This is a genomic window from Mucilaginibacter sp. AK015 (assembly GCF_014200785.1).
Taxonomy (GTDB): domain Bacteria; phylum Bacteroidota; class Bacteroidia; order Sphingobacteriales; family Sphingobacteriaceae; genus Mucilaginibacter.
In genome coordinates this window covers 115,343-346,028 of the sequence record NZ_JACHCV010000004.1, presented here as the reverse complement: position 1 = coordinate 346,028, position 230,686 = coordinate 115,343, and the positions used below count along the sequence as shown (strand labels likewise).

Annotated in this window: 202 protein-coding genes, 1 tRNA gene, 2 pseudogenes and 1 riboswitch (2 of these 206 cut by a window edge); of the genes and pseudogenes, 87 read left to right on the top strand and 118 right to left on the bottom strand. The window is 44.8% G+C overall.

Annotated elements, in window-relative coordinates; translation table 11 throughout:
- The 3 genes from HDC91_RS16460 to ffh all read right to left on the bottom strand — a co-directional run.
- On the bottom strand, positions 1–494 hold the 5' portion of the coding sequence (locus HDC91_RS16460; RefSeq protein WP_183554021.1) for a hypothetical protein. Its footprint begins 442 nt before the window's first position; 494 of the gene's 936 nt are visible here — the first part of the coding sequence; its start codon is at positions 492–494; its stop codon lies off the left edge, out of view.
- A gap of 75 nt (positions 495–569) precedes the next feature.
- On the bottom strand, positions 570–1,259 hold the full coding sequence (locus HDC91_RS16455; RefSeq protein WP_183554019.1) for a hypothetical protein: 690 nt from the start codon (positions 1,257–1,259) through the stop codon (positions 570–572).
- 239 nt (positions 1,260–1,498) lie between these two features.
- A complete protein-coding gene (gene ffh, locus HDC91_RS16450; RefSeq protein WP_162430006.1) occupies positions 1,499–2,827 on the bottom strand; it encodes a signal recognition particle protein in 1,329 nt (442 codons plus the stop codon).
- A 155-nt stretch (positions 2,828–2,982) separates the two neighbouring features.
- Between ffh and HDC91_RS16445 the strand changes: the two genes are divergently transcribed.
- Positions 2,983–5,439 carry a DUF5916 domain-containing protein gene (locus HDC91_RS16445; RefSeq protein WP_183554017.1) on the top strand — a complete coding sequence of 819 codons (2,457 nt, stop codon included), beginning with the start codon at positions 2,983–2,985 and terminating at the stop codon, positions 5,437–5,439.
- Positions 5,440–5,451: 12 nt separating this feature from the next.
- Here the strand turns inward: HDC91_RS16445 and HDC91_RS16440 are convergent, their stop codons facing one another.
- From HDC91_RS16440 to ruvX, 8 genes are all read right to left on the bottom strand, one after another.
- Positions 5,452–6,477: a DUF3078 domain-containing protein gene (locus tag HDC91_RS16440; RefSeq protein ID WP_162430004.1), complete on the bottom strand. Its 1,026-nt coding sequence runs from the start codon at positions 6,475–6,477 to the stop codon at positions 5,452–5,454.
- A gap of 30 nt (positions 6,478–6,507) precedes the next feature.
- Positions 6,508–6,849, bottom strand: a complete 342-nt coding sequence (locus HDC91_RS16435) for a hypothetical protein (RefSeq protein ID WP_183554015.1) — start codon at positions 6,847–6,849, stop codon at positions 6,508–6,510.
- Entirely contained in the window at positions 6,828–7,583 is a 756-nt protein-coding gene (locus HDC91_RS16430; RefSeq protein ID WP_183554013.1) for a hypothetical protein, read from the bottom strand. The genes HDC91_RS16435 and HDC91_RS16430 overlap by 22 nt, the downstream gene beginning before the upstream one ends.
- Before the next feature lie 62 nt (positions 7,584–7,645).
- Positions 7,646–8,476 carry a glucosaminidase domain-containing protein gene (locus HDC91_RS16425; protein WP_162430001.1) on the bottom strand — a complete coding sequence of 277 codons (831 nt, stop codon included), beginning with the start codon at positions 8,474–8,476 and terminating at the stop codon, positions 7,646–7,648.
- A 47-nt stretch (positions 8,477–8,523) separates the two neighbouring features.
- Positions 8,524–9,075 carry a glycoside hydrolase family 73 protein gene (locus tag HDC91_RS16420; RefSeq protein ID WP_162430000.1) on the bottom strand — a complete coding sequence of 184 codons (552 nt, stop codon included), beginning with the start codon at positions 9,073–9,075 and terminating at the stop codon, positions 8,524–8,526.
- Between the two features lie 2 nt (positions 9,076–9,077).
- Positions 9,078–9,716, bottom strand: coding sequence for an O-methyltransferase (locus HDC91_RS16415; protein ID WP_183554011.1), 639 nt, complete (start codon positions 9,714–9,716; stop codon positions 9,078–9,080).
- Positions 9,717–9,782: 66 nt separating this feature from the next.
- Positions 9,783–10,184 carry a GxxExxY protein gene (locus HDC91_RS16410; protein WP_183554009.1) on the bottom strand — a complete coding sequence of 134 codons (402 nt, stop codon included), beginning with the start codon at positions 10,182–10,184 and terminating at the stop codon, positions 9,783–9,785.
- A 29-nt stretch (positions 10,185–10,213) separates the two neighbouring features.
- Positions 10,214–10,627 (bottom strand): Holliday junction resolvase RuvX, encoded by a 414-nt coding sequence (gene ruvX, locus HDC91_RS16405; protein ID WP_162429997.1) that lies wholly within the window; start codon positions 10,625–10,627, stop codon positions 10,214–10,216.
- Between the two features lie 154 nt (positions 10,628–10,781).
- Here ruvX and HDC91_RS16400 point away from each other — a divergent pair, with 154 nt between their 5' ends.
- From HDC91_RS16400 to rmuC, 6 genes are all read left to right on the top strand, one after another.
- Complete coding sequence (locus HDC91_RS16400) at positions 10,782–11,927, top strand: ATP-binding protein (RefSeq protein ID WP_183554007.1); 1,146 nt, start codon at positions 10,782–10,784, stop codon at positions 11,925–11,927.
- Positions 11,928–11,929: 2 nt separating this feature from the next.
- Positions 11,930–13,255 carry a regulatory iron-sulfur-containing complex subunit RicT gene (locus tag HDC91_RS16395; protein ID WP_183554005.1) on the top strand — a complete coding sequence of 442 codons (1,326 nt, stop codon included), beginning with the start codon at positions 11,930–11,932 and terminating at the stop codon, positions 13,253–13,255.
- Entirely contained in the window at positions 13,255–13,734 is a 480-nt protein-coding gene (locus tag HDC91_RS16390; RefSeq protein WP_183554003.1) for a gliding motility lipoprotein GldH, read from the top strand. Before HDC91_RS16395 ends, HDC91_RS16390 begins: the two co-directional genes overlap by 1 nt.
- 68 nt (positions 13,735–13,802) lie before the next feature.
- The gene (locus HDC91_RS16385) at positions 13,803–14,060 is read left to right on the top strand and encodes a hypothetical protein (RefSeq protein WP_183554001.1); all 258 of its coding nucleotides are present in this window, start codon (positions 13,803–13,805) and stop codon (positions 14,058–14,060) included.
- 1 nt (position 14,061) lies between these two features.
- Positions 14,062–14,298 (top strand): hypothetical protein, encoded by a 237-nt coding sequence (locus HDC91_RS16380; protein ID WP_162429992.1) that lies wholly within the window; start codon positions 14,062–14,064, stop codon positions 14,296–14,298.
- Positions 14,299–14,362: 64 nt separating this feature from the next.
- The gene (gene rmuC / locus HDC91_RS16375) at positions 14,363–15,727 is read left to right on the top strand and encodes a DNA recombination protein RmuC (protein ID WP_183553999.1); all 1,365 of its coding nucleotides are present in this window, start codon (positions 14,363–14,365) and stop codon (positions 15,725–15,727) included.
- A 134-nt stretch (positions 15,728–15,861) separates the two neighbouring features.
- Here rmuC and HDC91_RS16370 read toward each other — a convergent pair whose 3' ends face one another.
- Both HDC91_RS16370 and HDC91_RS16365 read right to left on the bottom strand, forming a co-directional pair.
- Positions 15,862–16,746, bottom strand: a complete 885-nt coding sequence (locus HDC91_RS16370) for a TIM barrel protein (RefSeq protein WP_183553997.1) — start codon at positions 16,744–16,746, stop codon at positions 15,862–15,864.
- 155 nt (positions 16,747–16,901) lie between these two features.
- Entirely contained in the window at positions 16,902–18,146 is a 1,245-nt protein-coding gene (locus HDC91_RS16365) for a DEAD/DEAH box helicase (protein ID WP_183553995.1), read from the bottom strand.
- Positions 18,147–18,219: 73 nt separating this feature from the next.
- On the opposite strand from HDC91_RS16365, the gene HDC91_RS16360 reads away from it, so the two are divergent.
- From HDC91_RS16360 to HDC91_RS16345, 4 genes are all read left to right on the top strand, one after another.
- The gene (locus HDC91_RS16360; protein ID WP_183553993.1) at positions 18,220–19,311 is read left to right on the top strand and encodes a hypothetical protein; all 1,092 of its coding nucleotides are present in this window, start codon (positions 18,220–18,222) and stop codon (positions 19,309–19,311) included.
- A gap of 231 nt (positions 19,312–19,542) precedes the next feature.
- Positions 19,543–20,202 (top strand): DUF1080 domain-containing protein, encoded by a 660-nt coding sequence (locus HDC91_RS16355; protein WP_162429988.1) that lies wholly within the window; start codon positions 19,543–19,545, stop codon positions 20,200–20,202.
- A 34-nt stretch (positions 20,203–20,236) separates the two neighbouring features.
- Positions 20,237–21,973, top strand: a complete 1,737-nt coding sequence (locus HDC91_RS16350) for a GMC family oxidoreductase (RefSeq protein WP_162429987.1) — start codon at positions 20,237–20,239, stop codon at positions 21,971–21,973.
- Between the two features lie 6 nt (positions 21,974–21,979).
- Positions 21,980–22,612 carry a gluconate 2-dehydrogenase subunit 3 family protein gene (locus HDC91_RS16345; protein ID WP_183553991.1) on the top strand — a complete coding sequence of 211 codons (633 nt, stop codon included), beginning with the start codon at positions 21,980–21,982 and terminating at the stop codon, positions 22,610–22,612.
- A gap of 37 nt (positions 22,613–22,649) precedes the next feature.
- Here the strand turns inward: HDC91_RS16345 and HDC91_RS16340 are convergent, their stop codons facing one another.
- The 3 genes from HDC91_RS16340 to HDC91_RS16330 all read right to left on the bottom strand — a co-directional run bounded on the left by HDC91_RS16340 (position 22,650) and on the right by HDC91_RS16330 (position 25,527).
- The gene (locus tag HDC91_RS16340; RefSeq protein WP_183553989.1) at positions 22,650–23,351 is read right to left on the bottom strand and encodes a response regulator transcription factor; all 702 of its coding nucleotides are present in this window, start codon (positions 23,349–23,351) and stop codon (positions 22,650–22,652) included.
- Positions 23,352–23,446: 95 nt separating this feature from the next.
- The gene (locus HDC91_RS16335) at positions 23,447–23,965 is read right to left on the bottom strand and encodes a hypothetical protein (RefSeq protein WP_183553987.1); all 519 of its coding nucleotides are present in this window, start codon (positions 23,963–23,965) and stop codon (positions 23,447–23,449) included.
- A 248-nt stretch (positions 23,966–24,213) separates the two neighbouring features.
- Positions 24,214–25,527, bottom strand: coding sequence for a S41 family peptidase (locus HDC91_RS16330; protein ID WP_183553985.1), 1,314 nt, complete (start codon positions 25,525–25,527; stop codon positions 24,214–24,216).
- A 99-nt stretch (positions 25,528–25,626) separates the two neighbouring features.
- Between HDC91_RS16330 and HDC91_RS16325 the strand changes: the two genes are divergently transcribed.
- Positions 25,627–26,370, top strand: coding sequence for a YdcF family protein (locus tag HDC91_RS16325; protein WP_183553983.1), 744 nt, complete (start codon positions 25,627–25,629; stop codon positions 26,368–26,370).
- Positions 26,371–26,381: 11 nt separating this feature from the next.
- Positions 26,382–27,365, top strand: a complete 984-nt coding sequence (locus tag HDC91_RS16320; RefSeq protein ID WP_183553981.1) for a glycoside hydrolase family 43 protein — start codon at positions 26,382–26,384, stop codon at positions 27,363–27,365.
- Between the two features lie 71 nt (positions 27,366–27,436).
- On the opposite strand, the gene HDC91_RS16315 is transcribed toward HDC91_RS16320, so the two are convergent.
- The 3 genes from HDC91_RS16315 to modA are packed head-to-tail and all read right to left on the bottom strand — an operon-like array spanning position 27,437 to position 29,484.
- Positions 27,437–28,054, bottom strand: coding sequence for an ATP-binding cassette domain-containing protein (locus HDC91_RS16315; protein WP_183553979.1), 618 nt, complete (start codon positions 28,052–28,054; stop codon positions 27,437–27,439).
- The gene (gene modB, locus HDC91_RS16310) at positions 28,051–28,722 is read right to left on the bottom strand and encodes a molybdate ABC transporter permease subunit (RefSeq protein WP_183553977.1); all 672 of its coding nucleotides are present in this window, start codon (positions 28,720–28,722) and stop codon (positions 28,051–28,053) included. The genes HDC91_RS16315 and modB overlap by 4 nt, the downstream gene beginning before the upstream one ends.
- A gap of 3 nt (positions 28,723–28,725) precedes the next feature.
- Positions 28,726–29,484, bottom strand: coding sequence for a molybdate ABC transporter substrate-binding protein (gene modA / locus HDC91_RS16305; protein WP_183553975.1), 759 nt, complete (start codon positions 29,482–29,484; stop codon positions 28,726–28,728).
- Positions 29,485–29,607: 123 nt separating this feature from the next.
- Here modA and HDC91_RS16300 point away from each other — a divergent pair, with 123 nt between their 5' ends.
- Complete coding sequence (locus HDC91_RS16300; RefSeq protein ID WP_183553973.1) at positions 29,608–30,840, top strand: glycoside hydrolase family 5 protein; 1,233 nt, start codon at positions 29,608–29,610, stop codon at positions 30,838–30,840.
- Positions 30,841–30,955: 115 nt separating this feature from the next.
- On the opposite strand, the gene HDC91_RS16295 is transcribed toward HDC91_RS16300, so the two are convergent.
- Genes HDC91_RS16295 through HDC91_RS16285 form a run of 3 tightly spaced genes read right to left on the bottom strand, consistent with a single transcriptional unit; the run spans position 30,956 to position 32,408 of the window.
- Positions 30,956–31,861 carry a prohibitin family protein gene (locus HDC91_RS16295; protein ID WP_183553971.1) on the bottom strand — a complete coding sequence of 302 codons (906 nt, stop codon included), beginning with the start codon at positions 31,859–31,861 and terminating at the stop codon, positions 30,956–30,958.
- A 27-nt stretch (positions 31,862–31,888) separates the two neighbouring features.
- Positions 31,889–32,092, bottom strand: coding sequence for a DUF6358 family protein (locus HDC91_RS16290; protein WP_183553969.1), 204 nt, complete (start codon positions 32,090–32,092; stop codon positions 31,889–31,891).
- Between the two features lies 1 nt (position 32,093).
- The gene (locus HDC91_RS16285; protein WP_183553967.1) at positions 32,094–32,408 is read right to left on the bottom strand and encodes a rhodanese-like domain-containing protein; all 315 of its coding nucleotides are present in this window, start codon (positions 32,406–32,408) and stop codon (positions 32,094–32,096) included.
- 120 nt (positions 32,409–32,528) lie between these two features.
- Here HDC91_RS16285 and HDC91_RS16280 point away from each other — a divergent pair, with 120 nt between their 5' ends.
- The 4 genes from HDC91_RS16280 (at position 32,529) to HDC91_RS16265 (ending at position 37,872) form a co-directional block, all read left to right on the top strand.
- Entirely contained in the window at positions 32,529–33,647 is a 1,119-nt protein-coding gene (locus HDC91_RS16280) for a DUF4407 domain-containing protein (protein WP_183553965.1), read from the top strand.
- 86 nt (positions 33,648–33,733) lie between these two features.
- The gene (locus tag HDC91_RS16275; protein WP_183553963.1) at positions 33,734–35,572 is read left to right on the top strand and encodes a M61 family metallopeptidase; all 1,839 of its coding nucleotides are present in this window, start codon (positions 33,734–33,736) and stop codon (positions 35,570–35,572) included.
- A 4-nt stretch (positions 35,573–35,576) separates the two neighbouring features.
- Positions 35,577–36,872 carry a M20/M25/M40 family metallo-hydrolase gene (locus HDC91_RS16270; RefSeq protein WP_183553961.1) on the top strand — a complete coding sequence of 432 codons (1,296 nt, stop codon included), beginning with the start codon at positions 35,577–35,579 and terminating at the stop codon, positions 36,870–36,872.
- Between the two features lie 154 nt (positions 36,873–37,026).
- The gene (locus HDC91_RS16265) at positions 37,027–37,872 is read left to right on the top strand and encodes a neutral zinc metallopeptidase (RefSeq protein WP_183553959.1); all 846 of its coding nucleotides are present in this window, start codon (positions 37,027–37,029) and stop codon (positions 37,870–37,872) included.
- A gap of 170 nt (positions 37,873–38,042) precedes the next feature.
- Here the strand turns inward: HDC91_RS16265 and HDC91_RS16260 are convergent, their stop codons facing one another.
- From HDC91_RS16260 to HDC91_RS16205, 12 genes are all read right to left on the bottom strand, one after another.
- Entirely contained in the window at positions 38,043–38,786 is a 744-nt protein-coding gene (locus HDC91_RS16260) for a lysophospholipid acyltransferase family protein (RefSeq protein ID WP_183553957.1), read from the bottom strand.
- Positions 38,787–38,833: 47 nt separating this feature from the next.
- Positions 38,834–39,394: an NUDIX hydrolase gene (locus HDC91_RS16255; protein ID WP_183553955.1), complete on the bottom strand. Its 561-nt coding sequence runs from the start codon at positions 39,392–39,394 to the stop codon at positions 38,834–38,836.
- Between the two features lie 55 nt (positions 39,395–39,449).
- Complete coding sequence (locus HDC91_RS16250) at positions 39,450–41,066, bottom strand: ATP-dependent DNA ligase (protein WP_183553953.1); 1,617 nt, start codon at positions 41,064–41,066, stop codon at positions 39,450–39,452.
- Positions 41,063–42,130, bottom strand: a complete 1,068-nt coding sequence (locus tag HDC91_RS16245; RefSeq protein ID WP_183553951.1) for a ligase-associated DNA damage response exonuclease — start codon at positions 42,128–42,130, stop codon at positions 41,063–41,065. Before HDC91_RS16245 ends, HDC91_RS16250 begins: the two co-directional genes overlap by 4 nt.
- A gap of 91 nt (positions 42,131–42,221) precedes the next feature.
- Positions 42,222–42,425, bottom strand: coding sequence for a hypothetical protein (locus HDC91_RS16240; protein WP_183553949.1), 204 nt, complete (start codon positions 42,423–42,425; stop codon positions 42,222–42,224).
- Positions 42,426–42,452: 27 nt separating this feature from the next.
- Positions 42,453–42,770 (bottom strand): 2Fe-2S iron-sulfur cluster-binding protein, encoded by a 318-nt coding sequence (locus HDC91_RS16235; RefSeq protein ID WP_183553947.1) that lies wholly within the window; start codon positions 42,768–42,770, stop codon positions 42,453–42,455.
- Positions 42,767–43,774 carry an NAD(P)/FAD-dependent oxidoreductase gene (locus HDC91_RS16230; RefSeq protein ID WP_183553945.1) on the bottom strand — a complete coding sequence of 336 codons (1,008 nt, stop codon included), beginning with the start codon at positions 43,772–43,774 and terminating at the stop codon, positions 42,767–42,769. Before HDC91_RS16230 ends, HDC91_RS16235 begins: the two co-directional genes overlap by 4 nt.
- 1 nt (position 43,775) lies before the next feature.
- A complete protein-coding gene (locus HDC91_RS16225) occupies positions 43,776–44,213 on the bottom strand; it encodes a MarR family winged helix-turn-helix transcriptional regulator (protein ID WP_183553943.1) in 438 nt (145 codons plus the stop codon).
- A 143-nt stretch (positions 44,214–44,356) separates the two neighbouring features.
- Positions 44,357–46,501 carry a carboxy terminal-processing peptidase gene (locus HDC91_RS16220; RefSeq protein ID WP_183553942.1) on the bottom strand — a complete coding sequence of 715 codons (2,145 nt, stop codon included), beginning with the start codon at positions 46,499–46,501 and terminating at the stop codon, positions 44,357–44,359.
- A gap of 190 nt (positions 46,502–46,691) precedes the next feature.
- The gene (locus tag HDC91_RS16215) at positions 46,692–47,318 is read right to left on the bottom strand and encodes a hypothetical protein (protein WP_183553939.1); all 627 of its coding nucleotides are present in this window, start codon (positions 47,316–47,318) and stop codon (positions 46,692–46,694) included.
- 167 nt (positions 47,319–47,485) lie between these two features.
- Positions 47,486–48,328, bottom strand: a complete 843-nt coding sequence (locus HDC91_RS16210; RefSeq protein WP_162429959.1) for an isoaspartyl peptidase/L-asparaginase — start codon at positions 48,326–48,328, stop codon at positions 47,486–47,488.
- Positions 48,325–49,251, bottom strand: coding sequence for a cyanophycinase (locus HDC91_RS16205; RefSeq protein WP_162429958.1), 927 nt, complete (start codon positions 49,249–49,251; stop codon positions 48,325–48,327). Before HDC91_RS16205 ends, HDC91_RS16210 begins: the two co-directional genes overlap by 4 nt.
- Positions 49,252–49,402: 151 nt before the next feature.
- On the opposite strand from HDC91_RS16205, the gene cphA reads away from it, so the two are divergent.
- The gene (cphA, locus tag HDC91_RS16200) at positions 49,403–52,030 is read left to right on the top strand and encodes a cyanophycin synthetase (RefSeq protein WP_183553937.1); all 2,628 of its coding nucleotides are present in this window, start codon (positions 49,403–49,405) and stop codon (positions 52,028–52,030) included.
- Positions 52,031–52,183: 153 nt separating this feature from the next.
- Here the strand turns inward: cphA and HDC91_RS16195 are convergent, their stop codons facing one another.
- The gene (locus tag HDC91_RS16195) at positions 52,184–52,816 is read right to left on the bottom strand and encodes a DNA-3-methyladenine glycosylase (RefSeq protein WP_183553935.1); all 633 of its coding nucleotides are present in this window, start codon (positions 52,814–52,816) and stop codon (positions 52,184–52,186) included.
- 144 nt (positions 52,817–52,960) lie between these two features.
- Here HDC91_RS16195 and HDC91_RS16190 point away from each other — a divergent pair, with 144 nt between their 5' ends.
- The 5 genes from HDC91_RS16190 (at position 52,961) to HDC91_RS16170 (ending at position 58,681) form a co-directional block, all read left to right on the top strand.
- Entirely contained in the window at positions 52,961–54,241 is a 1,281-nt protein-coding gene (locus HDC91_RS16190) for a replication-associated recombination protein A (protein ID WP_183553933.1), read from the top strand.
- Between the two features lie 80 nt (positions 54,242–54,321).
- On the top strand, positions 54,322–55,797 hold the full coding sequence (locus HDC91_RS16185) for a DUF5687 family protein (RefSeq protein WP_183553931.1): 1,476 nt from the start codon (positions 54,322–54,324) through the stop codon (positions 55,795–55,797).
- 2 nt (positions 55,798–55,799) lie between these two features.
- On the top strand, positions 55,800–56,540 hold the full coding sequence (locus tag HDC91_RS16180; protein ID WP_183553929.1) for an ABC transporter ATP-binding protein: 741 nt from the start codon (positions 55,800–55,802) through the stop codon (positions 56,538–56,540).
- Between the two features lie 8 nt (positions 56,541–56,548).
- The gene (locus tag HDC91_RS16175; RefSeq protein ID WP_183553927.1) at positions 56,549–57,043 is read left to right on the top strand and encodes a GNAT family N-acetyltransferase; all 495 of its coding nucleotides are present in this window, start codon (positions 56,549–56,551) and stop codon (positions 57,041–57,043) included.
- Between the two features lie 669 nt (positions 57,044–57,712).
- Positions 57,713–58,681, top strand: coding sequence for a DUF4062 domain-containing protein (locus tag HDC91_RS16170; protein WP_183553925.1), 969 nt, complete (start codon positions 57,713–57,715; stop codon positions 58,679–58,681).
- Positions 58,682–58,802: 121 nt separating this feature from the next.
- Here the strand turns inward: HDC91_RS16170 and HDC91_RS16165 are convergent, their stop codons facing one another.
- Genes HDC91_RS16165 through HDC91_RS16155 form a run of 3 tightly spaced genes read right to left on the bottom strand, consistent with a single transcriptional unit; the run spans position 58,803 to position 62,504 of the window.
- The gene (locus HDC91_RS16165; RefSeq protein WP_183553922.1) at positions 58,803–61,973 is read right to left on the bottom strand and encodes an ATP-dependent DNA helicase; all 3,171 of its coding nucleotides are present in this window, start codon (positions 61,971–61,973) and stop codon (positions 58,803–58,805) included.
- 16 nt (positions 61,974–61,989) lie between these two features.
- Positions 61,990–62,280, bottom strand: a complete 291-nt coding sequence (locus tag HDC91_RS16160; RefSeq protein ID WP_183553920.1) for a type II toxin-antitoxin system RelE/ParE family toxin — start codon at positions 62,278–62,280, stop codon at positions 61,990–61,992.
- Complete coding sequence (locus HDC91_RS16155) at positions 62,277–62,504, bottom strand: hypothetical protein (RefSeq protein ID WP_183553918.1); 228 nt, start codon at positions 62,502–62,504, stop codon at positions 62,277–62,279. Before HDC91_RS16155 ends, HDC91_RS16160 begins: the two co-directional genes overlap by 4 nt.
- A 64-nt stretch (positions 62,505–62,568) precedes the next feature.
- On the opposite strand from HDC91_RS16155, the gene xth reads away from it, so the two are divergent.
- Both xth and HDC91_RS16145 read left to right on the top strand, forming a co-directional pair.
- Positions 62,569–63,345 (top strand): exodeoxyribonuclease III, encoded by a 777-nt coding sequence (gene xth, locus HDC91_RS16150; protein ID WP_162429948.1) that lies wholly within the window; start codon positions 62,569–62,571, stop codon positions 63,343–63,345.
- A gap of 179 nt (positions 63,346–63,524) precedes the next feature.
- On the top strand, positions 63,525–64,853 hold the full coding sequence (locus tag HDC91_RS16145; protein ID WP_183553916.1) for a BamA/TamA family outer membrane protein: 1,329 nt from the start codon (positions 63,525–63,527) through the stop codon (positions 64,851–64,853).
- Between the two features lie 7 nt (positions 64,854–64,860).
- Here the strand turns inward: HDC91_RS16145 and HDC91_RS16140 are convergent, their stop codons facing one another.
- On the bottom strand, positions 64,861–65,451 hold the full coding sequence (locus tag HDC91_RS16140) for a TlpA disulfide reductase family protein (protein WP_183553914.1): 591 nt from the start codon (positions 65,449–65,451) through the stop codon (positions 64,861–64,863).
- A gap of 118 nt (positions 65,452–65,569) precedes the next feature.
- On the opposite strand from HDC91_RS16140, the gene HDC91_RS16135 reads away from it, so the two are divergent.
- Positions 65,570–66,457, top strand: coding sequence for a dienelactone hydrolase family protein (locus HDC91_RS16135; protein ID WP_183553912.1), 888 nt, complete (start codon positions 65,570–65,572; stop codon positions 66,455–66,457).
- Positions 66,458–66,554: 97 nt separating this feature from the next.
- Positions 66,555–66,974 (top strand): hypothetical protein, encoded by a 420-nt coding sequence (locus tag HDC91_RS16130; RefSeq protein WP_183553910.1) that lies wholly within the window; start codon positions 66,555–66,557, stop codon positions 66,972–66,974.
- 13 nt (positions 66,975–66,987) lie between these two features.
- Here HDC91_RS16130 and HDC91_RS16125 read toward each other — a convergent pair whose 3' ends face one another.
- Positions 66,988–68,178 carry a DUF1624 domain-containing protein gene (locus HDC91_RS16125; RefSeq protein ID WP_221262206.1) on the bottom strand — a complete coding sequence of 397 codons (1,191 nt, stop codon included), beginning with the start codon at positions 68,176–68,178 and terminating at the stop codon, positions 66,988–66,990.
- Between the two features lie 224 nt (positions 68,179–68,402).
- On the opposite strand from HDC91_RS16125, the gene HDC91_RS16120 reads away from it, so the two are divergent.
- The gene (locus HDC91_RS16120) at positions 68,403–69,425 is read left to right on the top strand and encodes an AI-2E family transporter (RefSeq protein ID WP_183553908.1); all 1,023 of its coding nucleotides are present in this window, start codon (positions 68,403–68,405) and stop codon (positions 69,423–69,425) included.
- A 391-nt stretch (positions 69,426–69,816) separates the two neighbouring features.
- Here the strand turns inward: HDC91_RS16120 and HDC91_RS16115 are convergent, their stop codons facing one another.
- Both HDC91_RS16115 and HDC91_RS16110 read right to left on the bottom strand, forming a co-directional pair.
- Positions 69,817–69,957 carry a hypothetical protein gene (locus tag HDC91_RS16115; RefSeq protein WP_183553906.1) on the bottom strand — a complete coding sequence of 47 codons (141 nt, stop codon included), beginning with the start codon at positions 69,955–69,957 and terminating at the stop codon, positions 69,817–69,819.
- A 523-nt stretch (positions 69,958–70,480) separates the two neighbouring features.
- Positions 70,481–70,553, bottom strand: a tRNA-Met gene (locus tag HDC91_RS16110).
- A gap of 146 nt (positions 70,554–70,699) precedes the next feature.
- On the opposite strand from HDC91_RS16110, the gene era reads away from it, so the two are divergent.
- Together era and der are read left to right on the top strand one after the other, a co-directional pair.
- The gene (gene era / locus HDC91_RS16105) at positions 70,700–71,575 is read left to right on the top strand and encodes a GTPase Era (RefSeq protein ID WP_183553904.1); all 876 of its coding nucleotides are present in this window, start codon (positions 70,700–70,702) and stop codon (positions 71,573–71,575) included.
- Positions 71,576–71,695: 120 nt separating this feature from the next.
- Positions 71,696–72,997 carry a ribosome biogenesis GTPase Der gene (gene der / locus HDC91_RS16100; RefSeq protein ID WP_183553902.1) on the top strand — a complete coding sequence of 434 codons (1,302 nt, stop codon included), beginning with the start codon at positions 71,696–71,698 and terminating at the stop codon, positions 72,995–72,997.
- Positions 72,998–73,041: 44 nt separating this feature from the next.
- On the opposite strand, the gene HDC91_RS16095 is transcribed toward der, so the two are convergent.
- From HDC91_RS16095 to HDC91_RS16085, 3 genes are all read right to left on the bottom strand, one after another.
- On the bottom strand, positions 73,042–73,782 hold the full coding sequence (locus HDC91_RS16095) for a GDSL-type esterase/lipase family protein (RefSeq protein WP_183553900.1): 741 nt from the start codon (positions 73,780–73,782) through the stop codon (positions 73,042–73,044).
- Positions 73,783–73,882: 100 nt separating this feature from the next.
- The gene (locus HDC91_RS16090; RefSeq protein WP_183553898.1) at positions 73,883–75,835 is read right to left on the bottom strand and encodes a hypothetical protein; all 1,953 of its coding nucleotides are present in this window, start codon (positions 75,833–75,835) and stop codon (positions 73,883–73,885) included.
- Positions 75,836–75,917: 82 nt separating this feature from the next.
- Entirely contained in the window at positions 75,918–76,841 is a 924-nt protein-coding gene (locus HDC91_RS16085; protein ID WP_183553896.1) for a putative nucleotide-diphospho-sugar transferase, read from the bottom strand.
- A 119-nt stretch (positions 76,842–76,960) separates the two neighbouring features.
- Between HDC91_RS16085 and HDC91_RS16080 the strand changes: the two genes are divergently transcribed.
- Both HDC91_RS16080 and gltX read left to right on the top strand, forming a co-directional pair.
- Entirely contained in the window at positions 76,961–78,154 is a 1,194-nt protein-coding gene (locus HDC91_RS16080; protein ID WP_183553894.1) for a glycosyltransferase family 87 protein, read from the top strand.
- Positions 78,155–78,264: 110 nt separating this feature from the next.
- Entirely contained in the window at positions 78,265–79,785 is a 1,521-nt protein-coding gene (gltX, locus tag HDC91_RS16075) for a glutamate--tRNA ligase (protein ID WP_183553892.1), read from the top strand.
- A gap of 96 nt (positions 79,786–79,881) precedes the next feature.
- Here the strand turns inward: gltX and pgl are convergent, their stop codons facing one another.
- From pgl to HDC91_RS16020, 11 genes are all read right to left on the bottom strand, one after another.
- Positions 79,882–80,601 carry a 6-phosphogluconolactonase gene (gene pgl / locus HDC91_RS16070; RefSeq protein WP_183553890.1) on the bottom strand — a complete coding sequence of 240 codons (720 nt, stop codon included), beginning with the start codon at positions 80,599–80,601 and terminating at the stop codon, positions 79,882–79,884.
- A gap of 79 nt (positions 80,602–80,680) precedes the next feature.
- Positions 80,681–82,198, bottom strand: coding sequence for a glucose-6-phosphate dehydrogenase (gene zwf, locus HDC91_RS16065; protein ID WP_183553888.1), 1,518 nt, complete (start codon positions 82,196–82,198; stop codon positions 80,681–80,683).
- A gap of 10 nt (positions 82,199–82,208) precedes the next feature.
- On the bottom strand, positions 82,209–83,648 hold the full coding sequence (gene gndA / locus HDC91_RS16060; protein WP_183553886.1) for an NADP-dependent phosphogluconate dehydrogenase: 1,440 nt from the start codon (positions 83,646–83,648) through the stop codon (positions 82,209–82,211).
- A 1-nt stretch (position 83,649) separates the two neighbouring features.
- Positions 83,650–84,273 (bottom strand): HAD family hydrolase, encoded by a 624-nt coding sequence (locus HDC91_RS16055; protein ID WP_162429931.1) that lies wholly within the window; start codon positions 84,271–84,273, stop codon positions 83,650–83,652.
- A gap of 9 nt (positions 84,274–84,282) precedes the next feature.
- Complete coding sequence (tal, locus tag HDC91_RS16050; protein WP_162429930.1) at positions 84,283–85,377, bottom strand: transaldolase; 1,095 nt, start codon at positions 85,375–85,377, stop codon at positions 84,283–84,285.
- A 120-nt stretch (positions 85,378–85,497) separates the two neighbouring features.
- The gene (rpiA, locus tag HDC91_RS16045; protein ID WP_183553884.1) at positions 85,498–86,196 is read right to left on the bottom strand and encodes a ribose 5-phosphate isomerase A; all 699 of its coding nucleotides are present in this window, start codon (positions 86,194–86,196) and stop codon (positions 85,498–85,500) included.
- 84 nt (positions 86,197–86,280) lie between these two features.
- Entirely contained in the window at positions 86,281–88,287 is a 2,007-nt protein-coding gene (gene tkt / locus HDC91_RS16040; RefSeq protein WP_183553882.1) for a transketolase, read from the bottom strand.
- Positions 88,288–88,313: 26 nt separating this feature from the next.
- Positions 88,314–89,069, bottom strand: a complete 756-nt coding sequence (locus HDC91_RS16035; RefSeq protein ID WP_183553880.1) for an ROK family protein — start codon at positions 89,067–89,069, stop codon at positions 88,314–88,316.
- Positions 89,070–89,503: 434 nt separating this feature from the next.
- Positions 89,504–91,885, bottom strand: a complete 2,382-nt coding sequence (locus HDC91_RS16030; RefSeq protein ID WP_183553878.1) for an alpha-L-rhamnosidase N-terminal domain-containing protein — start codon at positions 91,883–91,885, stop codon at positions 89,504–89,506.
- 165 nt (positions 91,886–92,050) lie between these two features.
- Positions 92,051–93,589, bottom strand: coding sequence for a carboxylesterase/lipase family protein (locus HDC91_RS16025; protein ID WP_183553876.1), 1,539 nt, complete (start codon positions 93,587–93,589; stop codon positions 92,051–92,053).
- Between the two features lie 30 nt (positions 93,590–93,619).
- Complete coding sequence (locus HDC91_RS16020; protein ID WP_183553874.1) at positions 93,620–95,953, bottom strand: glycoside hydrolase family 3 N-terminal domain-containing protein; 2,334 nt, start codon at positions 95,951–95,953, stop codon at positions 93,620–93,622.
- Positions 95,954–96,306: 353 nt separating this feature from the next.
- Between HDC91_RS16020 and HDC91_RS16015 the strand changes: the two genes are divergently transcribed.
- The gene (locus HDC91_RS16015; protein ID WP_183553872.1) at positions 96,307–96,873 is read left to right on the top strand and encodes a biliverdin-producing heme oxygenase; all 567 of its coding nucleotides are present in this window, start codon (positions 96,307–96,309) and stop codon (positions 96,871–96,873) included.
- On the opposite strand, the gene HDC91_RS16010 is transcribed toward HDC91_RS16015, so the two are convergent.
- Entirely contained in the window at positions 96,851–99,067 is a 2,217-nt protein-coding gene (locus HDC91_RS16010) for an ATP-binding protein (protein WP_370576846.1), read from the bottom strand. The two genes, HDC91_RS16015 and HDC91_RS16010, sit on opposite strands and share 23 nt — an antisense overlap.
- A 219-nt stretch (positions 99,068–99,286) precedes the next feature.
- Between HDC91_RS16010 and HDC91_RS16005 the strand changes: the two genes are divergently transcribed.
- Entirely contained in the window at positions 99,287–99,694 is a 408-nt protein-coding gene (locus HDC91_RS16005; protein ID WP_183553870.1) for a VOC family protein, read from the top strand.
- A 19-nt stretch (positions 99,695–99,713) separates the two neighbouring features.
- Positions 99,714–100,115, top strand: a complete 402-nt coding sequence (locus HDC91_RS16000; RefSeq protein ID WP_183553867.1) for an iron chaperone — start codon at positions 99,714–99,716, stop codon at positions 100,113–100,115.
- Here HDC91_RS16000 and HDC91_RS15995 read toward each other — a convergent pair.
- Together HDC91_RS15995 and HDC91_RS15990 are read right to left on the bottom strand one after the other, a co-directional pair.
- Positions 100,096–101,370: a DUF3472 domain-containing protein gene (locus tag HDC91_RS15995; RefSeq protein ID WP_183553865.1), complete on the bottom strand. Its 1,275-nt coding sequence runs from the start codon at positions 101,368–101,370 to the stop codon at positions 100,096–100,098. The genes HDC91_RS16000 and HDC91_RS15995 overlap by 20 nt on opposite strands.
- A 43-nt stretch (positions 101,371–101,413) precedes the next feature.
- On the bottom strand, positions 101,414–103,372 hold the full coding sequence (locus HDC91_RS15990) for a beta-galactosidase trimerization domain-containing protein (protein WP_183553863.1): 1,959 nt from the start codon (positions 103,370–103,372) through the stop codon (positions 101,414–101,416).
- Between the two features lie 287 nt (positions 103,373–103,659).
- Between HDC91_RS15990 and HDC91_RS15985 the strand changes: the two are divergent.
- Positions 103,660–104,712: pseudogene (locus tag HDC91_RS15985) on the top strand (YifB family Mg chelatase-like AAA ATPase); the annotation flags it as partial.
- On the opposite strand, the gene HDC91_RS15980 reads toward HDC91_RS15985, so the two are convergent.
- The 3 genes from HDC91_RS15980 to HDC91_RS15970 all read right to left on the bottom strand — a co-directional run bounded on the left by HDC91_RS15980 (position 104,687) and on the right by HDC91_RS15970 (position 107,015).
- A complete protein-coding gene (locus HDC91_RS15980; RefSeq protein ID WP_183553861.1) occupies positions 104,687–106,180 on the bottom strand; it encodes a recombinase family protein in 1,494 nt (497 codons plus the stop codon). The pseudogene HDC91_RS15985 and the gene HDC91_RS15980 overlap by 26 nt on opposite strands.
- A gap of 126 nt (positions 106,181–106,306) precedes the next feature.
- On the bottom strand, positions 106,307–106,777 hold the full coding sequence (locus HDC91_RS15975; RefSeq protein ID WP_183553859.1) for a hypothetical protein: 471 nt from the start codon (positions 106,775–106,777) through the stop codon (positions 106,307–106,309).
- Positions 106,758–107,015 carry a hypothetical protein gene (locus HDC91_RS15970; protein ID WP_183553857.1) on the bottom strand — a complete coding sequence of 86 codons (258 nt, stop codon included), beginning with the start codon at positions 107,013–107,015 and terminating at the stop codon, positions 106,758–106,760. Before HDC91_RS15970 ends, HDC91_RS15975 begins: the two co-directional genes overlap by 20 nt.
- A 583-nt stretch (positions 107,016–107,598) precedes the next feature.
- On the opposite strand from HDC91_RS15970, the gene HDC91_RS15965 reads away from it, so the two are divergent.
- Together HDC91_RS15965 and HDC91_RS15960 are read left to right on the top strand one after the other, a co-directional pair.
- Positions 107,599–108,327: an N-6 DNA methylase gene (locus tag HDC91_RS15965; protein ID WP_183553855.1), complete on the top strand. Its 729-nt coding sequence runs from the start codon at positions 107,599–107,601 to the stop codon at positions 108,325–108,327.
- Positions 108,328–108,630: 303 nt separating this feature from the next.
- Entirely contained in the window at positions 108,631–110,277 is a 1,647-nt protein-coding gene (locus tag HDC91_RS15960; protein ID WP_183553853.1) for a recombinase family protein, read from the top strand.
- On the opposite strand, the gene HDC91_RS15955 is transcribed toward HDC91_RS15960, so the two are convergent.
- A complete protein-coding gene (locus HDC91_RS15955; protein ID WP_183553851.1) occupies positions 110,258–110,839 on the bottom strand; it encodes a hypothetical protein in 582 nt (193 codons plus the stop codon). The genes HDC91_RS15960 and HDC91_RS15955 overlap by 20 nt on opposite strands.
- Positions 110,840–110,844: 5 nt before the next feature.
- A complete protein-coding gene (locus HDC91_RS15950; protein ID WP_183553849.1) occupies positions 110,845–111,867 on the bottom strand; it encodes an MBL fold metallo-hydrolase in 1,023 nt (340 codons plus the stop codon).
- 268 nt (positions 111,868–112,135) lie between these two features.
- Here HDC91_RS15950 and HDC91_RS15945 point away from each other — a divergent pair, with 268 nt between their 5' ends.
- Together HDC91_RS15945 and HDC91_RS15940 are read left to right on the top strand one after the other, a co-directional pair.
- On the top strand, positions 112,136–113,782 hold the full coding sequence (locus tag HDC91_RS15945; RefSeq protein ID WP_183553847.1) for a P-loop ATPase, Sll1717 family: 1,647 nt from the start codon (positions 112,136–112,138) through the stop codon (positions 113,780–113,782).
- A gap of 78 nt (positions 113,783–113,860) precedes the next feature.
- Positions 113,861–114,733 carry an ArdC family protein gene (locus tag HDC91_RS15940; protein WP_183553845.1) on the top strand — a complete coding sequence of 291 codons (873 nt, stop codon included), beginning with the start codon at positions 113,861–113,863 and terminating at the stop codon, positions 114,731–114,733.
- Between the two features lie 49 nt (positions 114,734–114,782).
- On the opposite strand, the gene HDC91_RS15935 is transcribed toward HDC91_RS15940, so the two are convergent.
- Positions 114,783–115,352, bottom strand: coding sequence for a hypothetical protein (locus HDC91_RS15935; protein WP_183553843.1), 570 nt, complete (start codon positions 115,350–115,352; stop codon positions 114,783–114,785).
- Positions 115,353–115,506: 154 nt separating this feature from the next.
- On the opposite strand from HDC91_RS15935, the gene HDC91_RS15930 reads away from it, so the two are divergent.
- Positions 115,507–116,682 carry a type IV secretory system conjugative DNA transfer family protein gene (locus HDC91_RS15930; protein WP_183553842.1) on the top strand — a complete coding sequence of 392 codons (1,176 nt, stop codon included), beginning with the start codon at positions 115,507–115,509 and terminating at the stop codon, positions 116,680–116,682.
- A gap of 31 nt (positions 116,683–116,713) precedes the next feature.
- On the opposite strand, the gene HDC91_RS15925 is transcribed toward HDC91_RS15930, so the two are convergent.
- The 3 genes from HDC91_RS15925 to HDC91_RS15915 form a co-directional block, all read right to left on the bottom strand.
- On the bottom strand, positions 116,714–116,929 hold the full coding sequence (locus HDC91_RS15925) for a hypothetical protein (protein ID WP_183553840.1): 216 nt from the start codon (positions 116,927–116,929) through the stop codon (positions 116,714–116,716).
- Between the two features lie 88 nt (positions 116,930–117,017).
- Complete coding sequence (locus tag HDC91_RS15920) at positions 117,018–117,830, bottom strand: hypothetical protein (protein ID WP_183553838.1); 813 nt, start codon at positions 117,828–117,830, stop codon at positions 117,018–117,020.
- A gap of 768 nt (positions 117,831–118,598) precedes the next feature.
- The gene (locus HDC91_RS15915; protein WP_183553836.1) at positions 118,599–118,826 is read right to left on the bottom strand and encodes a hypothetical protein; all 228 of its coding nucleotides are present in this window, start codon (positions 118,824–118,826) and stop codon (positions 118,599–118,601) included.
- Between the two features lie 375 nt (positions 118,827–119,201).
- Here HDC91_RS15915 and HDC91_RS15910 point away from each other — a divergent pair, with 375 nt between their 5' ends.
- The gene (locus HDC91_RS15910; protein ID WP_183553833.1) at positions 119,202–119,669 is read left to right on the top strand and encodes a hypothetical protein; all 468 of its coding nucleotides are present in this window, start codon (positions 119,202–119,204) and stop codon (positions 119,667–119,669) included.
- An 11-nt stretch (positions 119,670–119,680) separates the two neighbouring features.
- A complete protein-coding gene (locus HDC91_RS15905; protein WP_183553831.1) occupies positions 119,681–122,587 on the top strand; it encodes a type IV secretion system DNA-binding domain-containing protein in 2,907 nt (968 codons plus the stop codon).
- On the opposite strand, the gene HDC91_RS15900 is transcribed toward HDC91_RS15905, so the two are convergent.
- Together HDC91_RS15900 and HDC91_RS15895 are read right to left on the bottom strand one after the other, a co-directional pair.
- Complete coding sequence (locus HDC91_RS15900; protein ID WP_183553829.1) at positions 122,584–123,204, bottom strand: DNA/RNA non-specific endonuclease; 621 nt, start codon at positions 123,202–123,204, stop codon at positions 122,584–122,586. The genes HDC91_RS15905 and HDC91_RS15900 overlap by 4 nt on opposite strands.
- Before the next feature lie 36 nt (positions 123,205–123,240).
- Positions 123,241–123,726, bottom strand: coding sequence for a helix-turn-helix transcriptional regulator (locus HDC91_RS15895; RefSeq protein ID WP_183553827.1), 486 nt, complete (start codon positions 123,724–123,726; stop codon positions 123,241–123,243).
- Between the two features lie 15 nt (positions 123,727–123,741).
- On the opposite strand from HDC91_RS15895, the gene HDC91_RS15890 reads away from it, so the two are divergent.
- The 5 genes from HDC91_RS15890 (at position 123,742) to HDC91_RS15870 (ending at position 133,352) form a co-directional block, all read left to right on the top strand.
- Complete coding sequence (locus HDC91_RS15890; protein ID WP_183553825.1) at positions 123,742–124,227, top strand: hypothetical protein; 486 nt, start codon at positions 123,742–123,744, stop codon at positions 124,225–124,227.
- A 139-nt stretch (positions 124,228–124,366) separates the two neighbouring features.
- Positions 124,367–124,936 (top strand): hypothetical protein, encoded by a 570-nt coding sequence (locus HDC91_RS15885; protein ID WP_183553823.1) that lies wholly within the window; start codon positions 124,367–124,369, stop codon positions 124,934–124,936.
- A gap of 601 nt (positions 124,937–125,537) precedes the next feature.
- Positions 125,538–129,332 carry a DUF5977 domain-containing protein gene (locus HDC91_RS15880; RefSeq protein WP_183553821.1) on the top strand — a complete coding sequence of 1,265 codons (3,795 nt, stop codon included), beginning with the start codon at positions 125,538–125,540 and terminating at the stop codon, positions 129,330–129,332.
- Positions 129,332–132,946 (top strand): DUF6443 domain-containing protein, encoded by a 3,615-nt coding sequence (locus HDC91_RS15875; RefSeq protein WP_183553819.1) that lies wholly within the window; start codon positions 129,332–129,334, stop codon positions 132,944–132,946. Before HDC91_RS15880 ends, HDC91_RS15875 begins: the two co-directional genes overlap by 1 nt.
- A 4-nt stretch (positions 132,947–132,950) precedes the next feature.
- A complete protein-coding gene (locus HDC91_RS15870; protein ID WP_183553818.1) occupies positions 132,951–133,352 on the top strand; it encodes a DUF5071 domain-containing protein in 402 nt (133 codons plus the stop codon).
- 316 nt (positions 133,353–133,668) lie between these two features.
- Here HDC91_RS15870 and HDC91_RS15865 read toward each other — a convergent pair whose 3' ends face one another.
- Positions 133,669–134,130: a helix-turn-helix transcriptional regulator gene (locus HDC91_RS15865; RefSeq protein ID WP_221262205.1), complete on the bottom strand. Its 462-nt coding sequence runs from the start codon at positions 134,128–134,130 to the stop codon at positions 133,669–133,671.
- On the opposite strand from HDC91_RS15865, the pseudogene HDC91_RS15860 reads away from it, so the two are divergent.
- The 3 genes and pseudogenes from HDC91_RS15860 to HDC91_RS15850 all read left to right on the top strand — a co-directional run.
- Positions 134,127–134,615 (top strand): annotated as a pseudogene (locus HDC91_RS15860) (ATP-binding protein); the annotation flags it as partial. The gene HDC91_RS15865 and the pseudogene HDC91_RS15860 overlap by 4 nt on opposite strands.
- 10 nt (positions 134,616–134,625) lie before the next feature.
- The gene (locus tag HDC91_RS15855) at positions 134,626–135,048 is read left to right on the top strand and encodes a hypothetical protein (protein WP_183553816.1); all 423 of its coding nucleotides are present in this window, start codon (positions 134,626–134,628) and stop codon (positions 135,046–135,048) included.
- A gap of 109 nt (positions 135,049–135,157) precedes the next feature.
- A complete protein-coding gene (locus tag HDC91_RS15850; RefSeq protein ID WP_183553814.1) occupies positions 135,158–135,532 on the top strand; it encodes a response regulator in 375 nt (124 codons plus the stop codon).
- Between the two features lie 69 nt (positions 135,533–135,601).
- Here the strand turns inward: HDC91_RS15850 and HDC91_RS15845 are convergent, their stop codons facing one another.
- Complete coding sequence (locus HDC91_RS15845) at positions 135,602–138,514, bottom strand: TonB-dependent receptor domain-containing protein (RefSeq protein ID WP_183553812.1); 2,913 nt, start codon at positions 138,512–138,514, stop codon at positions 135,602–135,604.
- A gap of 220 nt (positions 138,515–138,734) precedes the next feature.
- On the bottom strand, positions 138,735–139,478 hold the full coding sequence (locus HDC91_RS15840; protein WP_162429914.1) for a collagen-like protein: 744 nt from the start codon (positions 139,476–139,478) through the stop codon (positions 138,735–138,737).
- A 204-nt stretch (positions 139,479–139,682) separates the two neighbouring features.
- Here HDC91_RS15840 and HDC91_RS15835 point away from each other — a divergent pair, with 204 nt between their 5' ends.
- Positions 139,683–139,955 carry a hypothetical protein gene (locus tag HDC91_RS15835; RefSeq protein ID WP_183553810.1) on the top strand — a complete coding sequence of 91 codons (273 nt, stop codon included), beginning with the start codon at positions 139,683–139,685 and terminating at the stop codon, positions 139,953–139,955.
- A gap of 77 nt (positions 139,956–140,032) precedes the next feature.
- On the opposite strand, the gene HDC91_RS15830 is transcribed toward HDC91_RS15835, so the two are convergent.
- The 3 genes from HDC91_RS15830 to HDC91_RS15820 form a co-directional block, all read right to left on the bottom strand.
- Positions 140,033–142,645, bottom strand: coding sequence for a zinc-dependent metalloprotease (locus HDC91_RS15830; RefSeq protein WP_183553808.1), 2,613 nt, complete (start codon positions 142,643–142,645; stop codon positions 140,033–140,035).
- 84 nt (positions 142,646–142,729) lie between these two features.
- A complete protein-coding gene (locus tag HDC91_RS15825; protein WP_183553806.1) occupies positions 142,730–143,968 on the bottom strand; it encodes an aspartyl protease family protein in 1,239 nt (412 codons plus the stop codon).
- Positions 143,969–144,064: 96 nt separating this feature from the next.
- Positions 144,065–145,096 carry a YihY/virulence factor BrkB family protein gene (locus tag HDC91_RS15820; protein ID WP_183553804.1) on the bottom strand — a complete coding sequence of 344 codons (1,032 nt, stop codon included), beginning with the start codon at positions 145,094–145,096 and terminating at the stop codon, positions 144,065–144,067.
- A 59-nt stretch (positions 145,097–145,155) separates the two neighbouring features.
- On the opposite strand from HDC91_RS15820, the gene HDC91_RS15815 reads away from it, so the two are divergent.
- Positions 145,156–145,770: a histidine phosphatase family protein gene (locus HDC91_RS15815; RefSeq protein ID WP_183553802.1), complete on the top strand. Its 615-nt coding sequence runs from the start codon at positions 145,156–145,158 to the stop codon at positions 145,768–145,770.
- On the opposite strand, the gene HDC91_RS15810 is transcribed toward HDC91_RS15815, so the two are convergent.
- The 3 genes from HDC91_RS15810 to HDC91_RS15800 all read right to left on the bottom strand — a co-directional run bounded on the left by HDC91_RS15810 (position 145,767) and on the right by HDC91_RS15800 (position 149,141).
- The gene (locus tag HDC91_RS15810; protein ID WP_183553800.1) at positions 145,767–146,993 is read right to left on the bottom strand and encodes an alanine dehydrogenase; all 1,227 of its coding nucleotides are present in this window, start codon (positions 146,991–146,993) and stop codon (positions 145,767–145,769) included. The genes HDC91_RS15815 and HDC91_RS15810 overlap by 4 nt on opposite strands.
- A 47-nt stretch (positions 146,994–147,040) precedes the next feature.
- Positions 147,041–147,460: a tRNA (adenosine(37)-N6)-threonylcarbamoyltransferase complex ATPase subunit type 1 TsaE gene (gene tsaE / locus HDC91_RS15805; RefSeq protein ID WP_183553798.1), complete on the bottom strand. Its 420-nt coding sequence runs from the start codon at positions 147,458–147,460 to the stop codon at positions 147,041–147,043.
- Positions 147,461–147,587: 127 nt separating this feature from the next.
- Positions 147,588–149,141 (bottom strand): bifunctional response regulator/alkaline phosphatase family protein, encoded by a 1,554-nt coding sequence (locus HDC91_RS15800; RefSeq protein WP_183553789.1) that lies wholly within the window; start codon positions 149,139–149,141, stop codon positions 147,588–147,590.
- Between the two features lie 140 nt (positions 149,142–149,281).
- Between HDC91_RS15800 and HDC91_RS15795 the strand changes: the two genes are divergently transcribed.
- The 6 genes from HDC91_RS15795 to efp all read left to right on the top strand — a co-directional run bounded on the left by HDC91_RS15795 (position 149,282) and on the right by efp (position 155,296).
- Positions 149,282–150,508: an HD domain-containing protein gene (locus tag HDC91_RS15795; protein ID WP_183553787.1), complete on the top strand. Its 1,227-nt coding sequence runs from the start codon at positions 149,282–149,284 to the stop codon at positions 150,506–150,508.
- Between the two features lie 119 nt (positions 150,509–150,627).
- Positions 150,628–151,671, top strand: a complete 1,044-nt coding sequence (lpxD, locus tag HDC91_RS15790) for a UDP-3-O-(3-hydroxymyristoyl)glucosamine N-acyltransferase (protein WP_183553785.1) — start codon at positions 150,628–150,630, stop codon at positions 151,669–151,671.
- A 93-nt stretch (positions 151,672–151,764) separates the two neighbouring features.
- Positions 151,765–153,162, top strand: coding sequence for a bifunctional UDP-3-O-[3-hydroxymyristoyl] N-acetylglucosamine deacetylase/3-hydroxyacyl-ACP dehydratase (locus HDC91_RS15785; RefSeq protein ID WP_162429903.1), 1,398 nt, complete (start codon positions 151,765–151,767; stop codon positions 153,160–153,162).
- 3 nt (positions 153,163–153,165) lie between these two features.
- Positions 153,166–153,951, top strand: a complete 786-nt coding sequence (gene lpxA, locus HDC91_RS15780) for an acyl-ACP--UDP-N-acetylglucosamine O-acyltransferase (RefSeq protein WP_162429902.1) — start codon at positions 153,166–153,168, stop codon at positions 153,949–153,951.
- Positions 153,952–154,005: 54 nt separating this feature from the next.
- Complete coding sequence (locus tag HDC91_RS15775) at positions 154,006–154,653, top strand: ATP-binding cassette domain-containing protein (RefSeq protein ID WP_370576844.1); 648 nt, start codon at positions 154,006–154,008, stop codon at positions 154,651–154,653.
- Positions 154,654–154,732: 79 nt separating this feature from the next.
- The gene (efp, locus tag HDC91_RS15770; protein ID WP_162429900.1) at positions 154,733–155,296 is read left to right on the top strand and encodes an elongation factor P; all 564 of its coding nucleotides are present in this window, start codon (positions 154,733–154,735) and stop codon (positions 155,294–155,296) included.
- 195 nt (positions 155,297–155,491) lie between these two features.
- Here efp and HDC91_RS15765 read toward each other — a convergent pair whose 3' ends face one another.
- The 3 genes from HDC91_RS15765 to HDC91_RS15755 form a co-directional block, all read right to left on the bottom strand.
- A complete protein-coding gene (locus HDC91_RS15765) occupies positions 155,492–156,259 on the bottom strand; it encodes an exodeoxyribonuclease III (RefSeq protein ID WP_162429899.1) in 768 nt (255 codons plus the stop codon).
- An 80-nt stretch (positions 156,260–156,339) separates the two neighbouring features.
- Entirely contained in the window at positions 156,340–157,050 is a 711-nt protein-coding gene (locus tag HDC91_RS15760) for a peptidylprolyl isomerase (protein ID WP_183553783.1), read from the bottom strand.
- Positions 157,051–157,068: 18 nt separating this feature from the next.
- Positions 157,069–157,422: a hypothetical protein gene (locus tag HDC91_RS15755; RefSeq protein ID WP_162429897.1), complete on the bottom strand. Its 354-nt coding sequence runs from the start codon at positions 157,420–157,422 to the stop codon at positions 157,069–157,071.
- A 137-nt stretch (positions 157,423–157,559) separates the two neighbouring features.
- Here HDC91_RS15755 and HDC91_RS15750 point away from each other — a divergent pair, with 137 nt between their 5' ends.
- Entirely contained in the window at positions 157,560–157,889 is a 330-nt protein-coding gene (locus tag HDC91_RS15750; protein ID WP_183553781.1) for a hypothetical protein, read from the top strand.
- Between the two features lie 63 nt (positions 157,890–157,952).
- Positions 157,953–160,253, top strand: a complete 2,301-nt coding sequence (locus tag HDC91_RS15745) for a TonB-dependent receptor (protein WP_183553779.1) — start codon at positions 157,953–157,955, stop codon at positions 160,251–160,253.
- Positions 160,254–160,396: 143 nt separating this feature from the next.
- Here HDC91_RS15745 and HDC91_RS15740 read toward each other — a convergent pair whose 3' ends face one another.
- From HDC91_RS15740 to thrA, 6 genes are all read right to left on the bottom strand, one after another.
- Positions 160,397–161,002 carry an HAD family phosphatase gene (locus tag HDC91_RS15740; protein ID WP_183553777.1) on the bottom strand — a complete coding sequence of 202 codons (606 nt, stop codon included), beginning with the start codon at positions 161,000–161,002 and terminating at the stop codon, positions 160,397–160,399.
- Positions 160,999–161,352, bottom strand: a complete 354-nt coding sequence (locus HDC91_RS15735) for a hypothetical protein (RefSeq protein ID WP_183553775.1) — start codon at positions 161,350–161,352, stop codon at positions 160,999–161,001. Before HDC91_RS15735 ends, HDC91_RS15740 begins: the two co-directional genes overlap by 4 nt.
- A 260-nt stretch (positions 161,353–161,612) precedes the next feature.
- Entirely contained in the window at positions 161,613–161,936 is a 324-nt protein-coding gene (locus HDC91_RS15730; RefSeq protein WP_183553773.1) for a hypothetical protein, read from the bottom strand.
- Positions 161,929–163,239 carry a threonine synthase gene (gene thrC / locus HDC91_RS15725; protein WP_183553772.1) on the bottom strand — a complete coding sequence of 437 codons (1,311 nt, stop codon included), beginning with the start codon at positions 163,237–163,239 and terminating at the stop codon, positions 161,929–161,931. The genes HDC91_RS15730 and thrC overlap by 8 nt, the downstream gene beginning before the upstream one ends.
- A gap of 98 nt (positions 163,240–163,337) precedes the next feature.
- Entirely contained in the window at positions 163,338–164,330 is a 993-nt protein-coding gene (locus HDC91_RS15720; RefSeq protein ID WP_183553770.1) for a homoserine kinase, read from the bottom strand.
- A gap of 43 nt (positions 164,331–164,373) precedes the next feature.
- A complete protein-coding gene (thrA, locus tag HDC91_RS15715; protein ID WP_183554318.1) occupies positions 164,374–166,824 on the bottom strand; it encodes a bifunctional aspartate kinase/homoserine dehydrogenase I in 2,451 nt (816 codons plus the stop codon).
- Positions 166,825–167,120: 296 nt separating this feature from the next.
- Here thrA and rsgA point away from each other — a divergent pair, with 296 nt between their 5' ends.
- The 4 genes from rsgA (at position 167,121) to HDC91_RS15695 (ending at position 170,840) form a co-directional block, all read left to right on the top strand.
- A complete protein-coding gene (gene rsgA, locus HDC91_RS15710; protein ID WP_183553768.1) occupies positions 167,121–168,038 on the top strand; it encodes a ribosome small subunit-dependent GTPase A in 918 nt (305 codons plus the stop codon).
- Positions 168,039–168,146: 108 nt separating this feature from the next.
- Positions 168,147–168,599, top strand: a complete 453-nt coding sequence (gene dtd / locus HDC91_RS15705) for a D-aminoacyl-tRNA deacylase (RefSeq protein ID WP_183553766.1) — start codon at positions 168,147–168,149, stop codon at positions 168,597–168,599.
- Positions 168,600–168,719: 120 nt separating this feature from the next.
- Complete coding sequence (locus HDC91_RS15700; protein ID WP_183553764.1) at positions 168,720–170,255, top strand: M1 family metallopeptidase; 1,536 nt, start codon at positions 168,720–168,722, stop codon at positions 170,253–170,255.
- Positions 170,256–170,462: 207 nt separating this feature from the next.
- Complete coding sequence (locus HDC91_RS15695) at positions 170,463–170,840, top strand: hypothetical protein (protein WP_183553762.1); 378 nt, start codon at positions 170,463–170,465, stop codon at positions 170,838–170,840.
- 75 nt (positions 170,841–170,915) lie between these two features.
- Here HDC91_RS15695 and HDC91_RS15690 read toward each other — a convergent pair whose 3' ends face one another.
- The 3 genes from HDC91_RS15690 to pdeM all read right to left on the bottom strand — a co-directional run bounded on the left by HDC91_RS15690 (position 170,916) and on the right by pdeM (position 172,640).
- Positions 170,916–171,293, bottom strand: a complete 378-nt coding sequence (locus HDC91_RS15690) for a cupin domain-containing protein (protein ID WP_183553761.1) — start codon at positions 171,291–171,293, stop codon at positions 170,916–170,918.
- A 162-nt stretch (positions 171,294–171,455) separates the two neighbouring features.
- Positions 171,456–171,890 carry a CBS domain-containing protein gene (locus HDC91_RS15685; protein WP_162429883.1) on the bottom strand — a complete coding sequence of 145 codons (435 nt, stop codon included), beginning with the start codon at positions 171,888–171,890 and terminating at the stop codon, positions 171,456–171,458.
- An 84-nt stretch (positions 171,891–171,974) separates the two neighbouring features.
- Entirely contained in the window at positions 171,975–172,640 is a 666-nt protein-coding gene (pdeM, locus tag HDC91_RS15680) for a ligase-associated DNA damage response endonuclease PdeM (protein WP_183553760.1), read from the bottom strand.
- Positions 172,641–172,737: 97 nt separating this feature from the next.
- On the opposite strand from pdeM, the gene HDC91_RS15675 reads away from it, so the two are divergent.
- Positions 172,738–173,064: a nucleotide pyrophosphohydrolase gene (locus HDC91_RS15675; RefSeq protein ID WP_183553759.1), complete on the top strand. Its 327-nt coding sequence runs from the start codon at positions 172,738–172,740 to the stop codon at positions 173,062–173,064.
- Positions 173,065–173,074: 10 nt separating this feature from the next.
- On the opposite strand, the gene HDC91_RS15670 is transcribed toward HDC91_RS15675, so the two are convergent.
- From HDC91_RS15670 to HDC91_RS15655, 4 genes are read right to left on the bottom strand one after another with little or no spacing between them, the layout of a single operon-like run.
- A complete protein-coding gene (locus HDC91_RS15670; protein ID WP_255476751.1) occupies positions 173,075–173,833 on the bottom strand; it encodes a 2-phosphosulfolactate phosphatase in 759 nt (252 codons plus the stop codon).
- A gap of 30 nt (positions 173,834–173,863) precedes the next feature.
- Positions 173,864–174,943: a glycine cleavage system aminomethyltransferase GcvT gene (gene gcvT / locus HDC91_RS15665; protein WP_183553758.1), complete on the bottom strand. Its 1,080-nt coding sequence runs from the start codon at positions 174,941–174,943 to the stop codon at positions 173,864–173,866.
- A 56-nt stretch (positions 174,944–174,999) separates the two neighbouring features.
- The gene (locus tag HDC91_RS15660) at positions 175,000–176,250 is read right to left on the bottom strand and encodes a glycosyltransferase family 4 protein (RefSeq protein WP_183553756.1); all 1,251 of its coding nucleotides are present in this window, start codon (positions 176,248–176,250) and stop codon (positions 175,000–175,002) included.
- On the bottom strand, positions 176,237–176,854 hold the full coding sequence (locus HDC91_RS15655; RefSeq protein WP_183554315.1) for a ribonuclease HII: 618 nt from the start codon (positions 176,852–176,854) through the stop codon (positions 176,237–176,239). The genes HDC91_RS15660 and HDC91_RS15655 overlap by 14 nt, the downstream gene beginning before the upstream one ends.
- Positions 176,855–176,988: 134 nt before the next feature.
- Here HDC91_RS15655 and HDC91_RS15650 point away from each other — a divergent pair, with 134 nt between their 5' ends.
- Positions 176,989–177,453 carry a DUF4920 domain-containing protein gene (locus HDC91_RS15650; protein WP_183553754.1) on the top strand — a complete coding sequence of 155 codons (465 nt, stop codon included), beginning with the start codon at positions 176,989–176,991 and terminating at the stop codon, positions 177,451–177,453.
- A 207-nt stretch (positions 177,454–177,660) separates the two neighbouring features.
- Here the strand turns inward: HDC91_RS15650 and HDC91_RS15645 are convergent, their stop codons facing one another.
- From HDC91_RS15645 to panC, 5 genes are all read right to left on the bottom strand, one after another.
- Positions 177,661–178,353 (bottom strand): hypothetical protein, encoded by a 693-nt coding sequence (locus HDC91_RS15645; protein ID WP_183553752.1) that lies wholly within the window; start codon positions 178,351–178,353, stop codon positions 177,661–177,663.
- A gap of 82 nt (positions 178,354–178,435) precedes the next feature.
- A complete protein-coding gene (carB, locus tag HDC91_RS15640; RefSeq protein WP_162429875.1) occupies positions 178,436–181,252 on the bottom strand; it encodes a carbamoyl-phosphate synthase large subunit in 2,817 nt (938 codons plus the stop codon).
- Positions 181,253–181,469: 217 nt separating this feature from the next.
- Entirely contained in the window at positions 181,470–182,459 is a 990-nt protein-coding gene (locus HDC91_RS15635) for an energy transducer TonB (protein WP_183553750.1), read from the bottom strand.
- Positions 182,460–182,489: 30 nt separating this feature from the next.
- Positions 182,490–182,840 carry an aspartate 1-decarboxylase gene (gene panD, locus HDC91_RS15630; RefSeq protein WP_183553747.1) on the bottom strand — a complete coding sequence of 117 codons (351 nt, stop codon included), beginning with the start codon at positions 182,838–182,840 and terminating at the stop codon, positions 182,490–182,492.
- Positions 182,841–182,952: 112 nt separating this feature from the next.
- Positions 182,953–183,783 carry a pantoate--beta-alanine ligase gene (gene panC, locus HDC91_RS15625; protein WP_255476750.1) on the bottom strand — a complete coding sequence of 277 codons (831 nt, stop codon included), beginning with the start codon at positions 183,781–183,783 and terminating at the stop codon, positions 182,953–182,955.
- A gap of 154 nt (positions 183,784–183,937) precedes the next feature.
- Between panC and HDC91_RS15620 the strand changes: the two genes are divergently transcribed.
- The 4 genes from HDC91_RS15620 to HDC91_RS15605 all read left to right on the top strand — a co-directional run bounded on the left by HDC91_RS15620 (position 183,938) and on the right by HDC91_RS15605 (position 189,378).
- A complete protein-coding gene (locus tag HDC91_RS15620) occupies positions 183,938–184,762 on the top strand; it encodes a glycogen/starch synthase (RefSeq protein WP_183553744.1) in 825 nt (274 codons plus the stop codon).
- Positions 184,763–184,777: 15 nt separating this feature from the next.
- On the top strand, positions 184,778–186,142 hold the full coding sequence (locus tag HDC91_RS15615; protein ID WP_183553742.1) for a DUF4270 domain-containing protein: 1,365 nt from the start codon (positions 184,778–184,780) through the stop codon (positions 186,140–186,142).
- A gap of 139 nt (positions 186,143–186,281) precedes the next feature.
- Positions 186,282–188,117, top strand: a complete 1,836-nt coding sequence (glmS, locus tag HDC91_RS15610) for a glutamine--fructose-6-phosphate transaminase (isomerizing) (RefSeq protein WP_162429869.1) — start codon at positions 186,282–186,284, stop codon at positions 188,115–188,117.
- Positions 188,118–188,442: 325 nt separating this feature from the next.
- Positions 188,443–189,378 carry a hydrogen peroxide-inducible genes activator gene (locus HDC91_RS15605; protein ID WP_183553740.1) on the top strand — a complete coding sequence of 312 codons (936 nt, stop codon included), beginning with the start codon at positions 188,443–188,445 and terminating at the stop codon, positions 189,376–189,378.
- Between the two features lie 98 nt (positions 189,379–189,476).
- Here the strand turns inward: HDC91_RS15605 and HDC91_RS15600 are convergent, their stop codons facing one another.
- From HDC91_RS15600 to HDC91_RS15585, 4 genes are all read right to left on the bottom strand, one after another.
- A complete protein-coding gene (locus HDC91_RS15600; protein ID WP_183553738.1) occupies positions 189,477–189,764 on the bottom strand; it encodes a hypothetical protein in 288 nt (95 codons plus the stop codon).
- 178 nt (positions 189,765–189,942) lie between these two features.
- Complete coding sequence (locus tag HDC91_RS15595; protein ID WP_183553736.1) at positions 189,943–191,214, bottom strand: MFS transporter; 1,272 nt, start codon at positions 191,212–191,214, stop codon at positions 189,943–189,945.
- A gap of 7 nt (positions 191,215–191,221) precedes the next feature.
- Complete coding sequence (locus HDC91_RS15590) at positions 191,222–191,455, bottom strand: hypothetical protein (protein WP_255476749.1); 234 nt, start codon at positions 191,453–191,455, stop codon at positions 191,222–191,224.
- A 4-nt stretch (positions 191,456–191,459) separates the two neighbouring features.
- Positions 191,460–192,050 (bottom strand): TetR/AcrR family transcriptional regulator, encoded by a 591-nt coding sequence (locus HDC91_RS15585; protein ID WP_183553734.1) that lies wholly within the window; start codon positions 192,048–192,050, stop codon positions 191,460–191,462.
- Between the two features lie 155 nt (positions 192,051–192,205).
- Between HDC91_RS15585 and HDC91_RS15580 the strand changes: the two genes are divergently transcribed.
- The gene (locus HDC91_RS15580; protein ID WP_183553733.1) at positions 192,206–193,522 is read left to right on the top strand and encodes a polysaccharide deacetylase family protein; all 1,317 of its coding nucleotides are present in this window, start codon (positions 192,206–192,208) and stop codon (positions 193,520–193,522) included.
- Positions 193,523–193,802: 280 nt separating this feature from the next.
- Here HDC91_RS15580 and HDC91_RS15575 read toward each other — a convergent pair whose 3' ends face one another.
- The 8 genes from HDC91_RS15575 to HDC91_RS15540 all read right to left on the bottom strand — a co-directional run bounded on the left by HDC91_RS15575 (position 193,803) and on the right by HDC91_RS15540 (position 203,176).
- On the bottom strand, positions 193,803–194,156 hold the full coding sequence (locus tag HDC91_RS15575) for a response regulator (RefSeq protein ID WP_183553731.1): 354 nt from the start codon (positions 194,154–194,156) through the stop codon (positions 193,803–193,805).
- A gap of 148 nt (positions 194,157–194,304) precedes the next feature.
- Positions 194,305–196,050 (bottom strand): tetratricopeptide repeat protein, encoded by a 1,746-nt coding sequence (locus HDC91_RS15570; protein WP_183553729.1) that lies wholly within the window; start codon positions 196,048–196,050, stop codon positions 194,305–194,307.
- Between the two features lie 164 nt (positions 196,051–196,214).
- Positions 196,215–197,522 carry an MFS transporter gene (locus HDC91_RS15565; protein ID WP_183553728.1) on the bottom strand — a complete coding sequence of 436 codons (1,308 nt, stop codon included), beginning with the start codon at positions 197,520–197,522 and terminating at the stop codon, positions 196,215–196,217.
- Positions 197,523–197,593: 71 nt separating this feature from the next.
- Complete coding sequence (locus HDC91_RS15560; RefSeq protein WP_183553726.1) at positions 197,594–198,982, bottom strand: M20/M25/M40 family metallo-hydrolase; 1,389 nt, start codon at positions 198,980–198,982, stop codon at positions 197,594–197,596.
- A 52-nt stretch (positions 198,983–199,034) separates the two neighbouring features.
- Positions 199,035–201,140 carry an ATP-dependent DNA helicase RecG gene (recG, locus tag HDC91_RS15555; RefSeq protein ID WP_183553724.1) on the bottom strand — a complete coding sequence of 702 codons (2,106 nt, stop codon included), beginning with the start codon at positions 201,138–201,140 and terminating at the stop codon, positions 199,035–199,037.
- A 13-nt stretch (positions 201,141–201,153) separates the two neighbouring features.
- Positions 201,154–201,534, bottom strand: a complete 381-nt coding sequence (locus tag HDC91_RS15550) for a RidA family protein (protein ID WP_183553722.1) — start codon at positions 201,532–201,534, stop codon at positions 201,154–201,156.
- Between the two features lie 14 nt (positions 201,535–201,548).
- The gene (locus HDC91_RS15545; RefSeq protein ID WP_183553720.1) at positions 201,549–201,692 is read right to left on the bottom strand and encodes a DUF6728 family protein; all 144 of its coding nucleotides are present in this window, start codon (positions 201,690–201,692) and stop codon (positions 201,549–201,551) included.
- Positions 201,693–201,766: 74 nt separating this feature from the next.
- The gene (locus HDC91_RS15540) at positions 201,767–203,176 is read right to left on the bottom strand and encodes an OmpA family protein (protein ID WP_370576843.1); all 1,410 of its coding nucleotides are present in this window, start codon (positions 203,174–203,176) and stop codon (positions 201,767–201,769) included.
- A gap of 110 nt (positions 203,177–203,286) precedes the next feature.
- On the opposite strand from HDC91_RS15540, the gene HDC91_RS15535 reads away from it, so the two are divergent.
- The gene (locus HDC91_RS15535) at positions 203,287–204,579 is read left to right on the top strand and encodes an aminopeptidase P N-terminal domain-containing protein (RefSeq protein WP_183553719.1); all 1,293 of its coding nucleotides are present in this window, start codon (positions 203,287–203,289) and stop codon (positions 204,577–204,579) included.
- A gap of 24 nt (positions 204,580–204,603) precedes the next feature.
- On the opposite strand, the gene meaB is transcribed toward HDC91_RS15535, so the two are convergent.
- Positions 204,604–205,512, bottom strand: a complete 909-nt coding sequence (gene meaB, locus HDC91_RS15530) for a methylmalonyl Co-A mutase-associated GTPase MeaB (protein ID WP_221262204.1) — start codon at positions 205,510–205,512, stop codon at positions 204,604–204,606.
- A 108-nt stretch (positions 205,513–205,620) separates the two neighbouring features.
- Between meaB and HDC91_RS15525 the strand changes: the two genes are divergently transcribed.
- From HDC91_RS15525 to HDC91_RS15515, 3 genes are all read left to right on the top strand, one after another.
- Positions 205,621–206,508, top strand: a complete 888-nt coding sequence (locus HDC91_RS15525) for a glycosyltransferase family 2 protein (RefSeq protein WP_183553717.1) — start codon at positions 205,621–205,623, stop codon at positions 206,506–206,508.
- A gap of 105 nt (positions 206,509–206,613) precedes the next feature.
- Positions 206,614–208,116, top strand: coding sequence for an MAC/perforin domain-containing protein (locus tag HDC91_RS15520; RefSeq protein ID WP_183553715.1), 1,503 nt, complete (start codon positions 206,614–206,616; stop codon positions 208,114–208,116).
- Between the two features lie 117 nt (positions 208,117–208,233).
- On the top strand, positions 208,234–209,256 hold the full coding sequence (locus HDC91_RS15515; RefSeq protein ID WP_183553713.1) for a glycosyltransferase family 1 protein: 1,023 nt from the start codon (positions 208,234–208,236) through the stop codon (positions 209,254–209,256).
- A 1-nt stretch (position 209,257) separates the two neighbouring features.
- On the opposite strand, the gene HDC91_RS15510 is transcribed toward HDC91_RS15515, so the two are convergent.
- Positions 209,258–210,010 (bottom strand): glycosyltransferase, encoded by a 753-nt coding sequence (locus HDC91_RS15510; protein ID WP_183553711.1) that lies wholly within the window; start codon positions 210,008–210,010, stop codon positions 209,258–209,260.
- Positions 210,011–210,105: 95 nt separating this feature from the next.
- Between HDC91_RS15510 and HDC91_RS15505 the strand changes: the two genes are divergently transcribed.
- From HDC91_RS15505 to HDC91_RS15490, 4 genes are all read left to right on the top strand, one after another.
- Positions 210,106–211,197, top strand: coding sequence for a glycosyltransferase family 1 protein (locus tag HDC91_RS15505; protein ID WP_183553709.1), 1,092 nt, complete (start codon positions 210,106–210,108; stop codon positions 211,195–211,197).
- 12 nt (positions 211,198–211,209) lie between these two features.
- Positions 211,210–212,382 (top strand): glycosyltransferase, encoded by a 1,173-nt coding sequence (locus HDC91_RS15500; RefSeq protein WP_183553707.1) that lies wholly within the window; start codon positions 211,210–211,212, stop codon positions 212,380–212,382.
- Positions 212,383–212,475: 93 nt separating this feature from the next.
- A complete protein-coding gene (locus tag HDC91_RS15495; protein WP_183553705.1) occupies positions 212,476–214,296 on the top strand; it encodes an ABC transporter ATP-binding protein in 1,821 nt (606 codons plus the stop codon).
- 122 nt (positions 214,297–214,418) lie between these two features.
- Positions 214,419–215,360: a nucleotide-diphospho-sugar transferase gene (locus HDC91_RS15490; protein ID WP_183553703.1), complete on the top strand. Its 942-nt coding sequence runs from the start codon at positions 214,419–214,421 to the stop codon at positions 215,358–215,360.
- Positions 215,361–215,411: 51 nt separating this feature from the next.
- Here the strand turns inward: HDC91_RS15490 and HDC91_RS15485 are convergent, their stop codons facing one another.
- The gene (locus HDC91_RS15485; protein ID WP_255476748.1) at positions 215,412–216,098 is read right to left on the bottom strand and encodes a porin family protein; all 687 of its coding nucleotides are present in this window, start codon (positions 216,096–216,098) and stop codon (positions 215,412–215,414) included.
- A 175-nt stretch (positions 216,099–216,273) separates the two neighbouring features.
- Between HDC91_RS15485 and HDC91_RS15480 the strand changes: the two genes are divergently transcribed.
- Positions 216,274–217,995: a glycoside hydrolase family 3 N-terminal domain-containing protein gene (locus tag HDC91_RS15480; protein WP_183553701.1), complete on the top strand. Its 1,722-nt coding sequence runs from the start codon at positions 216,274–216,276 to the stop codon at positions 217,993–217,995.
- Between the two features lie 63 nt (positions 217,996–218,058).
- Here HDC91_RS15480 and HDC91_RS15475 read toward each other — a convergent pair whose 3' ends face one another.
- On the bottom strand, positions 218,059–219,645 hold the full coding sequence (locus HDC91_RS15475) for a S41 family peptidase (protein WP_183553699.1): 1,587 nt from the start codon (positions 219,643–219,645) through the stop codon (positions 218,059–218,061).
- Between the two features lie 208 nt (positions 219,646–219,853).
- On the opposite strand from HDC91_RS15475, the gene murQ reads away from it, so the two are divergent.
- The 5 genes from murQ (at position 219,854) to metF (ending at position 227,661) form a co-directional block, all read left to right on the top strand.
- Positions 219,854–220,657 carry an N-acetylmuramic acid 6-phosphate etherase gene (gene murQ, locus HDC91_RS15470; protein ID WP_183553697.1) on the top strand — a complete coding sequence of 268 codons (804 nt, stop codon included), beginning with the start codon at positions 219,854–219,856 and terminating at the stop codon, positions 220,655–220,657.
- Between the two features lie 103 nt (positions 220,658–220,760).
- On the top strand, positions 220,761–221,327 hold the full coding sequence (locus tag HDC91_RS15465) for a hypothetical protein (RefSeq protein ID WP_183553695.1): 567 nt from the start codon (positions 220,761–220,763) through the stop codon (positions 221,325–221,327).
- 93 nt (positions 221,328–221,420) lie between these two features.
- On the top strand, positions 221,421–222,161 hold the full coding sequence (locus HDC91_RS15460; RefSeq protein ID WP_183553693.1) for a Bax inhibitor-1/YccA family protein: 741 nt from the start codon (positions 221,421–221,423) through the stop codon (positions 222,159–222,161).
- Between the two features lie 473 nt (positions 222,162–222,634).
- Positions 222,635–222,746: riboswitch (SAM riboswitch) on the top strand.
- Between the two features lie 130 nt (positions 222,747–222,876).
- On the top strand, positions 222,877–226,593 hold the full coding sequence (gene metH / locus HDC91_RS15455) for a methionine synthase (RefSeq protein ID WP_183553691.1): 3,717 nt from the start codon (positions 222,877–222,879) through the stop codon (positions 226,591–226,593).
- Between the two features lie 111 nt (positions 226,594–226,704).
- On the top strand, positions 226,705–227,661 hold the full coding sequence (gene metF / locus HDC91_RS15450; RefSeq protein ID WP_183553689.1) for a methylenetetrahydrofolate reductase [NAD(P)H]: 957 nt from the start codon (positions 226,705–226,707) through the stop codon (positions 227,659–227,661).
- Between the two features lie 20 nt (positions 227,662–227,681).
- On the opposite strand, the gene HDC91_RS15445 is transcribed toward metF, so the two are convergent.
- Complete coding sequence (locus HDC91_RS15445) at positions 227,682–230,063, bottom strand: hypothetical protein (protein ID WP_183553687.1); 2,382 nt, start codon at positions 230,061–230,063, stop codon at positions 227,682–227,684.
- A 111-nt stretch (positions 230,064–230,174) separates the two neighbouring features.
- Positions 230,175–230,686, bottom strand: partial view of a S8 family serine peptidase gene (locus HDC91_RS15440; RefSeq protein WP_183553685.1) — the final stretch only. It continues 1,132 nt past the right edge of the window; 512 of the gene's 1,644 nt are visible here — the last part of the coding sequence; its start codon lies beyond the right edge, outside the window; it ends in the stop codon at positions 230,175–230,177.

The following is a 230,686-nucleotide window of genomic DNA, read 5'->3' as shown; positions in this document are numbered from 1 at the left end:
TCATTCTTATTATTCCGGCCAAACCGGTAACTGCCGCCCAGGGTGAGCTTCACAATATCAGACGGATTAAAGTTAAGTTGCGCATCTATCGTGGTATTAAATGATGACAGGATGTTCGGGCTATCGTCATTTATAAAATACTTGGTAACAGATACGGCGCCTCCGTAATATTTCTTTTTATCGAAAGAAAAGACATATCCCGGAGTGATGCTAAATCCGGGTGAGTTGGAGCCGCCGCCGCCGGCATTAAAATAACCAATACCGCTCACAAACAGCCCGTACTTAGATATCAGCGTAAAAGTGGGTAATACCAGCGGCACGCTCGACTCGTCCCTGCGGCCGGCATAAGTAAGGTTAGAGATGTATTGCAACCCTGCATTATAAAATAAAGACTTAACCTGTGGGGTAACGGTATCCTTGCTTACCTCTTGTGCATGTGCGCCAACAGCGGCAGCCATCAATAAGGTAATGCAGATTAGTTGACGTTTTTTCATAGTAAAGCGTTTAAAATTTCCCGTATAAGCAAAAAGGCCGTTTAAGGCCTTTTGCTTTGAATACTTAAATAAAAATTAGTGCCTGGCTGCAACGCTGGTTTTGGTTGCAGTTGATGCATTTATTTTAACCTGTTTTTTCCCTACTTTAACAGCATTGCTGGTTGTAGCATGGGTATTGGTAGCACTTTTTACATTTTTTGATGATACCGCTGATTTGGCAGAACCATTTACAGTTGTTTTGCCGCTAACACTAACTTTAGTGTTTTTTACACGGTTAGCGGTAGTAGTAGCTGCGCTTTTTGCGCGAAGCGATGCGTTCTCTTTTGCAGCATTTGCATTTGCTGCTGCGGCTGTAGCAGCATTTTCGGTGTTATCAACAACCTTGTTGGCATTAACATTCACCTTTTCAGCGGCGGTTGCATTTACTGCACCGTTTACTGTTGCTGCATTATTACTTGCGGCTGTTTTTGCAGTTGTATTAAGGGTAGCGTCCACGGCGGTAGTAGCAGCCGGGGTAACAGCGGCCTTTTGTGCAGCTGCTACGGTTTGCGCTGTAGCGTTTTGGGTTGCGGCCTGAACTTGTTTTGTTACGGCGGTTGTTTGATTAACTGCTTTTTGCGCCACCGCTGCAGCATTTACAGTTGGCGTTGTGGCCTGTGTTACTATTTTAGTTGCTGTTGCAGCACCAACGTTAACTTGTGCCATTGCAGAATTAACTGCAAACAAGGCTGATGCAAATAAAATTGGTTTTAATAGCTTTTTCATGTCTGTACTTTTTATAGTTAAATAATCGGCGGAAAAAAGGTCCGCATTTATCTAACATTCGCAAAAGTAGTACCAAGCGTATAAAAGCTGTTTTTATAAGGTACCAGCTACTAAAGTCAATGCTGTTGTACTAAAAAAACTACATCTACCTGTGTATAAATCAGTTAATCCTATTGCCAATTTACTATAAAAAAAGCCCCGGCATTTGCCGGGGCTTAACATGCTCTTTATAAAGGGGCTTACATCTTTGGCATCCGTCGCATCATATTGGCCATAGCCGCCGGATTGCTCATTTGTTTCATCACTTTACGCATATCGTCAAACTGTTTCATCAGGCGGTTCACTTCCTGCAGATCTGTTCCCGATCCTTTTGCAATACGGGTGCGGCGACTGGGGTTAATAATGTCGGGGTTAGCTTTTTCTTTAGGGGTCATCGAGTTAATAATGGCTTCGATGCCCTTGAAAGAATCATCACTTACCTCTACGTCCTTCATCATTTTACCAACGCCCGGTATCATGCCCATCAGATCCTTCATGTTGCCCATTTTCTTGATCTGCTGTATCTGGCTGTAAAAGTCGTTGAAGTCGAATTTGTTTTTACGGATCTTACGCTGCAGCTCAGCGGCTTCCTTCTCGTCGAACTGTTGTTGGGCGCGTTCAACCAGGGATACCACATCGCCCATGCCCAAAATACGCGATGCCATACGATCGGGGTGAAAAACGTCCAGCGCTTCCATTTTTTCACCTGTACCGATAAATTTTATCGGCTTATTAACAACCGATTTGATAGAAAGTGCGGCACCGCCACGTGTATCACCATCAAGCTTTGTCAGTACCACACCTGTAAAGTCCAGGCGATCGTTAAAAACTTTAGCAGTATTAACAGCATCCTGCCCCGTCATCGAGTCAACTACGAACAGTATCTCGTGAGGGTTAACCGCCGCTTTTACCTGCTCTATCTCAACCATCATGGCCTCGTCTATAGACAGGCGTCCGGCGGTATCAATAATTACCACGTTATTGCCGTTTTGCTTAGCCTGGGCAATACCTTCGCGCGCAATGGCGATAGGGTCCTTTGATTCCAAATTAGCGTAAACAGGTATCCCTATTTGCTCTCCTAATACCTGTAGCTGGGTAATTGCCGCCGGGCGGTAAATATCATCGGCAACCAAAAGCGGTTTTTTGCCCTTTTGTGTTTTAAGGAAATTGGCCAGTTTGCCGGTAAACGTAGTTTTACCCGCACCGTTCAATCCCGCTATCAGGATGATGGTGGGCGATGCTTTCAGGTCCAGGTCGGCAGTTGTGCCGCCCATCAGCTCGGTAAGCTCGTCGTTCATCAGCTTGGTTAAAAGCTGGCCGGGCGAAATGGACGTTAATACGTTTGAACCCAAAGCCTTTTGCCTTACATCGTCAGTAAAGGCCTTAGCGGTTTTATAGTTAACGTCGGCATCCAGAAGGGCTTTACGTATCTCCTTCATGGTTTCGGCCACGTTTATTTCTGTGATTGATCCTTGTCCCTTTAATACTTTAAAAGCCCTGTCGAGCTTGTCCGATAAATTTTCAAACATTATTTATTCTAATTTTTGAGGATACAAAGGTATGATTTTGAAGCAATTTGCCTTAATAATAGTATTACAAAACCATAATTAACCAGTATTTAACAAAAAGAAATGTAACGTTTGTGCATTTTACAGCATCTTATAAAAACTATTAACCACCCAAAATGAAGGTTTTTTTCCTCGTTGTACTATTTAGCGCTGTAACGCTGGGCGCATTCTCGCAAACAGAGAAGAAAACCCTTGTTGCTATAAAAACAGAAACGCCCCCGAAAATAGATGGAACCCTTGACGACGCTGTGTGGCAAAACGTACCCGTAGCTACTGATTTTGTTGAGTTGCAGCCTAATGCCGGCAACCACGAAAAGCCCGAAAACCGTACGGAAGTAAAAATTATTTATGACAATGCCGCTATTTATGTAGGTGCCCGGATGTATGAGCGGGACCCGTCTAAGATCGCGCGCGAGTTTGCTACAAGAGACCAGGTTGGAAATGCCGATTTTGTAGGACTTATTTTTGACACTTATAAGGATGGCATCAATGGATCGGGTTTTTTTGTGACCTCAACTAACGGCCAGTTTGACGCCAAGTACGCCCCTAACCCGAATGGCAATACCGAAGATGAAACCTGGAACGCCGTATGGACGAGCAAGGTAAACATAGACAGCCTGGGCTGGACATGCGAGATGCGTATCCCTTACTCGGCCCTGCGCTTTTCTAAAAAGGACGTGCAAACCTGGGGCATGAATATCATCCGGAGGCGTCAAAACGTTCAGCAGCAGCTTTGGTGGAACGAGCTCGACCCAAAAATGAACGGGTTGATAAACCAGGAAGGTATATTAACCGGGATTAAACAAATTGAGCCTCCTGTTCGCCTGGCCTTTTATCCTTATTTTTCTACTTATGTAAACCATTATCCCTATAATACACCGGGTATTGCCAATACCAAAGCCAGTTTTAACGGGGGTATGGATGTAAAATACGGCATTAACGAAAGTTTCACGCTTGACCTTACCCTGATACCAGACTTTGGGCAGGTACAATCTGATAATAAGATATTGAACCTTACCCCTTTTGAGGTAAAGTATAACGAGAACCGTGCATTTTTTACCGAAGGAACAGAGTTGTTTAACAAAGGGAATCTTTTTTACTCGCGCAGAGTTGGGGGGCAGCCTATTAATTATTACAAAGCGTATGATAATTTACAGCCTACGGAACAAGTGATCAGCAACCCTACCGAAACCAAACTGATCAATGCCGTTAAGCTATCCGGCCGTTTATCAAATGGGTTGGGCATAGGGGTTTTTAACGGGCTTACCAATACCGCATATGCTACCGTAGAAGATTCGGTTACAGGTAACCGCCGGTTGGTGCAAACCAGCCCGGTTACCAATTTTAATATTATCGTTCTCGATCAAAACCTAAAGAACAATTCGTCCGTAACCTTTATTAACACCAATGTTAACCGTTTTGGTAAAGATTATTCGGCCGATGTAGGAGGCTTTGTTTGGAACCTGAATAACAAGAAAAACACCTACAACCTGGCAGGTTATGCCCTTATGAGTAATAAATTTAACAAAGGAGAGCAAACCGTAACCGGGTACAACTACGAAGTGGTTTTTGGCAAAGTATCTGGGAATTTTACCTGGAATGTGTCGCAGGACAGGGTTGACAGCAAGTACGACTCGAACGATCTCGGGATCATGTACAATAATAACTATATCGAACATAATTTAAACCTGCAATACGCCAATTATAAACCCAAACATCTTTTTACGCAATGGAATGTTTGGACAAACACCTACTCCTCTTACCGGGTAATGCCAACAGCTTACCAGTACTTTAACCAAAACTTTGGTGGTAACGCCAGCTTTAAAAACTTTTGGCAGGTAAATATAAACGCCCATTACCGGGTGGAGGGTAACGACTTTTATGAGCCTCGTTTTATGGGGAGGGTATTTAAAAACCCGGAAAACTTTGTTTTGAACTGGAACCTTAGCACAAACCGCGCTAAAGTTTTATCCGGCGGGTTCTGGTATTCTGACCAGTGGCTGGCCAACGGGCATGGCGGGCATGGCAATGACCTGGAGGTGTTTTATAATGTGCGCCTTAGCAATAAATTTTCGTTCGGCGAAGATGTTACTATCAGCCCTCGGATAAATTATACCGGCTTTGCAACATTCGATGATAATAATAACGATGTTTTTGCCCTGCGTGATGTGCACACAGTTGATAATACTTTTACCCTTAAATATACATTTAGCAGCATTATGGGCCTGAATTTGCGTTTAAGGCACTATTGGAGCAAGGTAAACAATAAAAAGTTTTTCGGTCTTGGGCAAGACGGGTACCTTACCGACCTGGCATCAGAAAAATTCGATCATGATATCGATCAAAACGCCAACATCTGGAATGTGGATATGATATACGTTTGGCAGTTTTCGCCCGGCAGCGAGCTGAGCCTGGCCTGGAAAAACTCCACGTTCAGCAATACAAACCTGGCCACGCAAGGATATTTTGGCAACCTTAGAAATACTGTAGAACAGCCGCAAAACAACAACTTTTCGTTAAAGCTGCTTTACTATATCGATTTTCAGACTTTCAGGAAACATCATAAGATCTAAACCCGGGCTGCATTACGGGAATTTGTATAATATACCCAGCGCCAGGCCTTCGGTGCCTTGTATGGTTGATGACGTGTTTTTGTCGAAAAGCAATGTACCGTTAATTGATACGTTGATAAGGCGGTTAACCTTAGCAGCCAATACTGCATCCACACGATGGCGCACGTAACTGAGTGATTGCCCGTAGGGGATGAACATATCATAACGCGTATTTAAATGCATATTTTTGGCAATGTCCTTATCAAAAATAGCTACCATCTGGAACGCCACATCGGTGCGGATAGTTTTGCCGGGTGTTACCCCGTAATTGGCCGGCTGGTTGTGATAAATGGTGGTGTCAAGCACAAAAGTTTGGCGGGCGGTACCCGTACCAAAACGCAGGTCGAAATAAGTTGTGGGCTTATATTCGAAACCTATCGACTCGGTTAAGTATCCCGGCGACATGAAGTTCGAGATGACAAGCGGTTGGGCAAGCACAGCCCCCGAAGCATCGTTGTATTGGTAGCCTTTGTCAAATTGCGATTCAAAACTAAGGGATCCGAAGAAAAACCAATGTTTGGATAGTTGCGTGGCTACCTTGTTATCAAAAAATATACGGTCGTTACTTTTACGCGACGATTGCCCCTTATTTTTTGATTTGCCATAAAGCAGGTTAAGCTCCGAGGTGTAGCTAAACGGCGCTTTATTATACTCAACCCGGTATATAAAATTCGAACTTAGCGCAACGGCTGTTACACCACCGGCCGCATAGTTGTCGCTAAAGGCCGCCTGACTAAAGTTTAACCCAAAAGTTATAAACTTACGCCAGTAACTTATTTTATAGTCAAGCATGGTTACCGGTATCAGTTCCTGCTGTATTTTTATGGGGGTTGGCGGTACCGGTATTACATTCTTCTTAGTAGGAATGCGGTATCTGTTAAGCAGATTGGTGTCTATTTTAACCGTGTCTTTTTTTACGGTATCTGTGATTTGTGCGCTTGCCGACAATGTAATTGTGAACGACAGTAAGAAAAATAGTCTGATACTGGTTTTCAACATACCACAAATAAAACGCAAAAAACTCTTATTTCATTGTTTTAATTTAAAATACCTACACCAGCTGTACCATCTGCGGTAACGGATGTAATGCATATCGGCCTCGTGTGCGTAAGCCTCGCGCTCAAAAATTATATTCAAATACGCTACGTTGTGATTGCGATAAACCATCAGATTTACCAGGTAATTTACCAGGTATAACAGGTAAAAAGGGATTACCAATAACTCGGCTTGCTGCTTCAGGTGAATACGTTCGTGGTTGATAACTACCGCATCGTTCAAAAGTTTTTTATTGTTTACCAGTATAACCGGAAATAAGGCCATGCCGCTCACCTTTAAGAAAGGGGCAACAATTATTTTGTATCGGTATCCCATTTAATTTGTGGCAGCGGGGCAAGCTCATAGGCTTCAGGGTGGCGTAAATAGCGTTTCAGATTCGTTTTAATGTAATTAATAAACTCGTAATCGCCTAAAGACAAAACCAGGTAATAACCAGGGCGGTACTTCTGCATAAAATCGGTTAACCGCGGCTCTTGCAAGTGCGTAATACCCTGCACAAAGGCTTTGTTAAACCGGTAATCTATAATGCTTTGCCGGTACTCTGCATCTATAATGTTCCGCAGCTTTTCGGCGTTACGACCGCTTTTACTAAATGCGTTGTAAAGGGCATCCAGGCCAAAACCAACGCCACCCGGCCCAAACTTCAAAAGGTCTGCATTATTTATCGACCCATATATTTTGCTGTAATCGCGTTGGGTATTGGCCAATCGCCTTTCGGGCGTTAAAAAACTGTCGCGGATGGTTACTTCTTGCAGCGGGATGGCTTTCGGGCGCATGTAAACGGCCATGGCGGCGTAGCCTGTTACCTTAAGGGTATCGGTGTACATATCCGGCTTGCTAAATACCAGCAGGTCTCCCGGATTAGCGGGTATGGTAAATTCGCCCTTAAACGTGTTATAAACGGTTTTGCGTGATGTGATGTTTTGCACATTAACCTTTGCTACGCGGGTTTTGGTGTCTTTATTAAATACAATGCCGGTCACCTCCTTTTCCTGCGAAAAAGCTGTTGCGCATAAAATGCTAAAAAAACAGGTAAGCCATAACTTCATTGTAAAGTTTAAAGCTAATCGTTTAAAGAGGGAAAATTTATCGTTTAACAATATTTAACACACTATTTCACCACAACAATTTTCTGACCTATCTTAAGGGTATTGTCAGACATTTTGTTGAGCGATCGTAATTCATCAACAGTGATACCAAAACGTTTAGAAATATTGTATAGTGTGTCGCCCTGTTTTACGGTGTAAATTTTATCGTCGGGCGGGGTTTTTGAAATAGAGTCCTGCTGCGGCTGGCCCATGTTGTCGTTTATCTGTGTAAGCACCCGGTCTTCGCGCTTTATCTTTGCAATTTCGCCTTCTGGACGGTCGTACTGATCAAGCTGATATTTGGTTATGATGTTCAGCAGCAGCTGCGGATACTTTGGGTTGGTTGCATAACCGCAGGCTTTTAAGCCGTAAGCCCAGCCTTTAAAATCATTCTTATCCAGTTCAAAAAGGCGGGCGTAGTTTTTCTTCTTTAAAAACTCCGAGTGATCGCGAAAAGATTCTTCCGGGTTATTATAAACCCTGAAACAGTCGTTTTCGTTATCATCGTTTTTGTAATAGCTTTCACCCGCCCACGTGCTGCCGCATTTTATCCCAAAGTGGTTATTGGCCACCTTGGCCAGCTCGCTATTGCCGCTACCACTTTCAAAAAGGCCCTGGGCAAGTGTTATGCTGGCGGGGATGCCGTAAGTATTCATTTCCTGTATGGCAATGTCTTTAAAGCGTTCGATGTACTCCAGCGAGGTAAAGTCTTTATGCGCAGCTATAGCAGCGCGGTTGCGTTTTTGAATAGCCTTGTTGTTTTTTGAGGCTTTGCTGCGGCTAATGGTGTTTTTGTGGGCCGAACACGAAGTGAATAACAGGGTGGCAATTAATAATGTATATATCCTACGCATGCAGTTAAGCTTATTGTTAGCCAAACTTAGGTTAAAAAATATAAAAGTTAATTGTTGTCTGCTATTTCGCGTTTGGTACTATCAGGCATGGCATCATCGTCAAGTTCGTTCAGGTCATATTTGTTGATGATACCTAAAACCTGGGCGGCCCATTTTTTACTGCTTGCGTAACCACTGCGCTGTATGCCCTTCGCCCAACCTTTATAATCCGTTGTAGAAAATTTATCAAGCAGGTGACTGAACTGTTTGCGTTCGGTCATGATGCGGGCGAAATCTTTAAATGAATCGAGCACGCTATCGTAGCGTTTGTATGATGAATGTACCTTTTTGTTGCCTTTATAGTACACCGTGCTGCCACCGCCCTTAACACCAAACTGGTTGTTCAGATTTTTAGCCACAGCGCTCTTTCCGCTGGCCGATTCATGAATTGCAACGCCTAAAATAATGCTTGCAGGCACACCGGTTTCATGCATTATGCGAATGGCATTGTTTTTGAACTTCTCGATGTAAGATTGTGCTGCGGATTGCGCCGATACGGCCGTGGTAGATGCAATTAATGCGGAAACTGAAAGGAGAGTAACAGTTAAGAGTTTCTTCATAATTATTTTTTTCTGATGATCAATATGCCGTCGCGGACAGGTAGAATTAGTTTTTCGACCTGTGTGTTAACAGCTATTAGTTCATTTAGTTTGCGGATATTCTCGGTATCGGCATCTTTTTCAGCGCCATATACTTTCCCTTTCCACAAAACATTATCAATTATTATTAAGCCTCCTGGCCTTACTTTATCAATTACTAACTCAAAATACTTAAAATTATTTCGTTTATCCGCATCAATAAAAACCAAATCGAAGTTAGTTTCTTCAAAATCAGCTATTATTGATTCTGCAGCCCCAAAATGAACCTTAATTTTTTTATCCACATTTGTTGATCTGAAATGTGAGTTAAGCATTTCCTCAAATTCCCGGTTAACTTCAATGGTATGCAATATGCCCCCTTCAGCCAAACCCTCGGCGAGGCAAATGGCCGAGTACCCGGTAAAGGTCCCTATTTCTAAAATAAGTTTTGGCTGTATCATTTTGCTGATCATGCTCAGCAACCGTCCCTGGTAGTGGCCCGATAGCATATGCGGCTTCAGCACCTTCAGGTAAGTATCCCGGTTTATTTTTTGCAAGGCCGCCGGTTCCGGGTCGCAATGGTTATCAAGGTAGGCCTGCAAGGCCGGATCAAGGATCTCCATGCCGGCAAAGATACACCGCAGATTTTTAGGATTATGTGATTTTGTTGATTTTTGACAAATTATAAACTATTGGTTGCGATTTTTTCTTGAGAGTTTATATTCATTAGTCGCTCGTTTAAATTCAAGGCTCCTTCCGCCAAAATTTATTAATAATCCGGTTTCCAATTTGTATGCTTCCAAGTAATTTAACACTTGTGCCAAATGTGCATCATCTAACTGTGATATCGCTTTCAATTCGACCATCACAACATTCTCAACCAAAAAGTCTACCCGCCTTGTTCCAACTTCAACTTCTTCGTAATGAATAGTCATTTCTAATTCACGGGAGAATGAAATGCCTTGTTTTTGCATCTCGATTGCCAAACAACGCTGGTATATAACTTCCTGAAACCCGTTACCCAGGGTCCGATGAACTTTCATCGCGCAGCCAATGATCTTCCCAGTAATATCCGAGTGCTTATAGTCCATTCTTTCGTTTAATCAGCGAGATCTTAAAATCATTTAAATCTGCGGTCCATCCAGCTTTGCAGCAATATCACGGCCGATATCGTATCAACAAGCTCTTTATTTTGCCGTGCTTTTTTGCCCATGCCACTTTGCGCTATGGTAGCCGATGCCATTTTTGAGGTAAAGCGTTCGTCGAGCATTTCTACCGGAATATCCGGAAAGGTTTTTTTAAGCAGGTTTACAAATCCCTTAACGTGCATAGCTGATTGTGAAGGGGTGTTGTCCATCTGTTTGGGTTCGCCAACAACAAAGCGCTCAACGCCCTCGGTCAGCAGGTATTTTTTCAGGTAGTCTATGATTTTTAACGGATGGATCGTATCCAGGCCCGTAGCGATGATCTGCATCGGGTCGGTAACGGCAATACCTATTCGCTTGGTACCATAGTCAAAAGCCATTACTCTCATTTTATTTGAGATTTTAGATGTTCGATATTGGATTGAAACATGGCGGTCTTAGTTTACTGCAAATGTGCGTATTATTTAGATGGGTGTTGATTGTGGTTGCTAAATCTACCATCTAAAATCGTACATCTAAAATCAATTCACTATTTTGCACCAAATGCAGTTTAAGGATATAATAGGGCAACAAGCAATTAAGCAGCGGTTGATAACCTCGGTTAACGAGAACAGGGTTAGCCATGCGCAACTGTTTTTAGGGCCGGAAGGTGCCGGAGGCCTGGCGCTGGCGGTTGCTTATGCGCAGTATCTATCGTGCGGAGACAAGCGGCCGGACGACTCATGCGGCGAGTGCGCATCGTGCCGGAAGTACCAGAAACTTATGCACCCCGACCTGCATTTTTCATACCCATTCTTCGCCAAGCATAAGGATGACACGGCGCTTACTTTTATTGAGCAATGGCGTGATGCCTTTACAGCCCATCCGTATATTAACCTTGATATTTGGCGCGGCTATCTGGATGCCGAAAACAAGCAGGCTAATATTAACATTGCCGAGTGCCATCAGATCATTAAAAAACTGAGCTTTAAACCGTTCGAATCTGCGTACAAAGTGCTGATTCTGTGGTTGCCCGAATACCTTGACAAAGAGGGGAATGCTTTGCTGAAAATGATTGAGGAGCCGCAGCCCAACACACTTTTTATACTGGTAGCCCAGAACCAGGACCAGATACTGAACACGATATTATCGCGTACGCAACTTGTTAAAATCCCTTGTTTAAATTACGGGGATATAAAAGCCGAACTGGAAAATAAGCACCATCAAACAGAAACAGCGGCATCAGGGATTGCCTACCTGAGTAATGGAAACATGACCGAGGCTTTAGCCATGCTGCAGCACGACACTAAAAGCTATCATGCGTTATTTGTGCAATGGCTGCGTTATTGCTTTGGCAACAAAGGGCTTGATATTTTAAAATTTGTAGACCAGGCGGCAAAGATGGGGCGCGAGAATCAAAAAAACTTTTTACGCTATGGAACCAGCTTTATACGCGAATGCACCCTGCTGCGCGCAGGGGCCGAACGCATAGTTAAACTGCCCGGGCAAGAGATGGAAACGGCAAAAAAAATGTCGGCGGTTATCAGCAACGCCATGGCACAGGGTATTATTACCGAGCTGGAAAAGGCTCATTATCATATAGAACGTAATGCAAATCCTAAAATCTTGTTTTTAGACGTATCTTTGCAGATTATAAAAGTACTAAATTTGAAAACTGTCCCCGCGGGGAATCATTATATACCGAATTAATTATGGGATGCGGAAGTTGCTCATCCGGCGGATGTACGCCGGCCGGCTGCAAAAGTAATGGCTCTTGCCTTACTAATGGTTGCGCCAAATTAGATGTTCACGATTGGCTGTCGCACATGGATATGCCAACTAACTATAAACCTTTTTCTATTGTAGAGGTCAGATTTAAAGGCTCGCGGAAAGAGTTTTACCACAACAACGATAATATTTACCTGGAGGCGGGCGACCTTGTTGCCGTTGAAACCACCACCGGTGGTTACGACATAGGCCACGTGTCTATCACCGGCGAACTGGTGCGGCTGCAAATGACCAAGAGGCATGTAAAAGAAGCTGATGTTGTTAAAAAGATATATCGCCGCGCCACCCCGGCCGATGTAGATAAATGGAAGATGGCCAAAGATATGGAATGGGAAACCATGCATAAATCGCGTACGCTCGCCCTCGACCTTAACTTATCGATGAAGATAAGCGATGTGGACTACCAGGGCGATAAAACAAAAGCCACCTTTTATTATACCGCCGAGGGTCGCGTTGATTTCAGGGAACTGATCAAAAAAATGGCCGAAAGTTTCCGCATCCGTATTGAAATGCGCCAGATAGGTATGCGCCAGGAAGCAAGTCGCCTGGGTGGTATCGGTTCCTGCGGCCGCGAACTTTGCTGCAGCACCTGGTTAACAGATTTTAAAACAGTTTCTACATCAGCTGCCCGGTATCAGAACCTATCGTTAAATACCTTGAAGCTTGCGGGCCAATGCGGCAAATTAAAATGCTGCCTCAACTATGAGCTGGATACCTATATGGATGCGCTTAAGCATATACCGGACAATGTGAATGTGCTGAAAACTGAAAAAGGCGATGCTCGCCTGCAAAAAACCGATATATTTAAAAAAATAATGTGGTTTAGCTACCCGCGCGAAGAAGCCTGGGTGCCTATGCCGATAGCCCGCGTAAAGGAAATTCAGCAGCAAAACCGCGAAGGCATTATCCCGGCGGACCTGGGTGAGGTAGTTGTGGTTGAAACCAAGCCGGTAAAGATCCTTGATTACGAAAATGTGGTTGGTCAAGATAGCCTTACCCGCCTTGACGAGCGCCGTAGTCAAAACAACAAGAATAAAAATAAGAACAAAAACCGTAGCCGTAACCAGCAAGGGGGTAATCGCCCGGATGGCCAACAAGCATCCCAACGACAGGATGGCAACCGTCCTCAAGGGGGAAACAGACCAGACGGCGGCAATCGCCCGCAGGGAAACAATAACAACAGGCGCAATAATAACCGGCCACGCCCGAATAATAATCAATCGCCCAATAATAATCCCCGGCCGGAATAATGCGAGCATTTAAATTTATTCTTGGCAGCTTAATAACCTTCGCGCTTTTTGCGGCGCAAGGCTGTACTGATCCTAATGCGATAGTTGATCAAAATACCCCTATCGATAATCACAACTGGTCGTACGTTAACCGGATAAAAGTTGATGTTAAGATTGACAATATCAGTGTGCCGTATAACCTTTACTTTAATGTAAGGGTAAGCGGTAACTACAGATATTCTAATATATTCGCGCTGTTAAGGCAAACCTCGCCCGGCAAAAAAACACAAACCACCCGTTATGAATGGCAGTTGGCCAATAAAGACGGCGAATGGCTGGGCAGCGGCAGCGGTAATATTTACAGCTACCAATTGCCCCTGCGAACCAATTATAAATTCCCCGCCAAGGGCGTTTATCATTTCGAGATAGAGCAAAATATGCGCGATAACCCGCTTCATGAGGTTATCGATGCCGGCTTACGGGTAGAAAAAGTGCGCTGATCTTTAACGCCAAATATTTAAAACCTGAAATAACTCTGTTTGTAGTTTATGTATAACAAACATCTAATATGAAAAAGTTATTTCTTTATATAGCCATAGCAGCAGGATTAAGTTTATCCGCATGCTCGGGCAATCAAAAAACCGGCGGCGACAAGCCTGATTCAGGCGCTACCAATCCAGGTAATTCGGGAGCAACAGATAGCGCGGCGATTTCTGCCGGTTCCGGAAGTCCGCAGGCCGTTGGTACAAGCGGTACTGATACCAGCGGAAATGGAAAAGGCACCACTAACCCAACATCAGACACCCTTAAAACCAATCCGAAATAAGATGAAAAAGTTAGTTATATACTTATTTACGGTGATAGCAATATCTACCGCATCGTGTAAAAGTAAGGATAGCAAGGTTGATGCTGCTGATTCGGGACAGGTTCATGTGGGTGGTTCCACAACTGCCGATAGCGCTAAATATCCCGCAACTCCTGTTGAAACCGGTGGGCAGGATACGAGTGCTGATGGTACCATGAACACTAACCCGGCGAAAGACACGGTGAAAGGAACCCGCTAGCTTACTAAATATTTTATTTTAAAAGTAAAATAGCTACATTCGTTTTGCTAATATTTTTATCAAAATGGATGCTATTATTTTAGGCGCGGCGATTGTTATATTACTGATAGCCGTTGTTATATTTCTGAAACGGCCTGCTGCCACCGGTGTTTCAACAGGGGAATTATCTTTGTTGAAAACTGAAAATGAAGCCTTGAAGATTTCATTGGCTAAGGCCGAGGAAAAAGCTGCCGGCATATTAACCGAAAAGGAAAACCTCACCAAACATTTTAAAGACGAGCAAAGCCGGCTATTAGATGAGCTTTTATACGAACGTACTCAATTGGCCCAGGCTAATCAGTCGTTAGAATCATCGCGTACATATTTTAAGGCCCAGCAGGAAAAGCTGGCCGAACAAAAAGAAGAAATAGAACAAACCCGCAAGCATTTTCAGCGCGAGTTTGAGAATATTGCGGAAAAATTATTGAAAGAAAAATCGCGTGAGTTTACTGATGTTAATAAGCTAAGCATCGATGCTATATTAAATCCCTTGAAAGAAAACATAAAGGCCTTTGAGGATAAAGTTGAGAAGGTTTATAACATGGAGGCTGCCGAGCGCAATACGCTTAAGGGTGTTATAACGCAGTTAATGGACCTGAATAAACTCATCAGTACCGAAGCCTCAAACCTGACGAGGGCTTTAAAAGGCGACAACAAAAAGCAGGGTAACTGGGGCGAAGTCATCCTTGAAAAGGTTTTAGAACGCAGCGGATTGATCCGCGACCGCGAATACCGCGTACAAGCCAGCCTGAACAACGCGGATGGCAGCAGGCTGCAGCCCGATGTAATTATCGACCTTCCGGAGGATAAACATTTAATAATCGATTCCAAGGTGTCGCTGATAGCTTATGATCGTTTGGTAAATTGCGAAACGGAGGATGAGCGTAAACTATACTCAAAAGCGCATGTAGAATCGCTGCGCAACCATGTACATGGTCTGTCGGCCAAAAGCTACCACGATCTTTACCAGGTAAATTCGCCTGATTTCGTGCTCCTTTTTGTGCCGATAGAGTCATCCTTTAGTTTTGCCGTACAACTGGATGCTGACCTTTTCAGTGATGCCTGGGAAAAGCGGGTGGTGATCGTTAGCCCAAGTACTTTGCTGGCTACCCTGCGCACCATTGCCAGCATCTGGAAACAGGAGCGCCAAAATCGCAATGTATTAGAAATAGCGCGACTGAGCGGTGAAATGTATGATAAGTTTGTAGGTTTTGTTGGAGATATGGAAGGCATCGGCAAAAACATTAAGCAAAGCCAGGATAGTTATGACAGGGCACTTAGCAAACTTACCGATGGCCGGGGCAACCTGACCATTACCGCCGAAAAAATTAAGAAACTGGGCGCCAAGGCCAATAAACAGATAGAGCACAAATACATTAGCGAAGATTAGTATGCCTGTTGCGCGTTTTGCTTACCCCATTGTCGCTCCGTTAGCATTGAATTACGAAAACATTAAAAAGCCCGGTTGCATTAGCAAGCGGGCTTTTTATATGTTGATTCTTGACTCTTATTGTCTTGTCTCACCTACACATGAAAATTATTAGCTTTCATGTAATTGTAGCTTTTGGTAATACTTACAAACGGATCGCCGGGGCAAATATCCTGCTCATTGAAAAAGTATTTTAAGCCCGATGTTTTGGTATGCTTAAATATCTCTTTAAAAGGGATTACACCGTTACCTACCTCGGTAAACATTTGCTTTGGTGAGTTATCCATATCCTTTACGTGCCATAACGGGAAACGGCCCGGGTGTTTCTTAAACATGGCGATAGGGTCTTGCTTGGCTTTATACATCCAGTAAATGTCCATCTCCATTTTCACCAGATCTGCATCGGTGGCATCAAGAAGCACATCGTACGGGTATTTGCCATCCTGCGATGCAAATTCAAAATCGTGGTTATGGTAGCAAAGCTGGATGCCTGCTTTTTTGGCTATTTCGCCACCCTTGTTTAGCTTATCGGCCGTTTCTTTATAATGGTCAAGCGTGCCGCGTTCGCTATCTAACAGGTAGGCACAAACCATGTATTTAAGCCCAACCTCTGCAGCGTCGTCAACGGCTTTTTGCCAATCGTTGGTAATGGTGCCTTTGGCGTTTGGCATACCTTCGCCCAGCATAAAGTGCCCGCTTGGCATGATCAGGCCATTATCACTTAAAACTTTTTTAAATGCGGCTGGTTCCATCCCGTAAAATTTTTGGGTGCCGGTGTAAGTAGCGCCTTCAACCGAGTTAAAACCTACTTTGGCAACTTTAGCCAGCGTAGCAACCGGGTCTTTAGCCATTGCATCGCGCACAGTGTAAAGCTGTACGCCTACATATCTTTTTTTATGCGCTGCAAATAATTCGGGCGCCATTAGCAGGCCGGCCGAAACCACCGCCGTGGTTTTCAGGAACGAACGTCTTGATGTCATTTCGGTAATTTAATTGGTTTGTGTAAATGTAACACATTGACTATACAAAACAAATAGACCGCATAAATATTACAAGGTTTAATTTGCCATAGATATTAAACAAAAAATCCCGGCAACAGCGTTACCGGGACGAGTATGTTTGATAATAGCCGAAACTACTTTGCCGGGCGCGATGGTTTGTTTTTGCCAAACCTTTTGGGGTTGCGCCGCCCATCGCGGCGTTGAGAATGACCCGCGCTGTGGGGCCGGTCTTCTTTCGGTGGCGCAGCGATACCCTGCAGTTCTTCAGGCAGTTCCTTTTGGGTAATGGGTTTATCAATAAGCTGCTCTATGCTCTTCAGCCGTTTAAGGTCGCGGTCGTTCACAAAGGTTATGGCCGTGCCTTTGCTTGCTGCGCGCGCAGTGCGACCAATGCGGTGAACGTAGTCTTCCGGGTCGCCGGGTACATCGTAGTTAACCACCAGGTCTATCCCCTCTACATCAATACCACGCGACAATGCGTCAGTGCCAATAATAACGGGCAGCTGCTTGTTTTTAAAGCGGAGCAATATCTCTTCGCGCTCGTTTTGCTGCAGATCGGAGTGAAAAGCAGCCACATTGATATGCGCCGACTTCAGCTCCTTATAAAGGGATTTCACAATTTCCTTACGTGATGCGAAAATGATAGAGCTTAGGTAGCCGCCATCCTTTAAAAGCATTTTTAGTAAAGGTGTTTTTTGCCCGTCGTGCAGGCGGTATATCTGCTGGTCGATACCTGCTGCGGGCTGGGATATGGCAATGTTTATTTGCTGCGGATCGGTAAGAATCGCCTTAGCTAACGTGCGGATACGCCCGGGCATGGTTGCCGAGAACAGCAACGTTTGGCGTTTTTTTGGCAAATAGCCAATGATCCGCATAATGTCGTCCTGGAACCCCATGTCGAGCATGCGGTCGGCCTCGTCTAAAACCAGATGGGTAATGTCGTTAAACTTTAGCACCCCTGACGTAAGATGCGCTATCAGCCTTCCCGGCGTAGCTATAATAATATTCACATTGTTTTGAATACCGCGTCGCTGCTGCTCATAAGCCATGCCATCGCCCCCGCCAAAAACCGCCTGCGAGCTTACGCCCGTAAAATAGGCAAGGCCCTCTACCTGTTGGTCTATTTGCTGAGCAAGTTCGCGCGTTGGTGCAAGTATAAGGGCTGTGGTATGGTGCTTATGCGTATTGCATATGTAATTTAAAACAGGCAGCAAATATGATGCGGTTTTGCCGGTGCCCGTTTGCGCACAGGCTATAAGGTCGTCGCCGTTAAGTATGGCCGGTATAGCCATTGCCTGTATAGGCGTTGGGGTAGTGTACCCCATACTTAAAACGCCCTCTAAAAGTTGTTCGTTAAAATTAAAATCCTGAAAAGTCACTTATGTTATTAAAGATGAGCACGCAAGGTAAGCATTTTTGTGGTTTTATGCATGTTTACTTTATTATGATACAATGTGGTTTAATTTTGAGGGCCTGATCTGCCGGCTTAAAATTTCTGTTAAAGAAAACTATTTTAGGTATAAAGTATTTCTGTTAGTATCTATGTATACATCTGCCATTTACCCTGCTAAAGCGTTCGTTCTTTTCCTGTTAGTGCTTGTATTTTCATCGGCCCAAAGCTATGGATCGCCAGACGATACATCAGTGTTCCAAAACAGTATCGATACCGGAAAAGTGGCTGCCCGCGTAGTAAACCGCGACTTTAATAACATCTATATACAAAACCTTAAACCCTCTTTTTTTGGGCAGGAGCTTTTTCAGCCGGTTAAAACCAAACTGGTGGGCGATGTTAACGCGCACTTTGTATTGTTAAATACCCCTAAGTCACGTTTCTTTTTTGACCTGTCGGCGCGGGTAAAGCTGCGGTTGTTATCCGCCTATGGCGAACCTGTGAAATCTCCGAGCTATATGCCCAGCGGTAATTTATATTACAGGCTTAACCGCGACGCTTACAAACCGCAGTTCCTGCAATTATCATACACCCATCATTCAAACGGTGTACGGGGGCCAACCTTAAAACCCGATGGCGGCTTCAATCGCGATAGCGGAAAATTCAGCACAGACTTTTACTCGCTTAACTATACTATCGGCAAACGGGTAGATAACCCCAATAACATTATTAATCATTACAGCACTATCGGCATCGAACTGCACCGGGGTTTGTTTGGTGACGATGCGGCTATGGGGCTGCCCGGTAGTTATGGTTTTGTACGCGTTAACGGCGGCTATATTTATAACATTGCCAAAAGGTACCAGGACGATATCGACGCCGACGCATCTTCGTTTAAGAACTGGCAGCGCATACAGTTCGATTTTACTTACATTGCCGATAAGTACCGGGGCTATGATGCCTTAAATTTAAAAAAGCGCCTCAACGTTAGCCTCAAATATTACTACCAGTTCCCGTTTATGCAAAATGTATCGTTCATCGTGGGCGGGGGTTACCGCGGGCAGGATGATTATAATATTTACTTTGAAGACAGTTACGCCTATGTGCAATTTGGGGTAGCATCGGGACTGAATTTCTTATTTCATAAGGATTAGCTTTTAAGCGATTAAGAGGCTGTTATCTAATAAGCAATATGTGCAGCGGCGTTATCCAGTCCTGCCAAACAAAACAGGTGTCATTTGCTTAAAAGTAAATTTCGGCGGCAGCTATCTGTAAAAATTTTGATTGATAAATTGCGTTACTATAGCATCAATAAAAATAAATACTACATTTAGCTGTTCTAATATTAACAAGCGGTACCCACACTGCTATATCTGATAACCCGTATGAAAAAATTACTTTTAAGCGCTATTGCTGTTGCAGCATTGCAGTATTCATCATTTGCGCAAACCAAACTTTTTGATGGTAAAACCACCAACGGCTGGCATGCTTATCTACAAAAAGATGCAGGCCCGTGGAGCGTTGTTGACGGTGCATTACAGTTTGACCCTAAAGCACCGCACTCAGCTGACCTGATAACCGATGGAGAATATGAAAATTATGAGCTTAAGGTAGATTGGAAAATTGCCGAAGGCGGTAACAGCGGTATCATTTTCGGCGTGCACGAAGACCCGGCCCTGGGCGCTACGTATTTATCGGGGATTGAAATGCAGGTATTGGATAATGAAAAAGCCGAAGATAATAAAAACCCCACCCACCTTGCCGGGTCGTTATACGATATGAAAGGCGCACCTGCAAATGCTGCAAAGCCTGCGGGGCAGTGGAATACTGCAAAAATACGTAAAGATAAGGGCCACCTGACTTTTTGGCTTAACGGTAAAGAAGTGATAAACGTGCAAATGGGCAGCCCGGAGTGGACAGAGATGCTGAATAACAGCAAGTTTAAAACCTGGAAGGATTTTGCTAAATACCCAAAAGGCCATATCGCGTTGCAATCGCATGGTGCGGTAGTAGCATATAAAAATATTACCCTTAAACAATTGTAGCCATTAACATTAAATTTTATAGTTCGACATATAAATGGAAGATTTACAGATAAAAAAATCAACCACAGCATACGATGTAGTAATTGTAGGCTCGGGCGCGGGCGGCGGCATGGCCGGTTACGTATTAGCTAACGCTGGCGTAAAGGTGTTAATGCTTGAAGCAGGCGCTTATTTTGATCCTAAAGTAGATTCGCACCAGCTTAAATGGGCATGGGAGTCGGCACGCCGGGGTGCTGGCACTACCCGACCATTTGGCGATTTCGATGCCGCTTATGGCGGATGGGAATTAGAGGGGGAACCTTACACCCAGAAGGACGGCACCGAGTTTGCGTGGTTCCGTGCACGTATGCTGGGCGGCCGTACCAATCACTGGGGCCGTATATCCCTGCGTATGGGGCCTGATGATTTTAAACCAAAGGACGGGCTTACTGACCCGTGGCCGATAACTTACGACGACCTAAAGCCTTATTATGACAAGGTTGACCGTATGATAGGTGTTTACGGAACAGTTGAAAATATTGAAAGCGAGCCGGACGGAATTTTTCTGCCGCCGCCAAAGCCACGATTAAACGAGTTGTTTATTAAGCAGGGCGCTACCAAAGCAGGGGTTAAAGTAATTACCGGCCGCGGATCGGTACTTACCGAGGCCTTACCCAATAATAAAGACCGTGGCGCTTGCTTTTTTTGTGGGCAGTGCGGCCGCTCATGTAAAGTTTACGGCGATTTCTCGGCCTCGTCATGCCTGGTGATCCCTGCCATTAAAACCGGCAACCTAAAAGTAATAACAAACGCAATGGTGCGCGAAGTTATTACCGATAAGAACGGGCTGGCTACCGGCGTATCATACGTAAATAAAGATGATATGCAGGAGTACCAGGTAAATGCCAAAACGGTGGTACTTGGTGCAAGCGCCGGCGAATCGGCGCGTATATTGTTAAATTCAAAATCAGCAGCCCACCCGGGCGGCCTGGCCAACAGCAGCGGTGTGGTAGGTAAATACCTGCACGACAGTACCGGATCCGGCGCGGGCGGTTTTCTTCCGCAGCTGATGGACCGCAAACGCTACAACGAAGATGGTGTAGGCAGCGTGCACATCTACTCGCCCTGGTGGCTTGATAATAAAAAACTGAATTTCCCGCGCGGCTACCACATCGAGTACGGTGGCGGGATGCACATGCCATCGTACGGTTTTGGCGGCGGCATACAGGATATGAACGGTGCTGTGCCCGGCCGCGACGGTAAGAAGAAAGATGGTGGCGGTTACGGGGTTGGATTGAAAGATGACTATCGCCGTTTTTACGGAACACAGGTAGGCATGGCCGGCCGTGGTACTGCTATTGCACGTGCCGATAACTATTGCGAGATAGACCCTAACGGCGTTGTTGATAAATATGGTATCCCGGTGTTGCGTTTTCACTATAAATGGACCAACGACGAGATAAACCAGGCCAAACACATGCAGGAAACCTTTGAGGAGATACTGCATAACATGGGCGCTATCTACGGCACCATGCAAGGGCCCGAAACCAATTACGGCTTAGAGGCACCGGGCAAGATCATTCATGAAGTGGGCACCGTACGTATGGGCGACGACCCTAAAAAGTCGGCTTTAAACAAATATTGCCAGGCGCACGATTGTAAAAACCTTTTTGTGGTTGATGCCGCACCGTTTGTGCAACAGGGCGATAAAAACGCCACCTGGACCATTCTGGCCCTAAGCATGCGCACAGCTGAATATATATTACAACAACGTAAAAAACTTAACGTATAACGCATCATGAACAGACGCGACTCCCTTAAAGCAATAGGTTTAGGAACCATATCAACCGGGCTGTTATTAGGCGGCTGCAAACCTGGCGAAAAAACCGATACAGCGGCAACCGGTGAAAAAGCCGGCGCGGTACCCGGCCGGCAGGCCTATGAAGTTGAACGTGAAAATAAACTGAAGGACGAAAAGTATTTCGATGACCATGAAATGGCCACCATTACGGTTTTGGCTGATATCATTATACCGAAAGACGCCCACTCGGGCAGTGCATCAGATGCCAAAGTGCCCGAGTTTATAGAATTTATAGTAAAAGACATCCCAAGTCATAAACTACCCATGCGCGGAGGGCTTAAATGGCTGGATATGTATTGTCTTAACCATTATGGCAATACATTTATAAAATGCAGCAGTTCGCAGCAAACCGAATTGTTAGACCAGATAGCCTACCCTTACAAAGCCAAGGCCGAAATACAGCAGGGCGTAAACTTTTTTAACCGCATGCGTGACCTGACCGCATCAGGTTTCTGGAGCAGCGAGATGGGTACCAAGGATATTGGCTACGCCGGGAACGCCCCTAACAAATGGACCGGCGTGCCGGCCGATGTGTTAAAGCAATACGGCATGGAAAACGTGAAGATATAATAAAAAACGCCCCTAAAAAGGGGCGTTTTTTTGTTGATTAAAACCATTTTTTACTGGTAGCCACCTTTATGGCCGATGCCTTGTTGGATACGTGCAGCTTATCATAAATGTTAGCGATATGCTTACGTACGGTATGCGGGCTTATAAATAAGCGCTCGCCTATTTCCTGATAATTTAACCCATCAACAAGGCGGCTTAATATTTCCATTTCGCGGGTCGAAAGGGCATGTTCGCCGGCAATAGTCTCCTCTTCTTTTGCAGCAGCTTGTGTTGCCTCGGGTACCTTTCTTAACAGGGCGAGGGCCTTGCGGGCTATCCGCGGAGACATTGGGACTCCGCCTTCGTGCACAATTTCGGCGACTGCCTTAACTATGTTAGCTACCTTTTCATCTTTAAGTAAATAACCGCTTGCCCCTGCCTTAATAGCCTCAAAAAGCTTATCGTCATCATCAAAAACAGTAAGCATTAAAAAATGCATGTCGGGATAAAGGTCTTTGGCAATGCTAACGGCCTCAATGCCATCCATCACAGGCATCTCTATATCCATAAGTACTACTTGCGGGCGCTCTGTCGGGTTCAGCGCTTTTAATCCATCTAAAAAATCGGAACCATCGCAAGCTTGCAACACTATACTTATCTCGTTATAGTACGAAAGGTTATTGAATAAGGCCTCGCGAAGCAGTGTTTTGTCATCAACAATAGCTACCGGTATAGTGCTCATACATTTTAGATTGGTCATCTAAAATAACGATATAAATTAAAAAAGCCGTTCAAATTAACGAACAGCTTTTTCAATTGTTGATTGGGTTGTATTACTTGCTTGGATTAGCTATTTTAAAAGTTAAAGCCTACACGCAAGCCTAAAAAGCCTGCACCGCTGTAGCCTTCGTAGCGTACACTTGCGTCAAAGCCGCCTAATTGTACACCAACCCCGGGCGCGTAGGTAAACTCAGAACCGCTTACCGACTGAAGGTCGCCGTTCGAATCGCTGTAGTATGACCGGATGATTGACATGCCGGCTTCGCCGATAGCATAAAAATTACTGCTCAGCATGTATTTATAACCTGCTTTGATGGGTATATTTAGTTGCGCTTTACTGTCAACACCAAGGTTTGAAAGATCTTTTGGTAAAAATGCTATTGCACCGGATGTTAATGTGATGGCGCTGGTTTCGTCCAGTCCGAAAGCGGCACGTATTGTTAAACCGGCACCCACGGTGTATGATGTTTTCAGGGCCCCCATAGGCAAAGCGCCTTCTGCAGCTAAGCCAAGTTTAAAACCCGATTGTGCAAACAGGTTTGAGGTGGTTAATGTAGCCACCATAATAATTGCGATAGTAAAAAGTTTTTTCATTGTTTTTTAATTAAGTTATGAAACGATTTCTGTTAGGTTTTAATAGTACTAAGCAACTGTAATAATTCCGTTCCAGCAATACCACATATACGGTATATTTATATGGTATAATTATGTGCTATAAAATATTCGAGGCTTTACTTGGTGTAAATTTCGTCTATCTTACAACTGCATGTCACTCCGTATGAATGGCCGGGTAACAAAAAAGCGCGGTTACATTTATTGCTGTGGCAGAGCGCCCTATGATTTTATTCAACAACTATTACAGAATCGCCGTTTGGTCCTTCGGTTTTGGCGTTACCCGGATCGGATATCCATTTACCGTCAACAATAAATTTATAGGTGGTTTTGCCCTGTTCTGCTTCGGTAACTACCACCCACTTATTACCCTTGCGTAACATTTGTGCGGTGTGTTGATCCCAATCGTTAAACGATCCGGCTACGTATACTTCCTTTGCGTTTTCAAAGCCTTGCAATTCAAAGGTAACGGGTTTAAGTTTAGGTGCGCTTGCAACAACTTCTGCCATCCAATCTTTCAGCGCGCCCTTCCATCTGTCGTCATCGGTAGCTTTTATAGATGACAGCATGGCAAGTTCCTGTGCTTTTTGCAGGGCAAGCCTCGCATCAATAAGCGTATCGGGCTTTACGCCGACGTGCTCCCAGTTACTTTTAGTTATTGGGTTCACCACTTTACCTACCGGAACAAACATCCTGAAATGCCCCGTTAACCTAACTACACCACCAGGATTGGCTCCACCACCTGTGGACTGGCCAATAACAGTGGCACGCTTAAGTGCCTGAAGATCGTACGCCATTTCTTCGGCGCCCGAAAATGTGCTACGGCTGGTTAATACGTATATGGGTTTATTTAAATATTTACGGCCGTTTACGTGCGCGTAGGTCCATGATTGGGTGAGCTTTGCATCTTTGCCGTAATAGGTATCATTTAAATGTACAGGCGACTGGAAAAAATAGCTGCAAAAATAGGGCACTGCATCAGGCGACATGCTGCCCCCACATTTGCGCAGGTCGATAATAAGCGCTTCGGTATGGGCAACGTATAACATCATAGCGTCGTATACTTCGCCCGCGAATTCGGGGGATATCAACGTGTTAAAAGATAAATAGCCAATATTGCCCTTTAAAATGTCTAATTTATCAATACCATAATTGGTGCGCTGAAACATTTCTGCCAAACCTGCGCGTTCTTCATCCGGTATGCTCATCAGTTCGCGTGGTTTTTCGACAGGCAATTCTTCGGGCGTGTACGCAGCCCACAAGTGTTTATCGTTACCTGCGGCCTGCATATCCTGTGTTAATACCTGTGCAAACTGATTACCGTCTGTAATGGCGTTATAAGCTTTTTTGGCCTGCTTGTTACGCAGGTATTTCTCCACTTTTAGTGCAACATCAGGAAATATATAACGTGTTTTGACAGTCTTTACGATGCTGTCTATGGCCTCATCTTTTTGTTGATGGGTTAGGGGCGCCACATGTTGTTGCGCTAAAGCGCTTATGGTTAATGTGGTAAACAAAAATCCGGTGATAAGTACATGTCTCATTTAAGTGATTGGCTGGTTCTATATATTGACGTCAGCAAAAAAAATTCGTTACAAACCAAATTCATAAAAATCAATTAATTTGCACTAATAAATACAGCCATGTTTTTTATACTATCTAAAGTGCTCCTGGTATTTATTTTACCGCTTACCTGGGTTTTCGCCTTAATGCTTTATGCGCTTTTAACAAAAAAACAAAGGCTGAAACAACGGTTACTGCTAACAGCAACCATTCTTTTATATTTTTTTTCGAACCGGTTTACCATAACCGCATTTGCCAGGTTATGGGATGTAGAACCTTATAAACATCTGAATGTTAAATATAGCAGTGCTATTCTTTTAGGAGGATTTGTATCCAGGGACAGCGGGGGGAACCCCTATTTTAACTGGGCCGCTGACCGTTATACCAAAGCGACCGGCCTGTTATTTACAGGCGCGGTGTCGCACTTGCTGTTTACGGGCGGTTATTCTGATATTTATCCGGATGGGTTTGCCGAAGCAGATTTTGTAAAGCGGGAATTAAAAAAGAAGAACTTTGCAGACAGCCTTATACTTTTAGACAGAAAGGCGCGTAATACTTCAGAGAATGCGCTGTTTTCGAAAAAGCTGTTAGATAGCGCGCATTTAAAGCCGCCATATATGTTGGTAACATCGGCTTTTCATATGCGGCGTGCACGGCTGATTTTTAAAAAAGCCGGTATTGATGTTGTGCCGTACCCGACAAATAATCTTTTTGACGCGAAGCACTTGTATTTAGAAGATTTTTTGCCCTCGGCAGACGCATTGGGAAAATGGAACTTATATATTAAGGAATTTTTTGGTTATTTAACCGTTTACTTTAGTTAATATCGCAACTAATGAAAAAGATATATTTATTATTACTGCTACCCGCCGCTTTATTGCAGGCGGCCTACGCCCAGCAACCAGTAAAAAAAACATCAGGTAACCCTATAGCGCAAGGCTGGTATGCCGACCCGGAAGCCACCATTTTTGGTAAACTATACTGGGTTTATCCTACGTATTCGGCGCCGTACAACCAGCAGGTACATTTTGACGCTTTTTCATCGCCCGACCTGGTGAATTGGACCAAACATGAGAACGTGCTTGATTCGTCAAACGTAAAGTGGGCTAAACGGGCCATGTGGGCCCCGGCCATTGTACAGAAAGATGGAAAATATTATTTCTTTTTCGGCGCAAATGATATACAAAGCGATAAAGAATACGGCGGTATTGGCGTAGCTGTTGCCGATAAGCCCGAAGGCCCCTTTAAAGACTACCTGGGTAAGCCGCTTATTGATAAAATAGTTAACGGGGCACAACCCATAGACCAGTTTGTATTTAAAGATACCGATGGGCAGTACTATATTATTTACGGCGGATGGGGCCATTGCAACATTGCCAAGTTAAAAGACGACTTTACGGGCATTGAACCCGCCGCCGACGGAAAGATGTTTAAAGAAATTACGCCAGAGGGGTATGTGGAAGGCCCGATCATGTTTATCCGTAAAGGCAAGTATTACTTTATGTGGAGCGAAGGCGGCTGGACCGGCCCCGATTACCGCGTTGCTTATGCGGTTGGTAACAGTATAAACGGGCCGTTCAAAAAAATTGGTGTTGTGTTAAAACAAGATCCGGCTGTGGCTACGGGTGCGGGCCACCACTCGGTTATTAAAGTGCCTGGTAAAGATGAATGGTATATTGTTTATCATCGCCGCCCCCTTACCGAAACCAATGGCAACCACAGGGTAACGTGTATAGATAAAATGACCTTTGATAAAGACGGCTTGATTAACCCGGTCAAAATTACAAACGAGGGAGTAACAGCTAACGTTATAAAATAACGGTATGCGCGGCGGGGTGTGATAACTTATCGTAAATTGGCGGCATCCCGGCGATACACTAAACAGGATAATTAAGCTATCTCCACTTCATCTCCGCTGATGCCGTCTAACTCCTGGGGGTTATGACTAACTATCAACACAGTTGCTTCAAGTTCTGCAAACAGCACTTGAAGCGCTGTTATCAAAGCCGCTTTCATGGTGATATCCAATGCTGAAAAGGGTTCGTCCATCAGCAATAGTTTCGGCTTTATGGCCAACGCACGCAAAATAGCCAGGCGCTGCTGTTGCCCGCCGGATAGCTGATGGGGTTTTTGGTGGATAAATGCATCCAGCCCACCTATTTTGAGTAACCGGTCTATCCATATATGATCATCGGTAGCATACTCCAGGTGCTGTCTTATCGTCATGTTCGGAAACAACGCGTAATCCTGAAAAACAAAACCGATCTGACGCTGCTGCGGAGGTAAATTTATATTGGTCGCGGCATCAAACCAAATAACGCCGTTTGCTTTAATGGTGCCGTTATCTGGCGATATCAGACCTGCGATCATTTTTAACATGGTGGATTTTCCCGCACCCGACGGGCCGGTTATACGGGTAATGCCCCCCGGAATAAATTCCTTTTTTATTCGCAGCACATACAAGCCGTTATATGCCCTTAGCTTTTTCTCAATATCTATGGTTATCATTCTAACGGACTTTTGGCCTGGTACTTATTGTAAATAAATACGCTTAACACCATTGCAAAAGTAATAGCAAACAGTATCAGCGAATAGTTATTGGCAGCGGTATAGTTCATTTGCTCTACCGAATCGTATACCGCAATAGACGCGACACGGGTAACCCCCGGAATGTTGCCGCCTATCATCAGCACTACACCAAACTCGCCCAGGGTGTGTGCAAACGTAAGCACTGCCGCGGTTAGCAAAGATGGCTTGATGTTGGGGAGTAACACATGCCATAGGGTTTGCCACTGCGTTTTGCCAAGCGTGTACGATGCTTGTGACAGCGAGGCCGGAAGCTGTTGAAAGGCCGATTTAACCGGGCTTATCATAAACGGCATGCTGTATATCACTGAAGCAATTACAAGCCCCGGGAACGAAAATACAAACTGCACATTAAACGTTTGTTGCAGCCAAAGCCCTACTCCGTGCTGCGGACTAAACATTAACAGCAGATAAAAACCCAGGACAGACGGAGGCAACACCAGCGGCATGGTAATAATAGCCTCGATAATAATTTTAAACAACGACCGCTTTTTTGACAGCCACCACGCCAATGGCAGGCCGGCAAGCAGCAATATCAGCGTGGTAATGGCTGCTAATTTAATTGAAAGCCAAATGGGCGATGGGTCCATGCGTTATTGTGTATGATAACCGTAAGCGTTAAAGATGGCCTTTGCAGGGGCGCTTAAAATATATTGGTAAAATTTTTCGGCCGCAGTATTTTTTTCGGCGCGCTTTAACAGTACCATGGCCTGTTGTATTGGCGCGTAGTCTGCCGGATTTACCAGCCTGTAAAATAGTTGTTGCTTATTCGCGGCGTCCTTTATCAGCGATAGCGTGGTAAACCCAACTTGCACCGCTCCCGTGATTATGTAAGTATTTACCTGCGAGATGCTTTCTCCAAATACCATCTTGACCTTCACCTTACTATAAACACCTGCTTTGGTAAGCGCCTGCTGTGCGGCTTTGCCGTATGGTGCAATGGCGGGGTTGCCAACAGCTATTTTTTTTATAGTATTTGTCATCAACAGGTTATTCCAGTTTTTAAGGTCTAAATTTTGAGCGCTGCATATTATAAGCACACCTTGTGCATAAACGGCCGGGGCCTTTGCGGCAAGGCCATCACGCCGTAACGTTTGCGGGAAATTACTGTCGGCCGACAGGAACACATCGTAAGGCGCGCCGTTGCGTATCTGTGCCGAAAGATTGCCGGAAGAGCCGGATATCACCTCGAGATCAATTTTTGTCCTCAACTTAAAATCGTTTTTCAGCGCCTTTATCACCGGCTGCAGGTTTGCCGCTATAGCTACCTTTATTGTTTGCGCGTTGGCCGTATCAAAAAAGCACGTAATGATGAAAAAAATCGAAAACGTTTTAGTGAATAGTTTTATCATCCTTGGTATGTTGTTTCACAAATTACGTAATATTGAATATTGGCACAAATGTAACGATAATAGGTACGGTTACATTTACAAGGCGCTTGCCAATTAGCGCATATAAACCAACGGTATTAAACAATGAAAAAACTTATCGCGATGCTGCTGCTAACAACCGCAGCAATGGCCGGCGCATTTGCACAGGCACCAAAATTTATCACCGTAAAAGGCAGGGAGGTTATCGGGGTTGATGGTAAGCCTTTTTTAATGCGTGGTACCAATTTGGGAAACTGGCTTGTTCCCGAAGGCTACATGTTTAAATTTAAAAAAATAAACTCTCAGCGGTTGATAAACGAGGCGCTTACTGAGTTGGTGGGTCCGGAAGAAATGAAGGTGTTTTGGCGTAAGTTTCAGGATACCTATATAACCGAGGCCGACATAAAGTTTTTGAAAGCGTCGGGCATGAACTCCCTCCGTATACCTTTCAATTATAAGCTTTTTACCTACGAGGATTATATGGGCCAGAATAACCCAAACCGTGGTTTCGAGCTGTTGGACAGAGTTATCGGCTGGTGTAAAAAAGCAAAGCTATATGTAATATTGGATATGCATTGTGCCCCCGGCGGCCAAACCGGCGATAATATCGACGATGGTAACGGTTATCCTTTCTTGTTTACCAGCGCGGCAAGCAGGAAGCTTACAGCAGATATATGGCGTAAAATAGCCAGCCATTATAAAAACGAAACCATTATAATGGGTTACGATCTGCTGAACGAGCCGATTGCTCATTACTTCGATGTTAAAGCGCTTAACCCACATTTAGAGCCAACCTTTAAGCAAATAACCGCGGCGGTGCGTTCGGTTGATAAAAATCACATTGTATTCATCGGCGGCGCGCAGTGGGATAGTAATTTTAAACCGTTCGGCAAGCCGTTCGATAGCAAAAGCGTGTACACTTTTCACAAATACTGGACGGGTGTAAAGCAGGATGTTATACAGGAATACATGGATTTTCGTGATAAATACAATGTGCCGATCTACGTGGGGGAAACCGGCGAAAATACCGACGAGTGGGTACGGGATTTTCGAATCCTTTGCGAAAAAAACCGCATTGGCTGGCATTACTGGCCATATAAAAAACTGGACAACTTACAGGGCATAGCCAGCTTTAACGTGCCCGAGGGCTATAACGAGATAATTGACTATACCGAAAAGCCACGCGGCAGTTTTGAAGAAATACGAAAAGCCGCCCCTGCCGACAGGGAAAAAATAAAGAAAGCACTATATGGATTTTTGGAGAATTGCAAGTTTGTTAACTGCAGCCCTAATAAAGGATATATAGAGGCGCTCGGCTTAAAGGTGCCGGCAGAGTAATATCAAGGGTGTTTTGTGACGATAGCGAGAACCCTTGCCCGGCCAGTTGAAATACCTGCAACCACAAGACTACGCCCTGTACCCCGTTTGGCGTGACACATAACGATGCTTGTAGCTATTTATCGCTTAGCATGATCGGGTTGCCTTTTCCGCTACCCATGATAATGATCTTGGTGTTTGGCGATAAAGCTATTTCCTTTTGAGCTTTAATACTTTCGTATTGCAGTTGCTTATCAGACAAGCCGGCTGATAGGATCCTTTGATAATCAGCTATACCTTGCGCTTCTACACGTTTACGGTCGGCCTCCTGGCGTTCTTTCTGCAAAACAAAGGTCATTTTCTGAGCTTCTTGTTCGGCATTTATTTTTGATTCGATGCTGGCCTTTACAGATGCCGGTAAAGATATATTACGGATCAGGATCTGCTGCAGGTCAAGCCCGCGTTTCTCAAAGCTTGCTGAAATGGTGCGGTTAATTTTATCCTGAAATTCCTGCCTTTTTATTGAATACAGGTCAACTGCGGCGTAATTTACAGCATTATCGCGTATAGCGGTGCGTGCTACCGTCCTAACAATTTTATCAACGTAATCAAGCCCAATGTTCTGCATGATGAAAGGCGCCTTAGACGAGTTTACTTTATAAAGCACGGTCAAATCTATGGTTACTTCCAATCCGTCAGATGAGAGCACACGGATGGCATCGTCGCCCTGCACTTCTCCTTCGCTATGTACAGCGCTCATGGTGTAGTTTTGCGTTTGGGTGTTAAATACCGTAACATCTACCATCGGGTTAACAACGTGCAGCCCGCTTTCCAGTACCTCGTTTTGTACCTTGCCGAACAACACCTGCACACCCACCTTTCCCGGTTCAATTACCTTAAAAACCGAAGCAATTAACGCAATTGCGGTAATTGCAATTCCAATAATGCTGATAGCGCCGCCAAATTTGCCGGCCGGCTCAGGCGAACGTTTTACCATTATGCCTGCTATAAGCACAACGATACCAACAATTATTAAAAACATGTAGGTTAGGGTTTAATTTGGTTGTTATTATTTAAGGTCTTTAGCGCCGGGCTTTTCTGTGCCCTTTACCTCTTTAATCAGCTTTACCTTTAGGGTAATTAATATGCCTGCTATAAACGCGCATGCCAGTACATATTCATAACGTGCATGCTCAATTGCCGAATATGTTATTATGATACATAAAAATATGCCTATGTTATAAAGCACATTCAGGGCTACTTTTTTCCCCATGTTAGTAAACGTTAAGCTCAGGGTCTATTTCGGCCTTCCAGGCCAATATGCCGCCTTGCAGGTTACTTAAATTGGTATAACCTTGTGCCTCTAACTGCATAATGGCTGCCGCGCTGCGTTTTCCGCTGCGGCACATGATCACTACAGGTTTATCTTTCGATACTTTGTCCGCCTCAATCAGAATTCCGCCAAGCGGTATTGATAGCCCCCCAAGGTTCGATGTTTCGTATTCAAAATCTTCGCGAACGTCAATCAGTTGAAAATCCTCGCCTTTATCTAATTTGTCTTTTAGTTCCTGTACGCTTATTTCTTTCATCTTGAATGTAATTGATAGCCAAAGGTAGGTTTTTCTGCATCAAATATTTGGGCATATTTTGTAACAAACAGTACCTAAGTGCGTTTTAATATTAATGTAAATTATTACATCATAAACCGGATGAAGAAAATAACCCGTTTTTTTTGGTTTTGCTCGGGCGCGCATGTCGACACACTGAAAAAATACCCTATAGAACATAACAAGTATGTTGGCATTGGGGCCACCATATTTTTCACCGCACTGTTTGCATCGCTATCCGGCGGATATGCCATGTATTTTGTATTCAGCGGCAATGCGTTTGCCGTTGGCTTTGCCATTTTATTTGGCCTTATATGGGGTACGGCCATTTTTAATATGGACAGGTATATCGTATCCAGCATCAACAAAGAGGGTAGCATGAACAGCCAGATATTGCAGGCAACGCCCCGTATTTTGCTGGCTATCATGATCGGCGTGGTAATATCACGCCCGCTGGAGCTTAAAATATTTGATAAAGAGATACGCACTAAACTAAAAACCGCTTACCTGAAAGGGCAGCATAGCAAGATAGATACCCTTCAAAAAACCTATCAGCAAAAATACGCCCAGGAGTTGGGTAAGAACAATGAACTTAAAAAGGAAAAGGACTCGCTTGAGCGGGATATCAATCGCTCGAGGTACCAGCTTAACCAGGAAGTATTCGGTGATAAAACCAATCAAACATCGGGGGTAGTGGGTTATGGCACTTATGCCAAGCAAAAAGCCCAGGTGCTGCAGGAAAAAGAAGACCGTTTAAAAACCGTAAGGGATAACCTGGGCCAGATGGATCAGTATCTGAGCCAGCGTAAAGATTACGAAGGCGTAAACTCCACACGCCTCTTCAGCGAGAAGCAGCTTGACAGCCTGGCTAACGTGGCTGGCTTTGCCGACCGCAACTGGGCGCTTGGTCAGTTATCATTTAATGTAGACGGCACACGCGATCTGGATACTTATATGGCCATATCCTTTATTGGGTACCTGTTCATTTTGTTTGAATGCCTGCCCGTGTTTGTTAAACTGATGTCGCCCAAAGGGCCTTATGATGCTGCCATCGCTAAAGTTGCTGAGGCAAATATTTACTATGCGGATAAGGATAAAGAGCGCGACATAGCCGTGACCGATAGCACTTACGACCATAACCTGGATGTTGACATAGCGCGCCGAAAACAGATCATCACAGGGCAATCAGAATTTGATCTGGGCAGGCATAGTTACGAGTAATCATCAACCCGCTGCTTTGTAATAAAATTGATAGATAACTGTTATTGATTAATTGGTAATTTCAGCACCTGAATCATATCACCTCAATGAAAAAAATAATACTACTGGCGGCTACTGCGCTATTTGCGTTTGCGGCTAACGCTCAACCCAAGGTACGTAAAGCAATTTCCTACGCAGTTTCTTTCCCGAACGCGGCCCATCATGAGGCCGAAATCACCATGACCATACCCGATCCGTCTGCATTGGCATTTAGGGTTAGGATGAGCCGCTCATCACCCGGCCGTTATGCTACGCACGAATTTGGGAAAAATATTTACAACGTAAAAGCAACCGATGTAAGCGGTAAGGCCGTAGAAATTAGACAGGTGGAAGGGGATGTTTATGAAGTTGGCGGTCATAAAGGCACTGTAAAAATAAGCTACACCCTTTTTGGTAACCATACCGATGGCACCTATGTAGGCATTGATGCAAGCCATGCCCACCTGAACATGCCCGCAAGCTTTATGTGGGTTATAGGCATGGCCGACAGGCCTGTTAAATTTCAGTTTAACGATCTTGACAAATATGGGTGGAAGGTAGCCACGCAGTTGAAGCACGAAAGCGGCAATGTTTACAGTGCCCCTGATCTGCAATACATGATGGATAGCCCCACCGAGCTTTCAGCGGTCAACGTTAGTAGTTGGGAGGTAGTGAATACCAACGGCAAAAAACAAAAAATGAGTATTGCCGTACACTCTGATGACGACCAGGCAACCATAGGCAATTTTGCCAAGATGGTGCAAAAGGTTGTGCTGGAAGAAAAGGCGGTATTTGGCGAACAGCCCGATTATGATTACGGCAGCTATACTTTCCTCGACGATGTGCACCCTAACAATTTTGGCGACGGTATGGAACACCGCAATTCTACCTGTATTGTCGACAGGTCAGAAAAGGTAACAGGTAACGAGAATGATCTTTTAGGCACCTACTCGCACGAATTTTTCCATAGCTGGAACGTGGAGCGTATTCGCCCCAAATCATTAGAGCCATTTAACTTTGAGCATGCCAACATGAGCAACGAGCTTTGGTTTGCCGAAGGGTTTACCCAATACTACGGTGAACTGATATTGGCGCGCGCCGGCTTTAATTCTGTTGATGACTATACCGGTACAATAGCCGGTTTGGTTAATTCGGTATTGGCGCCCCCGGCGCCGGCCAAATACCCGCCAACGCAAATGAGCCGTTACGCGGTGTTTACAGACGCGGGTGTAGCGGTAGATGCTACCAATTATGCCAATATTTTCACCAGTTATTATGTGTACGGCGGTGCTACCGCACTGGCGCTTGATCTGCGCCTGCGCAGCGAGTTTAAAGTTACCCTTGACGATTATATGCGCCAGGTTTGGCTGGCTTTTGGTAAAACCGGAAAGCCATACACCATCCCCGACCTGCAGGCCGTATTAGGCAAAGTAACCAACCCAAAATTTGCAGCCTCATTTTTTGCTGATTATATATACGGTGTTAAAAAGAACAATTACGAGGCCTTACTGGCAAATGCGGGGCTGCTAATGCGTAAAGCCGCACCCGGTAAAGGCTGGATGGGCCGTATCCAGGCCCGCGCAGGTAACGGCGGATTGCTGATCATGAGCTCAACCGCATCAAATAGCCCTGTTTATAAGGCCGGTTTAGACGCCAACGACACCATTTTGCAAATGGATGGAAAAGATGTAAAAGAACTTGCAGCCATAAACGACATTATTAAAGATAAAAAGCCGGGCGATAAGGTAAGCGCTACCTATAAAAACCGCAGCGGCAACCACCAAACAACAATAATTTTAGAAGAAAGCCCGGCGATAGAGGTGATAACCTTTGAAAAAGCCGGTAAAGAATTATCTCAGCAGCAAAAAGATTTCCGCCGCAGCTGGTTATCATCAAAAGTAAATTAGAAAAATGAAAGCAAAAATATTAATAGCGATAGCCGCTTTAGCCGCCGCACCGGCAATTGGGTTTTGCCAGGATGTAAATAAGCTGATAAAGCAGGACGATGTTGAACGCGTTATTAAAACTCTTAGCGCCGACGATATGCAAGGCCGCGGTACCTTTACACCGGGTATTGAAAAGGCCGCCCAGTTTATAGAGAGCGAGTTTAAAGCCGCGGGCTTAAAGCCGATGGCTGGGGCTGCGGGCTACAGGCAAACGTTTTCGCAAACGCGTATTACCCCGGTTAACCCAAAAGTGATTTTTGACGGCACAGCTGTGCCCGACGATAAAGTGGCCATCATGACAGGCAGCGCTTTTAACTGGAAAAGCGATTCGACGGTTAGTGTGGTGCAGTTAACAGACGAAAAAACCTACCGTAAGCAGTTGGGCGAAGCCATGCGCAGCGGCAAAAATTTAGTAGTAATATTTGATGCCTCGATGGCAGATCTTTTCAAGCGCATACGCGACAGGGCTACAAAAGGCAGCATCAGTAGCGGCAGGCAATCAAAACCGGTTGTATATGTGCTTGGCGCACCCGCACCCAAAGCTTTTGAAGCGAGCTGCGAGGTTAAATCAGAAGAGTTGCCGTTAAGCAATGTGGTGGGGATCATCCCCGGGAAAACTAAGCCCGACGAATATGTGGTTTTTGGCGGACATTATGATCATTTGGGGATATTGAAGCCAATGGAAGGCGATAGCATAGCCAACGGAGCAGACGATGACGCGTCAGGCACCACGGCAGTTATAACATTAGCTAAGTACTACAAAACGTTGAATAATAACGCACGCACCTTGGTGTTTGTGGCCTTTACCGCCGAAGAGATAGGTGGATTTGGTTCGCAATATTTTTCGAAGCAACTGGATCCGGATAAAGTGGTGACGCTGTTTAATATCGAAATGATTGGCAAACCTGCAAAATTCGGAGAAAATTCTGCCTTTATTACGGGTTTTGAACGGTCGGATTTTGGTGCTATACTGCAGAAAAACCTGGAGGGAACCGCCTTTAAATTTTACCCCGACCCTTATCCGGAACAAAATTTATTTTATCGCAGCGATAACGCCACCCTGGCTGCTTTAGGCGTGCCTGCACACACCATATCTACCGATCAGATACCTACCGATAAATTTTATCATACCGTAAAAGACGAATATGCAACGCTGGATGTAAACAATATTACAGCGACCATCCGTGCCATAGCGCTAAGCTCGCGCAGCATCGTAGCGGGTAAGGATACACCAACCCGTATCCCCAAACTGGCGAAATAGTTGTTGATAGAAATTTCACAGCACAAAGGTTGTAAGGGTTAAAACCGTTACAACCTTTTTATTTACAACTTTTACAATCATCATAACCTTTACAGCCCCGCAGCAAACCTTTAGATGTTAACGCTGTTTAAAAGCTAAATTAATCCCGACAATTATGCAATGGTTTGGCAGGCGCGAAAGCAGTAATACAGAAGACGGCAGCAGCAGCGGTGGCCGTGGGCTGGCCCTTGGCGGCGCTGTGGTAGGCATCATAGCAGCAGCTATATATTTTTTTACAGGGATAGACCCATCTGCGGTACTTAACGGTATGCAAAGCGGCGGCGCACCGCAGGAAAACAATCAGCAGGCCATCCCTGACACCAAAGAAAAGAAATTTGCCAAAGTTGTTTTTGCCGATACCGAGGATGTATGGAACAAGCTTTTTGCAGATATGGGAAAAACCTACCAGGAGCCTACCCTGCATTTTTTTGAAGCCGCCGTAAACACCGCCTGCGGGCAAGCCGGCGCCGAAACCGGCCCGTTTTATTGCCCCGGCGACCAGAAGGTTTACCTCGACCTTTCGTTTTTTAATGAGTTGTCTGAAAAGTTTGGCGCCGCAGGAGATTTTGCCCAGGCTTATGTAATAGCCCATGAGGTGGGTCATCACGTGCAGGATCTGCTTGGGTTATCGGCCAAGATGGAAGAAGCCCGTAATCAGTTAAGCCAGGAAGATTACAATAAGCTTTCGGTAAAGCTGGAGCTGCAGGCCGATTTTTATGCCGGTGTTTGGGCGTATTACGAGAAAAACCTGAAAAATGTGCTTGATCCCGGCGACATTGAAGAAGCCCTGAACGCCGCCCACCAGATCGGCGACGACCGTTTGCAAAAGGAATACCAGGGCGAAGTACACCCCGATAGCTTTACGCACGGTACCAGCGCCCAGCGCATGTACTGGTTTAAAAAAGGCTACGAAACCGGTGATATTAAACAGGGCAATACATTTGCCGCGGATACCGAATAATAAGCGGGCAAAGTTTCATCAGGTGTTCACGTTCGGTGCACGTGAACACCGTGAACATTCATGAACGCCTGATAATCAACGGGTTCGTTTTTTGCTACTGACAATATAGCGCCACCATATTTTCAAAAACAATTGTTTGGAGAAGCTGGGTGCGAAGGATTGAAAAGGCGTTATAAATGTTGCGGGTCTACTATCGCCCTTATCTTTTCTTCTGCTGACTTCACCAATTCCTCAACGGGGGTGGCGCCGGGCTCTATCGGTTCAAGCACTTCCCATTTCATGGGTGTAAAGGTATTTAAGGGGTATAAGCCGTAACGTATCATCTTCCACGAGTCGGTAATAGCCACAGGTACTAAGAGCGCGTTGGGGCATTTTTTTAACAGAGTGGCCACCCCTGCCGATTGAAAAGGTTTTACCCTGCCATCTTGCGAGCGTGTCCCCTCGGGGAAGATCATAGCCCCCCAGTTATTCTCTTTCATACGGGTGCCAAACTTCACCAGTTCTGTGATCGACTGTCGCGGGTCTTTCCTGTCGATATTGGCACCGCCGCCATGCTTTAAGTTAAATGATATGGATGGTATACCTTTAGTTAACTCTATCTTTGATATAAACTTTGCGTGGTACCGGCGCAGATAGTATATCATGGGCGGGATATCGAACAGGCTTTGGTGATTGGCAATAAATATAATAGGCCTGCCAACCGGCAGGTTTTGCTTGTTAATGAAGATAACCCTGTTGCCCAAAATATAAAAAGTATGGAGCAAAAAGAAGTTCAGGATATCTACACACCGCTTATGCGCCCGGTATCCACCAAGTTTCAGGCTTAGCCACTGTAAGGGGTGAAAGATCACCAGCACCAAAAAGAATGCTAAAGTTGCAAACGGGGACAGGAAATAGCCTAAAAACTTTTTCATCAGCCCCGCAAATTTAAAGTTTTTTTGAGGATTTGATAATCGGGATATTACAAAGTGTTCTCTAACTGCATTAAACGGGCTTTTAATATGGCCGCCACCGCCAGCGAATCGGTTATCTCACCTTTACAAACCATTTCGTAAACTTCATCAAACGGTACTTTTTTTACGATCAGTTGCTCAGTGTCTTCCGGTTCGGCCTCAAACTGTTCCAGGCCGCGGGCAATGTACAAAATGCAAAGCTCATCGCTAACAGAGTTGGACAGGTGCATGCGTTGTATCTCTGTCCAGCCCGACGCTTTTAAGCCGGTTTCTTCCAGCAGTTCGCGTTTGGCCGATTCCAGCGGGTCAACGCCGATCATGCCGCCCCCCTCGGGCAGTTCCCAGCTGTATTGATTTAAGGTGAAACGGTACTGACCCACCAGGTAGGTGTTCATATCATCATCCAAAGGCAAAATACCGATGGCGATATTTTTATAATGTACCTGCCCATAAATGCCGGGGTTACCCGATGGGTTGATCACCTGGTACTCGGTAACGTTTATCCACGGGTTATCATAGATCTCTTTTTCAGCAGTTATTTTCCAGGGATTGGCTTCGGGATGTTGCATAAGTAAAGATAATATTTTCTCTGCCACCGCATTAAAAGGCGGATTTCAAAAGCCGTCAATCGCCTAACAGGTCCTTTAAACTATCCAGGGTATCAGCTTCCTCTTTTGGTTTATCATGCCGCCACCTGAGTATCCGGGGGAAACGCAGCGCGATGCCCGATTTGTGCCGGGTAGACCTGTTGATGCCCTCGAACCCTATTTCAAAAACCAGTTCGGGTTTTACGGTGCGCACCGGGCCAAACTTTTCGAGTGTATTGCGTTTTACAAAATAATCAACTTTGTTTATCTCGGCATCGGTAAGGCCGCTGTAAGCTTTGGCAAAGGGCACCAGCTTGTCGCCGTCCCAAACGGCAAAGGTATAATCGGTATATAGATCGGCACGGCGGCCGTGTCCTTTTTGGGCATATATCATTACCGCGTCAACCGATAGCGGATCAATCTTCCATTTCCACCAGTCGCCACGCCGGCGGCCAACCTGGTATGCGGCGCTTTTACGTTTTAGCATAATCCCTTCGGCGACCATCGCGCGCGATTGCTCCCGCGTTTTTTCCAACTCTTCCCAGCTGTTAAAATCAATAAGTGATGAGATACGAAAGACTTCAGGGAATGCCGTTCCGCTTTGCAGTTTTTCCAGTACCTCCCGGCGTTCGGCTTGTGTTTTATGCCGGATATCTTCGCCGTTATATTCCAGGCAATCATAAACAATAGTAGCTACCGGGCTATCGGCCAGTATTTTTTTGCTGAGATTTTTACGGCCTATGCGGGTTTGCAATACATTAAAAGGCATGGGTAGCCCGTTCTGAAAGCTCAGTATCTCACCGTCCAAAACGGTGCCATCAGGCAGGGCGCTTAAAAAAGGGTGCAACTCCGGGAATTTCTCTGTCGCCAGGTCTTCGCCACGGCTCCAGATAAAAATTTCGCCGCCCCGTTTTATCATTTGCGCCCGTATCCCGTCCCATTTCCACTCGGCCTGCCACTCAGCCGCTTCGCCTAAAGCATTACCCACGTCCTCTGCAGATTTTCGTTTTTCAGATGTTTCCTGTATCGGGTAGGCCAAAAAGAAAGGGTATGGCCGCGAGATGTTATCCGCAGCATTCTGTTCCTGTACCAATTGCTCATAAGTGTAATCTTCGGGCATCCAGCTACCCATAATGCGGTGAGTGAGCGCGGGGGCTTCAATACCGGTAATGTCTGCAAGGGCCTTCACCACCAAGTTGCTTGATACACCAATGCGGAAGCTGCCCGTAAGCAATTTGTTAAACACAAAGCGCTCCTGCCTGTCAAGCATCGCCCACGAATCCATCAGCCACAGCTTTTTTTCTTCTTCGGTTTTACTGCCAATCTGGTTTATTTCGGCCATCCATTCGGTTAACGTTTTGCTGCTGCTATTTTGGCTCTCGGGCATCAGCAGCGACATGGTTTCGGCCAGGTCGCCCACCACCTGGTAGCTTTCTTCAAAAAGCCATTGGGGGATGTTTGAGGCCTCGATAGCCCAGGTACGGATAAGGGTTGAATTGATAGGCCGTTTTGGCCGCCTGCCGGTAAACAGCGCCAGCATGTGCATTTTATCGGTATCGGGTACGTTAGTAAAGTAATCTTTTAAAACCTGAACCTTTTCGTTGGTTTTGTTGGTTTCGTCTAACGAGAGAAAGAGTTGGGCGAAAGCTTTCACGGCGCATCCTCCTTTACAATATCGCCAGATGGCGCAGTTTCCTTTATTTCTTCAACCTCGGTAACCGGCGCTTCCTCTTCCTCGCCGCCGTAAAGGGTGTGCACTTCGCGGGCGTTAAAACCTATCTCGTTCAAATATCTAGTGAAAGATGCTGTGTAACCATGGGTAAGGTAAACGCACTCGCAGCCGGTGGCATCAATAGCGCTTACCAAACCGTTCCAGTCGGCATGGTCAGACATGATGAAGCCCCTGTCGGCCGCGCGGCGGCGCTTGGCACCGCGCAGGGCCATCCATCCGCTGCAATAACCAAAGCTATAGGGGCCAAACTTACGCATCCATGGGGTACCTACCGCTGATGGCGGGGCAAGTATAATGCCTTTACGTACCTCTTCTTTTGATGATTCTGATGTGATCCTTTCCGTTGGATTTAATATCACACCGTTTCGGCGCAGGGCTTCGTTGGTATTTTCGATCACCCCATGGGTGTACACTTTGCCAATATCCAGATCCAGGTTTTGCAGGATGCGCTGCGCTTTGCCCAATGAATAACCGACGATAACCGTAGCCACGCCATTCCCGACATTGGTGCGCCACCAATTGTTCACGTCGTTAAAGATCTCGGACTGCGGCTTCCACGAATAAACAGGCATGCCAAAGGTACACTCCGATATAAAGTGATGGCATTTAACAGGTTCAAATGGGGTAGAGATGCCGTCGTCGTCCGTTTTATAATCGCCCGATACTACCCAAACTACGCCCTTATACTCCACCCGTACCTGCGCCGAACCTATAACGTGCCCGGCCGGATACATAGCGATATGCACACCGTTTTTGGTTACGGTTTCGCCGTACCCGATGGTGCGCAGGTTTATCTCGCCCAGGCGGTAAAGCAACACTTCTTTCGAAAGATGGTGCGCCAGGTAATTTTTATGGCCCCAGTAAGCATGGTCGGCATGGGCATGAGTTATTACGGCATCGTCTACAGGTTTCCAGGGGTCAATATAAAACTTCCCCTGTTCGCAGTAAATGCCCCTGTCGGTAAATTCCAGCAATGGTTTGGCCATAGTTATTTAATAACCGGCAGAAAGCAAATTGGTTTCGGTTGGGGATTAACCACATTGGATACAAAGAAGAAAGTAAAGCACTAAGGGGCGCTCACCCCGACTTTTTATTGCTTTTTTCAATCAATAGTATAACTGCCCCTATCGCTATCGGGATAAGTGAAAGGAAGTATGCACCTAAGTCGACCCTTCCCGATTCTCCTTCGATTTCCACGTCATTAAGCTCCAATAAAAGGACAAAGAGAAGTACCCCTATAGCTATTAAAAACCAAGCTGCAACTATTTTAAATAATCTCATATCTGTAACGATCTTGCCTCTCGATTTTTAATCTCCCTTCGGAATCCGAAACAGGCAGCCTTCCAGAGTTTCATTTACACGTAACTGGCACGATAGCCTGCTGCTTTCGTCAACAAAGGGCAGGGTATCCAATATATCAAGCTCCTCGTCGCCGGGCTCGGGCAATTGTTCCAGCCCTTTAAGTACCTCTACTCTGCACGTTGCGCAAAGCGCCATGCCCCCGCAGGTAGCCAGTATAGGATAATCGCTGCCTTTTAACACCTCCATCAGGCTCAGACTGATACCCTCCGGAATCTCTATCGGCTGTTGCACGCCGTTTCGGTCTTCTACTATAAAGCTGATCATGCCAGTTCGGTTATGCCATAAACGGTTGTGTATTTAAAAGTAAGCCGCTGATCGGGGTAAACATATTTGAACGCGCTTTGCGCCATGAGCGCCGCTTCATGAAAGCCGCACAATATCAGCTTTAGCTTACCGGGGTAGGTGTTGATGTCGCCAATGGCAAATATACCGTCGATATTGGTGCTGTAATCAAATGTATTCACCTCAATAGCCGATTTGTCGATATTTAAGCCCCAGTCTTCTATAGGGCCTAATTTTGGGCTTAAACCAAACAATGGGATAAAATTATCCGCCTGCAGATGCGTGTTCTGTCCGTCGGCACCGGTAATGGTTACCTGCTCCAAATGCCCTGCACCATCAAGCGCCACCACGCGCGATTTAAGCACCAGGTCTATCGCGCCTGTGCGCGCAAGTTCTGCTACCTTTTCGGCGGCATCAGGCGCGCCTCTAAAGGTATCGCCGCGGTGTACCAGGGTTACCTTTTTTGCCACGTTAGCTAAAAATATAGTCCAGTCTAACGCCGAGTCGCCGCCGCCGGCTATTACAATGTTACGATCTCTGAATATTTCGGGGTTGCGTACCGCGTACATCACCCCTTTGCCCTCAAACTCGGCAAGGCGGTCTACCTCAGGTTTCCGGGGCTCAAAGCATCCCAGGCCACCTGCAATAACCACCGCCTTACAACTTATCTGTGTTCCTTCGTTAGTGCCGATAAGCCAGCTGCCGTTATCAAGCTTTTGCAGGGTCTCCACGCGCTCGCCGAGCGTATAGCCTGGATGGAACGGCGCTATTTGTTCTGATAGCTTATCTACCAGGTCCTGCGCGTTAATAGCCGGATAACCCGGTATATCATAAATGGGTTTTTGAGGATAGATCTCTGACAATTGCCCGCCCGCCTGTGGCAGCGAATCAATTAAGTGGCAATGCATTTTTAACAGCCCCGCTTCAAAAACCGCAAACATGCCGGTGGGGCCGGCGCCTATAATGCCTATATCTGTAGTTATCATGTTATTCTGTTCCTAAATTTTGATAAATCTTGTTTAATATCGTTTTCAACTGCTCGTAATCCTGCTCGGTAAGGTTTTCCCAGGCTTTCATGCGTATCTCGGTCACTTTTGGCAATAATTCCAACAACTTTGCCTTGCCTGCTGAGGTAAGGTGAACGGTAAAGCTGCGACGGTCGTCCTTATGCATGATGCGCTCGGTCAGTCCTTTTTTACAAAGCAGGTCGATAATGCGGGTTAGCGTTGGGTTGTCCTTACCGGTAAGCTCTGCCAGCTCCTTTTGTTTAAGATACCGGTCGTTGTCCAGGCTTTTTAAAACCAGCCACTGGTCAACTGTTATATCAAAATTACCTGTTGCAAACTTTTGCTGTGCATACCCCTTTACCCGCTTTGCAGTACGATCGAGCAGGTAAGAGTAACTATCAAATTTTTTAGTTGTCATACTAATTATTAGTCAAACAAATATACTTACATTTAAAGGTTAGTTTTACATAATTGTGTAAATTATTTGCCGGTAAGGCGGCAAAAAAAAGGCAAAAAAAATGACGCGGTATACGCGTCATTTTTTATTATCATTAAAGTATTTTAAAAGGTACCTGTCGGTTTAACGCTGGTTAATTTACTTCCCAGTGTAAGGTAATCTGTCAGGATCTGGCCGGCTTCCTTTTGCAGAAAATCCATGTCTTCATTTTTAGGTTTTGCCTGGCCTTTTTTCAGAGCGGGCAGCCCTAAAGCTATACGGCGCAGGTTGTTTTGTTCAAATGTTTTTTTCTCGTCGGCATCGCGTTCCTGTTTCAGCTTTTGTTCGTTAAGCGTAACACTTTTTTCTTCGGCCTGTTTTTTCGAATCTTCTATATCTTCCAGCAAATATTTATAGCTTGGGCTGGCAGCCATCCGGTCGTCGTGCAGTTTTTTTAGCTGCGGAATTACGGTTGCAAAACTGCCCACAGGGGTGTAATCGCTTTTTTGGATCACATCAAAAGGCATAGCCGAGGGTTCGGTATCTTCGCCATATTTATCCAGAGGGATAACCGACGGGAAAGAGATATCCGGTATAACGCCTTTATGCTGGGTAGAGTTACCACTTATGCGGTAAAATTTGGCAACGGTTAAGTTTAACTGGCCAAACTTATTTTGGCTACCTGTAGCAACGGTTTTGGCTTTGCCGGCCATTGCCAACAATTTATCCTTTAGGCTGGGGGTTATTACCTTATCCAGATCAATAGCGTTTTGTACCGAACCTTTGCCATAAGTTTGGGTGCCCAATATCAGGCCGCGGCCGTAATCTTGTATCGCTCCTGAGAAGATTTCTGACGCAGATGCGCTAAAACGGTCAACCAACACGGCAAGCGGGCCCGAGTAAGCTATAGCCGGGTCCTCGTCCTTATCAACGTCTACCTGGTCGCGAGGGTCTCTTACCTGCACTACCGGGCCAGTTTTAATGAAAAGGCCGGTCAGCTCAATGGCCTCCATTAACGAACCCCCGCCATTTTGGCGCAGGTCGATCACTACACCATCCACATTTTCGCGTTTTAAAGTGTCTAATATCAGCTTTACATCGCGCGTGGTGCTTTTATAATTAGGGTTGCCTGCTTTATAGTCGGCAAAATCAAGGTAAAAAGCCGGGATAGAGATCACCCCGATTTTAACGGATTTGCCATTGTTGTTATACGTACGGATCTCCTTTTTCGCAGAGATATCCTTCAGAATTATTTTTTCGCGCACCAGTTCTACTATCCTTGGCTTTGCTGTTACGGGGCTGCCTTTTGCCAGTAATTGCAGGCGTACGGTAGTGCCTTTTGCTCCGCGTATCAGGGCTATGGCATTATCTATCCTCCAGCCTACTATATCCTGAAATTCGCCTGTTTTGCCTTGTGCCACGGCCACAATGCGGTCGTCGGTGTTTACTTGTTTGCTTTTATCGGCAGGGCCGCCGGGCGTAACGCTTTTAATGGTCACATATTCATTTTCGCTTAACAACGATGCGCCGATACCCTCTAAAGAGCGCGACATATCGATATTGAAGTTGGCGGCAAGCGCGGGGGTAAAGTAATTGGTGTGCGGGTCAATGGCTTCGGTAAAGGCATCCATAAACGCTTGGAAAACATCCTGGTTTGAAAGCTTGTTTGATTGCGACAAGATGTTGGTATAACGCTTTTTCAGCGTTTCCTTAATAGTGCCTGCATCTTTGCCGGTTAGTTTAAGGTTAAGCAGATCGTACTTTACGCGCTGCGCCCAAAGGTCGTGCACCTCTTCCTCGGATGCCGCCCAGGGTAGTTTATCGCGGTCGTAAGTAAATGTTTCGTTTTTGGTAAAATCGAAGTTTTTACTAAGCTGCGACACCGAGAAGTTCACATATTCGGTATAACGCTTTTGAAATACATTAAATATGTAGAAAACATTGGCCAGGTTACCGGCCTTGATGTCATCGTCCATTGTGGTTTTAAATTGTTCAAATTCTTTTATATCCGATGCGAGAAGATAGTTGTGGTTCTCATCAAGCTTTTTGATATAACGATCGTATATAACGGCCGACAGGGAGTCGTTTAAGGGCACCTTTTTATAATTATATTGCGATATAAGGCCCGCCACATATTTTAGTACAACACTTTGCTGTTCGTCAGGCTGCAGGTCGTTAGGTCCTGCGTGCTTGTAGTTTGGTTTAGACGGAGCAGCGTTGCAGGCAAGAGCAGCAGCTAATACCAGCAATAAATATAATTTCTTGAACATATCTTTTACACTATTTAAATTGGGGCCTGTGTGGAACATCAATACTTGTGCCTGTTTTAATTTATACAATAAAAAAAGAGACAGCCATAAAGCCGTCCCGCTAATATATTGAATAACAATTATACAATAATGTTGGTTTGTTTTTATTATATGAGCGGCATTTTACGCAAATGTTACAAAAAACAGGCCGTTATTTTGATTTAGCCGTAACGTCAACAGCTTCAGCATATCGCAGTTCGGATTTTGGCAGCCACACTTTGTTATTTTGCACAAATTTTATCTTCCCTTCAATCATCTTAACGTCGGCATTGCGGCCGGTATTGCGCGCCAGGTCGCGCGCTTCGGTAAGGTCCTGCTGGGCCTGCGTAATATCGCCCAGGTCTGCCTTGATCAAAGCCAGGCTAACCAGGTTATCAATGGTGTGTTTAAAATCGTTTTGTTGTTTCGAAATAAGGATGCTTTGCAAATAATACCACTTAGCCTCCGAAAGGCGGTTCTGCGAAACATATATTTGCGCTAACTCGCTGAACCTATAGCTGGCCTGGGCATACTCGCGGAAACGCATGTTATGCTGCGCGGCTCGCATTACTATACGCTCATTTATTTGCAGGCTAAACTGGCTGGGCGGAATAACTACCAAAGCAAGTTTTTGAGGATTGTAAGCAGGCGTTTTGGCGGCCAGGAATTTTTTTAGCGAATGGTCTTTAACCTGCGCTATCAGCGGATATCTTTTGTGCTTTTTAAAATCGAGGCGGTACCATTGGGCAGATGCCGAAAGGGTGATAACGCAAAGAAATACTAAGATGATGTATCGCATGTATAGTTTCGCGGGGGAATAGTTAAATTAACTGGTATGCAAATGTAAAAATTAGTTTTCTGATTTACAAGTGTTTAATGATGGCTCATTTTGCGCTGTGCAACGTGGCAAAACATTCCTTTCAACGCTTGAACGACAGGAATATTGCTATTTAGTATTTTGCCACTTCACTCAAACACCTCTACCTCGCCATCGTGCAGGGCCCAAACCATATAGGGGTGGGTATCGGCGTGGTATATATCGCCGGTATTGGTAATGCCTATTATGCCGGCAAAGCCATCGTAAGGCTTCATTTCGTCAAGTGTTTTCTCGGTAGCGATCGACAGCGGCATACCATCGGTAACGCGCGTAACAATTTTTGTGGCTACCGATCCGCTTACGATATCTTCGCCTACACCGGTACATGAGATACCTGCAAAAGCGTTGGCATAATTGCCTGCCGTAGTTGCCGAATCGCTTACCCGGCCGGGCATCTCAAAGCCCTTGCCCCCGGTTGAAGTGGCGGCAGCTATATCGCCGTAAATATCAAGCGCGACGCAGCCTACCGTACCCAGGCGGATTGAGTCGCTCAATTTTTTTTCATATTCCCTGCGGCGCTGCGGGGTTTCCGGATTATAATATGCTACACCATTATTAGCCGCAAAGGCATTGGCGCCTTGTCCGCTCAATACACGGTCGTCGTAGTCCATCAATTTTTCGGCAATGCATATAGGGTTCTTCACGTCCTCTATATTAATAACACCACTAAATTTGTGCGTTTTGCCATCCATAAGCGATGCGCTGAGCCGTATCTTGCCGTCGCTTTGTATCTGGGAGCCGGTACCGGCGTTAAACAGGTCGCAGTCTTCCAGCAGACAAACGGTATACACCACGGTTTGGGCAGCGGTATGGCTTTCCAGGTATTTGTGGCCAAGCGTAACAATTTCGCGCAGGGCATCCTGCTTGGCTTTTTTTACCTCCTGGTTTGTAAGCGATTCGCTAAAAAAACCGCCGTGTATGATCAATTTCATTGTAAATCGTTATTATCGCTATCCTGGGCCGTTACAAAAACACCCTCCTCTACCTTAACCACTTTTTTAATGATCATGCGGTGCTGTTGCAGGTCGTACTTATCATAGATCGACATCACATGCACCTTTAAATTTTCAATTGAAACAGGGTCCCCTATCTCTACATCATAAACGTTGGTTTCCACAATATTCTTGCCATCAACCAGCATAATTAAACCCGAGCCGATCGCTTCCATCATATTGCCTTCGGTGATCAGCAACCCCGCATCTTCACCAAGGCCTATGCCGAGTATGCCGGGATTGGTAGCCACCGCGTACAATAATCGGCCAATACGGCCCCGCTGCACAAAGTGGGTGTCGACAATAACCGAGTCGATAAAGCCTAACCCTGCGGTTATTTGTACTTCGCCCTTTATAAGTGCCTCGTTGCTTTGCCCGCGGTATATCATGTGGGTCGACGCTGCGGCCGCCCCGGCAGAAGTACCTGCTATTACAAAATTTTCGTGCCGGTACCGCTCTTTTAATATTTGCAGAAACTGCGTACCGCCAAAAATAGCGGTAAGGCGCAGCTGGTCGCCGCCGCTGAACATTACTACATCAGCTTTGCGTATGCGTTCCAGGTATTCCTCATTGGATGCATCCTCGCGGCTTTTAATGTGCAATACATTAACCCGGGTAACGTGCAGCTGGTTAAACGCCTTTATATATTCGTTACCGACAAGTTCGGGAATTTGCGACGCCGTAGTAATTACTTCTACAACTGAAGCTTCCTGCTTGTCCGATTCATTAATGATGCGCCTGAGTATGCCCTTTTCAAAAAATTTGATATAGTCTGGCTGCATAATATGCTCCAACACACTTACATTACTGCCCATATCCACAGCGCCTCCAATTATTACCAGTTTTCCTTTCGGGACATCCATAATCTTATATCAGTTTATACAAATTAAAATAAAAATTGATTAAAAACTAATGTATTAATGAATAATAATGCATTTTTTGGTCAAAACATTTCATAGATTTCGTAAGTTTTTTAGCTTTAGAATAATTATTGTACACAACCAGCAAGCATTTATGAAAATTGAAAATATACAAGTACTGCGGGGCCCAAACATATGGAGCATTAGTCGCAAGAAACTGATACAAATGCGGCTGGACCTGCAGGAAATGGAAGAGCGGCCATCAAACACTATTGATGGTTTTTACGAAAGGATGAAAGCCTTAATGCCCAGCCTGCATTCGCACCGTTGCTCGCCCGGCGTACCGGGGGGCTTCTTCGAGCGGGTAATTGCCGGTACCTGGATGGGGCATGTAATAGAACACGTGGCCTTAGAGATACAAACCCTTGCAGGCATGGATACCGGCTTTGGCCGCACCCGCGAAACCAAAACGCCGGGCGTGTATAACGTTGTATTTGCTTACCTGGAAGAAAAAGTTGGCGTATTTGCCGCTGAAGCCGCTGTGCGCATTGTGCAGGCACTGATTGACGGTACCGAATACGACCTTGAAAAGGACATACAAACCATGCGCGAGATCCGCGAGAATACGCGCCTGGGGCCAAGTACCGGCGCTATTGTAGAAGAAGCCATATCGCGAAGGATACCCTGGATAAGGTTGAACAATCAATCGTTGGTGCAGTTGGGCTACGGCAAAAACCAGGTGCGCTTTCGCGCCACCATGACCGAAAGGACAAGCAGCATTGCTGTTGATATTGCCAGTAACAAAGACGAAACCAAGCGTTTGTTGCAGGAACAGGCCATCCCGGTGGCTAAGGGCATGACCATCGGCCGGGTTGAACAGGTGGTTGAGGCTATCAATAAAATTGGCTTCCCCCTGGTTTTTAAACCGCTTGATGGCAATCATGGCCGCGGCATTAGCATCAATATCACCAATACCGAGGATGCTATTGCCGCTTACGAACATGCCGCCCGCATATCGCGCCGCGTAATTGTTGAACGCTATATAACCGGGTATGATTTTAGGGTATTGGTGATAGATAACAAAATGGTTGCCGCTGCCCTGCGCGACCCGGCACATGTTAAAGGAGATGGCAAGCTAACCATACAGGAACTGATTGATAAAGAAAACACCGACCCACGGCGCGGATACGGCCACGAAAATGTGCTTACCCTGATAGATGTTGACCGCGATACGCTCGACCTGCTGGAAAAGAAGGGGTATACTTTAGATACCGTGCCCGCAAAAGATGAAAAGGTGTTTATTAAGTCTACCGCAAACCTCAGTACCGGCGGTACATCTGTTGATGTTACCGACCATGTACACCCGCAAAATATATTCATTTGCGAGCGGATCTCGAAGATCATCGGCCTCGACATCTGCGGTATAGATATTATGGCTGAAAACCTTACTGAGCCACTAACCGAAAATGGCGGTGTAGTGTTAGAGGTAAACGCAGCCCCCGGCTTTAGGATGCATATTGCCCCAAGCGAAGGGCTGGCGCGCAATGTGGCAGGGCATGTTATTGATATGCTTTACCCGCCCGGTAAATCGGCGCGCATACCTATCATAGCCGTTACCGGTACTAATGGAAAAACCACCACCACCCGTTTAATTGCCCATATTGTTAAGAATAACGGCTACCGTGTTGGCTTTACCACCAGCGATGGTATATATATTCAAAACAATATGATGCTGAAAGGCGATACTACCGGCCCGGTAAGCAGCGAGTTTATTTTAAAAGACCCTACTGTTGATTTTGCCGTGCTGGAAACCGCCCGCGGCGGCATACTAAGGGCTGGCCTTGGCTTTGGCAGCTGCGATATTGGGGTGATAACCAATATTCAGGAAGACCACCTGGGCCTTTCGGATATCCATACCCTTGACGACCTTACGCGCGTAAAAAGCGTGGTGGTAAATTCTGTTAAAAAAAGCGGCTGGGCGGTTTTAAATGCCGATAACAAATACTGCGTGCAGGTAGGCAAAAAAGCCGATTGCAATGTGGCATACTTTAGCCGCGACGAGAACAATCCTGTTATTGTAGCCCATTGTAAAAAGGGGGGCATTGCCTGCGTAAACGAAAATGGCTTTATCACCATTATGAAGGGCGACTGGAAAATACGCGTGCAGCGCACCATCCTTATCCCGCTTACTTTTGGTGGTACAGTGCCGTTTATGATAGATAATGTAATGGCTGCAACGCTGGCAGCATTTTTACATGGGTTTAAAACCGAGGATATCAAAATGTCGCTGGAAACGTTTATCCCATCGGCTGCACAAACGCCCGGAAGGATGAACATATTTGAGTTTAAGGATTTCAGGTTCATGATAGATTTTGCGCATAACCCGGACGGCTTTAACGGTATAAAGGAATTCCTGAGCCATATCGATTCGCCTTTAAAAATAGGCATCATCGCAGGTACCGGCGACAGGCGCGATGATGACATCCGCGAGATTGGTAAGATAGCGGCAGAGATGTTCGACTACATCATCCTCCGCCAGGAAAAACACCTGCGCGGCCGAACTGAAGAAAACATACTCGACCTGTTGCAGGAAGGTATCCGGTCAGTTGATCCTAACAAACCATTCGAGATCATCCCTAAAGAAGTTGATGCCATTAAACATGCCATGAGCCTTGCCAAACCCGGCGCGTTTATTACCGCCTTAAGCGATGTAATAAGCAACGCTATTGAAACCGTACAAAACTACCAGGAGCAGGAAAGGAATGGGTTGTTTAACGTGTAACCCCCCAACCCCCTGAAGGGGGAGCTTTTACACTAAGCACCTTGTCATTTCGAACGAGCGATAGCAAGGAAAAATCTTGTTCAAGCGATAAGCGATGAACTTTGCACTTCGGATAAGATTCTCGTCGCTGCGCTTCCCTCGAAATAACAGGTGTTATTTCGAGGGCTTCCTGTCGCTCAAATAATAATGCCATAACAGCATGCTTGCAACGGTGCGGTAGGGCTGCCATTGTTGAGCTATTGTTACGAGGCCGTCTTTTGGGGTTTCTGTTGGCAAACCTTTCAATCGTTTGATGGCATTCACAATAGTCAGGTCGCCGATGGGCAGAACGTCGGTGTGCTGCAATACAAACATTAAGTAAACGTCTACTGTCCAATTACCAATGCCCTTCAAAGCGGTAAGTTTAGCGCGGATATCAGCATCCTCCATTTGTTCAAAAGCCTCTAAATTTATTTCCCCGCTGATGATGGCCTCTGCCAGGTATTTTATATAGGCCGTTTTTTGCCTGCTGCAATAACACTCCTTCATTTCGGCATCAGTTAAAAGCAATACCCTTGCAGGGGTAATTTCCTGTACACGATCACGCAGTTTATTTAATGCAGATAATGCCGAGGCCAGCGATACCTGCTGTTCCAGGATGATGTGCACCAGGGTTTCAAAGGTATTGGGCCTTGTCCACATGGGCGGGTAGCCATGCTGTTGAATTACGTTAGCAAAATCGGCATCCATTTGGGCGAGCTGATCGCAAATAGCATGATAGGTAGCCTGGGTAAACTGTTGTGGCATTAAGTTGTTGATATTCGTATGCACTTGTCATCCTGACAACGATGGATCGGATCACCCATGGATTCTTCGGAACGCTCAGAATGACAAAAGTGAAAATTACTAATTTTTTTAGGATTTAGCGTTTCTATTTCAGATTTTTACAATATGAACAACCTGCCGCCATTAGCCGAGCGTATGCGCCCAAAATCATTAGATGATTATGTGGGCCAAAAACACCTTGTTGGTAAAGGCGCTGTTCTGCGCAAGGCCATCGAAAGCGGATCGTTACCCTCCATGCTGTTTTGGGGACCGCCGGGTGTAGGTAAAACCACGCTTGCTTATATCATATCGCAATCGCTTTATCGGCCGTTCTTCTCGCTGAGTGCTATAAATTCCGGGGTGAAGGATGTGCGCGAAGTGATTGAAAAGGCATCGTTACTAAAAGAGCAGGGCGAAATATTACCGATACTTTTTATTGATGAGATCCACCGTTTCTCCAAATCGCAGCAGGACTCGTTACTGGGCGCGGTTGAGCGGGGTATTGTTACGCTGATAGGCGCTACTACCGAAAACCCTTCGTTCGAGGTGATCTCGGCGTTACTATCACGCTGCCAGGTGTATATTTTGCAGCATTTATCAGAGCAGGATCTTTTAGATCTGCTGGAAAAAGCAAAAAAGGAAGATGTTGTACTCAAAGAAAAGAACATCGATATCAAGGAACATGAGGCCTTGCTGCGCCTGAGCGGCGGCGATGCCCGCAAGCTGCTGAACATTTTTGAACTGCTGGTGAACGCCTTCGACAGTAAGAAAATAACGCTTACCAACGAGGTAGTGCTGGAGCATGTGCAGCAAAACATGGCCCTGTACGACAAAACCGGCGAGCAGCATTATGATATTATTTCGGCCTTTATTAAAAGCATGCGCGGCAGCGACCCAAACGGCGCGGTTTATTGGCTGGCCCGCATGATTGTAGGCGGCGAAGACCCGCTATTTATTGCCCGCCGCATGCTGATCCTGGCATCAGAAGATATTGGCAATGCCAACCCGAACGCGCTGCTGCTGGCGCAGGCCTGCTTTGAATCGGTGAATAAAATTGGCATGCCCGAGTCGCAACTTATAATGAGCCAAACGGTAATTTACCTGGCAACATCGCCCAAAAGCAACTCGGCTACCACGGCCATTGGCGCTGCCATAGCGCTGGTGAAAGAAACCGGCGACCTGCCCGTGCCGCTGCACCTGCGCAACGCACCAACCAAATTGATGAAGAATATTGGCTACGGCAAAAACTACAAGTATGCGCACAGCTACGAGGGCAACTTTGCCGATCTGGACTTTTTGCCCGAACAAATCAGGGGGACAAAAATTTACAACCCGGGTAACAATGCGCGTGAGAATGAATCAAAAGAAAAGCTAAAGAAACTTTGGGGCGACAGGTATAAATATTAGTATCTTAACCGCATTAAACTACTTGTCTGACCGGCATAGTGAAGGCTCTGTGTGGGTGGGCAACTCTTTATAAAGTCTCTATGATATCAACTTTTTTCGATCACGAACTGAAGGCCTTCTGGCGTTCAAAAAACACCGGGAAAAACATCACCGTAAAGGTGGTAATGGGCATACTCATCTTTATACTGTTTTTATATGTGCTTGCGCTTGGGGTGTTTATGGATAAGTTGCTGGGCGCAATGTTCCCGCAAGAAGATCTTACCGTTGCCTTTTGCGGAGTTGTTTTAGTGTATTTTTTATATGATTTGCTGATGCGCCTGCAACTACAGGAACTGCCCACCTTAAAGGTGCAGCCTTATTTACACCTGCCTGTTAAGCGCAACAGCGTTGTTGGCTATTTGGCGTTAACCGCGTTGCTGTCGTTTTTTAATTTGTGGCCAATCATCATATTCGGGCCGTTTATACTAAAGGTGATATTGCCTGCATCGGGTACGTTAACCACATTGGTTTTTATCGTTTCCATTATAGGCTTTTCGATATTTAACAATTACCTGGCCCTGTACATTAAGCGCAAAGCGAACTTAAACGGCTGGATATTTTTAATTGCCGGCGCTGTATTGTCACTGGCAATATGCGGCGACTATGTTTGGCACCTGTACTCGTTAAAGGCCGGCTCATACCTTTTTTTTGGTAATTTAATAGCTATGCCTTACCTGGTGTTACTGCCGTTGATATTGGCTGCCGCCATGTATTACGTTAACTTTTACTATTTAAAAGACAACCTTTATCTGGAAGAATTAACTACCAAAAAGGATGCCGCACCAAAAAGCAGTACCGAAATACCGTTGCTTAACCGCTTTGGCCATGTAGGCGACCTGGTGGCTAACGAAGTAAAATTGATATTGCGTAACAAACGCCCGCGCTCGGCGCTTGTTATGGGGCTTTTTTTTATGTTTTACGGGTTAATATTTTATACCAATCCCAAACTGGGCGAAAGCTTTAAAATTTTTGTGGGGATGTTTATGACAGGTATTTTCATTATAAACTACGGGCAGTTTATGTTTAGCTGGCAGGCCGCGCATTTTGACGGGCTGCTGGTAAGTAAAATAAAATTCGCCGATTTTTTAAAGGCCAAATACCTGCTGTTTACCATCGTATCAACAGTGGCTTTTATACTCACCACGCCATATGTTTACTTTGGCTGGCGCACGGTGCTGATACACCTTATTATGTACCTGTGGAATTTGGGCGTTAACACCACCATTGTATTATATTTTGCCAACCGTAACTATAAACGCATAGACCTTAGTAAGGGCGCATCCTTTAACTGGGAAGGCGTGGGCGCAAGTCAGCTGCTGTTGTCGTTCCCGCTTATTTTGTTCCCTTACGTGATATTCCTGCCGTTTAAGTATATGGGATACCCCGATGTTGGGTTAGCGACGCTCGCCATAATAGGGATAGTTTTTATTATTACGCGCAACTTTTGGCTGCAAAAGCTGGAAGCCGATTTTTACACCAAACGATTTAAAATAGCCGAAGGCTTCAGAAATAAATGATCATGATAGAGATAAAGAACCTTAAAAAAGTTTACAACGGCGTAACGGTAGTGAATATACCGCATCTGCAAATAAACAAAGGCGAAAGCATTGGCCTTGTTGGTAACAATGGTGCCGGTAAAACTACCTTGTTCCGGATGATTTTAGACCTGATACGCCCCGAGAGCGGCGAGGTGCTGTCAAACGGCGAAAAAGTGATGGGCGCCGAAAACTGGAAAAGCTATACCGCATCGTACCTCGACGAAGGCTTCCTGATAGATTACCTTACGCCCGAAGAATATCTTTATTTTATTGGCGGCCTGCACCAGCGGAACAAAGCCCAGGTTGATGAACGACTGTTAAGCTTATCGGAGTTTTTTAATGGCGAGATCATCAATAAAGGCAAATACATCCGCGACCTGTCAAAAGGGAACCAGTGTAAGGTTGGCGTTGGTGCATGCCTGTTACAGCAGCCGGAATTACTGATGCTGGATGAGCCCTTTGCCAATATTGACCCCAGTACCCAATTCAGGTTAAAAAACATCCTGAAAGACCAGAATAAAAACCATGGGGTAACTACCATCGTATCCAGCCACGACCTGAACCACGTAACCGATGTTTGCGAGCGTATTTTGCTGATGGAAAAGGGCGTGGTGATCAAAGATATCGCCACAAGCTCGTCGACTTTATCTGAACTGGAAGAGTATTTCGGCGTAGGCCAAAGCAGCAGCACTTTTATAGTAGATAGGGAGGAAAACCACTAAACAGCCCTATGTACCATATAAGAGAAGCCACAACGGCCGATGTTGAAGCCATTTTACAAATAGCTGAACAAACCTGGTGGCCAACCTACGAACCCTTGCTGGGTAAAGAACAGGTTGCTTACATGCTGGGCGAATTATATTCGGCCGATAAGATAAGCACGCAGATAAAAGAGCAGCAGCAAACATTTTTATTGCTGATAGAGGACGGGCAGCCCGTAGCCTTTGCAGCGTACTCGCCCCGCGAGGAAGATGCCGATATTTACAAGCTGCACAAATTATACTGCCTGCCCACAACCCAGAGAAAAGGGTATGGTAAAATATTGATCAACGCCGTTGCAGACAAAGTTATCCAGGCCGGTAAAACCATTTTAGACCTTAATGTAAACCGCTATAACAACGCCAAAAGCTTTTACGAGAAGATGGGTTTTGAAGTGGTGTACGAAGAGGACATCCCCATCGGCCCGTATTGGATGAATGATTATGTAATGCGGAAGCAACTGTAAATTTGCCCGGCTATTTTTTGTTTCGATTGGGCTTACAGTCGCCCGGACAGTCGCCAGGTGTTCACATTCGGCGCACGTGAACACAGTGAACATTCATGAACACTTAATAATCAGTGATTTACATAATTGCGTACTGACAACATAGCGCCACCAAAAGATTGAGTAATATTTACATGAGCATCTTTCTCTGTTAGCAATTACCGCCACGTCATTGCGAGGTACGAAGCAATCTCTTTAGGACAATTCAATGCTTAGTCTGTGTTAAGATTGCAATATAAGTTGCGGTTTCGCCACACTTCCGTTAAAGTTAATGTTTAGCAATGCCAGTGCTATCCGACTGTGATAATGGTGTATTTGAGATTATGGTACCGTTCCTTTGGCTCGAATAGCATTCTTCCCTAATTCAGAAATCCAGATTTCGACAGCTTCGTCGCGGATTAGGCGCGTTTGCCCAACTCGTGAAAAAGTTCCAATTCCGTTATCATACACACAAAGCCTGTTTATTAAAGTAGGCCGCATGCTAAACAAGTATTTATAGACTTAGGATTTACATGATTACTAAAGCAATGATTACGAAATAGATTATATGTTCCTTTTGATCAAAACATTAATTTGGTTAAATATTTTTTGACAATATTTTCACATCTTAGCTTCACATATAGTTGTAACATGGCAAAGCCAAGAGTATTTATAAGTTCGACCTTTTACGATTTAAAACAGATTCGCGCGGATCTCGATTTATTTTTGGATCAATTGGGATATGAACCAGTTAGAAATGAAGAGGGTGACATTCCATATGGAAAAGATGAAGCTTTGGAAGAATATTGTTATAAGGAAATTAAAGGGATAGATATCTTGGTATGCATTGTTGGAGGAAGATTTGGGTCTGAATCTAAACGTAGCGAGTTATCTATTTCTCAAATTGAATTCAAAACGGCGATTAGTGAAAACAAGCAGATTTATATATTTATAGACCAAAATGTTTTGTCAGAATATGAAACATATCTATTAAACAAAGATTCAGAAATAAATTATCGATACGTTGATGACACAAGAGTTTATTCTTTTATTGAGGAGATTAAATCTTTAAGTAATAATAATAATATTAAAGGATTTGAAACAGTATCAGATATTTCTAAATATTTGAAAGAACAATTTGCAGGCCTATTTCAAAGGTTTTTACAAGAGCAGACTAGAATCAAGGAAATAAATCTAATAAAGGGTCTTGAAAAGACAGCCCAGACATTAAACAAATTAGTTAACTATCTATCAGATGAAAATAAGGATCAGGCTGAGGAAATAAATAGAATATTAACAATTAACCATCCATTGATTGAAAGTATTAAGCAGATTTTACGAATACCGTATAACTTTTATTTTGAAGGATTAGATGACGTAAAGAGTTTGTTTGATGCTCACGGCTTTAGGTTTACTGATATAGCAGTTGACATTTTCGAAACATATCAGTTTATAAAAGAAACTACTAACAAGCATATCATGGTAGAGATTAATGTAAACATTTTTGAAAGCGATGGGAGACTTAAATTTATAAGAAAAACTGATTGGGATGATGATTGGGTAAGCGTCGATGAAACTGATATAGTCGACGAAGAGGATGATGACAGCTTACCCTTTTAAACTTCGTTATCGTATACGCGATACACACCGATTCGAGGCTGGGATGTATAAGATTTCTCCTCACCCCAACTCACAGCCCACCGCGTTCGTTCGAAATGACACCGGGTTAAAGGTAAGCGAGCTACTCCACATCCTCCCCCTCAGCCACATCCAGCAACCCTTCCGGTTGTTTAAAGTTGCTTTTTACAAAGTGGCACCAGTCGCATTCTTTTTTGCCGCAGCCGGTATTAAAATCGTGGGCTAATATCTTTTGATAAACAGTGGTTATCTGGTTGGTAACCTCCTCAATATCCTGCGGACTGATCACAACTTTCGCCTTGTAGTATTCGCCTTCCCGCTCTGGCTCCACAAAATCAAAAATGGTGTTTACCACTTCCCAATCGTTGGTGCGGTCGTTATCCACCAGTATCTTGTAAAATACTGCCTGTCGCCAGTAATCGCCGCCATTGGGCTGCTCGTTGGTGGGGCCTTCCAGCTTTGGTTTGGCATTACGCACCCGGCCGGTCTTGTAATCAACAACGGTTACCTGCTTGCCGTCAAACTCTATCTTATCCAGGTTACCCTTAATAGGTACGCCCTGCACCTCAATATTCTTGATGCTCCGCTCGGTTTGCGCTACCTTGTTCCAGGTAGGCACGTTTTGTTCGTAGTAGGGCGGCAGTATTTTGTCGCCGTAATCCACACGTAGTTTAAAATCTTCCTTGGTGAACGAATCGCGGTTGCGGTACATATACCAGCGGAACTCCTTTAAAAATTCCTCGGTTGATATAAACTCGTCATCGTTCTCTTTTAACCGGCGGTATGCCCTGTTCAAAGCCCAGTGCACCGCCTGCCCAAATGTGGCCGACGGACTTTTGCCCGTTGGCACCCGTATGAGGCACTGAAAGTAAAACCGCAGGGGGCAGTCCAGGTAATTATTAAGGTGGGTTACCGATAGCGTATAGTTTTGCAGCAGCTGGTTAATGTAATTATGATCAAGCAGTTGCACCACCGGCTTATCGGCCTCGTTAAACTGCGTGGCAAAAAAGGCCAGCATATCGTCGCTGTTAACATGTGGGTAGGTTACCTGCAAATGCGTATCGGCCAGTATCTCGCCAATAAACTGTGATGGCTCCTGGTCTTTACCGTTTTTATCCCTGGCCGCATACGAAATATTAAGGCATTGTTTTGAACGGGTAAGCGCTACATAAAATAGCCTGCGCGCCTCTTCCCTTTGCGCTATATCGTCAGAAGCGGCCTTTGTGAGGGTATCGGGATAAACAAAGCCGGTATTGCGGCCTTTGCTATCCCAGGTTTTTTTATCGCAGCCAATGAAAAATACATGCTCAAACTCCAGCCCTTTTGAACCGTGGGCTGTTAAAAAGTTGATGCCGTTATCCGAAAAGATAACCTTGTTCAGTTCCATCCTGATGTTGTTTTTACGCATCAGGTCGATGGTGGCTATCAGGTCGGGCAGCTTTATCTCGGGGTTTCTGCGGCTTTCATCCTTCAGAAAATCAAAAAAGCTGGTCAGGATCTGCATATGCACGCCTTTATCCGGCTGCTGCATAATGTATTTAAGGATACCCATTTTTGCGATAACGTTCTGGAAGAACTGCTGTAGCGTAACGCTGACCGCGTCTTTTAAAAGATCATCGATATAGGTTGAAATAAACTTCATTTCGGCGCCGTGCTGCTTGCTGAACAGATCAGTTTGCGCCGCCACTTTTATTTCGCTGATATACCGGCGCAGCGAAGTTTTGGGCTGGTTGTTACTTGCTGTGCTAAAGTTCTCTTTTGATACCGCGATGCTTGCCTTGGCAATTTCGATAGGCGGTATGGTAAAAAAATCATAGTGCAAAATCTCGAACAGTAGCTCATCGCCGCTATACGGCGAGTCGAGCTCCATGGCCAGGTAGCGCAGTATATTCACTATTTTTTCGCCAAAGGGGATGCTCAGCACATCTATCTTGCGTTTGGTGTTCACCGCTATCTGCTGTGTTTCCAGGTAATGCAGCAGGTCTTCTACTTGGCTATGGTTGCGGTATATCACCGCTATATCGCCGGGCGGCGTGCCTTTATCTACCAGCCGTTTTATTTGAAGGGCTACATCAACCAGCTCCTGGCTGGGGTTTTCGTATTCTTTAATTACGGGCTCAACAACATCCGTATTAAACCGGGGATGAGATGACCTGAGGTTTTTGTCAAGTTTAAGCTGCGTTGTTAAACGCTCGCGGTTGTTATTGATAAGCGCTTTTGAAATGTCAAGGATATGCTGGTTCGACCGGTAATTGTGCTTCAATACAACAGTGCGCAGGGTATTAACGTAATCGCCGGCAAAATCAAGAATGTTCCGCATGTTTGCCCCCTGAAACTTAAATATCGACTGGTCATCGTCGCCCACCACAAACACATTGGGCGTTTCCCAGTAATTCAATAAAAACCTGAGCAGCTGGTTTTGCGATCCGCTGGTATCCTGAAACTCATCTACCAGGATGTACTGGTAACGTTCCTGGTAGCGGCGCAGTATCTCCTCGTCTTCGCGGAAGGCTTTCAGCACCCAAAGGATCATGTCGTCGTAATCGTACCAGTTATTGGCGCGCATTTTGGCTACATAATTTTTATACTCGCCCACGGCGGCCAGCAGTTTGCTCATGGCCTCCTGCACCTTATCAATATCCTTTTGCTTAGGGTCGCCTATGTTGATGCCTGCCTTAAGGTTCGCCCTTTTGTAGATAAACTCATCGCGGTTTGGCAGGTCGTCAAGATATTCCTGTACTGCTTGTTTGATCAGTTCTTCGGTCCAGTTCTCGGTCTTCATCGTCGAGAACAGCTTTTTTAGCCTTGGTGCATCAAAGTATTTATCGCCGGTAAAGCGCTTTAATAAATGATCGTTGCTTAAATCATCTATCAGTTCCTGAAAAAGCATGGCCGAATCAAGGTCAGATAATGCCTCCAGGTTCAGCTTGCCAAAATATTCCAGGTTCTCCTGGATGATCTCGTTACAAAACGCGTGGAAGGTGTATATGTTGATGCGGTAAGCATCCGGGCCAATAAATTCGAACAAGCGCTTACGCATGGCTACGGCGCCGGCATCGGTGTAGGTGAGGCAAAGTATCTCGCTTGGCAACGCGTCGGTATCGGTCAATATCTTACCGATGCGGGCGGCCAGTATCTGCGTTTTGCCTGTACCCGGGCCGGCCACAACCAACACAGGGCCATCCATTTGGTTAACGGCATCTAATTGCTCGGGGTTTAAGCCGGCCAGCGCTTCCTGAAATTTGGTATTATATTTATTGAGTGGAGATTGCATAATTGATAGTGCTTGATTAACGCTCAAACAACGGCTCTTGCCTGTTATCAAAAAAGAACAAAATGTTTATTGATGTTTTGTTAACCTCATAAAACATAGAGGTCTGCTGTGATATGGTCGCCTGCCTTAAATTTTGATCAAAGGATGCTTTGAATAAATAAGGTTGATCCGCTATTAGAGTTGAAATTTGCTGAACCCTTTTTACAAAGATGCCCGCCTGCTTAATCCCCCATGTATTTTCAATTGTTAGCACAATTGAATCAAAAGTTTCGTGCGCTTCTTTTGTCCAGTAAATGGTATAGCTCATAAGTATTTGGCGTACTTACTCATTATCTCATCGTGTGAGGTTAATTTGCCATCCGCAGCCTGTTTTCTTGAACGCTCAATTCCCTGCTTTACATTTTCAGGTAAGTCATCCCAAAAATCTTTCCCATTATTATCCATTACCTGCTTAAGTTGAAACAATAATCCTTCGTCCTCAACATCCAACAAGCGCTTAGCTAATTCCAATTTTTCGGCAATTAAGTTCATACTCAAATTTAACGTTTTAAAGTTATCAAAGCAATAATTATCATATTACCACCTATATTTGAATATGAAGATTGCCACTTACAATGTTAACGGCGTAAACGGACGGTTACCTGTGCTGCTGCGCTGGCTGGAAGAAACAGCGCCAGATGTAGCCTGCCTGCAGGAATTAAAAGCGCCCGACGAAAAATTCCCGCTGGAAGCGATAAAGGATGCCGGGTATAATGCGATATGGCACGGCCAGAAAAGCTGGAACGGCGTAGCCATACTGGCGCGCAACTTAGAAATAAAAGAAACGCGCCGGGGCCTGCCCGGTGACCCCGACGATAGCCATAGCCGCTATATTGAAGCCGAGGTGAATGGCATAACCATTGGCTGCCTTTACCTGCCAAACGGCAACCCTGCGCCGGGGCCAAAGTTTGAGTATAAACTGCGCTGGTTTGAAAGATTTACCGCGCATGCGGCCGAACTGTATGCATCAGGCAACCCCGTGGTATTAACCGGCGATTATAATGTTATGCCTACCGAACTTGACGTTTATAAGCCCGAGCGCTGGGTTGAAGACGCTTTGTTCAGGCCCGAAACCAGGGCGGCCTTTAAAAACCTGGTAGAACAGGGCTGGACAGATGCGCTGCGAAAGCTTAACCCCGATAAGGTCATTTATACGTTTTGGGATTATTTCCGCAATGCTTATGGCCGCGACGCGGGGTTACGTATAGACCATTTTTTGCTTAGTCCGCATTTGGATAAACGGCTGCTTGCGGCAGGGGTTGACCGCCATGTGCGCGGGTGGGAAAAAACAAGCGACCATGGCCCGGTTTGGATAGAGCTTGCCGACGCGTAGCAGATCAATCGTTACGGGGTAAAATGAAATTTTTTGCGCCTTTGTGTAAGCATTTTAAAATAAATGGGCGTACTTCGCATTTTATTGCAGGATGATCACTTAAAGGTCAAAAAATACCGGTTCGCGTAACATTTATGCCATTCTGTAGTTTAGAGTTATTTTACAGAGCTATATCGCTGATGCAAAACATATCAAAGCCATCCGTTTTTAAATTATTACTGAAGATATTGATACTGCCGTTATTTACGGGCATTGCCACCCTTGCATACGGCCAGGATACACCGCGGCCTGCCGACACTGTAAAAAGGGATACCATAAAGGTGCAGAAACGCGCAGACAACCTGTCGTCGCAATATGATGTGGGCGATCTGTTCAAGGCCGTTTTCCATCCGGGTAAAAAAACCGACTCGCTAAAAAAACGATCGGGCATAACTATTATACCAAATGTTGCTTCAAACCCAACCATTGGCTCGCAAATAGGGATTAAGGCCGTAGCCGGCCGCGTGTTGGGTAACGAACCGGGGACATATATGTCGGCAGCTGCAACATCAGCATCTATCACCACCAAAGGCATTTTATATTTTTATATCAACCATAATGTTTACACCCCCGGCAACAGGTGGAACTTTCAGGGCAGCCTGGTAGCAGCTAAAAGTGTTACGCCCGATTTTGGTTTAGGGATAGGCCAGGGGTCGGACGCCAGCCCTGCCGACCACGCGCTGACCGACCCGGAACGCAAGGGGTATGTTTTTAATTCGCAATACTATAATTTCAGGGAAAAGGTATATAAAGAAGTACAAAAGAACTTGTTTTTGGGTGCGGGCGTATCGTTTGATATCAGAAGGAAGATCGAGAACAAACGCACAGATGCCGAGCTAACACCTTACAACATTTACAGCGACAGATACGGGTTCGACAGGGATAAATACATGTCGAACGGGTTGCTGTTTAATATTCAATATACCACGCGTGATAACCAGAACCGGGCTTACAAAGGTATTTATGTTGATGCAGGCATTAGGGCTAACCAAACCTGGATGGGAAGTACAAAAAACGCGTTATTGTTTACTACCGATTTCCGGAAATACTGGAGCCTTTCGTCCAGCCACCCCGAACACGTAATAGCGTTTTGGAACTGGGGGGCTTATGTGCTTAACGGCGCGCTGCCATACCTGGAACTGCCCGGCACCGGTAAGGACGGCTCATACCGCAGCGGCAGAGGATATGTTGGGGGCTATTTTAAATCGCCCCAGTACGATTATTCTGAAATTGAGTACCGTTTCCCCATAACCGCAAACAAGTTTTTAAGCGGCGTTGCCTTTGTTAACGTTCAAACCGCCAGCGATAATGGCTTGGGTACCAAGCTATTTGAGCAATGGCAGACCGGTGGCGGCGCGGGGTTGCGTATTTTATTTAACAAGCACACACGCACCAACCTGTGCCTTGATTATGCATGGGGCAATTACGGGCAGCGCGGATTCTTCCTGGGCTTAAACGAGGCTTTTTAAACACTTGCTAATTTGCTATCTCTTGTAAGTAAGCCAATACTTTAGGATTGCTGAAATCGGCCGCCCCTTCGTGGCGGAATACCATTTTTCCGCTCTTATCAAAAATAACGGTGGTGGGCAGGGTGTTGCCAAACATGCCGGGCGGTACTTCTGTGCCGGCTTTGTAAAGCGGCAGCTTGTAATGGTGCTTGTTCATAAACATTGCAGACCTGTCGAGATTGCCGTCTGCATCTACTGTCATAAAAACAATGTTCGGGTTATTTTTTAATTTTTCATGTAACGCGTTAATGGTGGGCATTTCGGCAATACACGGCGGGCACCAGGTTGCCCAAAAGTTGATGAAGATGACCTTGCCCTTGTGATCGGCAAGATTAACGGCCTTGCCATCAGTACCCTCAAAAACAACTGCGGGTAAAGCCGTAGTGCCGGCCGGCGTTACGCTTTCTGCAATATCAGGCTGAAATAACCCGATCTTCATCAGGCCCTGTATCATTACAGCTTTCGCCTTTGGGTTAAAAATAAGCAAGGCGATCACCACAATAAATAACGCGTTTATTAAACGGGACAGGGTTAACTTATTAAGGAATTGAAACTTCATAAGGTGATATTCCCGGTTGCGGTTTATGTACGTATCCGGATAGATACAAATATAAAGTAAATGCGCTCCCTGCCGATAGCTTACTGCGAATGATTATATTTGAGTAAACCAATTACCTATGAGCCAGATAAAGAAGGAAGACATCAAACAGGAAGTTTTTGACCTGTATGATGATTATGCGCACAACCGGCTTGACCGCCGCGGGTTTTTAGAAAAACTATCACTGTATGCCGTGGGCGGGGTAACCGTACCCGCGCTGATGAGTTTTTTAATGCCCGATTACCAGGGGAACATCCAGGTTAAGGCTGATGATCCGCGCTTAAAATCGGAATATATCAACTACCCCTCGCCAAAAGGCGGCGGAACCATTAAAGGGTTACTTTCAAAACCTGCTGACGCTAAAAAGAAGCTCGGCGGCATCATCGTGGTTCACGAAAACCGCGGGTTGAACCCTTATATCGAAGACGTTGGCCGAAGGGCCGCCCTGGCAGGCTTTATTTCGCTTGCGCCCGATGCTTTGACACCCCTGGGCGGCTATCCGGGTAATGACGATAAAGGCCGCGAAATGCAGGCCCAGCGCAATAAGGCAGAAATGGAAGAAGATTTTATAGCCGCATATGAATATCTGAAAAAACATAAGGATTGTAACGGAAAGGTAGGCGTTGTAGGCTTTTGTTTTGGGGGCGGCATAGCTAATATGATGGCTGTACGCATTCCCGACCTGGCGGCGGCTGTACCGTTTTACGGTAGCCAGCCTGCTACCGAAGATGTACCCAAAATTAAAGCCCCGCTGATGCTGCATTACGCATCACTGGATACGCGCATCACGGCAGGGTGGCCCGCTTATGAAGCTGCCTTTAAGGCTAATGGCAAAAAATACCAGGCCTTCATTTACGAAGGCGTTAATCATGGCTTCCATAACGATACCACGCCACGCTACGATAAAGCCGCCGCCGAGCTTGCCTGGAAACGGACGATAGAATTTTTCAACGAACAGTTGGGATGAACGGCGGGAGTTATCAATAAAAAAATCTTGCCCATGCTAAAAGCTTAATGTGTTTATCTACCTTTAACTTGTAAACCAATTCTTTACATCATCGATCATGCGTATAGTAAAAATCCTGTTATCTGTATTTGTTATACAATTTATGGCATCGTGCGGTTCAAAAACACAGCCCGAGCCATCGTTAGCCGGCAAATGGAATATTACCAGCGCTGTTGGTAACGACGACCGCCACTGGACAGGCTCGTTTACCCTTAAACAGGAAGGTTCCGGATATACCGGGCTTTTTTTATGGGACGCTACCGACGGGCAATCAACCGGTACTGATGATGTAACAGGCAGTTACAATACCGAAACAAAAGTACTTACCATGCATTCGAAAGTGATAACCGGCAATATTGAGCCCGTTGTGTACACCATGAACGTAACCGACAATGGCACAAAAATGCATGGCACCTGGACCGGTTCAAGCGATGGATCAGTTGAAGATCCCGGCATTTGGTCGGCAGAAAAAGAGTGACCCGGCGGAGAGGCTACAAATAACTTAACCACCATTGCCGGTGCGTTTGTTTGTACTTGCTAAACCATCGGCAGGGCAAATACAGCGTCAGGATAACCAACAGCCATACCACATAAACCCCAAACAGGTTTACGCCGTAGTTAACCGGGCGAAAAAGCATCAGGGAGTTGGGGGTAAAAATATCTTTTGTAGTATAGCCCTGCGCAAAAAATAAAATGATATTAAAAACCCTGAGCAGGTAAAAGTGCAGCACATAGTAAAAGAAAGGTACCTGGCCGTAAACATTTAAAAAGCGTGTAAAGGCATTGTTCGTCCGCTCTATCATGCCAAGCATGATCAACCCCGGCCCTATGGTCATGCACAGATACATTAATGATGGCGGGTATTTGCTTACGTTAAAAAAGGAGATGACGGATAAGGCGAATGTTTTTTGAACAGCCCATGGCACCGGTTCGCCGTAAATATTAAATGTTCTTAAAATAACAAATAATGCCAAAAGCCCTATGCCGCAGGTTAACAATGTCTTCCGGCGTTTTAGCGCATCAAAACCGGGTTTGTAAACCTGCCCCAGTACATAACCCATAAACATCACCCCCATCCAGGGCATTATGGTATAAAGCACCAAAAGGGAGTGGGTTTTATCTACCGGCTGGAATAACGCCGCAGCCGTAAAGAAAAACTTCCATAAAAAGCCACTCGTACCTTCGGTGGGTAACGGTAAAAAATTAAGGATATCGTGCCCGAAAAACAGCAGCGCGCCTATAGTGCCTATAACGGTTAAAGGCAGCCATATCAGCAGGCCCAAAACGATCATGCTTACCGCCATAACCCAAATAACCTGGAAGATAAGGATGTGATAAAAAGGGTCAAGCGTAATAGCGAACGTCAATAGCACAAATTCTACCCCAACTAGCCAAAGCCCCCTTTTTATCAGGAACATACTTAGTTGTTTCTTCGTTCGGCGGGTGCCGGCAAGGTTAACAGAAACACCGCTTAAAAAAACAAACAGGGCCGCGCAAAAATGGGTTATCCACCTGGTAAAAAACAACATAGGCGTTGTTGTAGCCAAATTGGTGGGGCTTGGGCTGCCCGCATGAAAAAAATCGCGGGTATGATCAATAGCCATGATCAGCATGATCAGTCCGCGTACAATATCTATTGATTGAATGCGGTACCTGGTTCCGGGAAGGGTTACTGTTGTCAAGGTGTTAGTGTCGTAATAGTACTAACATACAAAAATTTACAAATAAAAAAGCCTCGGGTCATTTAATATTAGGGCTTACCAGTTCCACATGTAGAGCGGGTTGGTATGTGTAATAGCTACCACGGGCAATAGGTGAATCTTTAATTTTTTAGAGAATTTATCTTGTCAAAAGGTCTCAACAGCCGAGGATATAAACATTACCCAGCCATCCACGTTGTCTATTTATGAACACGTATACAATCTTTGCCAAAAAAATTCTTATTGTAATTTGCCTGATAGGGTTGGTGCTGCTATTTGGCTTTGCGTCACAATTGTTTTTACTGGGTTTTGCCGCACTGCTGCTGGCCGTGCTTTTAATTGGGCTAGCAGATAAATTATCTCGTTTCAGCGGCTGGAGCTACCCGTTAGCGCTCACTACAGTCTTTTTGACATTACTTGTTTTAATCGCCGGAATTGCATTCTTACTGGCGCCGTCACTGAGCAAGCAGGCGGAAGAACTGCAAACTGCGGTGCCTGAATCCCTGGATAAACTTAAAGCCCAGTTGGAAAATACCTCCTGGGGGCATGAGCTTATGAAGAAATTAGATGATCCTGACAAATTGGTTCGTCAAAACAAGGAGGATATTATATCCAAGTCTACTGGATTTTTCTCGGCAACACTGGGGACGCTCGCTAACTTTTTTATTGTAATCGTTATGGCGGTCTTCCTTGCCGCTCAACCCAAGCTATATGTAGAAGGGTTCCTGCGCCTTTTTCCTAAAGATAGGGCAGGCAGGGTTAAAGGGCTGATTGATGAGTGCTTTCGGACTTTATGCGCTTGGCTGAAAGGAAAGTTTTTGTCGATGTTGGTAGTCGGCGTACTCACGTGTGCGGGGCTCCTTGTCCTCGGTGTGCGCATCCCTGTAGTACTGACACTTATCGCAATGGCGCTAACCTTTGTGCCAAATCTGGGGCCGGCATTGGCAATGTTACCTGCAGTACTTATCGCTTTGTTGTCCGGACCGCAGCAAGCCGTACTGGTAATGGCTTTGTATATCACCGTCCAGGTGCTGGAAAGCTATCTCATTACCCCGATGATCAATCAAAAGGCAGTTTCACTGCCACCGGCACTGACGCTGTTCTGGCAGGTCATTCTTGGTTATTTTCTTGGAGGGCTTGGGCTGCTATTGGCCACGCCATTGCTAGCGGTGCTGATGGTGCTTCTGGATAAAATGTATATCGAAGGCCTGCACAAGGCAAAAGCGTAGCCGGACCATCGATTTTGGCCGCCCATTTTAAAGCAATTAATATCCACAACTTTTCTCATTTCGGTTTTTTTATACGGTTTATAAATCGTATACAATTTTGATCGGCCACGGTACCGGCGCGATCGTGGGCTTTCTTTCCGGCCTGTTTGGAAATGGCGGCAGTGCGATCACCACACCAGCACTGCAAATCTTTGCCGGCATCGCCCTCTGGCTCTCTGGCCTCCCGTACTACGACTTTACGACTACCCTTTACGCTTCACTTTCTTACAGAGGAAGAGGGGGTTAAATCGCACATTGATCAGCTTTTGCAGGCTTTCGGGCATCCCGACAACACTTGTCGGTTGTATTTACCGGTTACGTGGACGGAGACTGGCTGATGCTGCTCACCACACTAGTTGTTTCTGCTCCTGGAATTTCCTTTTTTATGTAACACCGGCACTGGTTCAGGTGCATCGCAGCATCGCTGCCCTATGATATTGAGTGTTGTGGTGCTGGCCGAGTACACCGAATAGCCGTTTTTCAGTGGGTTCATTATTTTTATAGTTTTGAGTCATGAGGATACGTCAATCACTTGCCATAGCGCTGCTAGCACTGTCTTTCTGGGGCTGCAACAGGAAACAGGATGCTCCGGCATTTCGAAGAACGCAGTTTTATTCTCCTGTATCCGAAGCAACTCAACACTGGGATAGACCTTGGAGAAATGCAGAGGCCCGAAAATCCGCTGCTGGATACCTTTTCTAAGACTGGCCTGATCAGCACCCTGATGCGGGTTTTCGGCGGGAAAAAGCGACGACGATGAAGACACGGCGTAGTGCCAAAGACCGGACGAATTGTTGACATAGGGGGATAACGAGATCAAGAAATAGTAAACTGTATGTTACAGTAATGGCATGTTACAGCATTACCAGGCCTGCATTTGACCTGATCGGAACAAGTAAAGGTGACTTTATCAATGTAATTGCTGGTGCTTAGTGCGGGGTGGTACCTGAATTGCACCGTTTTTAAATAAAAAACCACATAATAAATTGACTGTCAATTATTATGTGGTTTTGAGGTAGCGGGAGCAGGACTCGAACCTACGACCTTCGGGTTATGAGCCCGACGAGCTACCAACTGCTCCATCCCGCACTATTTATTTGGTATGTTACATAACGGGCATAACTCCGAAATGTTTGTTTCAATTGTCAAAAAAGCAATTTGCGCTTTCTTTTAATTGGACTGCAAAGATATAATTCGTTTCTTTGCAGTCCAAATAATATTTTAATTATTTTTTTATGGCGCATAAGGCAGGTTTTGTAAGTATAATTGGTAAGCCCAACGCGGGTAAGTCAACCCTTATGAACGCATTGGTGGGCGAAAAAATGTCTATCATCACCCCCAAGGCGCAAACTACCCGCCACCGCATACTGGGGATTGTTAATACCGACGATTACCAGATCGTGTTTTCGGACACCCCGGGCATCATTAAACCGCACTATGCGCTGCACGAAAGCATGATGCACCAGGTGGATGGCTCTATTGTTGACGCCGACCTGATACTGCTGGTTACCGATATACACGAAGAGTTTAACGAGCAGGATGTTATTAAAAAGCTGGAAGGCTCCACAGCTCCGCTGGTTGTGCTTATCAACAAGATAGACCTTTCGAGCGAGGAGGAAGTAAAAGAAAAGGTAGAATACTGGCAGGATAAGCTTGCGCCAAAGGCCATTTACGCCATATCGGCCCTGCATGACCATAACATTAAAGCCGTAATGGATTTTGTGTTGGATAGCCTGCCCGAGCATCCTGCTTATTATGAGAAGGACGCGCTTACCGACAGAAACGACCGCTTCTTCGCGTCGGAAATGATACGCGCACAAATTTTTAAGCAATATAAAAAAGAGATACCCTACAGTACCGAGGTAATAGTAACCGCCTTTGTTGAGGGCGATAAGCTATATCGCATCAGTGCGGAAATTATTGTTGAGCGCGATTCGCAAAAAAATATCATTATAGGCAGCAAAGGGGAAATGCTGAAAATTGTGGGCACGTATGCCCGCAGGGATATGGAGGATTTTTTTCAGCGGAAGATATTCCTGGAAATGTTTGTAAAGGTTATCCCCGACTGGCGCAGCAAGAAAAATTACCTGAAAAAGTTTGGGTACGAATAATTTGAATTACAATTTACGAATTACGATTTTAGATTGATACTTATCGGGTTTGTAAATTTGCATGGATTAAGCTTACGGTTTTACCAATCGTAATTCGTAAATCTAAAATCTAAAATCAACATGAGTAACATAGTAGCTATAGTAGGCAGGCCAAACGTTGGCAAAAGTACCTTATACAACCGTTTAACCGAAAGCCGTAAAGCTATTGTTGACGATTTTAGCGGCGTAACCCGCGACAGGCATTACGGCACATCCGAGTGGATAGATAAAAAGTTTACGGTTATTGATACCGGCGGTTATGTAGCCAATTCCGAAGAGCTTTTTGAGGTTGCCATTCGCGAACAGGTGTTAATTGCCATTGAAGAGGCCACCGTAATTTTATTTATGGTGGATGTAACCACCGGCATAACCGACCTTGACGACGAAATTGCCAACCTGCTGCGTAAAAGCAAAAAACCGGTATTTGTGGTTGTCAACAAACTGGATAACAACGCCAACCTGGCCGACGCTACTGAGTTTTACAGCCTGGGCTTAGGCGAGATCTACACCATATCGTCAATGACCGGTTCTGGTACGGGCGAATTGCTTGACGAGGTTGTTACCCATTTTGAGGATGTGCCGTTTGAGGAGAACGAGCGTCCTAAATATGCCATAATCGGTCGCCCAAACGTAGGTAAATCATCCATCATCAATGCGCTTATTGGCCAGGAGCGCAATATTGTAACCCCAATTGCGGGCACCACGCGCGATTCTATCCACATCCATTATAACCAGTACGGTCATGATTTTATGCTGATTGATACTGCCGGGATGCGGAAAAAAACCAAGGTAAAAGAGAATATTGAATTTTACTCGGTGATGCGCACCATTAAGGCTTTGGAAGAAGCAGATGTGGTGATCATTATGATTGATGCAGTAGAAGGACTTGAAGCGCAGGACGTGAACCTTTTTCACCTGGCCGAAAAGAATAAAAAAGGCATTGTGATCGTAGTGAACAAATGGGACCTGATAGAAAAGAATAACAAAACCATCAGGGTATTTGAAGACCAGATACGCCAGAAGATAGCGCCGTTTACCGATGTGCCTATTGTATTCACCTCCGTTTTAGAAAAACAGCGTGTACTAAAGGTAATAGACGTGGCTAACCAGGTTTATGCTAACCGCGCCCGTAAAATACCAACAAGCAAACTTAACGAGGTAATGCTGCCCGTTATAGCAAAATATCCTCCGCCATCAATTAAGGGCAAGTATGTAAAGATCAAATATGTTACGCAGATTACAGGCTCATCGCCCATGTTCGCGTTTTTTTGCAACCTGCCGCAATATGTAAAGGAGCCATACTACCGTTTTATAGAAAACCAGCTGCGCGAGCATTTCGAGTTTTCGGGTGCGCCTATACAGGTTTGGTTCAGGCAGAAGTAAGAAAAATTAAGGATCACATATTGTAGCGATGGCCAAAACCATCGCTATTTTTGTTTAAGCGCTTTGGCTATGGCTTCGTCGGTAACTTTGGCCATTATCCTATACCCCGCGGCATTGGGGTGTACGCCATCAAGGGTAAGATCTGGCCGGGTGCCTTTTTTATCATCCACCAGCGGGGTATAGTAGTCAAGCAATATCAGCTTATTTTGCGCGGCATAGGCCGTTATCGCCTTGTTCAGGCTGATGATCTTTTCGGCCGGCTCTAAGCCTTTACGCCAGGGATACTCGTTAATAGGTACATAAGCGCATAATATCGGCGTAATTTTATGAACCTGGCATAACTCAACCATTGATTTGATATCATTCAGGATACGCTCGTTGGTTACATGCCCGGTAGTCCCTGCAATATCATTGCTCCCTGCCAATATTATTACAGCTTTTGGCTTAAGGGCAATAACATCCTGCTGAAAACGCAGTAGCAGCTGCGGCGCTATCTGCCCGCTAATGCCCCTGTCTATGTAGTTTTTGTGCGCGGCAAAGTATTCCGGCAACCGTGTTCTCCAGAATTCGAAAACCGAACTACCCAAAAAAACAACGCGCTTTTCGCCCGGCGCAGGGTTGCCCAGGGTTTTATTTTCTGCTTCGTAATGGCGCAGGTTGGCCCAGTCATCTCTAAAATCTTCAGGAACAGGTATTGCTGCTTTGTTGGACGAATCCGCTTTTTGCTGGGCAAATACGGGGGCTGATAATAATAACAGGATGGTTAACAGGCGGGCAATTTTCATAGGGTTAATGGTAGATGAGTCCCAAATGTACAATCTATATCTAAAACATAAAAAGACTTACCCGAAATTTGAACTTACCGATGTAAACACCATGGGTCATTTAATTCGTCATTAGCGTGGTAAAACAGCGGGCATCCAGTTTAAAGCTGGCTTCGTGGTTGGCAACCTTAATTTGCTTACTTTTCTTCATCCCGTGGCTTTTATCGGTTAAATAAACCGTAAGCTGCTTAACGGTATTTGGCAAGCCTTTTATCGTTATCTCCCGGGCAGCACCATTATTTACAATGTGCAAGGTGTATCGATCATTGGCGGCATTAGCCAGCGCCGCACACGAAATATCCTGTCTATCGGCAGTAATTGGCCGGTAAATCATCCCTTCGGGTGTTGATGCAAGTTGCTTCAGTTGCCAAAACCGCTGCGTAGGCTTTAATTCGCCTTCGTTGCCAAAAATACCCCCGCCGGTTAAAGGGGAGTAGTCGGCAGTGAGCTGCCATTGCAAGATGGATAAAGGCCGGCAAATGGCCAATAAGCGCGTGTACAGGTTTATTTCTTCCAACGCGTAAGACTCCTCTTCAAAGTAAGCCGGGTAAGCCCAGGCGGCTGCATCAATGCTACCCTCGCCTACCAGGAGCGGCACATTAAGCGTTTTGGCAGCCTCGGCCCATTTTTGCAGGGTTGGCGTGTCCCATCCGCGCCACGAGTGGAATGATACCGCGCCGATATACTTCCGCGCTTCAGCATCATTCATGGTCGGGTAAATAAATTTGTAGGTGGTGGCGTCAGAGTTATCGCCCAGCAACAATTTTGTACCCACGCCTTTTGATGCCAGGTAAGCGCCTAATCCTTTTATAAGAGCGGCATGTTCTTCTCCGGTTTGTCGTACGTTTATTCCAAGGTCCGATTCGTTGAACGAGAAATATTTTACCTCTACACCGTAATGTGATTTTAAATATAAGATGTAATCGGTAATTGATTTATAGATCTGCGGCATATTTGCCTTATTAAGCGGGTTTCCCCAAATGCCTGCAGCGTTGGGCCGGTATTGTAACGGCCCAACTACGGCCCATTGTGGCGGCGCCCACGCCGACAGTATAACCGGAATATTCATCTTCCCCAGCCTTTGCGCCATCTCCATTGATCTTTTCACATGTTCATTCAGTTTACCGCTATCGGCCCGGGCTGTGGGGTCTGCATCTCTATCGGGTTGCCAATTTCTCCAGGGCATTTCAACCCGGCCCCAGGCAACGCGCAGGTTGGCCAGGCAATAGTCAATAACCTGCGGATCGGTTTGCATGTTCTGTAGCCGGAAGTTTCCACCCAGGCCCGCGAAGGTGCTGCCGGTTGCAGCGCTGTCTAATTGCAGCACAGCGGGCAAGTCGTCAATTTTACCATCGGCTTTTATAGTATAGGTTTTTTCAAATACGTCTCCCTTATGTAATATCCCGGTGCATATGGGCAAATAAAGCTGGATGTATTTTTTATTCTTGCTGCTATCCTGTCTCAAAATAACCGAAGCTTCTTTCAGTTTAATATAAAATTTTTGAGCGGGGGCTGTAAAAGTTAGCTCATTGCTATAATCAACATTGTACCCGGGCTCGGTTTTTAATATTACCGGGCCGCTGGTTACTGTTTTTAATTTAACTATGCTGTTATCATAAATATATTTGGGCAGCCTTATGCCAAGATAAACGCCTTTTATAACAGTATCTTTCTTTACCTCGCATTTAATGTTTAGGCGAATTTTCCCACGGCCGATATCCTCAACGGTTTCCGTAAAATACAGGCTATCTATATTCGTGTTTACAATCCCGGAATTACCGTCCCTTTTAAATTTCGGCTGCTGCACTTCTTTGGCGGTAAACTTTATTTTGGCCCAGCTTTCGCCAACAACCGTTAGGTTGGTATTAAACGGCATTAATTGCCCCTTAACGCGGATGCCGTTTAAATTACCGTAAGGCATCAGCTCGGCCTGTGCAAATAATTTTACCGGGATAAGAAAAAGAAAGGCGATGATAATGAAGGCTGCCTGCTTACCGATAGTAGATGCTCTCATAATTGAATAGGTGTGTACTAATATACACCTAATCAATAACGGCGGCAATAAATGTAATTTATGTATCAATATTGGATAAAAACTATTGGGCGTTTAAACCTTCAATCCGCACGTTGCTTTTTTTCAAAAAGCCAATTTTCCCGGCAAAAGCGTCTCTCCAAAATAAATGGCGAACCGGGCCAACATAGTGCCGTGCAATAACATCTGGCAAAAAGCTTGGAATAATCTCGAACTGGTCGGTGTAAGTTAACAGATATTTATGGGGCTTTAAACCAGACTTGCCGGTTACCTTTTGAAGATATGCAAATATCGTTTGCTCGCTGAAATGGGTGCTATTGGCTATAACGGATGGTAGCAAACGTTTAATTATCTCCTTGTGTTGAGCGGTTATTTGTTTTATAAACATGATGCCCGCGCAATAGTATGGTTCTTCGGCTAAAACCGCTAAGTTTTGGTTTTTGATCAACAGGCTGTCATACGCCTGGCTTTTATCATAAGACATATGCAGGTCAATATCCCCATCTGTTAAATATCCAATGTCCGCTAAAGGGTCGTTATGCCATAGTACATCGGTATCGGTATATAACACCGGTCTGCCTAAATCCACTATTTGCATAATACCGGCAAGCTTTAGCCCCATAGGGCTTTTTGTAGCATAAGCAGCAAGTAATTTGTTTCCCTGCCTTAAATGATATTGCACACAATGCTCAGCTGTAATAGCAGTTAATGTACCGCCGGGGTAAGTCTTTTTTATTTTTTTTATGGTTTTGTTAGTTGTACCAAAATCAGTTATTACATAAATAGATGGAAGTTCAGAAAACACCTTTTGAATGGAAGACAGCACTTGTTTCAAAAAAGGATAACTATCGCGGCCACACAATATCACGTAGTTAAAGTTTGCCACAGGTTTTGATGTAGTTCTTACTGTTGTAAAAACGCTGAGCAAGGGCTTTAAGATCCACACCGGGAACCTGAACGCGATGCTATTTTTTATCCTGTGAAGCATTGCTAAAGTTACGTGAACTTACAATTATTCTGATGGTCAGCGTTAAGTTATCTTAAATGATGGCTATAATGGCAATTTAGCTGGCTAATAAATATTTTTTCCTTTAATTTATACGCGATATGAGCCGGCAAATATCCTCAAAAAAATTCCTTAACCTTACAGGTTACCAGTGGACCTGCATATTATACATTGCCGTGGCCGTTTTTTGCTGGCAGCTGAAGTATTTCAGGCACATCGATAATAATTATATTATCTTCCGTACAGCGTTCTATCATTTTAAAGATCATGTAAACCTGTACCTGTATTACCCCAATGAGTATTATGATGTGTACATATACGGCCCTGCGTTTACTGTATTTATAGCACCGCTGGCCCTTATGCCCGAAGGGTGGGGTTTCTTTTTTTGGGAAGTTGGCAATGCCGCAATGTTTTTATGGGCCGTTAACACACTCCCTTTCAGTAACCGTATTAAAACCCTTATCCTGCTTTTTTGCGCTATAGAGTTTGCAAACTCCAGCCATTACATGCAGTTTAACCCATGCATTGCAGCTATTATTATCCTGAGCTTTACTATGGTGAGGCGCGGAAAAGAACAATATGCTACCCTGTTAACCGTATTTGGCACACTGATGAAAATATACCCGATTGTGGGGCTCGCTTTCTTTATGTTTTCAAAAAACAAGGTAAAATACATTATATGGTCGGTGATATGGCTGGTTATATTGCTTTGTTTGCCGGCTATAATATCCGGCCCGGGATTTTTAGTGCAAACGTACCGGGACTGGTTCACCGCTTTATCATCAAAAAACCTAACCAATCAAAGCCTCACCACCGGGTTCGACTGGTGCCTGATGGGCGCCGTGCGGCGGCTGTTCCAGGATAGCAGCATTCCCAACTGGCCGTTTTTGCTGGGCGGGGCAGCGGTTTTTGGCGCGGCATTATTGAGGTTCAAACAATACGCGTCCCTAAAGTTTCAACTGCAAATTATGTGTTCGTTGCTGTTAATGGTAGTTATATTCAGCACGGCATCAGAGCACCCTACATTTATTATCGCCACTGCCGGGGCTGTTATATACATCATGATGCAGCAAAAACCGTTTACGCCTTTCAATATCGTGATGCTGGTATTGCTGTTAGTGGTAACGGGGCTTGGCCCGTCGGACGCCTTCCCTAAACCCGCCCGTATCTGGATGCAGAATTATGCCATAAAGGCTTACCCATGCATTATTATCTGGTTTAAAATAGCGTGGGAGCTGCTGTTTAAGGATTTTGCCGGCGATAAATTGCCTGACAGAATACTGCAAGAACGGTAAGTGCAGCAGGTGTGCCGGGCTTTATAGCTGCCGGATCCTTTTGTAGCTTCCCTGCCACATTTCACAACAACCTTTTGGCTTACGGTTAATAGGGTTATCTTTGCTGCGCGATGTCAGATAAAAAAGTAAGAGTCCGTTTTGCGCCAAGCCCTACAGGTGGCCTGCACCTGGGTGGTGTGCGTACCGTTTTGTTTAACTACCTGTTTGCCAAAAAGCACCAAGGTGATTTTGTTTTACGAATAGAAGATACCGACCAAACCCGCTATGTAGATGGCGCAGAGCAATACATTTTAGATTGCCTTGAATGGTGTGGCATTACCCCGGACGAAAGCCCTGTGGTTGGTGGCCCTTACGCCCCGTACCGTCAAAGCGAACGTAAGCCCATTTACCGCGAATATGCCGAAAGGCTTGTGGCCCAGGGCCATGCCTACTATGCTTTTGACACGCCTGAGGAGTTGAACGAAAAGCGGAGGGAAATACCCAACTTTCAATACGGACACGCACGCCGCTATGAATTGCGCAACTCGCTGAATTTACCCCTGCAGGAAACCGAGAAGCTATTGCATGAAGGTACGCCCCATGTTATCCGCATAAAAATGCCGGAGAACGAGACCGTTAGCTTCAATGATATGATACGTGGCCATGTTAGTTTTGAAACCAACCAGGTTGACGATAAGGTTTTGCTAAAGGCCGACGGGATGCCAACTTATCACCTGGCTGTAGTGGTTGATGATTACCTGATGAAAGTATCGCATGCTTTTCGGGGCGAGGAGTGGCTGCCATCGGCGCCGGTGCACCTGCTGCTTTGGGAATACCTTGGCTGGCGAGCCGATATGCCGCAATGGGCGCATTTGCCGCTGATATTAAAACCCGACGGGCATGGCAAACTAAGTAAACGCGATGGCGCACGCCTGGGTTTCCCGGTTTATGCCATGAACTGGCTGGATACCAAAGCGGGCGAGTTAACCCCCGGATTCAGGGAGTTAGGATTTTTACCAGGGGCGTTCCTGAACCTGCTTGCTATGCTGGGCTGGAATGATGGTACAGACCAGGAGATCTTTACGCTTGATGAACTGATAGAAAAATTCTCCATCGGTCGCGTTAGCAAAGCAGGCGCAAAGTTTGATTTTGAAAAAGCTAAATGGTATAATGCAGAGTGGATAAAGAGGGCGGATGCCGAAAGCTTGAAGCTGAAAGTGTGGGAGGTGTTACAAGCGAATGGTGTTGTTGTAAAGGATGAGGCCTACCTGCTAAAGGTAATTGATACCGTAAAAGACCGCTGCGTTTTACTTCCCGATTTTTATCAGCAGGCAGCTTACTTTTTTCAGCAGCCTGCCGTGTACGATCTTAATGCTGTAAAACCAAAATGGACAGACGCTAAAACCAGTTTCTTTAATGCTTTTGTTGCTATATTGAGCAGCCCCGAAACTTTTGATGCCGTTGAACTGGAAACCCGGTTTAAAGCCCTTGCCGAAGCAAATGGCCTAAAGCCGGGTGATGTGATGCTGCCTTTACGTGTTATGCTGGTTGGCGGCAAGTTTGGCCCGCATGTGTTTGATATAGCCAAGCTACTCGGCGAAAGCGAAACCATCATCAGGATAGAAAAGGCGTTGGAGGCTTTTAACGGGTGATAAGGTGTGTAACCTTATACTAACACAGCCTCTTTGCCTTTAGCGCGCAAGGTGCATGTCTGTTTCAAAGCGTATAGCCCCCGGCGTTTTTCTGTTTTATTTCTTTTCAAGCTTAGCGGCTGCCGGCTGGTCTAAAAACCATTGCAGATCTTTGCCTTTAATAAGCTGTGCGGGGTATTCCTGTATATCTTTCGGGTCTTCTAAAATATGTTTTACAGCTGCTGCCTTGCCCGCACCATAAACCAAAAATGCGATATGGTGCGCGTTGTTGATGAGCGGGGCGGTAAAGGTAATGCGGTTCATCTTTACTTCGTCGATATAAAGCGCTTGCACCGATGCGCTATCGTCTGTTAAAACGGACGTATGCGGGAATAGTGAGGCCGTATGAGAGTTATCCCCCAGGCCAAGTATCACCAGGTCGAAACAAGCATTATGCCCGTCGAAAAAATGGATAAGGTTACGGGTATAATCGATAGCGGCCTCTTCGGCGCCCAAATGGGTTTGCACGGCAAAAACGTGCGAAGGCTCGATCTCGAGCGGGTCGAACAAGGTTTGTTTGGCCATCAGGTAATTACTCTGCGCGTCGGTTAACGGCACATCGCGCTCGTCGCCAAAAAAGAAGTAAACCTTATCCCAGTCAATGGTGTCGCGATAATCGCTTGCCAGCAATTGATGTAGTTTTTTTGGCGAACTGCCGCCGCTCAGTGCTACCGTAAAGCGATCGCGGGCCTCAATGGCCTCTTTTGCGCAATCGGCAAAGTACTGTGCTAATGAGGCCAATACTTCAGTATCCGTTTTAAATATATTCAGCTTCATTTATTTTAATTTGATGATTTGAAGATTTGAATATATGTGCGGTTCCATTATCAAATCTTCGAATTCGCACATTTTCAAATCATTTTTTGCCGTTAACCGGCAACGTGAACCAGTTAAACCCGTCGCGGGCTATCAATGCCTCAGCGGATTCCGGCCCCCATGAGTCGGCAGAATAATTAGGGAAGTTAAGGCTCTTTTTATTTTGCCAGGTGCTTAGTATCGGCATTACCAGCTCCCATGCCGCCTCTACCTGGTCGCCGCGCATAAACAGGGTTTGATCGCCCAACATGGTATCCAGTATCAGCGTTTCATAAGCTTCGGGGGCCTGGTTGGTATAGGTGCCCTTATAATCGAACACCATATCAACGGCATTTAGCACCATATCAATGCCCGGGCGCTTTGCCTGTACCTGCAGCCTTATGCTCATTTCGGGCTGTATGCTAATGATCAACCTATTTTGCTGCCAGCTCTCGGCCGCTTCGGTAGGGAATATCAAATGCGGCACATCCTTAAACTGTATGGTAATTACCGACGACGATTGGTGCATGCGTTTCCCTGTACGCAGGTAAAACGGCACACCCTGCCAGCGCCAGTTGTCAATAAAAAATTTAATGGCCGCAAAGGTTTCGGTGTTTGATTCCGGGGCAACTTTTTGTTCTTCGCGGTAGCCGGGCACCTCTTCGCCCTTCATCCAGCCGCTGCCATACTGGCCCCGTACCGCCGAGTTACGTACATCCTCCGGACTAAACCTGCGCATGGCCCTTAATACATCAACCTTGCGGTCGCGAACTTCATCGGCATTAAAGCTAACCGGCGGCTCCATGGCTACGTGGCAAAGCAGCTGTAGTAAATGGTTTTGGATCATATCGCGCATAGCGCCGGAGCCATCGTAGTAATCGCCGCGATCTTCAACACCCAGCTGCTCGGTAACTGATATCTGCACGTGCTCGATATAATTACGGTTCCAAAGCGGCTCCATAATGGAGTTTGCAAAGCGGAAGGCCATAATATTCTGTACGGTTTCTTTCCCCAGGTAATGGTCGATACGGTAGATCTGGCACTCGTCGAAAATACCTTTCAGCAATTCGTTCAACTCTTTTGCTGTTTCCAGATCGTGGCCGAAAGGTTTTTCAATAATTATCCGTACGCGCTGCTTATCCTCGGCCAGCTTAGCCTTAGATATGTTTGCGGCTATTATCGGGAAGAAATTGGGCGCTACCGCCAGGTAAAATATTACGTTAGCCGTGGTTTTCCACTCGGCGTTATGTGCATCTATGCGCTTACCAAACTCTTTATACGTTTCAAAGTCGTTAGCATCTGATACCTGGTAATGAATGTTTTTTGAAAATTCTTCCCACTTTTTCGCCTCAACCTTGCCGCTGCGCGAAAACTGGTTGATATCGTTATGCAGGTTTTCCCTAAACTGTTCATCGTCGAGCTTGGTGCGGCCGGTGCCAATAATAGAGAACTGGTTAGGCATCCAACCATCTAAAAAAAGATTGTAAAGGGCCGGTGCAATTTTACGGGAGTTTAGATCGCCCGTACCACCGAATATGATAAATATGGTTGGTTCTGATTTTGTGCTATTACTACTCATGATAATAATTTTAATTCTCTTCGGCCATTTTGTTAATTACCCATTGTGTATGGAACACGCCCTCTTTACCAATTAATTCATAGGTATGCGCGCCAAAAAAGTCGCGCTGGGCCTGGGTAAGGTTTGATGGCATGCGTTTGCTTCTGAAAGCATCAAAGTAGCTTAATGCCGCGGCATAGGCCGGTGCTGCTATACCCGCGGCAGTTACTGCCGATACAATTTTGCGGGCGCCCGGTAAGGCTTCGGTTACTAATTTTTGCACGCTGCTGTCAAGCAGGAGGTGGGCAAGCGTCTTATCGTTCTGATAAGCATTATAAATATCATTTAAAAATAACGACCTGATAATACAGCCACCCCGCCATATCTTGGCTATCTCGTCTAATTTCAGATCATATTTGTATTCGATAGAAGCATTAGTAAGTAGGAACATACCCTGCGCGTAGGTTACTATCATGTTAAAATAAAACGCCTGCTCTAACGCTTTAAGCAATTCGGTCTGGTCGCCCTCAAGCGCGGGGGCATCTTTGCTGTATAGCTCAGATGCCTTTACGCGCATCTCTTTATATTTTGAAAGGTCGCGCATGGCAACAGCCGTATCGATAACCGGCGACGGCGCCTGTAGGTCCATAGCCACCTGTGATGTCCATTTACCGGTGCCTTTTGCACGGGCCTCGTCCTTAATATCATCCAACAGCAAGTGGTCGCTGCCTTTTTCTTTAAAGGTGAATATCTCGGCGGTAATTTCCATCAGGAAGGATTGTAAACGGCCCGCGTTCCAATCGGCAAATACCTTTTGCATGGCCTGGTTATCCATTTTCAACCCGTTCTTCATGATCTCGTAGGTTTCGGCAAGTAGTTGCATAATACCATACTCAATACCGTTGTGCACCATCTTTACAAAATGGCCGGATGCGCCCGGGCCAATATAGGTTACGCAAGGTACGCCGTCTACTTTTGCCGCGATGGCTTCAAATATCGGTTTCATTACATTGTACGCATCCTTGTCGCCGCCCGGCATCATGCTTGGGCCGCGGCGTGCGCCTTCTTCGCCGCCCGATACGCCCATCCCAAAAAAGTGCAGGCCTTTGGCCTCCAGTTCTTCAACACGGCGGTTGGTATCGGTAAAGTGCGAATTGCCACCGTCAATTAAAATATCGCCCTTATCTAAAAGCGGGGAAAGCTCTGCAATTACACTATCTACAGGTTTGCCGGCAGGTACCAGCATCATAATGGCGCGCGGTGTGGTAAGGCTTTGTATAAATTCCTTTACGTCTAAAAAGCCCTTAACTTCAAGGTCGCCACCTTCGGTGTTCAGCGAATCTACCTTGCCTGCATCTTTATCATGGCCCGCTACGGCAAAGCCATGGTCGGCCATGTTTAGCAAAAGGCTGCGGCCCATTACGCCTAAACCTATCATGCCAAAAGCATATTTATTTGTTGTATTGCTCATGTTAATTGAGTTTTTCTTTCTTAAGGTCGTTTAATATTTTTTTGGTGGTTTCAAAGTCGGTGTGCTGGAACGAGCGAATGCCCAGCTTTTCGGCGGTGCGCACAAACATTATCCGGTCGTCGAAATAAACACATTGCTTTGGCGATGCCTGGGCAATACCCATGGCCAGCTGCCAAATGCCCGGATCGGGTTTGCGCATTTTTACTTCGCACGATGATATAAAAGCATCAAAGCATTCGTGCAGCTTAAACTTCTGCACCCGGTAATCATTCAGCTCCTTGCCTTCGTTATTAATGGATATAATACGAAAGCCGCAATTTTTTTTCCATTCCTTTAGCCATTTAAGCATATCAGGCAGCTCAACCGATTGCGCGTAAATAAACTCCTTGAAGTCTTCCCGTACAAAATCTCGCGGGTGGTTAAAAATCACGGTATCAAGGTATTCATCCAGCGTGATGCTGCCGATTTCATATACATTGAAGATGAAATTATGCAGCGCGTTCACCTCGTCGTAATCCAGCCCAAATCTTTTGGCTGCCTCCCGGCGCGACTCGTGCCCCCATCCGTTGGAAAGCAAAATGCCGCCAACGTCGAAAAAAAGGATCTTCAGATCTGAGTTTTTCATCAGCGCAGCTTATGACTTGTTTTTTTGTTCTTCGATAGCTTTCAGCAGTTTTTCAAAAGGCTTATTAAATTTTTCGATGCCTTCGTCTTCCAGGTCCTGGGTAATTTTATCTAAATCGATGCCCAGGGCTTTTAACCTGCCCAAAGTTTCGGTAGCCTGGTCTAAACCTAACATCAACGTATCTGCTGCAATACCGTGATCGCGGAAAGCGTCGATGGTTTCCAGCGGAACGGTATCAACAGTTTCGGGCCCAATAAGCGCCTCAACGTATTTGGTATCTTTAAACGCAGGGTTTTTGCTGCCCGTGCTTGCCCAAAGCAAACGCTGTGGTTTACCGCCTTTAGCTTCCAGCGCTTTCCAACGCTCGCTGCTGAATACGCGTTTGTAAATTTCGTACGCTTTTTTCGCAGACGCGATAGCCACTTCGCCAACAAGGCCGTTCTCGCCTTTTTCCTGCAATAGCGGGTCAACAACAACATCAATGCGGCTCAGGAAGAAGCTTGCTACTGATGAGATGTGTTCTATATTGTGGCCGGCAGCTAAATGGTCTTCTAAACCTGCTATATAAGCTTCGGTAACTTCTTCGTAACGCTCTAAACCAAAAAGTAAAGTAACATTGATGTTGATGCCTTTGGCGATAGACTCGCGGATGGCTTTTAACCCCGGTTTTGTTCCCGGAATTTTGATCATTACGTTCTTGCGGTCAACCTTTTTCCAAAGCTCTTCGGCTTGCTTTGCTGTGCCTTCGGCGTCTAACGCTAAAAACGGAGAAACCTCTAAACTAACATATCCATCGGCTCCAACAACTCCTTCGTTATATAAGGGATTAAAAAGATCGGCCGCCGCCTGGATGTCTTTTATTGCTAAACCAAAGAAAAGCTCCTCGGTGGTTTTGGCGGTTGCGCCCAGTGTTTTTATATCTTCGTCATAGTCGGAACTGCCGCTTATGGCTTTTTCAAATATCGCGGGGTTTGACGTTACACCTCTTATCCCATCCTCGTCGATCAGTTTTTGTAGTTTACCCGATTTGATGATATCGCGGTCAATAAAATCAAGCCAGATGCTTTGGCCGAAATCATGTATTTGTTTTACGTTGTTTGCCATGATAATGTATGTTGTTTGTAATTCTTATTTATTAATATTTTTGATGCACAAATGTCAGGTTTTGAGCTGCTGATAGTATAATCCAAATCTCCTTATTATGTTAAGTTTAGGTCACAATAGTCAGTTGTTTTCGGCCGTCAGGATGTGCAGGTCGTAACCAATAAAAAGGCCGCTTTCTATCACACCGGTTATGGCTTTTATTTCCCGTTCCAAGGCGTCCGTGATTTCATCAAATCGGCAGTCGAAGATCAGGTTATTATTTTCTGTAACTATTGGGCCGTCCTTACCTTTTGCGGGCCTTAGTACAACGCTGTTGGCTCCAAGTTTCTTAAGCTCACTTTCTACATGCAGCAATGCCTGCGGAAACACCTCAACGGGCACCGGGAAATTAGTCCCCAACTTTGGTACCAGTTTGCTATCGTCAACAATAATATAATTAAGCGTACTGCTCCTTATCAATAGTTTCTCTTTGAACATTGCCCCGCCCCGGCCCTTTATCAGCCAATTGTTGGGGTCAACCTCGTCGGCACCGTCAAAAAGCCAATCGGGTGTATGCTCAAACAAAGTAGTAAGCGGTATTCCCAGCTGGCTGCAAAACATCGATATTTCTAAAGATGTTGGGATAGCCAATATATTTAACCCTTCGGCCTTTATCCTTTCGGCAATGGCTAGTAAAGCCATATAAACCGTAGAACCCGAACCCACGCCAAGTACATCGCCATCCTTTACCATCGCGGCAATTTGCTGCGCCACCTTTTGCTTACCGCCCGGGTTAATGATCTCGGAAGACCATTTAAGCGTACTGATTAAACTATCCATGTTATGAGATTTGAGATGTTAGACAAGAGATTTGAGATAAGACCTGCCGCAGCTGTCTCCTATCTCAAATCTCACTTCTCATATCTAAAGCAATGCTTTCGCCCTTTTAACTACATTATCAACCGTAAAGCCGAAGTGCTTGTACAGATCGTCTGCCGGGGCGCTTTCGCCAAAGGTGGTCATGCCCAGCATATCGCCTTCGTCGGTAGTGTATTTATGCCAGCCCATTGGCGATGCCATTTCAACAGCCAAACGCTTGCGGCTTGCCCTGGGCAGTAAGCTTTCTTTGTAATCAGCACTCTGAGCTTCGAACAGCTCCCACGACGGCATACTTACCACACGAGTTGAAATACCCTCAGCCTCCAGTTTTTCCTGTGCTTGTAACACCAGCGCTACTTCCGAGCCGGTTGCCATTAATATCAGGTCGGGGTTTTTGCTCTCTTTAGATACCACGTAAGCGCCTTTTTCCAGGTCGGCAGCTTTGCCGTATTTGTCCTGATCGAGTATAGGTAGTCCCTGGCGCGTAAACACCAATACAGTTGGGCCGCCTTTTTTCTCAATGGCTACTTTCCATGCAAAAGCGCTTTCGTTTGCATCAGCCGGGCGTATAACGGTAACGTTAGGGATAGCACGTAACGACGATAAATGCTCTACCGGCTGGTGGGTTGTGCCATCCTCGCCTAAACCAATACTGTCGTGGGTGTAAACAAATATCGGGCTTATCTTCATAATGGCCGCCAAGCGGATAGGCGGGCGCATATAATCTGCAAATTGCAGGAAGGTTGCACCAAACGGCAGCAGGCCTTTTGTTAAAGCCATACCATTTAAAATTGCGCCCATGGCATGCTCGCGAATGCCAAAGTGGAAATTGCGGCCGCCCCTGTTTTCGGAAGTGAAAGAGTCAAACTCTTTCAGGTTAGTTTCCGTTGATGGGGCTAAGTCGGCGGCGCCGCCTAATAAGTTTGGAAGGCTTGCCGCAATAGCATTCAATACCTTGCCCGATGCCTGGCGGGTTGCCATTTTAGGGTCGGATCCTTTAAACACCGGCAGTTTATCGGCCCAGCCTTTTGGCAGGTCGCCAGCAAATGCCGTTTCGTATTCGGCAGCCAGCTCAGGGAATTTCTCTTTGTATTTTGCAAAAAGCTCGTTCCATTTTGCTTCGGTTTTTTCGCCCCGTGCGCCCTTTTCGTTGTAATATTTTAATACTTCGGCAGGTACCTCGAATGATTTTTCAGGATCAAAGCCAAAGAATTCTTTTACCAGTTTTATCTCGTCAGGACCAAGCGGCGAACCGTGCGAGCCGGCAGTGCCCGATTTGTTAGGGCTGCCGTAAGCTATCAGCGACCGTACGCGGATGAGCGATGGTTTTTGCGATTCGGATTTAGCGTTGATGAGCGCCAGTTCTAAGGCGTGGGTATCGTTAACATCGGGCAGGTCCTGAACATGCCAGCCGTATGCACGGAAACGTGCGCTTACATCCTCGTTAAAGGCAATATCAGTACTCCCTTCAATAGAAATGTGGTTATCATCATACAGGTATATAAGGTTACCTAACTGCAGATGGCCTGCCAGCGAAGCCGCCTCGGAGGTTATACCCTCCATCATATCGCCATCGCTCACTATCGAGTAAATGTTATAATCGAAAAGGTCGAAACCCGGTTTGTTGTAACGTGCGGCTAAGTGTTTTTGGGCGATGGCAAAACCAACACCATTTGCAAAGCCCTGGCCAAGCGGACCGGTGGTTACATCAACGCCCGGTGCCAAACCATACTCGGGGTGGCCGGCGGTTTTGCTGTTTAACTGGCGAAAGTTTTTGATATCATCAAGTGAAAGATCGTACCCTGTCAGGTACAAAAAATTATATTGTAAGATACAGGCGTGCCCTGCCGAAAGAATGAACCTGTCGCGGTTAGCAAAGTCAGGATTTTTTGGATTATAATTTAAAAACTTGGTCCAAAGTACATGGCCCATTGGCGCCAAAGCCATTGCCGTGCCGGGATGGCCCGAATTTGCCTTTTGTACTGCATCTGCCGAAAGTATCCTTACGGTGTTTATTGCTAATTGTTCCAGTTCTTTGTTTTGTTTTTCCATTGTTGTGCGTAAAAAAAGAAAGATGATTATTTTGTTGGGGTTGCCATAGCTGTATGTGTAACCGGGTGTTTATCCTCCTGCCACAATTTCGCCCCGCCTTTAATGCCATCGGCATTGGTTACTATTTTCATGTTTTTATCCAGCTTAAAATCAAGTAGGTCAGAGTTACCGCCCCCTATATATAAATAGTCGTAATTAAATACGGTTTTTAATATTTTAAAAACCTTCTTCATACGGCGGTTCCATTTTTTTTCTCCGATCTCATCAAGCGCTTTATCGCCGATGTACTGGTCGTAATCGCGGCCCTTTGATACCGGGTGGTGCGATACTTCTAAATGAGGCAGCAGATGCCCATCCATTAACAGGGCGGTGCCAAAGCCTGTGCCAAGGGTAATTACCATCTCCAGCCCTTTGCCACTCACTACGCCAAGGCCCTGCATGTCGGCATCGTTAACCACCTGCGCGTCTTTGCCCAGATCATCCTGCAGCAGCTTTCTAAGATCAACACCTTTCCAAAAATCGTTGCCCAGGTTTGGCGCGGTTTTTACAACGCTGTTGCGTACGTAGCCAGGGAAACCCACGGATATCTTATCGTAAGCCGGGAAATCTTTCACCAAAGTATTGATAGCCTTAACAACGTTGGCGGGATTGGCAGGATTGGGGGTGGCTATCTTTTTATAATCCATAGTAAGGTCGCCCTTACTGTTCAATATTGTAGCCTTAATACTTGAGCCACCGATATCAATGGAAAGAATTTTTAGATTGGATGGTGTAGTTTTCATGTAACCGGTGATAATGTGTTGAAACGAGTATACAGGTATTGCGCCTGTAAATATCACATTTTAAATAATAAATAGGTATTATTTAGCTATAATATTAACGCCAAATAAACAGTAAACGAATTACATAAATGTAATTAGGCGTTATTTTATCTGCGAATACGTTATAGTACTAACCCGGTTAGGGCCGCAGGGTTTTATTATTTCGGTTTTGTGACATTGAAGCGATGGAATAGGTGCGTCATTGCAAATAACGAGGCAATCTTCGACATACTTGTAGCCGACCTTTCTATCGAAGATTGCTTCGTACCTTCGTAATGACGGGCAGGCCAGCTCTTTGACCGTCATTGCGAGCGATAGCGTGGCAATCTTCGACATGCAAGTCGGCTATCTTTCTATCGAAGATTGCTTCGTACCTCGTAATGACGGGTTGGGAATTAAATCGCAAATTTATTTACCCCGCCTTTTAACGGGTAGCTTTTCCCTTTCCAAACCAACACACCATCTGTTTTTATGGGCAGACTAATGCTGATGTTCCATTTAGCGCCGGTTTTAACGTAGCTTACCGCAACCTTGCCGTTGGGGTGCGGGATCTCGCCTGATGTGTTTTCCATTTTACCCAGGTGCGGTTCTACCTTTATCTTACTAAAGCCCGGAGCGTAGCTATCGATACCTAATACCGTACGGAAAAACTCGATGTTAGGACTGGCGCCCCAGGCATGGCAATCAGATCGGTTGTGTTCCAGGTCGGATATTTCGGCCCAGGTAGTTAGGCCCATTTTAATATTGTTGCGCCAAACATCCAGCCAGCTGATATAATCGTTACCCAAACCCCCTTTAACCATGGCCTGGTGCACATAGTACTTAAAATAAATGGTTGATTGCACCAGGCTGGTATCGCGCTCTAATTTTTTTGCCAGCACCCTTGTGGCCGGGCCGCTTACTGCCCCGCTTAAAATGGCCAGCGCATTGGCGTGCTGCGAAAAGGTGTTTTTATACTTGGTATCGGCATACAGGCCTTTACCGGCATCCCAGTATTTTTTGTTGATGGATAACTTTAATTGTGCTGCTTTTGCGCTGTACTGCTGCGCGTAAACCGGCATACCCAGTTTGGCTTCCATTTCGGCGGCCTGCCTATATGTCAATAATAGCTGCATATCCAGTATGGCCGAGTTGCCGTCCTTATCCTTCGGCGGCTGGCCAAAATCCCAGCCTTTGGTATCTATCCAGTCGACGAACGTCCAGTAAGGCGGGTTTTTTAATAAACCGTCGGCCTGCTGGTATTTGCCGAAAAAGGCGAGTACCTGGCGCGCGCCTTCCAGTTTTTCTTTTACAAATGCGGCATCGTTACGGTACATCCAGTAATCGTGCAGCATGCTGATGTACCAGAGCGAGAATGTAGAGATGATCTGCGGACTATAAGACGGGTGCCTGCTCAGGGTAATACCCTCGGCAATGCGCGAGTGATCTATCAGGTTCAGCGCATTACGTGCAAGGCGGTCGTCGCCCGCGTTGTAGTACGATATCATGGCCTGGATGCGGCCATCGCCAATGTATTGCAACTGCTCGTAGTACGGGCAATCAAAGTAAGTTTCCACGGCGCACAAGCGGGCAGTACGCCAGCCAATATCCAGTATCTGCTGGTTTTCGGCGTTGCCGGTTTGCAGTTTGGCATTCATTTTAAACGGATACCCGGTAAATGTTCCGTAAATATCGTTGATGGTCAGCGGCTCATCCTTAGTGGTAATGTTAACCAATATATACCGGAACGTTCTGAAAGCCAGTGTAGTGAAGTTTTGATCTGCCGAACCATCGGCCGTAATACTGTCCTTACGGCCAACAAATTTATAGCCGTCAATATCATTGCGGTTGGGCTTTACCATTTGGTAAGTATTGCCAACATTCACCATCGGCGATTCGCAATAGGTGAAAGATAAGCCCGCTTTGTCGCCGCCGCTCATGTTCAGGGTTAAGTAAGCATTGGTCAGGAAAGATTGATCAAGCAGCATGGCGGCTTTGGTATTTGCAGGGATAGTTACCTTGGTTTTTACCTGTGGAAAGCCTGCCGGGGCGGTAATGCCTGTAGCCCTGCGCAAAGATGCCAGCCGCTGCGTTTTCAGTTCCATTTGCGGTATAGCCGATGGTACCAGCATCCACCCAAAACCATTGGTGGTACCTTTTGGGTTGCCGTTATCTATGCGTTGCGCTTGCAGCCATTGGTTATCGTTAAAGTTTTGCGCCGTCCAGTTTTTTAGGGTTTGATGCATATCCACCATTTCGCCGGGGCCTGCAACGTAGTAGGTTGAATACCCCACACCTGTTAAAGGCTTGTAAGCATTATCGCGGATACATTTCCAGGTGTTGTTGGTGTTTAGCACTTCCTCAATATGGGTATCACCCTGTAAAATAAACGCGGTACGCTCAGATATCTGAGCTTCGGCGCGTACATCGCCATCGTTCCAAACCAATACAGCAACTGTGTTTTTGCCGGCTTCTAAATAAGGCCCTATATCAATGGTTTCATAGTTCCAGTAATAGGTATCGCCGCGGGCAGGCCCCATAGATACCAGCTTTTGGTTCACATACAGTTTGTAGCGGTTATCTGCCGATACATGTATCACAAATTTTGCGGGCCGGGTAGGCAGGTCGATATTTTTACGAAAGTGATAAACGCCGTATTCCTTATTGGGCTCATTAGGTACCGAGATCCACTGCGCCGCCCATTTCTTATTTAAGATATCAGGATTTATACTTTGTGATATAGCCGTTTTACATACAAAGCATATCAATAAAGCGGCGGCGGTGAATAGTGATCTCATGGTAATGTTACAGGTTATCTTTAAAGATACGATTTGTAATGATACGAGATCAATCTCCAAACCGTCATTACGAGCGATAGCGTGGCAATCTTCGATAGAAAAGTCGGCGATAAGCATCGAAGATTGCCGCGTCGCTACGCTCCTCGCGATGACGCTTGAGTTGAATTATCTTTTCATTGCATCCCTTACCATAAATTCCAATGCGGCTTTATCGGGTAAGGTGGTAGCTGCCGGCTTTTCACCTAATATCATTACCTGGTTTGTGGTGGGGTTGAACGCCGGCCACGTTGGAAGGCCGCTGCCATTTGGGTTACCGGTTTTAACAAAGTTTACCCAGTACGACGATATCACATCGGCCAACCGATGATCCACCGGCTCAAACGGGCGGTTCAAAAATTTTAAGTTATTAAATACATAAGCTACCTCCCCGGTGTGGAACGCGCCGTACTTTTTAAAGTCTTCGGTAGCGGGCAGGCGGCGGGTAAAACGATACAGGTAAACTTTTGCTTTGCCTTTAGTGCTTTGCACTTTTGCCCAGGTGTAGTTTTGTATCCCGAAGGTTTGATCGCGTGAGATGGCGATTTGTGATGCTTCTGCTTCGGCATCCGTGGCCGCCGGGAAAAGCTTTAAAAATTCTTCAGCTTTTGCGCCATATCGTTTTTTAGCTTCCACCTTATAATCCGCAGCGTTTTGCAGCCTGCCGATAAAGGCGTCGTCAGCGTTCCAACCAGTTAATACCGGCACCTGGTTCTCTTTATTCGCTGCGAAAATAGCGCCGATACTTTGCGGCAGGACGTACCCGTCAATAATAGGGCCACCGCCGAACTGTTTCAATAGCGCTTCGGCAGGCAGTTTTCTTAATTCCGCCAATGAGGATGCACCAAGCCTTTTAGCTGTTTCTACACCGCCACGTTCTGCCCTGTGTAAATCAGCGCCGCCAAACGGTCCGGCCAGGAAGTTGGCACCACTTTCGGCAACGGCCTTTTGAAACAGCCCTTTGCCTAACGGCGATGCCACCAAACTATTTACCGCCATTGATCCGGCCGACTGCCCCGCGATAGTTACATTGTTTGGGTCGCCGCCAAACGCCGCTATATTTGTTTTTATCCACTTTAAAGCTGCCAGCAGGTCCATCAGTCCGTAATTGCCCGAGGTGTGGTTGGGCGATTCTTTGGTCAGTTCAGGATGTGCAAAAAACCCCAATATCCCCACCCGGTATGGGATGCTCACCAGTATAATGCCTTTTTTGGCCAGCGCTTCGCCATCGTAAATGGGCACATTGGTGCCGCCGCTTACAAAACCGCCGCCATAGATCCACACCATTACAGGGCGTCTTTCTTCAGCTGTCTTTGCGCCGGTCCACACGTTCAGATACAGGCAATCTTCGCTAAGCGGCTCGTCTTTTATCAAAAACTCGCGAGTGTAAACGCCAAACTCGTTGGGCTTGCCCTGCATGGGGCTTTTGGCAAATTGGGTGCAATCTTTTACTCCCGCCCAGGGTGTTACCGGCTGGGGTGCCTTCCAGCGCAGCTCGCCAACAGGCGGGGCGGCAAACGGAATGCCTTTAAATATATGAACGCTTTTATCCCCGCTAAGGGTACCTGATATTTTACCTGCGTTGGTTTGCACAACATTCAGATCGCTTTGCGCGGTGGCGAAAAAGGTGCTTAGTAATAGACTTAACAGTGCGATGAAGCGTTTCATAAGAGCCTGTTTAATTATTTTCTTTGCAATTTAAGGTTTTGCAGCGGCTTTACTATACTTTGCTGTGCGGCTGTCTTTGATGATGCCTTTCCAGTTTAGGCCGTAACCAAAATCGTACGTGTGGCCTTCAGAATCAGTATAGCATTTCATATCGTGCGGTACATCTTCGTATTGTGCTTCTACTACCTTCATATCCAATGGCATTTGCAGCGGCAGTAACGCAGATGGTTCTGCCTTGCCGGTAATAATATCCAGGCTTGCCTGGCCCTGCACATCAAAATCGGCAATTATCGCGTTAGCTTGTTTTTCGATCTCGGCAAATGCCATTGGGTTTTTCAGGTTCACCGAAACTATAACCGGTTTGCCCTTCATTTTGGCGTAGGTATCATTAACCATAGCCATATCGGTTACGTTGGTTGATGTTTCGGATTTGCCCTTATAACTGCGGTTGGTGAATTTTTCGAGCGGATCTCCACCCGCAATACTGGTGTCGCGCGCGGTTTCGGCAGTGTACTTTTCATATTGTAAAGAAATCGGTAAATAACCATTGCCCCCGCTTTTTGCGTCATCTTCGCTGTAGCCACCATGACCGATAGGGCTGCTGATAAATACCAGCGCGTAATCAGCCTCGTCCGGGTTGTCGGTTACTTTAAAGTATTTTTTAACCGTTTCTATATTCACCGGGTATTCCAGCTTTTCAGGTGTCGGCATACCCAAAAAGTTTTTTCCTGCAGGGGTGAATTTTTTGGGCACATATACGGTTTTGCCGGTTGGCAACGGCAACACATTGCTCTTGTTTTTGAGCATCACAATCGACTTTAGCTGCGCCTCGTAACCCGCCCTCATAAATTCCGGATTACCCACCGTTTTCTTTGTTGTTTCCACGTCGAGGTATGGGTTCTCAAATAATCCTGTACGGAAACTTCCGCGTAATAAACGCACAGCCGATTGCTCGAAACGGGCGCGCATAAATTGCTCGCCATGTTCTATTACGCCCATTTTGTAAGCATCCAAAACCGGTACCATATCGTTGTTGCCACCAAACTGGTCAACCCCGGCCATCAGTATCTTGTAGTGACGCTCGGCAACGGTAGCCTTTTCCATTCCCCATGATTTGCCCGACAAGAAGCTATTGATAACCGTTTCGTCGCCGGTTACCAGCCAGTCGGTACATACCACGCCGTCGTAATGGTATTTATTGCGCAGCAGGTCGGTAATAATGTATTTGTTGTAATTGTTGGCCACGTTCTCGTGGTTTTTGGTATCCTGGTTAAAGCTGATGGTATAATAAGGCATTACCGCCGCTGCCATCCCGGTTTTGCCCGAAAGCTTAAAGGCGCCTTGTGTAAAGGGGATCATCGCTTCATTGAAATTGTTACCGGGGTAAACGGCATATTTGCCAAACCCGTAATGGGCGTCGCGGCCGCCTTCGCCTGCGCCGCCGCCCGGCCAGTGTTTTACCATGGCATTAACGCTGTTGTATCCCCATCCGTTGGCAATCTCTTTAGCACCGGTTGAGGTTTGGAAGCCATCGATATACGCCCGTGCCATATCCGCGGCCAACTGCGGGTCTTCGCCAAAGGTTCCGCTTACACGGTTCCAGCGCGGGTCGGTTGCTATATCAACCTGTGGCGATAACGCGGTTGCAAGGCCCAGCGCCCTATACTCCCGGGCGGCAATGTGCCCGAAGTTTTGGGTTACCGATGGGTCAAAGGTAGCGGCCATGCCCAGCGAACCGGGCCACATAGAAATATTGCCGCCTGCCCCTGCATTAAATTCGGCATTGGCTACGGTGCCGTGCCTCGGGTCCGAGCTGTTATTAGCCGGGATGCCCATACCAATACCCTCTACAAAGGCTTGCACGTTGTTGCTCCACCTTGCAGCAACTTCAGGGCTTTGTACCGAGGTAACAAGCACGTGGCGTACGTTGTCATTCGCTAAAAACTGTTTCTGCTGGTCAGAGAGGTCGTATGGGTTTGCGCCGCTTTCCTCCAGTTTTTTTCCGTTATAAGTACCCGCGAACGGCCCAACAGGGATGCTGGGTATCATTTGATGGCGGCTGTAAAGCATCAGCCCCGCAATTTGTTCAACGCTCATTTTCGAGGCAAGGTCTTTCGCACGCACATCAACCGGCAAGCGCCAGTCTTCATACTTATCCAGTTTGCCGTTTTTGTTCAGGTCTTTAAATGCCAAACCATCAACGGTAAGTATTTTAACACCCGACACGGTAGAGTAGCCCAGGCTTTGGCCACCTTTGTTGGTTACCAGGGCAATGGTGCCGGTTTTTGTTTCAGTCCATTTTTTTGTTTGTGCCGATGCACCGTATGGCAATAATGCCAAAAGCAACAGGTAATTTCTTCTCATAAAAACACTTTTCAGGGTTAAAGCGGTTCCAGCAAGGCGTATGCGCCTATATGGCTTAATTGGTTTACTATAACACAGTTAAATCTTATTGTGTCAATAATACACAATAATATATATTATAAATGTATTTATCAAGTATTTAAACATTTTGAGCAGCGGTACAGTTAACCATATTGTAAAAACAAAATATGCTATTATTAGTGTTTATACCTACTTAAAGCTGCCTGGGTTAAAGCATCACAAAATAATTATACCTTTAATGGAGCCGCCAACGTCCCCAAAGGTTCGGAAGGAGGGTTATAGCTCAGCAATTTGCCAGGTTAAATGCGTGAGCGTTAAATTAACAAAAGCCTATGCTGTCAGATAAATTGAAAGAAGAAACAAAAAAGAATCATCAGGTATTGGAAAAAGCCCTTATTGGGCATTTAAGAGCTATTCGGTCGGTTTCGGAGTACATTACGCTTTTGCAGCTTTTCTACGGTTATTTTGGCGGTTTGGAAATGTTGATGGATAAGGCTATTGATGACAAGAGCTTAGTCGATAGTACAGAACGGCGCAAAACACAGGCTATTGCCAATGATATTTTAATATTAGGAGGCACAGTGCCTGCAATAGCAACGGGGTATAATTTGCCGGCCATACATAGCCATTTACAAGCGCTTGGCGCTTTGTATGTTATTGAAGGCTCAACCCTTGGCGGCAAGATAATTAGTAAAATGATACAACAGCAGTTAGGGACGGATATGGGGCTGTCGTTTTTCGCCGGCTATGGTGATAAAACGGATGAGATGTGGGCCTCCTTTAAGAACGTGCTGGACACCCAGTGCCACACCCCCGAGCAGGAAGCTGTGGTAACAGCCGCCGCTAATGAAACTTTTTCAAAATTTTATTATTGGTTTAATAAAGCGCCTGTTTTTTAAACGCGATGGTAAAGGTAGAACCCTTACCCGGCTCGCTGTCAACCCATATCTTACCGCGGTGCTTCTCTACTATACGTTTTACAATAGCAAGCCCAACGCCGGTGCCTTCTATATCGCCCACATTATCTGTACGGTGAAACAGCTCAAATATGCGGGGCAGCTGCTTTATATCTATACCCAGCCCATTATCGCTTATGGTGTAGAGCACTTCTTCTTCGTTTTCTATACCCGCGATACTTACCCGCTGGGGCCGGGCCATTGTTGAGTATTTTACCGCATTGCTGATGATGTTAGAGAATACCTGCGAGAGCATCACCGGGTCGCCCTGTATTTTAGGGGTACTGCCAATATTTATACTGCCTTCGTCAAGATTGTATATCAAAAGCAGGTCGCGCACCGTATCGTTTATCATTTGCGCAGGGTCTACCTCTGACAGAACTAACTCCGACCGGCCGATGCGAGAGTAATCAAGCACCTCGTTGATCATATTGTTCATTTTATCTGTGCCCTTATTTATGCGTTCCAATATTTTCACAGTCTGCGGCTTCATATCAACATCCCTAAGCAAAATTTGTGTAAAGCTTTTGATGGTTGATATTGGGTTCTTCAGATCGTGCGATATGGTAAAGCTGAAGGTATCCAGCTCTTCGTACGCCTGCTTTAGCTTCTCGTTTAGCAGGCGGATAGCACCGGCTTTTTGATTGATAGCGTATGTTATCTCGCTACGTAAACGCACTGCTGATTTAACCTCTTCGTCGGTCCATTTTTTTGAGGTGCCTGATACCGTTTGCGACCAGGCTTCGAAAGAATGGCGCGGAGATATATGCGATATGCCATCAGGTGTTACTTCCACCGGTTTTTCGGGGTTTCCGGCCCAGGTGATCGTTTGCCGAAGCTCGGGCTTAAACCAAATTACATATTCGCCCAATTCGCGCGACAGCATACTAACCATAATACCCGATGCCACATCGCGGTAAAGGGCGGCTTCGGCAAATTCAGAAGGAAGCTTGCTGGTGTAATAAAAAGTTTCAGCAACGTTGTTTTTCAGCCAGTGTACAAGCCCGCTTATTTGAGTATCGGTTGGGGTTATGCCCAGCTTCGTAACACTATTCTCAAAGATCAGTACGGCGCCTGTTGCATCTACAGTGTTTAAAAGGGTAACGTTGTGCCCGGTTAAGGCATACTCAATATTATTATCCTTAAGCATTAGCCGGCTTAGCTGGTCAACCGCGCTCTTATAGCGTTCCTGCAGCTGCTGGTTCTCTTCGTCCTGCCTGAATTCCAGCGCGGATGATAGTATCTGACCAATGAGCTTTGCCGATTCGCGGGAGCGGTAATCAATAAAGCGCGGCGAATAATTATGACATGCTATTAACCCCCACAGCTCTTTTTTATAGAGCAGCGAGATGCTAAAGCTCGAATCGACACCCATGTTTTTAAGGTACTGGATATGGATGGGCGATACCGCGCGCAATTGCGAGTTCGTCATATCCAGCGGCACATCATTATCTGCGGATGTTAAAATACCGGTTGCCTCTGTGTTTACATTCGCAATTAAACGGGTTAAGTTATGCTTGTAAAGTTCGCGTGCCTGCTTAGGGATATCAGATGCGGGATAGTGCAGGCCCAGCCACGATTGCAGGTCCGGGTTCCTGGCTTCTGCAATTACTTCGCCATGGCCGTCTTCGGCAAAGCGGTATATCATTACCCTATCGTAACCAATAATGCTTTTAACCTGTGCCGCGCTGTTATTTAAAAGGTTTTGCAAACTTTTATCGGCAAGCATTTCTGATATGGAACGCCCTATCATTTTATGCACATCAGTTCTGCTGTCAGAACGTGCAGGCTCAAACTCCAGCAGGTATTTATCGGCCGAAGCTGAGATGATAAGGTGAAATAATTTGCCTTGAATATCGGTATTGAAAGGGTTTGTTTGTTCAAAGCCATTTGCGCGGCCAAACACTATCAGTTGATTGATGAAATCGGGCGGTTCGTTTTTGCCTATCAGGGGCTCAATGCTGTTAACGTGGCGGCCTAACAATTCGGCAGGCATATCATCAAGGTAATCTGATATATTTTCGCTGTGATACTGAATAATGCACCCCCCATCAATCACGATCAAAAAACCATGCGATTGTATTTTGCCGGGTATGTGTATTGGTTCTTTATCACAATTTGTAAGATCGATATTCACAGGCAGCGATGTTAAAAGATAATATTTTACCAAATATGAAAAAATATTTGATACGCTTTATCATCGTCCATGTAATATCATCGATATACAGGCACCTCGCTATATCTTTAACTGGTAACCGGTTTGTCCGCATTTACCCTTTAACTGGTCGCAATTACACCCCATGGGGATATGAAAACACCGCTATATTTGAATCATTAACCATTTAAACAAAACACCATGACAAAGGACCTATGGATGAACCTGCCGGTAAAAGATCTTAACCGCTCAAAGGAATTTTTTAACGCTATAGGTTTCGGCTTTAAAGACGGGGCCGGTAACAGCGATACCATGGCGCCGCTGGTAGTTGGAACAAAAGAAACCATTGTGATGCTTATAGTAGAAAATGTATTTAAGCGGGCTACACAAAACCCTATATCAGATACCGCCAAGGGCACCGAAGTGATCTTTTCTTTCAGCGCTGAAAGCCGCGAAGAAGTAGAAGAGGTTGCCCGTAAAGTAACAGCCGCCGGTGGCAATGTTTTTGCCCCGCCTGCTGAAATTCAGGGCTGGATGTATGGCTGTGCGTTTACGGACCCTGACGGCCACCGTTGGAACGCGCTGTTTATGGATATGAGCAAAAGATAATTGTTATTATTCAATCACAATGAAAAAACCAGAAGATGTTGACGAGTACATCGGCGGCTTTCCTGCCGGTGTACAAAAAAGGCTGCGCCAAATGCGGGAGATCATCAAAAAAGCTGCCCCGCAGGCAAAAGAAATTATCAGTTATAGCATGCCTGCCTACAAACAGCATGGCAACCTGGTATATTTTGGCGGATGGGAAAGCCATGTTGGCTTTTACCCGGGCGCCAGCGGCATAGCAAAGTTTAAGCACGAGCTGGCAGCATACAAGGGGGCAAAAGGGTCGGTGCAGTTTCCGCACAGCGAGCCGCTGCCAACCGAGCTGATCGCAAACATCGTGACCTTCAGAATACAGGAAGATGCTGAACATGCAGCAGCAAAAAAAACGAAGAAGATCAAAGGGATTACCGGGGCAGGCTTTTAAAATCGATGATTGGTTGAGGCGTGGTGGTGGCCGGCATAAAATGTTGATTCAGCGTAACCATGTCATCGAAAAAACCACCGTTCCTGAGGTAAAACTTGCCATCTTTTAAGCCGCCTGCATAGTCCTTCCGATAGTTTTTTCGGGCAGTTTCGTCGCCGGTATAGATAGCCCCGGGCGATTGGTGCCATTTGCCGTTGCTATCGCCCAGCCAGTGGCCGGTAAAAAGGGCCATACGCACTTTGTCGCCGTTATCAGGTTCAAAATTTTCGACAAACGAGTATAGGCCGCTTAAATAACTGTTGATTTTTGGCCTGGCAAAACTGGCAATCAATTGCCAGTTGCCTGTGCTAACTTCTTTAAACCAAGCCGTATAAGTAGTGGTGTTGTGCAAACTGTCAGGCTCGGCTCCCAGTAAAAAACCATAGGTTTTGCCTGCTACCCATGGGTAGTTCATATAACTTTGGCCGCCCGAGCCTTCATCGCCAAATTCGCCACCGTGTACGGATGTTCCTTTTTTTAACAGTTTTATCTTCAAGCTATCGGGGATGCTTTTCGGGTCGTCGGTATTGAAGGGGCTCCATACTGAAAACAATATCCTTCGCTCGGTAGCCGAGTTAACCTGCATGCCAAAATATCCCCCGTTGAAACCATCCGCCATAAAATAAGAGCCTATCACATCCGTTTTTCGCGGAACGGTTATTTCGTTGTAAAACCACTTAACATCTTTTTTTAATTCAGGCGGGATATCGTAACGCAAATGCACAGAAGGCCCCCTGCGGCCAAAATGAAACGATGTTCCTGTTTTTACGTAAGTAAGCTCATTCTCCGGGTTTATATTATCAACCAAAAGGTCTGCCACTTCGGCATAAACATTACCAGTTTTGCTAACGCCTTTCAGGTCTATCCTTAGATAACCCGGCTTTACCCTTAAGTCGCCAATGTTTAATGTATCGAAGACAGTATTGTTTATTTGCTTTATAACCGTGTTTTTACCAATACTTATACTGATCTTGCTTTTACCCTCGGGCACACGCAGCATTAATGCCAGCGATAGCTTTTGCGCGGCATTAACCCTAACGTATATGCTTGTTACATCGTGGGGGCTTTTCCAGTTTGTTAAACCGGCATCCGTTATCACGGCGCTCCCGGTGGCCCATGCGTTACCGCCCAACGGGATTATAGCTTTGGTTGATTGAGCATTTGCGCTTATTGCAGCAGCAAAAGCAATATACACGAACAGGGAGATCTTTTTCATGTTAAGGGGAACGGATAGCGGACTAAATTAAAAAATTAACCCGTTACACCCATTTTATTACCAGCGTTTCTTCGGCCTGTATGCTAATGTAATGGCCGCCCGCTTTGCCACCATTGTTAGCGAAGATCACAATAGGTTGTAAGGAGGCATCTTTTACTAACAGCTTAAACTCGCGCCTTACAGTTGCCTTATTGATGATGATGGTTACAACCTCTTTACCGGTGCTTAGTACCTTCATTAAAGCGCCCTGTTGCGGCTCTTCAAATGTAAAAGGCAGGTTACGTAGTGTATCATCAAATATTTTTGCCATAAAACCGTTAAGGCGGCTATAATCGCCCATTATCCGGCTGCCAAGGCCAACAAGCGATGGCAGCCAGTAAGCCGTGCCTTCTCCAAAATCATTTCGGGTGGAGGTTATCTCTCCGTTCTTATTTGCGATAGGTGTGGCGGTAATAGCTTTTAACGACGCTTTCCATTGATACGCCTGTAGAGCGATGCCATCTGTCACCATTTCTTCCATATCGTCAATAGCCTTATACTCCAGTACATCTGCGCCCAGCAGATCCCGCATGGGGAAACCTAACCGCATTGTTGCAACCGCGTTCTCGTCATAATATCCTGTCAGTCCATCGGCAATAAGCCGCCCGCCCTTCTGTACAAATGATATTAGTAAAGGCCAATACTTTGAGGGGATAGAAACCTGGTGGGCTAAAATGACAGCCATGCCACGGTAGTCATCTTTAGAAAAATCAAACTCGCTGATCTCTTTAAAATTTGCCTGCACACCAGCCTCGCTCAAGGCTTCAAAATAGGCCAGGGCCGATTTCATTACCCCGCCTTCGTCGCGGCCCTCGTAGCTTTTGCCGCCCATTTGCAGGGTTTTTTCTATCCACAACGATTCGCGGGTGTAAAGTATATTAACGCCGGATTCAACCTCTCTGGCCTTTTCGAAAAAGGCGATATGCTCGTCTACGGTACTTATGACCTCGGTAGCGGCCAATAGCCTGTCCGACGGTTCATTATGGTAATTAAGCATGGCCCATTCCCCGGCTTCAATGCCAGACGAACGTGGGTTAAGGCACCAAAAAATGGCGCCCCGGCTTTCGCTGCCAATGGCTATCCACAACCACTGGCATATCTCTTCTTTGGTAGGGCAAAGCGATAAAAAGCCGCTATAGGTATTGTTGCCGCCTTGCAGTTCGGTCATGAACCAGGGGATATTGTCCGCGCCCGAGCGGATGATCTGGCAGTTTGCCGAAATGGCTAAGGCATACTGCCCGCGGTTGAAATAGCTGAAATGCCAGCTGGCATGCGCCGAGCCGCCAAGGCTGGTCAAAAAATCGCGCCAGCTTGTAAAATCGTACTCGGCGGCATTCTTAAAAATAGCATGGTTGTTTACATGAATAATGCTGCCCGGGTGATGTTTGTGTATCTCGTGGGTTATCCATTGCAGGAACCAGGTGTTGTAATACAGGTGAAAACGCTCGTCGGCGAAATCAAAATGATCGTAACCCCCACTGTTGTATTCAACCGCAGCCTGCCCGGCTTTCCACTCGCGGTATTTATCGGTAGCAAATTGTTCTTGCGGAAAATGACCAACGCCGGGTTCGTTTACCGGCACCCAACCGTAACAGGCTTTAAACTGTTTAAAATGGTTAACAACGTTCTCTATATATCGCTCAATGGCGCCCAGGTGGTCCTCATCCTTCGGGAACTTTAGTCCCCCCAGGTCGTTGAAGGCCGTAGCGGGGAAAAGGTTGCCATAAACCCTGATGCCATATTTTTCGGCGGCTTTGTAAGCTTCATCAAATAAAGCAAAATCCCATTTGCCGTCGGGCTTGTGCATATAGGTTTCAAATAAACGGATACGGGTAACGGTCATGCCGGCCTCTTTCAGGCGGCTAAACCAAAGGTCTATTTCTTCGCCGGTCTGCCCGGGTTCAATAAAAACCTCGGCGCCAATCATTATGGGTGTAGCTTGTTGTTTGAGCTGATCTTGCATTTTACTGTCTGCAGAAATTCATCCTGTAAATAAGTAACTTTTTAAAAAACGAATGGTTTTAAAAAGGGAGGATCGCGCTCGTTTTGCAACAAACCCGGCAAACGCGCCGGGCAATTTGATAACATTGATAAACGGTGTAAATCACCCGGATTTACCCGGAAAAAAGTCGGGAATTTTCAGGTTTTTTCAAGAAATTCCGGTCATTAGCGGTTGATGAAGAATAATCAATATTTCAATTAGCGCCTCAAATAAATTCTATATCTTTCGGTTTATAAAAATCCTATCACGTGTTAGTTAAGACCTTTGGAAGTGCGGTTTATGGTATACAGGCTATTACCATTACAGTTGAAGTGAATATTGCGGCAGGAACCAAGTATTTTATAGTGGGCTTGCCTGATATCGCTGTAAAAGAAAGTTACTTCCGCATCGAGTCGGCGCTTAAAAATTGCGGCTACCGCATGCCACGCCAACAGGTGGTGGTTAACATGGCGCCTGCTGATATTAAGAAAGAGGGTTCGGCTTATGACCTCACTATTGCTACAGGTGTTTTAGCCGCATCAGGCCAGATTGAGGCTGAAGCATTGGACAAATACCTTATCATGGGCGAGCTATCGCTTGATGGTGGTTTACAACCCATTAAAGGTGCTTTACCTATTGCGATACAGGCACGCAAAGAAGGGTTTAAAGGTTTTATCCTGCCAAAGCAAAACGCGCGCGAGGCCGCTATTGTTAACGACCTGGAAGTTTACGGCGTAGAAAACATTAAACAGGTAGCCGATTTTTTTAATGGTGATACCACCCTGCAGCCCGAAGTGGTAAACACCCGCGACGAGTTTTTTAACAGCCTTACCGCCTACGACAGCGACTTTAGTGAAGTACGGGGACAGGAAAATATAAAACGCGCTTTAGAAATTGCCGCCGCAGGCGGCCATAACGTAATACTAATAGGCCCCCCGGGCGCTGGTAAAACCATGCTTGCACGCAGGCTGCCATCTATATTGCCGCCATTGAGCCTGCACGAGTCGTTAGAGACTACCAAGATCCACTCGGTTGCCGGCAAGCTTTCAGCCGCCGATGCGCTGGTTACCACCAGGCCGTTCCGTTCGCCGCACCATACCATCAGCGATGTGGCATTAGTTGGCGGCGGAAGCAACCCGCAGCCCGGCGAAATATCACTTGCGCACAATGGCGTACTGTTCCTGGACGAATTGCCCGAGTTTAAACGTACCGCCCTTGAGGTAATGCGCCAGCCGCTCGAAGAGCGCCGGGTTACCATATCGCGTGCTAAATTCACTGTGGATTACCCAAGCAGCTTTATGTTAGTGGCAAGTATGAACCCGTGACCGTGCGTGCACTATTCTTCGGATTTGTAGGAATAGGCGGAGCGTACGCCAGGGTAATGGTGATGTCCTCTTTGCCGATTTCAATGCTGGTCGTTATCGTCTCCACTATACCCCGCTTTTGTTCAAACGGCATGTTTCCCCATTCTTCATACAATGCCTTTGCCTCATGAAGTACGGTATCGCTCGAAATGAGCTGCATTGATCGGATGTCGATTTCAGCTTCAAGTTCGGGCAGTTGGATGTCTAGTTGAGACAAACGGGCTTCAAGCGGCGCGTACTGCTCTGTAAAGCGTTCTTTGGTCACTTCCCCATCAACCCGCAGCGCGATAAGCGCATCCATCCGCTTTGCGAGCTTAGTACGTTCTTTCAGCGTACTTTCAAGCAGGGCTTGCTTTTCCTGCAATTGCAAGTCGGATTGCAAAAGATACTCATCATGATTGATGTTGCCGAGATAGTCCTTCAGATAGGTTTGGTATATCTCGTCAATGTCAGATACCGCAATTCTGATTTTACAAGTTTTACAGGCAAAGTTCTTCGAATGCTGATAGACGTACATCGTCTTGCCGCAGGTACACTTTACAAAGCCCGACAGCATATACACTGCCTTAGGCCCTGGTTTCGTCACAGTGCGTTCCTGGGCATCTAAGATACTATTGCACTGATCCCATAGTTCCGCTGAAACGATTGCCGGACAGGGCTGGACAATCCATTCGGATTGCGGTTTGATTATCCACTTCTTCTTGTCCCCGCTGCTTTTGGTGTAGTTGGCACGATGCTCACCTTTGGCCGTACTGTCACGAAGCAAGCGCGACACAGTCGTCATGGTAAACAGTGAGCCGTTTCGGGTTCTGTACCCAAGGTCGTTCAGCGCTTTTGCGGTGGTGAGTTTTCGCTGGTATTTGACAAATAGCTCGTACATCAGCTTGCGCACTGGTGCTTCATTCTCGTCAACGACCAGTGCCTTGTTTTCCCATCTATAACCAAATGTCGCTTGCCCGCCGAGGGACTTCCCCATGTTGGCGCGTATGGGCACCGACGCCGCTACCCTGCTTGCGATCTCTTCGCGCTCCCATTCTGCCATGGCGGAAATGATCGTAAAGAAGAGACGGCCAGCCGGAGAACTCGTATCGATGTTTTCGGCTAGTGAAATGAGATCAGCATGTTCCGTACGGAAGATTTCGGCAAACTCCAAAAGTTCTTTGGTGCTGCGGGCCAATCGGGCTAGCTTTGAGAAGACCAGGCCGGTTATGTGCCCGCTCCTGATGTCTGCAAGCATACGCCTTGTTTCGGGATGCGCCATGACGGACTTGCCGCTCACCGCTTCAAGCCGGTACACTTCCATAATTTGCCAGCCTTTGGCTTCGGCATAGAGCCTGCCGCGCTTTTCGTGGTGTTCGGGACTGTCGTCCTTGACTTGCATATCGGTACTGACGCGTATCCATATGCCAATGCGTTTATGTTCCATTGGTAAGTGTTTAATTGTGAAAGGAATCGGTTTTTATTAAAGATACCAATTATTGCAATTCACATATAGGGAGGTAAAAAGGTTAATGAAATAAATACAGCCCCGAAGCGGGACTGTATGAAAGAACTATTTAGGCTTTGGCTTGTGCAGGTGCGCCACGAGCACAGCTTCAAACATCTTATGGTGGTACTTGTTCTTGCTGCGAAGCTCATGCACCTGTTCCGGTATGAGGCAGTGGTAGAGGTCGGTGGTGTATTCGATCAGCTGCCGGGTATTGCGCACTTCGGGAATGGCTGCCTTTACTTCGGCCTTCGTCTTGTACTCGACCATGCAGCCGTGGTAGGTAAAGAGTTCTTGCAGTTTTTTTAGGAGGGTAAGCAGGGCTTCCGTATGGTGCGTTAACGGCGGGATTTTCAACACGACTGCTGTCACCCGATGGTTGCGCAGGTACAAGTCATAGCGGGACACTATTTTGTGTGCCTTCTTCTCGGACCATCGGTGCCGGAAAGAAAGGGTGTTCCAGGCGATGAGCTTGCCGCTGTCGAGTATCGCTATGCCGGACGTCCTGGTGCCCAGGCTAATTCCGAGAATGACCATCGCCGTATTTGTGGTATTGGCCGACAAGGAAGGTGAAGAGTGCGCCACGTGTACGCTTGATTTCCCTGTCGGGAACGGAGTTCACTTTCTCCAACAGTTCGCGAAGCTTCTCGTGCGGATACTGCTTGGCGTATGTCAGGTACAGCGACAGCGCGCCGTGGTCGTGCAATTGTTCTGCTATTTCGTGCGCTAACTGTATTTCAACTGGCGTGTACATATAGGTTTTGATAGGGTGCATTGTATTGTTAATGTGCTGTTAATTGCATCGCTCACGCTCGCTCGTTTTTATATATTATTCGCTTGTTCGTTCGATATATAAATAATCACTCAATATTGTATCAGTGTTATTTTCTATCGGACATGCCAAAAGATACCAAGGTGTGCATAAAGGACAGTGATGGTTATATTCTTTTGAAGAGTTCCAGTTCTTTGGCCGTTACTTCTGTTTGAAGTTCCTGGAACAAGTCCCAATACAGTTCGTTGGGCAGCGTCTTGTATATCACGCAGAGCCTGATGAGGTGGTAGCTATTAGGCAGCGCCGCACCCTTCTCCCATAATGAGAGGGGCGTGGTTGAGTGCAGTCCCAGGAGCTCCGCAACGTGGCGTTGCTTGTACCGCATCAGTTTGCGATGCATGCGTAATCTATTTGGAATGGGTTGTTGTCCTCGTTCCATAAGGTACACAATAGCAATGGAGAAATTGTATGATAAGGGAGGTAAAAGATTGTGGAAAAAACATGGAAGAAAATTAACATGCATGTCTTTTGCTTAATGACCAAATGTGCGATACTTTTTGAAATTGTTCACTTCAAAATTTATCACATGAAAGACACATCTAAGCTATTTGCCCTGTTCAAAGAGTATGCGTACGGACACAATTATGCCATTGCCTTTGAGGAACTGCTCGACCATTTTCTGCTGCCCTTCAAATACTACGAAAGCAAGGAAGAGCAGCAGCAAACATTGGCACAATTTGTCGCCAATAAAAGAGAGGATTCGTTAGTTGCGGTGCTCTCCGAGATTGGCGAATTGTCGGAAGGGTTTGAAGACCCCATCGGAACGATGTATGAGAAGCTAATCTCAAAAGGCCAGCATGGTCAGTTCTTTTCTCCAGAACATGTAGCAGGGTTGATAGCCGCCTGTGCTATAGGCGAACATACCAAACCAGGGCAAACCGTATGCGACCCGGCCTGCGGTTCAGGCAGGATGCTGTTGGCCGCGGCTAAGATAAACCGGCATTTGCTATTATACGGTGCCGATATAGACCTATTATGCTGCAAGATGGCAGTGGCGAACATGCTGCTTAATTCCCTGTCCGGGGAAATCGCCCATATGGATAGCCTGTCAAATACGTTTTACCGGGGATATAGATTGGGAACCGTGATTTTAAAAGATGGATACCACTACCCCTACTATGTTGAATTTACCGACCCCGAGGAAAGCGTTTTATGGAAAAGACCTTTACAAACCCTGCACAAAACAGCATTTGACACGCCATTTAATCCGACGAGACTTGAAACCCATGGTATGGATTCAGGGCAAGTTATTTGAATAGTTAGATACGCGCTGGTTTAACCGGCGTGTTTTTTCATACGGCTAAGACAAGTAAAATCCTTTGGTAATAAAATATCCCTATCTATTTATATTTCCACACTATGCCATACTTCTTTTATCAAATAAGCAATTGTGATATTATGGATTTGCTACACAATAGACAGTTAAATAACGTATCTAAAACGGAGCAATCAAGTCTATTGTGTAGCAACAAAGACGTTGTTGATTGCTCCGTTTTAGGCTTAAAAGAGGAACTATTGCTTAAGCAATTAGCGGAATTAGTAGTTAACATGTACTTCCATGATATACGAAACTCAGGATAGCAATACAAAAAGAGCTGTAATCTATTGTCGCGTATCCACAAAAGAACAAGTTGAAGAAGGAAACAGCCTTGTATCACAAGAGCGTATTTGTCGCGAGTACGCTCTAAAGGAAGGCTATGAAGTAGTTGAGATATTTATTGAAAAAGGAGAGAGCGCAAAAACCGCAAAGAGAAGGGAGCTACAAAGATTGCTCGCGTTTTGTACGACCAAGAAAGGCAATGTAAATGCAGTTATAGCATACAAGGTTGATCGTATAAGCCGCAACATTGCGGACTATAGCTTTATAAAGGTTCGACTTAAAAAGTATGATGTTATCATCAAATCGGTTACAGAATTTTTTGAGGATACCCCCGCCGGGCGATTCATGGAAAACATTATTGCAAATGTCGGACAGTTTGACAACGATGTTCGGACAGAGCGATGTATTGGCGGTATGCGCGAGGCAATGAATGAAGGGCGCTATGTCTGGAAAGCACCACCAGGATATGACAATGCAAAGGTGAATGGCAAGTCAAATATAGTGCTCAATAATATGGCACCGTTAATTAAAGAGGCGTTTGAACTGATTGCATTGCGCATGTATTCGACTGAAGAAGTTAGATTGAAAGTAACCGCAAAGGGCTTAACCAGTAAGAAGGGGTTAACAATACATCGGGGCCATTTTTTTAAACTTATTCGAAATCCAATATATAAAGGCTTAATATTAAAGTTTGGAACGAAAATACAAGGCATTTTTGAGCCAATTGTAAGCGAGGAATTGTTTGACGACGTACAGGCGGCACTCGCTGGGAGAAGGCATAAAATAAAGCACTATATCCATGACAACCCCGATTTCCCATTGCGGCGGTTTGTTGTAAACGAAGACGGGAAACAACTAACGGGCTACTGGTCTAAAGGAAAATGCAAGAAATACCCCTATTATTCTTTTAGCTTACCAGGCACAACTATTAGAAAGGAACTTGTTGAACAAAAATTCGTTGAATTTCTGTCAAAATATACGTTTGATACAGTGCATTTGAAAGCTATAAAGAAACATCTAATAAAGTTCTTCGGTGAACATGCCAATAAGCAAAGAGCCAATGATGAGGAAATTAAGAAAAGAATTACAGATATTAATGATGAGATTAATAAACTTATCAAGTTACATGACGTAGGTGGTATTACGACAAATGTTTTAAAAGACAGAGTTCACATTTTAGATGCTGAGTTGGAGGAACTTAAAGAAATATTACGTAGCAAACCTAAGGAATGCACGAGCATAAATGACTTAATGAAGTTTGCCGCTAAAATATTGAGTAGTCCTGATGCCTTATGGCAAAAAGCTTCATTAGAAGAAAGAAAGCGGTTTCAAGTGTTCGTATTTCCACAAGGTATAATCTATAATGGAATAGAATTTCGAACACCCCAAATATGTAACATTTATAAAGCGAAAGAGCTAATTGACAGGTACAAGTTCTTTAGAGCGGACTTAAGAGACGGAGAAAAAAACACCCTGTACTCTGGTGTTTTACCTCCCTCTGCCAAAATGCTTTTAGACAGCAAGGCGTTTTGGACGACAGTTTATGAAGAGCTTTCAAGTTTTAATGCCTCGTACTCAATAGACCTTAACTCGCCTTCTTCTTAAGGTATGAATTCAGTACTTCTTTTGAATAGTAATATCCGCGCTGCTTGCATCTCAGCCAAAGAATGATGATTACAGGCAGTACGACCAGGTAATATCGCCAATCGTGATAGCTTTGGACAATGAGGGGTATTCCGCCAATAAGCGAGGTGGTCAGCAACACCCTTGAGAAGGCATAAAGCGCATTGAAATCTTCCACCCTTGAGTCCTTTTCCCCGTTTGCATGGCGCATGGCGATTGAAAACAGCTCGTCGGGGCCTGGCGAAGCGTTCCAGGATTCGGCTGAAAGCAGCTCCATTGCCTTTTCGCTTTCATAAAACTTGACCTTCCAAATGCCTTTGCCCTTTAGTAGATTTGAAGAGGGCTTGCCTCCCCATGTCCAGAAATAAAAGCCCTCCAGCCAGCTTGAGGCGGTATTCATTATGTAGCCGAATAAAAATGCTACAGCTGTGTACGCGACCACGAGGTCTTTATCGAATCTTACATTCAGTACATGCTGTAAGGCCAGCAGGATTAAGAATCCTGGCACCAGGGACGATAGGATGGCGTAAGCCTTAAAGTTCATAATGGTTATGCGTTTAGCTGGCCGATTGGCCAGGCTTCGTGAGTATTATTATAAACTGGTTCCCCAAAGTTTCTCTTCGGATTAAGGCGAAAGTCCCGGGCAAATTCCTGGTTCTTCACCAGTATCTCGATCCTGCTTTCGCTGATATCCAGTATCACGTATCCCGCCTGGTTGTTGGTTATCCGAATCTCCGGATACTTGGTATATGCCAGATGGGCGGAGCTCGCGTTGCCAAACAGTGTAATTTTGGGGTTCAGGATATCGATGAAACCGAAGTCCCTGCCGGAATCCCTTCCATGGTGGGGAGCGAACAGGATGTCGATATCGGTAACGGCATCAGCGTACTGCTCCAGTATGTAGTCCCAGGAGCGGTCCTCGCTGTCCCCTGCAAACAGGATCTTCCAAATTCCACCGCCCCGCTTGGGGGGCGTGTAGAGAAGCACGTAGGAAAGGTCGTGATACGACTCGTTTTCGTTAGCCTGCTGAACGAGCCCCTCGGTCGGGCAGAGGATCTTTAAGTAGTCACTTGGCCAGTACTCATGGTCACTGTAGTCGTAATTGGTCAGCCGCTTGCCGCCGGTATATCGCCCGTCCCGGATGTCCGTGTAAAACTTCCAGTCGTCCTTGTTGTAGCCGGCGAAGAAGTTATTCACGTCTATAAACTTCGTATTGTCGGTATCCCAGGTATTAAGCACCGCAAAGTTTTTGTACAGGTCCTTGATGCCGTCCAGGTGGTCCATGTCGGGATGGGTGATAATGAAGCGGAATATTGTATCAACGTTTATCTTGGTCAGATAATCAATGGGGTTGTCCGGGTGCTCCTTTTGCCGGTAGTTAGTCTTGTTAGGAGGAACGCCAGTTCTCGCCTTCATTTCGGCTCTTTTTTGGGAAGCCTTAACCGCCGCCTCTTCGGGGGTGTCGTCTTGGTCATACGCGTTACTCATGTCTATGACGGTAACCCGATCTGAGTCATGCTGGATGATATTGCAGTCCCCTTCCAGGACGTTTAGGAAATGGATGATCGACATGTTGTGCAAGGTTAGTTTAGCATAAATGTACATAAATTTTTCATAACTATCTTTAGCAAACAAGTTCGTTAAGGAAATAAAGCTCTTAAGCACAAACTGAGACAATCGGAAGTTAAACTATAGATTAAGGAATTTTTAAAAATGGCTAAGGGGTATCTATAATTCTACGTGCCATTAATTATTGGCTTAGAATAAATTTCACGAGTTTTCAGGCGCGACCAACACATTTATTGTTTTATATTTATAAATTGTTAATCTAGACCAATTTATGGGAAGCAAAAAAAGCCAAATAATCAAAAAATTTAAGTTTACTAAATATTTAGAGATAGGGTCTCCAGATGCCGAAACGGATAAGTTACTTGACCAGGCATTTATAGAAAAAGATGCATTAGAGGCTTTATTAGACACTACTAACCAAAGGTCCATATTAATAGGTAGAACCGGCAGCGGGAAGTCTGCGATTTTAAAAAACATAGAATCCACGCAAGAGAAAGTAACTCGGATAGAGCCTGAGGCAATGTCCTTAAGGTTCCTATCAAACTCTACTCTCTTACAATATTTTAGAGATAATGATGTTAATCTAAATTTTTTTTACAAGATACTATGGAAGCATGTTTTCGTCATCGAATTATTAAGACTTTACTTCTCATATGATAATAAGAAAAAAAACAACTGGTTCGTTAACTTGAAAGAGAAGTTTATAAAAAAATACAATCCGAAGAGAGATAAAGCCTTCGAGTACTTTGACAAATGGAGTAACGAATTTTGGCTTGACACTGAAGTAAGAATAAAGGAAATTGAAAATACCGTTCAAAAAAGGTTTGAAAATGAGCTAGGAATCGACATTAAATCTGCCAGGGGGAAAGCCAGTACTCTGGAGAACAATCAGATCGTAACCAAAAGCGATATCAAAACAAAGGCTGAGCATATAATAAGCGATGCTCTGGCACATGATATTCACGAAATTATAAAGATATTACAAGAGGAACTTTTTGTAGACAATCAGCAAAAGCACTTTGTAATAATAGACGATTTAGATAAGGAATGGATTGCTACGGATATTCGTTACGATTTAATCGGAGCAATGATCGAGGTTATCAAGGAATTTCAGGTTTTAAAAGGCGTTAAAATTATAATATCTCTAAGAGACAATTTGTACCAATTATTATTTTCAGGTGTAAATCATAAAGGGGGGCAAAGAGAAAAATTTAAGCCATTATATGCCGAGCTAACGTGGACTGCAATCGAATTAAAGGAGTTCCTTAATAAGCGATTATTTTTGGTAACCCATAACAACCTCGATATTAGATCAGCATTCGATAGGCAATATAAAAACGGTACAGATGGGTTCATGTATATGTTAGACAGGACCTTTTATAGGCCTAGAGACGTTATTTCATACGTGAATCATGCGATTGAAAATGCAAACAATAGGACTCACTTTACGCTGGATGTATTAAAAAGAGCTGAAATCGACTATTCTCATGACCGTTTACAGGCTATCGAAGATGAATGGGGGGAAAATTACGGAGAACTCCGAAGGATTTTAAGGTTTTTAAACGGCAAGCATAACGGCTTTTCTGTAAAAAACATTAAAGAGGACGACTTCACCGAACTATATTTCGAGGAGATGGTGAACGAATATTTTCATGGCGACTTGTTGTCTTGGATTACACAATGGAAAAAAGGACAACTTACATTCGCGCAGTTCCTGAAGCATATCTTATTTCTATTATATCAGATAGGCATTATCGGCATCAAAAAAGGCACTACCTATCCAATACAGTTTTTTTATGAAAAAAATGTACTACTCGTTATGAATGATATATCGCTGGATAGCAAAATTTATATTCATAAGGCATTCTATGCCGCACTAAAAATAAATACCAAAGAATTAGAGCCAGATAAGTATTAACCGCTTACACTCCTATTCCCTTTAAACCATTTATCATACGATTAAAGAAATATTCTTTAACAATTTAATCGTTATGTAATGGAAACAACCTCTCAAACCATTGATGTGTACAGCATCATCACCGACCGCATTATTGCACAGTTAGAAAAGTCCGTCGTTCCCTGGCGAAAGCCTTGGGCGGAATCCGGACCGCCGACTAACTTCCTCACCAAGCGTCCCTATCATGGCATCAATGCTTTGTTGCTCAATTCGATTGAATATGAAATTCAAAGCTACCTAAGTTGGAAGCAGTTGAAAGCAATTGGCGGAAGCGTACTGAAAGGCGAAAAAGGCCATGTGGTGGTATTTTGGAAGCGAATACCCAAGGCGCGAACCAAAGAAACCGACCCGCAGAAATACACCTCTTTGCTTCGCTATTACAAGGTATTTAATATTTCACAATGCTCCGACATTCCTGACCACTTGATGCCCACTATCGAATCACAAACCTATTCTCCTATTAGCACCTGCGATGAGATCATAGAACGCATGCCCCTATGTCCGGTCATCAAGCATTCCAAGCAAAGGGCGTTTTATGACCCTCAAAAGGATTATATAAACATGCCCAAGCAAAGGTCGTTTGCCGATATTGAAAGCTATTACGGCACTATGTTCCATGAGCTTATTCATAGCACCGGCCACGAATCCCGTCTAAATAGAAAGGAAATGGTTGGAACTGTTGAGCTAGGGAGCGAGAGCTATTCCATTGAAGAACTGACTGCCGAAATAGGCGCATGTTTTCTTTCATCCATTGCAGGCATATGCACTCTGGAGATTGAAAACAGTGTTGCGTATATCAATCATTGGCTTGAAGTGCTAAAAAAGAACAAGAAACTGATTGTTTATGCAAGCGGCCAAGCACAAAGAGCGACGGATTTTATTCTAAACAAGCAGTATGCGGCTGAAGAATAGCTACCCGACCCCGAAAGGGGTCTTTTTATAATCGTTGATAAATCGCAAATTATTCTCTAGGACTTTCTGGATAATCATTAACTAACATTCTATAGGTCCATATCCTTACAACGATGGAGATCGATGTATAGCATATAGCAAATATGATTTGATGATTAACAATCCAAGTTGCCCAAACAGTATGTGGATATAAGGAAATTAAAAATAGGGTTGCAAGCAGTCCATACGCGCTTAACATAAAACCTATTGCGGCAAGATGGTTTCGCCAAAATATCCAACTATCTATATCATCAAGCCACTCATCAATACGCTTGTTTGTTCGTCCTGTCGAGTAGATTTCTAAGCATATCATGCCATAGTGGAAGGAAAGTTTTTGGCGGTGAATCAATAATAAAAGTGCGGCTATTGATAGAAATAACATAGCTAATATAAAAAGCCCAGGTGTCGTTTCTATCAGACGAAGTTTTGAATCGGTTGAAAACTGTTTATCTACAATAAATAAGAGGCTGGCAACAGTGAAAGTTGTGATAATACCGGTAAAGGTTATCTCTTTTTCAAGGTATTCAAGGTAATATTTTACAAGCTCCTTTTGTTTAGTGGTACTGGTTGTAGCGCCCATGAGTTCTTTTGTTTATTATAGACTATTTATAATCTCTAATATAGTGAATCATCCTCTTTATAATAGGGGGAAAACCCCCTTTTATAACTGGTGAACTATTCAATATCCAGCTACCTACCTTATAAAATTCGCCTTTAAACGATAAAGTTCTTTTATGGAATCTACTTATGGAATGCTCAAACACTTTACGCCAATCGGCTATACCAACTGGCGAAACACTAACACGCTATTTGGCATAAAACTGCAGGACCGATTTTCACATATATATTCTATCGGCAAAACCGGCAGCGGCAAGACAAGCTTGCTCTTGAACATGGCCATTGACGATATACACAAGGGCTATGGCGTTGCACTTATTGAGCCACACGGAGACGCCTGCCTGAAATTGTTGCAGCGCATCCCTGACCACAGAAAGAATGATGTTGTGTATTTCAATGCAACCAACCTTGCCCACCCCATAGGCCTTAATCCGCTGAATAAGGTACCGGTAGAAGAGAGGCACTTGGTTGCATCTGAGCTGGTATTGGCATTTAAAAAGATATGGGGCGATTCCTGGGGCCCGCGATTGGAATATATTCTGCGTTATGCGATTTTAACGCTGTTGGAATATCCGACCGCTACCCTTTTGGATATCCAGCCGCTTTTGTTAGACCGGGCTTTCAGGAACATTGTGCTGCACTATACTGACAATGCCGCTCTCCTTTCGTTTTGGCACAATGAATTTGACAAATATCCAGCCAGCCTGAAGGCCGAAGCAATCATGCCGATTTTGAACAAAGCGGGTGTGTTTAATGCCAATTCAAGACTGAAAAACATTGTCGGCCAGCAGTACGGCATTTCCATTGAGAAAATAATGAACAGCGGGAAAATTCTGGTTTGCAATTTGAGCAAGGGCATTGTCGGCGAGGACGTATCGCAGATATTGGGCAGCCTTATCACTACCGGTATTCAAACGGCTTCTATGCGTAGAGCTAAGCTGTCCGAAGATGACAGAAAGCCATTTATGGTATTTATTGATGAATGCCACTCCTTTATTACCACATCGTTTGCGGGGATGCTGTCAGAAGTGCGAAAGTACAAGGTTGGACTGTTCTTGACACATCAGTATTTGGAGCAACTGCCGGAAGACGTGCAAAGTGGTATGTTCGGAAATGTTGGGACGATTATCTGCTTTAGATTGGGGAATGCTGATGCGAGAGTTATGGCGAAAGAGTTTTCCCCGGTGTTCAAGCAGGACGATTTTATCAACCTGCCAAGGTTTGTTATTTATTTGAAATTGTTGATTGATGGTATTTCTAGTAAACCCTTTAGCGCCAAATCCTTGAATTAAAAGTAAAAAACCGCGCTTAGCGGTTTATGATTTAATTACAATCTACTATCACGTTATATGTTATTGCAACTCCATACATAACTAGAGTCAGTTTAGCGATAGGTAACGTAATTATATTATCTACAGAAAATATAATTCCTGAAGCTAAACTTGCAATAAATAAGAGAAATGCAATTACACCGGAAATTATAGCAGATTCATTTAGTAACTGCAGAGTTTTAAAAGAGCAAATTTTATGCGATTTCATTTGATTATGGGTTTACTATAAAAAATGCATTTCTATAGTAAACCCGTAATACTTATGAAGAGTAGCATAATTATGTTAACATGTCAAGTTAGTTAACCTCTTTCTTTAAAGACTCTATAATGTCTGGCTTTAGAATCTCTGTAAGCCGGATATGCACGTATGGGCGATTAAATTTGCCGGCATTGATGCTACTCATTTGTTGGAAGTTTTTAATAGTAGCTTGTAATGATAAAATATCATTCGGATAAATAGAAAATGAATAAGCCTTGACAACAAAAGGTTCATCTTCGTCATCTTTGAAAATCTCAATTATATATTCGTATTCGCCCTTTTTGAAATCATTTAGCCTCGCCAAGATAAAATGTTCAATTTTGTCGGCTGTCCCTTTCCTTGCAAATTGAGGTGTAAAGGCCTGCATTATCGAACCTCCGCGGCTGCCATTTTCAGAATCTTTTATTAGTTGTAAATTTAACGCGTTTGCTGAATCCTCCTCAAGCCTTCCCGGAGGATTGTAAAGATTTATTGAGGTGTTGAAAACTTCATTTACCGCTAATGGAATTACTAAAAGAGGTTTTTCCACACCAACGGAGAGGTCTAAATATCTACGACCTTCAATTTTGTTTTTATAAATCACTCTTTCTGAGTCTTTTGTTCTGACGAAAGCTTTTATTTTTGTTATGAAGCCAGGCTTTTTCCCGATGTTCTTTACGCTGATTGATTGAATGAAATGAAGATTTCCGAATTCTTGTGAAATATACATTTCATCGCCAAAATCTGTCGTAAGATTGTCCGAGCTTCCGAAGTTAAATAAAAAGTAAAAATTTAAGCCTCCAATGATAACCAGCATCCAATTTGTAAAGGTTTGGCTTTTAAAAATGGGTTTAATGTCTAATTTAATCATACTGTTGTTTTTAATGATTGTGTGTTTGACAAAGCAGGAATTAAGGTATTCCGCACTCTCAAAATCCACAAAAGTATCGCCGGTTTTTCATGTTAGAAGCCATACGATTTTCAAGCACATGGCTTCTAACATCAGCTATTTCCGCTATCGCGGGCTGAAACCGTCACTCCTTTGGTTAGGATTAAGGTCGTGCTTCATGAAAGCTTTCTCCGCCTTTTAATCCCATTCACGTGCGTTCATAAAATCAAAAGTCAGGCGCTTTCCGTGTCTGGCTCGCCTGCGCCTCGCAACGGCTTCATATGGGCTTCGCGTGTGTTATTCCTTGCACCGGCTTGCCCCATTAACACACCCTAACGCCCATACTCGTGTATAACATTCCTATACAGCCGCGTTGCTCCCCCTGTATAGACCGTTGCTCAACTCGCAGACGGTTACGTTACTCTCCACCGTCTTCTGACGGCTCGCTTAATAGCAAATCTTGCATGCTCTATACCCCATCCGTATCGCTTGTGCTTTCGTTATCTTGCTTATGGTATGGGTGCATCGTGACAGCCCCCGGCATTCGTACGCATGGTATGCGTAGGCTGACCTGCTCTCACAAATAAGCACGTACTCGACCTTTGGCTTAACCTTCTGCTTGTTTTGTGCAAACGAAGGCGCTATGAAGGTGGTTGTAAGTAAGAGGACTATGAACAGGAACTTCTTCATACAAATTGTTTAGGTGCGATATAGAATACAAGCTTCAATTTTAATTCTGACTCATACGAGTTAGTCGACAACTTCCCATTGTGATCTGCTTTTGGACATAATATCGTTAACTTTTTTTTCTTCCACGCCCTGGCTCTTTGCAATCTGTTCAAGCAACTTCAGTTGCGCTCGTTGATAGCGCAGAAAGCGAGGAATGGCAAAAATTAAACGGGTAATGGCGACAAGAACCAGGAATATTCCGAACAAAACGATGCCATACATAATCATGGCTTTATTAAATTCATTCATGACGATAAGGGTTTGGTTGTCCTAATATACATTTTTTTTACATTCCAAATAATATATTGCTAAAAATCAATGCGTTGTGCTGGAATAAGCATGGCGGTTAACAACAAGAAAAATCAATAAAGATACTCGGCTTGCACAGAGCTGCTCCCGGCTCTCGCAAGGAACTACGGCATAAACCCGCTTTTTCCATCACACAAGGCCATTTATTCCGTTCCTCCTTGCGGGTTTCGGCCGCGCCGCGTACTGACTATTTCTTTTTCTCTTTTTGTTTTTTTGAAATATATAGTTAGGTAGGACGGAAGGCTTGCAATTAAAAAAGAGAGTGTGTAGATTTATACAACCTAAACGAATACCTAACCTTAATCACATTCCCGTATGGCAACACAAGCGACCGTACACAATCATGCCTATCAGCATTTCGAGGACTTGCAGCTTTCCGCAGACCAGTTTTACACCATGCTTGAAGCAATGATTAAAGAGTACCAATATCCTGACATCACCATTTCACGGCGAAAATTAAAGGAGGGCGGCTTATTGTCCGCTAACAGGGCGTACCTGTGCATTTCCCGAGACTATCAACACTACTACGTCTGCGCCGCGCCCTACGGCCGCAGCTTCTTTATCAGTTGGTGGCTGCAAGAGGACGCACATACCGCTTCAAACGTAGCCGAGAAGATACCCCTGTTCGGCAAGGCTATCGCAGAGCGCATGGAAAGCAAGTCTTATTATCAGCTTGACACGGAGCTGATGTTCATCCAAAGCATCAGCGCCATCATAAGGATGGCGGTGGAGAAGGTGAAGGCCGACCACGGCCACCGCAGCAAGGACAACACCGCCAGTTAACCATTACAAGCATGAATAATACCCTTGCCCATGCGCTGACACAGCAGTTCTACGAATGGGAACGGCGCGGCCGGGGCTGGCACAAGGCCGCATTTCCCTGCGACCTGGAACCGCCCTTTGAGCCGTTCTTCGGACACTTTGTCGAAAACGTCATCATTGACGACGGCAGGAAGCCGACCTGGTTAAGTGAACTGTTCAATCCGTCAAAGCCTATCGCGCCCCTGCCGCCAAAAGACCCGTCCGTGGAAGTCTATCCGTTTACCGATACTTCCCCCGTGCAGGTGTTCGTGATGCACCTGTCAGAGCGCGGCAGGCCGTCAGCGGAACGCATGGAGCAGCTATTAACCATGCTTTCATACCGCAAAAGCCCCATCAGTTTTGAGCTTGTCGGCTCGCACGACGCAATAACGGTGCAGTGGGCATGCAGGGCGCAGGATGCGTTGTTTGTACAGACGCAGGTGCAGGCCTTCTTTCCCGAGTGCGCCCTGGTGGAAACGCACGAGGACAAGCTACGTGAAGCCGTTGAAGCGCCTGTGTGCAGCTACATTGTTGACTTCGGTCTTAGGGACGAGTTTCTCTGCCCCATTGCAACGGCAGGCGCTGGGGACACCGATCCATATACCGCCTTCATCGGCATCGCATCGCGCCTGCACCATGACGAGCATATCGTCCTTCAGGTACTGTTTTCCGGCACGCACAATGCTTGGGCACAGAGTATCATGACGGCCGCCTGCGACGACAGCATGAAACAGTCATTCTTCTTCGACGCGCCGGAGATGCCGCAGATGGCAAAGGAGAAAGTGTCTCGGCCGCTCTTTGGCGCAACCGTGCGACTGTATGCGGCAGCAGAAGGCAATGAAAAAGCGCAAGCCCTGTTGCAGTATGCGGCAACCGCCCTGGTACATCTCTCGACCAGCCAAGGCAATGCCTTGCTTCCTTTATCGGACGCGGCATATTGCGCCGAGGAGCGCATCAGCGACATGGCATTGCGGCAGTCACACCGGCTCGGCATGCTGTTGAATGCGCGCGAACTGGCAACCCTTGCGCATATTCCCGCCATACAGCTCTCCTCAAAACTCATTGCCAACCACCGCAGTACCAAGCGGGCCCCCGCCGCAGCGTGTATCGATCAGCCGTATTGCCTGGGTCTCAATAGCCATCAGGGTACCGACGAATTTGCGGGCATTGATGCCGCACAACGCTTGCGGCACATGCACATTATCGGTGCAACCGGCACCGGAAAGTCAACCCTTTTGCACAGCCTCATCATGCAGGACATACACGAGGGCGCGGGCATCTGCGTCATAGACCCGCACGGCGACCTGATTGACGGCATTATACATGCCATTCCCGCGCACAGGATAAGCGACGTGGTGCTGATTGACCCGACGGACGGCGACCATCCCATAGGCCTCAATATCCTCCGCGCCAATTCTGATGTGGAAAAGGAGTTGCTGGCATCGGACTTGGTGGCGCTCTTTCGGCGGTTTAGCACGTCTTGGGGCGACCAGATGAACAGCGTGTTTGCGAACGCCATCAGTGCCTTCGTGTACAACACCACCGTTGGCACCATTGGCGATTTGCGCAAATTCCTGATAGAGCCTGCATTCAGAACGACCATACTGGCCACCTGCACCGACCCGGACATCGCGTACTATTGGCAGAAGGAATATCCGATACTGAAAAGCTCGTCCATCGGCTCTATATTGACACGTCTCGACAGCTTCCTGCGGCCAAAGGTTATCCGCAACATGGTTTGTCAGGAACAGTGTCTGAACTTTCAGGAACTGATGGACAGTCAAAAGATCATCCTTGTCAAACTCTCCCAAGGGCTGCTAGGCGAGGAAAACAGCTACCTGTTAGGAGCATTCATCGTCTCCAAGCTGCAACAGACCGCAATGGCGCGGCAGGCGCAGGACAGAGACAGCCGCATCCCGTTCTACTGCTACATCGACGAGTTTCAGCACTTCGTTACGCCCTCCATGGCTTCCATCCTCTCCGGTGCCCGCAAATACGGCTTGGGGCTAATTTTGGCGCACCAGGACATGCAGCAGGTGTCTAGGGTTGATGCGGACATTGCGGCAAGCGTGCTTGCCAATGCCGGAACAAGGATATGCTTTAGACTGGGCGACACCGATGCCAAGCGGATGCAGGAGGGCTTTGCCGCATTTACGGCCGACGACCTGCAAAGCCTTGCCACCGGCGACGCACTGGTGCGGGTGAATACGAGAGACCAAGATTTTAATATCACGGTACTGCCGTTTGAGGATAATAAGGAGTGTGGCTTTGAAGAAGCGATCATTGAGTATTCCCGCGCCGCATACGGTGTCCCCGTCGTACGTGATGCGCAGGCAGCGGTGCCACAGGAGCCGCCAACGCCGCCGGCGGTACCGGCAACACCTGCCGTTCCTTCGGTACAGGAAGAGCCGAAGCAACAGGAATTGCGCGAACACCGATACCTGCAAACGTTCATCAAGAAGCTGGCCGAGGAATACGGCTATACCGCGCACACCGAGGCACCTACACCCGACAGCAAGGGACAGGTTGACGTCCTGCTCGAAAAGGAAGGAGTGCGCATTGCGGTTGAGATTTCCGTCAGCACAAGTGCGCAATGGGAGCTGCATAACATTCAAAAGTGCCTCGCGGCCGGATATGAAAAGATAGCAGTTTGCACTACCATGCCTTCCAAAATGAAGCAGATACAAGCGCTTGTGCGGCAACACATTCCCTTAGTAGACCAAGTCAAGATACATATCATCAGCCCCGAGCAACTCCAACAATTATTCGTGCAGGAACCGCCAAAACACAATGCCGCCACCGTATTGAAAGGATACCGGGTGAAGGTGCAGTATGAGCAGTCCTCAGACAAAGGCAAGAGCGATATACTTAACCGAATATTGAATACAAAAAAATTTTAGTTATGCAGGTGCAATCCTGTTTTCTTGTTGAATTCCTCCAGCGTCGGAATCTTCCATTTTTTCAGCGTGTGCCCTTTTGAGGTTTTGGCATTGGGCATTATCCAGCAAGACCACTGCCCGTTCATACAGATTGCTTTCCACATGTAGCGGGGAATGTTCACGCCCGAGGCAAGTGTTCCTAATGTACCGATGCCGCCTGCAATGATATGGAGTGGTGTTGTTTTTGCCCAGGCCTGTTCCTGAATTTCAACCCTTTTCCAGTCCCCGGTATTGAACGAGCCATATTGCGGAAGCATGTTGCTCATGTAAAAGCACTCTATCCGGTCAGTTTCATTGCAAGACGACTCTTCAAAGTTAAACAAATGGCCGCGTTGAAAGCCGCTGTGCTTGTACGCATCCCCTTTTGTGCTGTTCGGCAAAGCGGGGTCTTGGGCGAATTTGTCGTGCCGTGTCACCTGCCCGCAGGCAAGCATGTTCGGGGTGAGATTCCACACGACCGAATCAGGCCCGCCAAGTGCCTGGTTGTAATAGGTGGTATAGGAGTGGTGTTGTACACGTTGGGCTAGTGAGACGGAGCAAAAGCCTAATAGCACAAGCGATAGTAATACTCTTTTCATGATACACAGGTTTGGTATCACTAAGATATAATATTATTACGACGTTTGATTTCCCTTGCCTGCAATCTGTTCAATGATTTTCACCAGCCGGTCAATTTCCTCATCCTTGCTCGCTATGATTTTGTCAAACAAATCCTTTTGAAAAGCATAAAAGTGCTCTATGTGGCCGATGCCCTGGGTGCCGTGGTTGGGCTGAAAGTTCACTATTGCCGGTTGATTGGAAATGATGTCCATGGGCGACACTTCCAGCACCTCGGCTATTTTTGTAAGCGTGTCAGTCGTCAGCTTGGTCTGGTTCGTTTCAATTTTTGAGTAGGTGTTCTGCGCAATGCCTAACTGCGCCGCTACATTCTCCTGTGAAAATCCCCGAAGTTCGCGGATCGTCCTGATTTTTTCGCCGTACATGCCTGTGTCTTTTTTTATAAAAGTAGCAAAAATTAGGATAAAGTATCCTTTCAAAGAATAAAGTATCCCGTTTGGCAGTAGGTTAAATCTGCTGTATTGCTCAATTTTATTGCTCACTAAACCTATAGCAGTATGACGAGAATATATACCAAAATTACCATTACAGCATTGTTGTGTCTTCTTATCACTTCCTCATGCAAGAAGGATACGCCGGTTGTTCAAAAGGAAAAGACAAAGACAGAGCTAATTTCAGCGAAGGGCTGGAAGGCCGTAAAAACCGAGTACAATACGCAATCCACGGGCGGAACATTCGTGCCAAGTGGGCCATTCACGTCGACAATTCCGACAGATGCCGTCTTTCTGTTTACCGCAGACCACAAGTATTCTGAAACCGAATCGGACGGCGTGTCGGAAGAAGGGACATGGAAGTTCAATGACGCCGAAACATCCATTACACTGGTGATTTCGCGCCATGGCAATCCGGCGAAAACCTCAACCAGTGCGTTTACCGTCACCGCGGATACGCTGGTACTGGTGATGCCAGGAACATTTACGGAAATGGACGAACACGGGGAATTTGTTGATTACAAGCAAAAACGCCTGACCTTTACCCACTAATGCCATGAGAGGACAGCTTGAAATTGAAAACGCATGCAGACGCATTGCATATCTTTGTTGTATAGCGCTGTGTCTTTCGATAGGGGCGTTGGCGCAAACTGCATCGTCGGAGGTGCTGACAAATGCATCCATACTCAGCATGAAAAAGATGAAGTTGGGCACCGGCATCATAAAGGGCAAGATCGCATCTTCCCAGTGCAACTTCACCACCAGTATAGAAGCGCTGGGTCAACTCAAGGAGGCAGGGGTAGAAGATGAAATCATAGAGGCCATGCTGGCAAGGCAAACAGCCGCACAAGCGCCTATAAAGAATGCAGAGCCCACCAACACTTCTGCCGGAACGTTAAGCGAAGACAAGCAAACCTATGTGTCGCAGGACGGCAAAAGCACTTTTACCGTCGGCAAGATGGTGCAGGTGAACGTCGGCACTGATACGAGACACCCAGGGTACTTCGTCTATATCAAGCAGTATAACGGCAAAATTGGCCGATGGCTTACGGACGATATCGGGCTGGAACCGGCATATGCGGGGCAAACGTACGTCATTACTCAAATTTCATTGGAGAAGGCCAATTTGTATGACATTTGGGTCAAACATCCCAAGAAGATAGCGTACTTGTATTTTGAGACGAACAACAAGATCAAGTACAAGGTGGCAATTGATGCGGCGCTGTATAGCAAGGAGATAAGCGCGCTCGATTATCGTTGAATGTTAAACCCTCTGCCGCTAGGAGGGGTATCGAGAAACCTCAGCTTTCCATTTACATATTTTAAATGTTTCCTCCAGTTTTTTATGGCACGATCGATGCTTTCATGAAAATTTGGTAGACATGGTTATAACCGTAAGAACACTGACACTTTACTGTCACCACTAAAATAGCTTTTGACCCTTACATTTGTAATGTTCGGTCGATTTCAATCAGCGATCTCTAATAAAAAGGTACTGTACTGACAAAGTAGTATCACCATCAGTGATCTTTTTACACCGTACCTTTGTTATATCAGACTCTGAGATCGGCAGATATCATTTGCATCCTGTGCAGAAATCGCGGCACAAGGGCTGCCTGTCATTGGTAAACATGTATAGACACAACGTACTGTTTATTCCCTAAAAATATTAAAAAAAGCTTGTTTTATATTTTAGAGAATGCATATCTTTAAGAACCTAGAAACCAAAACACAATGACAAAACGATTTTCACACCAAACTCCTATTCTTCGTGCTTTTAAATTACTTACGCAAGAAGTAATTTAACCAGCTCATGCTTATCTAAGCTTGTGTTAATTCAAATCCAACAAACCTATACTGTCATGCAATTAAACCGCATTAGTATATTTATACTATCCTGTTTCTTCTCTCTAAATCTCCTGGCACAGTCCAATGAGAATTTTATACCTGATGTCTTTAACAAATCGCCTTCCGCCGCTTCCTTTACAAAATATGGGGACTACCCGGCCAACCTTTCCAGCGGTTTGCCTGATATCTCTATCCCTTTATATACCGTCGAATCTGGTGGATTGAAAGTTCCGATAATGCTATCGTACCATGCATCCGGCGTAAAGGTGGAGCAGGCCGCCACATGGGTTGGCTTAGGATGGTCGTTAAGTTCCGGCGGCAGCATTTCCAGAACGGTGTTTGGCCTACCTGATGATGATGCTTCAGGCGGCTATTTTCGGTATTACCGGAAACCTATCTCGATAAATGTAACCCAATGGAGTGACTTACAATATCTTTATGGTACGGCAGTCAATAGAAGCAACGATGATCGCCCAGATATTTATAATTACGATATCCCTGGATATAATGGTAAATTCTTTTTCAATGGGATGAATGGCACACCATTAACAGGTTATAAAATTGAAATGATTCCCTGGTCACCATTGCTAATTAAGAATACGGCGGTAAGACCGGATCTCGACACGGCAAAATTTGCAGTGCTTGATGAACATGGCAACAGCTATATCTTAGGCAATACATACCGGGAGGCATCCCATACAACGAGTACCTCAAGTCGCCCAAGCCAGGACGCAACAACATCCTGGATGCTTGAACGGATGGTATCTCAAAACAAACACGATACTATTAGCTTCACCTATCGGAAACAGAGTATGAACCTGCCGGATCAAACGGGCCAGTCCTATCCTGTTGAAGATATGGATGACGCTGGTTCCGGGGCCACGCATTTAAATAACAATTGGACCGCCTATCCCAGCAATACCTCGTCGACTGTTGACGAACAGGATCCCAAGGAAATCTTTTTTAAAACAGGAAAAGTCGTGTTTAAAGTATCATCAATAGCCCGTACAGACCTCAGCGGCATTCAATCGTATCCGTTGGATACCATACAAATATTTGCGTACGATTTTAATACAAAGCAATATGAAAGTCGCCCACAAAAGAGTATCGTGTTCAAAAAAAGCTACTTTCCAGTAATGAGCGGGACTCAAGGGCGGTTGAAGCTTGACGGGATCCAAATTTTGGACAAGGCTGGCAGTATCGTTCAGGAATACAACTTTACCTATAATACAACACCATTGCCACTTTACACCTCGTATTCAAAGGATTTTTGGGGGTATTACAACGGCAAGATGGATGCGCCGGGAATAACGCCTTACACCTTAATTCCTAAAACCCAGATCAGTGTGCAGTTATCGACAGCTGTACCACCCAATAATGTACCGTATCTGCGCTATATAGGCAGTAACGATTTTACGAGCCGTGATCCTGATACCGTCAAAATGCAGGCGGGCGTTTTAACAAGGATCGATTATCCGACAGGTGGGTATACGAATTTTACCTACGAAACGAACCGTTATACTGATGACCATTCAATAACACATTTTACCGGCGGCCTTCGCTTGAAAGCGGTTGAGAACTATACCGGTGCAACCGCGACACCTGTACGGAAAACATATCAATACAATACAGCGCGTCCAAATTTTATAACTGATACGACCACAGGATATATTAATTACGGTTTTTTTGTAAACAGCACCTTGGCGATTGACTATTATGCCGCACCTCAACACAGAAGTAAACGTGTCCGGATGTACTACTCGGAATCATCGAGCAGTTTAACTCCAACTGAAGGCAATCCGGTCACATACACTTCTGTAACGGAATATATCGGTGACCCTACATCCAACATTGGAAAATCCGAATACAAGTTTCGGTTTACCAAGGACACCTACTCGGGAGCATCAGGCTATACCCTCCGACCTGTCATCTTAGACAGGTATTTTAAGCGGGGGCAATTAGAGCGAAAGGCCGATTACCTTCGTAACTCAAATGGAACGTATCAGATACTCAAAGAGGAACTGCACAATTACGGCGCGTTTTTAGATGGCCGGGATACTATGTACAACGATGTGGGTATGATTGTCGGGCAACGATGGCAATCCTATTCAAACGGAACGCCAATTCTGTATCAGGATGTCACTTTTGGCAGTGAGCAAAACGCCTTGCCGTTTGCGGGCTATAATATCGTATCGGGAGATAGCTACCCCATTTCTACCACCACAAAGATTTACGATCAAAATGATACGACAAAGTTCCAGGCATCGACCGTAGAGTATAAATACGATAATTTTAAACACCTGCAGGTATCGCGCATACGTGCAACCGACAGCAAGGGAAATACGAAAGTCACCGTTAATAAATATCCTGCCGATTATTTGGCAGGCGGTGCGACGTCAACAAACAATAGCGTTTTGGACGCGATGCTTGCCAGCAATATGCAAGCGGAAACTATCGAGAAATGGGATAGTGTTAGAAACGTCACTTCCGGCGTTAATGCTGTCACCGGTGGTCAATTAAATCTGTTTCAAACCGGATACCAGGCGGTATTGCCGGATGAGATCAGAAAGCTTGCCGTTTCTGCTGCAATAACCAACTTCGCTCCTGCAACTGTTGCTTCAAACAATATTGTTGCTGATAGCAGGTACGTTCAAATGGTAAAATTTGATAAGTATACATATGATGCTAATAACAGCTTGCTCCAATATACGCCAAGGAACGCAGGCCCGACTTCCATCATTTGGGATTACAATAATGCCTATCCGGTAGCACAGGTTAAAAACGCGATTGCATCCACTATTTCGGGGAACCGAAACAGTGCCTATTCAAGTTTTGAGGCTGATGGCAATGGCAACTGGACAGTGACCGGTGTGCCGGTGTTAGAACAGTCAGCTCCCACGGGTCACAAAGTATTACCACTTTCAAGCGGCTCAGTCCGTTTGCAAGACGGCGACTTCACGAAGCCGCATACGCTGACCTATTGGAGTAATAATGGTGCAGCATCAGTTTACATCGGTGGCTCGAATTACGTGGGTGCCGCGCTAAAGACCGTCAATGGATGGACATTGTATAAACATGCTATACCCGCGTTCGTCCCTGTGCAAAGTTTGTACATATCGGGTTCAGCAATGATTGATGAACTTAAGACCTATCCTACAGATGCCCAAATGATGACCTATACCTTCGACACTGAGGGTTTGATCGCGACAACTGATGAAAAGGAAGAGATCAGCCGGTTTGAATACGACCCTGCTCAGCGTTTAAAAAACACGAAAGACTGGCAGTATAATATTGTGAAGAGCCAGGATTATCATAACTACAACATGACAGTTGGTAACGACGCACAACCCGTGACCACCTTTACCCGGAATAATTGCCCGCCGTTTACAGTGCCGGGCACAACCACCTATTCCGTCGCGGCTAATATCTATTATTCGGTTACAAAAGCTTCGGCCAATGCGCTGGCAACATTTGATCTCAATACCAATGGGCAGGCTAAAGCCAACGACCCGACGATTTGCGGCTGTCCGATTCAGTATTTAACCTTCACCATGAAAGATCAGACCGGCCTGGGCACCTATCAGGCGGGATTTTCGGGCCCAAATACACTGTATTTCAACATGCCCAGCGGCACCTCTACCGGGCAGGTGCCGGCAAACGATAACTATACCTTACAGATAAGTGCCATCGGAACGCAGATTAAACATTTTCAGCTGGGCAGCCGCCCTGTTGTTACTGGTCGCACCGCGACATTTAACAATGTGAATATCACTTCTGGAAGCTCAGACCTAACTTTAACAATTTACTAATGGGAACGATTTATCAAAGGCCGCTTATGGCGATGGTGGTAAGAACAGTTCTTACCGCTATAATCGTTTGTGTTACCATATTGGTCTCCGCTCAAACCAATAACCTAAATTATGTAGTTACCAAGACATTGCGGGTCAGTGGGGTAACGAGTGATGCTGCACTAAGAACGGCATCCACAGACAAGAACAAAGTACAAACAGCGATAGCGTATTATGACGGGTTGGGCAGGCCACTGCAGTCCGTCCAGAAAGCGGCTTCACCGCTTGGCTTTGATATTGTGCTGCCGCGCTTGTACGATTTATACGGGCGGGAGGTGAGAAAATATCTACCGTACGTACCTACTACCGGTACATTGGGGGCTTACCGTTCCGGGACTACCCCACAGCAAACATTCTATAACGCGCCGCCAGCGGGGGTAGTGACCATACCCAGCGCTACCGAAAGGGCTTACGCGGAAACCAAATTCGAAGCTTCCCCATTGAACCGGCCGATCGAACAAGGTGCACCTGGCCTGAATTGGAAAATTGGCGGCACACATACGGCAATAATGTCTTACGGTGTAAACCTTGCTTCAGATGCGGTTAAAATGTGGCAGGTAAATGCTTCTGGCGGCGCATCGTATTCAACTACCTATGCAGAGGGCACATTAACCAAAACAAAAGCGCTCGATGAAAATCACAATGCGGTTATAGAACTCAAGGATAACGAGGGGCATGTCATAAGCCGAAAGGTACAAAACGGGGTCGGTATTTATCTGACTACCGATTATATTTATGATGATCTCGGTCGCCTGTGCTATGTCATTCCTCCGTTGCCTACCGCTTCAGGAAGTAACCCGGCGGTATCCGTTCCAACATCATTCAATGAAACTGACAATACGTTTTTGGACTTTTTTTACGCCTATCATTATGATGGATTAAACCGTCAGACCGAAAAGAAAATACCCGGACAAGGTTGGCAATATATGGTGTATAACAACCGGGACCAATTGATATTGAGCCAAGACGCGAACCAAAAATCGGGCAATATATGGATGGTAACAAAATACGACGCACTAGGCAGAGAGATAATAACTGGAAAATATTACAGCACAACTGCTACACGCGCCACTCTTCAAACTACCGCCGATACCTATACTACAAATCTTTATGAAAGCTTTACGAATGCCAGCACGTTTTACGGTTATACGCACGTAAGTTGGCCGGATATCAGCACCGGTACAAATAACAAAGTGCTTACAGTAGCCTATTATGACAACTACGATGTTATTGGCAACACCTCTATAAATCCAAGTTCAACTGTGTTTACCGCACCGGATCCACTGATCGATTCACTTGATAGAACTCCAATCGACTTACCTGTGGCGTCACTGACGAATGTATTAGGTACGAGTGCATATCTGTTTTCAGTAAAGTATTATGATAAAGGCGGGAAAGTTATTAAAACTATAAATCAGCACTATCAAGGTGGTACAGCTGCATATAATAAGTACGATAGCCAAGAAGATACATATAGCTTCCAAGGATTAACACTGCAAACTATCCGCAAGCACTATTCGTCTGTATCAAGCTCTCCGCAAGTCACTGTCAATAGTTGGATCACTTACGATCAAATGAATCGTCCGTTATTATCCAAAATGCAAATCATTTCTCCCACCAATACCGGGGGAATAACAACCATATCTAAACAGGACTACAACGAGTTAGGGCAACTAAGCGTAAAGCATCTGCATAGCACGAATTCAGCAGCAAACCCGGCAAGTAGTACCTTTTTGCAGCATGTTGATTATGCTTATAACTCACGAGGCTGGTTGACGAATATTAATGATCCGACTAACCTTACAGACCCGGTATTTACATCTACATTTGATGTATTTGCCGAGCAGCTTGATTATGATCGGTCGAACAACGGGTATGCCAATACCGCGCAGTACAATGGCAACATTAGTGCGATAAAGTGGCAAACAAAAAACCCGTCGCTGATAACTTTACCACAGGAAATAAAAGGTTACACCTTTACTTATGATCCGCTCAATCGACTTACGAATGCCGCAAGTAAGGCTGCATCTTCAGGTGATGGGCTATATGACGAAGCATTAACTTATGATGATTTGGGAAATATTTTAAGCCTGATTAGAAAAAAATCAGGCAACGTATTCAACAATATGCTCTACACCTATACAGATGCGTCTCTAAGGAGTAATAAGTTAAAGAGTATCGCAGATAATGGAACGGTCGGTGAAAGTCAGTCAACGACCTATAATTATAATTCAAACGGTAGCCTAACCGGTGATACAAAAAAAACTGTCACAGGTATAGTCTATAATGAACTTAATTTGCCATCATCCGTCACTATTACCACCGGTAATAAAACCCTTAGCTATGTCTACGATGCTGTGGGAACGAAGCTAGAAAAGATTTTAAAGTTAAATGGTGTTGTAACAGAAGACCGCAGCTATGTCAGTGGCATTGAATACTCGGGCAATTCAATTGACTTCATCCATATGCCTGAAGGACGGATTTTACCATCCACAGGCGCATATACATATGAGTATAACTTGACAGACCATTTGGGCAATGTCAGGGCGATGTTTGGTGACAAGAACAATAATGGAATATTGACTACGGACGAAATTCTGCAACTAACGGATAATTATGCTTTTGGCCGGGAAATAAACTATTCACAAAATATCGCACCTTCACCTGACAATAAATACAAATACAATGGAAAGGAATTTCAAGACGATTTAACGGAGTACGATTATGGCGCAAGATTTTATGACCCGGTTATCGCAAGATGGAATGCCATTGACCCTCTATCGGAAATAAATAGAAGGTGGTCACCTTACAATTATGTCGAAAATAATCCAATCAGGAATATTGATCCGGATGGCATGGCTGCCACTACTGCCTTTGTATGGTGGACTGTTATCACAGATCCCAACGACATCGCGGCATTTATTGCCAATGAGAAACTTAATGAGCTGGCGAAAACGGAAGCACAGTGTTGCGAAGTTGTTAGGCCGAACACAGTTGTAAAAAGCACGACTTTTGTCGATAAAAGTGGTCAAATATTCAAAAAGGTTCCCTTACCTAAAAACCTTCTTGGATTTGTTGCGTATGTTGTAATAAATCTTTTTTCATCTCATGATGACCCCGCGGTAGATCTTCAACAAGCATATAACAATGCGTCGAAATTAAATTTTCAAAATGCAGAAGCAAATCAAGGTTTTGCAAACGAGCTCCTCAGAAATGGATATAGAGATAATGGCGTTACAGTTGATGAGGACAATGATGAGTACATTTACCGCGGAGGTAATCCAAGTAAATCTAACCTTACTCCTAGGGTTACCGATATAGACGGCCTGTCAACTTTTAAAACGGCAGGAATGGCAAAAGCGAAGGCTCATCAAAAGACAGCAACTAAAATTAGCGTAAATTCCTTACGGATGTTAGGATTACAAGTAGAATATCAAGGCCAACACGCATCTATTAGACCTGCTACTGCTAAAGAACTTGCAGCATGGGCTGCAACCAAGGCTAGGGTATCGCAGGGTGGAGATTCTCATATTTATACAAAGATAGTTCAAGCATCAGTTAGAGGTATAGAATAACATTATGAAAAAAAACCACATTCCCCAAAATATATATGATGTTACAGCAGTTGAACATCTTCTATCGCTTCCATTCGATGCCGTCAAATCCGATGTTCCCGAGCTTTTAACATGGCTTCAAGACATGCATTGGCCTGTTGCTGACGGAATTGCAGACTATTTAGTTCCTCATGTTAACGATATTACTGATGAGCTAATTTCGATTCTCCAAACTGACGATAGTTTGTGGAAGTATTATATTATGCGTGTTCTAATTGCCCGCTCTCACCGAAAACTTCAACCAGGATTAATTAAAGTTATCAAATACTTAGCTGAAAATCCTTCAGAAATAGATGTTGACGACAACGTTGATGAGGCCGCTAAAGAAATACTTGCGAATAAGCTTTTATGTGATCAATTGGATTGATATATTGTTAATAAACGGAATCCTATATTCCGCCGTTTTGTCATACTGCATTATGGCAAACTGCGTAAATAATTCTTACAGTTAGGGATTTATTAAACCTTCATAGACAGAGTGTTTTGGTTTAGGAATATCATGAAAACGTAAATTCAAAAGATAAACTTTCATGAACGTGAAACTCTTATAAATAATGAATGACAACATCCGAAAATTAATAGATGGATCAATCATTATCGCTGGAAGATTGAATTTAAGCCAAACTATAGAGATTACCGTTCAAATTCGCGTATAAATAGTGATCAAATAAAATACCTCTTTATTAGGAGAGGTATTGAGGATAGTATCTTAACTGCACCCACAAAGTTATAACAGCGAAAAAATGCGATCTCTTTGTAATAGTATTATTCATTTCCCACTGCCTGGCAGTGCTTGCATTCACACCCAACAAGTTACCCAGGGATTGATAGGTAAGCCCTCGGTAATGGCGTATCTGTTTAAGCTTTCCGGATATTGTAGACGGGTCGTGGCTGAACGGATAATACTGCAAAAAATCAATGATTGCTGGGCAATGATGTATTTGCGGTTGCGACCTGTTATTTTCCCAAAAGGTAAGTGCATCTTCGCATACGCCAATTGTGTCTGCAACGGATTTTTGCAAGAGCCCGCGCTCTATGCGAACCTTTCTGATGTGGTCTCCAAGTGTTTGAGGATTAAGGGGAATGCCTTTAGAAAGAGGCTTTTTTACTATCTTTACGGATGGAAGAAATGTTCTCACCACCATGCCCATGCGGTTATTACAACCATCCCGAGAAGGAATGCATCTGCCCGCCGGGCACCGTTCAAAAGTATCTGAGCAAAATATCCGGCCCGCTTCTGGACCGTATTGACCTGCACGTAGAGGTTACGCCTGTAAATTTTAATGAGCTATCATCCGATAGGCTGGCCGAGAAAAGCGAATTGATACGCGACAGGGTGATGAAAGCCCGCGAGGTGCAACTACAGCGGTTTGGCAACCGGCCAGATCTGCACGCTAACGCGCAGATGAGCCCGCAAATGGTGAGGGATATTTGTAAAATAACCACCGCTGGGCAAACCCTGCTGAAAAAAGCGATGGAAAAGCTGGGCCTGTCGGCCAGGGCTTACGACCGCATCCTGAAAGTTGCACGCACCATTGCCGACCTGGCCGGCAGCGAAGAAATATTGTTAGAGCACCTTGCCGAAGCTATACACTTCAGGAGTTTGGATAGAGAAGGCTGGGCGGGGTAGCGATTGAGCAATGGGCGATCTGATCAAACTTAAATTTGAAATATATTTTACTAACTGGATAAATGTGTTAGGTATAGCAGCGTGCACCTATCTGTATGTGTTAATCAGTGAGTTGTTCGTCACAGGTATATCGGCTTTTCCGCAAATGCTGTTAATGGCCCTGTTCACCATCGCTTTATACGGCGGCACTTTCTTTTTAGGCTTTTTAATATGCATGCTGTTGCTTGATATGGTATTGATGGATGGTTATATTAAACACCTGCGTGTGCGGCTGTTTATCGAATGGCTGTTTATAAGCACCCCATTGATATACTGGGTTATTGTTTACAAAGAATGGGTGTTTGTAATAGGTGTTCTGGCTTTTATGGGTACCCAATTGATAAGAGAGGAACGAATATCAACCATAATTAAACGGCGAGAACATGTGCAATAACTGCGTGAGGCTATATTTACCATATAGGTATTTACAACCGCATTTATACTACTAATTAAATATTTGCTTTTTTTAAAACTTATTTATAGATTCACCTATCTATTTACCCATGAGCGATAAAACCAAAAAGATCGTCATTTTTGATGACGATGAAGACATTCTATCCATTTGTAGTTATATTTTAGAAGAGCAAGGCTGGGAAGTTCACACCTTTACCGACTGTAATGATATTGCTGAAAAGGTTGCAGGCGTTTCGCCGGATGTGATACTGATGGATAACTGGATACCTGATGCGGGTGGTATTATTGCTACACAAACCCTTAAAAAAGAAGACACGTTAAAAAATATTCCTGTGGTATATTTCTCGGCAAATAGCGATATACAGTTGCTTGCAGACCACGCCGGCGCCGAAACTTACCTGGCCAAGCCGTTTGATCTGGAAGAACTTGAACGGGTGATTAATTCTGTGTTGATACAAAGCTAATTAGCTTTATAAAACTAAAAAGAGCCATTCCGATTACCGGAATGGCTCTTTCGTTTATAAAGCATTGTCTTAAAAGGCTTCGTCGCGGGGCCTGCCGCCGCCATCGCCGCCCCTCATACCTCGGCCCTGATCGGCCGAAGGTGCCTTGCCCGAGAATTTCTGCAGGCGGAAGGTAAACGACAATAAGAAATAACGACCAAGCTTATTTACATTCGATTCGGTTTTTATGCTTCCGTTTTGTACCACAGAAAAACCAGTGTTCTCGTTAAATAAGTCGTATGCCGCCAAACGTAGCGTGCCTCGGTGATCTTTTAAAAACCTGCGTTCAACGTAAGCATTAAAAATATTAGGGTTTTTAACTTTCAAATCGCTTGAGTAGCCGTAATTTAATGTTTTTGTATAATCATAGCTCAGCGTCCAATCTTTCCACACATAGTTTTTGCCGTTAACACCCAAATCAAAGGTGCGGATGTTGGTGTTTTCGTTAAAGCCGTTAGTTGTTAATGAATTATTTACTTTATTTATCGACATCCTTGAAAAAAGTTCAGCGTCGATAATATCGTTAACATTTACCCTAAAACGCACTTGAGGCGAAATGGTAAGTGTTTTGGCAATATTCTTCTCTATAGGGGTCATTACATTCAATGCCGTTACACTTTGCGCAAAGCCAATGTTATTGGTGTAGCTAACCTGGCCGCCCAATATTAAAGTGTATTTGCGCTCGCTCCACGGTTTAGAATACAAAACATTGGCGCGGGCCTGGTAATAACCATCGGTATTTAAGTATTGTATAAGATTCGTATTCTGTAAGTTTATAAGTGATGGATTTGCAGCTAAAACTGCAGGGTCGAACCGCGACGGGTAAGTAATTACATTTTGCGCGATATGATGATCGGTTTGCGTGTAGTTTGCGCCGATCAGGAATATGTTGCCGGTTTGAAAGCTGAACATATTATAACGCAAAGATACGTTATTAGAAAATTCAGGCCTTAAGTTAGGGTTACCTTGCACAGGGTACAGCGCGTTCGAGAAATCTATAACCGGCTGCAGCTGGTTAAATGAGGGCTGGCTGCTGCTGCCATTATAATTAAAGCGCAACGATTGGCTGCGGCTAAAGTTATAATTGAAACTTGCTGCAGGGATAATGTTAAACGTTGATACGCTTGTAGAAACGTTGTTGAGTAAGTTTACACCATCCAGCTTTGCCGGCTGCCCGCCGATACCTAAAGTTAAGTTATACTTTTTTTCGACGATGCGATAATTCAGGCCGAAGCGGTTGGTGGTAAAAGTATAGTTGTAATTGTTGCTCAGCAAATCGTACCTATGGTACATATCAGGCGCTGTGTTGTAGAGCGTATCGGTTTCTTTATCGCTGCTTGTGTAAGAGTGATTGAATGCATAGTTAAGTTCAAGGAACGAAACTTTGCCCAGGGGCTCCTGGTACGAAAAATTGACCCCATAGGTATTTGTACGGCTATTGGTATAAATTACCTGGTTTATCGGCGCGGTCGGCTCGCCCGATGTATAATCATATATAGGGTTATCAAATGCCGACGTTTTGCTGGTGTTAGCATTAAAACCTATGTTAAGGTTACGCCTGCTGCCTTTAAATCGGTGGTTGTAAAACCCATTTAAACCGAAGTTTGGCGAGGTTGAATTACTTACAGAGTTTGAGGTATAAGCAAGGTTTGTAGTATCGTTTCTGGTTGATATCACATTGTCAAAACTGGTAACATCCGATCCGTTATAACTAAAACTTGGGGTAACCTTTAAATAATTTAAGGTATCGGGTTTATACTCAAAATTAAAGTTGAACCTGTGGTTTGTCGGCCTGCTTGTTTCCTGGCTGGTTTGGTTACTTACGCTTGGGTTGCTTGAGCTATTGGTTTGCTTATTTGTTGAATTAGTATAGGTAGAGTTGTTGCTAAAGCTGTAACTCCCATAAACGGATAATGCCTTGCCCCATTGGTCCCTGAAATTAACACCAATCGAGCGGGCATTGGTAATACCGCTTGCATTTGTAGTGGAGCTGCCTGATCCACGCAAGGCGTTTCCACGGCCGCCGCGGCCACCGCCAAATCCGCTTCCGCCGCCGCTTGTGGGCGTGCCGTAACTAAAGGTGTTAACGTTGGTGTTGTTGAGGTTGCCCAAAACAGAGATCTGTTGGTCGCCTTTAAATTTGAAAAAATTTACCAATCCAATATAACGGTTCTCGTTTTTTACCCCCGGGTTTTTTGGTAACAGGTCAGAGCCATCACCGGCTGTTGCCTGGCCAAAGTACCCGTAGTTTTTATCCTTACGGATAGTAAAGTTTAATATCTTATCCGGTTCGCCGGTTTTAACGCCGGTCAGGTTTGCCTGGTCGCCGTAATCGTCAATAATTTGTACGCTTTCAATAACATCGGCGGGCAGGTTCTTGGTAGCGCTTTGTACGTCACCGCCAAAAAAGTCTTTACCGTTAACCCGTACTTTGGTGATTTGCTTGCCTTGCGATGATACAGTTCCGTCGGTTGCTACATCAACACCGGGTATTTTTTTTAATACATCTTCTATAGGGGCATTTTCGCGTACCTTATATGCCGATACACTGTATTGCACGGTATCTTCTTTAAATACTACCGGGTTTACGCCCACAATAGTAACCGCGCCCAACTGCCTGGTTGCCGACTTTAATATAATAGGATCGAACACCACGGGCTTGTTATCGGCAGGCAGGTTATAGTGCCTTATAAGCCCCTCGTACCCAATAGAACTGATGGTAAGGGTGATTTTCGACCCTTTTACCGACGGAAAAGTAAACTTGCCGTTAACATCTGCTATGGTAACCGAGCTGTCGCCAAGTTCGTTACGCAACTTAATGTTGCTGCCCGGAAGCGATAGCTTGGTAGAATCAATTATAGTTCCGCTGACCGACCTTTCCTGGGCTGCAGCTTTAAAAGCGTTCAGGCAAACTAACGCTAATATTAAATATAAGTATTTCATAATTTTTAATAACATAAAGGGCTGTTACAGTTCCCTATAGATACATTTATTGTGCAAATGTTCACTTAATTAATTTCATATATTTAATAATCATAGCATTGTTACATATTTTAATATCTAAACCATAGGATTGTTACACTATAACAAAAAAAGCCCCGCAATTGCAGGGCTTTTATACAAATTTTAGGTGTACACCTGTACGTATTAATGTACAATAACCTTAGTTTAACCTTAAAGCGGACGCCACCTGATTAAAGTTGCGGACGTTTAAGCCCGGATGGGTAACTGATAATGTGCTAAGCGAGGTGCCTGGAATTACAACCACCCTGAAATCTAAACCGGTAGCTGTAAAGTTTGCTTTAATATCCACGTAGCCCACGCCATAATTTGATACGCTGATGGTGCGATCGGCTTCGCTGTACGGCAAGGCATAATATCCGGTGGTGGCGCCGGTTACCCTAAAGTAAACCAATACCAGGCCCTGGTCAACAACTTCCTGGGTTATAGCCGGTATGTTAAGCCGTGTTAAGCCGGTTAACGTAACGCCTTTATTTACCAGTAAAAAGCTTTGCACATTGGCGTTGCCATCGGCACCGTCCTGGCCGGGCGCGCCATTTGCACCTGCCGGGCCAGCCGGCCCCTGCGGACCGCGCGGCCCTGCAGGCCCTGTTGCACCGGTAGCGCCTGCAGGCCCTGTTGCACCGGTAGCGCCTGCCGGGCCCTGAGGCCCTTGTGGCCCGGCAGGTCCGGTAGCCCCTGTTGCGCCAGTTGCCCCTGTTGCGCCAGTAGCGCCGGTTGCACCAGTTGGGCCCTGCGGGCCTTGTGCACCTTTAGGCCCTGTAGCACCCTTTGCCCCGGTTTCGCCTTTTGGACCTTGCGGCCCTGGTGTGGTGGATTTTTTACATGCGCCTAACGTTAAAAAGCAAAGCGCTATTGTGGCTAATAAAAGTCTGTTTTTTTCCATATCTATTTGTGAGTGTTAGGCTCTTGTACGGGCTTATTAACATTTGGTTTCATATTTTAATTTCTGTGGAAAAAAATTTCTATGGGAAATGAAATAATCTGTTACAGATATTAACAAAAGCTATCCACCATTGTTAAAAATTATTTATCCAAGGGTATAACTTGCGGCACGATTTTTTCGTTAAACGTTAAAAACATTTAACCTATGGATAACTTAAGAGGGTCTCTGCATGCCAAGGTGCATAAATGGGCGGATGCTATTGGCTTTAGGCTTAATACATCGCAAACGAGTGGTAAGGGCAAGGTAACCACCAACCATTATTTTTTTGAAACTTTCAATTTTTTTGAAAAATGGAAGGACAACGATACTGCCAAAGCAAAGTTCCTTTGTTTTGATACCTATGGCGAAAAGGTAAGTGTTAAAACATTGCTTGACCTGCAAACAGCTTTTTTTGATAATATCAGCCAGCTAAAGTAGAACCGCGACTACCGCAAGATTATAAATAAAAATGCCCCTGCAATTACAGGGGCATTTTTTATGGTATTTATACCTGATTATCTTGTTTGCGGGAAGCAGTCGTTATCTGCTTGCGGGGCATCGTCAGTTAAACGGCCCGGTGCTCCTGCTCCTGCAATATTCACCACGGGGCGAGTTGGGTATAGCGCTTCTTTAATGCGCAGGCGCAGATCGGCAAAGTGGGCTGCCGTTAGAGCGTCGCCCCCCTTTGGCAGGCTTGTGCTTATTTTGGCTAACTCGGCACGCACCATAGGCCTTATATCAGATAAGGCAATGTTGATAGGTGTTAAGCCCATACCAGCCAGTTGTGCTGCGGTAGCGCCCGGGAAACTCCTGCTGGCATCTTCATTCAGTAAATTTTTCAGGTTATCTATGTACCCTCTTTGCAAATTGCGTTTAAACTCGTCGGGGTTTCCTTTTGTAAATATGCCTGAGCGCAGGTCATTTAACATATCGGCAACCGTATAAGCCGCAGCTCCATTTTTTGATTGGTTATCGAACATGCGGGCCAGGCGCGATGCGTTCAATACATTGGCAACTGCGTTTACCTGCAGGCTTTTAATGCGGCTAATCACAACACCGTTATCAAACTTGCTTAACTCGGCGTTATTGATCAACCAGCGTGGTGTGGTAAATACCTGCTGATTTAGAAAGGCTATGGCATCGCGCTGAAGGGTCTTGTTTACAAAATCATAAACAGGGCCCTTTTGATCGTATGTTTTGAAATTTTCGTTCATGCCGCCAATGTTCATGGTAACATGGCCTATATAACGGTTAAACTGACCGATAACTTCGTTATATAATGTTTGCACATCATCGTAGTCCTCGCCTTTCTGATAGGTCCATTTTTCGATATTAGGCAGTATGCGTTTAAGGTTAGCAATACCATAAGTGCTGGCCTTCATGGCGTTGTCGCCCAAATCCTCGTTCTGTAATCGCGGATCGATAGAAGTACCTTGCCTTCCGTAGTAGTAAAGGGGGTTGCCTGCCTTTTCTTTTGTCCATACATCCAAAGTCTCTTTTTCCTGCTTTGGTGTTTTGTTGCCTGGGAAATAAGTATATCCCCATTTAACCGCCCACAGATCGTATTCGCCAATTTGCGGATAAAGGTGTGTTACACCATCGCCGGGCTGTGCAATGTAATTAAAGCGGGCGTAGTCCATTATCGAAGGAGCGGTGCCATGTTTATCGGTAAAGGATTTTGATCGCAATGAATCAACCGGGTAAGCATAGCTTGAGCCAAAGTTGTGTGGCAGCCCCAGTGTGTGGCCAATTTCGTGCGATGATACAAAACGGATAAGCTCGCCCATTTGCGCATCGGTAAATTTAGCCATACGTACGTTGGGGTTAACCGCTGCTGTTTGAATAAAAAACCAATTACGCAGCAAGCTCATTACGTTATGGTACCAGCCAACATGACTTTCCAGTATCTCGCCGCTGCGCGGGTCAGATATATGGGGGCCGTAGGCGTTCTGTACATCCGATGCAAAGTATCTTAACACACTGTAGCGGGCATCTTCAGTGCTAAACTCCGGATCCTGCTTTGCGGTTGGGGCCTCTTTGCCCGCAATTGCGTTCTTAAAGCCGGCAGCTTCAAAAGCTTTGTTCCAGTCGTTGATACCGGCAATAAGATAAGGAACCCATTTTTTGGGCGTAGCAGGGTCTATATAATAAACAATCTGTTTTTTGGGCTCAACCAGCTCACCACGGGCATAGGCAGCTTCATCTTTTGGCTCCAATTTCCACCGGTGGATATACGCAGTAGCCTCGGCTTTTTGTGCATCTGTGCCATAATCTGTTTGGCGCTGGCCAAAAAATCCTACGCGGTCGTCGTTCAAACGTGCTTTCATTGGTGTTTTTGGCAATAGCAGCATAGATGTATTTAGCTCAAAAGTTACCGCGCCATTACTGTTATCAGTTGGCGACTCGGCCGCACGATAAGTTTTTAGTGTGCGTGCCTCGATGTTTATCGGGAAACTTTTAACCGTATCTATATAAGAACGGTTATTGTCGAGCGCGCTTATCTTATACATCTTCTTGATATTGTCGGGCAAGCCAATAGCTGCAACATCGCCATTGTACAAATCGGTAACATCAATTAAAACGCCGGTGGTATCCCTATTAAAGGCTTTAATATCGAAAGAAGCCAATACCGCATCAAGGTTTGAGTTCCTGACTGACTGGTACATGTCGCTTGTGCTATCGGCCCTCACCGAGTAGCTTGGCACCCTAATAAATACCTGCTTATCGTGGCGCTCCCATTTCCATACCTGGTTGTTAATTTCTTCGCCGCCATACTGCTGCCCAAATGATTTCAGGCCCGCCGGTGTTTTTACAAAACGGGTAACTACCAGCATTTCGCGGTTTATCAGGCTATCGGGTATTTCAAAGTAGTACTTGCCATCAACCTTATAAGTATTAAAAAGGCCGGTATCTGCTTTGGTTTTCCCAACCAGGTCGCTAAATTTTTTTATGCCTTCCTTTTTACCGGCGCCAATTGTGGCCGTAGCGGTTGACCCACCGGGAGTAGTACTTGTTTTTAAAGTAACGGTGCGGTCTGCTTGTTTTTTAGTGGCGCACGAGCTTGCAAAGGCTGCAATGGTTAATGCGGCCACGCTTAGGTAAGTGTTTAGCCGTAAATTTCTATTCATTTGCTGTTTAAAATAATTAGTCGGCTAAAAATATGGAATATATATCTGAGAATACAAACGCAACAAGTTAGTTACGAAAAAGAGTTAAATGCGGTGTTTTAAGGTAATAATTACTTTATCATACTTTTTGTCATGATATACTTCGAGCAGCAGGCTGCGCTCGGTTTTTTTAAAAAAGGCATCGATCTCTTCAGAAGTCATTTTTGAAATGGGCTTGAAATTGATCGAGGTTATTTCATCGTCTTTTATTAAACCTATCTCATCGGCGGGTGAGCCGGGCGCTACCCTGCTGATGATGAGATGCGAAAAGTTATCGCCGGCCATATAATATTCAATTCCGCTCATATCGTGCTCAAAAGGATCGTTATACTTCTCATTTTTCTTAACATACAGCAGGTTGTTAGTATAATCGAACGTGAGGTTGAATTTTTTGAGTATACCGATTCCAATATTGCCATCGCGCGGAACACTGAATTTTCTTTGTATATAGTCTTTGTCCGGGAAAGAGGTAATAACGTCTTTGATCTTGTAGTTAGCGATCATCACTTCCTTTACCCGGCTTAAATACCCTGTTATAGGGCCGTTTAGTGCAACACCCAAATTGGCCGGGATAGACTTTTTAGGCAGCCCGTGTTTTTGCAGCATGTTTTCGAGCGATAAGGGATGGCCCGCCCCCAGGTCGATGATAAATTTGTTCGTCGCTTTACTGCCGTCCGGAAAAGTTACCATAGTTTCCATGTACGGCTTTTTATCCTCAACCGTTATTGGTATCTTCTGGCTTTTTTTAAATGGTTTAAGGTCTTTAGGCCGGCAAACGGTCATTGTGCTGTCGGTAAAATTTATCTTAACCCCCAGCGAGTTAAAAAACTCGTAACCCAATAGGCCGTGTACCGGCAGCCCGATATAGCTCGACAAATTAAAATAGTCGGTTTTTAGGATAGCTGCCGAAACGTTGTTACTGATTAGCCCGGGTATCATCACGTTTAGGGGCGCTGTAACGTAGGCTTCAAAGGCATCACCCTCGCCCAGCCCCGAAAGCTTGATGGTGCGTTTAGAGGTGATGTTTATCGAATCAACCAGCTTAGGCTCGGTAATTACCATCAACCCCACGCCGGTATCTAATATGAAGTTGAAGGGCCCCTTATTATTTATGCTAAGCTTTATCACCATCATATTGCGGATAAGCTTAAAGGGAATATTTACGTTTTTACGGTTACTATCAACGGTAAAAGATTGCGCATTTGCTGAAACGAACAGGCAACTTAATATGACAGTAAGCCATACATGTTTAAACTTGGGATATTTATATAGACCGGCTAACACCTGGTTTGAATTGGAAGCTAAATCTACATTATTTTTTGGTAAATACAGAACGCTTCAACCAAGGTGCCATTAGTGTATCAATAACTTAGAACGCGGTTAACAACCGTCGGGTTTTTTGCCATCATCGTCATCATCACATTTAAGGGTATCCTTTAAATCCGGGTTTTGCAGCGGCATTTTTTTTGTCGTTCTTTCTACCTCGGTTTGTTGTATCACTACCGCATATTCGGCAGGCTCGATATGGCTGCCCCTAGCTTCGGCATAAACCTGCGTAAATTCGGCGCCTATGTATAAAATTGCTGCCGTATAATATATCCACACTAAAATAACGATAATAGAACCCGCTGTACCGTACACTGAGCCTTGCGCGGTAAACTGAATATATAGGCTTATAATATACTGGCCAATTATAAATAATATAGCGGTAAAAATAGCGCCCGAGCGTACATCCTTCCACTTTATTTTAACATCGGGCAGCACTTTAAATATAATGCCGAATAACACCGAAATAACTATAAGCGTTATGCCAAAATTAACCGCAAATAAGAATGTTTCGCCAACTATGCCGGCAAGGCTTTTCCCTAATAAATGAGGCAGTAATGCTACTATCTTATCGCTTATAGCACTTATTATAATATTTACAAGCAAAGAGGCGAGCAATAAAAAACCAAGGCTCACTATTAAGGAGAAAGAAAGGAACCTGTTTTTAAGCATTTTTACCCAGCCACGTTTAGGCTTAGCTTTAACGCGCCAGATAATGTTAAGCGAATCTTGAATTTCTATGAAAATACTGCTGGCACCAAGCAGCAAAGTTGCGATGCTTATTCCCAAACCTATCCCGCTTTTACCCGTAATATCCTGCGAGTTAATGGTGCTTTGTAATTGCAGGGTTCCCTGCTTGCCTATGTAATGTTGTATCTGATCGTAAAAATCTTTTCTGTAGCTATCATCCTTTAAAAAAATACCGGCGAGCGATAGTATCAACAAAAGTAAAGGCGCCAAAGAAAATACGGTGTAGTATGCCAGCGATGCACTAAACTTTAAACCATTATCGGCCGAAAAACCGCTAAAGGTAGCCAGCAATACTTTCCATAATTGTTTAAAATATTCTTTGCTAAAAAATTTCATATCAAAATCGGGTATATTTGTTTACAGGGATACTCGTTAAAAACAAATAACAACATATTATGAAAATTGTAGTAAGGCAGGCTAACTTTTTTAAATTATTGTTTATTTGTTTACTGCTGACGAGCTTTAATGCTGCAGCCCAAAAAACCAATATATGGGTAGTGCGCCATGCCGAAAAAGCTGCCAATACGGTTAACGACCCCGACCCTGGGTTGAGCCCTGCGGGGCAAAAGCGGGCCGGTGAGCTTGCCAAAGAATTAAAGCGGGAAAACATTAAAGCGATATATGTTACCAAGTATAAACGTACAGCCCTTACTGCAAAACCGCTGGCTTACAAAGCCAAGATTTTACCAAGAGTATACAACACAGATACGGCCGGTATTAAACAATTTGCCAAAACCATTTTAAAAAACTTTAAAGGAAACAATGTTTTGGTAGTGGGCCATTCTAATACTGTAATGCATTTGCTAAGCGCGTTTGGGGCCGAAATGCCCTTCGCCGGGCTTGACGAAGAGGATTACGATATGTTATTTAAGGTGACAGTGAAAGATAACGGTAAGGTTGAGCTGGCTATTGATTATTATGGAGATAAGCACCACACCAATGAGATACCTGAAAAGTATCAGCCAGAAATAAGCCATCCGGAAACGATAAGGCCTTTTACCAATTATTAATGGTTTGATACCACCAGCAACTCCAGGTCTTTACTTGGAATAGCGAAGCGTTCGCCCATATGCTTGTTTGTGAGGTGCCCCTGGTATATATATACCGCATTACGGATACCCGTTTTTTGCCATATTACGTTTTTAAGGCTACCCTGTTCGCCAATATCCAGTAAAATGGGGGCGAAAATGTTAGTGAGTGCATAGGTTGCGGTGCGAGCTACACGCGATGCTATATTTGGTACGCAGTAATGGATCACATCGTATTTGCGAAAAACCGGGTGGGTATGGTTAGTTATCTCGGACGTCTCAAAACACCCGCCCTGGTCAATACTAACATCAATAATAACCGAGTTTGGTTTCATGCGGCTAACGGTTTCTTCAGATACGATACACGGGCTGCGGCCATCGTCGGCACGAATGGCACCAATAGCAACATCGCATGTAGTTATGGCTTTTTCGAGTACTATGGGCTGCACAACCGACGTAAAAATCCTTGTACCGATGTTATTTTGAAGCCGCCTTAGTTTGTAAATAGACGGATCGAACACTTTAACCTGCGCCCCGAGCGATATAGCGGTACGCGCCGCATACTCGCCAACGGTGCCCGCACCCAATATCACAATTTCGGTTGGCGGCACGCCGGTTATTCCGCCAAGCATTAAGCCTTTGCCTTCAAAAATATTGCTCAGGTACTCGGCAGCAATAAGTACAGATGTAGCACCTACTATTTCGCTCATGGCGCGCACAACTGTTAGCGAGCCGCCTTCGTCTTGCAGATGCTCAAAACAAAGGGCGGTTATCTTTTTTTTCATGAGTGCATGCAGGCACTCGGCTTTTAAGGTTGATAACTGGAGCGCCGAAATCAATAGCTGCCCGGGTTTCATCATTTCAATTTCTTCCTTTGTAGGAGGGGCTATTTTAATGATGATATCGGCTTCGTAAACCTTTTTGGTGTCGTAAACTATCTGGGCGCCCTGCTCGCTGTAGTTATTGTCAGAAAAATTGGCAGCCTGGCCCGCATTGCTCTCCAGCAGTATATCGTGCCCGTTATTTACAAGCAAAGCTACCGATAAGGGGGTTAGCGCTATACGGTTCTCCTGGAAAGAAACCTCTTTGGGGATGCCAATATAAAGTTTGTTTTTTTTACTTTTAACTTCCAGCATCGACTCCTGGGGTTGCATCATTGCCTGCCTGGCAACATTTGAGAACCCACTGTATTTCCCTGTACTCATGATAGCTATTTTTCCGGCTGATGAAGATACGAAAAAAACAGGTTTGATCAGGAAATGTTTTCAACCGTTAGCTGCCTCGAGCCCGGGTCGATAATATGTATCCGTATGCCGGTATAGCTATCAGGTACCAGGTCGGCAATTTTTTCGGGCCACTCTATAAAACAATAATTGCCCGAGTAGAAATATTCCTCGTATCCCATATCCAGTGCCTCATTGTGATCTTTTAAGCGATAAAAATCAAAATGATAAACCGGGCCATCACTGCCCTCATATTCATTCACTATCGAAAATGTAGGGCTGGTTACCTCATCTTTAACACCCAAAGCCGCGCAAAGGGATTTGATAAGCGTGGTTTTACCCGCGCCCATTTCGCCGTAAAAAAGAAAGATGCGTGTATCGCCGGCGTATTTCAATATCTCTGCAGCTGTGGCAGGCAGGTCTGTGGTGGATGTGGTGTGTAAGTCCATGTCAATTATAATCTCCCTAGCGTCATTGCGAGGAACGAAGCAATCTCAAAGCTTTGCATAGTCGTTATGATATCAGGAGATTGCTTCGTTCCTCGCAATGACGGGGTGAAATTAATACTTCTAAATTTTATTTAGGCCCGTAGGTAACTATCGGGATGATCATTTCTTCCAACGAGATCCCACCGTGCTGGAAGGTTTCGTTATAAAAATTCACAAAGTGGTTATAGTTATTAGGATAAACAAAATAGTTATCGCCTTTTGCAAATACAAAACTGCTGCTTACGTGCAGCCTTGGCAGCATAGCATCGTGCGGATTGCGTATGTGAAATACATCTTTAGCATTATAGTTAAGGTTTTTACCCTGTTTATAACGCAGGTTGGTGTTGGTATTACGATCGCCTATTATTTTACTTGGGTTTTTAACGCGAATGGTGCCATGGTCTGTAGTGATTATCACCCTCACCTGCTTGGAAGCTAAAAACTTAAGCAGGTCTAATAACGGCGAATGCTCGAACCATGATAGCGTTAACGAGCGATAAGCTGCATCGTCGCTGGCCAGTTCGCGTATCATCTGCATATCTGTGCGTGCATGGCTTAGCATATCAACAAAGTTGTAAACCACCACATTAAGCTCGTTGTTCATCAGGTTATTTACCGATTCGTTCAACGCGCGGCCTTCGTCAATATTCAGGATTTTATGATAGGAGTGTTTAATGTCCTTGCGTAAAACGCGTTTAAGCTGGTCGGCAACAAAATCGGCTTCGTAAAGGTTTTTACCACCTTCGTCCTCATCGTTCTGCCACATTTGCGGGTAACGGCTTTCCATCTCTAAAGGCATTAAGCCCGAAAAGATAGCGTTACGCGCGTACTGTGTGGCAGTGGGCAATATACTGTAATAAGTGTCCTCTTCCTCCAGCCTGAAATACTCCGAAATAATGGGGTTAATTATTTTAAACTGGTCGTACCTTAAGTTATCAATCAAAATAAAAAATACCGGCCCTTTGCCATCCAGTTTCGGGAATACCTTCTTTTTAAATAATTGCGTCGAAATAGTGGGGCCGTTTTCAGGGTCTTTTATCCAACTTAGGTAATTACGTTCAACAAACTTGCAGAATTGTACGTTTGCCTCGGCTTTTTGCAGGGTTAATATCTCGTGCATGCCGGCATCTTCAAGTGTTTCCAGTTCCAGTTCCCAGTAGATCAGTTTTTTGTAAACATCAACCCACTCCTGGTAGCTTAAGGCATCGTTAAGGGTCATGCCCAGGTTCCTGAAATCCTGCTGGTATGCCATAGTTGTTTTTTCGGTAACCAGGCGTTTATTTTCAGTAAGTTTTTTTATCGTTAGCAGTATTTGCTTGGGGTGTACCGGCTTTATCAGGTAATCGTCTATCTTCGATCCGATAGCGTCCTCCATTAAATATTCTTCTTCGTTTTTGGTGATAAGCACTATAGGAACATCGCTGCTTATATTTTTTATTTGCTGCAATGTTTCCAGGCCGGTTAATCCCGGCATGTTCTCGTCCAGGAATACCAGGTCAAAGTACTGCTTCTTAAATTCCTCAATGGCATCATTACCGTTGGTAACGGTGGTAACTTTGTAGCCCTTCTCGTTCAGAAAAAGAACATGTGGTTTCAGCAGATCAATCTCGTCATCGGCCCATAAAATAGTGGTATCCTGCATAATATATTTAATTTTACCTCCCTATAACCCCGGGGTAGTATATTTTGTTGTAAAAATATGCAAAGGATTAATATTAATTAACAAATACACCGTGCTTGTTTTGTCATAATTCAACACTTTTGTAATTCTTAACAGCTGCTTTGAATAAAAAGAAAATCATAAACGACCCGGTTTACGGCTTTATCAGCATTCCCACCGAACTGGTATACGACCTGATAGACCACCCGTACTTTCAGCGTTTACGCTATATCAAGCAATTGGGAATGACACACCTGGTTTATCCGGGTGCGCTGCATACCCGCTTCCATCATGCTTTGGGCGCCATGCATCTGATGAGCCTGGCCATAGAAACACTTTGCAATAAAGGGGCTGAAATATCGCCCGAAGAAAAGGAAGGCTTAACTATTGCCATTTTACTGCACGATATAGGGCACGGCCCCTTTTCGCACGCTTTAGAACATACCATTGTAGAAGGGATAAGCCACGAAGATATCTCTATACTGCTGATGAATAAGTTGAACGAGGGGTTTGGCGGAAGGCTGTCGTTGGCCATCAGTATATTTAAAGGGGAGTATCATAAGCACTTTTTGCATCAACTGGTATCGAGCCAGTTGGATATGGACAGGATGGATTACCTGAACCGCGACAGTTATTTTACAGGGGTATCTGAAGGGGTGATTAGTTCTGACCGGATCATAAAAATGCTGAATATTAAAGACGACAGTATAACGGTTGAAGAGAAAGGTATTTACTCGATAGAGAAATTTTTAATAGCCCGAAGGTTAATGTACTGGCAGGTTTACCTGCATAAAACAGTTATAGCTGCCGAACAGCTGCTTTGTAAAATTTTTACCCGAAGCCGCGAACTTGCTTTGCAGGGAATTCATTTTCCGTTAACCCCAGCCTTAAGTTATTTTTTAGAGGGCGTTATTACAAGGGATGAATTTATGGCAAACGATCTGCATTTAAAAACCTTCGCCCTGCTGGATGATACCGATGTAATGGCTGCTGTAAAGATATGGGCGGGCAGTGGTGATTTTGTGTTGGCCACGCTTTGCAATAAGCTGATAAACCGGGGTTTATATCATGTGGATATTACCGCCGAAAAGCCCGACGAAGCCCTTGTTGAACAACTAACGGCTAATGCTGTAAAAAAATATAACATCAGCGCTCATGAGGCATCGTATTTTGTATTTACCGACACTATACGCAACAATGCTTATAATAAAGGCGATGGAAACATTCATATATTAATGAAGAACGGTAGTATCAAGGATATTACACTGGCCAGCGATAATTCAAACCTGGAGGCGTTATCAAAAACTGTAAAAAAATATATACTTTGTTACACCAAAGACCTGTTATAGGATGGTGAGTTGTGAATGGTTAATTGGTGAGTAGTTAACGTTAAAGTGACCGTAAACAGCCATTTAGTAACTCATTATTAATAATTTGTTGCTATGGTTTTAACATTTAAATTTGTAAAATGCAATTTACCGCAAAGGATATAGCCTTTATGCTAAACGGAACAGTTGAAGGCGATCCGCTTGTGGCGGTTAACCACCTGGCCAAAATAGAAGAAGGCAGCGTAGGTTCCTTATCATTTTTGGCTAATCCTAAATATGAGCAGTACCTATATACAACCAACGCATCCGTTGTGATTATAAATAATAGCCAGGAGCTTACGGCGCCGGTAAATGCCACCCTGATACGGGTAGAGAACGCCTACGGAGCATTCACCTTACTGCTCGAGAAATACAACACCATTAAGCTGAACAAAACCGGGATAGAGCAGCCATGCTTTATCCACCCGTCCGCAGCTATAGGTACAGAACCTTACATCGGTGCTTTTGCTTATATTAGCCAGGATGTAGCGATGGGGGATAACTGTAAAATATATCCCGGGTGCTATATTGCCGATAACGTAAAGTTGGGTAGTAATGTAACCTTGTTCCCCGGTGTAAAAGTTTATTTCGACTGTATAATTGGCAATAATGTTGTTATACATTCCGGGGCGATTATTGGTAGCGATGGTTTTGGGTTTTCGCCTAATGCCGATGGTACTTACACCAAAATTGCGCAGATAGGCAACGTTGTTATAGAAGATAACGTTGAAATTGGGGCTAACGCTACTATAGACAGGGCCACAATGGGCTCAACCATTATTCGGAGCGGAGTAAAGGTTGATAACCTGGTACAAATAGCCCACAATGTAGAACTGGGGAAAAATACAGTGATAGCGGCGCAATCGGGTGTGGCTGGCAGTAGCAAGCTTGCCGAAAATGTAGTACTTGGCGGGCAGGTGGGCGTTGTAGGGCATATCAGCATAGCAAAGGGCACACAAGTTCAGGCGCAATCAGGTATTAGCCGAACCATAACCCAGGAGGGGGGCAAATGGGCAGGTTCACCCGCAATTAGCTATGCAAATAATATGCGCTCAAATGTGGTTATAAGCAGGCTGCCCGAATTAGAGAAAAGAGTTGACGAACTGGAAAAGATAATTACAGAACTAACGAATAAAGGTAATTAGTCACCCTTGAATAGTTGTCGGGCCCGTGTTAAGGCCGGATAAGTTGATAAAACTCAATGATGGAACTAACGTACCAATGAACACCTTCATAATATGAACGTAAAACAAAGAACTATTAAGGAGCCCGTTTCAGTTTCGGGCACAGGTTTACACACCGGCCAAAAGGTTACTATGACTTTTAACCCGGCTCCCGAAAAACATGGCTATAAATTTCGCAGGGTAGACCTGCCTGGTCAGCCCATCATTGACGCCGATGTTGATAATGTTACCGATACATCAAGGGGCACCACGCTTACTCAAAACGGCGCCAGTGTAAGCACTATCGAGCATGTACTGGCCGCTTTAGTGGGTTTAGAGATAGACAACGTGTTAATTGATATGGACGGGCCCGAAACCCCGATTATGGATGGCAGCTCTATACAATTTATTAATGCAATTGAAGCAGCTGGTTTTCAGGAGCAAGAGGCCGATAGGGAGTACTACCATATCCCATACAACATTCATTACTCCGAGCCCGATCGTAAGGTTGACATGGTTGCCATGCCGCTTGATGACGATTACCGCTTCACCTGCATGGTTGATTACAACTCGCAGGTATTGGGTAGTCAGCATGCAACTATATCTACGCTTGCTGAGTTTAAAAAGGAGATTGCTTCAAGCCGTACTTTTTGCTTTTTACATGAGTTGGAAATGCTGGTAAAGCATGACCTGATAAAGGGTGGCGACCTTAATAACGCCATTGTGGTGGTTGATAAAGAGGTGGACGACGAAGAGCTTTCCCACCTGGCAAAATTGTTTAATCGTAAAGATATCAACGTTGCCCCGCAGGGGATTCTGAATAACATTGAGCTTAGGCACCAGAACGAGCCCGCACGCCACAAGCTGCTGGATATGATCGGCGACCTGGCGTTGGTAGGGGTTCCGCTTAAGGGACACATTATGGCTGCACGACCAGGGCACGCGGCAAACGTTGCCTTTGCAAAAAAAATAAAAACCCTGATCAAAAAGGAGCGTAGCCGCAAGCACGTAAAAGTGTACGACCCTAATATGACGCCGGTGTACGATACCGTTCAGATCATGAACATATTGCCGCACCGCCCACCAATGTTATTGGTGGACAAAATTTTAGAGCTTACTAAAACGCATGTAGTTGGTTTAAAGGCGGTAACCATGAACGAGCCTTTTTTTGTAGGCCATTTCCCGGGCGCACCTGTAATGCCGGGTGTTTTGCAGATAGAGGCAATGGCGCAAACGGGTGGAATCCTGGTGTTGAACACCGTACCCGATCCCGAAAATTGGTTAACGCTTTTCCTGAAAATAGAAAACGCGCGTTTTAAAGACAAGGTTTTACCAGGCGATACGTTAATATTCCGTTGCGATTTGATTGCGCCTATCCGCCGGGGTATTGCGCAAATGAAAGGGATTGGCATGGTTGGAGAAAAAATTGTTGTTGAAGCCGAGCTAATGGCACAAATAGTTAAATATAAATAAAGCATGATACAGCCCTTAGCATATATACATCCACAGGCAAAAATTGCCGATAACGTGGTAATTGAGCCATTTGTAACTATACATAAAGATGTAGAAATAGGCGAAGGCAGTTGGGTGGGCTCAAACTCGGTTATCATGGACGGTGCGCGAATAGGTAAAAATTGCCGCATATTCCCGGGAGCTGTAGTATCGGCGCCGCCGCAGGATCTTAAATACAAAGGCGAGCCAAGCACGGTTACTGTTGGCGATAACACGGTTATACGCGAATGCGTAACCCTTAACCGCGGTACAGCGCTTGATAAAAACACCACTACCATTGGCACTAACTGCCTTTTAATGGCCTATACCCACGTAGCGCACGATTGTGTAATTGGCGATAATGTCATTATAGCTAACGGCGTGCAACTTGCAGGCCATATCAATGTTTACGACTATGCTTTTATAGGGGGGACCTCGGCTGTGCACCAGTTTGTTGAAATAGGCGCCCATAGCATGATTTCGGGCGGCTCGCTGGTGCGTAAAGATGTGCCGCCTTTTACCAAGGCAGGGCGCGAGCCCTTATCCTATATCGGTATTAATTCTGTAGGCCTGCGGCGGAGAGGCTTTTCAGCCGAAACAATTAACGAGATACAGGAGATATACCGGATCATCTTTTTGAAAAAATACAACATTACCAAAGCTTTGGATATCATCGAGGCCGAATTTAATCCTACTATCGAACGCGACGAGATCATCAATTTTGTACAAAACTCCCAACGCGGTATCATGAAGGGATTCGGAAGCAGCTAAGTTAGTTGATGGTCAATAGATCATGGTTGAAAATATAAAACAGGGCTATGATCTATGAACCGGGAACTATCAACTATCAACTACATGAACATTATCCTCCAAAATATTGGCCGTCGTTTTAACCGTGAATGGATATTCAAAGGAATAGATTATACTTTTGAAGCTAATGGCAGCTATGCCATTTTAGGACCAAACGGGTCAGGAAAATCCACTTTGCTGCAGGTGCTGAATGGTAGCCTGGTGCCATCTGCCGGAACGATCACCTATAAAGATGATAGCTTAATGGTTGATGCCGGGGATATATTCAACCACCTGAGCCTTGCAGCGCCGTATCTTGAAGTTATCGAAGAATTTTCTATGAACGAAATGATAGATTTTCATTTCAAGTTCAAAAAGTTCAGGCCCGGCATAGATAAAAATGCCGTAGCCGACATACTTAATTTAACAGGTAGCCGTAATAAATTGGTAAAATACTTTTCGTCAGGCATGAAACAACGGCTCAAATTGGCCCTTGCCTTTTGTGCCGATACTCCAATGCTGATGCTGGATGAGCCAACGTCTAACCTGGACGCCCAGGGGATAGACTGGTATTTAAACCTGGCGCAAAAATTCAGTGAAGACCGGCTGACGATAGTATGCTCTAATCAGGAGCACGAATATAGCTTTTGCCCAAACAGGCTTAGCATATCTGATTATAAATAGCAGATAAACTATACTTAACCTCCTATTGTGTGAAATCTCAAATCAATTATATAATTTTGCGCCTCAATTATAAAGTTTTATGGCAAAAGCATCTGATGTAAAAAATGGTAATGTTCTTCGTTTTAACGGCGAACTGGTACAGGTAGAGGAGTTTTTACACCGCACCCCTGGTAACCTGCGTGCGTTTTACCAGGCCCGCATGCGTAATGTTAAAACGGGTAAACTGGTTGAATACCGTTTCCGTACGGATGAAGAGGTGGATATAGCACGTGTTGAAACCAACGATTACCAATATCTGTACGAAGATGGCGATTCGTTAGTGATAATGGATAATACAACTTACGATCAGCATAACGTGCCTAAAAGATTATTTGGGCCTGCCGTAAAATTCCTTAAAGAAGGCATGAACGTTATTGTAGCATTTGAGAGCGATGAGCCTATTATGGCAAACATCCCGGGTTCGGCAGAGCTGGAGATAACTTACACCGAACCGGCTGTGAAAGGAGATACCTCAAGCGGTGCATTGAAAAATGCTACCGTTGAAACCGGTGCCGAAATTAAAGTGCCTTTGTTCATCAACATTGGCGACAGGGTAAAAGTAGATACCGCCACAGGCGCTTATGTTGAGCGTGTAAAAGGATAATTAACCCACCTAACGGGAGGATTTTAGCCAACAAAGGCCGCGTACTCGTGGCCTTTGTTGGCTAAATGCATTTGTAGGAAGCGCGGCGACATGGCAATCTTCGACATGCTTGTCGCTGACCTCTCCATCAGAGATTGCCTGGTGCCCCGTTATGACCGCGGGAGAAGCATATTATTCCTATTCCCCCTTCAGGATTCAAAACTCCAGTTCCAGTAATACCGGGCAATGGTCAGAGTGTTTCGCTTCCGGCAATATAGCGCAGCGTTTAATGTTACTTTCCAGTTCTTTACTCACCATGGCATAATCAATACGCCAGCCCAGGTTTTTGGCGCGGGCATTGGCTCGAAAGCTCCACCAAGTGTAATTATGCGGCTCCTGGTTACAGTGTCTGAAGGTGTCTACAAAGCCCGACTCAATAAAGTTCTCCATCCACTCGCGCTCTTCGGGTAAAAAGCCGGAGGAGTTAGCGTTTGATTTTGGATTGTGAATATCAATTGGCCGGTGGCAAATATTGTAATCGCCGCAGATAACCAAGTTTGGATGCGTAACCTTTAGCAGGGTAAGATATTTGCCAAACTCGTCCAGAAAGCGATATTTAAATATCTGCCTATCATCCCCGCTTGAGCCGGAGGGGAAATAGGCGCTCATTACCGACACCTCATCAAAGTCTACACGGATACAACGGCCCTCGCGGTCAAAATCAGGGATGCCGCAGCCGTATTCTATATGGTTGGGCAAGTATTTGGTAAAAATGGCAGTGCCGCTATACCCTTTCTTTTCGGCCGGGAACCAAAAGTGCTGATACCCCATATCATCTACCAGGCCAAGCTCTTTTATTACATCGGGTGTAGCCTTAATTTCCTGCAGGCAAACTACATCGGCATCTGTTGCCTGGAGCCAAGCCAGCCAGTTTTTGTTTATCGCCGAACGGATGCCATTAACGTTGTAGGTAATTATCTTCATGTTTTTAATATGTCATGGTGAGCTTGTCGAACCATTCGTCGCTTTAATAAGTCTTCGACAGGCTCAGACTGACATTTGGTTTATTTAGCTTCTGGCCACAGCAGCTTATCCAACTGCTTACACTCCTTTTTGCTCAATACTACTACAGTCATGGGGATATCCGTAAGAGGCCTGTCGCGCTCGTCTTTTTTAACAGCTGCAATAAGGTCAACCATATCTATACCGCTAACCACTTCGCCATAAACCGTATAATTTTGATCTAAATGCGGCACACCGCCAACGGTAGTATAAATATCGCGCTGCCACCCGGGTATTTTGCGGCCCTTAAGCCGGGTCATCTCCAAGGTATCCAGTTTGCCCGCTGTCCAGCGTTTACCCTCTACAATGTAAAACTGGCAGGCGCTCGATGCTTTGGCGGGATTATCGTCGCGCGCTGCGGCCAGCACCCCGCGTTTATGGAACAGGCTATCCCTGAACTCGGCTGGCACGGTATATTTAAGGTCGCCGTTGCCTAACTCTGCGCCGGGTTTGTTTTTAGTGGTGTCACGCGAATCGGGATCGCCGCCCTGTATCATAAAGTTTTGTATCACCCGGTGAAACAACGTGCCGTTATAAAAGCCCTGCTTAGCAAGCTTTATAAAATTATCGCGGTGCAAGGGAGTTTGGTTATATAAGCGAATAATAACATTGCCGTAGCTGGTTTTTATACGTACATATTGGTTTTTGGGCGGTTTGGCAAACGCAGTAGCTATGGTAAGCAATAATACTAACAGAATAGATATCTTTTTCATTTGTTTAGGTTGTCAAGGTTAAAATTCCCACTCCATCTCGGCTTCAAAGTAATCAATTATTAACGATTTTATCAGCATCTCCTGTTCAAGCAAAGTATAATTTGGAACGGTTTTTACCAGTTTCCAATGCGGCCAGCCATCCTGGTCAAGCCCTTCCAATTCGTAGAAGCCCATTTTGCTGAATAGTTTGCAATTGGCAATGTGCATCAACTCTTCTTTTTGCCGCTTGCTGAATTTTTTTGGCCCCTGCCCCAGTTCCTGCACACCTATCAGGAACAGCACCACTTTAATATCCGGCTTCTCGTTATCAAACTCAGTGGCAATACGGTCTTGCAGGGCGGCCCATTTCAAATTAATTTCGGCAGGTTTCATACCGGCAAATATACAGATGCGATACCGTTAAACCTTTTTTTGATGACATACAATTAACAACATTGTTACGTTTTAAAAACACGTTTAGCATATTATTAATTATTTTTGCAAGCGTACTACCAAAACATGCGTTGGTTTTGAAAAAAAGTAAGTATCATATTTTTTGCGCCTGGGCGCTCATGTTCTGTTTTATAGCAGGGCAATATATGGTATTTGCCCATCAGCACCCTATATTAAAAGCAGCGCACGAAGCAAGTTGCCACGACTGTCATAACACGGCTAAACAAAGCATAACAGAAAAGTGCCAGCTATGCGATGCCATGCACCACAACAGCATGGCGCTGATAAGCCATACCTCCCATACTTCTTTTTCAGGCATGGACTACGCTTTTGTAACTTTTGAATACGACTTCAAAAGCATTGCCTTAATACTTTCGCCTGGCCGCGCACCGCCTGTAATTTCATAATAATTACAACCAATCAAACGCTGCTTTTTTGCAGCATTTCCTTGTATTTTTTAATTTATTATTATGAAACTTAAGCTTGTTTATTGCTTTATATTATTATTCTTTCAAGTTGCTGCATTTGCCGATGTTATAGATTTTAAGGGTAAAGTTGTTGACGCCAAAACCAACGAAGGACTTATTGGCGCTACGGTAAGCATCCCCGACCTTCATATAGCTGTCGCCACTAATGTAAACGGCGAATTTGTTATTAAATCGATACCTACCAAAGGCCGTTTTGTGGTACAGGTACAATACCTTAGCTATAAAACATTAACGCAAACGGTCGATTTTTCGTCGACTGCACCTATGATATTTGCTTTACAGCCTAGTGTAATCGAATCGCACGAGGTAGTTATAACCGGTACACCTATTACGGCTGGCAGTCGCAGCAACAGCACTTCGGCATCGGTAGTTAGTAAAGAACAGCTGCAGGGTTCGTCAACCAATTTAATTGACGCACTGGCCAGGCAGGTGCCGGGAGTAGGCCAGATAACCACAAGTCAGGCCATATCCAAGCCCGTAATACGTGGTTTAAGCTATAACCGGGTAGTTACACTTAACGACGGTGTTAAGCAGCAGGGCCAGCAATGGGGCGATGAGCATGGCATAGAGATGGACCAGTTCTCGGCCGGGCGCGTAGAGGTTTTGCGCGGCGCGGCATCGTTGCAGTATGGTTCAGACGCGCTGGGGGGCGTTATCAATGTTATTGACCCGCCAACACCGGCTGAAGGAAACATACAGGGCGAATTTTTGACCAATTACTCGACTAATAATGGGTTAAGCAATACATCGGTAATGTTAAGTGGGAACCAAAATGGTTTTGTTTGGCGCGGCCGGGGCACTTATCAAAACGCCTACTCATTTAACACACCCGCCGGCCGCTATATTAACAGCGGGTTTAATCAAACCAATGCAAGCGGTATGTTCGGCCTCAACAAAGCCTGGGGTTATTCGCACGTAAACTTTTCTTATTTTAAAAATAATATCGGCTTTTATGATGCCGAGCCCGGCGATCCGTTATATAACAACACCACCAGCCGCACTTTAGAGTACCCCCGCCAGGATATACGCCATTATAAAATTGCGGTAAATAACAACTTCCTTTTCGGGTCAAGTTCATTAAAGTTAGACCTTGGCTACCAGAAAAATCAGCGCCGCGAGTTAGAAGACAGCCCTACACCTTCGTTGTTTTTTGACATGAACACCTACTCGCTGGACGCCAAATATTACCTGCCCGAAGGCAATGGGTGGCACCCGGTTATCGGCTTAAGCAGTAGCATTGGCCATAGCGTTAACCTGGGCCAGGAACTGCTGATACCAGCTTATGATGAATATAGCAACGGCGCCTTTATATATGCTAAAAAAGCGTGGGGGCAAAATACCTTTAGCGCAGGTGCAAGGTTCGACTATATTAAAAATAAAGGCAAGGCACAAAACGACGAGGACGGCAATACGATTTTTACAGGGTTTGACAATAAATTCTCTAACATAAGTGGGGCTTTGGGATACACCCATACTTTTAATGAAGTATTAAGCTTTAAGGCCAATGCAGGTTCTGCATTTCGCGCGCCAAATCCCGCCGAGCTGGGCTCAAACGGCGTACACGAAGGGACAAGCCGTTACGAGATAGGCAACGCCAACCTTAGCCCCGAACGCAGCTACCAAACAGATGCGACTTTAGAGTATGGATCTGGTGTTGTAACGGGGAGCTTTGGGATATACGAAAACTATATACGCAATTATATTTATGCATCAAACACCAATAAAGAGCAGGTAACAGTTATTGATGAACAAACCGGTTTACCAAGAGATTACGATGCCTACCGCTACGGGCAGGTAAATGCTAACCTGTATGGTTTTGAAGGTAATTTAACTTTGCACCCGGTATCTTTTATCCATTTTGAAAACACTTTTAGCTATACCCGTGCAAGTAATATCAGTTTTGACAGGCCGTTGCCTTTAATACCGGCCGGCACTTTGCATAATACCCTGCGTTTTGAGCCTAAGATAAAAGGCTTAAAGGATTTTTATCTATATGCAGGCATTGATAACTATTTTAAGCAAAGCCGCATCGATGCTACTTTTGAAACACCTGCCGACGGTTACACTTTGTTAAATGCCGGCGTAGGTGCAACCTTTAATGTAGGCAGGCAACCGCTTAAACTTTATGTATCGGGCACCAACCTTACCAACAAGGCTTATTACGATGCCTTGAGCCGCTTAAGGCCGGGCAGATATAGCCAGGAAGACCCAACTTATGGTGTTTACAATATGGGCCGTAACATCACGTTTGGGGTATATATCCCATTCGGGACCAATAAATAATTATTAGTTAGTTTAGTTAGAAAGATCGCCCCGCCTTGTTAGCGGGGCTTTCGCTTTTTAAGGTGTTAGCCCGCAACGCCGACGACAGATCTTGCGAGCAGACTTTGCGTTTTACCATAACCTGTCTTCGTTGTGCCCCCTGCTTAAATAATCTTCAAATTTTCTAATTCGGTTTTTAGTTGCTGCGGCGAGTTAAAATGAATAGATTGAATACCGAGTTTTTGTGCCGCCGATACATTGCGCAGGTTATCATCAATAAACAATGCGTTTTGGGCTTTAACATTGTGCCTTTGTAACAGTAATTGATAAAAGGCAGGATTAGGCTTACGCATCTTTTCGGTACCCGACACAACAATATCGTCAAACCAGTTTAAAAAATCGTACCGCTCCAAAGCAACCGGAAACGTTTCTGCCGACCAATTGGTAAGCGCGTAAATCTTATACCTGTTGGTGTTTTTTAGTTGCTCAAATATTTCAACGGTACCCTCAATGGCATCGCCCAGCATCTCATCCCAACGGCCGTAAAATGCGCGGATATTGGCCTCGTGCTGTGGATGCTGCTGAACCAATAGCGATGTACCTTCTTGGAGAGGCCGGCCGGCATCCTGTTCCTCGTTCCAATCAGGCGTGGTAATATTGGCCAGAAAATGTAGCATGTCCCGCTCGTCGGCAAATAGTTTCCGGTAAAGATATTGCGGGTTCCAGTCGATAAGTACCGCCCCGAGGTCGAATATGATGGTATCGGTCACTTTTTATTTTCCTTCTCCTCTTTATAATCTCGTTCGGTAACCTTAACGGCGGTGATAACTGAATCTTTGGTCATGGTGAAAACCAGGTTTTTGGTATACAGCGTATCAATTCCGCTCATTTTACGTATTATCTCATAGTGAAAGCTAAGGCTGTCGCGACTAAAGCGATCCGGGTAATGAAGCATACCCACAATATTATTGAATTTAAGGCCAACCAATTTATGGGTAGCAAGCAGGTCCTCCACCATCAGGTTGCGCCTCGGGAAGGTAAGTCCGTCGCCCTCATTCCATCCTTTCCGTTCAAACTTTTGTTTGTAGGTGCAGCTTGTTAGCATGGCTACCATCAGCATGAAAATGATATATAGATTGATTTGTCGGGGGCGGACCATATTATGTAGCATTACTTGGCAAATATCCTTTAAATCCTTTTAAACAACATAATTATTTTACATTGTTAAAGTTAAGGCGCACTTGCCCGCCAAATGATATTTACAGCCGATAACACATCCGTCTCTAAACGGAGATCGCTGTTTACAACAAAATCGTTTTTCCGGTAGAAATTTATCGGCGACAAATAAGGCCGGCCGTCAGCTTTAACATCATTATCTGGTCAACAGCCCAGCCAAAAAGGGTATCTTCCCTGGCCTTTAGGGCATTTAATAATTGTACCATACCCTCTGCCATGCCAAGCCTCTTTCAGCATGATAAAAAAGCAGCGAATGCCGCCAACAGAAAACAAGGTGGCCCAGCCAATAACTGCACTAGCCTTATCTTTTAATAAAATATAGTCCGGATTTACCAGTGTAGCTAAGTAATCGTTAAAATCTGTTATGCCGGGCATACACAGCCTTGTAGGGTACTCGGCGTTCCAGATGCTTAACAGGGTGTCCTTTTCCTGCGCTGTTAAATCATAAACGTGTTCAATCTTACACATTATGTAACAAATAGGTTTTCAGTTCCTCGAAGCTCGTACTTAGGCTCGTTGCATGGCGCGGTTTTTTGTCAAGGTCTTTAACCTGCTGTGGTATTACTATTTTCCCGGCTACATCCTGTGTAAACACATCGGGGAATTTGCAGGGATGGGCGGTTGACAAGAAAACACCGGCGGTATCTTTGGCATTCTGCTCATCCTGATAAGCTGTTAGCGCTTTCCATGCAATAGCAGTATGCGGGCATACTACATAATTATATTTTTTTGAAATATCGCGTATGGCCTGCAATGTTTCCTCGTCGTTATAAGTATAGCCTACAATTAGCTTTTTAAGCGCCTCGGGTTCGTCTTTAAACAGGTCGGCAATACGTACCCAATTGCTTGGGTTACCCACATCCATAGCGTTTGAGAGCGTAGCTATTGAAGGTTTTGGCTGGTACACACCTGTTTTAAGGTACGAAGGGACGGTATCGTTAGCGTTGGTAGCAGCAATAAATTGCCCGACGGGTAAACCCATTTTCCAGGCAAGCAAGCCGGCACCGATATTGCCAAAGTTGCCGCTTGGCACCGCGAACACTACCTTGCTGATGCCTTCGCGAAGTAATTGTGCGTAAGCATTAAAGTAATAGAAGGTTTGTGGTATAAGCCGTGCGATGTTAATGGAGTTAGCCGATGTTAAGCGAAGCTTTTCATTCAGCTCCTGATCGGTAAACGCTTGTTTAACCAGCGCCTGGCAATCGTCAAATGTGCCATCAATTTCCAGTGCACGGATATTTTGGCCATTTGTGGTGAGCTGCAGTTCTTGTATATTACTTACCTTGCCTTTCGGGTACAGAATAGTCACCCGGGTATTGGGCACCCCTAAAAATCCCAGAGCAACTGCGCCGCCGGTATCGCCTGATGTTGCCACTAAAACGTCGAGTTGTTTTTCGCCTGCTTCTAAAAAGTAACTCATCACCCGGCTCATAAAGCGCGCGCCAAAATCCTTAAACGCCAGCGATGGCCCATGGAAAAGCTCCAGCACGTAAACCTTATCTTCCAGTTTTACAACAGGTGCGTAAAAGTTGATGGCGTCGTGGATAATGGCTTTCAGGTCGTCGGCAGGGATATCATCACCCAAAAGATTTTGCGACACATGAAAAGCTATCTCGGGCAGGGTGTACTGATCAAGGTTATTCAAAAACTTATTCTCAAGGCGGGGTATCTCTACCGGCATATATAAGCCTTTATCCTGCGGCATACTATTAAAAACCGCCTCTTTAAAACCAACTCTTAGATCTGTATTGTTAGTGCTGTAGAATTTCATTTTGATTTCGGATTCCGAATATTCGATTTCGGATTTTTAAAGTTCATATTAATACTGTTCGAAGTTCGAAGTTGTAAATCCGAAATCCGAAATTAGGGTTATCCCAAAACCCTCGGCCCGGCATCATTTATTGTTGATACATAACCGTTGGAGCCAATTTTTATATTGGTTAAATGCTGCTGTAATTTAGCAGTGATACGCCTGGCTGTTTCCTCATCACGGGCGAACGCGAATACAGACGGGCCAGACCCGGAAATGCCGAAACTTACCGCGCCGAGTTCCATAGCCATTTGGCGCATCAGGTAAAAATCGGGGATGAGCATACTCCGTACCGGCTCAACCAAAACGTCCTTCATACTGCGACCTATCAGATCGACATCCTGCATAAACAAGCCGCTTACCAAGCCAGCTATGTTACCCCACTGGGTTACAGCATCCTTCATCTGGATATTTTTTCGGATGATCTGCCGGGCTTCGCGGGTTGGCACATCCACATCCGGAAATACAATTGCGCACCATAGGCCCGCCGGGTGTGGTAAACGCACAACATCCAAGGGTTCGTAACTGCGTATCAACACAAAGCCGCCCAGTAAAGCAGGGGCAACGTTATCTGCATGGCCATGGCCACAAGCCATCTCCTCGCCTTTCATGGCAAATGGCAACAGGGTAGATGGGTCGGCATTATCGCCCAATAGCGTTTTGATGGCAAACAAACCGGCAACCGTACTGGCCGAGCTGGAACCCAGGCCACTGCCTATCGGCATTTTTTTGTGCAATTCTATATCTACCCCAACGTCTAACCTATCTACACTTTGCAGATAATGTTGTACACTTACGCTAACGGTGTTTTTGGCCGGGTTAAGCGGCAGGCGACCATCATCACCGGTAATTTTACTGATTGTGATACCGGGCTTGTTGGTCATGCGCATAATCACCTCGTCTCCGGGTTCGTTCACAGCAAAGCCAAGTACATCAAATCCGCAAACTACGTTAGCCACTGTAGCCGGGGCAAAAACGTGTATACCCTCCCGCACTCCTGAAGGGAGCGCTTTTGAAGGGCTTGATTCTAATATTTCTTTTAAATTTTCCATTATTTAGTCGTTATGTTTCCCCTTCAGGGGGTTAGCGGGTGACTTAATTCGCCCCCACATTTATCAGATCGGCAAACACACCGGCGGCGGTCACTTCGGCACCTGCGCCCGGGCCTTTAACCACCAGTGGCCGATCTTTATACCTGTCGGTAGTGAAAGATATGATGTTGTCGCTGCCGCTCAGCATGTAAAAAGGGTGGTTCTCATCAACACTTTGCAGAGTAATGGAGGCCTTGCCGTTTTCCAGCTTACCTATGTAGCGCAAAACCTTTTTGGCTTTCGCTGCCTGCTCTTTCAAATTGGTAAAGTATGCATCTTCGGCCTTAAGCGCGGCGTAGAAATCTTCAACGGTTTGGGCCTCTAAACATGCTTTTGGCAGTACACTATCTATTTCTACATCTGCCTCTTCCATTTGGTGGCCTGCATCGCGGGCAAGTATCAACATTTTGCGCATAAAATCCTTTCCGCTCAGGTCGTCGCGCGGATCGGGTTCAGTATAACCTTTCTCCTGCGCCTCTTTTACCACATCATGGAAATTAGCATCGCCGTTAAAGTGATTAAAGATAAAAGAGATCGTGCCCGACAGGATCGCCTCTATCCGTTGTATGCGGTCTCCGCTGCTCATCAGGTCCTTTAATGTACGGATGATAGGCAGTCCAGCTCCTACGTTGGTCTCATAAAAGAAGTCGACACCGTGCTTGCGTGCGGTATCCCTGAACGTTTTGTATTGCGCGAACGATGCCGAGTTGCCTATTTTATTGCAGGTAACCACTGATATATTTGATTTGAAGATCTCCTCGTAAAAATCGACTGGCTTTGGGCTGGCGGTATTATCAAGGAATACGCAGTTGGGTAGGTTCATTTCTTTCATTTTAGCGATGAACGCTTGCAGGTCGGCGGTATCGGCCGATGCCTGGAGGTCGTTTTGCCACGTATCGAGTGATAGGCCGTCGGCATTGAAAACCATTTTACGGGTATTGCTTATTCCGGTGATCTTTACCTGTATACCGTTGTTTTTTTGCAAAAATTCGGTGTGCGCGTTTAGCTGGTTAAATAAGGTTTTACCGATATTACCGGTACCCAGGCAAAAGGCGTGCAGGGTTTTGGTAAGCTCGATAAAAAAGGCATCATGTACCGCGTTTAGCGCTTTGGCAAGATCATGCGCAGAGATGATCACCGAAATGTTATACTCTGACGATCCCTGGGCTATTGCCCTTACATTAACTCCGTTGCGGCCCAGCGCGTGGAATAATTTACCGCTCATACCGGGGGTTTGTTTCATATTCTCGCCCACAATAGCCAGTATGGCCTGTCCTTTTTCTACCACCAGCGGCTCAAGTTTATTCGCCGCCAGTTCCAGTTCAAATTCCTGTTCAATCAACTGTTTGGCCTTATCAACGTCATGCGGCTGCACGGCAAAAGTGATGCTATGCTCAGATGATGATTGGGTGATGAGAATGATATTGATCTGCTCTCGCGCAAGTAGCGAAAAAAGCCTGCCGCTAAAGCCCGACTTACCAACCATGCCGCTACCTTCTAAGTTAAGGATGCTGATGTTGTTGATAGACGAAATTCCTTTGATAGGCAGACTTGACGCCTTGCAATTGTGGCGTATAACTGTACCCGCAAAAGCCGGTTCAAAGGTATTTTTGATAACAATAGGTATCTTCTTTAAAAACGCAGGGATCATGGTTGGCGGATAGATAACTTTGGCGCCGAAGTACGAAAGTTCCATAGCTTCAGTGTAAGTAAGTTCCTGCAGCGGGAACGCCTTTTGCACCATGCGCGGGTCGGCGGTCATCATGCCATTCACGTCTGTCCATATCTGTATCTCTTCTGCATTTAATGCAGCCCCGAAAATGGCGGCGGTGTAATCGCTTCCGCCGCGGCCAAGAGTGGTTATCTGCCCTGCATCGTTACTGGCAATATAACCGGTGACGATAAGCAGCTTATCGCTGTTTTCGCGATAAAAGCCATTTATCAAAAGTTCAGTTAAGCTGATGTTTACTTTGGCCTGCCCAAATACGTTATCGGTCTTTATCAGTTCAGAGGCGTCAACAAAAATCACATCGTTGAAGTGCTGGGCTGCAATTTTGCTCACCATCAACGCCGAGCAACGCTCGCCATAACTTAGTATCTGGTCGCGGGTTTTTGGGGTTAGCTCACGCAAGGTCAATACGCCCTGCAGCAACTCTTCCAGGTGATTAAAATGAATTTTAAGGCGGGTGTAGGCGGGGTTCTGGTTCTGAACGCTAAGCAAGGCTTTAACCACGTCAAAGTGGCGTTTTTCCAGTTCGGCTAATTGAGCGGTAAATTCCTTGCCGTTGGCGGCATCCTCTGCCATGGTTACCAACAGGTTGGTTACCCCACCCATGGCAGATAATACTACTACCGGGCGGCTGCCGGGTTTATCCTCGTCCTTTAAAATATCAAGCAGGGTTTGTATGCTGCTCACCGAACCTACCGAAGTGCCACCGAATTTTAAGATCTTCATTTCTATTCTTATAATTACTTTTCTTCGCCCCCCCTGTCCTTCAGAGAGTGTTGGGTGAGGCAAAAAAAAGCCTTCCTCTTTGCGGAGGAAGGCTTTCATTTGGTTTTGTTTATGTTTTTACACCATACGATTATCTTCCTCCGTGTTTTATCCCGGTGGTAATAATGGTTGTAATAATGGTGTTGTTAGTTGTCATATATATAATGTCGGTAAAGTAAGTAGATTTTAATTTAATAACCAAATGTAAAGTGGTTTTATTTTTTCAAACCTTTTAAATCTTCCTAAATTGCAGCCTTATGCAGGGACTGATAACAAAATCGACCGGGAGCTGGTACCAGGTGAAGAGTGATAAAGACACTATCGAGTGCCGTATTAAGGGGAAATTCCGGATAAAAGGGATTACTACCACTAACCCGTTAGCGGTTGGTGATGTAGTTGATTTTGAGATGGAGCCCGAACAGGGAACGGGGGTTATAACCAACCTGCACCAGCGTAAAAACTATATTATTCGTAAGGCCATCAATCTTTCCAAACAAGCGCAGATCATAGCGGCCAACCTGGACAGGGCGCTTTTAGTAGTAACCCTTGCCTCGCCCCGCACATCACTTGGCTTTATCGACAGATTTTTAGTTACCGCCGAAGCGTACGATATACCCGCCTGCCTGATATTTAATAAGCTGGATTTGTTTAGCGATGAAGGTTTGAAAATATTGGATGAATATAAGGCTATATACGAAAATATTGGCTACCCATGTTATTCTGTTTCGGCTTTGGAGGGCACTAATATTGATGCGGTGCAAAACCTGCTGAAGGATAAGGTAACGCTGTTCTCGGGTCACTCGGGCGTAGGTAAATCCAGCCTGATCAACCGCTTATTGCCTAACCTTGACCTGCGCACGCACATGATATCTGAATGGAGCGATAAGGGAATGCACACGACCACCTTTGCGGAAATGTTTGAGTTGCCACAAGGCGGATATATTATTGATACGCCCGGTATCCGCGAATTGGGTGTTATCGATATAGAGAAAGAAGTGCTGAGCCATTTCTTCCCCGAAATGCGCGAACGACTAAACCAATGCCGCTTTAACAACTGCCGCCATATTAATGAGCCCGGCTGCGCGGTGCTTACCGCACTGGAGGCAGGCGAGATAGCGCCATCGCGGTATGACAGTTATTTAAGCATTTATCATGGCAACGATACGAGGGCTTAAGGGATTCAAGACTTTTAGAGTCAAGAATCAAGGAAGAAAAATAATATATAGTATTACATGTTGCGAGATCCTGACTCTTATGTCTTGATTTCTTGAATCTTTTTAAATATGCGGGCAGTAATACAACGAGTTTCAGAGGCATCATGCCGGGTTGAGGGCAGCATCACCGGGCAAATTGGCGTTGGATTTATGGTATTGTTGGGTGTTGAAGACGCAGATACCGACGATGACTTGCAATGGCTTGCGCAAAAAATTACCGGCCTGCGCGTATTTAGTGACGAGAATGGCTTAATGAATAAAGCGCTCGCTGATGTTGGGGGCGACATATTACTCATATCGCAATTCACCCTGTTCGCCCAAACAAAAAAGGGTAACCGCCCGTCGTTTATTCGCGCGGCCAGGCCGGATAAAGCGATCCCTATGTACGAGCAGATGATAAGAACGCTGGAAACCATTACCAGTAAAAAAATAGCTACCGGTATTTTTGGCGCCGATATGAAGGTTAATTTGGTAAATGATGGCCCGGTAACCATAACAATAGATACAAAGGTTCGGGAATAGGAATTGCCCGTATGCTGATAAGCGACAACTGTTAAAAAGACCTATTTACACCTTTTGCGCTATTTTTAGTAATATTACGCTATGCGTAAAAATTTAACTCTCCTGCTTTTTGCTCTTGCTATGTCTGCATTGTCAGCCTTGGGCCAGGCACCTGGAGCAAGCATCGATGTGCAGCATTACCGCTTTGCCATCAACTTAAACGATGCCGATAATGTTATTAAAGGGCAGGCAATTCTTACAGTGAAGTTTTTGAAGCGGGCAGATAAATTTACGCTTGACCTGGCAAAGCAAAACAGCGAAGGCAAAGGCATGTTGGTAACCGCTTTAAAAGAGAATGGCAAGGCTGTTGTGTTTTTGCAAGATAGCGATAAGCTGATCATCAACACCAAGGGTGCGCCGGGATCTGTGCATAGTTATCGGATTAACTACCAGGGCACCCCTACCGACGGCCTGATCATATCTACCAACCAATATAAGCGCCGCACATTTTTCGGGGATAACTGGGCAACCCGGGCCCGTAACTGGCTGCCTTGTGTAGACCATCCAGCGGATAAGGCGTCGGTAGAGTTTTTGGTGACGGCGCCCGCGCATTACAAAGTTGTAGCCAACGGGTTAAAGGTTGCCGAAAAAGTGCTGCCAGGCAATAAAAGATTTACGCACTGGCGCGAGACCGCCAAGCTGCCAACTAAAGTTATGGTAATAGGTGTGGCCGATTTTGCGGTGGCTAACCCAGGTACCCCCGGTGGTACCCCCGTTTATACTTATGTGTTTCCGGAAGATAAAGAGGTCGGGTTTAAAAGCTATGCAGTGGCCACAAAAATACTGCCTTGGTTTGCCGGTAAAATAGGGCCGTTTCCATATAAAAAACTGGCTAACGTGCAATCAAAAACCATTTTTGGAGGCATGGAAAACGCCGGGGCGATATTTTATTATGAAAAATCGGTGAATGATAAGGGTATTGAAGCTTTAATGGCGCATGAAATAGCACACCAATGGTTTGGCGATGCCATTAGCGAAAAGACGTGGCAGCATGTATGGCTTAGCGAAAGCTTTGCTACCTATATGGCCAATTTATACCTTGAAGGAACTTATGGGCCCGATAGTTTAAAGTCGCGCCTGGAGGATGACAGGAAGCTGATATTTGCTTTTGAAAAGCAGTACCTTGCCCCGGTGGTCGACTCTGCCTTTAAAGGCCCGATGATTAACATGCTGAATACAAATGCTTACCAAAAAGGCGGCTGGGTATTACACATGCTGCGCCGCAAAATAGGCGACAAAGCGTTTTGGAAAGGCGTAGGTAGCTATTATAAACTATACAATGGCAGTAATGCCAATACCGACGATTTGCGAGCGGTAATGGAAAAAGTTAGCGGGACAAACCTAAAGCCATTTTTTTACCAGTGGCTGCGCACCTCGGGTCACCCACAGCTAAAAATATCCCAGGTTTATAATGACGCGGCCAAAACCGTCGCCATCCATGTAAACCAATTGCAGGCATTACCTTACCAGTTTACGCTGGAACTACTGGTTGATGGAAAGCTTTACCAAATGAATATCAAAGGTGCCGAAACTATCTTAACGGTCTCGTCGGCGTCTGCCAAGCCGGATATCAAGGTTGACCCAGACGTTAATTTGCTGGCTTCGTTTGTGCAATAATTAAACCTTTTATAGGTGCATGCGTCAAATACGCAATGCGTTTAATTTAGTTTGGGTAATTTTAATTTTGGTTATTCTTTATTTTGGCAAATTAAAAAATTCAAAACATTATATCTTTTTAAAATGTTTTCCGTATAATTGAATTATAAAGTAGCCAATACGGCTATGTAAAAATTAACCGATCTGTTCACTTTAATTTTTAACATCATGACAAAGGCTTATCAATCCATTTATGTAAAGTTTTGCAGGTGGAGCTTCAAAAATTTCGGTCAGGGGGCGTTGCCTCAGTTTAAATCGTTGTTTAACGTAAGCTTTTTGCTGGTTGTGGTGTTAACAAACGCCATGCTATTTACAAAGCTTTTGGTTAAGGCGCAATGGTTAACATTAGACATGTCCTCGTATGTGGCGATCCTTTTTGGCGCGGTAGCTTTTTTACTATTAAATCATTTTATATTGTTAAACAACCGCATGTTTAAAAAGCTTAATGCCCGCCTGGCAACTATAAGCGCGCACAATAAAAACCTGTTTTCGGTTGTATTGCTTGTGAATGTATTGTGTGCTTGTGGGTTGTGTTTTATAAGGTAAATACTAAACTAGATATAAAAGCAGGGAAACATTTACGTTCCCTGCTTTTTTTATTTTGTGCATGGTTGTAAATATTTACGAAATTACCACATCGTACTTTTTTGCAACGTTGTGCATCACCGCGTTGTTTTTTCCAAAGACCTTAACGGATCGTCCCGACGGTTTAAATGCGCTTGGCTGGCTATCCGGGGTGAGCGTAACCAGCAATACGCCGGTTTGCGTGCCTATGTTTTTAATGCTATGCACAATACCATGCGGAATAAAAATGTTAGCACCCTTTTCCGCTTCGTACGTTTTACCTTCTGCAAAAAGCAAAAAATTGCCCTTAGTAACCAAAATTACTTTGTCTTCGCGGTTACAGACATGGGCCGACGAAACTGCGCCGATGCCAATTTCTTGTTCTATAATAGTTAATTTACCGCCGGTACACTCGGCGCTCAGGATGAGGTTCATTCGTATTCCCTCTATTTCAGTCCCAGCTTGTTGAAGACCTATATGATTAGTAGCAGATGTCATTGTGATAACTCTTTATTATTACTATGACGGAGCTTTAACCGCAAGTGTTACAAGTACACTTAGAAAATGTTGTATGTTTAAACGTATATATGTCTGATTTTAAGTAGACTGTATATAGCTGTGCAGTTGCTCAATGGTCTCCTTTTGCGAGTGGATGGTTTCGTAAACTACATCGTTTATAGATATTATACCGCATAACTCATCCTGCTGGTCAAAAACCGGCAGATATCGTATGTTATTCTCGCTCATCACCAGCATACAAGTATCAACCGATGATTCGGGCGTTATCTTCGGGAAGTTATTGCTCATGATCTCACCAACTGTTGTATCGTCCGAGTGCTTGCCCATTAAAATGATCTTGCGGGCGTAATCCCTTTCTGTTACCAAACCTATGTATTTGTTATTTTCTGTTACTACTACCGAACCGATATTTTTGTCAGCCATAAGCTTCAGTACATTTAAAACGGTGGTTTGTGTAGGTACAGCAATAACATTGCTGCCCTTGCGGGCAAGGATGTGTTTCACGCTTTTCATATCAGTTGGGGTTATTTGGTTACTGAATTTACGAATAACTAATAGAAAAACAATAGGTTATAAATAAAAAGAGAAAATTAAAGCTTAGCCTATCGCAATAACTTTGTCCTTTAATACCCCAAATATTCTGTCAGCTTTGCGACTGAGTATGGCAACCTTACCTGTAAATTTCCCGAACGAAGGCAGTATAGCCTGGTTTTTACCAAAAGCAAAACAAGGCAGCGTAACCTTTTGCCTGCCGCGCCCAATCAGGCTAACGCCAGGATGAATGTGCCCGCATAACACGTAACCGCCATCAGCTTTTTTCTCCGGATCAGGCAGCGGGTGGTGCAGCATCAGGAAGGGCCCCATAGCTAACTGTTTATGCAGGATAATGCCCAGATCGGTATAATGCGTATCGCTTATGATATCGTGATTGCCTTTTATGAGAATGATCTCCAGTTTGGGAAACTGACTGCGCCAAAGCACAAACCAATCCCAGTCGTTATTCATATCACTGTGGAAAAGATCTCCCAAAAAAATAAGCTTATCAGGGCGGTGCTCATAGATCAGGTCGGAGAGCATGGCCAGGTCATCCTGCTCCATATTACGAGGAATAGCGATGCCAGCCTTACGAAAATGACCAACCTTGCCGAAGTGTACGTCAGCAGCAATCAGGGCCTTTTGCTGGTGCCAGTAGATAGCTTTTTGTGGTAATAAAAAAAGGTCCTGATCTAAAAATTGGAAAGGGGTGCCCGCACTTATCGTCATGGCGCCAAAGATAAGGGTTTTGGTTGTTTGGTGAGTAGTGAGTGGTTGATTGGTGAGTGGTTGGAGCGCGAGCAACCAAATTTATTTATATTGCCTTATGGAAATTAAAGAAGCGCAGCAATTGGTAGATAACTGGATCAAGACCACCGGCGTAAGGTATTTTAACGAACTGACCAATACCGCCATGTTGATGGAAGAGGTTGGCGAAGTTGCCCGTATAATGGCAAGGCAATACGGCGAGCAATCGTTTAAAAAATCGGACAAGGAGGTGAACCTGGCGGATGAAATGGCTGATGTGCTGTTTGTACTGATATGCCTGGCGAATCAAACCGGCATTGACCTGACTGATGCCCTGGAGAAAAACATGCAAAAGAAAAATATCCGTGATTCCGATAGGCATCAGAATAATGAGAAACTTAAATAGGTCTCTAAAGTTAAACAAGCTTAACCAGCCTGTCGCCCTCTAACACAGGGATAGCTTTTGTAAGGTCAACCTGCAGGCAAAACTCAATATCCTTTTCGATGCCCAATTTTCGAAGGCGCTCGCCGTGGGATGTTTTGGCAAGGTACAGGTTGATATCATTTTTACCCAGTTGAAACAAGTCGTTAGCGGCAATGGCTGGGTCATCTAACGTGTAACCGTCATTCTTTAACTGCTCAATTACTGCGCCTGCAAAAAGGGTGTCTTCCAGGTTAAAATTGTTTTGCCAGCCCGCGCAAACCAGCAGTATATTGTGTTGCGTGGTTTTTAGCCAGTTACACAGCGACGTAAGGTTAAGGAACGAGCCTATCACGATCTTTTTGGCCATACGCGATAAATGCAGGGCGTGCGTACCATTAGTTGTAGTAAGTACAATGGTTTTGCCCGCAACCTTTTTGGCGGTGTACGAGAACGGGGAATTGCCAAAATCAAATCCTGCAACTACTTCGCCATTACGCTCGGCGGCTAATAAATAACTAAGGCCCTTTTCGCGGTAAGCGGCGCATTCTGCTACCTCGGCTACCGGGATAATGGCCTCGGCACCATTTTCTATGCCATAACAAATTGATGAGGTGGCCCTGAAAATATCAATCACCACTACTATATACTCTTCCACATGGTAAAGCGGGAGAAGCGCCGGAGTAAGGCAAACATTTAACATGGCTCCCCTGCCCCCTGAAGTGGGAATAGAATTCTTAATATCTGTGGTCATATACTGTTCCCCATTCAGGGGTTTAGGGCCTTACTTATAGAACGGCGGTTTTACCACTGTAGCTTTAACTTTATTATCGCGGATACTGATGTAGATATCTGTACCTTCTTTGGCAAATTCGCTTTTTACATAGCCCAGACCAATTGCTTTTTGCAGCGATGGCGATTGCGTACCCGATGTAACTTTACCGATAACGTTGCCCTCGGCATCAACAATTTCATAATCGTGGCGGGGGATGCCGCGGTCAATCATTTCAAAACCAATGAGTTTACGGCTTACACCGGCCTGCTTTTGCTGCTGCAAAGCTTCGGAGTTGGTAAATTGTTTGGTGAATTTGGTTACCCAGCCTAATCCGGCCTCTAATGGTGATGTGGTATCATCAATATCGTTACCGTACAGGCAAAAACCCATCTCTAAGCGCAAGGTATCGCGGGCTGCCAAACCAATTGGTTTTATACCAAACGGCTCTCCGGCTTTAAATACCTCATCCCAAATATATTCGGCATGCTTGTTATCGAAATAGATCTCGAAACCACCGGCGCCGGTATAACCCGTTGCAGATACCAGCACGTTGTCGATTCCTGCAAACGTGCCTTTCTTAAAGGTGTAATACGCCATCGATCCAAGATCGATATCCGTAAGGCTTTGCAGCGCTTCAGCAGCTTTAGGGCCTTGTACAGCAAGTAACGATGTGCGGTCTGATATATCTTTCATGTCTACACCACCGGTGTTAAATTTAGATATCCAGTTCCAGTCCTTTTCAATGTTCGAAGCGTTTACCACCAGCATGTAGGTTTTTTCGTCGATACGATAAACCAGCAGGTCATCAACAATGCCCCCCTCTTCATTAGGCAGGCAGGAGTACTGCACCTTGCCATCGTACAGCTTTGAAGCGTCATTGCTGGTAACGCGTTGTATCAGGTCGAGGGCGTTTTCACCCTTTAAAATAAACTCTCCCATGTGGCTTACATCAAATACACCAACGCCCTTGCGTACGGTATCATGTTCGGCATTGATGCCAACGTATTGTACGGGCATATTATACCCGGCAAAAGGCACCATTTTAGCACCCAGATTGGTATGTACTTGTGTTAAAGCTGTATTCTTCATTATTGTGGTTTCTCGCTTGGCAAAAATAGCAAAATAGCTGTAGGGAATGCGCTTGTTTATACAATTGATTGATAAAAATCGGTTAGCTGAGGTATAATCATATTTATATTGTGCTGCTGCTCTACCAGTTTACGGGCGTTACGCCCGATTTCGAGGCAATAATGCTCGTCAGTAATGCATTTTTTAACGGCCTTGTAAAACTCGTCCAGGTTGTTGGCTATAATAATATTTTTGCCGTTCTCAACATTAATGCCCTCTGCCCCAAGCGAGGTAGAGATGATACATTTTTCCATCGCCATTCCTTCCACAATTTTCACCCGCATTCCGCCTCCGGATAATAGTGGTACTATCATAATAGATTTGCTGTTTACAAACTCAAGCGCGTCATCCACCTCGCCGTGTATAAATACTTTGCCCAGCACTTCGTAATCGTCGAACTGTTCGGGTATGTTGTGCCCGGCCACATAAAACTTAGCTTTAAGGGGGCCGTCAGTAAGATCTTTATGAAAATTATCCATAAACCACTCTATCCCTTCCCGGTTTGGAAGCCAATCCAGCGAGCCTAAAAAAAACAGGCTTGGGAAGTCGGTTTTTGAATGGTCGGGTTTGTAAAGGGATAGATCGATGCCGATAGGCAGCACCTTCAGCGGCACTTTATTGCCAAATGAAATAACGGAGCCTTTGTCCTGCTCAGTAAACACCACAATGCCGTCAAATTTGTTCAGCAATTCCAACTCGTAATTTTTTATACGTCGGGCCAGTAATTGTAAGTACCACTTTTTTAGCGGATCGCTTTTTTGCTGCGCCAGCTTTTGCCACACCTGGTGTTCAATGTTATGCGCCCTGAAAATAACTTTAGCTTTGGATGCCTTGCGGATGGTGCCAAGATAGGGCCCTACAAATATGCCTTCCAGCTGAATAACGTCGTACTCATTTTCCTGCAGATTTTTTAGGAGCAGCTTTTCGAACCCGGCATTGTAATACTTGTCAATATTGTAAGAATTGTGGGTAAACAAATTGCTAACCGCCTCGATCATGGTTATACGGGTATCGATATTGTACGCTATATAATTGATCTTCTCCAGCAGTTCGTCACTTTCGGGCGTTGCACTTGAGTATTTGTTAACATTGAGGGATATCAGCGATACTTCATGACCTAGGGCGACTAACCCCTTTATGGTATTACCCACTACAATAGGGTAGCCGCCATTTTGCGGAAATGGTGTACGATGCGTTAATATCAGTATCCTCAAGTCGGGCAAATAATTGGTTATGCCAAAGGTATCAATCCCATTAGGCTTTATCAATTAACTCTTCAAAAATAGATACGCCCGGTTCGGTCACTTTAAAAGTTTTACGGTGGTAAGGGGTATGCCCGCGCTCTAAAACCATTTTACGGTGGCTAATGGTTGGGTAGCCTTTGTTGGTATGCCAATCGTACTCGGGGTGCTCTAACGCTATTTTTTTCATATAGTCGTCCCGGTAGGTTTTGGCCAATATAGATGCTGCCGCTATACTGAAGTATTTGGCATCGCCCTCTACAATACACTTGTGCGGTATCTCTCCGTATTTGTTAAAGCGGTTACCATCAATGATCAAAAATTGCGGTATACACAACAGCTTATCAATTGCTCGGTGCATGGCCAGGAACGATGCATTCAGAATATTGATCTCATCTATTTCAGCATTGTCGCACCACGCCACAGCATGGGCAATGGCTTTTTCTTCTATTTCAACACGCAACTGATACCTTACCTCTTCGCTAAGCTGTTTAGAATCGTTCAATAAATGATGGTCAAAATCGCGTGGTAGGATAACTGCGGCGGCAAATACCGGGCCGGCAAGGCACCCCCGACCGGCCTCGTCACATCCCGCTTCAATATATTGGTGCTGATACCTTGCTAATAACATCCGTTCGCGCTTTCCCTTCTTTGGTTTTACAAATATCTTAAAATAAGCGTAGTGCATGCAATAAGTGTTGAAAAATAAACCATTAGCGCGGTATGGGGTCAAACCAACAACTATTAAGAATGTTAAACAAAGGGATGAAGAGATTGATATTTGTTGTTTTTGTTTTTTGTGGGATAAATTGCTTTGCCCAAAAGCATACACCGTTACCGCACGGAATGGTTTTTGGCAATAAGCCCAATGATATTGCGCCTGTGCCGGCTACAAAAATAGAGGCTTTGATGGGTAAGAAGATACGCCAAAGCACGGCAGTTGTTGGTAAGATCATTACCGTAACAAAAGAACAGGGCGGCTGGTTTGAAATTGACGCAGGTAACGGTAAGGTGATAGCGGCACATTTTAAAAACTACAATATAAAACTTCCCGAAGCGATTGAAGGCCGGACCGTAATTGTAGAGGGGGTAGCCCAGCGGGTATTAACAGCTGATGATTTGCAGCACTTTGCCGGCGATACGGTTACCGGCACTAAACAACATCATGAAAAGGTAAACCCTAAAGCGCGATTAACGTTTGAAGTATGGGGTTTGGTTGTAGATAAGTAATCGCCTCCGTTATAATAAACAAGCCAGTGTGCCTAAGGTAGGCAGCAAGCGATACATTTGACAGCAGTACCATGACTGTTAGCGGCGTAAACAGTTCACACTTTTTTGTTGTAAATGGCTACGGTAGCGTGCTATAGTGTATATAAAACAAAAGCCATCGGGCGAATTAACGGATGGCTTTTTACAAATAAATTCTTTTTACAGCAATTACGCAAATTTTGCTTCTTTCCTTAAGGATGCAGGTTCTACTGCAAGGTAATCAGCAAATAGCTCCCGTATTTTTTCCGCTATTTCAGCACGGTTAACGGTTGAAGCATCGCGGCGGCATTTAAGATAATGCTCGCGAGCGATCTTTTCAGAGAGGTCGCCAAGCGTTTTCACTTTTAATTCTTTGCCGAATTTGCCGGCAAGTACCAAGCCGGTAATAGAAATTACGGTACCTATATAGCCAATTAAACCGTAGGCAAAGCTAATGGTGATGGATAGGATAAGCGCTATGGCAAATGCCCATACGATACCGGGCTTAGGTCGCAGCAGGTTCATGTGCAGGCCCATTTCCTTTTCCAGGTCCGAGACAACTTCAATGCGGTTATCGCGCGGAAAAAGCTCGCAGAGTTTGGTTTGCGGCCTTAAGTCGCATTTTTCAATTGGCTTTTTAGCATTAATTGCACTACGCAATTTGTAAAAGGCCTGCTGTGTTGTGCAGCTATCGCTTTGTACGATCTTAACTTTTTCAACCACAAGGTCGCATAACGCCCCAAAGGTTTTTATCTTGTTAATATCCTGGTCTGTGAATCTGATATTGAACGATCTTTCGATCTTTAGTAAAACATCACCTACATCCTCCGGGTCGATATTGCTCAAATTACCAACCGGCGTATTCTTAAAATTAACTTTCAATACTATAGTACTAAATTAAACCATTTAGCGCCGTAAATTAACGGCGGCTAATCCTTAATCCAAAACTGATGCCAGTTTCAAATTACTTGCTCAAATACATTGATTTTTCTTTATACAAATGTCTGAAATAGGGGTCTTCCAAATCGGGGATAAACCTGATCGCTTCACCTGTCGATTTCATTTCGGGGCCTAACTCCTTGTTTACTTCAGGGAATTTATCGAACGAGAATACAGGCTCTTTTATTGCATATCCTTTAAGCTTGCGCTCTATGGTAAAGTCTTTTAATTTATTTACGCCCAGCATAACCTTGGCTGCTATATTAATGTAAGGCACATCATAAGCTTTGGCTATAAAAGGCACCGTACGCGATGCACGCGGGTTAGCTTCTATTACATACACTTTGTCATCCTTTATGGCAAACTGGATATTAAGCAAGCCCCTGACGTTTAATGCACGTGCTATTTTGGCAGTATATTCTTCCATCTGGTGTATTACATTGTCAGACAGGTCGAAAGGCGGCAATACTGCAAATGAATCGCCCGAGTGGATACCCGCCGGCTCGATATGTTCCATCATACCAATGATGTGAACATCTTCCCCATCGTGGATAGAATCTGATTCTGCCTCGGCAGCGCGATCCAGGAAGTGGTCAATTAATACACGATTACCGGGTAAATTTTTCAACAGATTTACCACAGCCTTCTCCAGGTCCTCATCGTTTATCACAATGCTCATGCCCTGGCCGCCAAGTACGTAGCTTGGGCGTACCAATACCGGGTAGCCTACCTCGTGCGCTACTTCAAGGGCTTCTTCGGCACTTTCGGCAACGCCGTATTTAGGATAAGGGATGCCCAGGTCTTTCAGCAGGTCGCTGAAACGGCCGCGGTCTTCGGCAATATCCATATCGTTGAATGATGTACCGATTATTTTGATGCCATGTTCATGCAGTTTTTCGGCCATTTTAAGCGCGGTTTGGCCACCCAGCTGCACAATTACACCATAAGGTTTTTCAAGGTCAATAATCTCACGTACGTGTTCCCAAAATACCGGTTCAAAATATAGCTTATCGGCCATGTTAAAATCGGTAGATACGGTTTCGGGGTTACAGTTTATCATAATGGCCTCAAAACCGCTTTCTTTGGCGGCAAGCAAGCCATGCACACAACTGTAATCAAACTCGATGCCCTGCCCGATGCGGTTAGGGCCCGATCCTAATACAATGATCTTCTTTTTGTCTGATACAACAGACTCGTTCTCACCTTCGTAAGTTGAGTAGTAATACGGCGTTTTTGCCGCAAATTCTGCCGCGCAGGTATCTACCATTTTATAAACCCGGTTGATGCCAAGAGCTTTACGGCGCTGGTAAACATCCTCCTCAGTTACGTTGCCTAAAACATAAGCTATCTGGGTATCAGAAAAACCACGTTGTTTCAGGGTGAAAAAGAAATCTTCAGGGATATTGTTAAGCGAGTAACGACGTAACTCTGTTTCCAGATTTACCACGTCCTGTATCTGGTTCAGGAACCAGCGATCTATCTTGGTAACTTTGCGTATCGATTCGATAGGCACGCCCAGGCTCATCGCATCGTAAATATGGAACAGCCTGTCCCAACTTGGGTGTTCAAGGCTGTGCATGATATCATCGAGGTTGCGGCTTTGGCGGCCATCGGCACCAAGGCCTGCGCGCCCAATTTCAAGGCTTTGACAGGCTTTCTGCAAGGCTTCAATAAAGCTGCGGCCAATACCCATTACCTCGCCTACTGATTTCATCTGCAGGCCAAGCTCGCGGTTGGCGCCTTTAAATTTATCAAAGTTCCAGCGGGGTATCTTTACAATAACATAATCCAAAGTCGGCTCAAAATATGCCGATGTTGTTTTGGTTATCTGGTTCTCTATTTCGTCGAGGTTATAACCAATAGCAAGCTTTGCAGCAATTTTAGCAATAGGGTAACCTGTTGCTTTTGATGCCAACGCTGATGAGCGCGATACGCGTGGGTTGATCTCTATCGCGATGATCTCTTCATCTGCCGGGTTTACCGAAAACTGTACGTTACAGCCGCCGGCGAAATTACCAATGGCGCGCATCATTTTGATAGCCTGGTTACGCATTTGCTGGTAACAGCGGTCGCTCAGGGTCATGGCAGGCGCTACGGTTATCGAGTCGCCGGTATGGATACCCATGGGGTCAAAGTTTTCTATCGAACAGATAATGATAACGTTATCATTACTATCGCGCAATAGCTCCAGTTCATATTCCTTCCAACCTAAAACTGCCTGTTCTACCAATACCTCGTGGGTTGGCGAAGCCTGCAGGCCCCGGCTTAAAGCGGCGTCAAAATCTTCTTTTTTATGTACAAAACCCGCGCCTTTACCGCCGAGCGTGTAGCTTGGGCGTATCACCAGCGGGAAGCCAATTTCCTGCGCGGCTTCTTTGCCTTCAAGAAACGAATTGGCAATTTTTGATTTTGCTACGCCCACACCAATTTCTACCATCAGTTGGCGGAAGGCTTCGCGATTCTCAGTTTTTTCAATTGCGGCAACATCAACCCCAACAACTTTAACGCCGTATTTTTCCCAAATTCCGCGTTCAGATGCTTCGATGCAAAGATTCAGAGCGGTTTGGCCGCCCATAGTAGGCAATACGGCATCAATTTTTTGTTCCTGAAGTATTTGTTCAATACTCTCGCAGGTAAGTGGTAGCAGGTAAACGTGATCGCCAATAACCTTATCCGTCATGATAGTGGCGGGGTTACTGTTGATGATGGATACTGTGATCCCTTCGTCTTTTAAAGAAAGGGCTGCCTGCGAACCGGCATAATCAAACTCACACGCCTGGCCTATAATGATAGGACCTGAACCAATAATTAAAACGGATTTGATGGATGTATCTTTGGGCATAGGGCTTTGTTAAGTCAAAAAGTTAAAAACGGGCATTTGCCATTTAAACAATAAGTTCTATGCGCTGAGGTTGTGAAGTATTCCCGACTCAGCATCGGGGTGCAAAGATAGTAATTTGCAGGGATTTGAAATGCTTATTTTGTAATTTTAATACGATACTGTTGGATTAAAAGGTACTGCATGGTATTTGCAGATAAATAGTATTAAAGACGAGTGATTATTTAAGGGCGAAATTCACCGGCACGCTATACTGTACGCTTACTGCCTGGCCTGCAACAGTAGCGGGCACCCACTTTGGCGAGTTCGATATCACCCTAAGGGCCTCTTCATCAAGTAAAGGGTTCACATGCCTTGTTACTTTTACATCGGTAACCGACCCGTCCTTTTCTATCACGAAAGAGAGCAGCACGCGGCCTTGTGTTTTTTCTTTGCGGGCAAGTATAGGGTAAGTAAGGTTTTCAGACAAATATCGTCCGAAGGCCTGCGTACCGCCCTTAAACTGCGGACTTGTATTATGCGCGCCTGCGTACTTAAACGTTTGCCCGTTTGTATTTACCGATTCTCCGCTGATGAGTATGCCATTGCTGTACTTTTCTTTATAGGTAGAGTGGAGGCCTTCTTCTGTTCCTGTCCACTCGCCATCTTTTTTACCGTTTAACACCTGGCCAGATACAATTACCTTTTTAAACTTACTATCATAATCTATATAAAGGCCTTTCCCGTCAACTACCTGGGCTATGCCTAAAGAGTCGGCAGTAGCTTTAATCAGGTAATTGTGATTGAACTCGTTTGAGGGATCTAAATTATCAGGATAAACAACCGTCCGGTAAAATTTACCGTTGGGATAATAGTCTGTCTGGTCGCCGGTTTTTTGGTTACGGGTGTAATGGTAAACCCCCTTTTTTATACCCGACGGATAGTAGGTCAACACATCGCCTTCAAAGCTGGGCACCTGCGGGGTCAACGATCTGCCAACACGCCGGGTTTTTCCATGAACAAACGTCTCGGTAACTATAAACATATTACCATCCGGGTGGGGTTCAATGCGGCGGGTGTAATCGGCACGGCTGGTATCACCTTCTACTGTGCCATTATCATTTAAAACACCAACATAGGTGCCATCATTTTTAAGATAAAAAGTGGTTACCTGGGCAAGGGCAGGGCATGCAAAAAGAACCAAGATGAAAAAAGTAAAAAGGGGTTTCATTAAATAATTGCGGCTTAAGGCACCGCTAATTTATCTAATTAATTTATTATTCAAATCCGGGAAGATTAATATGGGCTCGTAACTACGTGCCTCTTCTGCTTCCATGTAAGCGTACGACATAATGATAACCACATCGCCAACCTGGGCAAGCCTGGCGGTTGCGCCGTTAAGGCATATCGTACCACTGCCGCGTTCGCCTTTTATAACGTAGGTTTCAAAGCGGGCGCCGTTATTATTATTAACAATTTGTACTTTCTCGTTAGGGATGATATTTGCAGCTTCGATAAGATCCTCATCAATGGTTATACTGCCAACATAGTTCAGTTCGGCCTGTGTTACCCTAACGCGATGAAGCTTTGATTTTAATACCTCAATGATCATGGCGCAAAGGTAGGAATAATTGGCTGATGGTTCATAGGTGATAGCCCATGGTAATGTTTTTCATTTGTAATATATGTATGACGGTGCTATGATCTATCACCATTACTATTTACTACTTTATCAACACGTTATCTATAAGCCTGGTGTTGCCAACCCTGGCCGCGGTGAGAGCTACAACTGTTTCGCTATTGGCATCGGCGGGTAACAGGGTTTTACCGTCAACAATACTGAAGTATTCAGGCTGCACACCTTCTTCGGCGGCTAATTTTGCCATAGCATCCTTTTGAAGTGTTGGTAGATTATCGATATTGAAATTAGCTTTAACCCAGTTTAATGTTTTAAATATCACCAGGGCATGCTGCCGCTCGGCCGGTGTTAAATGGATGTTGCGCGAGCTCATGGCCAATCCGTCGGTTTCCCGCTCAATTGGGCACATTACCATTTTTACAGGTATCCCCATCAGGCTTACCATGCGGCTTACCACTAAAAACTGTTGGTAATCTTTTTGCCCCATGTAAAGGTTATCGGGCTTAACAATATCCAGCAGTTTATATACCACCTGAGTTACTCCCTGGTAATGGCCGGGCCTGAAGTCGCCTTCCAGCAAATGCTCAAGCGGGCCAATGTTTAAATGCCATTGCTCATTATCGTCATAAATCTCGGTAACCGGGGGGTTAAATAAAACATCGCAGCCGGCCTGCTCTAATTTAGCCATGTCTTCGGCTATCGGGCGCGGGTAATTCTTCAGGTCGTTGGGGTCGTTAAACTGCGTGGGGTTTACAAAAATGCTGCAAACGGTTATATCATTGCCCTGCCGGGCCCGTGCTATTAACGATAAATGGCCATTGTGCAAAGCGCCCATGGTTGGAACAAAGCCTATAGTTGCTGCGCCCTGAGATGTTAAATATTCCCGGATATCCCGGCGGGTGGTAAATGTTTTCAAGTTAAAATAAGGTTGCAAAAATTTTGTAAAGGTGTACAAATAGTTAAATACTACCAAACCCGCTTGCATAAGTGGTTGCCAGTTTATATAATAATGCTTATATTTGCAAACTCAAATTTTTTGACTTCTTTACATTTATTAATACTGATTAGTGATGGGTAAATCTAAGCTTTTGTTCATAACTCATGAAATGTCTCCTTTCCTTGAACTCACAAAAATTGCCGAAATAACACGCCAGCTTCCGCAAGCCATGCAGGAAAAAGGGTTTGAAATACGCATTTTGATGCCGCGTTTCGGGAATATTAATGAGCGCAGGAACCGCTTACATGAAGTTATCCGCTTATCGGGGATGAATATCGTTATTAATGATAACGACAATCCGCTGATTATTAAGGTGGCTTCGATACCGGCAGCACGTATGCAGGTATACTTTTTAGATAACGAAGAATATTTTCAGCGCAAGCATGTGTTTAACGATAAGGACGGTAAATTTTATGCCGATAACGACGAACGCATGATATTCTTTTGCAAAGGGGCCTTAGAAACGGTAAAAAAACTTGGCTGGGCGCCTGATGTGATACATTGCCATGGCTGGATGAGCGCGTTAGTACCTGCTTATTTAAAAACAACATATAAAGACGACCCTACGTTTAAAAATTCTAAAGTAGTTTACTCTATTTACGAAAACGACTTTAAAGACAAAATGGATCCTGATTTTGCGCGTAAGGCAGTAATGGGCGATATGACCGAAGCCCATACCGAGGCTTATAAAGAAGGCAGCAACACCGCGATGTATGCGGGCGCTATACAATACAGCGATGGCATTGTACTGGGTAGTGCTGATATCGATGTTGATGTGTTAAATAATGTTAAAAACAGCAATAAATCGGTGTTAGAATACGTTTCCACTTCTGATTTCGAAAATTATTACAATTTTTACGAAGAAATCACCAGCGACCAGTTGGTGGATGTTGCATAAGCTTTAAAATTATATATGAAATTTTACAAATTAGGCTTATTAACCCTGTTAATAAGTCTTTTTATTTTGAATAGCTGTAAAACCCAGGACGACATAGGTTTAGCACCGGATGCGCCGATAGATGGCAACCTGATAACAGACACCAGCATTGTTGCCACAACCGTAGTAGAAGATAGTGTTGTAACTAATAATTTACGCGCAAGGGCTCCTCTTGCATATTTTAAAGACCCGGAATTTGGCACTACCGAAACGAATATTGCTGCGGTGTTATCGCTGCCTAACGCAAGCGCTTACACGCTTCCTGCCGGTACAATAACTATCGACTCGGCACGGTTAGTGTTGCCTTATTCTGCCGATGGCTTTTATGGTGATTCGCTTTTATCTACCTTTACAGTAAATGTACACCAGCTTAACGAGCGTATAGTAACTTCAAAGTCGTATTACAACACCAGGCACTTTGATTTTAGCAGTGAACTATTGGGCGCTAAAACATTTAAAGCAAGGGAGCACGATAGTTTATGGATAACCAGTATTGTAAAAGGCAAGCCGGATACCCTGATGAAGGTTAAACCACAAGTGCGCATACCTATAGACCCCGCATTTATCAACACTAATTTATTTCATGCCTCAACAACTGTGCTGGCGTCTAATGCTCTGTTTGAAAATACCGTAAAGGGGCTATACCTTACTGTAGATAAGAATAATACTACTGGTATTGGCGGCAATATGTTTTTCAACCTAGATTCGGCTGCGGTAGTTGTTTATTATAAAAACGTTAATGGTTCAACAATTGATACTACCGCGCTTGCCCTTCCAATTGGTTCGAATGTTAACGAGATAAAGCATACATACAGTGCAAACGTACAAGCCGCTTTAGACCAGACAGCCACCAACGGCAACGTATATGTACAGGGGCTTTTGGGCTTAAGGGCTAAGTTAACATTCCCCAACGTAAAAGGCATATTCGACTCGTTGCAAAATAAAGTAATAATTAACAGGGCCGAGTTAGTTGTAAAGGTTAAACCGGGTACCGCATCGCCGTTTGGCCCAAATAAACGACTTGTACTATATAAGTACGATATCGCCCATCAGCGGGTTAACCTGCAGGATGCCTCGGCGTCAGACCCACGTGCGTCTATTTTTGGGGGCGATTATAATGCGGCCACCGGTGAGTACCATTTTATAATAACTGCATATCTGCAAGACCTTATACGGGGAAAAGCGGTTGATTATGGTACATTTTTAGCACCAACAGACCCCACTTCTGACAATGTGGATATTAAAGCGACGCCATCGTACGCAGAAAGATCTATACTGGTTGGAAAAGATTCGCCATATCGCATAAAGCTTAACATTATATATACCAAATTAAGTCAGTAAAACTTTTTAAAAGCACTTAAAAATACCTCATTTGAGGTATTTTTTTTTATACGCGGTTTTTTGCATTGATAATGCTATTTATCTCCTTACTTTTGTCGCGCATCTAATTCTATTTTTTACATTAAAATTCTATTCATTTATGTGCGGCATAGTAGGTTACATAGGATACAGGGACGCTTATCCAATAGTTATAAAAGGACTTCACAGACTGGAGTACAGGGGGTACGACAGTGCAGGCATCGCCTTAACAAATCACAGCTTAAAACTTTTTAAAAAGGCCGGAAAAGTAAGCGATCTGGAGGCGCACGTAGCCGGGCAGGACCTTACAGGCACGGCAGGCATGGGGCATACTCGTTGGGCCACGCATGGCGCGCCGAGCGACAGAAACTCGCATCCGCACTCATCAGGTGACAGCAAGCTCACCATTATACACAACGGGATCATAGAGAACTACGCTACCTTAAAAGAGGCTCTTTTGTCAAAAGGGCACGTGTTTAAAAGCGATACTGATACCGAGGTGTTGATCCATCTTATCGAAGAAATAAAGGACGTAACCGGCCTTGGTTTACGGGAGGCGGTAAGGCTGGCTTTAAACCGTGTTGTAGGCGCATACGCTATTGTTATTATGAGCGAGGACGAGCCCGATGAACTCATAGCTGCGCGTAAAGGCAGCCCGATGGTTATTGGCGTAGGCAAAGGCGAGTACTTCATCGCATCAGATGCTACGCCTATTGTTGAATATACTAAAAACGTTATTTATTTAAACGACAACGAAATTGCCTATGTAAGGCGCGACGACCTGCTTATAAAGCACATCGACAATACCATACAAACACCTTATGTACAAGAGCTGGAGCTTAAGCTGGAGATGCTTGAAAAGGGCGGCTACGACCACTTTATGCTCAAAGAGATATACGAGCAGCCGCGGTCGATCCGCGATTGCCTGCGTGGGCGCATTTACCCTGAACAGGGCCTGGTAGCGCTTGGTGGTATAAAAGAGTATATCGAGAAGTTAAAGAATATTGACCGTATCATTATTGTAGCCTGCGGTACATCATGGCATGCCGGCCTGGTTGGTGAATACCTGATCGAAGAATTCGCGCGTGTGCCGGTAGAAGTTGAATATGCTTCAGAATTTAGGTACCGTAACCCAATCATTTCGTCTAAAGACCTGGTCATCGCCATATCACAATCCGGAGAAACTGCCGATACTATGGCAGCTATTGAGCTGGCAAAAGAGAAAGGGGCAACTATATTCGGCATTTGTAACGTTGTAGGTGCATCTATTCCGCGTATTACGCACGCGGGTGTTTATACCCACGCAGGGCCCGAAATTGGTGTTGCATCAACCAAAGCGTTTACTGCACAGGTTACCGTATTAACCCTGATCGCTTTCTACATAGCTCAACAACGCGGTACTATTACCCAAAGTAAGTTTGTTGAATACCTCACCGAGTTAGATGAGATACCGGCATTAGTAGAACAAACCCTACAATGCAATGATGTAGTTAAAGCGATAGCCGAGCGTTTTAAAGATTCGGCAAACTGTTTGTTTCTCGGCCGCGGTAGTTCGTTCCCGGTAGCACTTGAAGGGGCGCTCAAACTAAAAGAGATATCATACATACACGCCGAAGGATATCCGGCTGCTGAGATGAAGCACGGGCCAATTGCATTAATTGATACAGACATGCCGGTAGTGTTTATCGCTACAAAAAATTCGTCGTACGAGAAAGTTATAAGCAATATACAGGAAGTTAAAGCCCGCGGTGGTCATGTAATCGCCATAGTGTCCGAAGGTGATACTGATGTCAAGGAAATGGCCGACTATACTATTGAAATACCCTTAACCGGCGAAACCTTTGTACCCTTATTGGCAACTATACCTTTGCAGCTGTTATCATACCACATAGCGGTAATGCGCGGATGCAATGTTGACCAGCCACGCAACCTTGCAAAATCGGTAACTGTTGAGTAACGATAAGAGCGCTCAGGTAATTAAATAAATTACAAGGCCGATAGTAAAAAGCTATCGGCCTTTTTTGTGCATGGTCTTTATCCTTTGCCTGGTCGCTAAACTGGAACGATACTTGTCATATTTCCTTTAAAAATATTATGGCAAACCGTGGAAAAAGGGGCCCGTGCTGGGCTGGATACAAAATAGCCGGAATGAAAATAAAGAATGGTAAAAAAGTGCCGAACTGTATAAAATCGGCCACTAAACGTAAGCCCAAAAAGTAAGTTCAAATAAATGCTATAAGGGAAATCAATAATTGGTACATTTATATATCGATATTATTGATATGACCATAACGCAACTTGAATACGTCATAGCGGTTGATACTTACCGTAGTTTTGTAACCGCCGCAAACAAGTGTTTTGTTACACAGCCGACGCTGAGTATGCAAATACAAAAATTGGAGGATACACTTGGAGTAAAGCTTTTCGACCGCAGCCACCAGCCGGTTATACCTACCGAAATTGGGGAAGAAATTATTGCGCAGGCGCGGATATTACTTGCCGAAAGCGAGAAGATAAAGGAAATTATCAGCGACCGGCAAAAGGAACTTTCCGGGGAGTTGAAGGTGGGCATTATACCTACAATATCGCCGTATATTTTACCCAAAATATTAAACGGTTTTATACAAAAGTATCCGCAGGTAAAGCTTATTGTTTGGGAACAGACTACCGAGATGATCATTCAGCAATTGAAACTTGGCATGCTGGATTGCGGTATATTGTCTACGCCGCTGCATGAAGCAAGCCTTACCGAGATCCCCGTTTTTTATGAAAATTTTGTGGCGTATGCTTCAAAGAACAGCAAGCTTTATAAAAAGAAGACCATAAGTCCGGATGATATTGATATGGAAGAGATATGGGTGCTGAACGAAGGACATTGCATGCGCGAGCAGGTGCTTAACATTTGCCAGCGCCGCAAGGCCACAAAAGGGTATCAGCATTTTGAGTATAATACCGGTAGTGTTGAAACCCTTAAACGAATGGTTGAAATGAACAATGGGGCAACCATTCTGCCTGAGCTTGCCCTTGCCGAGATGAGTGATAAGCAGCGCGACCGCGTACGCTATTTTAAAACCCCTGAGCCCGCCCGCGAGGTTAGTATTGTGATACACCGCAATTTTTTAAAGCGCCGGATGATAGAAGCGCTTAAAACCGAAATACTTGATTTTGTACCCAAAAGGCTGCGTACCAGGAAGAAAAAAGAAATTATGGAGATATAACGCTGGTACTATTGCAGAGTTACATACTTCGCGCCTCAAAGCCGGTTGAGAGTTTGCAGCGCTTAGCCGGGTCAAAATGCTTCTTGCGCCAGGATAGATTACTTAAGAGATAAAATTATCAATGGCTGACCAATTGCTCTTTCAAGGTAGTACAGTTCAGGATTATTGTCAGATTGAATCAATAGCGCAATATTAGCCGCTGTTTCAGTTTTCAAAAACTCAACAGAGCCGATTTTATAAATTAGCTCTTTATCCTCAAGGGTCAACTTTAAATAATTTCCATTATTTATTTCACCCGTAATAATCTCTCCGGCTACGGCCATTCCCCGATTGGTGATGCTAAAGGCATCCGAGACCTTAAATTTCGCTACATCATAATATTCCATTGTAGATTTTAAGAGCGTTTAGCACCATCCCTTCATTTTATGCACGTCCGCAATAAAGCCATTGCTAACAACACCCTGGGCTACCATATCGCATTCAAAAGGAATCAAGTTTTAAATGATTGCTGCATATGTGTGTTTGCAGAATTTTCCTTAATAAATTGAAGAAAATTAAATTTTTTTAATGTGCAAAAGCTTCTTCAGGAATAATAGCCGCTTTGCTGCTTTCCATTTTTCTTTTTACCAACTTGTCTACCCGCGACATTAGCAAGACGCTCAGGATTGATATGCCTACCACCACGTAACCAACAGTGTCATAATGTTGCAACGGGCTGCCCTTACTTTGCTGGGTAACAATCGTCCCCCCGACGGCCGCGGCTACACCTCCTGCAATTTGTTGTAACGACGCGTTAATGCTCATGAAAGCCCCGCGGTCGGCTGTGTCGGGTATGGCGCTGGTAAGTGCTGATGAGGGTATCATTCGGCTCATAACACCTATCATCATTAACACGTTAAAAGCCATAACCCACAGTAAAGGTGTTACCCCCAGGTTGGTGTATACCACGCACATGATCATTGTCCAAACAGACGCCGCGGTGAATATTTTAAACTTATCTATCTTATCGCTTAATTTACCAACTACAGGCATTATTACCAGGGTGCTTATGCCGGCTACCATAAATAGCGCGGGTAACTGCTGGTTGGTAAGGCCCAGGTTATTAACCGCGAAGGCGGTACCAAAAGGCATCATCATAAACCCACCTATTGATAACAATGCAGTAGATGCAAAGCCAATGCGATAGTCGGCTTTGACAACGGTATGCAAAAAGTGCTTATAAACCGATTTATCCTTTTGTACGGCAAGGTGTGCGTTTACAGGCTGTAGCTTTACGGCTATCATTATGGCAATGATGATACCTAACGCAGCGACCATCCAGAACGGGGCCTCCCAGCCCCAGGCGTTGGCCAGATAAAGGCCAATGGGTATTCCCAGAACCTGGCTGCCGCCAAAGCCCATTTGTACAAAGCCCATTACCCGCCCGCGTTGCTGCAATGCAAAAAGGTCGGTAATAATGGCCATGGATATAGAGCCGATAACACCACCAAACAAGCCTGTGATGATACGCGCTGTTACCAGTACCGCGTACGTGTGTGCAAGGCCGCAAAATATGGTCCCTGAAATAAAACCGAGGTAAAAAAATAACAATAGCTTTTTACGGTCGAATTTGTCGGCGAAGCCGGCGGTAAGCAAACCCGATATACCGGCGCTAAATGCATAGGCCGATACCGCTACGCCAAATGCCGACGGCTTAAGGTTAAGCGATTTCATAAGCATATCGCCAAGAGGCGACATTACCATAAAATCCAGTATCACCGTAAATTGGGTGATGGCAAGTATAAATATTACAAATTTTTGATAACCTGTAAAAGCTACCGGTTGTTGATTTTTCACTGTGTTGTTAGGTTAATTCGCAGCATTGATAGCCGAGACGGTTTATTAATTTAATTATTTGTGAGTGGTTTAGGGTATACGATACTATCCTAAGCACACAATCCTCATCCTCCATGTCAACGCTCCAGCATTTGATATCGATATTATTATCAAACAAAGTATGCAACAGTTGCTTATCATCATGGCACCTCACGTTGGTTTTAAATAAAAGGATGTGGTCAAAGTTTTCTATCATATCCATAAACTTACTTTTTAAGGCCTTTTACAACCAGATCAAAAGTTTTCCAAAGTATTTCATCTGTCATTTTAAATGGCTGGCCGCTCAGGCTTTGTCCCTCTTGCTCAAAGCGTATCAGATTATACAAGGGCGCAAACGCCACCGACCAATACGCTTCAAAAGGCATTTTATCAATTTCCCCGCGCGCTATTACATTATCCATAAACTTCCCCATTACCACCTTAAAATCTGTAAGGAAGGATGACAAAAAGCTTTGCTGGTACGACGAACTGCGTAATTGCTCAAAAAACAGGGTCATGACAGGGTTAGCCTTCATATACCCGTACCGGTTTTCCCATTGCTTACGCAAGCCCTCTTCAAAAGGCATAGCCGGATCAAAATCTTTGATCATGGCATCGCCCATTTTTGTCCCTTCATCAATAGCGATCTTGAGGATGAGATCATCACGATCTTTGTAATAAATATAAAGGGTAGCTACAGAGATGTTACAGGCCTTAGCCAGCTTGTTCATGCTGAAGCCTTCTAACCCATCTTTTACGATAAGCTCAATGGCTTTTTGTTTTACCAGCTGTACTTTATCGGTATTTCTAATACGCATCTAAAATAAATTTCGCTACAAATATAAATGAATATTCATTTATTTATAATCTTTTTTAATTTTCCTAAGCGCTTGTTAACAATCTTGTGACTATATACTTATAAGACGATTAAGCGCCCATAACTTTTTATATTAGCTAACAATATTTTTTAGCTATGAAAAGTTTATTGTTGATGCTTATAACAGGATGCGTTGTAGTGAACCTGTGCAGCGCCCAACCCGGCAAAACCGAAATAACCCGTTGGCAGGATGATAAGAAGGGAGCGGTATCTATTACCTGGGATGATGGCTCTATTAATCAATTTAAAGTGGCTTTGCCTCTGCTTAATAACTTTAAATTCCCGGCTACATTCTTTATCATCACCGGGCAAATTCCGGGCTCGCAGTATCATGGGAAATTTATAGGTCGCCCGGTGCAGACTATAATAAAAGAAACGGCAACCATAGCAACCAATAAGGATAACCTGTTTGAGCGGGCTTCTGCGACACCCTATCTGGGCTTAGTTGGACCGATGGATTATTACTATAATGCCGGGTCGCTTGTAGATGCAGGGAAAACCGATGAGGCAATAAAGCTGATAAACGAGATGTACGCCATGGTGCGTAATAAGCACTTTAAACCCGGAGTGCAGCATAATCCTGAATATATGGACGCTCACGGCACCACATGGAATGATATCCGAAAGTACGCGGCGCAGGGGCATGAGTTTGCCAGCCATATGATAACCCATCCGCGCCTGGCTATACTTGATGAGCCTAATATGTTATATGAGCTAACCAAAAGCAAAGAAGATATACTTAATCACCTCGGGGCCAGGTATACATTTTCGGGCGAGGGGCCGTTTGGGACCGAAAATGAACGTGTTATGCGTTATGCTTATAAAGTTTATCCGGCCTTGCGTAACCGTATGCCCGAGCCATGGCTAAAGGAGATAACCCGCGGCAATCCAAACAACCCCGGTAATACTAACAAAGAATACATCCAATTTCAGCGGGGAGCCACTACAAAAACGCCGCTGCCGATTATGAAGGCCTGGGTTGATACCACGGCCAACAAAAATAACACCTGGCTGGTACTAACCATTCACGGGGTTGATGGCATAGGCTGGGAGGCATTGTCGCGGCAGGAGCTTAACGACTATTTTAGCTATATTAAAGCACGGGAAAAAGACTTGTGGGTAGCAACCTTTGGCAATGTTGCACGCTACATGCGCGAAAGGCAGGCCGCTGCACTGCAGGTACAACAAAATAAAGGTGCAATAACCATTACCCTACGGCACACGCTTAACAAGGCCATGTACAACCTGCCACTAACCCTTAAAACAGGAGTACCAGCTAACTGGAAGAGTGTTAAGATAACGCAAGGCAAAAAGTCGTTGATTATTAAACCTGTAACGGGCAACAGTAAGTACGCCTATGTATTATATCGCGCCTATCCTAATAATGCCACAATAACATTATCGCCTATATAATGTAGCGCCGCCAAAGGTTATTGCCGTGTACCTGCCCGCTGCTTTTTGCTTTCGTAAACTGAACCGTACACATATGTTTTTTTATCACAGATATTGCAAGAATATCTTTTTAGAGGCAGCCAGAATAAAGTTGCTTTAACTAAAACCGGCCTTCGGACACGGCTTGTGAGTTTACCTATGCCGCAATGCGGGCAGGTTTTTTTTTGTCTTGTTTCCATTTAAGGGGTATTGCAAACTTTAACAATTATTTATTCAATAGTTATTCAGAAACGCACGTGTATCAGGCTAACGCTTTTATCAGGGCAGCTTTACTAACCGGCTTTGGCAAAAAGGCATTAGGCCCGGTTTTAAAGGCCATGTTTATTATATCTGCAGATGTTATGGATGATTGGAATATGAAGGGAATATGTAAATGCTGATTGATATAATGTGCCAGGTCGATTCCATTTTGTTCGCCCTTAAGCATTATGTCGGTAATTACAAGGTCAACATTCAAAGTTCCAAGGTCCTTCACAGCCTCTTCATAACATTCTGCAATGCCGCAAATGTTGTGTCCAATATTCAGAAGCATCTTCTTTAACGCAAAGGCAATTAAAGGGTTATCTTCAACAATATAAATGTACAACTTTTGCATAAAAATTAACTTTCCATGTCGATATTAATTATAGTTATCTAAATCCAGCCATAAATTAATTTTAGATATATCAAATATCCGCTAAACAATGTCTTTTAAGAAATTTATAGGGTGGACAAAATTAAGACAAATGTTATGCAGCGGGCGGCTAAAGTATGTCTGTTACATCTTCCAAAGTCTCGTCTGCAACTAACCGCATCTTTTTTCGCAAGCGCTGCTTTGCCTTTTTAATGCCATCAACCGTGATGCCCAGCATACCGGCCATTTCGCGATTGTTAAGTTTTAGTTTAATTAGCGCCAGTAATCGTACATCGGTATCAGACAGGTTGGCGTATTTATGGCGAAGGTTATAAAAGAAAGTGCTGTGTACCCTGGTGAAAAGTCTTTTAAATTCAGCCCAGCTATCATCCGTCATGATATGGGCCTGCAGCATTTTATCAAGGCTGGCGGCAACATCAGCCGAGTTAAATTTCACCTGGACGTTTTCAAGCTCTGCCTTAATCTTGTCTATCAAAATGTTCTTTTGCATCAGGCTTTCCGTGTAGCCGTTTAGCGCGCGTATGGCGTTTGTTAATTCTTCATCCAGTCGCCGCTTTTCTAAGGCCATTAGTTCCTTGTCCTTATTTGCCTTTAACCTTTGGCGGTTAAATACCAATGCTGTTATTATTATTAACAATATTAATACTACAATTATGGTGTTTTGCTTAAGGGTGTTTATTTGAGTGCTCTTTTTTAAATTGTTAAATTCATGCCTGCTTTTCTCTGTTATCCACTGCAGCCGTACGCGTTCAATTGCGGCCATGTTATCCCTTTTTGCTAAGCTATCGCGCAGGTTTTCTGCCCTATCGCGATATAATGCCGCTTGGGGGATGTTATTGAGTTGCTCGTTAAGTATTGCTTTAAGATCATAATATTGCGCACGCTGCAACAACATTTTTTTATCTATGTTTAAAAGTAACCGGTTGGCGGTATCTAACTGCATACCCGCTTTCTTAAACTTGTAATGATCAATGTTAATGCGAATTATCCTTAACAAAGCAATAACCGCATTTAGTTTTTGGCCATACTTTAACGATTGGTTATAATCTGCCCGTATAAGCGGCAGGGCCTTATCATACCGGTGTTGTAAAAAATATATCGACCCTATATTGCCGCCTGCAATGGCCATCCAAACTGTATCTTTTGTTGCCGCAGCCATTTTTAAGGCGTTGTTAAAATAATTCATGGCTAACTCATACTCCCCGTTATTGCGGTAAGTAAGGCCAATGGTATTTATAATATTTACGCTGGTGCGCGATATTTTGGTATCATATTTTAAAGCGTACCGCAAGTTTATACGGGCGTTTTCAAAATCGCCCATAGCGTAATAAAAGTTGGCGGTTTCTAAAAATAAGGCACTTACACCGGGTACGTTGGCGAACCCGACTTCGCGCAGGTTTTCTTCTGATAGCAGGAAATAACGGCATGCGGCCGTATTCTGTTTATAAAGGAAGTAATAATTGGCTTTGCGATGCTGGTATATGCCCGTCTCCAGTTGCATATGATTTTTTCGGGCGAAGGCTACCGCCTGGTCAAAATAGGTATTGCTTAAAATGTTGTATCCCCGATTTACCGAATAGTAGTCTGAACGCATATCGAAGGTAGCGCATTCAAGCGGCAGGTCTTCAAGGTCAATCGCTATGCGTTTTATTTCGTCAATACAGCGCATGGCATCTGCCTCGTTCATGTTACGGCAATGCTGCTTATATATCAGCCTGGCCGCCTCTACCCGCCCTTCAACGGGCGTTTTTTTTAAGCTTATGAAAAGATTAGGTTGATAGGATTGCTTTGCCTCAAACTCATGGGCAAATAACGGGCCGACAAGTATTAAACATATCGATAAAATGCAAAGCATTTTGCCTGATAAGATATTTGAGCACTTAGGGGCCAAAGACTTAATTAATCAAAATTAGTTAGAGGAAATTTTCAGCAGTTAAATTTACTAAAGGTGAATAGTTTTTCGCAATAAATAATACTGAATTCATCTTTTTACGATACCTTATTTCACCCTTGTTTTAGTTACTTAATAGCTTGGGGTGTTTGTATCTCGTTTAAGGACAAAGGGATAAGCTTTTTGGTTTTGAGCCAGGTAATGGTTACGATGGCCAGGGTCATACTGCCGCCAAAAATGACTGCCGGTATGGTGCCCAAAAGCTTAGCTGCAACGCCTGATTCAAAATCTCCAATTTCGTTTGACGAGCCAATGAACATAGAGTTAACCGCCGATACCCTGCCGCGCATATGATCGGGCGTAAGCAGCTGCATCAATGTTCCCCTTATAATAACACTTATGCTATCAAACGCTCCCTGTAAAAATAAGAACAAAAGCGACAGGTAAAATATATGCGATAGGCCGAACCCAATTATTGAAACGCCGAAGCCAAGCACTGCTATCAACAAATTGCGCCAGGGCTTATTCATGGGCGAGTAACGGATCATGACCAGCATGGTGAGCGCAGCGCCTAGTGATGATGCCATACGCATAACCCCCAACCCTTCCGAGCCAACTTTCAATATGTCCAGCGCGAATACGGGCAACAGGGCTACTATCCCGCCAAAAAATACCGAGAACAGGTCAAGGCTCATGGCATAAAACATTACTTTATTGCTAAAAACAAAGTTAAGGCCCTCTTTAAGGCTTATCCAGATATTCTCTTTAGGAATAAACACTGGTGGATAGGTGCGCAGCCTGAAAACCAGGTAAAGCGATATAAGCATTAGTATAAGTACCAGGCAAAAAGTAGCCGTAATGCCGCTTAAACCCGGAAACATATGGCTGGCAAAGCCGTAAATAAAACCGCCGGTAAGCGGGCCAAGTATCGATGCTACCTGCCAGCTGGAGCTGCTCCAGGTACTGGCGTTAGGATAAATCTCTTTTGGCACGCTATGGGCATAAATTGTAAATGTAGCCGGCCCGTAAAATGCCCTGGCTACGCCATTGCAAAATATCATGCCGTAAAGAACGGCTAACAGGCCATGAATGTGCATATAACCAGTTACGCTGTTCAAAGTGGCGATGAACATAATAAACGATGATAAAAATACGCCCGAGAATATCAGCAGCAGCATTTTGCGTTTTTCGTATTTATCAGCAATATAGCCGCCGTAAAGCGCTATGCCAACAGCGGGTATGGCTTCGCTTAAGCCTATAAAAGCGAGCGCAATTTTACTGTGTGTTAGTTGATAAATATAAAAGCCAAGTACCACGGTTTGCATCTGGTAGGCAAATGTAAAGCAAAACCGCATACCTACGTACGATCGGAAGTCCTTATATCTAAGGGCGGCGAATGAATCTGGTTTGCGGGTGTTATTTTCCTCGTCTGGCACTTATGGTGATGTTTGGGGCCGCAATTTACAATAGTAAAGGGCTGGCTCAAAATACTATCTACACCTGATTGTTAAAAACTTAAGCCGTGCTGATCTATCAGGTAAACCAACGCGGTAATTGCTGCCGCGCCCAATTCCAGCTCGCGTTTGTTTACATTTTCAAAAACATCGTTTGATGAATGGTGGATGTCAAAATAACGCTGCGAGTCGGGACGAAAACCGATCAAAACTATTGAAGGTACGGTTTCTTTCAGCGGCCCTATATCGGTTCCACCACCGCCGGCAACCAAACGGTCGGCCTCGTAGGGTTCAAACAGGGGTTTCCAGTCTTTATTGATGCCCTTTAAAAATTCATTTGATACGCCCTGAAAACTAAAGCCCCGGGGCGTAAAGCCGCCCTCGTCTGTTTCAATAGCGGCTATATGCTCTTCTTTATTGGCAGCGGCAAGTTCAGCATATTTGATACCCCCTTTGTGGCCATTTTCCTCATTCATAAAAAATACTGCCCTTACAGAGTTTTTGGGGCGGTAACCGGTTGCTTTGAATATCCTTAGCACTTCTGCCGACTGCATTACACCCGTGCCGTCATCATGCGCGCCTTCGGCCAGGTCCCACGAGTCAAGGTGGCCGCCTACGGTAATAAATTTATTAGGGTTTTTACTTCCGGTTATTTCGCCGATAACGTTGTACGATTTAACGTCGGGAAGGGTTTGGCAGCTTTGTTTAAAATAAAATTTAATAAGCGGCCATTTACGCAGCCTAAGCATATTGCTAAGCTTGTTTGCCGCCAGGGTTGATATAGCCGCGGCGGGTATTTTCTTAACGCCATCAACGTAAACCGTTCCACCTGTATGAGGATAATCGTCTATCGCTGATGATATCGAACGCACAATAGCCCCCACCGCACCATATTTAGCCGCGGCTGACGGACCTGCAAAACGTTGTATGCCTGCGGCTCCGTATCCGGCGCCCGTTTCTATAAAGCGCTGGTCAAACGGCCCGTTAAAGAAAACAATTTTTCCTTTGATAATGCTTTCGCCCAGTTCATCCAGTTCTTTTAGGCTTCGTACTTCAATAATATTGGCCGTGATGCCTGCTGCAGGCGTGGCTATTGACATACCTAACGCAGCAATTGGCACAGCTATCTTATTTTTGCCATCAATGATATAGGCTTGTTCTTTTGCGCCCCTCACCCAATGTGGCACCATTACTTCTTGAAGGTAAACCTTGTCAAAGCCATAACTTTCCATCAGTTTTTTACTCCAATCAACAGATTTCGCTGCGCCTGCCGAACCGCTTAAACGCTGGCCGATATTTTTGCACAGGTAACGCAGGTTTTCGTAGCATTGGCCGTTTACCAAAGCCTCGTCGTAAAACTTGCGTATCTGCACCGAATCCTGACCTTGCGAATAAATTGCCGATGATAAAATTGCGATTGTTAGGAGAAGGGATTTTTTCATGGATAAAGCGTTTAAGCAAAAGTAATATTTGCCAGGCATTTTCATTAATGGCTTACGATATTTTATCCCAGCTTAGCCCGGCGTTTTTTGCCTGGAACGCTCGGTTTAGGATCTGGTTTTCGGGCGAGGCCAGTTGGGGGTCTTTTTCAAATATTTCAATAACCAGATTCCGGGCTTGCTGTAATATCTCCTGATCTGTGGTAAGGTCCGCCACTTTCAGATCGAGCACACCGCTTTGCTGTGTTCCCTCGATATTTCCAGGGCCGCGTAACTGCATATCTATTTCGGCAATTTCGAAACCGTTGTTGGTTTTTACCATAGTATTTAACCTGATGCGGCCATCATTGCTAAGCTTCTCGTTACTCATCAAAATACAGTAAGACTGCTCGGCACCGCGGCCCACACGCCCACGCAACTGGTGCAATTGCGAAAGGCCAAAACGTTCGGCATTTTCTATGATCATTACCGATGCGTTGGGGATATTAACACCAACCTCAATTACGGTTGTTGCCACCATTATCTGGGTTTCTCCTTTTACAAAGCGCTGCATTTCAAATTCCTTTTCGGCCGGTTTCAGCTTGCCGTGCACTATGCTTATTCTATAATCGGGCAGCGGGAACTCGCGTGCCATAACTTCGGTGCCGTCCATCAGGTTTTTCAGATCCAGCTTTTCACTTTCCTTTATCAACGGATAAACCACATAAACCTGCCGGCCTTTAGCTATTTCCTGTTTCATAAAACCAAACATACGCAGGCGTTGGGCTTCGTAAAGATGCCGCGTTTCAATAGGCTTTCGTCCCGCCGGCAGTTCATCGATCACCGATATGTCTAAGTCGCCGTACATGGTCATGGCCAGCGTACGGGGGATGGGCGTTGCCGTCATCACCAATATATGGGGGGGCACTACATTTTTACGCCAAAGCTTTGCACGTTGCTCTACACCAAAGCGATGCTGCTCGTCTATTACCACCAGGCCAAGATTTTTATATTGTACCTTATCTTCAATAAGGGCATGGGTGCCTATCAATATATTAAGGGTTCCGTCCTCTAATTTTTCATGAATCCCCTTACGAAGCTTGTTGGGTACCGACCCGGTCAGCAAAGCAACCTTAATAAAGCCCTCGCCTACCAGCCCTTTTATTGTTTGATAATGCTGATTGGCCAATATCTCGGTAGGGGCCATGATGCAGGCCTGAAAGCCGTTATCGATAGCTATCAACATGCTCATTAAGGCCACAACGGTTTTACCGCTACCCACATCTCCCTGCAGCAGCCGGTTCATTTGTACACCGCGCTGCGTATCTAACCTTATTTCTTTTAAAACCCGCTTTTGGGAATTGGTTAAGGCAAAAGGTAATTTATGGTGATAAAACTCATTAAAGCAGTTACCTACCGATCCGAAAACATTTCCTTTAAATTTTTGGGTGCGGAGTAGCTTGTTACGCAAAAGCTTCAGTTGCAGAAAAAAAAGCTCTTCAAATTTTAAGCGATATTGAGCCTCCTTTAATTGGTTAGCATCTGCCGGGAAGTGAATGTTTCGGTAGCTTTCCTGTCTACCGGAAAGTTTGAAACGGTTGCGGATATAGTCAGGCAGATTTTCATGAATATCTTTCGCTGTTTGATCCAGCAGGCCGGCAATTAATTTTTGCAGGCCTTTACTATCCAAGGCAAACTGCTTCAGCTTTTCGGTAGAATTGTACGCAGGCTGAAGGCTAAGGTTACCTTTTTGCTGCGCCCCCGGCATGTATAACTCCATTTCGGGGTGTGCCATTTGGGCCTTGTTGTTAAAAAAGCCCGGCTTGCCAAAAATCACATAAACCTTACCTGTTGCCAGCATCTTTTCTACCCATCTAATACCCTGAAACCACACCAGTTCTATTGTGCCGGTATCATCTTTTGCCTGGGCAACTAAACGTTTTGTCCGCTTTTCGCCAATTATTTCTTTTTGGGTTATACGGGCCAGCACCTGTACATAAGGCATGTCGGGTTGTATTTCCCTTACTTTATAAAACCTTGTACGGTCTATATACTTATAAGGAAAGTGCTTTAGCAGGTCCTCAAAATTGTATATCTGCAATTCCTTTTTAAGTACTTCGGCACGGGCAAGGCCTACACCTTTCAGATACTCAATGGGTGTTTGAAACTGCTGATTATTCAATTTTTTATATTGCTCAGGGTTTTAAGGCAATTACAGATATTTCTACGTTAACACCTTTTGGAAGTGCGGAAACCTGCACCGTTTCGCGGGCGGGAAAATCAGTAGAAAAATAGGAACCATACACATCGTTTACCTGAGCAAAGGTTTGCATATCGGTTAAAAAAATAGTTGTTTTTATAATGCTATCAAAACCTACGCCTGCCTCAGTTAATATGGCCTTCAGGTTTTCCATCACCATTTTTGCTTCATCGGTTATGCCTGTGGTAATAACCTCGCCGCTTGTTGGGTTAATCGGCACCTGGCCCGAAACAAATAATAAACCGCCGGCTGCAACAGCCTGGCTGTATGGGCCTATCGGTGCAGGGGCGTTACTGGTATTGATAATAGTTTTCATAGTGGCTAAAATAATTACTTCTTTAAAACAAACCACTGAATAAGCTTCCAGATAATACCTGCAAGGAACATGATAATGGCAACAGCATTGATCACGTGCATTACTTTAAGATTGAAGCTGGTGGGCCTGTTAGGGTCTTTTTTCCTAAAAAAGTACATAACACAAATTTAATAAAAAAAAGAAAGCCCTCCGAGTTATTCGGAGGGCTTCTTAATAATATTTTGGTTAGATATTATCTTTGTTTGAAAGAAACACGACGGTTAGCAACACGTCCTTCTTCAGTTGAATTGTCAGCTATCGGGTTAGTTTCACCGTAAGCTTTGATTTTCAATTTTGATGCAGAAACACCTGAGTTAACTAAGTAAGTTTTTACAGAGTTTGCACGGTCGCGAGATAAAGCCATGTTGTGAGCAGCAGTACCTTCAGATGAAGCGTAACCATCGATCTCAACAGTTTTACCAGATGAACGTAAATCAGCTGAAGTAGCATCTAATACTGGGTAAGATGAAGTCCTTAACACAGAGCTGTCGAATTCAAACTGGATGTTTGAGTAAGCAGTACCGGTTGCAGCACTGTCAGCAGAAGCGGTAGGGAATACGATAACGCAACCAGAACCGTCAACTACGCTACCTGCAGGAGTGTTAGGGCATTTATCGAATTGATCAGATACACCGTCGCCATCAGAATCTTTCTTAAGATCGGTAACCGCATTTTCAACGTTTGTTACACGGCCTTTAAGAGCTTCAACTTCCTGACGTAAAGCTGCATCGTATAATTCATCATACATCATAGCTACCGGGTTAACCCACTCTAAGCTTGGTTTTGAGCTTGAACCCAAAGTGAATTCTAAACCACCGTATCCGTATGAGTAGTGATCTTTTCTGTTGCTACCTGTAGTAACACCATCAAAGTTACCACCATCAATAAAGTTTTCAGTGTAACCGAAGTTTAAGGCAACTACGTCGCTTAAACGGAATTTAACACCTGCACCAATTGGAATAACGAACTCTCTAACATTTCTGCCAGTACCAGCGTTACCACCTGCAGCACCATTTTTATAATCAAAAGGCACACCAGCCGCAGTAACACCTGTAGGGTTATACATAGCTAAACCCGCACCTGCATTAATGAAGAAGTTAACCGAGTTTTTACGACGGATAAAGTCGATAGTTGCAACGTTAACAACACCACTTAAAGTAGCTTGCCAAAACTTAGTGGTATAAGTACCAACATTGGCAAGGCTGTTATTGTTACCTGATACTTTACCGCCGCGTACATCTAATTGTAAGCCGAAGTTGTGGCCTAATTGGTCTCTTACGGATATGCCGTAACCTAATTCGATTTTCTTATCTCTGAAGTCGTTACTTCCGCCTGTTGCAAGCACTTGAGATGTTGCACCAGCGTTAAGCCCGATACTCCAGGTTTTGTACTGACCTCTGCCGCCAAATACCTTGGCAGTAGTTGCTGTAGAAGACATCATGGTTGTATCTGTGGTAGTAGTGGTAGTGGTAGCGGCCGAGTCTGTTTGGGCACTAACCATTCCAGCAACCAGCAAAGAAGCGCATGATAATGCTACTGATTTCTTTAATGTAGAATAATTCATAGTTTTAAGATTAAACGATTTAATTGTGATTTTTTTCAAAATTAGTAATTATGTTTGAAACAAATACCAAATCTTGTTCCAAAAATCATTATATCTACTACAAACAACATAAATATTTTGTTTTTGTATAATTTAATATTTTATAATTTATGAAATATCTACCTGTTAGTGAACGGTTATTTACAATTAATAGAAAAAATTTCGTTTCAAGAATAAAATCAAACTCTATCGCTATATTTCACTCCAATGATGAGTATCCGAGAAGTGGTGATCAAACATTCATTTTTAAGCAGAATCCCGACTTTTACTATCTGACAGGGATTGATCAGGAGCAAAGTATCCTTGTTTTATACCCCGATTGTCCTAATCAGCATTACAAAGAAGTACTTTTTTTAAGACAAACCAACGAACATATTGCTGTCTGGGAAGGTCACAAGTACACCAAAGAGGAAGCTCGTGCTGCATCGGGGATACAACAGGTATTTTGGCTGCACGAATATGATAGTATTTTGCATAGCATAATAAACTATGCTGATAATATATATATAAATACTAACGAAAACGATAGGTATGTGCACACCGTGCCTTACCGCGATTTACGGCTTCTGGAAAGCCTGCGGCAAAAATATCCATTGCATCATTATGAGCGTTCGGCCCCCGTACTGCGCGATCTGCGTGTTATAAAATCAGATATTGAAGTAGAACTTACCCAAAAGGCATGCGACATTACCAGAGATGCATTTATACGCGTACTAAAATTTGTACAGCCGGGGGTAACGGAATATGAAATAGAGGCCGAAATAACCCATGAGTTTTTACGGCAACGTGCAACGGGGCATGCTTACAGCCCTATTATAGCATCTGGCCAAAACGCTATTGTTTTGCACTATATTGATAACAACCAGGTTTGTAAAGATGGGGATGTAATATTGTTTGACTGGGCCGCCGAGTATGCAAACTATAATGCGGATATGAGCCGATCTATACCGGTGAACGGCCGCTTTACCAAACGCCAGCGCGATGTTTATGATGCAGTTTTGCGGGTGTTGCGTGCCGCCACAAAAATGATAGGGGCCGGTACCGTATGGAACGATTACCACGATGAAGTGGGTAAAATAATGACAGGCGAACTGATTGACCTGGGTTTATTAAAAAAGCACGAGGTTGATAAGCAGGATCCTAAAGCCCCCTTATACAAAAAGTATTTTATGCACGGCACATCGCACCACCTGGGGTTGGATGTGCATGACTACGCCAGCCGTTATAAACCGTTTGAAGTTGGCAACATCTTAACCTGCGAGCCGGGAATTTATATACCCGAAGAAGGCTTGGGCATCCGTTTAGAAAATGACATCCTGATAACCAAGGATGGTAACCGCGACCTGATGGCACATATACCTATCGAGGCCGACGAGATTGAGGAGTTGATGAATTCTAAATAATAGAATGGTTTATTGAGTGAGTAGTTAACCGTTGACCTGCTTACCCACGTAGTCGGCTGCAAACCGGTAAATATTGAATGTGCCCGATCGCGCAGCTTTAGCGATATCCAGCTGCAGCTTTTTTTTGTCGATATCGGCCATCCGGTTTTGCTGTATTATATTGTAAACCTTTTGGGTTAGCAGCAATTCGTGCCGGCTGTTTTTTGTCTTAACGCCCGCCAATATAAAGTCGGTTAACGCCTCAATGCCAACCTTTTTGGAGGCTACGGTTTTAAAAATAGGCAACTTAATGTTTTTGCCCTGCTGAATAACTTTTTTAAGATTATTGATAAACAGGTCGGCGCCCTCCCTGTCGGCCTTGTTGATAACAAAGGCATCGGCAATCTCCATCAGGCCCGATTTAATGTTCTGTATCTCGTCGCCCGCTTCGGGCACCAGCATAACCAGGGTGATATCTGCAAGGCCTGCAATTTCTACTTCTGATTGCCCAACACCTACTGTCTCTACAATAATATGGTCAAACCCCGATGCTTTAAGTACGTCCGTCATTTCTATGGTCTTGGCAGATAACCCGCCCAACGAGCCGCGTGTAGCCAGCGACCTGATGAAAACATCAGGATGATTAAAGTGCGACGACATACGTATCCTATCGCCCAGTAATGAACCGAAGTTAAATGGCGAGGTTGGGTCGATAGCCAGCACGGCAATTTTTTTGCCTTTTTGAACAAGGATATCAATGACGGCATTTACCAGCGTACTTTTGCCCGCCCCCGGCGGGCCTGTAATACCGGTAACCGGCGTGCTATTATTAATATGAAGGTTTTTTAACAGTTGTGCAGCACCGGCAAGGTTGTTTTCTACCACTGTTAAAGCACGCGCAACCGACCGGAAATCGGTATAATGTGGTTGAATAAGCTGCATAGTACCTGCCATATCTGTAGATATAAAGAAACAAAAATACACGTTAATTAAACAAGGCATAATAATATAAATGGGCTGGGTTAGATAATTATATTTGTCAAACCATATATCAGTGTAATAATGAAGGTTTCGGGGTTCACATTTATTCGTAATGCTGTAAAAAACGATTATCCCATTGTGGAGGCGATAACATCAATATTGCCGCTCTGCGATGAGTTTATTGTGGCGCTGGGCGATAGCGAGGATGAAACCGAAAACCTGATAACTTTTATCGGCTCGCCAAAAATAAAGATCATTCATACGGTTTGGGATACAAGCGTAAGGAGCGGGGGTAAGGTTTTTGCTGACGAAACGGATAAAGCGTTTGATGCAATAAGCCCCGATAGCGACTGGGCCTTTTATATACAGGGCGATGAATGTGTCCACGAAAAATATCTGCCTCTAATTAAAAAAGAGATGAAAGACAACCTTGCCGATAGCAAGGTGGAAGGCTTGCTGTTTAAATATCTCCATTTTTACGGCTCGTATGATTATTACGGCCACTCGCGCAGGTGGTACCGCCGCGAGATACGCATCGTTCGGAACAATAAAGCGATACGATCGTATCGCGATGCGCAGGGATTTAGATGGGCCGATAACCGCAAGATAAACGTAAAGCTTATCGACGCCTATATCTATCATTATGGGTGGGTAAAGCCACCATCGGGTTTAACTAATAAGCTGCGGAACTTTAACAGGTTCTATCACGACGATGAGTGGATGGAGCAAAACCTGCCCGAAACCTTTAAATTTGATTACAGCCACAAAAATCCCGACCGGCTTGTGCATTTTTCCGGTACCCACCCGGCAGTAATGCAAAAGCGGCTGGCGGCCCACAACTGGAGTTTGGATATCGACCTGAAGGAACTGGACAAAAAAATAAGTTTTCGGCGCAAAGTGCTGCAAAAAGTTGAAGATCTTACCGGCTGGCGCGTAAGCGAATACCGGAATTATAAAATTGTGAAATAGGTGATACTGAAGTATTTGTTAGTTAAATTAAGCATTGTGAAATAAATTAGTTTTACAGTTAATAAAAATTTACCTTTGCGAAATTTAAATAATAAATATAAAACAATGATTAAAAAATTACGTTTTAGAACTTTTTCGATGGTGGCAATTTTAATATTATTTAATATTATCGCCTGCAAAAAGGAAGATTCACAATCCCCGGATACAAATGTTATCCCCCAAAAAATAAAAATCCAATCAGCCTCAGATGGTAAGTGGGATTTATTAGGTTATGGTATAGATGTTACCGGCGATATGCTCGACCCTAACAGTATATCTGATGCGGCAATTTTTGACGTTAACAAGTTTTCGACTGATTATCTTAACAGAATTGATATAGGTAACACGGGAAGTGGGGTAAATAAGTATTACAGCGGGGCTACTGCATTGGACTACATGAAAGATGTTAGCAATGGAAAGTCATTCGATGCTAATGACAACTCAACAATTGAAGGTACCGATAAAACAAAAAATGTTTACAATTTCAAAGGTAGCTTCAGTAAAAACACTTCTGATGAAAATAAAACCACCTATTCAAATGCGTATTCTTATGCAACCTATGAAGTAAACCACACGGTAAAAAGAATAAGATTTACAGGCGATGTTAGTATTAGCTTGTTGATGAATTATCTAACCCCTGAGTTTATCAACAATGTTGCTACTAAAAGCGCAGATGAGCTAGTAACAAGATATGGGACTCACGTAATGCTGGATGTTACTATAGGTGGGCGTTTTAGGTTCGATTATAGTGGTGCGATGCAAAAAGGGAGCGATTATACTAAGAAAACATCAGATGTGAAGATGGGGTTAGGTTTTGGCTTACTAAAAAGTATTGGTGTAAATATCAATTCGGATAAAACTACTTCAGAGATAGCAGAAGCAACAACAACAACCAGTAAAAGGCAATATACAGCCAGATACTACGGGGGGACAAATTCTGGTACAAGCGTAACAGTTGATAAGGACGGAAATAGCAGTCAAACTATTAATATTGCTAGTTGGGAGCAAAGTGTTAATGCAAGCAATGCTGCGTTGATAGATGTAGGAAAGGCTGTATTTCTTTATGACTTTATAACCGACCCTGTTAAAAAAGCGCAGGTTAAAGCTGCTGTAGAAAAACATATTAAAGATAATCAAATAACTTTAGTAGAAGATTATACTAACGAACTTGTTAATATCAATTCATTTGCGGCGAAAAAGGGAGGCGATCATTATTTATCTACAGGCTTTGTAAACGATCTGAATTATTGGAACTATATAGGTTCAGAGTTTCGCGCATATCCTAGTCAAATTCCCGGCACTGTTCAGGTAAACACTTATTTTAGCCAGCAAGGTGTCGATCATTTATTTACAACAGGTACAGTAAGTGATTTATCCTGGTGGAAAAGTGAAGGAATTGCGTTTTATGCCTATAAAACGCAGGTTCAAGGCACCGTTCCGGTTTACTCGCATACCAGCAAAGATGGGAAAGATCATTATTATTCTACTCGTGGTGATGTATTAGATGCAAACTATTGGTCACCTGTGGTTCCTGTAGCCTTTTATGCATACCCTAAAGCCATAAATTAATTTTATTAGATTTTTAATAGCAAAACTATTTATTTAACAAAAAACCACATCTTTAAGGTGTGGTTTTTTGTTAAATAAATAATGTCAAAGCCTTCAGTATTAGTAACATTCGATTCTATGAAAAATCCCAACTCGGGATATTTCTACTTTGGGAAAGGGCTTGGCGATGCATTAATTAAAGAAAATAAAGGCTCGCTTAACCTAAGTTTTTACATGTTTAAGAACACCACTTACTTTAACGGCAAGGTTAATATTGTGTACCTCAACAGGCTCCACAATATATATTTCCCGTTACGGAATAAGTTTAATTTGGTACACTTTACCGACCAAACCTGCAGGTTAAAGCCGTATAGCGTAAAGGCAAAAAAAATAATGACCATTCATGATATCAACAATGTTCATTTAAAATTTAAGCCTCAGCGAAAAATAGATGCGCACATCAATAAGATCAGGCGGTACATATCTTATTGCGATAAGGTAGTAACCATATCGCAGTTTGTAGCTGATGATATCCTGAAATATATTCCGGAAGCCAGGGAGAAACTAAGTGTAATATATAACGGCGCTGAAAAGCTTAGCGTGCCGGACAATCACACGCCGTTATATGTGCCTGAAAAGCGTTTTTTATTTACCATAGGGCTGCTATCGGTTCAAAAGGGATTTCACCTTATCCCGGCGCTTTTGGAAGGGAACGATTACGAACTGGTGATAGCCGGGATTGAGACCCCGCATAAAAGCACAATAGTAGCCGAGGCCGAGAAATACAACTGCGCCGACAGATTAACCATAACCGGCCCCGTTAACGAAAACGATAAGGCGTGGTATTATAAAAATTGCAGCGCCTTTGTATTTCCTTCAATTGCCGAAGGATTTGGGTTGCCTGTAATTGAGGCAATGCACTTTGGCAAACCTGTGTTTTTAGCAAAATACACTTCACTCCCCGAGGTTGGCGGTAGCGTAGCCTATTACTTTGACAATTTCGAATCCGGCCACATGCAGCAGGTATTTAAGGATGGCATGCTTGATTATGAAACGAACGATCGCGCCGCTGCTATTATGCAGTATGCCGGGAAATTTTCGTGGGAGTCGGCGGCGAGGAAATATATGGCCCTTTATAACGAGTTGCTCGCCACAAAGTAAATTACTTTTCCGGCTTTTTCAGATAGTTCTTTTTAAACCTCCAAAACATAAACCTGCACCATATTTTAAAGCTAAAGTGTTTAAACACGATGCCTACGTGGTCGTCTTCAAAAGGCTGATCAACATAGTTCTGCGATACGCCTAAATGGCTAAAGTTAGCTATAATGTAATCTTTAAATATAAACTTTAAGTTTTTATCGCTTGCACAGTTTATATTCAAGAAGTGGTCGGCTCGTACAACGTATTTAGTATCATAACGGTATTTGTCGAAAACGATTTTCGGGTAAATTATAGCCTGGTGATAAATACCGTATTTAGCAATTTGGTAATCGCTTACAAAGCCCGAAAATTTTTTGCCCTTGCATAGTACGCTGGCGTAATAAATCGCATTAGGATCCTCCAGTTGAAAGGCCATGGTCGAAAAATCATCGAACATTTCGTCATCGGCGCCAATAAAATACACCCATTGCCCGGTTACCCGGTCTAAAGATTTATTCATCGCATCATAAATTCCCTTGTCTTTTTCGCTTATCCAGCTGGCTATCTTATCAGAATTTTCTTCCAGTATTTTAACCGTTCCATCGGTGCTGCCACCATCTGTTACAATAATTTCAATATTAGGATATCTTTGCCGGTAAATGCTGTCCAGGCAAGCTTGTAAGGTGGCAGCGGCATTATACGTTACTATTATAACAGATATTTTAGCCGGTGTATCGGTATTTTTAACGCTGATAGTGTCGCCCGGGGATAACATAATTCAAATTAAATTTGTTGATAACGTATATTTGACAGTGTCAACGTTGCGAAATAACTAATATTTTATAATAATTAAGTACAAAGCGGTTATTAATGATTAAAATACAATTTGACCACCAGGCATTTTCCATGCAGCGTTACGGTGGCATTTCGCGTTATTTTGCTAATATTCAAAAGCATCTTGCAAACAGCAGTGAGTTCAGCTACAACAGGGGGCTGCTTTTTACAAATAACGCTTACATTAAAGATCAAAAGTTCCCGCTTCCGGAGTGGCTATGGCGCGCCTTTATAACTAAGGACCGAAAGATATTTAAGTATAACCGCAAGTACTCTAAGTATTGCGTGCGTAATCATGATTACGATATATTCCACCCTACCTATTATAACCCGTACTTTTTAAGCAGTATAAAAAAACCCTTTGTGTTAACCGTGCACGATTTTATACACGAGCTATTTCCGGAGTATTTTTTGCCTAACGACGATACCGCGCATTATAAAAGCCTGCTTATAAAAAAGGCAGCGCATATCATTGCTATCTCACAGTCAACCAAAAATGATCTGCAGAGAATTTATAATATTCCTGATGATAAGGTAAGCCTCGTATATCACGGATATGAACCCGTTGCAGCCAATAATGAGCCTAAAGCACATATACCCGGCACTGAATATATTTTATTTGTGGGCGACAGGCCGGCCTATAAAAATTTTTTTAAGTGGGTTACGGCTGTTACCCCGCTGCTAACCAAGTATAACATAAATGTGATTTGCGCGGGTGGAGGGGAATTTACAAAAACAGAGCTCGACTTTATTCACAGGTTAAATATTAAAAATAAAATACGCCAGGTATGGGCAACGGAAGCTATGCTGGCAAGTTTATATCAAAATGCGTTGCTCTTTGCTTACCCGTCGTTATATGAAGGTTTCGGGTTCCCGATACTCGAAGCGTTTGCAAACAGTTGCCCCGTAGCGGTAAGTAACACCAGCTGCTTTAAAGAAGTGGGTGGCGATGCCGCGGTTTATTTTGATCCGTATTCAATCGAATCAATGCAAATGAGTATTGATGGCATCCTTTCAAAAGCCGTTGATACAGATAAAATGCGCGGGGCGGGCAGTGCGCAATTATCCAATTTTACCATGGAAAGCTGCATGCAGAAAACGACCAAGGTCTACCGGTCTTTAGTGTAACAAGTAATATTTATGAAACGGATATTATACTTCTTTCCTGATAATGTAACAGAGCCTGATGCGGGCAACAAGTCGCGGGCGATGGGTTTGTTAAAGTACTTCCGTTATAAAAACTTCAGTGTAGATTTTGTAAGTATTAAAAATGAGCAGGCGGCTTTGGTAAATGAGCATACCGAAAGCGAACTGCTGTCGGCTGGGTTGGCTAATAAGGTTTACTTATTATCCAGAAAGCCAAAAGGTAATAGCCCGGTTAGCTATTTTTTAAAATACAAGTTGTGGGACCTGTTCTATTACCTTTTTACTTACCCTGTAAACTCCGCCATTCCCACGTACTTAACCGTTGCATTAAAAAGAGGGTTCCGGCAAATCCTTAAGACAAACAGCTACGACCACATTATTATAAGCTACGTGCACAGTGCCGACCTGATAGGCGATAGGCAGTTAACAGGCAATGCTAATACCATAATTGATACGCACGATTTTTTAACCGCCCAGTTTAAAGATAAAAAAGGGTTTAATTTGGGGGCTACCTTTGCCGATGAAATAAGTCGCCTGAATACTTTTGACGAAGTATGGGCTATATCGCCGGAGGAAGAATTTATTTTCAACCAGTTTTGTACTGCCGCGGTTAGATGGGTCCCGATAATGATGGACATTGCGATGCCGGAAGCTAAGGAGGTAAATGAAAGGAAATATGACTTGGTTTATGTAGGTAATGATAATGTTCATAATATAACCGCTATAAAATGGTTTTTTGAAAAAGTATACCCCTTGTTACCCCCCAATATCAACATTTGTATAATTGGCAAGATAAACGCCCATATTCCCAATAACTATAAAATAGACCCCATTCCTTTTGCTGAAGACTTAGCACATTATTATAATAATTCAAAAATAGCACTTTGCCCTATGCTTAGCGGAACGGGAGTTAAAGTAAAGGTTGTTGAAGCCCTGGCCTACGGCTTACCGGTAGTTTGTACCCCGCGCGGTATAGATGGACTGCCGAACAAGCAAAACAACGGCTGTTTGGTAAGCGATGATGCGGCGGGTTTTGCGGGGCATATTATGGCGCTCTTAAATAATCAGGAATTGTATAAAGCACAAAGCAATTACGCAAAAGCTACGTTCGAGGGGAACTTCAGCAGCCGGGCAACTTATCAATTATTAGATAAGGCATTTATTTAACAACCCGTTAAATACTTAACACCCATTTTCACCGTCTTTATTTATTGGCGAAGTTTAATTAATTACCATTAATTTTGCATCTTAAATTTTTAAATGAAGACTTATTTCCGGTTGTTATCTTTTGCAAAGCCTATTGAGAAGTTTGCAATACCTTATATTTTAACAACTCTCCTTTCTATCATATTTAGCACGTTAAACCTGGCTTTGCTGGCCCCCTTGTTGCAAACCCTGTTTTCAAAGGATGGTGTTGTTGTAAAGCTTGGAGCTAAACCGGCCCTGCTTGATGTAATGGGCACCTTTAAATATTATGTGCAATACGCAATAAATACCTATGGCACTTGGGGAGCGTTGCAGTTTGTTTGCGGAACCATAGTAGTTTCGGCTTTATTGGGCAACCTTTTCAGGTACTTGTCGCAGCGTACTATGGAGAACCTGCGTGTGCATACCCTGCTAAACCTCAGGCGTACAGTGTTTGATAATGTAATGGGCCTGCACATGGGGTTTTTCAGTAACGAGCGTAAAGGCGATATTATTTCGAAGGTAGCATCTGATGTGCAGGTGGTGCAATATTCGGTAACCGGTACCTTGCAGGTAGTATTTAAGGAACCCTTAACACTCATAACGTTTCTGGTTATGCTGTTCCTTATTTCACCGAGCCTTACCTTGTACTCATTTCTGGTTATCCCGGTTTCAGCATTTGTTATATCCCGCATAGTGAAGCGGCTAAAGCAACAGGCCATAGCCTCGCAGCAAACCTATGGCAATATGATCAGCTATCTTGACGAGGCCCTTTCGGGTATCAAAATCATTAAAGCTTTTAACGCTACCGATTTTATTAAGAACCGGTTTGACAGGGAAAACCGCAACTATTCGCGCATAACCAAATCTATGGCCCGCAGGCAACAGCTGGCATCGCCCGTGTCTGAATTTTTTGGGGTAACTATGGTAGCGGGTATTGTTTTATATGGCGGTCATCTGGTATTAAACAACACTTCAGCGTTAACGCCGCCTGAGTTTGTGACGTTTATTGCATTATTCTCGCAGGTAATGCGCCCGGCTAAAGCCATTTCCGATTCGTTCAGTAATATCCACTCAGGTATAGCGGCGGGCGAACGCGTGTTGAGCCTTATAGATGAAAAGCCTTTGGTAAGCGATGCTCCAAACGCGGCTAACATAACCGCATTTAATGACGCTATCCGGTTCGAAGATGTATCATTTGCTTACCAGGATAAAATAGTGTTGTCGCATATTAACCTTACAATTCCTAAAGGGAAAACCGTGGCCTTGGTTGGGCCGTCGGGCGGGGGTAAATCAACCATGATGGATCTTATACCCCGATTTATGGATCCGCAGGAGGGAAGTATTTCTATTGATGGCGTTAACATAAAAGGCCTTACGGCAAATTCATTACGCAGTTTAATGGGCGTAGTAAACCAGGAGTCGGTTTTATTTAACGATAGCATTTACAACAATATTTCGTTTGGCAAACCCAATACTAACCCTGCCGACGTAGAGGCGGCTGCAAGAATAGCCAACGCCCATAATTTTATTCTGGAAACCGAGAACGGGTATAATACAAACGTAGGCGACCGCGGCGCTAAGTTATCCGGCGGGCAAAGGCAGCGTATATGTATCGCTCGTGCGGTGCTAAATAATCCGCCAATTATGCTGCTGGACGAAGCCACGTCGGCTTTGGATACCGAGTCGGAAAAACTGGTGCAGGACGCGTTGAATAACCTGATGAAAAACCGCACATCCCTAATAATTGCCCACCGCTTAAGCACCATACAAAACGCTGACATTATTGTAGTGCTCGAAAACGGCAAATTAATAGAACAGGGTTCGCACCAGGAGCTTATCAATCAAAATGGGTTATATAAGAGGCTTATTGATATGCAAACGTTCGAGAACTAACTCTCCGCTGGATAAGCTCCGTTAGAAGTAAATCCCGTCCGGTTATGGTAAATCCTGTTTCTTGAATCATCCCTTTACAAAAGTAAGGGTCATTTTATTTCTTATACCAATATATTTGCAGGGTGAATGATCATTATCAAACAAAATCGCCAGTATTATTTATAATATTCAACAGGCCCGAAACTACCCGTCGCGTTTTTGAACAGATACGCCAAAGCAGGCCATCACGTTTATATATAGCCGCCGACGGACCCCGTACCGACAAGCCTGACGAAGGTACGCTTTGTGCTGACGCAAGAAAAATTGCTGATGAAGTTGATTGGCCTTGCGACGTAAAAACGCTTTTCAGGGAAACAAACCTTGGTTGCAAAGAGGCGGTATCAGCCGGTATTACCTGGTTTTTTGACCAGGAGGAAGAAGGTATTGTACTGGAGGACGACTGCCTGCCTGCGAATGATTTTTTCAGGTTTTGCGATACGATGCTTGAGAAGTACCGGCATGATACCCGCATCCGACATATTTGCGGAAGCAATTATCAGCATGGTAAAAAGTGGGGTACCGCAAGCTATTATTTTTCAAACCTTACGCATGTTTGGGGATGGGCCGGTTGGCGCAGGGTTTGGCAGGAATATGATAAAGAGCTTACACAGTATCATGCGGAAGATGTACGACCGCAATTGGAAACCATTTTTACCGATCGCTTTATTGTAGAGGTGTGGGGGAATATTTTTAAGCACCTGAAAGCGGGTGATATTGACACGTGGGACTACCAGTTAACATACCTTAATTTTTTTAACAACAGCTTGTCTGTTATACCTAACGTAAACCTGGTATCTAATATCGGGTTTGGACAACAGGCCACCAATACGGTGAACCAACACAGCTTAAACGCCAATATGCCACTGCAACAACTTGGCACTATCGTTCATCCTGTTTATATCCTGCCTGCAAAGGAAGCCGATAGTGATACGCTGAATTATGAGTTTGAGATACCCCGACGTTGGAAAAAGTACAACAAACCAAAGTATAAGCTTAAACGATGGTTTAAAGGGTTATTTAAATAACAAAGCCACCCGGTTACCCGCGATGGCTTTAATAAAACAATAGTAAGGTCATTATTGGAATTTAAACCCTAAGCCCAGTTGAAATACCTGGTTGCGGTAATCAGGTATTGCGCCGCTGTTTGAGCGGTTTTTGTCAAGGTCTATGGCATATCTGCCGCGTAGTTCAACATTACGGTTAAGGTCTATCCCCACACCAATAACACCCGAGATGTAGCTTTTGTCACCCCGGTTATTATAATCGTTTTCGTAGATGGTGTCGAACCCGTCATCGTAAATATTTTTGGTTGATGTAAGAAAGCTTAATTGCGGGCCCACAACAAAGTTAAATCCGGGAACAAGGCGAAATTTTGCCAGCAACGGGATATCGATGTAATTGGTACGCTGCTTAAACTCCCCGTAAGTGGTTTCGGCACGGTACCCTTTCTGCGAAAACAAAATTTCGGGCGCGAATGATAAAGGATACGCCACGGGGATATCGAACGTAAGCCCCAGATGCAAACCCGCAATTGTACTTGTACTAAAATCTGAGTTATAGGCATCAACCGTGTTAGAGAAGTTTACGCCGCCTGCAATTCCAACTCTGGGCTGGTAAAAATTATCTCCCCGTCTTTGGTATCTTTCCTGTACCGGAACCGGGCGCCTGATAACCCTGCGCGGATAGCGGCGATCATAACGTTGTGCACTTACCGTGCCTGCAACCGTAAGCAGGCATATCGCCATAAATAAAATTTTTTTCATTGGGTAATTATTTTATGGCATCATATTACAGGCATGCCTGATAAATTGATGCCGGTTAATTTTTATACTCTTATAGAGTGAAAATTTGCGACAAGGTTTATTCACTATTTTTTATAATCTACTTTATAGATAAAACAATTAGCCGCAATTTAGATTTAAGCTACATTTGGAAACAATGAAACGAAAGATCCACTGCCGCTATTACCTGCTTTTTATAACTGTATTTTTTACCCAAAGCGTATTGGCGCAAAAAACAAGCTTTATAAACTCGTTAAGCCAGCAAAATCATTGGGTTGATTCTGTTTATAAAAAAATGAGCAGGAAAGAACGCATTGGCCAATTGTTTTATGTAAGGGCGCATACCAACAAGGGCAAGGCTTACGAGGATTCAGTAGGCAAGGTGATACAGGACGAGCATATAGGCGGTGTAGTGTTTTTCCAGGGCGGCCCGGTAAGGCACGCCAACCTGATAAACGTTTATCAAAAGCTGTCTAAAGTGCCGCTGCTTATTGCCATGGATGGCGAATGGGGCTTAGGCATGCGGCTGGATTCGTCAACATCGTACCCCTACCAAATGACATTAGGCGCTATACAGGATAACACGCTTATTTATAAAATGGGGCAAATGATAGGTGGTGATTTCAGGAGGCTTGGCATGCACATCAATTTTGCGCCGGATATGGATGTAAATAACAATCCTAACAACCCGGTTATCAATTACAGGTCGTTTGGGGATAATAAGTACAATGTGGCACGCAAAGGCATTGCGTATTTCACAGGCATGCAGGATGCCGGCCTTATTGTTTTTGCCAAGCACTTCCCGGGCCACGGCGATACCAACGTAGATTCGCACCTGGCCTTGCCACAACTACCCTTTACCCGCGCCCGTTTAGATTCGTTGGAGGAATACCCTTTTCGCGAGGCGATAAACGCGGGCATAAGCGGCATTATGATAGCCCACATGAATATTCCGGCGCTCGATACCACCAAAAATTTGCCCTCAACGCTGTCGCGGCCAATTGTAACCGGCGTGTTGAAAGATTCGCTTGGATTTAAAGGGATAGTTGCCTCCGACGCTATGGAGATGCAGGGCGTTGTAAAAGACTTCCCTAATGGCGAAGCTGATGTAAGGGCTTTTTTGGCAGGTAACGATCTGATCGAATTATCGGTTAACTCTGCAAACGGCGCTAAACTGATCCGCAAGGCCCTCCGCAAAAAAAAGATAACCAAGGAGGAGTTTGAGGCTAAGGTAAAAAAGCTGCTTGCCGCTAAATACTGGGCCGGGTTAAACAATTATCGGCCGACAAGTACCGCTAATCTTTTAAGCGACATTAACCGACCGGCCGCCGCTGAATTATTTCAGCAACTAAGTGATGCTGCTGTAACCGTGTTGAAGGGCGATAGCCGCACACTAAGACAGGACCCGTTTAAAAAAACCGCGATTATAAGCATCGGGGTCGACATGCCAACGGTTTTTCAGCTCGAACTATCTAAGTGGTATGTAAACAGCATGATATTTTTAGTAGGTAAAAACACCTCGCTTACAGATATGAACCGTATGCTGCAAACGTTAAAAGGGTTTGACCAGGTTTTTGTAAGCATACATGATACCCGTACACGCCCCGCCAGTAAGCTTGATTACAGCAGCGATGTTAAATACCTGATAGCTGCGCTGGCCGCAAAACCAAACGCCGTAACCGCCGTGTTTGCAAACCCGTATACTATAGCAGGGTTGCCAGGAATAGAAAAAAGCGCCGGTATTATCGAAGCGTATCAAAAAGACGATGCCTTGCAGCGTTCGGCAGTGAAGGTAATAACCGGACTGATCAAGCCTGCGGGCAAACTGCCTGTTAGTGTAAATACCTTTTTTCCGACAGGTACGGGTATAAGCTTCTGAGGGTGTAAAGGATCATATCAGCACCGCTAAGCTGACATCTTTTTATCTGCACATCTGCTTTCGTTACTGCAGCAATGCAATTTTAAAGGTGGTATCGCTTGTGTTTAGTACACGGTAATAAGCGTTATTGCCCCATTTAAAACGCGCTGCATGCGCTTTGATCAGTGTTTTAATAAACTCCTTTGATAACTTCAGATCCGCAGGATTAATATGTTTTACCGTTTGCGACGCGTAAGCTATAAAATTATTTAAAACCTCTTCAGTGATGTGGTATTGATCTATAAAGCTATCGGCAGTTGCATATTTGGCAATCACAGGTTGCAGCCTGTCAATCACATAAGCCGTAAAAAGCTGGTTATCCGCAAGGTCTTCTACAAGTTGTGTGTTCTCTGTGGTATCGGCAGGTACAAAAACATCAGGCATTATGCCGCCGCGACTAAAAACTTTTCGTCCATTGGTTGTATGATAGGCTGAGCCGCCGATAAATGCGCTGTCGCTTAAACTACTTTCCGCGCTTAACAGTTCACCTTTTCGCACCCGGTTAGCCAGCTCGTTGCGGTAACTGGCAACGCCATTTTTATACGATTTTTGTATCGACCGGCCCGAGGGCGTATAATATCTCGCTACCGTTAAATTTATTGCAGTACCATCTGCAAACGGAAACTGCTGCTGCACCAGGCCTTTACCAAAAGAGCGGCGGCCCACAATAGTGGCCCTGTCAAGATCCTGCAAGGCGCCCGCTAAAATTTCGCTTGCTGAAGCCGAATACTCATCAATAAGCACCGTAAGTGCGCCTTTCTCGTAATTGCCCGAGTCGGTGGCAAAGTAATCAGTTCTGGGTTCATGGCTTCCTTTGGTGTAAACAATCAGCTTACCCCCTGGTAAAAACTCATCGGCTAAAGCAGTTGCCGTGTTTAAGTAACCGCCGCCATTTCCGCGCAGGTCAAGCACCAGCTTTTGCATGCCTTCGGCTTTCAGAGTTTTAAGTGCGTCTTTAAAATCGTTATCAGTGGTTGATGCAAACTTGCTTATTTTGATATACCCGGTATTACCGGTGGTGTATGCGGCGTCAAGGCTGCTTAGCGCTACCCGACCGCGTTTTATGGGGATGTTTTTGATTGCCTTCCAGCCGTTTCTTACAACGCCGAGTGTTATTTGTGTGTCCTTTTCGCCCCTGAAGGTTTTACTGATTCGGTCTGACTTTAATTTGGTGCCCGAAAAGGGTTTGCCATCCACTTGTATGATCCTGTCGCCGGTAATTATACCCGCTTTAGCGGCAGGCCCGCCGGCGTTAACCTGGGTAATTACAAGCGTATCGCGCAGTAACTGGTATTCTAAACCAATACCGTTGAAACCACCCTCCAGTCGTTCGTTGATAGAGCGGGCCTGCTTTGCCGGCAGGTACACCGAATGAGGGTCCAGGCTTTGCAGCATATCGTTAACCGTTGCGCCCTCTACACTGTCCGTATTAACGGAGTCGACATACTTGGTGCTTACAAGATCAAGCACACGGGATATTTTATCGGGCCCCGAAAAACTAAGGCCTATCCTTCGCCCCCCAATGTTGTCACCGGTAATAAGTATCCCAATTGCAATACCTGTCAATATTAAAATTACCGTCCTGAAGATAATGCCCGCAATTCTTTTCATCTATATTTAGCCATTGCAAATTTAATAAATAGCAGCTATTGCCTATAATTAATATCGGCTTCTTTGCTTTGATGTTTTTTATTCAATTTTGTTAAAAATTTATTAACTGTAGCCTCACTTGAATCTTCTCCAACGGAGAGGACTTATTCGTCGTATTATAAACCCTCTCCTCTGGAGAGGGCAGTGTGAGACCAATTATTGCCAAAACATGGAAATAAACACCGAAAAAGACTCCAACTACAACGGGCTTGAAAGCATGCCGGTAGCAGAGCTGCTTCAAAACATTAATAACGAAGATAAAACCGTGCCATTAGCGGTTGAAAAAGCGTTACCCCAAATAGAAAAGCTGGTAACAGTTGTTGCCGAACGCATGCGCAACGGCGGAAGGTTATTTTACATTGGCGCGGGCACCAGCGGCCGCCTGGGCGTTGTTGATGCCTCTGAATGCCCACCCACATTTGGTGTGCCGTTTGATTGGGTGGTTGGCATTATAGCGGGCGGCGATACTGCCATACGCAAAGCCGTTGAATTTGCCGAAGATGACCGTGAACAGGCGTGGAAAGATCTGCAAAAATTTAATATCACCGGTAAGGATGTAGTAGTGGGCATTGCGGCATCGGGCACTACGCCCTATGTTATTGGCGGGTTAAAAAAGGCTAAGCAGCATGGCGTAGCCACAGGCTGTATAGTTTGTAATGCAGGCAGCCCCGTAGCTGCTGCGGCCGAATATCCCGTTGAAGTGGTTACCGGTCCCGAGTTTGTAACCGGCAGCACCCGCATGAAGGCCGGCACCGCGCAAAAACTGGTATTAAATATGCTCAGCACAAGTGTAATGATACAATTGGGCCGCGTAAAGGGTAATAAAATGGTAGATATGCAGTTATCCAATAATAAATTGGTACACCGCGGCACCCGTATGGTAATGGCCGAAACCGGCTTGCCTGAAGAAGAAGCCGCTGAGCTATTAAAGAAACATGGCAGTGTGCGCAAGGCGGTAGATAGCTTGAGATAGATATGCAAATGAACAGGATTAGATGTGCAGATATGCAAATATGCAGATGTGCAGATGAGGAAAATAAAAAAGTCTCCCTGGCGGGGGGAGGTTGGAGGGGGCTATGCACGAAATAGAACCATATTACCGATGGCGCGATGATTATGTAGCATCTGAGGATGAGTATTCGCCGTTTTATGCTACCGAGTACAGCGAGTTTGAATTTGATAAGCAGGTATATAATTATTTGCTGCACCCGCAGTGGGATTCTTTTGGGTCGAACACTCTGTACCTGAAGGTTTTGTTTGTTGATTACGATCGGGGTTACAGCATCATCGAGTTTATTGGCGAATGGAACGACGCCATTAACAATGATATTATGCTGATGAAACGCGAACTTTTTGACCTGATGGTTGACCAGGGCATAAACAAATTTATACTGATAGGTGAGAACGTGCTTAACTTTCACTTCTCTGACGACAGCTATTACGAAGAGTGGTTCCAGGAGGTTGAAGATGGCTGGATAGCCGGCATAAACTTCCGCGACCATGTGATATCCGAGTTTAAACACAGCAACATTGATTATTACATCAATTTTGGCGGTCAGCTTGATGACCTTCACTGGAGGGCATTGAAGCCGCTGCAAATGTTTAAAAAAGTAGAAGAGCAGTTAACTAAAAGATTAAGTTAGAATTCACAGCCAATTGTAACCTTTTTAACAGGTACAACTTTTTCAATCATTACATCGTTTTTATTATATTCGTACAAATAATTTCTGAAATACATGGAAACCAAAACCGATAATTTTGAATACGTTTACGATAACGTAAGTTACGTAGAAAACCCTGAAGCATCCCGCAAGTTCATTGCTAATGTATTTGTGTGGATGTTTGTTGCTTTGGGCATATCATCTGCATGCACATACCTGTTTGCTTTTATACCGCAGCTGTCAGCCATGCTGCGCGACCCGGAAACCGGGCAGAACAACATTTTAGGTATCGTTACTATGTTTGCGCCGCTAATTTTTATATTAATTTTAAGAGGTCGTTTTGAAAAAATGAGTTTAATATCAACCGTTGTAATGTTTGTAGCATTTTCGGCTGTTATGGGTATTAGCATTAGCTATATATTTTACTTATATTCTTTTGGAACTATAGCATCATCCTTCATAACAGCAGCCGTAGTGTTTGGAGTTATGGCTATCGGCGGTTATACTACTCAGCAGGACCTTACAAAATTTGGTTCTATCCTGATCATGCTGCTTATTGGCGGTATAATTGCTACGGTTCTGAATGTTTTTTTATTCCGTAGCAGTAGCTTTGATTTACTTATCAGCTACATAATGGTTGCGATATTTGTTGGCTTAACTGCCTTTAATGTACAAAGGTTAAAAAGGATTGGCGCCGGTATAGAATATGGAGACGCGGATGGCAAAAAACTGGCAATTATGGGTGCGTTAACGCTGTATATGAATTTCGTTAACTTGTTCCTGTGGTTGTTGCGCATTTTCGGCAACAGAAGATAATCGGATATCATAAATAAAAATTGAAAGCCGTTTGCTATCAGCAGGCGGCTTTTTTGGTTCAAAGGTTTTGGCTAAGCCATGAAGACCTGAGTGTTATCCGTCCCATAAATGGAACGGCAATAAACCCTGCTTAAATAGAACTTGCTTTGTCCCGCATATAGTACAAATCGCACAATTGAAATGAATCACGGCCGCTTTCGTTCGCCCCATAAATCGGGCGGCAATGAACCCGGCTTAAAATATAACTTGTTTTGCCCCTCAAACAGTACGGTTGAAAATCGAATCATGCCGTTTGCTTTATTCAACGGGTAGCGTTGCTTTGTCCCGCATACGGTACAAACGGTACAGTTTGAAAATGGAATCATTGCCGTTGGCTTTAGCCAACGGATAGCCAGACAAATCATTTTGGCTTCAGCCAAACTTCGTGTAATTTATACGCTTGCACTTTACAACATTATTACTCATATTTGTACCGCTTATGGAGAAAGACGGAGGGATTAGACCCTGCGATGTCTTAGCAACCTGTTACTTAACAAGGTGCTACATTCTACTCCGGTTAAAAGAATAACCGGGGACAGATAAGTGAAAGTCAATTTAACACCCGACTTTTCGAGTAAGCTGGAATAGATATGAGATTTTAGACGTGAGATATGAGATAGCCTTAGCTATGCTTTTTTTCTCAAATCTCAAATTCTCCTGTCTCACATCTCAACAAATGGATATTAGAAGAGAGTTACAAAAGCGCATTCTGGTTATTGACGGAGCTATGGGTACCATGATACAGCGGTACGAGCTCACCGAGCAGGATTTTCGCGGGGAGCGTTTTCGCGACCACCCATCCGATCTGAAAGGCAATAACGACCTGCTGAACATCACCCGGCCGGATGTGATCAAAGCTATCCATGCCGAGTACCTGGAGGCGGGTGCAGACATCATCGAAACAAATACTTTTAGCACACAACGCATATCGCTGGCCGATTATCACCTCGAGGAACTTGATTATGAACTGAGTTACGAGGGTGCCCGCATTGCGCGTGAAGTAGCCAACGAATACACCAAACGCGACCTTTCAAAACCGCGCTTTGTAGCCGGAGCCGTAGGTCCCACAAACCGTACCGCATCGCTGTCGCCGGATGTGAACGACCCGGGTTACCGCGCCGTTACCTTTGACGACCTGGCCGAGGCTTATTACGCCCAGGTACGGGGTTTGGTTGATGGCGGCTCGGACCTGTTACTGGTTGAAACCATATTTGATACCCTGAACGCCAAGGCAGCACTGTTCGCCATCGACAGGTATAAAAGTGAATGCAAGGCAGCCGGTAAAGATTACCCTGCCTTTAGGGAAACCGGCGGCATCATGATATCGGGTACCATTACAGACGCATCAGGCCGTACCTTATCAGGGCAAACGGTAGAGGCATTTTGGAACTCTATCAGTCACGCCCACCTCTTATCGGTAGGGTTAAACTGTGCTTTGGGCGCCCGCGAGATGCGGCCCCACTTAGAGGAGCTGTCTGAAAAGGCGGGTGTGTTCATCTCCGCCTACCCCAACGCGGGCCTGCCAAACGAATTTGGCGCTTATGACGAGACCCCGCACGAAACCGCTCACCAGGTTGATGATTTTATGAAGGCAGGCCTGGTAAATATAGTAGGCGGCTGCTGTGGCACCACGCCCGAGCATATTAAATGTATTGCCGATAAGGCCGCTAAATATCCGCCAAGGCAGATACCCGAAATTAAGCCCTACCTGCGCCTAAGCGGGCTGGAAGCCGTTACCCTTACGCCCGAAACAAACTTTGTAAATATTGGCGAGCGTACCAATATTACCGGGTCGCCAAAATTTTCTAAACTTATCCTTGCCGAAGATTATGAGGCCGCCCTGAGCGTTGCCCTGCAGCAGGTAGAAGGCGGCGCACAGGTGATCGATATCAACATGGACGAGGGGATGATCGACTCGGAAGCTGTGATGGTAAAATTCCTGAACCTGGTTGCCAGTGAACCGGATATTGCCAAACTGCCCATCATGATCGATTCCTCCAAATGGTCGGTTATCGAGGCCGGGCTTAAATGCCTGCAGGGCAAAGGTATCGTCAACTCTATCTCGCTGAAAGAAGGCGAAGAGAAATTTAAAGAATATGCCCGCAAAATATTAAGCTACGGCGCTGCCACAGTAGTAATGGCCTTTGATGAAACGGGGCAGGCCGATTCGCTGGAACGCCGTAAAGAGATTTGCGAACGCAGTTACCGTATTCTGGTTGATGAGGTTGGTTTTCCACCCCAGGATATCATCTTCGATCCCAATATTTTAACCGTAGCAACCGGGCTGGAAGAGCATAACAACTATGCAGTAGATTTTATTGAGGCTACCCGCTGGATAAAACAAAACCTGCCGCTGGCCAAGGTTAGCGGTGGGGTAAGTAACATATCGTTCTCGTTCCGGGGCAATAACGTGGTACGCGAAGCAATGCACTCGGCGTTCCTGTACCATGCCATAAAAGCCGGGCTGGATATGGGTATCGTAAACGCCGGGATGCTGGAAGTTTACGAGGAGATACCAAAAGACCTGCTTGAGCTTGTGGAAGACGTTTTACTAAACCGCCGCGAAGATGCCACCGAGCGTTTGGTTGAGTTTGCCGATACCATTAAAAGCAAAGGTAAAGAAGTGGTGCGCGACGAAGAATGGCGCAAGGGGACGGTAGAACAGCGCCTGTCGCACGCGCTGGTAAAAGGCATTATCGAGTACCTGGATGATGATGTAGAAGAAGCGCGCCAGAAATTTGCCAAGCCCTTAGAGGTTATTGAAGGCCCGCTGATGGATGGCATGAACGTAGTAGGCGACCTGTTTGGCGCCGGTAAAATGTTTTTGCCGCAGGTGGTAAAATCGGCCCGGGTAATGAAAAAGGCGGTGGCATATTTACTCCCCTTTATCGAACAGGAGAAACAACGCGTTATTGATGCCGGTGAGGATAGCAGCGGCAGTCGTGCTAATGCTGGCAAGGTATTAATGGCCACCGTAAAAGGCGATGTGCACGATATTGGTAAAAATATAGTAGGCGTGGTATTGGCCTGTAACAACTTCGAGGTGATAGATCTTGGGGTAATGGTACCGGCGCAAAAGATAATTGAAGAAGCAAGAAAACACGAGGTGGATATCATCGGCCTTAGCGGTTTAATTACCCCGTCGCTCGACGAGATGGTGCATTTTGCCAAAGAAATGGAGCGCGAAGGTTTTACCATTCCGCTGATCATTGGCGGGGCAACTACCTCGCGCATCCACGCGGCAGTAAAGGTAGCGCCGCATTATTCTGGCGGGGCTATTCATGTGTTGGATGCATCGCGCAGCGTAACCGTTTGCAGCAGCCTGATGAACCGTGATACCCGCGAGGATTATATACAGGGCATAAAAGACGAATACGCCAAAGCCCGGGAAGCCCATGCCAACAAAAAAAGCGACAAGCGTTTTGTAAGCATTGAACAGGCCCGGGAGCAAAAGTTTCAGATAGACCTGAAAACCGTAGCGCCCGCGCCTGCTTTTACCGGTATTAAAGCATTTGAAAACTTTCCGCTGGAAGAGCTGGTGCCTTATATCGACTGGACACCGTTCTTTCATACCTGGGAGTTACGCGGCAGCTACCCTAAAATATTTGCCGATAAGTTTGTGGGCGACGAAGCCCAGAAGCTTTTTGACGACGCACAGGTACTGTTAAAGAAAATTGTTGACGAAAAACTGCTTCGCGCGAGTGGTGTTATTGGCTTTTGGCCGGCAAACAGCGTTGGCGACGATATTGAATTATATACCGACGACACCCGGCAGCATTTGCTTACGCGTATTCATACGCTTCGCCAGCAAAACGAAAAGGTGAAAGGCGAACCCTATTATGCCCTGTCGGATTTTATCGCTCCGAAAGAAAGCGGTGTGGCCGATTATTTTGGCGGCTTCGCGGTGACAGCCGGACTTAGCTGCGACGAATTGGTGGCCGTGTTTGAGGCGGATCATGACGATTACAACAGCATTATGGCCAAAGCCATTGCCGATCGCTTTGCAGAAGCTTTTGCCGAAAAAATGCACGAACTGGTAAGAAAGGAATACTGGGGTTACGCAAAGGCTGAGCAATTAGGCGCGGAAGAATTGATCAAGGAAGAATACCAGGGCATACGCCCGGCACCTGGTTATCCCGCCTGCCCTGACCATACCGAAAAAACCACCTTGTTTGAGCTATTAAAGGCGGAGGATAACGCCCACATGCACCTTACCGAAAGCCTGGCCATGACACCGGCAGCATCGGTAAGCGGCTTTTATTTCGCCCACCCGCAGGCAAGGTATTTTGGTTTGAACAAGATAAGTAAAGACCAGGTGGAGGATTATGCAAGGCGGAAGAATATGTCAGTAGATACAGTTGAACGCTGGCTCGGGCCTAACCTTAATTACTAACAGCGCGTCATTGCGAGGTACGAAGCAATCTACCGATAAGCATATCCATATGCACAGTTCAGAGATTGCTTCGTGCCCCGCAATGACGCATTAAATTAGACTAAACTCAACATGAAAATAACGGAGCATATTGCTAACGCCAACGGCAAAACACTTTTCTCTTTTGAACTGATCCCGCCATTAAAGGGGCAGAGCATACAGGGCATTTACGATGCTATCGACCCGCTGATGGAGTTTAAGCCGCCGTTTATTGATGTTACCTCGCTGCGCGAGGATTACATTTACAAAGAACACGAAACCGGCTTGCTGGAGAAACTTGCCTACCGCAAGCGCCCCGGCACTATTGCCATTTGCGCGGCTATCATGAATAAGTACAAGGTAGATACTGTTCCGCATTTACTTTGCGGCGGTTTTACCAAAGATGAAACCGAGAACGGCCTGATAGACCTGCAGTTTTTAGGTATCGATAATGTGCTGGTGCTGCGCGGTGACGCCCGCCGCGGCGATGCCTCTTTTGTTCCGACACCAAACGGGCATTGCTACGCTACCGACCTGCTGCAGCAAGTAGTGAACATGAACAACGGTGTTTACCTGCACGAGCATTACGAAGGCATTATGAAGACGGATTTTTGCATAGGTGTTGCAGGCTACCCCGAAAAGCACTTTGAAGCACCAAACCTGAAAACCGATTTTAAATACCTGAAGCAAAAGATAGATATGGGGGCGAACTTCATTGTTACCCAAATGTTTTTTGACAATCAGAAATATTTTGATTTTGTGAACAACTGCCGGGCTGTGGGTATCAATGTACCTATCATCCCCGGGCTTAAGCCTATTACCACATCAAAGCAATTGGTTAACCTTTCTAAAACCTTCCATATCGATATCCCGGAAGCATTAAGCGATGCCATACACGATTGCAAGGAAGAAAAGCATGTAAAAGATATCGGTATAGAGTGGATGATAGAGCAGTGTAAAGAGCTGGTGAAATTTGGCGCGCCGGTACTGCATTTTTACACTATGGGTAATCCGGGCCCAACTAAAAGGATAGCCGAAGCGATATTTTAGCGGTCCCTCGTCAAAACGGTTTATAGCGCTTTTTCCAGGTGCACCAGTTTACCGTCAAAGTTCATCCCCTCGATCACGACCCTGAACTTGCGGGTAACATCGTTATTGTAAAATTTAATAAGATACTCATGCTTCTCGTTATCCAGGATAATATTTGGCTCCCAAAATAAGGTGGTGCGGAGGTCGGGTTTGCCCGTAACCGTTACAGCGGTAGCATAATCCGGACTGTAAAAATCTTTTACCAAGGTGTAGCCCGCCAACGGAAGCATTTTGTTGTTTTTGTCATTATAAACAAAGCCTTTGCCCCGTTTGGTATAAACCGATATTACCCCGCCGAATGCACCAAAGGCTCCACCCATTGATGGATCGTAAACCTTTACGTAGTCCACTTCCATCATCGGCGTATTACGGATATCTTCAGCGGGTACGGCAAAATTATTCAGAAAGAAGGCTACACCGTCATTTCGCCAGCTAACAGATGGTTCGTTACCCAATGGATTGCTGATCCTTAACCCCGGTATCTTACCTTGTAAATACTGAAACAACGAACCATAATTTGTTGCCCGGGGATCATTACCCACCAACAGGTTAGTAGATATGCCATCTTTAAAAACGCCGGAAGTATATTCCTTATCTACTTTTTTCTGCTGCGAAACGGCCGCACCCTTTATCTGCACTTCGTTAAGCTGCCGGGTGTTTTTAAGCTGCAGCATATAATCCTGCACACGTTTTGATAGCGCCAAAGGCGGGCCTTCTGTCGCTGCTGCCGTATCAGGGGCGGGTTTTACAAATGGATAAGTGTAGCTTTTTACCAGGCCGTTATCAACGGTCAGCTTTACTTTGTTTGAAGCAAGGTTTTTATCCTGAAACTTGAAATAGAGCTTAGCATCGCCATAAAAAATTAAGCCATCCCTGAAAAAGGCAGCGTTTTCGCTCACCTGCAGCGGTAACATTACCGAACTTTTGTCGGGCGCTTCTACAAAAATTGTTGCATAAGTGCCTGGTTTAAAACCGTTAGCCGTAATGCCGCTTACTTTGCCGCTGATACTTAAAAAACGATGAGTGGGTATAGTGTCGGTTAGTTTACCGGTGGTATCGGCGCTCCAGTTGTATTTGCGCCAGCCGTGGGTAAGCATTACCAGGTCTAAATTTTTGGCGGCGTCGGGTGTAGTATTGTTAAAATAATAATAAGGGTCCACAATTTTACCCCGCAGGTCGCCGGTTAACAGTAAGTGCGAAATAATGTTATCCTGATCAGGTGACGGGTTATCAATGTCCGCGTCAGTAACCGATACCGAATAATTAGAACGGATGCTATCTTTATTCGCCAGTTTTAACTCCGTTAGCCCGCGGCTTTGTTTGCTGATGCTTATAAAACCGGTATCAACGTTAAAACTATAATTGTGGTTATTTACAAAGGTTATGCGTTCGGCAACCGGGATTAAATTTTTATTGAATACAGTAATATTTAAAATACCTGATGGCATATCTTTTACGGGTATAATACCACTAGACATTTCGGCGCCTGAAAGATCGATTTTTACCATGTAAGCAATTTTGCCATTGTTATGCGCTATAAGCGTTAGCTGCTTATCTGCCTCCGCGGCATCTTTCGACCGGAAGATCAGAAACTTTTTCCCCGCGGCAACATCAGCAATATGAAGGGATATACCATTTGGCTTTGCCGCGGGCAATGCTGCGGTATGCTCTGTGCCGCCTGCATCCTTCCAGGTAGCAGTATACGCCTGGTTGGGCTGTGCGAGCATCGTGAAGGCACCCATGCCATCATGCGTCGTCGCGAAATCTGTTATGGTGTTACCGGCGCTCTTAATAATGCCATTAGCCTTAACGGGCATCCCGTTTGCATCAGTCACCTTAAAAGCCATTAAACAAGGTAAGCCGTTTACCCAGTCGCCGCCTTCGGGCAAAAAATGTATTACCGGCGCGGATATGCTGTTAACTTGGGGTTGTTTTGCGATATTTAATACCGGTAACTGTTTCATGTAAATAAAATCGCGGTCATCCTTTAGCATTACTTCGGTATAAGCCCTGCAGTAGATGGCATGTACTGTTGTATCGGTTGGCAATACCATATTGCCCGATGCGGTGGATTCAAATATGGGGGCAGTTAAGCGGCTCAATACTTTACCATTCTCGTCAAGCAGCTCCATATAAAAGTTTTTACCTGCGCGAGAGCGCTCAGACCCGGTAAAAAGATAGGCCTTAAACCAAACGGTATCGCCGGTTACATAACTGTTTTTATCGTAATGGATATAGATCTTTTCGTGCGGGTTGCGTTGCAGCTGTTGGTTTACTACATTATCTATGCTTTGGGCAACGCAAACATGCGCGCAAAACATCATTACAGCTCCCAATAGCAGGCGGATAAGAAAGCGGCTCATTCAGGTTTGAAATAGAGCATCAAAATAAGAAATTATATTATTATTTGCCGGGTCGGGTCAAACAAAAAAGCCGGACCAAAAGGCCCGGCTTTTAATTTTATATGCTGATGATTATATCCCTTCGGGCTTCATTTTTGATGCGGCAACTAATGCCTTGTAAGCATTTACTATGCCCCCGGTTTTTGAAAGTGTTGTAAAATCAACCTTTTCGGTTTCGCTTCCGGGCTTTAAAACCATCGTTCCGGTTAATGGCGTTGCCGATTCCAATATCACCTGTTTTAGCTGTTTGGCACTTAAGTTTGGATAATACTCCAACACCAGCGCGGCTATACCCGCCGTAATTGGCGAAGCAAAGCTGGTGCCGTCGGCGGTATTAAATTCGGCATCCATATTTACCGATGTTACCTTAACACCGGGTGCAAATACATCTACATTTTTTTTACCATAATTGCTAAAATCGCCGGCAAGGCTGGCGTTCAGCCTATCGGCAGATGCACCAACGCTTATCACGTTATCGGCATCAACACCAGAGCCATCCTCAAATATATCGTTAGGATATTCGGGTTTTGCATCCATATCTTGGCCATCGTTACCTGATGCCTGTACCAGCAACACATTTTTCG

Coding starts and splice junctions, on each gene's coding strand:
- HDC91_RS16455 (WP_183554019.1), bottom strand. CDS start 1,259: ATGAAAAAGCTATTAAAACCAATTTTATTTGCATCAGCCTTGTTTGCA.
- ffh (WP_162430006.1), bottom strand. CDS start 2,827: ATGTTTGAAAATTTATCGGACAAGCTCGACAGGGCTTTTAAAGTATTA.
- HDC91_RS16445 (WP_183554017.1), top strand. CDS start 2,983: ATGAAGGTTTTTTTCCTCGTTGTACTATTTAGCGCTGTAACGCTGGGC.
- HDC91_RS16440 (WP_162430004.1), bottom strand. CDS start 6,477: ATGTTGAAAACCAGTATCAGACTATTTTTCTTACTGTCGTTCACAATT.
- HDC91_RS16435 (WP_183554015.1), bottom strand. CDS start 6,849: ATGGGATACCGATACAAAATAATTGTTGCCCCTTTCTTAAAGGTGAGC.
- HDC91_RS16430 (WP_183554013.1), bottom strand. CDS start 7,583: ATGAAGTTATGGCTTACCTGTTTTTTTAGCATTTTATGCGCAACAGCT.
- HDC91_RS16425 (WP_162430001.1), bottom strand. CDS start 8,476: ATGCGTAGGATATATACATTATTAATTGCCACCCTGTTATTCACTTCG.
- HDC91_RS16420 (WP_162430000.1), bottom strand. CDS start 9,075: ATGAAGAAACTCTTAACTGTTACTCTCCTTTCAGTTTCCGCATTAATT.
- HDC91_RS16415 (WP_183554011.1), bottom strand. CDS start 9,716: ATGGAGATCCTTGATCCGGCCTTGCAGGCCTACCTTGATAACCATTGC.
- HDC91_RS16410 (WP_183554009.1), bottom strand. CDS start 10,184: ATGGACTATAAGCACTCGGATATTACTGGGAAGATCATTGGCTGCGCG.
- ruvX (WP_162429997.1), bottom strand. CDS start 10,627: ATGAGAGTAATGGCTTTTGACTATGGTACCAAGCGAATAGGTATTGCC.
- HDC91_RS16400 (WP_183554007.1), top strand. CDS start 10,782: ATGCAGTTTAAGGATATAATAGGGCAACAAGCAATTAAGCAGCGGTTG.
- HDC91_RS16395 (WP_183554005.1), top strand. CDS start 11,930: ATGGGATGCGGAAGTTGCTCATCCGGCGGATGTACGCCGGCCGGCTGC.
- HDC91_RS16390 (WP_183554003.1), top strand. CDS start 13,255: ATGCGAGCATTTAAATTTATTCTTGGCAGCTTAATAACCTTCGCGCTT.
- HDC91_RS16385 (WP_183554001.1), top strand. CDS start 13,803: ATGAAAAAGTTATTTCTTTATATAGCCATAGCAGCAGGATTAAGTTTA.
- HDC91_RS16380 (WP_162429992.1), top strand. CDS start 14,062: ATGAAAAAGTTAGTTATATACTTATTTACGGTGATAGCAATATCTACC.
- rmuC (WP_183553999.1), top strand. CDS start 14,363: ATGGATGCTATTATTTTAGGCGCGGCGATTGTTATATTACTGATAGCC.
- HDC91_RS16370 (WP_183553997.1), bottom strand. CDS start 16,746: ATGACATCAAGACGTTCGTTCCTGAAAACCACGGCGGTGGTTTCGGCC.
- HDC91_RS16360 (WP_183553993.1), top strand. CDS start 18,220: ATGTGGTTTAATTTTGAGGGCCTGATCTGCCGGCTTAAAATTTCTGTT.
- HDC91_RS16355 (WP_162429988.1), top strand. CDS start 19,543: ATGAAAAAATTACTTTTAAGCGCTATTGCTGTTGCAGCATTGCAGTAT.
- HDC91_RS16350 (WP_162429987.1), top strand. CDS start 20,237: ATGGAAGATTTACAGATAAAAAAATCAACCACAGCATACGATGTAGTA.
- HDC91_RS16345 (WP_183553991.1), top strand. CDS start 21,980: ATGAACAGACGCGACTCCCTTAAAGCAATAGGTTTAGGAACCATATCA.
- HDC91_RS16340 (WP_183553989.1), bottom strand. CDS start 23,351: ATGACCAATCTAAAATGTATGAGCACTATACCGGTAGCTATTGTTGAT.
- HDC91_RS16335 (WP_183553987.1), bottom strand. CDS start 23,965: ATGAAAAAACTTTTTACTATCGCAATTATTATGGTGGCTACATTAACC.
- HDC91_RS16330 (WP_183553985.1), bottom strand. CDS start 25,527: ATGAGACATGTACTTATCACCGGATTTTTGTTTACCACATTAACCATA.
- HDC91_RS16325 (WP_183553983.1), top strand. CDS start 25,627: ATGTTTTTTATACTATCTAAAGTGCTCCTGGTATTTATTTTACCGCTT.
- HDC91_RS16320 (WP_183553981.1), top strand. CDS start 26,382: ATGAAAAAGATATATTTATTATTACTGCTACCCGCCGCTTTATTGCAG.
- HDC91_RS16315 (WP_183553979.1), bottom strand. CDS start 28,054: ATGATAACCATAGATATTGAGAAAAAGCTAAGGGCATATAACGGCTTG.
- modB (WP_183553977.1), bottom strand. CDS start 28,722: ATGGACCCATCGCCCATTTGGCTTTCAATTAAATTAGCAGCCATTACC.
- modA (WP_183553975.1), bottom strand. CDS start 29,484: ATGATAAAACTATTCACTAAAACGTTTTCGATTTTTTTCATCATTACG.
- HDC91_RS16300 (WP_183553973.1), top strand. CDS start 29,608: ATGAAAAAACTTATCGCGATGCTGCTGCTAACAACCGCAGCAATGGCC.
- HDC91_RS16295 (WP_183553971.1), bottom strand. CDS start 31,861: ATGTTTTTAATAATTGTTGGTATCGTTGTGCTTATAGCAGGCATAATG.
- HDC91_RS16290 (WP_183553969.1), bottom strand. CDS start 32,092: ATGGGGAAAAAAGTAGCCCTGAATGTGCTTTATAACATAGGCATATTT.
- HDC91_RS16285 (WP_183553967.1), bottom strand. CDS start 32,408: ATGAAAGAAATAAGCGTACAGGAACTAAAAGACAAATTAGATAAAGGC.
- HDC91_RS16280 (WP_183553965.1), top strand. CDS start 32,529: ATGAAGAAAATAACCCGTTTTTTTTGGTTTTGCTCGGGCGCGCATGTC.
- HDC91_RS16275 (WP_183553963.1), top strand. CDS start 33,734: ATGAAAAAAATAATACTACTGGCGGCTACTGCGCTATTTGCGTTTGCG.
- HDC91_RS16270 (WP_183553961.1), top strand. CDS start 35,577: ATGAAAGCAAAAATATTAATAGCGATAGCCGCTTTAGCCGCCGCACCG.
- HDC91_RS16265 (WP_183553959.1), top strand. CDS start 37,027: ATGCAATGGTTTGGCAGGCGCGAAAGCAGTAATACAGAAGACGGCAGC.
- HDC91_RS16260 (WP_183553957.1), bottom strand. CDS start 38,786: ATGAAAAAGTTTTTAGGCTATTTCCTGTCCCCGTTTGCAACTTTAGCA.
- HDC91_RS16255 (WP_183553955.1), bottom strand. CDS start 39,394: ATGCAACATCCCGAAGCCAATCCCTGGAAAATAACTGCTGAAAAAGAG.
- HDC91_RS16245 (WP_183553951.1), bottom strand. CDS start 42,130: ATGGCCAAACCATTGCTGGAATTTACCGACAGGGGCATTTACTGCGAA.
- HDC91_RS16240 (WP_183553949.1), bottom strand. CDS start 42,425: ATGAGATTATTTAAAATAGTTGCAGCTTGGTTTTTAATAGCTATAGGG.
- HDC91_RS16235 (WP_183553947.1), bottom strand. CDS start 42,770: ATGATCAGCTTTATAGTAGAAGACCGAAACGGCGTGCAACAGCCGATA.
- HDC91_RS16230 (WP_183553945.1), bottom strand. CDS start 43,774: ATGATAACTACAGATATAGGCATTATAGGCGCCGGCCCCACCGGCATG.
- HDC91_RS16225 (WP_183553943.1), bottom strand. CDS start 44,213: ATGACAACTAAAAAATTTGATAGTTACTCTTACCTGCTCGATCGTACT.
- HDC91_RS16220 (WP_183553942.1), bottom strand. CDS start 46,501: ATGTTCAAGAAATTATATTTATTGCTGGTATTAGCTGCTGCTCTTGCC.
- HDC91_RS16215 (WP_183553939.1), bottom strand. CDS start 47,318: ATGCGATACATCATCTTAGTATTTCTTTGCGTTATCACCCTTTCGGCA.
- HDC91_RS16210 (WP_162429959.1), bottom strand. CDS start 48,328: ATGAAATTGATCATACACGGCGGTTTTTTTAGCGAATCGCTTACAAAC.
- HDC91_RS16205 (WP_162429958.1), bottom strand. CDS start 49,251: ATGGATGTCCCGAAAGGAAAACTGGTAATAATTGGAGGCGCTGTGGAT.
- cphA (WP_183553937.1), top strand. CDS start 49,403: ATGAAAATTGAAAATATACAAGTACTGCGGGGCCCAAACATATGGAGC.
- HDC91_RS16195 (WP_183553935.1), bottom strand. CDS start 52,816: ATGCCACAACAGTTTACCCAGGCTACCTATCATGCTATTTGCGATCAG.
- HDC91_RS16190 (WP_183553933.1), top strand. CDS start 52,961: ATGAACAACCTGCCGCCATTAGCCGAGCGTATGCGCCCAAAATCATTA.
- HDC91_RS16185 (WP_183553931.1), top strand. CDS start 54,322: ATGATATCAACTTTTTTCGATCACGAACTGAAGGCCTTCTGGCGTTCA.
- HDC91_RS16180 (WP_183553929.1), top strand. CDS start 55,800: ATGATAGAGATAAAGAACCTTAAAAAAGTTTACAACGGCGTAACGGTA.
- HDC91_RS16175 (WP_183553927.1), top strand. CDS start 56,549: ATGTACCATATAAGAGAAGCCACAACGGCCGATGTTGAAGCCATTTTA.
- HDC91_RS16170 (WP_183553925.1), top strand. CDS start 57,713: ATGGCAAAGCCAAGAGTATTTATAAGTTCGACCTTTTACGATTTAAAA.
- HDC91_RS16165 (WP_183553922.1), bottom strand. CDS start 61,973: ATGCAATCTCCACTCAATAAATATAATACCAAATTTCAGGAAGCGCTG.
- HDC91_RS16160 (WP_183553920.1), bottom strand. CDS start 62,280: ATGAGCTATACCATTTACTGGACAAAAGAAGCGCACGAAACTTTTGAT.
- HDC91_RS16155 (WP_183553918.1), bottom strand. CDS start 62,504: ATGAACTTAATTGCCGAAAAATTGGAATTAGCTAAGCGCTTGTTGGAT.
- xth (WP_162429948.1), top strand. CDS start 62,569: ATGAAGATTGCCACTTACAATGTTAACGGCGTAAACGGACGGTTACCT.
- HDC91_RS16145 (WP_183553916.1), top strand. CDS start 63,525: ATGCAAAACATATCAAAGCCATCCGTTTTTAAATTATTACTGAAGATA.
- HDC91_RS16140 (WP_183553914.1), bottom strand. CDS start 65,451: ATGAAGTTTCAATTCCTTAATAAGTTAACCCTGTCCCGTTTAATAAAC.
- HDC91_RS16135 (WP_183553912.1), top strand. CDS start 65,570: ATGAGCCAGATAAAGAAGGAAGACATCAAACAGGAAGTTTTTGACCTG.
- HDC91_RS16130 (WP_183553910.1), top strand. CDS start 66,555: ATGCGTATAGTAAAAATCCTGTTATCTGTATTTGTTATACAATTTATG.
- HDC91_RS16120 (WP_183553908.1), top strand. CDS start 68,403: ATGAACACGTATACAATCTTTGCCAAAAAAATTCTTATTGTAATTTGC.
- HDC91_RS16115 (WP_183553906.1), bottom strand. CDS start 69,957: ATGAACCCACTGAAAAACGGCTATTCGGTGTACTCGGCCAGCACCACA.
- era (WP_183553904.1), top strand. CDS start 70,700: ATGGCGCATAAGGCAGGTTTTGTAAGTATAATTGGTAAGCCCAACGCG.
- der (WP_183553902.1), top strand. CDS start 71,696: ATGAGTAACATAGTAGCTATAGTAGGCAGGCCAAACGTTGGCAAAAGT.
- HDC91_RS16095 (WP_183553900.1), bottom strand. CDS start 73,782: ATGAAAATTGCCCGCCTGTTAACCATCCTGTTATTATTATCAGCCCCC.
- HDC91_RS16090 (WP_183553898.1), bottom strand. CDS start 75,835: ATGAGAGCATCTACTATCGGTAAGCAGGCAGCCTTCATTATCATCGCC.
- HDC91_RS16085 (WP_183553896.1), bottom strand. CDS start 76,841: ATGCTTCACAGGATAAAAAATAGCATCGCGTTCAGGTTCCCGGTGTGG.
- HDC91_RS16080 (WP_183553894.1), top strand. CDS start 76,961: ATGAGCCGGCAAATATCCTCAAAAAAATTCCTTAACCTTACAGGTTAC.
- gltX (WP_183553892.1), top strand. CDS start 78,265: ATGTCAGATAAAAAAGTAAGAGTCCGTTTTGCGCCAAGCCCTACAGGT.
- pgl (WP_183553890.1), bottom strand. CDS start 80,601: ATGAAGCTGAATATATTTAAAACGGATACTGAAGTATTGGCCTCATTA.
- zwf (WP_183553888.1), bottom strand. CDS start 82,198: ATGAGTAGTAATAGCACAAAATCAGAACCAACCATATTTATCATATTC.
- gndA (WP_183553886.1), bottom strand. CDS start 83,648: ATGAGCAATACAACAAATAAATATGCTTTTGGCATGATAGGTTTAGGC.
- HDC91_RS16055 (WP_162429931.1), bottom strand. CDS start 84,273: ATGAAAAACTCAGATCTGAAGATCCTTTTTTTCGACGTTGGCGGCATT.
- tal (WP_162429930.1), bottom strand. CDS start 85,377: ATGGCAAACAACGTAAAACAAATACATGATTTCGGCCAAAGCATCTGG.
- rpiA (WP_183553884.1), bottom strand. CDS start 86,196: ATGGATAGTTTAATCAGTACGCTTAAATGGTCTTCCGAGATCATTAAC.
- tkt (WP_183553882.1), bottom strand. CDS start 88,287: ATGGAAAAACAAAACAAAGAACTGGAACAATTAGCAATAAACACCGTA.
- HDC91_RS16035 (WP_183553880.1), bottom strand. CDS start 89,069: ATGAAAACTACACCATCCAATCTAAAAATTCTTTCCATTGATATCGGT.
- HDC91_RS16030 (WP_183553878.1), bottom strand. CDS start 91,885: ATGAGATCACTATTCACCGCCGCCGCTTTATTGATATGCTTTGTATGT.
- HDC91_RS16025 (WP_183553876.1), bottom strand. CDS start 93,589: ATGAAACGCTTCATCGCACTGTTAAGTCTATTACTAAGCACCTTTTTC.
- HDC91_RS16020 (WP_183553874.1), bottom strand. CDS start 95,953: ATGAGAAGAAATTACCTGTTGCTTTTGGCATTATTGCCATACGGTGCA.
- HDC91_RS16015 (WP_183553872.1), top strand. CDS start 96,307: ATGCTGTCAGATAAATTGAAAGAAGAAACAAAAAAGAATCATCAGGTA.
- HDC91_RS16005 (WP_183553870.1), top strand. CDS start 99,287: ATGACAAAGGACCTATGGATGAACCTGCCGGTAAAAGATCTTAACCGC.
- HDC91_RS16000 (WP_183553867.1), top strand. CDS start 99,714: ATGAAAAAACCAGAAGATGTTGACGAGTACATCGGCGGCTTTCCTGCC.
- HDC91_RS15995 (WP_183553865.1), bottom strand. CDS start 101,370: ATGAAAAAGATCTCCCTGTTCGTGTATATTGCTTTTGCTGCTGCAATA.
- HDC91_RS15990 (WP_183553863.1), bottom strand. CDS start 103,372: ATGCAAGATCAGCTCAAACAACAAGCTACACCCATAATGATTGGCGCC.
- HDC91_RS15980 (WP_183553861.1), bottom strand. CDS start 106,180: ATGGAACATAAACGCATTGGCATATGGATACGCGTCAGTACCGATATG.
- HDC91_RS15975 (WP_183553859.1), bottom strand. CDS start 106,777: ATGGTCATTCTCGGAATTAGCCTGGGCACCAGGACGTCCGGCATAGCG.
- HDC91_RS15970 (WP_183553857.1), bottom strand. CDS start 107,015: ATGCACCCTATCAAAACCTATATGTACACGCCAGTTGAAATACAGTTA.
- HDC91_RS15965 (WP_183553855.1), top strand. CDS start 107,599: ATGAAAGACACATCTAAGCTATTTGCCCTGTTCAAAGAGTATGCGTAC.
- HDC91_RS15960 (WP_183553853.1), top strand. CDS start 108,631: ATGATATACGAAACTCAGGATAGCAATACAAAAAGAGCTGTAATCTAT.
- HDC91_RS15955 (WP_183553851.1), bottom strand. CDS start 110,839: ATGAACTTTAAGGCTTACGCCATCCTATCGTCCCTGGTGCCAGGATTC.
- HDC91_RS15950 (WP_183553849.1), bottom strand. CDS start 111,867: ATGTCGATCATCCATTTCCTAAACGTCCTGGAAGGGGACTGCAATATC.
- HDC91_RS15945 (WP_183553847.1), top strand. CDS start 112,136: ATGGGAAGCAAAAAAAGCCAAATAATCAAAAAATTTAAGTTTACTAAA.
- HDC91_RS15940 (WP_183553845.1), top strand. CDS start 113,861: ATGGAAACAACCTCTCAAACCATTGATGTGTACAGCATCATCACCGAC.
- HDC91_RS15935 (WP_183553843.1), bottom strand. CDS start 115,352: ATGGGCGCTACAACCAGTACCACTAAACAAAAGGAGCTTGTAAAATAT.
- HDC91_RS15930 (WP_183553842.1), top strand. CDS start 115,507: ATGGAATCTACTTATGGAATGCTCAAACACTTTACGCCAATCGGCTAT.
- HDC91_RS15925 (WP_183553840.1), bottom strand. CDS start 116,929: ATGAAATCGCATAAAATTTGCTCTTTTAAAACTCTGCAGTTACTAAAT.
- HDC91_RS15920 (WP_183553838.1), bottom strand. CDS start 117,830: ATGATTAAATTAGACATTAAACCCATTTTTAAAAGCCAAACCTTTACA.
- HDC91_RS15915 (WP_183553836.1), bottom strand. CDS start 118,826: ATGAATGAATTTAATAAAGCCATGATTATGTATGGCATCGTTTTGTTC.
- HDC91_RS15910 (WP_183553833.1), top strand. CDS start 119,202: ATGGCAACACAAGCGACCGTACACAATCATGCCTATCAGCATTTCGAG.
- HDC91_RS15905 (WP_183553831.1), top strand. CDS start 119,681: ATGAATAATACCCTTGCCCATGCGCTGACACAGCAGTTCTACGAATGG.
- HDC91_RS15900 (WP_183553829.1), bottom strand. CDS start 123,204: ATGAAAAGAGTATTACTATCGCTTGTGCTATTAGGCTTTTGCTCCGTC.
- HDC91_RS15890 (WP_183553825.1), top strand. CDS start 123,742: ATGACGAGAATATATACCAAAATTACCATTACAGCATTGTTGTGTCTT.
- HDC91_RS15885 (WP_183553823.1), top strand. CDS start 124,367: ATGAAAAAGATGAAGTTGGGCACCGGCATCATAAAGGGCAAGATCGCA.
- HDC91_RS15880 (WP_183553821.1), top strand. CDS start 125,538: ATGCAATTAAACCGCATTAGTATATTTATACTATCCTGTTTCTTCTCT.
- HDC91_RS15875 (WP_183553819.1), top strand. CDS start 129,332: ATGGGAACGATTTATCAAAGGCCGCTTATGGCGATGGTGGTAAGAACA.
- HDC91_RS15870 (WP_183553818.1), top strand. CDS start 132,951: ATGAAAAAAAACCACATTCCCCAAAATATATATGATGTTACAGCAGTT.
- HDC91_RS15865 (WP_221262205.1), bottom strand. CDS start 134,130: ATGGTGGTGAGAACATTTCTTCCATCCGTAAAGATAGTAAAAAAGCCT.
- HDC91_RS15855 (WP_183553816.1), top strand. CDS start 134,626: ATGGGCGATCTGATCAAACTTAAATTTGAAATATATTTTACTAACTGG.
- HDC91_RS15850 (WP_183553814.1), top strand. CDS start 135,158: ATGAGCGATAAAACCAAAAAGATCGTCATTTTTGATGACGATGAAGAC.
- HDC91_RS15845 (WP_183553812.1), bottom strand. CDS start 138,514: ATGAAATACTTATATTTAATATTAGCGTTAGTTTGCCTGAACGCTTTT.
- HDC91_RS15840 (WP_162429914.1), bottom strand. CDS start 139,478: ATGGAAAAAAACAGACTTTTATTAGCCACAATAGCGCTTTGCTTTTTA.
- HDC91_RS15835 (WP_183553810.1), top strand. CDS start 139,683: ATGGATAACTTAAGAGGGTCTCTGCATGCCAAGGTGCATAAATGGGCG.
- HDC91_RS15830 (WP_183553808.1), bottom strand. CDS start 142,645: ATGAATAGAAATTTACGGCTAAACACTTACCTAAGCGTGGCCGCATTA.
- HDC91_RS15820 (WP_183553804.1), bottom strand. CDS start 145,096: ATGAAATTTTTTAGCAAAGAATATTTTAAACAATTATGGAAAGTATTG.
- HDC91_RS15815 (WP_183553802.1), top strand. CDS start 145,156: ATGAAAATTGTAGTAAGGCAGGCTAACTTTTTTAAATTATTGTTTATT.
- HDC91_RS15810 (WP_183553800.1), bottom strand. CDS start 146,993: ATGAGTACAGGGAAATACAGTGGGTTCTCAAATGTTGCCAGGCAGGCA.
- tsaE (WP_183553798.1), bottom strand. CDS start 147,460: ATGGACTTACACACCACATCCACCACAGACCTGCCTGCCACAGCTGCA.
- HDC91_RS15800 (WP_183553789.1), bottom strand. CDS start 149,141: ATGCAGGATACCACTATTTTATGGGCCGATGACGAGATTGATCTGCTG.
- lpxD (WP_183553785.1), top strand. CDS start 150,628: ATGCAATTTACCGCAAAGGATATAGCCTTTATGCTAAACGGAACAGTT.
- HDC91_RS15785 (WP_162429903.1), top strand. CDS start 151,765: ATGAACGTAAAACAAAGAACTATTAAGGAGCCCGTTTCAGTTTCGGGC.
- lpxA (WP_162429902.1), top strand. CDS start 153,166: ATGATACAGCCCTTAGCATATATACATCCACAGGCAAAAATTGCCGAT.
- HDC91_RS15775 (WP_370576844.1), top strand. CDS start 154,006: ATGAACCGGGAACTATCAACTATCAACTACATGAACATTATCCTCCAA.
- efp (WP_162429900.1), top strand. CDS start 154,733: ATGGCAAAAGCATCTGATGTAAAAAATGGTAATGTTCTTCGTTTTAAC.
- HDC91_RS15765 (WP_162429899.1), bottom strand. CDS start 156,259: ATGAAGATAATTACCTACAACGTTAATGGCATCCGTTCGGCGATAAAC.
- HDC91_RS15760 (WP_183553783.1), bottom strand. CDS start 157,050: ATGAAAAAGATATCTATTCTGTTAGTATTATTGCTTACCATAGCTACT.
- HDC91_RS15755 (WP_162429897.1), bottom strand. CDS start 157,422: ATGAAACCTGCCGAAATTAATTTGAAATGGGCCGCCCTGCAAGACCGT.
- HDC91_RS15745 (WP_183553779.1), top strand. CDS start 157,953: ATGAAACTTAAGCTTGTTTATTGCTTTATATTATTATTCTTTCAAGTT.
- HDC91_RS15735 (WP_183553775.1), bottom strand. CDS start 161,352: ATGCTGATGGTAGCCATGCTAACAAGCTGCACCTACAAACAAAAGTTT.
- HDC91_RS15730 (WP_183553773.1), bottom strand. CDS start 161,936: ATGTGTAAGATTGAACACGTTTATGATTTAACAGCGCAGGAAAAGGAC.
- thrC (WP_183553772.1), bottom strand. CDS start 163,239: ATGAAATTCTACAGCACTAACAATACAGATCTAAGAGTTGGTTTTAAA.
- HDC91_RS15720 (WP_183553770.1), bottom strand. CDS start 164,330: ATGGAAAATTTAAAAGAAATATTAGAATCAAGCCCTTCAAAAGCGCTC.
- thrA (WP_183554318.1), bottom strand. CDS start 166,824: ATGAAGATCTTAAAATTCGGTGGCACTTCGGTAGGTTCGGTGAGCAGC.
- rsgA (WP_183553768.1), top strand. CDS start 167,121: ATGCAGGGACTGATAACAAAATCGACCGGGAGCTGGTACCAGGTGAAG.
- dtd (WP_183553766.1), top strand. CDS start 168,147: ATGCGGGCAGTAATACAACGAGTTTCAGAGGCATCATGCCGGGTTGAG.
- HDC91_RS15700 (WP_183553764.1), top strand. CDS start 168,720: ATGTCTGCATTGTCAGCCTTGGGCCAGGCACCTGGAGCAAGCATCGAT.
- HDC91_RS15695 (WP_183553762.1), top strand. CDS start 170,463: ATGACAAAGGCTTATCAATCCATTTATGTAAAGTTTTGCAGGTGGAGC.
- HDC91_RS15690 (WP_183553761.1), bottom strand. CDS start 171,293: ATGAACCTCATCCTGAGCGCCGAGTGTACCGGCGGTAAATTAACTATT.
- HDC91_RS15685 (WP_162429883.1), bottom strand. CDS start 171,890: ATGAAAAGCGTGAAACACATCCTTGCCCGCAAGGGCAGCAATGTTATT.
- pdeM (WP_183553760.1), bottom strand. CDS start 172,640: ATGACGATAAGTGCGGGCACCCCTTTCCAATTTTTAGATCAGGACCTT.
- HDC91_RS15675 (WP_183553759.1), top strand. CDS start 172,738: ATGGAAATTAAAGAAGCGCAGCAATTGGTAGATAACTGGATCAAGACC.
- HDC91_RS15670 (WP_255476751.1), bottom strand. CDS start 173,833: ATGACCACAGATATTAAGAATTCTATTCCCACTTCAGGGGGCAGGGGA.
- gcvT (WP_183553758.1), bottom strand. CDS start 174,943: ATGAAGAATACAGCTTTAACACAAGTACATACCAATCTGGGTGCTAAA.
- HDC91_RS15655 (WP_183554315.1), bottom strand. CDS start 176,854: ATGTTATTAGCAAGGTATCAGCACCAATATATTGAAGCGGGATGTGAC.
- HDC91_RS15650 (WP_183553754.1), top strand. CDS start 176,989: ATGAAGAGATTGATATTTGTTGTTTTTGTTTTTTGTGGGATAAATTGC.
- carB (WP_162429875.1), bottom strand. CDS start 181,252: ATGCCCAAAGATACATCCATCAAATCCGTTTTAATTATTGGTTCAGGT.
- HDC91_RS15635 (WP_183553750.1), bottom strand. CDS start 182,459: ATGAAACCCCTTTTTACTTTTTTCATCTTGGTTCTTTTTGCATGCCCT.
- panD (WP_183553747.1), bottom strand. CDS start 182,840: ATGATCATTGAGGTATTAAAATCAAAGCTTCATCGCGTTAGGGTAACA.
- HDC91_RS15620 (WP_183553744.1), top strand. CDS start 183,938: ATGGGTAAATCTAAGCTTTTGTTCATAACTCATGAAATGTCTCCTTTC.
- HDC91_RS15615 (WP_183553742.1), top strand. CDS start 184,778: ATGAAATTTTACAAATTAGGCTTATTAACCCTGTTAATAAGTCTTTTT.
- glmS (WP_162429869.1), top strand. CDS start 186,282: ATGTGCGGCATAGTAGGTTACATAGGATACAGGGACGCTTATCCAATA.
- HDC91_RS15605 (WP_183553740.1), top strand. CDS start 188,443: ATGACCATAACGCAACTTGAATACGTCATAGCGGTTGATACTTACCGT.
- HDC91_RS15600 (WP_183553738.1), bottom strand. CDS start 189,764: ATGGAATATTATGATGTAGCGAAATTTAAGGTCTCGGATGCCTTTAGC.
- HDC91_RS15590 (WP_255476749.1), bottom strand. CDS start 191,455: ATGGATATGATAGAAAACTTTGACCACATCCTTTTATTTAAAACCAAC.
- HDC91_RS15585 (WP_183553734.1), bottom strand. CDS start 192,050: ATGCGTATTAGAAATACCGATAAAGTACAGCTGGTAAAACAAAAAGCC.
- HDC91_RS15580 (WP_183553733.1), top strand. CDS start 192,206: ATGAAAAGTTTATTGTTGATGCTTATAACAGGATGCGTTGTAGTGAAC.
- HDC91_RS15575 (WP_183553731.1), bottom strand. CDS start 194,156: ATGCAAAAGTTGTACATTTATATTGTTGAAGATAACCCTTTAATTGCC.
- HDC91_RS15570 (WP_183553729.1), bottom strand. CDS start 196,050: ATGCTTTGCATTTTATCGATATGTTTAATACTTGTCGGCCCGTTATTT.
- HDC91_RS15560 (WP_183553726.1), bottom strand. CDS start 198,982: ATGAAAAAATCCCTTCTCCTAACAATCGCAATTTTATCATCGGCAATT.
- HDC91_RS15550 (WP_183553722.1), bottom strand. CDS start 201,534: ATGAAAACTATTATCAATACCAGTAACGCCCCTGCACCGATAGGCCCA.
- HDC91_RS15545 (WP_183553720.1), bottom strand. CDS start 201,692: ATGTACTTTTTTAGGAAAAAAGACCCTAACAGGCCCACCAGCTTCAAT.
- HDC91_RS15535 (WP_183553719.1), top strand. CDS start 203,287: ATGAAATATCTACCTGTTAGTGAACGGTTATTTACAATTAATAGAAAA.
- meaB (WP_221262204.1), bottom strand. CDS start 205,512: ATGGCAGGTACTATGCAGCTTATTCAACCACATTATACCGATTTCCGG.
- HDC91_RS15525 (WP_183553717.1), top strand. CDS start 205,621: ATGAAGGTTTCGGGGTTCACATTTATTCGTAATGCTGTAAAAAACGAT.
- HDC91_RS15520 (WP_183553715.1), top strand. CDS start 206,614: ATGATTAAAAAATTACGTTTTAGAACTTTTTCGATGGTGGCAATTTTA.
- HDC91_RS15515 (WP_183553713.1), top strand. CDS start 208,234: ATGAAAAATCCCAACTCGGGATATTTCTACTTTGGGAAAGGGCTTGGC.
- HDC91_RS15510 (WP_183553711.1), bottom strand. CDS start 210,010: ATGTTATCCCCGGGCGACACTATCAGCGTTAAAAATACCGATACACCG.
- HDC91_RS15505 (WP_183553709.1), top strand. CDS start 210,106: ATGATTAAAATACAATTTGACCACCAGGCATTTTCCATGCAGCGTTAC.
- HDC91_RS15500 (WP_183553707.1), top strand. CDS start 211,210: ATGAAACGGATATTATACTTCTTTCCTGATAATGTAACAGAGCCTGAT.
- HDC91_RS15495 (WP_183553705.1), top strand. CDS start 212,476: ATGAAGACTTATTTCCGGTTGTTATCTTTTGCAAAGCCTATTGAGAAG.
- HDC91_RS15485 (WP_255476748.1), bottom strand. CDS start 216,098: ATGAAAAAAATTTTATTTATGGCGATATGCCTGCTTACGGTTGCAGGC.
- HDC91_RS15480 (WP_183553701.1), top strand. CDS start 216,274: ATGAAACGAAAGATCCACTGCCGCTATTACCTGCTTTTTATAACTGTA.
- HDC91_RS15475 (WP_183553699.1), bottom strand. CDS start 219,645: ATGAAAAGAATTGCGGGCATTATCTTCAGGACGGTAATTTTAATATTG.
- murQ (WP_183553697.1), top strand. CDS start 219,854: ATGGAAATAAACACCGAAAAAGACTCCAACTACAACGGGCTTGAAAGC.
- HDC91_RS15465 (WP_183553695.1), top strand. CDS start 220,761: ATGCACGAAATAGAACCATATTACCGATGGCGCGATGATTATGTAGCA.
- HDC91_RS15460 (WP_183553693.1), top strand. CDS start 221,421: ATGGAAACCAAAACCGATAATTTTGAATACGTTTACGATAACGTAAGT.
- metH (WP_183553691.1), top strand. CDS start 222,877: ATGGATATTAGAAGAGAGTTACAAAAGCGCATTCTGGTTATTGACGGA.
- metF (WP_183553689.1), top strand. CDS start 226,705: ATGAAAATAACGGAGCATATTGCTAACGCCAACGGCAAAACACTTTTC.
- HDC91_RS15445 (WP_183553687.1), bottom strand. CDS start 230,063: ATGAGCCGCTTTCTTATCCGCCTGCTATTGGGAGCTGTAATGATGTTT.